This window comes from Pantoea sp. Taur (assembly GCF_009830025.1).
GTDB lineage: Bacteria > Pseudomonadota > Gammaproteobacteria > Enterobacterales > Enterobacteriaceae > Pantoea > Pantoea communis.
The window spans coordinates 115,344-308,176 of the sequence record NZ_SZZZ01000005.1 but is presented as its reverse complement, the minus strand read 5'-3'; the positions used below and the strand labels follow the sequence as shown (position 1 = coordinate 308,176).

Sequence of the window (192,833 nt, the reverse complement as noted above, 5' to 3'; positions counted from 1 at the left end):
ACAATCTGGTGAGATATCAGATGATAAGAATGGCCTCAACGCTGAAGGGATACTGGCCTAACCAGCTCAGCTTCAGGGAATCGACAGCGTGGGTGATGAAACTGCTCTGGACACTTGAAGGCGCTTCGCCTGGGCGTATCCCGGAACTGGTAAAGGACGTAAGTTCGATAGCAGAGATGGTCAGACTACCGGGACGACGGGAGCGCTCGTTCCCAAGGGTGGTGAAAGAGAGACCCTATAAATATCCGACAGCCAGAAGAAAAAATGCCAGTCAGGCTTAACTGACTGGCATTAGGCCCCGCGCCCGGTTTTTTATTCCCAACAATCCGCTTCATTTACCGATTAAGCCGCTCTCGCTACAGATATTTTCGCGATAAATTTCGTTAAAACTCGCTATTCTCCCTGCCTTACACTCTTTTCATTCGACACGCGATGCTGCACTTTAGCGGGCCATTGATTAGTGGTATTTTTCTCCACACTTTTTTCTGAGAACTCCGACCACTATGACTCTCGACATTTACACACTATTTGTTTGCGAGCTCTATGTGCTGGGTTTTTTGAGCATTATTTTGGTGTTCGCCTGGGTGGGTGCGCAGTACGATCGCGTGCTGGGGTTCACTACGCTGGCGCTCACATTAACCCTGACAGCGGTGTTTCTCAGCAGCCTGCGCAGTGCTGGTTTTGTTTTTCTTCCCATCGCTGTCGGCAACGTGGTGATGATGCTGGCCTATGGTAATCTGCTGAACGCTTTTCGAGCATTCTGCAATAAACCTCTCGGATTCAGCTGGTTAGCGGCTGCATTGTTATGGGCCATTCTCTGCACGTTCCCGCAGTTTTACGCCAGCCAACCTAAACGCGTTTTAGTCATATGTCTGCTTTGCATTATTTACACCGGTGCCCTGATTCGCCTGTTGTGGCAATCGCGCGATGCACTGCAGGTGACCTTTTGGCCGGCGCAGATGTTGCTGTGGATCCATCTGCTGTTTCACGTGGCGCGCATTTTCCTGGATGACGCCATCGCTACGCCGGTGCGCGGCGCGATAGCCGGTTCCAGTTTTTCGGTGTACGTGATTCTAGAATCCATTCTGTTTGTGATTGGCCTGACGTTTACCATTCTGGCGATGGTCAATGAGCGCACGCAAATAGCTCACAAACGAGCCTCGCTTCACGATCCCCTGACCAGCGTCTGGAATCGTCGCGCCCTGTTCGAGCAAGCCGGCAGATTAGTGGTGCGTAACACGCGAAATCCCCAACCGCTGGTTTACACCGCTGTGCTGTTTGATCTCGACCATTTCAAAGGCATCAACGATCGTTACGGCCATCTGCAAGGTGACCGCGTATTAATCGATTTTTGTCAGGTGGTGCAGGCGTTGCTGCCCGCAGAAGCTCATTTTGCCCGTCTGGGCGGTGAAGAGTTTGCGGCGATTCTGCCGGGCAATAGCGAGGATGCAGAACGGGTGTGTGAGCGTATCCGTCTGGCGACACAGCTGTCGCAGCCCAACGACGTCTGCTATACCGTGAGTATTGGCTATGCTACCGCTAACCATCGCGATCACACCTTCCCGATTTTACTCGGCCTGGCGGACGAAGCGTTATACCGTGCAAAAGCCAGTGGCCGTAACCGCGTCGAACGTTATTTTGTGCAGTTACAGCCGGTGCAGGAAGCCGCTCTCTCTTAATGTGAAGAGTGATTGCGGCGGCAGCGTTTGTCACCGTAATGGCGTAACCAAAAGTAGCGGTCTTCGACACGCTCACGTCCGCTGACACGTGCCCCCACCAGCCACAGCAGTGCCCCGACAAAGATGCTGAACATGGCACCATGTGCGAGGAACTGCGGCAGATTTAACGCAGGCAGCTGATTAATAATGGAATAGCCGACGCCTAATACCATCGTCAGTAAACCTAAACACATCAGGCCATTACCTAAATAGCGGCATTGTTGACGTTTCATGATTCACCTCCATCCTTATGAAAAAGCAAAACAGCACGTATGGTTAACTTGTCATAAGTTTAGGCAATGACTGCCGGTTAAGTTGCGTACAGGATCACACATCCTTCACAATCTCTGACATTTCTTTACGGCCAGAGGCTTGATTTCGATAGAAATTGATAAGTCACGCAGAGGTATCATCTGTACTCAGCACCCTTTGTCATCGCCGCTTGCAGGCAGTAAACTATCGCCCTTTCCGCAGCAAGACAGGATAAACATCGTGAGCAGCATTAAACTGATTGTGGGGCTGGCCAATCCCGGCGCTGAATACGCCGCAACGCGCCATAACGCAGGTGCCTGGTATGTGGATTTGCTGGCCGACCGGAACAATCAGTCATTGAAAGAGGAGCCGAAATTCTACGGCTACACTGCACGCCTGTCTCTGGCGGGTGAAGATGTCCGTTTGCTGGTGCCCACTACTTTTATGAACCTGAGTGGCAAAGCGGTTGCGGCAATGGCGACCTTTTATCGCATCGCACCAGAAGAGATCTTAGTGGCACACGATGAACTGGATCTGCCTCCTGGCATCGCCAAATTCAAACAGGGCGGTGGTCATGGCGGGCATAACGGTCTCAAAGACATCATCAGTAAGCTGGGCAATAACAATAATTTCCATCGCCTGCGGGTTGGCATCGGTCATCCCGGCGATCGCAATAAGGTTACCGGCTTCGTGTTAGGCAAACCGCCTGCCAGCGAGCAAAAACTGATTGACGATGCCGTGGATGAAGCGGTGCGCTGCACAGAGCTGTGGCTGAAAGAAGACAAAATCAAGGCGATGAACCGCCTGCACGCGTTCAAGGCTGGCTAAGCCCAATTCCCGCGCCGCAGAAGGCAATTCTGTGTATAATGCGCGAAATTTTTTGAATCTGTCGGCGCTGCCAGCCAGTGCCGTACACTCAGTGAGAAAGGTAATCAGACCATGGGATTTAAATGCGGTATTGTGGGCCTGCCGAACGTCGGTAAATCCACCCTGTTCAACGCGCTGACCAAAGCGGGTATCGAAGCAGCCAACTTTCCGTTCTGCACCATCGAGCCTAACACCGGTGTGGTGCCAATGCCCGATCTGCGCCTCGATCAGCTGAGCGAAATCGTTAAGCCACAGCGTGTTGTGCCGACCACCATGGAATTCGTCGATATCGCCGGTCTGGTGAAAGGCGCATCCAAAGGTGAAGGCCTCGGTAACCAGTTCCTGACCAACATCCGTGAAACCGAAGCTATCGGCCACGTGGTGCGTTGCTTCGAGAACGACAATATTATTCACGTTTCCGGCAAAGTGAACCCGGCGGAAGATATTGACGTTATCAACACTGAGCTGGCGCTGTCCGATCTGGATACCTGTGAACGTGCCATTCAGCGTTGTCAGAAGAAAGCCAAAGGCGGCGACAAAGATGCTAAAGCTGAGCTGGCTGCATTAGAGAAGTGCCTGCCGCACCTGTCCGAAGCGGGCATGTTACGCGCTCTGAAACTGGATGCAGACGAGAAAGCGGCCATTCGCTACCTGAGCTTCCTGACCCTGAAGCCCACCATGTACATCGCTAACGTGAACGAGGACGGTTTTGAAAACAACCCGTACCTTGATCAGGTGCGTGCGATTGCAGAAGCCGAAGGTTCAGTGGTGGTGCCGGTATGTGCAGCCGTTGAATCCGACATCGCAGAGCTGGATGACGAAGAGCGTGACGAGTTCATGGCAGAGCTGGGTCTGGAAGAGCCGGGTCTGAACCGCGTGATCCGTGCAGGTTATGCCCTGCTCAACCTGCAAACTTACTTCACCGCTGGCGTGAAAGAAGTACGTGCATGGACCATCCCAGTGGGCGCGACCGCGCCACAGGCTGCCGGTAAAATTCATACCGACTTCGAGAAAGGCTTTATCCGTGCGCAGACCATCGCGTTTGATGACTTTGTCACCTACAAAGGTGAGCAAGGCGCGAAAGAAGCCGGCAAGATGCGTTCAGAAGGTAAAGAGTACATCGTGAAAGATGGTGACGTGATGAACTTCCTGTTCAACGTCTAATCTTCAAGTCGATGATTTGACCCTGTTGAATTAAATTCAGCCAAAAAATCCACGCCTGGCGTGGATTTTTTATTTCCCATTAGGTAAATTCTTGCGCGTCGCCTCCGGGCATATTAGCCATCACATCGCTTTTATCGCTGGCCTAACAAACATTCAACGCCCGCTTTTCCGCAAAAAATCCCCCTTCTGACCACCCTGCTTCAGAGTGTGAACCCGATCATGAAATTGGCTCATGCAGCTTTGAAGTTTAATCACTTTCAATCACCGAGTGACTCTGGCATAAAATTCGCATTGTTATTGACTTAAGACAATGTGAAATCTACCGCAGGTGATAGGCCGCAGTATCAGGTCTACCCGCCTAAAGCCGGAAAGGTTTTGCAGCTGAAATCAGGATACCCGAGCATCATGAGCAACGATTTTGCATTTTCAATTAAGAGCAGCGTTTTCGATGAGAACTACAATCCATCTGAAAATACGCGCATCACCACGAACTTTGCTAACCTGGCGCGTGGAACCCATCGCCAGCAGAATTTGCGCAATGCCTTAATGATGATGAACAACCGTTTCAACTCTCTGGCGCACGCGGACAACCCAAAAGGCGATCGTTATGCCGTTGAGCTGGAAATCATTTCTGCGGAAATTGATATTGAAGGCAATGGCAAAACCTTCCCGGTGATCGAAATCCTGAAAACCAATATTGTTGATCGCAAAACTCAGCAGCGTACCGATGGCATCGTAGGCAATAACTTCTCGTCTTACGTGCGTGATTACGATTTTAGCGTGCGTCTGCTGGCGGCCAATAACAATAACTCCGGTTTCAGCCTGCCGGAAGGTTTCGGTGATCTGCACGGCAACATCTTTAAAAGCTTCGTCAACTCGGCGGCTTATCAGGAGCGCTTTAATAAAAAGCCAGTGATCTGCCTGAGCGTATCAAGCAAGAACACCTATCACCGCACTGACTATCAGCATCCGGTATTGGGCTTTGAATATCAGCAAGATGAGCTGTCTCTCACCGACCATTACTTCGGCAAAATGGGATTGCAGGCGCGCTACTTCATGCCTGAAAACAGCGTCGCGCCATTAGCTTTCTATTTCACCGGTGACTTGCTGAATGATTACACGGATCTGGAACTGATCGGCACCATCAGCACCATGGAGACGTTCCAGAAGATTTACCGCCCGGAAATTTACAATGCCAACTCTGCCGCAGGCCAGTGCTATCAGCCAAGCCTGACACATGGCGACCATTCACTAACGCGCATTGTTTACGATCGAGAAGAACGCAGCCGGTTGGCAATTGAGCAGGGGAAGTATACGGAAGAGCACTTCATCAAACCCTATCAAGACATTCTTGAGCAGTGGTCTGCACATTACGTTCTTTGATTAAGCCAAAATAAAAGGTTATTGATTATGAAATTGTTATTGCCTACTTCAACGGCAGGAAGCTTACCGAAACCGGCCTGGCTTGCTCAACCTGAAACGCTGTGGTCGCCATGGAAATTGCAGGGTGATGAATTAGCCGAGGGCAAAAGAGATGCCCTGCTGTTATCCCTGCAGGATCAGCAATTAGCGGGTATTGATATCGTCAGTGATGGCGAGCAAACGCGCCAGCACTTCGTCACCACCTTTATTGAGCATCTCAGCGGCGTTGATTTTGAAAAGCGTGAGATTGTGAAAATTCGCAATCGCTATGACGCCAGCGTGCCGAGCGTGATCGGTGAAGTCGTACGTAAAAAACCAGTGTTTGTTGAAGATGCTAAATTCCTGCGCCAGCAAACCAAACAACAGATCAAGTGGGCTCTGCCAGGCCCAATGACCATGATCGATACGCTTTATGATGGTCACTACAAAAGCCGTGAAAAACTCGCCTGGGAATTTGCCAAAATTCTTAACCAGGAAGCCAAAGAGTTAGAAGCAGCCGGTGTTGATATTATTCAGTTTGATGAACCCGCATTTAACGTGTTCTTCGATGAAGTAAACGACTGGGGCATTGCCGCACTGGAAAGAGCGGTTGAAGGTCTGAAGTGCGAAACCGCCGTGCACATTTGCTATGGCTACGGCATTAAAGCGAATACCGACTGGAAAAAGACGCTTGGCACTGAGTGGCGTCAGTACGAAGAAGTGTTCCCTAAACTGCAAAAGTCTTCTATCGATATCATTTCACTGGAAGCGCAGAATTCGCGCGTGCCAATGGATCTGATTGAGCTGATTCGTGGCAAAAAAGTCATGGTCGGTGCCATTGATGTGGCGACCAACACCATTGAGACTGCGGAAGAAGTCGCTGATACCTTGCGTAAAGCACTGCAGTTTGTCGACGCCGATAAGCTTTATCCTTCTACTAACTGCGGTATGACGCCACTGTCGCGCCGCGTTGCCAGAGGTAAGCTGGAAGCCTTGAGCGCGGGTGCAGCTATCGTACGTAACGAACTCACCGCGTAATGCTGATCCACTCACCGCCCCACAGGATGGTGAGTGCTTTTCTCGGTGCTCAGCGATGTTCAAACGGGCACCGTCTTCAGTCTCCTGCCTTCCTGATAAAACCTCATCACGCCTTCTGCGCGTGCGCTTGCCTGTCGGCCAGTAACTGATCGACGAAGGTAACGATCTCCGGTTTGGTCTGCTCAATCTCGGCAATTTTGCTGGCGAACTTCGGCAAATATTCTTTATGGGCATACAACAATTGATCCAGCACTTTTATCGCCGTGTCGCCCGCCGGAATCAGCGGATTAATGGTGAAAGCGTGTAATGCCGCACCGTAATCTCCGCTAACGGCGGCTTCAATCACCGTTTCCTCCATCGCTTTCATTAACTGAATCATGCCACGCGCCGCCGGCGGTAACGCTCCCCAACGCAGCGGTTCTGCGCCATGAGAAGTGATGGCGGCAGTGACCTCCACCACGCAATCAAACGGTAAATCTGCAATCGCGCCATTATTGCGCGTGGAGACCACCATCAACTTACCGCTGTTATTCTGGATGGAGGCAATGAGATCGCAGGCCGCGTCGCTGTAATGCGCCCCGCCCCGCTGACTTAACTCTTCAGGCTTGTAGTTAAGGTTCACGTCTTTATATAACTCGAACAGCCGCGCTTCGGTTTTCTTCACCACTTCCGCACGGGTTTCATAGTGATCGAACTCTTCGATGGCATGGGCCAGCATCGGTTCCTGCAAATAGTAATAGCGATGGTAACCGCAGGGCAGCAGGCCAAGATGTTTTACCTGATCGTAGTTAAAAGGAATCTGATGAATATTTTTCAGCCCTTCATCGCTTTTTTCCTGCTGGTCTGGGGAATAGATTTTATCAATCAGTTCGGCGGTGCGTTCATTGCCCTGCTGATCCCAGACGCGATGCCAGTGGAAATGATTGAGCCCGGCAAACTTGAAATAGAGATCTTTCTCTTCCGCACCGAGCACGCTGCAAGCCTGAGTGATATGACCAAACGGCACATTACACAGGCCGACCGTTTTTTCCCACTTGCCATATTTAATCGCCGCTTCTGTCACCATGCCTGCCGGATTGGTGAAATCCACCAACCAGGCGTTGGGGCACAATTGACGCATATCCTCGATAATATCGAGAATCACCGGAACCGTGCGAAACGCTTTAAATATCCCGCCCGGGCCGTTAGTTTCCTGCCCCAGTAAACCATTGGCTAACGGAATCACTTCGTCTTTTAAGCGCGTATCCAGCAACCCCACGCGGAACTGGGTGGTCACGTAATCCGCATCCTTTAACGCTTCCTTGCGATCAAGAGAAAGATGCACCTGCCAGTCGAGTTTGGCAGCCGCGATCATGCGTTTTGCCATACTGCCAACGATTTCCATCTTCTCTGCGCCGTCCTCAATATCGACCAGCCACAACTCGGCAATCGGTAACTGCTCCTGACGCAGGATAAGTCCTTCAATCAACTCAGGCGTATAGCTGGAACCCCCACCGATAGTGACAATCTTGATCTTATTTGGCATAGGATATAACTCCGTTTGGTTGCAATCAGGTGAGTTAAAAGCGCCGTTTCAGGCAGCATTGCGCCTCACCGCATGGATGATATTTTTCCTGGCTCAGGTTTATGTTATTTATTCAGCCTGCCTGCGCAGGCTGGAAAGGATATTCACTGCCGAAGAGATGACAACTCTGATTTACCCGGGCTTCCTGCCCGGGCAATCCGAATTAAAGCGCTTCACCTTGTGAGGCGATGACCTTTTTATACCAGGCAAAACTCTTTTTCTTCGAGCGCGAAAAATCGCCGGTTTGATCGTCATTACGGTTGACGTAAATAAAGCCGTAGCGTTTGCTGTATTGGCCGGTGCCAAAAGAGACACAGTCGAGACAGCCCCAGGGCGTGAAGCCCATTAATTCCACGCCATCTTCCAGTACGGCTTTTTTCATTTGCTTGATGTGTTCACGCAGGTAGGCAATACGATAGTCATCATTGACCTCGCCGTTGGCCTCACGTTGATCGACGGCGCCAAACCCATTTTCCACAATAAACAGCGGCTTCTGATAACGCTCATACAGCGCATTTAGTGTGTAGCGCAGACCGACGGGATCGATCTGCCATCCCCAATCTGACGCCTGCACATGCGGATTTTTTCGGCTGCCGGGGAATGCTTCGAGTGCGCTGTCCATGCGGGTCGCGCTGGCATACTCCACGGCGTTACTCATGTAATAGCTAAAGCCGAGATAGTCGGTGCAGCCTTCTCGCAGCGTTTGTGCATCTTCCGGCGCCATCTCAATGTGAAATCCGCGCAGTTCCCACTCTTTCAAAATGTACGAAGGATAGGCACCGCGCATGTGCACATCGCCAAACAGATAACGTTCCTGCATCGACTTTTGCGCATACATTACGTCATCAGGATGGCATGACCACGGATACAGCGGCACCATCGCCAGCATGCAACCGATCTTGAATTCAGGATTGATTTGATGCCCCAGCTTCACCACTTTGGCACTGGCCACAAACTGATGATGCAGTACCTGATACATCACCTCTTCCGGCTTCTCATGATCGGTGAAAATCACGCCTGAGTTGCTGTAGCCGAACAGCGGTCGGCGCCAGTTACGCTGGTTGTTGATCTCGTTAAAGGTCATCCAGTATTTCACTTTGCCTTTGTAGCGCTTCATCACCACTTCGCTATAGCGCACAAAGAGATCGATCAATTCACGATTCAGCCAGCCGCCATATTGCTGCACCAGATGCAATGGCATCTCGAAGTGCGACAGCGTAATCACCGGTTCGATGCCATATTTGAGCAGTTCATCAAACATGTCGTCGTAGAACTGCAGACCCGCTTCGTTAGGTTGTTGCTCGTCACCTTTCGGGAAGATGCGTGTCCAGGCAATCGAGGTACGAAAACATTTAAAACCCATCTCGGCAAACAACGCGATATCGTCTTTGTAGTGATGATAAAAATCGGTGGCCTGATGATTGGGGTAGTGTTTCCCCTCGACAATGCCATCGGTAATTTCACGTTCAACACCATGCGCTCCGCCCGTCAACACATCGACGATGCTCTGCCCTTTACCGCCTTCGTTCCATCCACCTTCAACCTGATGCGCGGCAACGGCGCCGCCCCATAAAAAATCAGCCGGTAACTGAGACATAATCCATCCTTTCATGTGATTAACTGCGTCTTACTGCAAGTGGGTTTTCGATAACTCCTGCACCTGACGATGCAGATAGATCAGCTCTTCAACTAAATCGCGGCACAGCATGGCGTTCATCAGATGATCCTGCGCATGCACCATAATCAGGTTGACCGGAATTTTGCCGCAGCCTTCATCCGCACCGATTAACGCGGTTTGAATTTTGTGGGCTTCGCGCGCGGCATCTCGTGCACTTGCCAGCAACGCATCGGCTTCCTGCCAGTTGTGTTTTCGGGCCGCTTGCAGTGCCTGCATCGATGATGAACGGGCTTCCCCGGCATGAATGATCAGCTCCATCACCGTGCTTTCCATTTCCTGCATCTCTTGCATTACTTCATCTCCTCAGCCAGTTGTTCCTGCGCCATCTCTTCTTCCTGCGCAAGCAGTTGGCGTTCATACATTTTGAAGAACGGGTAATAAATCAGCGTGGATAAACAAATCAGGAACGCGACTAACACCACTGCGCGCCAGTCCCAGCCGGTTGACCAGGCGGCACCAATCGGTCCCGGCGTGGTCCAGGGGGCCAGCGAAATGACGTGGTTGATCAGGTTGGTACGGGTGGCGGTCCAGGCGATAACCGCGTTGATCAACGGCGTGGTGATAAAGGGAATAAACAGCAGCGGATTCATCACCACTGGTGAACCGAAAATAATCGGCTCATTGATGTTAAACATACCGGGTACAAAGCCGAGGCGGCCGATGGCGCGCAGATGCGCGGAGCGGCTGCGCAGATAGAGAATCACCAGACCCATGGTGGCGCCCGATCCGCCTACGGTGATGAAAAATTGCCAGAACGGCTCGATGAAGATCTTGGGAATCTCTTGCCCGGCATTTAACGCTTCCTGGTTCAGCCCCAGATTACTCAGCCAGAATGCCTGCAGGATGCCGCCGACAATCGCCGCGCCGTGAATGCCGGCAAACCACAGCAAATGACATAGCAATACGGCGATGAGCACCGCAGGCAGTGAATCGGCTGCTGAGATAATTGGCGCAAACACTGACATGATGGCCTGAGGAATCAACAGGCCAAAGTGGCTTTCCATAAACAGGTTCAGCGGGTAGAGCGTGAGGAAAACCACCATGATGGGGATCAGCAGGTCAAAGGACTGACGAATCTTCGGCGGCACCTGTTCCGGCAGTTTGAAACCAATGTTGTACTTCACCAGCCAGTGCATCACTTCCGTGCAGTACAGGCTGATCAGGATGGCGGTGAATATCCCTTCTCCACCCAGCGAAGCGACAGACAATGCGCCGTTCTTTTCCGGTGCAGCCACCACCAAAAAAGTCATCAGCGACAGCAGCGCCGCCATCAGGCCATTCAGTTTGTAGCTTTGCGCCAGGTTATAGGCAATCGCGCCGGTGATGAACACCGCCATGATGCCCATCGTCATGTTGTAGGGCATCATCAGCTGGTCGTTGTACTGTTTCACCATGCCCAGCCACCACTGGGCGAAACCCCATTGGCTGTCCTGACTGAAAGGAGGATGTGAGAACAGCAGCATGAATGAGCCGACAATCAGGAACGGCATCGAGGCAATAAATCCGTCCTTGATCGCCACCACATGCCGTTGCGATGAGAGTCGCGCAGCAATCGGACTGATGCGGTTTTCAATCACACCAAATAAGGAGTCAGCCAGTGTACTCATCATGCCCCCTTATTAGCATCAGTCAGGGCGAGCGCCGACTTCAGGATCTTTTCGCCATTTAACATGCCGTAATCCATGGTGTTAATGACGGTGACCGGTTTGTGATACTCCTGTGCCTGACGTTCGAAATCTGCCAGCTTATATTTGATCTGCGGGCCTAGCAGACAACAGTCATACTCGGCGATTTTTTCACTGAACTCTTCCATGCCAACGGCATCAATTTTGGCTTCTAAACCCAGCTGCGTAGCGGCTTTCTGCATTCTTTGTACGACCATGCTGGTTGACATACCTGCGGAACAACACAATAGAATTTTCACCATGACACCCTCCGTTTTTTTTAAATAATTACGCGCCGAGAATCGTTTCTGCAACCGGTTACAGATTCAATTTGTTCTTTTTGTGATCCATAACTCAAACCGTTAACCCTTATTTAAAGAGTGAAAATATGATTAATCTGAGACCGGTTTCATATTATTTTTATGTTAGCCTTTTAAATATGTGATGAAATCGGATGATAATGAGAAAAAACGTTATCGGTTAGAAGAGCCTCACTCTGCAGTTTTCAGATTGAGCTTTTGCGCTACAATGCGCGAGAACGCTGAGAAGGAAGATAAATGACGACAATGCTTGATGTCGCAAAACGCGCAGGTGTGTCAAAAGCCACGGTGTCACGGGTGCTGGCTGGCCATGCTTATGTGTCTAAAACGGTGCGGGATCGGGTGATGCTGGCCATAGATGAGATGGATTACCGTCCTAACCTGCTGGCACGAAGTCTTGCGACCAACCGTTCGCACAGTATTGGTCTGATGGTGCCCAACACGCTTTACAATGGTCCCTTTTTTACCGAGCTGTTATTCCAGGCCGCGACCATGACGGAAAAACTCGGTTCACAACTGGTGCTGGGCGATGGTAAACACAATGCGCAGCAAGAGCGTGAAGCCATAAACTTTTTAATCGATAGCTATTGCGATGCCGTGATCATCTATCCGCGCTATTTAAGCGTGGAAGATATTGATGCCCTTATTCCTGGTATGAGTAAGCCGTTAATCGTGTTAAACCGCCGTTTGAAGCAGCATCCGCAATATTCGGTGTGTGCTGACCACGAAAATGACACCCTCAACGCGGTAAATCATTTAATTGCTCAGGGCCACCGCGAGATCGCTTTTATCAAAGGGATGGGTAGCTCTCACACCGGATTAAGTCGCCTGAAAGGCTATATTTCATCGTTGATGGAAAATGGCATTGAATACGATGAAAACCTGATGCTGGATGGCTGCTGGACCAGCGCCAGTGGGCAACTGGCGGTTGAAGCACTGTTGCGTCGTAAAGTCAGATTTTCCGCGATTGTCGCCAGCAATGATGATATGGCGATTGGCGCCGCTTGCGCCTTGCACAACGCGGGTTTGCGCATCCCGCATGACGTCTCCTTGCTGGGCTTTGATGATATCCCGGTTGCGCCCTATCTCTTGCCGGCGTTAACCACGGTGCATGTTCCGGTTGCTGAGATGGTGTCGAGCGCATTAACGCAACTGTCTAAAATGCTGGATGGCGAAAGCGTGACGGCGCAGCCACTGATGCCGGGCCGACTGGTGCTGCGTAATTCGATCACCCAGGGACCGTATTACCAGCAAAAATAACGACGCCGTGCGATAATCTGGCTTAATTTGCCACGATGAGCATTTTACGCCATGAAGCATTTCCTCGTTATTGTTCCCGATGGCGGCATGCTGTTTGAAGCCGCCGGTATTGCCGACATCCTGATGCACGCCAACCTGCACCTGCCGGTCGGCGTTGATCAGCCACGTTATCGTGTCAGTATCGCCACCACGCAGCCGCATCAGGTGATCCATGGTCAGTCGGGCCTCAACCTGCTGGCTGACCTGAAGCTGGCCGAATTAGATCCCCGCGCCGCCTGGGACACCATCATGATTACCGGACGCGGTGACAGCGTTGAAGAAGGCAATATGGTGGTGGATTTCATCAGGCTGGCGGCTCCGCAGGCTCGGCGTGTGGTATCAATTTGTGGTGGCGCGATGCTGCTCGCCGAAGCCGGTTTGCTCGACGGACGCCGCGCCACGTCACACTGGCGCCTGCTGGAAACCCTGCAAACCCGCTTTCCCCGCGTCCAGGTGGAAGGTGGCCCGTTGTTCATCCAGGATGGCCCAATCTGGACGTCCGGTGGCGTGAGTTCCGGCTTTGATCTCACGCTGGCGCTGGTTGAAGAGGATTTTGGCTTCAGCGTGGCACGCGATATCGCTCAGGATATGGTGATGTATTTGCGTCGCCCCGGCGGACAGATGCAGTTCAGCCGCTACCAGCTACAACAAACCAGCACCGGCCCGATCCACGATCTGCAAAGCTGGATACGCGCCAACCTGGCGAAAGATCTGTCGGTTGAGAAATTGGCCGAACGTGTCGCCATGAGTCCACGCAATTTCACCCGCGTATTCACCCGTGAAACCGGTGCGTCACCGGCGCGCTATGTCGCAGAAGCGCGACTGGCCGCCGCACGAGAACTGTTGGAACAGAGCCGCGCGACGCTGGAACGCATCGCCCTTGACACCGGATTTGGCAGCAGCATCAATTTGCGCCGCAGTTTTGAGCGCCAGCTGCATCTCACTCCGGGTGAATATCGCCAACGCTTTCACTGCCGCAAAATGGCGTAAAGTGATCCTTTTTTGTCGTTTACGCCAATCACACATCGTCCTACATTGACTGCAACCACTTCGGATAAGGAGTCAATGATGATTAAGATTGGCATTAACGGCTTTGGCCGTATCGGACGTAACGTGTTCCGCGCCGCACTCGGCAGCAACGATATTGAGATTGTGGCGATTAACGATCTCACCGACAGCAAAACGCTGGCGCATCTGCTTAAACACGATTCACTGCTGGGCAGACTTCCTGCAGAGGTTGAGGCCGGTGAAGGTGAGCTGCGCATCGATGGTAAGCCGGTGCGGGTGTTCAGCGAACGCGACCCGGCCAATATCCGCTGGCGTGACGTGGGTGTTGATATTGTGATTGAAGCTACTGGCTTCTTCACCGAGCGCGAGAAAGCGGCAGTGCATATCACGCACGGCGGCGCAAAAAGAGTGATTATCTCCGCTCCTGGTAAAAACGATGATTTGACGATTGTGCTGGGCGTGAACGACCAGCGTTACGATCCCCAGCAGCATTTCGTGGTGAGTAACGGCAGTTGCACGACCAACGGCCTCGCGCCAGCCGCGCAAGTATTGCATCAGGCATTCGGCATTGAACATGGCCTGATGAATACCACCCATGCTTATACCAATAGTCAGGTGCTGCACGATCAGCCGGAGAAAGATCTGCGCGGTGCACGTGCCGCCGCCCTGTCGATTGTGCCTTACTCCAGCGGTGCGGCTAAAGCGCTGGGCCGTGTTATTCCCGAGTTGGATGGACGTTTGACGGGCTATTCATTGCGCGTGCCGGTGCCAGTGGTGTCGATTGTGGATCTCACCGTGACGCTGAAGCGTGATGTGACGGCAGAAGAAGTGAACAATGCATTTAAGGCTGCCGCCGCTGAGGGTCCATTAAAAGGCATTCTGGGATACAGCGATGAGCCACTGGTCTCCAGCGATTATCAGGGCGATCCGCGTTCATCGATCATTGATGGGCTCTCTACCCTGGTGATTGGCGGCAACCTGGTGAAAATCCTCGCCTGGTACGATAACGAGTGGGGATTCTCAAATCGTCTGGTGGATTTAGCGCGCTTAATGGCGCAGCGCGGATTGTAATTCGCACCAATCTGCAGCCCAAAAAATCCCCGCTGATGCGGGGATTCTCGTTGCTGCCGGGAGTGATTACTTGATGCCCATTGCATCCTTCAGCGTAAAGAACAAGTCAGTCTGATCGGTCAGGCCCACCACGTTAGCCGCATAAGGACCATAGGCCGCGATGCGCAGCTGTGTGCCGGTATGTCCCTGAGAATCCTCTTCAGAGTTACCGTAGCTGATGGTCATGACCGCACCATCTTTGGTGTTCACCGCCTGGGTCAGGCCTGGGGCTTTGCTGCCATTTTCAATAATCTGGCTGCTATGCGCATGGTCTGCCGTCACTACCACCAGCGTGTCACCGTGTTCACGTGCAAAGGCCAGCGCCTGCTGCACGGCCTCATCCAGATCCACCGTTTCGCCAATCTGGCCGCACGGGTTCGCCGCGTGATCCTGTTTATCAATTGACGCGCCTTCCACCTGCAGGAAGAAACCTTTCTCATTGGTGCTCAGCAGATCAATCGCCTTTTTGGTCATCTGCGCCAATGTTGGTGTTGATGCCGGGCGATCTTTATTCACTTCACAGGTCACCGCCGGTTTATCGATATTGCCGTGATAGCTGGCTTTTGGTCCCTGCCAGCGAACCGGCATATTGCCATCGGAGAACAGCCCGAGCACCGGCTTCGTCTGATCGGCCTGTTTAATTGCATTCATGCCATCAAGGTTATCGACCAGCTGGAAGCCCAGTGCCTGAGCCTGCTCGCGCAGGGTTTTACCCTGATATTCACCCGCTTTGGCGCTTTCAGAGAACGATTTCGCCCCGCCGCCAAGGGTGACATCTGGACGGGTTTTCAGCATCTGCTCGCTGATGGACCCTTTACCGCCCTGCTCCAGCGCATTGGTGGGACACAGCTCGCTGGTTTTCTCCGGGCCATAACATTTACGCGACGTGACATGCGCCATTAAAGCGGCGGGCGTGGCATCCTGCAATTCTGCAGTCGAGACGTTACCGGTGGCTTTCCCAGCGGCTTTCGCCAACTCCAGAATGGTGACCTGATCCTTGCCATTAACGTCTACGCCGATGGCGCCGTTATAAGATTTGGTGCCCGTCGCCCAGGCGGTCGCGGAGGCAGCCGAATCGGTCACGTAATTCGGTTTGTGAGTTTTCTTGTCTAACGAGTAGTGGGTGTACTGACCGGTTAACGGCAGCGCATCAATGCCTGGGAAGAAACCACCCGCGCCCATCGCCTGATTTCGTGCGGCGGTGATTTCCGAATCGCCCATGCCATCGCCGATCAATAAGATGACGTTTTTGGCCGTGGTATTAACGAGTGAGGCTTTCAGCGCTTCCGTCTGGTCGCTGCTGAGGCGGCGCGCGCCACCATGTTCGGTGATATCACCGGTGGCGGCGCGGCTATACGTTGTTGAATCTGCGACAGCTGACGTCGCGATGAGTGAAGCCAGCAGAGAAACTGTGAAAAGAGGTATGTGTTTCATTTATAAGCATCCTTATCAGTAAATATAACCAAATGTTTCCGCAGACAAGTCTGCGACAGTCTGGTGACACTTTTGTGGCAGAGAGGGAATAATTTGATGACAGAACACGCAGTTCGGCGAGAGATGCAGCAAGCTGCACAGAGCTTAAGCGGATAGAACAAAAGGAGAAAATAGGGCTTGACCGTATTCAGGTAACTCCCTATAGTAGCGCCCCGTTGACCCAGTGCGGTTGGCAGAAAAAATGTGGTGAGATGTCCGAGTGGCTGAAGGAGCACGCCTGGAAAGTGTGTATACGGCAACGTATCGGGGGTTCGAATCCCCCTCTCACCGCCATCATTTTGAAGAAGAGCCTGAACGAAAGTTCAGGCTTTTTTTTGTCTTCAATTCAGCCACATCGTTAATTTATCTGGCCATCTTCCATTACCATCGCTAAAAACTTGTCTCTTAGCGGGTCCTTAATATGACCATTCCGCGCCAAACCGGTGTGCCATTGGGTATGCTCGCCTTCCAGAGGCAATAGTGTGACGCCTACCGGCAGGATGTGTTTCACACTCGCCGGCAGTAACGCCACACCATCACCAGCGGCCACCAGCGCCAGTAACGTCTGAATATCATCAGCAGCCGACACCGTGCGCGGCGTGAGGTTTCTTGCGGTCAGGAATTGATCGGCCTGCGTAGTGAGCCCTTCGCCCCGCTGAGGTGCCAACTGTAAGAGTTGATGATTTTCAATAACCTGCGTTGTTTCTAAGTGACTCAATAATTGTTCAGCGGCTACCGCCAGCACTAATTGTTCCGTATCCAGACTGTGACTTTGCAGTGGTTCAGGCACGGGTAAGCGCACAAATCCCACCTGCAGTCGTCCTTCAGCAAGCCGTTGGGTCTGAACCGCCGAAGGCATATCGTTGAGCGAGACCTGTACGCCGGGATAACGAACGCGAAAGGCAGCGACACGTTTGGCAGCAAAAAGATAAGAAGAGATGCCAAAACCCAGAGTGAGTTTTCCTGAATCCCCTCTTTGGATTGCCGTCACGTCAGCGAAAAAATCCGCATAGCGTTCCACCGCCTCGCTGGCAGCTGTTAACAACTGATCTCCCGCCACCGTTAACCGTGCGCCATGCCGGCCGCGCTGGAATAACGTCACACCAGAAAGGTGCTCCAGTGTCTGGATCTGTTTCGAAAGTGCGGGCTGGGTGATGCAGAGCTTATTGGCCGCCGAGTGGTAGGTGCCTTCTTGCGCCAGCGTCACAAACGCGCGTAACAATTTAATATCCATTCCAATCGGTTATCAAAGTGGGAGAAGTTGTGATTATACACGGTGGATTTCCCTCTGGTGAAATAGCGACCTACTTCCTTTTGGAGAATCACCATGGAACATTCACTTCGCGTTGCCACCGTTCAGTTTTGCCATCGCGCCAGCGACAAAGCTTACAATCTTTCCGTGATGGAGCGCTTTATCGCGCAGGCCGCACAAGAAGAAGTCAAAATATTAGCCTTTCCTGAAATGTGCATCACGGGTTACTGGCATGTGCCAGATCTGCCCATTGCAGAGGTCGAAGCCCTGGCCGAGCGCACGCAAGACAGCCCGTCACTGGCGCGTATCGCGAGCCTGGCGGAAAAGCATCAGATGGCGATCGGCGCCGGCTACATCGAAAAGCATGATAATGGACTGCTCTACAATGCCTATGCGGTCTGCAGGCCGGATGGCAAACGCCATGTACATCGTAAGATCCATGCTTTCGAACATGCGGGCATCGCCCAGGGAAATGAATTCACCGTGTTTGACACGCCATGGGGGGTGAAAGTCGGGATTCTAATTTGCTGGGACAATAATTTAACCGATAACGTCCGCATTACCGCGCTGATGGGAGCCGATATTCTGATTGCCCCGCATCAGACAGGTGGCACTCATTCACGCAGTCCCTTTGGTATGAAACCCATTCCGGTGAGCCTGTGGGAAAACCGAGAAAGCGATCCCAGCGCACTGGAAATCGCTCTGGCTAGCGACAGCGGTCGAGGCTGGTTGATGCGCTGGCTGCCTTCGCGTGCGCACGATAACGGTCTTTTCGTCCTGTTCAGTAATGGCGTCGGATTAGACAACGGCGAAATACGAACCGGCAATGCGATGGTGATTGATCCCTATGGCCGCATCGTCAACGAAACCACTTCCTTCAGGGATACGCTGGTGAGTGCCGACCTGGATCTCTCGTTACTGGCGATGTCTACCGGACGCCGCTGGATCCATGGTCGTCGCCCGGAGCTTTATCAACTCCTGTGTGAACCTCAGGGCTATGAGCGTGATGCACGTACTGCACGGTTCTCCGAAGATGTTCCTGTGTTCGATCACATAATGGCGCGTAAAACACTTTTGGATAAAAAATAACGCAGCATGAGGAGTAAACCTTTCGCGTTTTATGAATACCGACACTGAAGACGCCTGGGGAAGTTAATACTAATATAGGGAAAAACAATAAATGAAGGGATTTATGCATCATGGCATTTTTATCTGCGCCATGACATTCACCTCGTTAGCTGAAGCGGTAATAGAAATTCCGTTTAAATTCGATGAGAGTGCAGTACCGATTGCAACACTGAATATTAATGGTCAGGATGGCGAGTTCATGCTGGATACCGGCTCCGCATTTGCTTTCCATTTTGATCAGTCATTTATACGACAGGTGCCCTGGTTAAAACTCCTAAAGGAGAAAGTGCGCACCACCGATCTGACCGGCGAAGTGTTCCTGCATGATAAATTCATGTTCCACCATGTTTACGTCAATGGTATGAACTTTGAGAATGTTGAAGGGATTTCCCTGGTTCCATGGAGGCTGACGCTGCAGCCTGACGGCAAACGTCCGGAAAGTATGGTTATCGGATTGGGGCTATTCCGGCAGAAAGCCCTGCTCATCGATTATCAGCATCGCCTTTTTTCCGTGGCTGATCGGCTGGACGATTTCAATATCGATCGTCAGCAATGGTTAACGCTGCCGTTAACCTTAACCCATGAGGGTATTATCATTGAGGCAATGAAAAATAATGAAACCTTTAATATGCTGCTGGATACCGGTGCATCACACTCAATGCTGTGGAGTAAACGTTTAAATAGAACAGAGAACGTTTATCCCTGCAAAGAAGTCATCGACGAATTGGATTATGAAGGCTGCCGGGCGACTCAAATAAATATCAAAAACGCGACATCCGGGGAAATAGATATCGATGTCGTGCTATTAGATGATGTTGACTCGCGAATGGCAGCGGAGGGTTTATTAGGCACCGATTTCTTACAGCACCATCGTGTTCTGATCGATTTTCCTAACCAGCAGTTATTCATGCGCGCCATTGAACCAGGCTGAGCAGCAATAAAAAAACCCGGCTTGCGCCGGGTTTTGCTTCGCTACACTCTCAATCAACTACTACTCAATGGTTAACCGTAAGCCAGCAGCGTACGCTGGCAAAGTGCCGAACGGACGCAGTCGTTTTTGTCGAAACGCACCACACCAATCATCTCGTCTTCTTCGAAACGCGCCAGCGCATCAGCAAGACCGGATTTGACATGGGACGGCAAGTCACACTGGGTGATATCACCGTTGACGATAACCGTCACGTTCTCGCCTAAGCGTGTCAGGAACATCTTCATCTGTGCCGCAGTGACGTTTTGTGCCTCATCAAGGATCACTACCGCATTTTCAAACGTACGTCCGCGCATATATGCGAAGGGCGCAATCTCTACCTTGGCAATTTCAGGCCGCAGGCAGTACTGCATAAAGGAAGCGCCGAGACGTTTAACCAGAACGTCGTATACCGGTCGGAAATACGGGGCGAACTTCTCGGAAATATCCCCAGGAAGGAAACCGAGGTCTTCATCCGCCTGCAGAACCGGGCGCGTCACAATAATCCTTTCGATATCCTTATTGATCAGGGCCTCAGCCGCTTTGGCTGCGCTAATCCAGGTTTTACCGCAACCGGCTTCACCGGTGGCGAATATCAGCTGTTTCGTTTCTATGGCATTAAGATAGTGCGCCTGAGCTTCATTTCTGGCTTCAATCGGACCGCGATCGCGTGAATCACGCGCCATACCAATTGAGTCCAACCCACCCATCTGCACCAGCGAAGTGACCGATTCTTCTTCGCGCTGACGGTGACTGCGAGAATCACTACGAACGACTCTTCTTGCTTCACGACGCGCTTTGATCACTGCTTTCTGTCTTCCCATAGTGGCACCTTACAGTTGGTTTCATTTATCGCGGCGGATCACCCGCGGCGATGACTTGAACGCTTTAGAGGTTTGTTTGGCTTCCTTGTAAGCCGGGTCTGGCCATTGAAAATAGTGTGCAACAACGACGAAGCGCTGAAGCGCACCGGTAGAGAATTGGCGTTAGTTCGGAAACGATAATTGAAAAGTGAAGAGGATACTTTGGAGGGAAGAAATCCCCCGCAGTGTACTGCGCTAGCTGAAGTGTATTTAACTGTCCATAGAAGGACCGGGTCATGCGCGAACTCCAGTGGACTTAGCCACACAACTGACAACGCTTATGAGTAAAGTGCATCATATTAACCATGCTTTGCAACAGTATTTTTACGTCACGACAAAGAAAAACAGATAAGCGAAGCATGAGAATTTTCGTCTTAAATTAAATTATCTCGCATTTTCAGTGGGATGGATTATTTGACGTGCGACGAACTTTTTCGGAACATTCGGAAGTGGAAGCGACCAGGGGAAAGTTTACGGTCGGTGAAAAAAGCGCCAGCGCAACCTTATCGCTGTGCTGGCACGGTGCGTTTATTAATCAGGCCTGCAGTAAAGGCTGGCCAAGGTAATGTTTTTCGTCAGGGACGCCGGGCAAAACGAAAAAGTATCCGCCGCCAATCGGACGAATATATTCTTCCAGCGCTTCGCCATTGAGACGTTTTTGCACGGTGATAAAGCCTTTGGCTAAATCATGCTGATAGCAAACGAACAAGAGTCCCATATCTAGCTGCCCCGAACCGGTAATCCCTGAGGAGTAACTGTAACCCCGGCGCAGCATTAAACTGCTGTCGGTTTCCGGCGTGCGTGGGTTAGCGAGACGGATATGCGCATCCAGCGCGATGACATCGCCATCCGGGTCTTTGCTGTAATCCGGCACGTCATGCTCCTCTTTCATGCCCAGCGGCGCGCCGGAAAGTTTCTCACGACCGAATATCGTTTGCTGTTCACCCAGTGGAGTGCGATCCCACATTTCAACGTGGAAACGAATGATACGCACCGCCTGATAACTGCCGCCCTGCGTCCATGCGGGTTCTTGTTGATTTGCAGTGACCCACAGCAACTGATCCATCAACGCAGGATTATGCGTGTCAGGGTTAGCGGTGCCATCTTTGAAGCCCAGCAGATTGATCGGCGTTTCCTTGCCGTGACTGCGTGCAGCGTGGTCGGCGATAAAGCCGTCGCGCCGCCAGCGCACGGCCAGCAGATCGGGCGTGTACTTAATGATGTCGCGCAGTGCGTGTATCACCGTATCTTGCGTATTGGCGCAGATTTGCAGCAGCAGATCGCCGTGACACTGATCGGCATCCAGCGAATCGTTGGGGAAGCGCGTCATGCTTTGCAGTTGCGTCGGTTTGTGTGCACTCAAACCAAAGCGCTCATCAAACAACGAGGTGCCCACGGACAGCGTCATGGTGAGATTATCGGGTGCGATATCGGCGCCAAGAATGCCGGAATCCATTGGCGGCAGCTGCGGGTTGGTGACAACTGGCGCGGCGCCTCCTTTGGTCAGGAAAGCGAAGCGCTCGGTCAACAAACGGAACAAGCGCTCCAGATCGGTTTTATCGCTGGCTAAGACGTCAAAAGCCACCAGCATCATTGAGGCTTGCTGCGGGGTAATGATGCCAGCCTGGTGAGTGCCGTAGAAAGGTTGCGCCTGCTGGCGCGCATCGGGTGCAACCGTGCCAGGAGAGAAGCTGTCAGCCGCGGCTGCCGTATGGAACGGACAACCGCCACTCAGGGCGGCCGCGCCGCCCAACATACCTAACCCCTGCAATAAACGACGACGCGACAGCTCTGCCGCGTCATTTTTATGGCTCATGATTAGTCGAGACCTAAAGTTCCGCGCAGCAGGGAGAGATCTTCCGCCAGTGTGGTGATCGGCCCTTTCAGCGCATTGCGGTCAGCGGTAGTCAGTTTCTCATAAGATTCGAAACCGTCTTTGGTGCGGTATTTGCTGAGGATGCTGTCGACTTTCTTAAAGTTAGCATCGACTTTCGCCAGCAGCTGCGGGTTAGCTTTTTGCAGCTGTGGACGCAGCAGGTCAACGATTTTCTGTGCACCGTCGATATTGGCCTGGAAGTCAGACAGGTCGGTACGGCTGTAGCGATCTTCTTCACCGGAGATTTTGCTGGCTGCCACTTCTTCGATCAAACCTGCTGCGCCACCGACCACTTTCGCCGGAGGGAAGGCCAGTTCACTGATGCGGGTCTGCAGATCCAGCACGTCCTGATTCAGCTTAGTCGCAAACTCTTCTGCACCTTTGGTGGTTTTGTCGGCCCACAGGATTTTTTCGATGCGGTGGAAACCGGTGAATTTCGGATCATCCGCTTTTTTCTCGAAGTCATCTTCACGGGCATCAATGCTGCTGTCCAGATCGGAGAACAGTTCTGCAATCGGTTCGATACGCTCGTAGTGCGCACGGGTCGGTGCGTACAGCGCTTTGGCTTTTTCCAGGTCGCCCGCTTTAACCGCATCGGTGAAGGCCTGGGTGCCCGCCACCAGCTCTTTGACTTCGCTCATCACGTAAGTTTTGTAGTCCGTGATTGGGCCGGCCAGCTGCATGATGTCGGTTTTGCCTTTGGCTGCCGTTTTCGACTCACCTGACACCACCAGTTTGCCTTTCGGGTTGGTCAGCAAGCCACAGGTCATGTCATATTCGCCTGCTTCGAGGTTCGCAGTCAGTTTCTGGCTAAAGCCCGGCGCGATGTTTTCACGCTCTTCTACCACCATCACCCCTTTCAGGATTTCCCACTCCAGCGCTTTCTGGCTGTTGTTTTTGATGATGAACTGGGTTTTACCCGCCTGCACATTGAGTGACATCGGCTCACACTGTTTGTCAGTGACGGTAACCGTGACTTGCGGGATGGATGCAGCAGATGCAGCGCCTGAGAGAGCCAGCATTGAAACCAACAGCGCCTTACGGCGGAAGCGAATCGTCATAGTGATATCCCTGTTACATGGAAGAACAGGCGCGCAATCGCGCCTGATTTAATTTCAGCGTGTGGTGCGCGCAGCACTGGCCGTTGGGCGCGCCGGGAAGAAGAACAGCAGCAGCGCCGGAATCAGGTAGGTAAGCCAGGCCGCCACTTCACTGAGGCTTGGCGTTTCCTGATAGCCGAGAATGCCTTCCAGCAGCGTACCGACCACCGAGTGGGTGGAGAGCGTGTTGCTGAGATCGAAAGCAATGTCCTGGAAGTGGTTCCACAGACCTGCCTCATGGAAGGCACGAATCGCTCCTGCTGCCAGGCCTGCCGCAACAAAGAGGATGAATAAGCTGGTCCAGCGGAAGAAGCTCGCCAGGTTGAGGCGGATGCCGCCGTAGTAGAGCAGCATGCCCAAAACAATCGCCGTTAATAAGCCCAGCACCGCGCCAATCGGCGGCGCGTAGCCAACATCCTGGGTGAAAGCCGCCAGCAGGAAGAAGACGGATTCGAGACCTTCACGCGCCACGGCCAGAAAGACCATGAGAACCAGCGGGAAGCCACCGCCGCCCTGTTTTTGCAATGCCTGGTCCACCGAGCGTTCCAGTGTGGCTTTGATATTGCGCGAGACTTTGCGCATCCAGAAGACCATGGACGTGAGGATGACCACCGCGACGACCGCGACGATGCCTTCAAACAGTTCTTGTTGTTTTTGCGGAAATTCGCCGGTGGTTTCATTGATGAAGATGCCAAGGCCTAAGCAGAGTGCCGCGGCAATGAAGACACCCGCCCACATCGCGGGGAACCACTGTGTACGCTGGGTGCGTTTCAGGTAGCTGGCAATCAGGCTGACGATGAGAGCTGCTTCAAGACCTTCACGCAGCATAATGAGAAACGGTACGAACATCACCAACCTCTTGATTGTTAAGGAGGGTAAACCTTAGGTAAAAATACGTAAAGTGCAAACGATATCGATTATCATTATCGCGGGTAAAATTACAAGTCACTGAATGAAATTATTTCTCATTTGCGGGCTGTAATACGGATTCTATGAAAATGGGTGATGAGGATTTCAGCGATCGGATAAATATTCAGTGCTGGGGTGTGGCTGCAAGCTCAGTGCCGGGATATCGCTGCAGGTTCAGTGCCGGGTTTTCGCTGCACGTTCGGTGCAGAATTATCGCTTCAGGTTCAGTGCAGAGGTGTCGCTTTGAGTTCAGCGCATTGTCCACTAAAGGCCATCCCGATCGCGAAGAAACCACGCATCCCTGCAGATCGGCCGCGCCGTCCATGGCGCGGACGCTTCGCTCCTCGGCATGGCCTTTATTGGACGATTAACTATGTCATTGCTTTGAAAGGAATGCTGAAGCTGGTCGATTCCATAAAAAAAGCCCGCCGTTTGACGGGCGGGCTTAGTGTGTCAGAGACAGAATTACTTGGTGTTGTATTCAGCTTCAGCGGCGGCGAAGCGCGCTTGTGCTTCTTTTGATGGGCCTTTGCCGATCAGGCTGAACACCACAATCGCGATGCTGGCGAAGATGAAGCCAGGAATGATTTCATACAGTTCGGTGTAACCATACTGTTTCCACAGCAGCACCGTCAGTGCACCAATCACCATCCCGGCCAGCGCGCCATTGCGGGTCATACGTTTCCAGCATACGCCGAACAGAACAACCGGACCGAAGGCAGCACCAAAGCCCGCCCATGCATAGCTGACTAAGCCGAGCACACGGTTTTCCGGATTGGCCGCCAGCGCGATGGCGATCAACGCAATCAGCAGCACCATTAAACGCCCTACCCACACCAGCTCTTTCTGGCTGGCATTTTTACGCAGGAAGCCTTTGTAGAGGTCTTCTGTCAGGGCGCTTGAGCATACCAGCAGCTGGCAGCTTAAGGTGGACATCACCGCTGCCAGAATCGCAGACAGCAGGATGCCAGCAATCCACGGGTTAAACAGGATACGCGCCAGTTCAATGAACACGCGTTCGCCGTTCTGGCTTACGCCTGCCGCTTGTTCAGGGTGGTTCTGGAAGTAGGCGATACCGAAGAAGCCCACCGCCACGGCACCGGCCAGGCACAGGATCATCCAGGTCATGCCAATGCGACGTGCAGTGCGAATCGAGTGATGTGAATCCGCCGCCATAAAGCGCGCCAGGATATGCGGTTGTCCAAAGTAACCCAGGCCCCATCCGAGTAAGGAGATAACGGCAACAAAGTTGAGCCCTTTCAGCATGTCGAGGTTTTCAAGACTTTTTGCTTCGATCACCGCCAGTGAATCATCCAGGCCACCTACCGCGATAATCACAAACACCGGGGTGAGGATCAGCGCGAAGATCATCAGGCTGGCCTGCACGGTATCGGTCCAGCTCACCGCCAGGAATCCGCCCACCAGCGTATAAAGAATGGTGGCAGCAGCACCGGCCCACAGCGCAGTTTGGTAATCCATACCGAAGGTGCTTTCAAACAGACGTGCACCCGCAACCACGCCTGATGCGCAATAAATGGTGAAGAAGATGAGAATGACCACAGCGGAGATAACACGCAGCAGCTTGCTTTTGTCTTCGAAACGGCTGGAGAAGAAGTCCGGCAACGTTAAGGCATTATCGTGATGTTCGGTCTGCACGCGCAGGCGACCTGCCACAATTTTCCAGTTAAGCCAGGCACCGATGGTCAGGCCAATGGCGATCCAGCTTTCTGAAATGCCGGAAAGGAAGATGGCGCCGGGTAAGCCCATCAGCAACCAACCGCTCATATCTGATGCACCCGCTGACAGTGCGGTGACCACACTGCCTAAACTGCGTCCGCCCAGAATGTAGTCGTCAAAGTTTTTGGTCGAACGGTAGGCAATAAAGCCAATCAGCACCATTCCCAGGATATAAATTACAAAGGTCACCAACATCGGTGTACTCATACTCATACTCTCTCCACTTATTATTTAATCCGTTAAGAGAAATCTTTTTCCTGAGCCACCGGAACGGGACGGCATCAGGGCTTTACCGCATCCAGAGAAAGCGATTTCTCTTAAGGCGCGGTATCCTGCCGCAAAGGGGCGGCGCGCACAATGCATTTAACACAGCTGTCACAATGGTTTCACCTGACTTCGCTGATTTAATGCCAATAGGTTGCACACGCTCACACTTTGAGTTGCACCTTGCTCAACATGAGAGTGCTCTCGTTGAAGGGAGTTGCAACTTTGGCGAGCTTCTTGCAGCAAGTTTTGTGCCGTTTCTTCACATGACCGATTTTAAGTGTTGATAAACGTGCAACTTAGGTCACATTTAACATGGTTGCACAAAGTTGCAACATGAGTGATAGTGCAGCCCACGCTGATGTTGAATCATATTTTGAGGACGAGGAAATCATGGGAACGACCACCATGGGGGTGAAGTTGGATGAAGCCACCCGCGATCGCATTAAATTGGCGGCAGGTAAAATTGACCGCACGCCACACTGGCTGATCAAACAGGCGATTTTTAACTACCTTTCGCAGCTGGAAGCCGGTGAATCTTTGCCGGAAATTCCCCTGCAGCTCGCCGACGCCGCCAGTGAAGAAGGCACGGCAGACGAGTCATTCCAGCCCTTCCTCGACTTCGCTGAACATATTTTGCCACAGTCGGTCACGCGCTCTGCCATCACCGCTGCGTGGCGTCGTCCGGAAACCGATGCGGTACCGATGCTGCTGGAGCAGGCGCGTCTCCCTGCCCCGCTGGCCGAGAAAACGCATCAGCTGGCTTATAGCCTGGCGGATAAGTTGCGTCACCAAAAAGGTGCAACCGGACGCGCCGGAATGGTGCAAAGCCTGTTACAAGAGTTCTCCCTCTCTTCGCAGGAAGGCGTGGCGCTGATGTGTCTGGCGGAAGCGCTGCTGCGTATTCCCGACAAACCAACTCGTGATGCGCTGATTCGCGACAAAATCAGTAATGGCAACTGGCAGTCGCATCTGGGCCGCAGCCCGTCGATGTTCGTTAACGCTGCAACCTGGGGTCTGCTGTTTACCGGCCGTCTGGTATCGACTCACAATGAAGCCAACTTGTCGCGTTCACTTAATCGCATCATTGGTAAGAGTGGAGAACCGCTGATCCGCAAAGGCGTGGATATGGCGATGCGCCTGATGGGCGAGCAGTTCGTCACCGGCGAAACCATTGCGGAAGCACTGGCCAATGCGCGCAAACTGGAAGAGAAAGGCTTCCGCTACTCCTACGATATGCTGGGTGAAGCAGCGCTGACCGCCAGTGATGCCAAAGCTTATCTGGTGTCCTATCAGCAGGCGATCCATGCCATTGGTAAAGCTTCCAATGGCCGTGGCATCTATGAAGGTCCAGGCATCTCGATCAAACTGTCGGCCCTGCATCCTCGCTATAGCCGCGCGCAGTATGAACGCGTGATGGAAGAGCTATATCCGATCCTTAAATCACTGACCTTACTGGCGCGCTCTTACGACATCGGTATCAATATCGATGCGGAAGAAGCAGACCGCCTGGAACTGTCGCTCGATCTGCTGGAAAAACTGTGCTTCGAGCCGGAACTGGACGGCTGGAACGGGATTGGCTTTGTGATTCAGGCATACCAGAAGCGCTGCCCGTTTGTGATCGACTCCCTGATCGATCTCGCCCAACGTAGCCGCCGTCGCCTGATGATCCGTCTGGTAAAAGGCGCGTATTGGGATAGCGAAATCAAACGTGCGCAGATTGAAGGGCTGGAAGGTTATCCGGTTTATACCCGCAAGGTGTACACCGACATCTCTTACCTGGCTTGCGCCCGCAAACTGCTGGCGGTACCGAATCTGATCTACCCGCAATTTGCTACTCATAACGCTCACACGCTGGCAGCGATCTATCAGCTCGCAGGCAATAACTACTATCCGGGTCAGTACGAGTTCCAGTGCCTGCACGGCATGGGCGAACCGCTGTATGAGCAGGTGGTCGGCAAAGTGGCAGACGGCAAACTGAACCGTCCGTGCCGTATCTACGCACCGGTCGGCACCCATGAAACCCTGCTCGCCTATCTGGTACGTCGCTTACTGGAAAACGGGGCCAACACCTCGTTTGTTAACCGCATCGCGGATAACACCCTGCCGCTGGATGAGCTGGTTGCCGATCCGGTTTCTGCGGTGGAGAAGATGGCGCTGACCGAAGGCGCAGTCGGTTTACCGCATCCGAAAATCCCGCTGCCGCGCGATCTGTATGGTGAGAAGCGCGCCAACTCAGCCGGTCTGGATTTGGCTAACGAACATCGTCTGGCATCACTCTCAAGCGCCCTGCTCAATAGCGCCAGCCAGCCATGGATTGCCCAGCCGTTGATCGAAGGTGAGCTGGGTGACGGCGTGAGCCGTCCGGTACTCAACCCTTCTGCGCCAGCCGATGTGGTGGGCAGCGTGCGCGATGCCAGCGAAGCAGAAGTCTCGGAAGCGCTGGATGCCGCAGTGAATGCCGGTCCAATCTGGTTTGCCACCCCGCCACAAGAACGTGCAGCCATTTTGGAGCGCGCCGCCGAAGCGATGGAAGGCCAGATGCAGCAGCTGATTGGCCTGCTGGTGCGTGAAGCAGGTAAGACCTACAACAACGCCATTGCCGAGGTGCGTGAAGCGGTTGATTTCCTCTATTACTACGCCGGTATGGTGCGTGATGATTTCGATAACGAAACCCATCGTCCGCTCGGCCCGGTGGTGTGCATCAGCCCGTGGAACTTCCCGCTGGCGATCTTCACCGGTCAGATTGCTGCAGCACTGGCAGCCGGTAACAGCGTGCTGGCGAAACCCGCTGAGCAGACGCCGCTGATTGCCGCGCAGGCGGTACAAATCATGCTGGATGCGGGCGTGCCGTCAGGCGTGCTGCAACTGCTGCCGGGCCAGGGCGAGACTGTCGGTGCACAGTTAACGGGTGACGAGCGAGTACGCGGTGTGATGTTCACCGGTTCCACCGCCGTCGCGACGCTGCTGCAACGCAATCTGGCGGGTCGTCTCGATCCGCAAGGCCGCCCAACGCCGCTGATTGCTGAAACCGGCGGCATGAACGCCATGATCGTGGATTCTTCGGCGCTGACTGAGCAGGTGGTGGTCGATATCGTTGCCTCCGCCTTTGACAGCGCCGGACAGCGTTGCTCGGCGCTGCGTCTGCTGTGCGTACAAGATGATGTCGCCGATCACACCCTGAGAATGCTGCGTGGCGCGATGGCTGAATGCCGCATGGGCAATCCGGAACGTCTCTCTACGGATATCGGCCCGGTAATCGACGCCGAAGCCAAAGGTAACATCGAGCGCCACATTCAGGCGATGCGCAATAAAGGTTTCACCGTGTATCAGGCGGCGCAGGACAATCCGCAAGACAGCAAAGAGTGGACCAGCGGCACCTTTATCAAGCCCACCCTGATCGAGCTGGGTCAGGTGAGCGATCTGGATAAAGAAGTGTTTGGCCCAGTGCTGCACGTGGTGCGTTATGCGCGTAACAGCCTGCCACAGCTGATCGATCAGATTAACGCCTCTGGTTACGGTCTGACGCTGGGTGTGCACACGCGTATCGATGAAACCATCGCGCAAGTCACTGCAGGCGCGAAGGTCGGTAACCTGTATGTGAACCGCAATATGGTCGGCGCAGTCGTCGGCGTGCAGCCTTTTGGTGGAGAAGGTTTATCCGGCACCGGTCCAAAAGCCGGTGGTCCTTTGTATCTCTATCGCCTGCTGGCAAACCGCCCAGACAGTGCACTGCGTAAGACCTTCGATCGTCAGGATGCCGAGCGTCCAGTCGACAGTTCCGTACGTGCTGAGCTGATGAGCGCGCACCAGGCATTGCAGAGCTGGGCGCAGGATAAACCTGAACTGCTGGCACTCTGTCAGCGTTATGACGAGCTGGCGCAGGCGGGTACGGTGCGACTGCTGCCAGGCCCAACCGGTGAACGTAACACCTTCACGCTTCTGCCGCGCGATCATGTCCTTTGTATTGCGGATAACGAGCAGGACGCACTGACGCAACTGGCAGCAGTGACCAGCGTGGGCAGTCAGGCAATCTGGCAGGATGATGAGTTGCATCGCGCACTGCGCAAATCACTACCTGCCGCCGTGCAAAAACACGTGGTGTTGGTGAAAGATTTGCTGGCCGCCGAATTTGATGCGGTGATCTATCACGGTGACGCCGATCAGTTACGTGTGCTGTGCGAGCAGGTTGCTGCGCGTGACGGCGCGATTGTTTCGGTGCAGGGCTTCGCGCGTGGCGAAACCAATCTGTTGCTGGAACGTCTGCTGATAGAGCGCTCACTGAGTGTAAATACCGCCGCAGCGGGTGGTAACGCCAGTCTGATGACCATTGGTTAAAAAGATAAGGGCCCGCAAGGGCCCTTTTTCATGGCGCGCCGCGACGAGTATATCCACTTGTTGCGGCGCTACTGTTTTGTACTTTGAGCTTAAGCCGCAGACTTGTTGCGCTTCAGGCCAATCAAGGTCGGGAAGACAAACAGCGACTGCCCCAACCCGCGATTGGTGACAGACCACACCGCCACCGACAGCAGCGAGCAAATCCCCACAATCGCCACCGGATAGAAACACGCCCACAACACAGAGAACCAGGCATAGTCAAACAGATGATGGCGCTGAGCGAACAGAATCGCTGACATGCCAAAATACTCAATGAAAATACGATGGATCACGTAGATTTGCAGGGTGTTACGGCCAATCCAGTTAAAGTACGTCATCTTAAAGTGCGCGTTAAGCCAGCGGCAGGCCGCCACGCTCGCCAGCACCGCGATGATGCACAGGAACAGGCTCTTATCCAGACCGAAGATAATGTGAATCCCTGATACCGCCGCCAGCAGCGCCCATGGCACGAGATTTTCACGACGCCATTCGCTCATACGCAGCATCAGCGGGCTCCAGAACGCGCCCAGCAGGAAGAACAGGAAGTACTGCGCCACGCTTTGCGGTCCCCAGTATGGAATGATCTTCTCCACCGCCAGATAGTTAAGCGCAACCGCGACCACCAGCAACGCCACTTTCTGTTTGTGGAAGATCTTCGCACACAGGAAATACAGTGCCAGTCCGTACAGATACCACGAGGTGCTCATCGCCATAAACGTCAGCTTCAGGAACTCAAACAGTGAACCCGCATAGGCGGCATTCAGATTGTGTGAGATACGCTGGCCGGTAATCTCTGTCGAGATACCCACAATCGACCACCACTGAATAAAGCCCCATAAAATATACAGATAGAACAGATTAGTAATACGACTGGTAAATACCTGCTTCCACGGACGATTAAGAATCCCGTTGGTTGCCAGCAAGCCCGAAACAAAGAAAAAGGCTGGCATACGTAGCGGAGATAAAACAGTATTAAACTGCACCCATATTTCTGCCGGTATCCAACCCGCCGTCAATAATTTCACCGTTCCTTCAAATCCGGGTAATACTGTGTGGTACAACACCACCAGCAATATGCAGGCCCCTTTCAGGGTATTGACCCATGCAATATCTTCTTTCCTGGCGTTATTCATATGATTAACTCCCGCTGCTGTGTAGGTCTTTAAGGAGAAGTATGAGGAAATAAACAATGATGCATTTCTGGTTATTCAACGATTATTAAACAAGCTGGCGGGGGATGACTCTAGCGAAAGTCCTAAAAGTTTTTTACTGGTCCTGATATAACAATACTTTACAGTTCCAGACATTAATCAAATGCTAAGCAGGCTAACAATATCTTCCCAAATTAGAGTCACAAAGGGTATGACGAGGGAAATAAGGTTAGCAATTAATACAGGGAAATTAAGAGCAATCCACCACAATCAAACCAAATTAAAATCAAATTTTATTCGGATAATTATGAAATGTGGCAGATGGATAAACGCGGATATTAATATTGTGCTAAGAGAAAATAATTAGGGCCAGCGAACTGGCCCTTTTTGATTATTGCAGCGGTGCCGCTTTTGTCTCCTGCACTGGTTTTCGCAACAGTCGCGGATAGATGAATAACATTCTGCCTGGACCGCGATTCAGCAGTGACCACACCGCCAGTGAGATCGTCACGCAGAGCGCCACGCCCGTCATCGGCATTAGCAGCGCCCATGCCCAACTGAAGGCCGCATGACCAAACCAGCCGTAATGCAGCGCCAGGGCAATCGCGCTCAGTCCCAGCAACTCTATGAAGATGCGGTGCAGTACGTAAATCTGCAGCGTGTTACGGCCAATCCAGTTCAGCCAGGCCATGTTCAGGCGCTCATTGAGGAAACGGCACACGACGATACCAAACACGATGGTCAGCAGGCTGTAGAACGGGTTTTTATAGATGCCCCCCACATGATGCACCACGCCAATCACCGCGATGCCTGCCAGCAACAGCCAGTGTTGGCGCTTAAGCTGGCTAATCTCAATCAAAGACTGGCTGAAGAATACGCCGAGCAGGAAGTAGAGATAGTTTTGCGCCACGCTGGCCGGCCCCCAACCCGGGATCAGGCTAAACTGCGCAGCGTAGGTCGCGACAATCGCCAGTGCCATCAGCGCCATTTTCTGGCGGTGGAACAGCTTGGTGAACAGGAAGAAGCCCGCCAGCGCGTACAGATACCAGAGGCTGGTCATGGAAGTCAGCAGCAGTTTAAGGAACTCAAACGGCGTGTCGGCATAGGCAGCGTTTTTGGTGCTGGACAGCCGCTCACCGAGGTGCGTGGAGATATAGTGAATGCTCAGCCACTGAATCACCCCCCACAGCAAATAGAGATACACGATATTGCTGAACTTCATGGTGAACACCTCTTTCCAGCTCTTTTTGACGATCGAACTGGCCGCCAGCAGGCCTGAGACAAAGAAAAAAGCGGGCATACGCAGCGGTGAAAGATAGGTATTGAAGGTCACCCACCAGTGCGCAGGCACCATGCCGGCCGTGAGGTGATGCAGTGAGGGAGCGAAAGTGGTGATAATCGAGTGGTGCAACACCACCAGCAAGATGCAGGCACCTTTTAACGTGTTGATCCAGAGGACTTCATTTCTGGCATGTGTCATTTTATGATCCTGATTGCGCCATGAATTTGTAAAGAATTATTTATATTTACAAAGATGTCTCAATCGGGGGCGTCTTAAAAATCCTTCTGCACCTTGCCAGCAAAATTTTATAAGCAATAAAATATTATTTTTCAGATGGTTAATTGAAAGTTCTTTGACAATTTTCAGAGGAAACTGAGAGAAGGGATTCAGATGGGAAAAGAGAAAGCGCCGTCAGAACCAGACGACGCTTGAGACTATTGGTTAAGAAACTTGTCAAGAAATTGTCGGGTGCGTGCCTGCTGCGGATGGCTGAACAGCTCTTTTGCTGCGCCCTGCTCCACGATACGGCCCTGATCCATAAAGATCGCCCGATCGGCCACGTCACGCGCAAAACTCATCTCATGCGTGACGATCACCATGGTGCGTTTCTCCTGCGCCAGCGCGCGGATGGTATTCAGCACTTCACCCACCAGCTCAGGATCCAGCGCCGAAGTCGGCTCATCGAACAGAATCACTTCCGGGCGCATCGCCAGTGCGCGTGCAATGGCTACACGCTGCTGCTGCCCGCCAGAGAGGCGACGCGGGAAGCTCTCCTCTTTGCCGTGCAGACCGACCTTCTCCAGCAAGCTGCGGGCTCGCGCCACGGCTTCTGCTTTCGGTTCACCCTTCACGATCACCGGCCCTTCAATGATGTTCTCTAGCACTGAACGATGCGGGAACAGATTGAAGTTCTGGAACACGAAACCCACCTGCTGACGCAAACGGCGAACCTGCTCTTTCTGCTTGTTGAGCCCAATACTGGCATCAATGGTGATATTACCCACCGTGACGCGGCCGCTATCGGGCACTTCCAGCAGATTGATACTGCGCAGCAAGGTGGTTTTCCCCGAACCGCTTGGCCCGATAATCGCCACCACTTCACCCGGTGCCACATCCAGATCGATGCCGTGCAACACGGTCTGGCCGTGGAACTGCTTGACCAGCTGACGTACTTCAATCGCACTCATTTTGCCTCCCGATCCTGTCGATTCACATGCGCTTCCAGGCGATTTTGCAATGCCGACAGCACCGTCGCCATTACCCAGTAAATCAGCGAGGCAGCCAGATACATAGTGAACACTTCCAGCGTACGTGAGGTGATCAATTGCGCCTGACGGAACAGCTCCGGCACCTGAATGGTGGCCGCCAGCGAGGTGTCTTTCACCAGGCTGATAAAGCTATTACCGAGCGGTGGCAAAGCGGTACGTGCCGCTTGAGGTAGAATCACGCGGCGCAAGGTTTGCCATGGCGTCATGCCGATACTGGCCGCCGCTTCCCACTGCCCACGTTCAATCGCCGCAATAGCGCCACGCAGGGATTCAGAGGAGTAAGCGGCGGTATTGAGTGACAAACCGATCATCGCAGATGGGATAGGATCCAGCTCGATACCAAACTGCGGCAAGCCGTAGTAGATCATAAACAGCTGGGCGATCAGCGGCGTGCCACGGAAAATCGACACATAGATACGCGCCAGCCAGTTTACTGGCCAGAAATGTGACAGGCGCATCAGCGCCAGCACAAAGCCAAGTACCAGACCGAAGAACATCCCGCCGATACTCAGCTGCAGCGTGAACAGCGCGCCTTTGAGTAAGAATGGTGCTGAATCCAGCACCAGTTGTAAGCTTTCCTGCATTATTTAGTGACGTCCGCGCCGAACCATTTCTCAGAGAGTTTGCTCAGCGAGCCATCTTTCTGCATATCAGCAATCGCTGCATCAATGGCTTTCAGCAGATCGTCATTGCCTTTACGCAGCGCCACGCCGGATTCGAGACGAGAGAAGGCCGGGCCCGCTACCGCCATGGTGTCGCCGGTTTTCTTCACCAGATCCAGCGCCGCTAAACGGTCCACCAGAATGGCATCAACACGACCTGAACGCAGATCCTGGTATTTGGTTGGGTCATCATCATAGGTACGGATATCGACGCCTTTGACGTTGTCACGCAGCCACTGTTCGTAGTTAGAACCCAGGCCGACACCGACTTTCTTACCAGAGAGATCCTCTGGCTTGGTGATGCTGCCAGCATTTTTCTTCATCGTCAGCGCCTGAACGCCAGAGATGGTGTATGGCGTGGAGAAGTCATACTTCTTCTTACGCTCGGGTGAAATAGTTACCTGATTGATCACCACGTCGATACGTTTAGAATCCAGTGCCGCCAGCATGCCATCCCACTTAGTCGGTTTCAGGTCCGCTTTGACACCAAGGTGTTGCGCCAGCTCTTGCGCGAACTCCACTTCGAAACCAGTCAGCTTGCCGCTCTCATCCTGGAAACTGAACGGCGGATAAGTGCCTTCCAGACCCACGCGCAGCTCACCTTTGCTCTTCACCTGTGCCAGCAGATCTTCTGCGGCGAACGTTTTAACGTTAACGCCCGCGACCAGCGCGACCGCCATCATGCCCATCACCAGTTGGCGACGAATTGGAGAGAAAGCCATGTTTACCCCATTTATTGTGATGTGTTGTGTGCTATGAGGCAGCGAAACCGGGGTTTGCCGCCTTTTCGTTATTGGCGCTGCATCCAGGCTCATTTCAGGCCAGAACAACAGCTGCCGGATTATAAACCTTTTTTATCTTAGCCTTAGAACGAAGGATGATAAGCAAATAACGCAGGCGCGCCGCCAGTATGAATAAACAGCAGCGGCCCTTCACGACGGAAACGATTCTGCGCAATGCCATCTATCAATCCGGCCATCGCTTTACCGGTGTAGACCGGGTCCAGCATGATGCCTTCAAGACGCGCCAGCAGTTTCACCGCTTCCATGCCTTCATCATTAGGTTCACCGTAACGCGGCGCGAAATAGTCATCCCAAAGCGTGATCGGCGCGTGCGTCTGCACTTCCAGCTGTTCAGCCAGCGCGCTGCGGATGCGTTCTACCACCGGCAACTGCGCCTCGACTTTGCGTGAAACCGTCACACCGACCAGCTCGGTATTAGGCAGCAACTGCTCCAGCCCTACCGCTAAACCTGCATGGGTGCCGGCGCTGCCCGATGCAACCACCACAGCGGCGAAATCCACCACGCCTTCGCTTTGGTGCGCGATCTCCTGCGCACACTCCACGTAGCCGAGCGCGCCCAGTGCGTTGGAACCGCCAACCGGCACAACATAAGGACGGAAACCCTGGGCTTCGAGGCGTTCAGCCTGTTCGGCCAGCTGTTCAGTGGGATTGTGCAACGCATCGACCATCACCACCTCGACGTCCATCAGGTCGAGCATCAGGCGATTACCGTTGGTGAGGTAGTTTTCTGAGGTCGTGCCAATTGGATTTTCCAGCAGCGCCACACACTTGAGGCCAAGGCGCGCCGCCACCGCCGCCGTCTGGCGCACATGGTTGGATTGAATCGCGCCCGCCGTCAGCAGGACATCCGCGCCCTCGCGCAGCGCATCGGCCGCCAGGAATTCAAGTTTGCGCAGTTTGTTGCCGCCCATTGCCACAGGCGTGAAGTCATCACGCTTAATAAAGATATCGCGACCGAGATAATCAGAAAGCCGTGGCAGATGCTCAAGCGGCGTAGGTGCACCGAGTAATTCAAGACGTGGGAACTGGTGCAAGAGATGTAAAGACAATGCAGCCTCCATTCGGGCAATGTGCAATTATCCATACAGTGTTGCAGAAGATGAGAAAAGTCGCACCCGGAATTCTGCGAGTGCGGCCCCTGTTGCTGCTATGCTCAGCAACAACAAGGGCAGGATCACAATCAGCCCTGCTGCCAGCCTAAAAACTGGTCATATTTACGCAGTGCGATGCGGTAATTGTTGTTACCCGCATCCGGCAAATCGTTTTCCAGACATTCATGCCAGCTGTTGCCCCGTAATCTGTCGGCCGGGAAATTTTTCGCTTTCAGCATGTCATCAAGACGACGCAGCCGCACCACATACTCGCGAATGGTGCTGTGACTCATCTCGGTCTGCTCAAACAGATACTGTTTGAACGCCATAATATCGAAGTAATTAGGATGGGTATTACAAAAAATATCGCTGCAGAAACGACATAACGCGGTCAGTTCCGGCTGGAGTTTCATCCATACCTGGTCATCAATCATCTGGTCCATCCGCGCGATGGCCTCTTTATTGATGATCTGTCCACGAAACACTAACGCCATACGATCTAAAACTTTGCCACAATGTGAACAGTTGCTTTGGCTGTGTTTATAGTCTTTAAGATAACGACTTAAAGGTCTGGCTTTGGCTTTGGCTCCCATTGCTGAGTCCCCGGTATTTTTATTTTTTCGATGCCAGGTACTGAGTCTGTCAGCGCGCCCCCGCTAACCGGGCACGCAGGCGTTTAATCGCCTGACTGTGCAGTTGACTGACGCGGGATTCCCCCACTTCCAGCACTGCGCCAATCTCTTTCAGGTTCAGTTCTTCCTGGTAGTACAGTGTGAGCACTAATTTTTCACGATCGGGCAATGCCTCGATGGCTTCAATCACGCGATCACGCAGGTTTCCTTCCATTAACTGATGAAGCGGGTTGGCTTCTTCATGCCCCTCCGTCACCAGCTCCGCGCTGTCACCGTGTTCTTCCCGATACTCGTCGTAGGAGAAGAGTTGGCTGTTATTGGTATCGAGCAGAATCTGCCGATACTCTTCCAGCGAAACATTCAACTGTTCAGCCACTTCCTGCTCAGTAGCCGAGCGCCCCAACGCTTGTTCTACCTGATGCATCGCACCGGCCACTTCGCGCGCATTACGTCGCACGCTGCGAGGTGCCCAGTCGCGGCTGCGCAGTTCATCCAGCATTGCGCCCCGGATACGCTGCACGGCATAAGTGGTAAAGGCGGTGCCTTGCAGCGCGTCGTAGCGCTCCACGGCATTTAATAAACCAATGCCACCGGCCTGCAGCAGATCGTCAAGCTCAACGCTGGCTGGCAGACGTACCTGCAAGCGCAACGCTTCGTGTCGCACCAGAGGAACGTAGCGCTGCCAGAGCGAATGTTTATCCATCACGCCTTCGGGCGTATAGAGATCGTTCACGGTGACTACCCTGCGTTAATAAAGTTATCGGCATGATTATCCAATTCTGTAGGGGTTTCGATTGGCAGAATAGGCGGGCAAAAGCGAGGTTATTTCAAATTTGTTATGGATGGCGGTGGAATGCACCGCCATAGGCGAAGCCGCTAGCGTAGATTGCGCAGCCGTTGCCGCGTGCCAGGCGGCACCGCGTCCCACAGTGCACAGGTTTTACCATCAAGTGCCTGATAAAAATCGCTTATCGGCGCTTCAGTTTCCAGCAGCGGATTAAACATCACCTGCCCGGATTCCGCGTCGATACTTATCATTTTATTGATAAACAATCGCTGTAAGTCACTGCGCAGGAACAAGCCGTTATCGACGCTGTTATCGGCAAGAAAACCTTCTTCATTTTCCTGGGTATCGATATAGCAGGCCTCCACCCACGGCCAGCTGTGACGTTCCGTAAGCTGCGTGCCGGTAATGATACAGGCGCCATAGCGCGCTTTAACGGCTGAATTAAACTCTGCCTGGCTGGCACGCTGGAACACTTTCGCCTTTACGCGCCGCCCGACTTCTGTGCCTGGCATCACCGCCGTCGGCACTTTATGCTGCGGCGTGCTCAGCACCACCAGAAACTGAATTTTGCGCGACAGTGGGAAGCAAGGGTGCGCATGGGGATCGAACAGCTGCCAGTACTCCTCCTCTTCCGTCTGTCGCATCAACACCAGTTTGAAGCCCCGACTGGTGAGCAGGTTCTGCGCTTCTGCCGAATTCGGATCCAGCATGGCGTAAACCTGGGTTTCACCCACCACCTTCCAGCGCCCTTCCTTCTTTATTTCATCGTTACGGCGGAAATAAAGGAAAGCTTGTTGGCTTTTGAGATAGTGCTCAAAACGACGCAGATAGTTTTTGCGCTCGTTATCGTCAGAGACGAACAGCAGATCCTCCAACGGACTGTTGATCTCCTCCTGCGCGAACACTGCACGGATCACCAAATTGCGAAAGCTGGTCGACGGGCTCAGCAACCCGCGTGCGGTGAGTTCTTTCTCATCAGGATGCTGCTGCGCATAGCGCAACGCGATCTCTTCGAAGGTCAGAAGCTCACCCGGTAACAAGTCATAATTGAAGCGCATAGACACCCCAGAAACAGAAAAAAAGTCGTGCGAAAAAATTGGAATGATTCTGGGGAAGTTATCGGCAATTCTGTGCGGGACTGTAACAGGATGGTTACTTTTTTGGGGTTATAGGGGGATGGGGGAAATCACCCTGTTGGATGGGGAGGAATTTGATTTAGTATGGGTAAATTGACTACAGCTAACAGGGCCAGCATCAAAGCTGGCCCTGTTTATTCTGCCGTTTTTATTTACCGGTCCAGACGCTTATCCATTGGTGCAAATTGTCACCGGTCAGCATCCAGTCACGACGCAATTCAGCCTGCAAGGCCAAACCGGTGCGTTCACTGTGCGCGCTATCGTCGAGATGCATGCGGATCGCATCTACCCAGTCTTTAAAGCGGTTTTTAACGCGCGTCACTGGCAAGGTGGTGTTGCGATAGCACTCCACATCACTGCAAATCACCGGGATGCCACAGGCTCCGTATTCCAGAAGGCGCAGATTACTTTTGCAACTGTTAAACAAGTTGTCTTCAACCGGTGCCAGCGCCAGATCAAGATTCAGCGACGCCAGTTTTGCCGGATAAAGCGTGATATCTACACCACAGTGCAATTCATCAATGTAAGGTCTCAATTTCATCGGGCACATGCCAAAGAAAACCCATTCCACCTCTCCGGAAAACTCTTTGACGATATCGACGATCATTTCCAGATCACCGGTATGACTCGCGCCTCCCGCCCAACCGATACGCGGTTTTTTCCCCTGATTACGCAGACTATGCAGATTTCCCCACCAGTTGACAGGCAGGCGATTTGGCATCACCACGATGTCGTCATGCATATCACCCAAGGCTTCCGCCAGAGGGTGCGTGGAGACCACAAAGCGGTCGAAATAACCCAATGTTTTTCTGAGTTGACCGGCGATCTCTTGGCGGAAATCCCCGCGTCGATAGTGCTTCATCGGCACGTTTAAGATGTAGTCATCAAGTTCAAATACTTTATACACATCGCTTAAACGACCAGCTCGCTCGATCCACTGCTGGAATGCCGGTGAATAGCGCCGCTGGATCAATAAGGTGTCTGGCTTATATTGACCCAGTTCACTGTGGCTAAGTAACTGGATGCTTGTCTTACCTTCAGCAATACCCTCAGCCTGCATCGCCTCTAATGGCGTGATGACACGGTAATATCCGCAACCCGCAACATCAGCATGGTGTGCCATTATCACCGGCAATCCTGGACGCTCAACCGGGCGCCAGCTTAAGTTGCTGTGTTTATTGACATCGAAATGACGGCTCTTCAATGACAAATTAGCGTTGAACGCAGGATCGTGCGCGACAATCGGCATCCAGCGGGTGAAGATTTTGTCTTCTTCAATTTGTTTCAAACGAGCCGTGTTGTGTACGCTTGTGCCCTGGAAAGGATTCTGCCGGGCGGCCGGTCGCAGAATACGCGCATAAGGTGTCCAGACGGTCATATAGCCCGATTCACGCACGCGCAGGCAAAAATCCACATCAGCATAAAGCGTCATGTTTTTGTCGAAGCCACCCAACTCATCAAACACGGCTTTTCTTACCAGCATAAAATCGCCGGAAACGGCGCTGTAGTTTTGGTCGGTATGCAATCTGCCCAAATAACTGGGTTGATTATCTTCAAGTCCACGAAACGCATCGCTGGCAGCACCATTAACCCCAAGCAGGTAGCCTGCATGACGGACTTTATTGCCTGCCATTAATTGCTTACCACCCACAATCGCAACTTCAGGCCGCAGCGCATGGTTTAGCAAATTGCCGAGCCATTCACCGTCAGTTACCGCCAACTCACAATGTAGTAATGCAAGGTATTCACCCTTAGCATGAGCAGCAGCGAGGTTTGCCATTTCCGCTTGCTGCCATTCACTCTCATATTGAACGACGCGTATGCGTTGCACATCAATAGCACTGATGCCTTTTAACCAGCTTTCACGTTCTGGCGAAGTTTGGTTATCCACAACAATGACTATTTCGTAATGGTGATAACTGGTTTTTTCTAACACTGTCGTGACGCAACTCAGCAACGATGGCAGATGCCAGTTTGCCAGAATCGCCAGGGTGACCTTAGGCTGCACGTCATGCTCGTAGCGCAAGCGATAGTTGTAGTAATTGTCGAGCGCTATTTGGGCATTGGGATAACCACGATGCTGCAAATGTCGCTCAATAATAGCGACATCTTCAGTTGCTGTGCGCCCACGCAGTGGTGCCAGTAATAGCGGTTCACTTAAATGTCCAATGACACCAAATCCCTGCGATTCAATCAATTTAACGATCAAATCCAGTTCCGCAGCAGCGGGATATTCTGCATCCAGTCCATCAGCGGCCAATAACAGCTCACGTCGATATAACCAATGCTGGGACATGGTTTTAGGCGAGCTTAATATCAGGTCAAGGTTGAAGTCTGGGCGGAATGCAGTGCCGTTAGGTTGGCCATCAATGTAGAAAAACTCATCGGCATACAATGCCAGTACTTCACCGGCATTAAACAAACTGGCGGCTAATGCGATGACGCCAGAAGACTGAAATTCAGTGCCGGCTTCTACATACATGAACCAATTATGGTGATGCTCTTGGGTCAGATGATTAATGACGGCAATACGTTCAACGGGCGTGTTTGCCTGGTAATGCGCTCCCTCTGCATTGCCAATCACCAAAGGGTGAATTTGCAATGGCCCCTGACGCTCAGGCAAGGAGGCAAGGGTTTTGGCCAGTTTATCTTCTTGCCCCGCCCAGGCGGTGATCACTATCGCCAGGCTGGTAAACTCGCCATTTTCTTGTTGCTGACTTTGTAGATAATCCTGCTGGAAGGGTAATAATTTACGTGCACCCTGCCAGTGTTGTAATGCGTTCAGATTGAGGTTGCTGTGCTGAATTGCACTCAAATTTTGCCGGGTTAAATTATTCGGTTCTTCTAGCGGGGCAATATTGACCATATTTAACGCCCCTTGATGCTGCGAATACCACTCTTTGCAGCGTACGGAGTCAAATACGGCTTCACGTTTGACAATAATGTGTTCACGTCCCTCATGTTGCTGAGGTTGAGTATAAACATCGGAAACGCGGATTGAGCATAACGCCGTGGGATGGTAAACCAGATGACCTTTGGCCAGCAATTTGCTGTAAATCACCAAGGACTGCACCCCAGGCATTTTTTCACCATTAAGATCGGTTAACGGCTCTTCTTCACTGTGGAGCGCCAGCAGGTCTTCCCGCCGGAACAGTGCTGCAGTCAACTCACCAATAAGGTTGAAGTGTAGCGTGGTTTGATAACGTAAAAAGTCTAGTCCATGAATCAAGGATGGCTCACGCGTAAACGCTGCTGTAGCGATAAGATCGGGCAGCGCGACGCCCAGAGCATTAATACGTTCACGTTTAGCAGCGGCAATGACGCAATCAAAATGCGCTTCCATTGCGGAAACTAATTGGCTAACACAGTTAGGTGCCAGGCGCTCAGCATCCGTCATGAACTTAATATAGGTGCCCTCAGCCGCAGCAATTACCTCTTCATGCAGTGCAGGGTAATCAACTTCATATGTCACGTGTCGAAGGGTAAACCCAGGGCGCTCCAGATAGGCCTGTAAAAGCTCAGTGATATATTTATCACCGCTGCAATCCGCGACTATGATCTCGCAGCATGGATAATCTTGCGCCAGAGCACTGTCTAAAGCTTCGGCAAACCACGTAGGTATTTGGGCATTAATAATAATGGTGACTAATGCATTTTGTGTCATAACAGATCTGCCTCCCAAGGCACCTGTCTGCTTCTCATGGCAACAGGCAAATACGGTTTTGCTCATAATATGAAGTTGCAGCGAAATCAATTGACCAATCAAGCAAGCAAACCTGGGGTATTCATACCCATAAAACAGGAGGTAAAAATCTGCAGATCAACCATAAAAAAACCCTTCTGACCAAAGGCCAGAAGGGTTGCGTAAAATTGAAACTTTAACTAATTTGTAAGGCTTATTAGCCCTGCAGCAGAGACAGAACCTGCTGTGGAACCTGGTTAGCTTTAGCCAACACTGAGTTACCCGCCTGCTGGATGATCTGCGCTTTAGACATGTTTGAAACTTCAGTTGCGTAGTCAGCATCCTGAATACGAGACTGTGCTTCAGACAGGTTAGTTGTGGTGTTGTTCAGGTTGGTGATAGCAGAATCCAGACGGTTCTGTACCGCACCCAGGCTTGAACGGAATTTGTCAACAGACGCGATAGCTTTATCCAACAGCGCTAATGGGTCATTAGTTGAAGCGCCGCTGTACACATTGGCGTTGGCGCTGCTAGAGATATCGCCCACGTCGCTGCTGGTGCCGCTGTTAGCTGTGTCACCGCTGTTAGCAAGTGCACCGGTATCCGCGTTGTAGTTTTTACCCTGCACAGTCACGAAGCCGACTGCGTTGCCGCTGGCATCAGCGCCAACTTTGATGGCAATACCGGTCATCACACCACTGGTAACACCATTTTCGCTGTCAGTATAATCAACTTCAGTTTTGTTCAGGGTAACTGCGCCGCCTGAACCTACAGATACTGCGTAGTTGTCATCGCCAGAAGAAACAACGTAAGTAGAGGTTGCTGCGCCGCTCGCATCCAGTACTGAGTGCAGTGACAGACCGCTTGCATCCACACCCAGGTCTGTTGCTACAGAAGACAGGTCAACGTTAGCCATTGAGCCAGTTGAAGCATCACCCACTTTAGTGATGGTGTCGCTCAGTTTCAGAGCGTTGCCATCTACAGAGAAACCTTTCAGACCCAGAGTAGTCGAGTCAATTTTCTGCAGGTCGATAGAGATGGTTTCGCCATCGTTAGAGCCAACCTGAATTTTCATGGTGCCGTCTTTAGCCAGCACGTTCACGCCGTTGAACTGAGTCTGACCAGAAACGCGGTCAATTTCGTCCAGACGTGATTTGATTTCGTCCTGGATTGAAGACAGGTCAGAATCAGAGTTGGTGCCGTTCTGTGCTTGTACGGTCAGTTCACGAACACGCTGTAAGTTGTTGTTGATTTCTGACAGTGCGCCTTCAGTAGTCTGCGCAGCAGAGATACCGTCGTTGGCGTTACGAGCAGCCTGAGTCAGGCCGTTGATGTTAGAGGTGAAGCGGTTGGCAATTGCCTGACCAGCAGCGTCATCTTTAGCGCTGTTGATACGAAGACCAGAAGACAGACGCTCGATAGAGGTAGACAGAGCAGACTGGTTCTTGTTGATGTTGTTCTGGGTGATCAGCGAGAGGCTGTTGGTGTTAATTACTTGAGCCATGGTAAAGTTCCTATTAATCAAGTCTTTGGTTAAGGTTTGGGCTTCAACCCGCCGGCTTCAGCGCCGTCAAAGTTGTTATCGTCTGTGCTTAAACAACCTTTAGAGATTTTTTAGTACCAGGCGAAATTTTTTCACTTCAACCTGTCACGCTTATCTTTATCGCCCTCACCTCGCACATCTTTAGTGCAAACCCAATACTTTTCTAGCCTCGGAAATACCCTTCTCTATATGCCTTATTCGCTTTATCACTCGCAGGTAAATAATTTTAAACTTTGCCCATTAAGAGCCGATAACCCCGGTATTCACTCTCCGTGTCGGTATAAAAGGAAACAACATGGCTAGTATCTCTACCCTCGGTATCGGTTCAGGACTCGACTTAAGTACCATTCTGGATAACCTGGAAACTGCCGAGAAAGCGTCTCTGACGCCGATTTCAACGCAGCAGACAGCTTACACAGCCAAACTGAGTGCTTACGGCACGCTGAAAAGCGCGTTGACCACTTTTCAGACCGCAAACACCACCCTGAATAATGCTGATCTCTTTACGGCAACCTCCGCAACCAGCAGTAGTAGTGCCTTTAGTGCTACAACATCCGGTTCAGTGGTTGCAGGTAAATATACAATTAGTGTTTCGCAGCTGGCGCAGGCGCAAACCCTGACTTCAGCAGTACAAACCAGCAATACCACTGCGTTGGGTGACAGCTCCGCCAGCAGCCGCACGCTGACCATCGCATTGAAAGATGGCAGCAGCAAAGATATTTCTCTGACCAGCGATCAAACTTCGCTGACCGGGATGCGCGATGCGATTAACAGTGCAGACGCCGGTGTCACAGCCACCATTATTAAAGTGGGTGATGGCAGCTACCGTTTGTCCCTGACCTCCAGCGAAACCGGCAGCGATAATGCCGTGACTTCGATTAGCGTGACAGGCGATGACACATTGCAAGGTATCGTCGGCTACGATTCCACCGCTAGCAGCAATGCGATGACCGAAAGCGTCGCCGCGCAAAATGCCAAGCTGACGGTGAACAACGTTGAGATTGAGAACAGCAGTAATACCATTGATGATGCGCTGGAAGGCATTACGCTCAATTTGAACGACACCACCACCGGTAATCAGACACTGACGATTACCAAAGACACCTCTAAAGCAGAGAGTGCAATCAATAGTTGGGTTAGTGCTTACAACACCTTGTTGGATCAGTTCGACACATTAACCAAATATACTGCAGTAGATGTGGGTGCCGACTCTCAGGACTCCAGCAACGGCGCGCTGTTGGGCGACAGTACGCTGCGTACTATTCAGACACAGCTGAAAAGCATGCTGACCAACGCGCAAAGTTCATCTACCTATAAAACACTGGCCCAGATTGGTATCACTACAGATCCCACCACTGGTCAATTGGAAACCGACTCCGACAAACTGGAAACAGCGTTGAGCAGCGATCCAGACGGCGTGAAAGAGATGATCGTCGGCGATGGTAAAACCACCGGCATCACCACCACTATTGCTACAAACCTGACCAGCTGGCTTTCTACTACTGGCATCGTGCAGGCTGCCACCGACGGCGTAAGTAAAACGCTGAATCAATTGACCGATCAGTACAACGACATGAGTACGCGTATAGACAACATGGTGGCGCGCTACAAAACGCAATTTACTCAGCTCGACGTTTTGATGAGCTCGCTGAACCAAACCAGTAGCTATCTGACACAGCAGTTCGAGTCATCAAGCAGCTCTAGCTCCAGCAGCTCATCCTCATAAGGAGTGACCATGTACAGCGCAAATGGCACACAAGCCTATGCAAAAATTGGTGTGGAGAGCGCTGTCATGAGCGCCAACCAGCAGCAGCTGGTCTCCATGCTGTTTGACGGCGCGCTCAGCGCGCTGGTTCGTGCCCGCCTGTTTTTGCAGGATGGCAATATTGAAGGCAAAGGTTCATCGCTTTCTAAAGCGATCAACATCATCGAAAACGGACTTAAGCAGGGTCTGGTGGAAGGTAGCGGCGATGAGCTCACCGATAATCTGGTGGGACTTTACGCCTATATGGTCCGCCGTCTGCTGCAGGCCAACCTGCGTAATGACGTAGAAGCCATCGAAGAAGTCGAAGGTCTACTGCGTAATATCGCTGACGCCTGGAAAGAAGTCGCACAACCTCAACACCTTCAGGACGCCGTTTAATGAACAATGCACCGCATCTGATTACCGTTTACCAACAGTTACTCGATCTCAGCCATGGAATGCTGCGCCTGGCCGCAGACGGCGAATGGGATGACCTGATTACAAAGGAAGTGGATTACGTCAGTGCGGTGCAAACCTTGGCCCGCTCGACCGAAGCGGCGCCGCCCTCCAGCCAGTTGCAGGATCAGCTGCGTCCGGTACTGCGCCATATCCTCGACAATGAGAGTGAAGTCAAACGTCTGTTGAAATTGCGTATGGACGAGCTGACGCAACTGGTGGGCCAATCATCGAAGCAGAAATCGGTGATGAGCGCGTACGGCAAGCAAGGTAATGTCTATCTGCCACAGAATTAATTTGCGGCGGGCTGAATGAGAAACGGGTGAGCTGATGCTCACCCGTTTTTATTTGGTGCTGTGCTCGCAAAATCACTTCTGCGCAGGGACTGACACCGGCTCCATAATCTGCGGCTGAATATCCTGAATCACCGCATCCTTCGGACGCTTCGCCACTTCTTCCAGCGCCTGCTGGCACTCAACAGTGGGTTGGTCGACCTTACGCATGCGCAAGCCGTCATAACGCAATTCACCGTTCTCCAGCGTCATCGGCATCACGCGCACCTGACGCGTCACGTTGACCCAATCGTCTCCCAATCGCGTTAACTTGCCCGGCTTGGCAATCACACGCTGCCACTGACGGCAATCCAGCGTGTCGCCTTCTGCACCGATGATCAGGCTGCCCATCGCCTGACCACTGATCAACTTGCTCTGCGGTCCGACAGTTTGCCAGTTACCTTTCAGTTCCACTGGTGCCGGAGTTTTTACCGCTTCGTCGTAATTGCTGATTTGCGCACATCCACTCAAGCTCAGCGCGGCCAGTACCATCCACTTTTTCATTATTGGTCCCTACACTCGCATCAATGGCGGCTACGTTATAATTTTTCGCGTAAGTTACGCAAGGAATCTCGGTGAAAACCCGGCTGAGCCTGACAATACAGCTCGCGCACGTTACACTAGCGCGCAAGTCGATAAGCAGGAAATTCGCATGAAAACCCCAGAAGAGTATTACGCCCAGGCCCGCACGATGTTTTTTGCCGCGCACGCCGATTTTCAAGCCGCGCTGGATGAACTAACCGAGAGCGACGCGCGCGCGGCCAACTTGTCACTGCGCCAACTGCGCGAGTGGCACGCTGAGCGCATTTATGCCGCATTCTTACGCCAGAAAAAGCTGGATGGCATGCTGTTTTCCATTCAACTGGCAGAGCCTGATAAAGCGGTTGCTGCTGAAGCGATTGAAACTTACCTGAAATCTCATGCGGAAGCGCTCGGCATGACGTGGGAAGAGTTTTGCATTAAGAACGAGCTTTAAGCGCAACGGCCCTAAAAATATATCTCAAACACACCTCCAACCACACAAATCGGCAAGGAAAAAGTTGTACAATCCCGAATAAGTTGTATAACTTGTATCTGACGGCTTCGGTCGTAGATTGTCCTTGAACGAAGGTGCTATTGCGCCGCCTCTGGAGGAGTTGCTGGATTTCCCCTCCAGAGGTAGTATTTTTTCCGCTATCCTTCTCGCTCGACCCCCTTCACTTCGACATAACGCGCAACGGCCAGCAGCCGATTAATGTGTGTCAGCAGCAGATCCACATCTGACTGGAGGAACTGCTCACCAGAGCGCGATGCAGTAACGATGGCATCCTGCACGGTTTCCGTAATGGTGAGTGTGTTGTCTTCTTTAGCCTGAATCAGTAATGCCGCCAGTAACAGCGACTGCGCTTCAACCTGCGCCACCAGCTCTTTTGCTTCGGTATCCATCTTTGCCATTTTCAGCAGAATATCGATCACCAGTTGCCGCATATTACCCCCTCATGAGTCCATTTCCCTGTGTAACGCTGTTGAGTATCAGCGCAAAAGCAGTGCTGCGCCTGCCAGAAACAAAAAAATTTAGCAGCGCAACGGTTCATCGCTTGCCACTGGTTTTATTTACAGTAATATGGCGCACCCGCTTTATAAATGGAATGCCCTGATGTTTGTGGAGTTGATTTACGATAAACGCAACGTTGCCGGTCTGCCGGGCGCACGTGAGATGATATTGCAGGAGCTTGAGAAACGCGTACAACGCGTGTTTCCAGAGGTTGAGGTGCGCGTTAAACCGATGGAACGCAATGCTATCGATACCGATTTAAGTAAGAACGACAAAGCGACAGTGGCACGTATTGTCGAAGAGATGTTCGATGAAGCCGAAATGTGGCTGGTGGCCGAGTAAGCCACCAGCGCGAGGGAACTCAGCTTTCTTGCTCGCTGTGATTGATGGCGATCTCTAAATCCTGAATCGCCAGCTCGATATCATCTAACAGCTGTCCCTGCTTGTTGAGCAGCGTGTCAAAACGTCCTGCATACTCTTTGTCTTTGTACTCGCCTGCATCAAATGCCAACCAGTGGCTGGATAGCGTCTCAGTATTGGTCTGCGCATAGTGACGCATCTCTTTTAACTGGGAGGTGACATCACGCAGGTAGTCAGTTTTGGTTTTGATTGCCTCTGTATCACTCATGCTATCTTCCTTTTCGCTAATTAAACCCGTTTAAATAACGTTTGAATCATTAAAGTTAGTAGAAAATAGCGAGACCGCATTAAGAATAATCGGAAGATGAAAAGGCGACCCGAAGGCCGCCTGAAGATTACAGATACTTGCGCGCCAGGGCGATTAGCTCATCCTTTGCCGCTACACCTAATTTCTCGACGCCACTTTCGACAAAGTTAAATGCCTGAGTGAAGTCCTTCACGCTGGCGTTGATGTCCTGACTGACAGCATCCGTAATGACTCCCACGGCAGGTTGCTCAGCGAGAATCCCGACGGTAGAAGCCGATGAAGGCCCAGCGCTGGCAGAACCGTTGGCCAGAGGATCGGGCGTGGCCAACTGCTGGGTGAGATCCGTTGCATCCGCCGCCACTTGTGTCTCGCTGCCAGCGTTCGCGGCTGACGTTGAGGTGTCCAATGCGGGCACGTCGCTTGCTGTCAACGATGAGACGTCCGGAGCTGGCGTATTGCTCTCAGCGGGCGTTGAGACGTCAGGTGCTGGCGCACTGCTCACCGCTGACGTTGTGCCTACCTGTCCTGCCGCGCTGCTCACCGCTGCCGTCGGGGCATCCGCAGCGGGCGCACTGCTTGCCACCGGCACCGCCACCTCATTAGCAAAACTCTCTAATGGTGACAGCGTGCTGGCATCCGGTATTGCAGTTGTTGCACTATTTTCGATTACAGTTTGGTCGCTCATAATTTTCTCCTTCTTGCTTAATAAAGACCGCAGTCGGCCGAAGCTGGCTGCAATCCGCTCGGTAATACTCATCATGGCCTCCTTAATGCGTCGATTCGGGTGGCGTGTCCTCCCCCACCACCTGCTTTACTTTGTCCGCTGTCTTGTTCGCGGTGCGATCTGGCAAGCCGTCGAGTTTTTTCTGCAGCGTCACTAACTGGCTGGTCAGTTCCGCCACCCGCGCTTCCCGCCGATCGGAAATCGCACGGTACTGCTGGCGAATATCCTCCACCCGACGATTGGCGCTGTTATTCACGAACACGAACATAATCGTCATCGCCACACACAGCAGCGACAGCATCAGCAGCAGGCCGCCTAGCAGTAGCTGACGCCGGTGGCCTCGCACTGAAAACTCACTGTTTATCTGCGCCATCGCGACTCTCCTCTAAGGTGGTGATCAGTTGATTGATCTGACTGCGGAATTTATCGCTGTGATCAGATTCCGTGGTGGCTAATAGAATGCCCAGCGCGTTCTTAATCAGCCGTAGATCGGTCTCCAGCGATGAGATGCGCCGCAGGTTTTTGTCGTGGCGAATACGCAGGTCATCATTCTCCTGGCGCATCAGCGCATGGCTCTCCTTGAGAAGCATCACCTGCTCTTTGTAGCTGGTGATGATCTCGCCGCCGGCGCGATTGCTGGTGACGATGGCCGCGATGCCGGCCATTAAGGGTTTCCAGAACACAGCTGCCGCACCGCCACCGAGAAGCAGCGCACCGACGCTGGTCACCAAACTACTTTCCATGCCTCACCTCTCTTCACTGGCAAGGGAGCCGCCTGAAGAACATGTTGTCCGCCCTTGCCAGTTGCGCGGCCAACACCAGAATTTAAGTTTACTTTAATTAATGAATTTAAGTATACTTAAGTAAAACCCAACAGAGTTGTCAAGATGATGAAAAAAGAATCTGCAGGTGAACGCATTCGCAGCCGCCGCAAAGCGCTGAAGCTCACGCAGTTAGTGGTGGCAAGTGGCATTGGCGTGTCACATGTCGCTGTTTCACAATGGGAAAAAGATGAGACGGTCCCGCGCGGCGAGAACCTGTTGCGGCTGGCAGAACTGCTGCAATGTACGGCAGCTTGGATAATTGATGGCGAGGGCGAGGTGTTTGCCGCCCCGCTTAACGTCAGTGGTGTCAGTGCTCTGCCGTTGATCACTCTGGCGCAAGCGGCTGCGTGGATGCAGGAGCAACGCTTATTGATTCAGCAGCAGGCGACCCGCTTTCTCTACAGCAATAGCAGACTGAGTGAATCGGCGTTGGCGATCACCCTGGAGGATACCGCCATGCAACCTGACTACCGACCCGGCGACACGCTGATATTCGATCCTGCCGTTAATCCACAACCGGGTGATGTGGTGCTGGCACACATCAATGGCGAGGTTCTGGTACGTATTTATCGCCTGATGGCCGAACAGCATGACGAGCAAATTTTCTCGTTGCGGCCGTTAAATGATGATTTTCCTGTACAGACATCGTCGGAGAAAAAGATTGAATTAATTGGAACTATGATGGAAATGCGCCGCTATCGCGCCAGATAAGATAATGCAAAAAACCCGCCTATGAGCGGGTTAAAACCAGCAAAACTACGGCAATTATTACAAAACGTCGGTCAAATGATCGACGACAACCCTCCCGTGCACATCCTTCTGCGTAATGCGATAGTTAACACAATATGAGCGGCGGTTGCAGAGCTTATCGAACAGCGTCACGCTGCCTTTTTGCTTGCCGTCTACGCTAACAATATGCCATTCAGTGACATCTTCCTGACCGCGGTTATTGAGTCTTAATACGCTCTGTTCAACTAAACGGTCGCTATCATCAATCTTTAAATAGTCGCGTAACATTATGCTCACCTCTGGTTAACGAGGGTCAAGATACGCTTTTTATTTATCCATTCAATCGAAATTATTTATCGTAAATACTCCCCCGGTGCAATTAATTAACAATTCGATTTGACGCCGTTCCGCTAGCCGTTTCGGTTAACTCATTAATTGGAAAATAGTTTACGATTCGAGTTTATATTGGTGGACAGCCCCCGCCCCAGGCCTGCTACTGTAGGCCCCACAATAAAAAGCTGTCCGGACAATCGCTATGCTTACCACCATCATTTATCGCAGTCACCTCCATGATCATGTTCCTATCAAAACACTTGAAGACATGGTGGCAAAAGCGAATAACAAAAACAGCTCGCACGATGTCACAGGCATTCTGCTTTTTGATGGACTGCACTTCTTCCAGTTACTTGAAGGGCCCCGTGACGCTGTGCAGGGTATTTATGATCGCATTTGCCTGGACGCCCGCCACCACAATCTGGTGGAGTTGATGCATGACTTTGCCCCCGCTCGCCGCTTTGGCAAAGTGGGTATGGAGCTGTTTGATTTACGCGAGCATGATAAATCCATGGTGCTGCAGGCCGTGTTAGACAAAGGCACCTCTCGCTATCAACTGACCTACGATGATCGCGCGTTGCAGTTCCTGCGCACCTTTGTTATCGCCCGTGATAAAGAGAACTATTTTGAAATCCCCGCAGCCAGCACATGGGAATTTATTGCGGATGAGCCATCTCGTACCCTTCAGGATGAAGTCATTGACTCACTGAAAGAGTGCCACTTCGCCTTTCAGCCGATTATCGATCCGTTCGCACGCCGCGTGGCATCGTATGAGGCGTTAATCCGTACCCCGAATGGCGGTTCGCCAGGCGAATACTTTTCTGCCTTCGGTGGCGAGGCTGTTTATCATGCGGATATTCAGTCTAAAAAACTGGCGTTCGAACTGGCGAAAAAGTTAGGTATTGGCGAACACAGTATCTCCATCAACCTGCTGCCAATGTCCCTGGTCACGGTTCCTGATGCGGTGGATTTTCTGCTGACGCAGATTGAAGCCAATGGTTTGGTCCCCGAGCAGGTGATTGTTGAAGTCACAGAAAATGAGATCATCTCGCGCACCGATGAGTTTGCGGCACAGGTGCGCAAACTAAAATCGGCGGGTATCAGTCTGGCCCTGGATGATTTTGGTGCGGGCTTTGCTGGCCTGTCACTGTTATCAAGATTCCAGCCGGACAAAATTAAGATTGATCGTGAGCTGATTAGCGATGTGCATAAAAGCGGTCCTAAACAGGCCATTTTGCATGCCATCATTAAGTGCTGTAACTCGCTGGAGATTGCGGTGATTGCAGAGGGCGTGGAGAAAGCCGAGGAGTGGATGTGGCTGGAAGCGGCAGGCATTAGCCAGTTCCAGGGGTATCTGTTCGCGCGTCCGCAGTTAAATGGTTTCCCGGCTATCGCCTGGCCGGAAATCAAATAGCGAACGGTTAGAGAGAATAAAAAAACCGCCTTTAACCGGCGGTTTTTGCATTTAAAGCGGGAAGTAACCCGGTGGTAATAATCGATCGCTGATGACCTGGTAGTTCATCAACTTAAAAGAACTTAAGGTGATGGGCACGGCAACGCAGGGACGGTACCAGCCAAACTGCTTTATATATCGCCAGACTTCTGGTGGGTTATCTTTATCTCTAACCCAGTAATAACCTTCTTTCATTCTTACACGCTTCTTGTCGCTGCAGCACTTACTCAACACTCCTCAACGCCTCGCGTGATGCGCATGTTGCACACCGAGTTCCCTGCTCTGACGAATGCTTACCTAAGGCCCACACTTTAGCATATCGAGCGCGTAATTGATCAGTAAGTGATTGTTTTATTTAGCGCTTCGCTTATCGACGCCGATATTAACGGCATAAAAAAAGCCGCATTCGCGGCTTACTCAGGCATCAATAATAGGTGACATCAATGGTGCCGTACTGCCTGTCCGTGACTTGCCCTGCGGCATCAGTGGTCACGGTATCACAGCGGAAAGGAACATCATTCTTATACTGGCATTGCGTGGTAACCGTCTTGCTTTGCTCGTTTCTTTGCACCGTCGTCACCACATCGGATATCTTTTTTGCGTCCGTATCATGTTTGGCACTGGCGCGTGACACTTCCTCCTCGCCCTTCTTAATACTCAACAGCGTCATATCACCGACGTTATTGTAGGTCAGATGGAATTTAACATCGGAGGCGGGAGAGGAGATTTGATCAACCCAACCCTGATCGTTATAGCCAATATCCACCGTCATGCTGGGAGTGACTTTTTTTATTACCGCGCACTGCTTATTCAGCGTGACGACCACATCCTGACCGTTCTCTGTGCCAGTCAGTTTATCGCCTTCCCGCGTCACTTCGGTCACCTCTCCGGCTTTATCAATGGATTTCACATGGGCAATACAGCCTTGCCCATCGAACGCGATATCGACATCAAAGATTGGCGTGTCGTTGGCGCTAAACAGGCGCTGATGCGTGCTTTTGACTTTGCCGGGAATGGCTTCGAACTGATAGAGGTAAGCGTAATTTTTCATCTGCGGTGCAAAGTCCGCATTTTTATTATCACAGCCGGATAGCATGATCGTTGCCATCAACAGCAGCAGGGTGGGCTTCACGTGAGAATCCTCTTCTCGATATACGCTGTGTGTCAGGCCAGCATCATGCCGCTGTTACTGAAAAAGATAAATGCTTTCCCGCCTGACACCGCAACAATCTTTGCAGCCACTACACCTGCATATTCATGATATCGGTGTACGCCGATACCAGTTTGTTACGCACCTGAATCCCCATTTGCATGGAAATGGAGGATTTCTGCAGATCGACCATCACATCGTTTAACTGGATGCCCGGTTTGCCCATTTCAAAATCCTGTGCCTGGGTGCGCGCGGCGGTTTGCGTGTCGCTGATCTTATCCAGTGCTGCTTTCATGGTGGCACCAAAATCTACCTGATTGGTTGACTCGGCCTTCTTGCCGCTGGCCTGTAACGACGTTAACTGCAGCTGCTGCAACACACCATCAATTGCCTGAATCGACATTGCCTGTACCTCATTAAAGAAGGGTTTAAATTTTCACGCTGCAAAAGTTAACACACTGTCAATAGGACAAAGGCGCTAAATAAACGTAAAAAACCCAGCTTATCCAGCCATCGAAGTGACCCGATTCATCAATAATGCCAGCCATAAGATTGGAATTTCATTTAAGACGTTGCTTCAGGGAGTCTGTTTTGTCACCACAACTAACCCGGTCAATTATGTCAGGCAGGAATCGGTCATGAATGCGAGTGCAGCCGCCACACAAGATACCGCAAAGAAAGGTTTCAATGACCTTCTGGCTCGCCTGCGCGCCAATCCGCGAATTCCAATCATTGTTGCTGCCGCTGCCGCTATCGCAGTGGTTTTTGCATTGGTACTGTGGGCTAAAGCCCCTGACTATCGCGTCCTTTATAACAACCTCTCCGATGAGGATGGCGGCGCGATTGTTACCCAGCTAACGCAAATGAACATTCCTTACCAGTTCGCCGAAAACGGCGGTGCCTTGATGGTGCCTGCCGATAAGGTACATGAACTGCGTCTGCGCCTGGCGCAACAGGGGCTGCCGAAAGGTGGCTCTGTTGGCTTTGAGCTGATGGACAAAGAGAAGTTCGGCATCAGCCAGTTCAGCGAGCAGATCAACTACCAGCGTGCGCTGGAAGGTGAGCTGGCCCGCACCATTGAAACGCTCGGCCCGGTCAAGAGCGCGCGCGTGCATCTGGCGATGCCAAAACCCACGCTGTTCGTGCGTGAGCAGAAAGCGCCTTCGGCCTCCGTGACATTGAACCTGCAACCGGGTCGCGCACTCGATGAAGGCCAGATTCAGGCCATTCAGCATATGGTGTCGAGCAGCGTCGCCGGTCTGCCGCCTGGCAACGTGACCGTGGTGGATCAGGCCGGTCGTTTGCTGACCCGTTCTGACAGCGAAGGTCGTGACCTGAATGATGCTCAGCTGAAGTACGCGTCTGAAGTGGAAGCGCGTTATCAGCAGCGTATCGAAGCCATCCTGAATCCGATCGTTGGCCAGGGCAATGTGCATGCGCAGGTGACAGCGCAGATCAACTTTGACCGCAGCGAACAAACCGACGAGAAGTACAAACCGAACGCCGATCCGAACAGCACGGCGATTCGCTCGCGTCAGACCAATACCAACCAGCAGAATGGCAGCCCGTACCCAGGTGGCGTGCCGGGTGCGTTGTCGAATCAACCTGCCCCTGCGAATACTGCGCCGGTTACTAATCCGCAGCAGCAAAATGCTAACGGCCAGAATGCTAATGGCCAGAACAACGCGGCGAACAACAACGGCACCACCACCAGCACGCAGCAAAGCAGCGGCCCGAGCAGCTCAAGCCGTAACGACACCGTGAACTACGAACTGGACCGCACCATTCGCCACACCAAGGTCAATGTGGGCGATGTGCAGCGTCTGTCGGTGGCCGTGGTGGTGAACTACCGTGATGACGGCAAAGGCAAAGCCGTTGCACTGAACGATCAGCAGATCAAACAGATTGAAGACCTGACCCGTGAAGCGATGGGCTACTCGCAGAATCGTGGCGACAGCGTCAACGTGGTGAACTCGCAGTTCAACATCACTGAGCCGACTGGCGGTGACTTGCCGTTCTGGCAGTCGCAAGCGTTCTTTGACATGTTGATGAGCGGCGGTCGCTGGCTGCTGGTGGCGCTGGTTGCCTTCATCCTGTATCGCAAGCTGGTGCGTCCACAGCTGATGCGTAAGAAAGCGCAGGAGCAAGCGGCAGCAGAAGCAGCGGCAGCGCGTGCGGAAGCGCTGGAATCTGAGGAAGCTTACAGCGTGCAGCTCAGCAAAGATGAGCTGGATCAAGAGCGTAAATCAAATAACCGCATGAGCGCCGAGGTGATGAGCCAACGCATCCGCGATATGTCTGAAAACGATCCGCGCGTTGTAGCGCTGGTTATCCGCGAATGGATGAGTAAAGAACTATGAGTCTGACCGGTACTGAAAAAAGCGCCATTCTGATGATGACCATTGGCGAAGAACGTGCGGCCGAGGTATTCAAACACCTCAACCAGCGTGAAGTGCAGCACCTGAGCGCCGCGATGGCGGGAATGCGTCAGGTGTCGCACAAGCAGCTAACCGAAGTGCTGCGCGAGTTTGAGGCGGATGCCGAGCAGTTTGCTGCGCTGAGCCTCAACTCCAATGACTACCTGCGTTCGGTGCTGGTGAAAGCTTTGGGCGAGGAGCGCGCCTCCAGCCTGCTGGAAGATATTCTCGAGAAAAACGAGACCACCAGCGGCATGGAAACACTCAACTTTATGGAACCACAGGCTGCTGCCGACCTTATCCGCGACGAGCATCCGCAGATTATCGCCACCATCCTGGTGCACCTCAAACGTGGCCAGGCCGCAGATATTCTGGCGCTGTTCGACGAACGCCTGCGTCACGACGTGATGCTGCGTATCGCCACCTTCGGCGGTGTACAGCCAGCGGCGCTGGCAGAACTGACCGAAGTCCTGAACGGTTTGCTGGATGGCACCAACCTCAAGCGTGCGAAGATGGGTGGCGTGAGAACCGCAGCCGAAATTATCAACCTGATGAAAACGCAGCAGGAAGAAGCGGTTATCGAAGCGGTACGCGACTTCGACGGCGAGCTGGCACAGAAGATCATCGACGAGATGTTCCTGTTCGAAAACCTGGTGGAAGTGGACGACCGCAGCATCCAGCGCCTGCTGCAGGAAGTGGAGTCCGAGCAGTTGCTGATCGCCCTGAAAGGTGCCGAACAGCCGCTGCGCGAGAAGTTCCTCAAGAACATGTCAGCGCGTGCAGCCGATATCCTGCGCGACGATCTGGCCAACCGTGGTCCGGTGCGTATGTCGGCCGTGGAGAACGAACAGAAAGCGATTCTGCTGGTGGTCCGTCGCCTGGCAGAATCCGGCGAAATGGTAATTGGTGGTGGCGAGGAAACTTATGTCTGATGCCTTTTCCGCCCGTGCGTGGCAGCGCTGGCAGCCTGATGATTTAGGCAGCACCTTCAAAGTGGCGGAAGAACTGCCGCAGGAAGAGCCGGCTGTGGATGTCGAAATGAGTGCCGAAGCTGAGCAACAGCAGATGCTGGAGCGCATGCAACAGCAGATGCGCAAAGATGCACAGACGCAAGGTTACAGCGAGGGCTATCAAAAGGGTTTTGCCGAGTCACAGCAGAACGGTTACGACGCCGGTTTCCAGCAGGGACTCGCCGATGCCCAACAGCAGCAGGCGCCCTTACAGGCGCGCATGCAGCAGTTAGTCACCGAGTTCCATCACACGCTGGAAGCGCTGGATAGCGTCATCGCCTCACGTCTGATGCAGCTGGCCTTGGAAGCGGCACGCACGGTGATTGGCCAGGCCACACAAGTGGATGGCACCGCCCTGCTGCGCCAGATTCAGCAGCTGATTCAACAAGAACCCATGTTCAGCGGCAAACCGCAGCTGCGTGTGCATCCTGATGATTTACAGCGCATTGAGCAGACACTGGGCCCGACGCTGGATCTGCACGGCTGGAAACTGCTGGCCGATAATTCACTGCATCCCGGCGGCTGTAAACTCAGCGCCGAAGATGGTGATCTCGATGCCAGCGTGGCAACCCGCTGGCAGGAACTGTGCCGTCTGGCCGCACCGGGGACCTTATAATGACCTCGTCGCGTCTTTCCCGCTGGCTTGGCGCACTCGATGCCTTCGAGGATCGTATTTCGCAGGTGCAAACCGTGCGCCGCTATGGCCGTCTGACCCGTGCCACCGGTTTAGTACTGGAAGCCACCGGGCTGCAACTGCCGCTCGGTGCGACCTGCATCATCGAACGTCACGACGGCAACAACATCACTGAAGTGGAAAGTGAAGTGGTGGGTTTCAACGGTCAGAAACTGTTGATGATGCCGCTGGAAGAAGTGGACGGCATTTTGCCGGGTGCGCGCGTTTATGCCCGTTTTAGCGGTGACAACGCACAAGGCGGTAAACAGCTGTTGCTTGGGCCAGAACTGCTCGGCCGCGTGCTGGATGGCGCAGGCAAACCTCTGGATGGTTTACCTGCCCCGGACACCGGCTATCGTGCGCCATTGATCACCGCCCCGTTTAACCCACTGCAACGTACGCCAATCCACGATGTACTGGATACCGGCGTACGGGCGATCAACGCCCTGCTGACTGTCGGACGGGGTCAGCGTATGGGCCTGTTTGCGGGTTCCGGCGTCGGTAAGTCGGTGTTGCTTGGCATGATGGCGCGTTATACCAAAGCCGATGTGATTGTGGTTGGCCTGATCGGTGAACGTGGCCGTGAAGTCAAAGAATTCATTGAGAACATCCTCGGCGCAGAAGGCCGTGCGCGCTCGGTGGTGATCGCCGCACCGGCTGACGTTTCGCCGCTGCTGCGTATGCAGGGTGCCGCGTATGCGACACGCATCGCGGAAGATTTTCGCGATCGCGGCCAGCACGTGCTGCTGATCATGGACTCCCTCACCCGCTACGCCATGGCGCAGCGTGAGATCGCCCTGGCGATTGGTGAGCCACCGGCCACCAAAGGTTATCCACCTTCCGTGTTCGCGAAGCTCCCCGCCCTGGTGGAACGCGCCGGTAACGGCACCCACGGCGGCGGTTCGATTACGGCTTTCTATACCGTGCTTACCGAAGGTGACGATCAGCAAGACCCGATTGCCGACTCGGCGCGCGCCATTCTTGATGGTCACATTGTATTGTCGCGCCGTCTGGCCGAAGCCGGTCACTATCCGGCGATTGATATTGAAGCCTCAATCAGCCGTGCGATGACCGCGTTAATTGATGACACCCACTACGCGCGGGTGCGTCAGTTCAAACAACTGCTCTCCAGTTTCCAGCGCAACCGCGATCTGGTGAGTGTAGGCGCGTATGCCGCTGGAAGCGATCCGATGCTCGATAAAGCCATCAAGCTTTACCCGGAGATGGAAGCCTTCCTGCAACAGGGTATTTTCGAACGCAGCGACTATGACGACGCCAGTCTGCACCTGCAGGCCATGTTCGGCTAGCGCGAGCCCAAGCGAGGTAAGCCATGAAAACTGCCAGTGCAATCGATAAGCTGCGCGATATGGCGGAGCAAGATTTGGAACAGGCCGTGATTCATTTAGGTGACATGCGCCGTGGCGTAAAGCAGGCAGATGAGCAGCTCACCATGCTGCTCGACTATCAGGATGAGTACCGCAATAAGCTCAACACCGATATGTCAGGCGGTATTTCCAGCCTGCGCTGGACCAATTACCACCAGTTTATTCAGACGCTGGAGAAAGCCATTGAACAGCATCGGCAACAGCTGAATCAGTGGAATCAACGTCTGGATCAGGCGCTGAGCAGCTGGCAAGAAAAGCATAAGCGATTGAATGCGTATCAAACACTGATCACTCGCGCTGCCGAAAACGCATTACGACAAGAAAACCGTCTCGATCAGAAACGGATGGATGAATTTGCCCAACGGGCCGCTATGAGGAGAGGCGAATGATTACGCTGCCAACTATGGTTACGCAAACCTCTAAAGTCAGCGATGCAGACAGTGCTGTTGCATCGGACAATTTACTGGGTACAGATGCGCTGCCACAGGGATTTATCACTGAACTGGGTAACCGCTTACTGACGCTGGCTCAGCAACAAGGTGTTAACACGCAATCGACTGATCTGACAGCAGAAGTCGATGAAAAAGGCGTCACAAAAGCGTCATTAAGCGCGTTATTGCAGGCACTGGACAAACCAGAGGCGTTAAACGCACTTTTACAACCGGAAAACACTAAAGCCACGCTGAAATCAGCCGATGATAAAGACAAGTCTGAAGCAAGTTCGTTAAGTGCCAGCGACTTACAGAATGTGCAGGCACTGTTCGCGATGTTACCGGTTGCGGTTGAAGCGCGAAACAGTCAGAGCGCCGTCAGCGCCAGCACGGATAAAACCTCTGCCGATGCAGAGACTACGCTAAACGGATCATTGTTAAGCCGAACGCTGCAGAACGCCGTGAAAGATGAACAAGAGGCACAGTCCGACAGTACGCCTCATAAGAAATCCAGCGATGTGCTGAGCGGTGTCAGCCGTGATGTCAGTACAACGACAGCCAGTAGCAGTGCCGCTGCCGCCAGCACCACGGCCAGCAGCAGTAACAGCAACAGCGCACTGTCACTGGATGAAAGCTTTAAGCAGGTGCTGAGCACGCTCAGCAAACCGGAAGAACATCGTAATACTGAGAGCGACACGGTAACAGCATTAACCAGCGCCCCGGTCAGCAGCAGTAGCACACTGACCAACAGCACGGCGACGACCAGCACCACTCCGTCGACGCCGATGCTGAATGCCCAACTCGGCAGCAATGAGTGGCAGCAGGCGTTAAGCCAGCAAATCGTGATGTTTAGTCGCAACGGTCAGCAAAATGCCGAATTGCGCTTACATCCCGAAGATTTGGGTGCTATCCAGATCAACCTGACCCTCGACAAGGATCAGGCGCAGTTAAGTATGGTTTCCAGCCACAGCCAAGTGAGGGCCGCGCTGGAAGCGGCTCTCCCTCAGCTGCGTACAGCGCTGGCGGAGAGCGGTATCAACCTGGGACAGAGTAATGTCAGCAGCGACGCCTTCGCACAAAGCCAGAATTATCAGGGCCAGCAGGAAGGACGTCGTGATGGCCAGCACGGCAGCTTTACCCTCTCCCAGGACAGTGAAAACGAGATAACGCCTATTGCCGTCCCGGCAGCCCTTCAGGCGCGCGCGACAGGTAACGGCGCTGTCGATATCTTTGCCTGACAGCGGCTAAACGCTGAAGGTAAGCGTAAAACCCGCGTCTTTTCTTCCCATTGTTTGACTTAAGACGCGGGATAATCTGTCCAGGCGAGCCGAGAGGCTTGCCCATAATTCACAGGAAGTAACTGCAAACATGTCTGATAACGCGAAAGCTAAAGGCCGCAAACGTTCACTACTAATACCGGTGTTACTGATTGTAACGCTGGCCGCTTGCAGCGTGGCAGGCTATGCAGTCTGGCGAATGATGAATAAACACGGGGATGACAAACCGGAAGCGGCGAAAGTTGAGCCACCGGCCGCCCCTGTATTTTTTGCAATGGATACGTTTACGGTTAACCTGGTCAATCCTGACAACGATCCCGACCGTGTGTTGTACGTAGGCTTTACCCTGCGTCTGCCGGATGAGGATACCCGTCGTCGGTTGAATGATTACCTGCCTGAGGTGCGCAGCCGTTTACTGCTGCTGCTCTCGCGTCAAAGTGCCGCTCAGCTTGCCACAGAACAAGGTAAGCAGGCCCTGGTTGAGCAGATCAAACAGGCATTGGCGCCACCGCTGGTAAAAACGCAACCGCCACAGGTGGTCAGTGACGTGCTGTTTACCGCCTTCATTTTGAGGTGATTTAATGGGCGATAGCATTCTCTCCCAGGCTGAGATTGACGCGCTGCTTAATGGCGACAGTGACAGCGCGGAAGTAGAGAACAGTTCCAAAGGGACCGATGGCGATATCCGTCCCTATGATCCTAATACTCAGCGTCGCGTGGTGCGCGAGCGTCTGCAGGCGCTGGAGATCATTAACGAGCGTTTTGCCCGTCATTTTCGTATGGCGCTGTTTAACCTGCTGCGCCGTAGCCCGGATATCAGTGTCGGTGCGATCAAGATTCAGCCTTACCATGAGTTTGCCCGCAATTTACCGGTGCCGACCAACCTGAACCTGATCCACCTGAAACCACTGCGCGGTACTGCGCTGGTGGTATTTTCACCGAGTCTGGTGTTTATCGCCGTAGATAACCTGTTTGGTGGTGATGGCCGTTTCCCGACCAAAGTGGAAGGCCGTGAATTTACCCATACCGAGCAACGCGTCATCCGTCGCATGCTGAAGCTGGCACTGGATGGTTACAGCGATGCCTGGAAAGCGATTTACCCGCTGGATGTTGAGTACGTCCGTTCGGAAATGCAGGTGAAATTTACCAACATCACCACTTCGCCGAACGATATCGTCGTCAACACCCCGTTCCAGGTCGAGATTGGTAACCTGGTGGGTGAATTTAATATCTGTATTCCGTTTTCAATGATTGAGCCGCTGCGCGAGCTGCTGGTCAATCCACCACTGGAAAACTCCCGTCAGGAAGATACGCACTGGCGCGACAATCTGGTGAAACAGGTGCAGCACTCGGAGCTGGAGCTGATTGCCCACTTCGCGGAAACATCCATGCGCCTGTCACGTATTTTGCAACTGAAACCTGGTGACGTCCTGCCCATTGAGAAGCCGGACCGCATCATTGCTCACGTCGATGGCGTACCCGTGCTGACCAGCCAATATGGCACCATGAATGGCCAGTACGCGCTGCGTGTTGAACACCTGATTAACCCGATTTTGAATTCGCTGAACGAGGAACAGCCCGATGAGTGACAGCAAAAAACCGTCCGATGATATTTCTGCGGACGACCTGTGGGCTGAGGCAATGAACGAGCAGGCAACCACCAGCACGCCTGATCCAACCGAGAACGTTTTCAAATCGTTTGAAAGCAACGGTGCCAGTGGCTCGCTGCAAGACATCGATCTGATTATGGATATCCCGGTCAAACTCACCGTGGAACTGGGTCGCACCAAGATGACCATCAAAGAGCTGCTGCGCCTGACGCAGGGTTCCGTGGTGGCTCTGGATGGCCTGGCCGGTGAACCACTGGATATTTTGATCAATGGCTACCTGATTGCGCAGGGCGAAGTCGTCGTCGTGAATGACAAATATGGCGTGCGTATCACCGACATTATTACGCCATCTGAACGTATGCGTCGTCTGAGCCGTTAAGCATGTTAAAGAACGCGCAAATTGGCCAGCCTGTTCATAGCCAGCCGGTGGTTTCTACCGGTTCGGTGATTGGGCAAGTCAGCAGCGTGCTGGCAGTGATTGTTCTGCTGATTCTGGCCTGTGGCTGGCTGGCAAAACGCCTTGGCTTTGCGCCCAAAACCGTCAACACCCAGGCGCTGAAAATTAGCGCCAGCGTGCAGGTGGGTCGTCAGGAGCGGGTGGTGATTGTTGACACCGCCGATGCGCGTTTAGTGCTGGGCGTCACCGCCCAGCAAATTACCCATCTGCATTCGCTGCCGCCGCTGCCACCTGAAGAGCTGGTGAACAAAACCGTGGCGCCGCAGGATTTTCGTCAGCTGTTCCAGAATCTGGTTAAACGTCCCGGAAAACCCCAATGATGCGTCGATTGCTTCCCCTCTTGCCGCTGCTGTTGCTGGCACCGGTTGCCCATGCGCAATTGCCAGGACTGGTCAGCCAGCCACTGGCAAATGGCGGCCAGAGCTGGTCACTGCCGGTGCAGACGTTGGTGTTTATCACCTCGCTGACCTTTATTCCGGCCATTTTGCTGATGATGACCAGTTTTACGCGCATCATCATTGTTTTTGGCTTGCTGCGTAACGCCTTAGGCACGCCTTCTGCCCCCCCCAATCAGGTTTTGCTTGGCCTTGCGCTGTTTTTAACCTTCTTTATTATGGCGCCGACCTTCGACAAGATTTATAGCGACGCCTATTTGCCGTTCAGTCAGGACAAAATCAGCATGGACGTAGCGATCGACAAAGGCGCTCAACCGCTGCGTGAATTTATGCTGCGTCAGACGCGTGAAGCCGATTTAGCGCTGTTTGCTCGTCTTGCCAACACCGCGCCGATTCAAGGTCCGGAAGCCGTACCGATGCGCATTTTGCTGCCGGCTTACGTCACCAGTGAACTGAAAACTGCTTTCCAGATTGGTTTTACAGTGTTCATCCCGTTCCTGATCATCGACCTGGTGGTTGCCAGCGTGTTGATGGCGCTGGGGATGATGATGGTGCCGCCGGCGACCATTTCTCTGCCATTCAAGCTGATGTTGTTTGTGTTGGTGGATGGCTGGCAGCTGCTGGTGGGTTCACTGGCACAAAGTTTCTACTCCTAGCGGCACACCTGGAAGTCGATGGCAACTCTCAATCCGGTCGGCCTGAAGGCCGCAACATATAACGCCAGGAGCGCAGCATGACACCCGAATCGGTTATGGTCATCGGCCAGGAAGCAATGCGAATTGCCCTGATGCTCGCCGCCCCGCTGTTGCTGGCGGCTCTGGTCAGCGGTCTGATCATCAGCCTGTTACAGGCGGCCACGCAGGTCAACGAACAGACACTCTCCTTTATTCCTAAGATCCTTGCCGTTGCCGCCACCGCGGTGATTGCTGGCCCGTGGATGATGAACCTGATACTGGATTACATGCGTAATCTGTTGACCAACTTACCTTATATCATCGGCTGATGATTAACCTCGATAGCAGCCAGCTGGTCCATTGGGTCGCGCAATTTTTCTGGCCGATGGTACGTTTGCTGGCACTCTTTGCCAGTGCGCCGGTGCTGAGTGAGAAATCCATTCCCAAGCGCGTGAAAGTGGGCCTCGCGGTATTGACGACCTGGATCGTCATTCCCGTGTTGCCTCCGGTAGAAGTCACGTTATTTACCCCCGCCGGTTTTTGGATCCTGTTACAGCAATTACTGATTGGTGTGGGGATTGGCCTGACGATGCAACTGGCGTTTGCCTCGGTGCGTATGGCCGGTGAAGTCGTGGGATTACAGATGGGCTTATCCTTTGCCACCTTCTTTGATCCTGGCAGCCGCCTTAACATGCCCGTGCTGGCGCGTTTTCTCGATATGCTGACCATGCTGCTGTTTCTGACCTTCAACGGACACTTGTGGCTGATTTCGCTGCTGGTGGACAGTTTTCATACCCTGCCGATTAACGATCAACCCCTCAACGCCAATGCTTTTATGGCGCTGGTGAAGTCCGCCGGGTTAATTTTCCTTAATGGGATGATGTTAGCGCTGCCCTTAATTGTTTTATTGCTCACGCTAAACATGGCACTAGGTTTGTTAAACCGTGTTTCACCACAACTGTCGGTTTTCGCGATTGGCTTTCCGATTACCTTAACGGTGGGGATCCTCAGCCTGGGTATGATGATGCCACTGCTCGCCCCCTTCTGCGAACATCTCTTCGGCGAAGTCTTTGATTTACTCGCGCAGTTTGTCTCAGAACTCTCCCGCGCACGCTAATTAACGATTCTGTAGAAGTTCTTATGCGATAGTTAAGTATTCAAAATCAATCTGTGCATTTTTCGAACCATATTTCTCAGAAATCAACTGAGGTTATTCTGATAAATGCGCATTTCAGGTGAAAATTATTCTTATTAAACGGCGCTTCGCGTATTTTAGTCAGACGATTCCTAAGGTGATAAACCTTGAGAATTGGTTGAATAAATGCTCAAAGGGCTGTTTTTAAACAAAAAAAATATTACAGCGATTTTTCTTGTCTAAATCCCTTTTTTCCGGCATTGTCAACACTCGCTGAAACGTCACACTTTCGCGATTCAAATGTTTTTAAGAATTGTCCTATCAGATTTGTCTGTGACTTGCGCGATAGTGACAGGGCTCTCAAAAACAGAGCGAATTACACACTTAATGCAAACTCCCGGCGATTCCCACTATCGCGGGGACAAGAGTGACGTGGAAGTAACACAACAAACTTCGCAGAAGGGTTCAGGGATAGAGTCATGATGGCGCACGGATATCATTCGCCAGTCTGCCGAGCAGAATAAAAAAGTGTCTTTGGAAATCTCTCTCGTACCGCAAACGCGTATTCATCGTTGATTTAAACGGATAACAAATTGGTGAGGGTCGCTATAATGCCAACGATTATTATGGATTCATGTAACTACACACGCCTGGGATTATCAGACTATATGTCGGCCAAAGGAGTTAAAAAGAAAAATATTACTCCGGTCTCTGATATTGAACAACTGCAACAAAGATGTGAACAGTTAAAGCCTGGTGTCGTATTTATTAACGAAGAATGCTTCATTCATGAATCCGATTCCAGCGATCGTATTCGTGCCATTATTATGCAGCATCCAGATACGCTATTTTTTATCTTTATGGCGATCTCGAACATCCATTTTGAGGAATACCTCTACGTTCGTAAGAACCTGATTATTACGTCAAAATCGGTGAAAACCTCGACTCTGGATTCACTGCTCGGTACTTACCTGCAAAAGAAACTCAGCGCTACCCCGCGTATTTCAGCAGGCCTGGATATTCACCCACTGACATTAAGTCAGACTGAATCAAATATGCTGAAAATGTGGATGTCAGGACATGACACCATTCAAATTTCAGACAAGATGCAAATTAAAGCCAAAACGGTATCGTCACACAAAGGTAATATAAAACGCAAAATTAAGACACATAATAAACAGGTTATTTATCATGTGGTGCGACTGACCGATAATGTGACCTCCGGTATTTATGTCAACGTGCGATAGTCCTGCATGTAAACAGTTTGAGTAAATAGCCGTAGCCGACAAAGGGCCAATCCGCAGATTGGCCCTTTGTCGTTTTGCCTGGATCTGCGAGCCAGGTCTCACTTCGCCCCCTAATCCTTTAGCCTGAACTGCCGATGCTTGTTCTCAGAACACCTACCCAAAATGAGAGCAAGGATATGAAAACAGCATCGATTGATGAGCAATATAAGCTCAGCATCTGGCAGAACCTGCGCCTGATGCCTCTTTTCAGCATGATCTTTGGTGGCATTCTGCTGCTTTTTGCCCTGTGTATCGGCCTCGCCAGCTATTTTTTAATCCAGAGTAATAATTCCCTCAACGATGCGACGGATGAAATTCAAATCCGTATGGGCATCTCTAATAGCTCGAACCATTTGCGTACCGCTCGTCTGAACGTGCTGCAATCCGGCGCCGCTGCCCGCATCGGTGAAATGGACGGCTATCGTGCCGATCTGGCGCGCACGGAGACCCGCATCAAGCAAGCGCGTGACGGTTTTAAAACTTACATGGACCGCAAGGCGAAAACGCCGGAGGATATCGCGCTGGATGCGCCACTCACCGCGGCATTCAATGACTATATCGACAAGGGATTGAAGCCGATGATTGAGTCGGCTAAGCAAGGCAGCTTCGAAGGAATCGTGGCGCAGGAAACCGACGTGACACGCAAGTTGGATGATGCGTATAACGCGGTATTACTGAAAGCGATAAAAATTCGTACTGACCGTGCCGAAGCGATCAACGCGGAAGCTGCGCACCAGTCCCGCGTCGGCTTTATTGCCATGGCTGTGGCCTTTGCTGCTGCACTGGTATTGGTGCTCCTCACCTTCGTCTTCCTCCGCCGTGTGGTGATCAGCCCGCTGCGTCAGTCGGTTGAGCGTATTGAGCGTATTGCGCAGGGCGATCTGACCGCACCGGAACAAGCGTATGGCCGTAGCGAGATCGGTAGCCTGTTGCATAATCTGCAACTGATGCAGGCCGCACTGGTGCGTACCGTAGGCACCGTCCGCGAAGGCGCCGTTGCCATCTATCAGGGTTCCAGCGAGATCTCAGCCGGTAACACCGATTTGTCTTCACGCACTGAGGAGCAGGCTTCCGCGCTGGAGCAAACCGCTGCCAGCATGGAACAGCTCACCGCGACCGTGAAGCAAAATGCGGAGAACGCCCATCATGCCAGTCAACTGGCTGCGGATGCTTCCGGCAAAGCCCGTAGCGGTGGTGAGTTGGTGCATGGCGTGGTGAAAACCATGAACAATATCTCTGGCAGCTCGAAGAAAATTGCTGAGATCACTAACGTCATTAACAGTATCGCCTTCCAGACCAATATCCTGGCGCTGAACGCGGCGGTAGAAGCAGCGCGTGCCGGTGAGCAAGGGCGTGGTTTTGCCGTCGTAGCGAGCGAAGTACGCAATCTGGCCCAGCGCAGTGCCCAGGCCGCGAAAGAGATTGAAACGCTGATTGCCGAGTCGGTTGATCTGATTAATAACGGTTCACATCAGGTGGGTGAAGCCGGCTCAACCATGGGTGAGATCGTCGAGGCGGTGCGTCGCGTCACCGATATTATGTCGGAAATTGCCGCCGCCTCCGATGAGCAGAGCCGTGGCATACAGCAAGTGAGTCTGGCGGTTACAGAGATGGACAACGTGACGCAGCAGAACGCCTCGCTGGTGGAAGAAGCCTCTTCAGCGGCAGCCTCGCTGGAAGATCAGGCGGGTCGTCTGACACAGGCCGTTGCGGCATTTAAACTTAACGATTCACCCGCATCGCGAGTGATGGCACCTTCATCAGGCACCCTGAAGGCCCCGACGCTGACACCGCGTCCAGCATTGGCTGCGGCGAACAGTAATGACAACTGGGAAACGTTCTAAACCCTCTCGCCGTCATTGATGGCAGCGGTTGATATGCATCAGGTGCACCTTATGTGCACCTGATTTTTTTATGCAGTCTTAAGCTTCCTCGTAGGGCTCAACAAACACCCCTTCCGCATGGTCGCTTTCATTAAAGAACCAAATCCCCAGCGGATAATCCTCCAGCGCCACCAGGTACATGGTCCCTTCATTAAAACCTTCAACTGCCAGTACTGTACCCACGCGACGTGGGCCGCCATCGGTTTTTACCGTTACGCGGTCATTCACCTGCATTGATTACTCTCCAGATATTGTCCTGAATACAGTGTAACGGAAGAAAATGGCGGCTGCCTGATCCGGATCAGCGTCGGGCGATTACCCACACTGCATGCACAATGCCCGGGATATAACCGCACAGCGTGAGCAGGATATTCAGCCAGAAGGCACCGCCAAAGCCCACCTGCAGAAATACACCCAGCGGTGGCAGTAAAATCGCAATCACAATTCGAATAAAATCCATACTAACTCCCTGATATCACTTCTTTATCGTCAAGCTTTAAGCATAGCCGCAGATTCGATTGATGAGATGACAGACGGGTAAAGTTCTGTCAAACCGCGGCTTTTCACTTTCTTAACAGTACGCAGAGAGACTTCTGACGCGGGTAGCCCGTACACTTCTTCGTACTGCACCAACCCCAAAGGCGCAGTCAACCTAAAAGTAACAAGGATTTTTGCCCGCGCAGCGCGGGCTTTTTTTTGCCTGAAATCTGCCCTTTCCTGCCCATTCTTCCCGTTGTCTATACTGATAAAGAATCTCATCGCCTCTGGGAGGCCGACCATGACAACCGCAAAAGAGTACAGTGACAACGTGCAGCGCGAAGTGAACATTGACGTTGAAGCATTGCTGGAAGCGATTCAGAAGAAAACCTCAGGCGAGGTGAAAGAGTTTATGGAAGCGGAACACGCTCATCGGGTAAAAGTGAATGGTGAGGCTTATGACTCGTACACGGAACTGGCTGAAGCATTCGAACTCGATATCCGTGACTTCTCAATCACTGAAGTTAACCGCTGAAATCGATTTCATAAAAAAATACCCGGCGGGATGGCCGGGTAAAATAAATCAGTGAATTCGTTACACCAGGAAATTCTTAACACCTGAGTCAGACTACGCTTTAGTCAACACAAGACAAGTCCCAATCTTGCGTGTAAAACGAACAAAAATGCATTACCTTCCCCATTTGTTACCGAAAACACCGTGTGACTGCTGTGTTTCTTAAATGCACAACCTGTGCATGTCCCTTATTGTTACCGTTTTGTTTTAAGATTTATCCTGGAAATTGACGCAGCAGACTCGCAAAAAAGTGTGATCTTCATAACGCTATTATACTGATTACTCTCTGCTTTACGGACGCGCCTGGCGTAAGGAGTGTGTAGATGCTCAGACTTAACTCGTCGCTGATGATTGTGACCGATCTCGATGGCTCGCTATTGGATCATCATGACTACAACTGGGATGCTGCCAGTGAATGGTTGGCACGCCTGAAACAGCAGGCGATTCCTGTGGTGTTCTGTTCCAGTAAAACCGCCGCAGAGATGATCCCCTTACAGAAACGCCTCGGTCTTACCGGCACCCCTTTTATCGCTGAAAACGGCGCCTTTATTGCTTTCGATGGCGAGCAGATTGCGGCTGAAGAACCGGGCGAAAACTATCTGGCGCTATGCCGCTCGTTGAAAACCCTGCAACCCACCTTTCGTTTCGCCGGTTTTCACGACTTCAGTGATGCGGAAGTGGCCCGCTTCACCGGATTAACCCTGGCCGAAGCCAGCCAGAGCAGACTGCGCGATGCTTCAGAAGTCATACTCTGGCGCGATGATAGTGAAAAGCTGGAGGATTTTCGTATGGCGCTGACGGAACACAACCTGGCGCTCACCCAGGGGGGACGATTCTGGCATGTGATGCCCGCGGGCTGCGGTAAAGGCATCGCACTGCAGCAGCTACAGCAGCATCTCGAACAGCGCAGTGGAGAGAAGCGGACCACCCTCGGCCTCGGCGATGGCCCCAATGATGTGCCGATGCTGGAGCAGGTCGATTATGCCGTAGTGATTAAAGGATTCAGTAAAACCCCGGTGATCCTCACGCGCCGCGATCAACAAAATGTCTATCACACCGCGCATGCTGGCCCGCTGGGCTGGCGTGAAGGGCTGGACTATTTTCTCGCGCAACCCGAATAACCCTCTGACCTAAGGATGAGAAAATGAGTGATTTTTACCAAAATGGTGTCATTACTAACTTTCATAATCTCACCCAACGCAGCGTTGAATCGCTGGAAAAAGAGATGGTACGTTTCGCGCGTAAACGCAAAATGGGGCTAATCCTGCCTTCCCTGTTCTCAGAACTGGAAGGTCCGGCGCTGGATAACATCGTCAATGAGCTGGCCAAAGTGCCTTATCTGGATGAGATCGTCATCGGTCTCGATCGTGCTGACCGCGACCAGTTTCTCTTTGCTCGCGAGTTCTTTTCTCGTTTGCCACAACGCCATCGCATCCTGTGGAATGATGGACCGCGATTGAAAGCGCTGGATGCTGAACTGGATAAAGAGGGGTTGTCGCCGAGCCAGCCGGGTAAAGGACGCAACGTGTGGTTCTGCACCGGGTATACACTGGCCTCGGATCGCACCCAGTGCGTGGCGCTGCATGACTGCGATATCGTCACCTATGAGCGCAGCATGCTGGCGCGCTTGCTCTATCCGCTTGCCAATCCAGCTTTCCAGTATGAGTTCTGCAAAGGGTTCTACGCGCGCGTTGCGGACGGCAAGCTTAATGGTCGCGTAGGCCGCTTGCTGGTCGGCCCGCTGCTGCGTTCGCTACAAAAAGTGTATGGCCATTCTGAATATCTGGATTACCTCACCAGCTTCCGCTATCCGCTGTCTGGCGAATTCGCCATGCGCACCCATGTGCTGAACGGCATCAAGATTCCCGGCGACTGGGGGCTGGAAATCGGCGTGCTGTCGGAGATTTATCGCAACTACACCACGCGACAAACCTGTCAGGTGGAAATTGCCGATAACTACGATCATAAACATCAACCATTGGCAGAAGAAGATGGCACCGGCGGCCTGAAACGCATGAGCAATGATATTGTCCAGTCGCTGCTGCGCAAGCTGGCGACCATGGGCGTGCCACTCACCAGTGACTCATTCCGCGTGCTCAAAGCCACTTATTATCGCAATGCGCTGGATATGATGGAGATCTACAATCACGAAGCGACAATGAATGGCCTGAAGTTTGATCAGCATATTGAGGAAGCGGCGGTCGAGATGTTCACCCAGGCGATACTCGATGCCGGGCAATCCTTTATTGAGCGGCCCAATGAGAAACCTTTCATTCCCAGCTGGAGCCGCGTGCAATCGGCGTTTCCGGATATCCTGCAGCGGATTTATCAGGCGGTGGAGGAAGATAACGAAGGCAAGGTTTAATCTTCTGCCACCACGCGGTTGCGGCCGCCGGTTTTCGCCAGATACAGGCGGCGATCGGCGGTGGCTTGCAGGCTCTCGGCATGATAATCGCCCTGCTCTTCGCTACCGGTCACGCCTGCCGACAGCGTGACGCTGAACGTGGTGCTGGCATTCACCAGAATCGTTTTTGCCGCTAAACGCGCACGGATGCGTTCCGCAACTGCACTGGCATCCGCCAGCGTAGTTTCCGGCAGTACAATACAAAACTCCTCTCCGCCGATACGGCCCGCCACATCATATTTACGCAGCGTATGGCTAATCACGCCCGCCACCCGAATCAATGCCTGATCGCCTGCCGCATGTCCCCAGGTATCGTTCACTTTCTTGAAGTGATCGACATCCAGCTGAATCACCGCGAGGGGCGTTTGCTGCTGCTGGCTGCGGGCAGAGATCGCCACAAACTGTTCAAAGAACGCATTGCGATTGAGCAACCGCGTCATACCGTCGTAATTGGCACGCCAGGTGAGTTTGGCGGAGAGATCGTCCATGCGGCGCACCAGACGAATAATGACCTGATGCACGACCAGCAGTAGCAGTACAAACAGCAACCACATGCCGAGCAAGAACAGCGATACGCGGCCCAGTTCCTGTGACATCCCCTGCCTCAGGCTCTGAATATTCACGATATACGCGTCCACATTCTTTAATTTGCTCCAGCTGGCAAACTGGGTGCCAAGGCGCATCACACCTCCAGGCAGTTGCCGGATTCGGCTCTCCAGACGCTCCTGCTGTTCTGGCGTCAAGGGCTCATCGTTGGGTGCATGCAAGCGAGTGATTTCATTTAACGAGCGGTCCACCATGAGCAACTTGCCTTGTAGCAAGCTGTGTCGTGCTTCGGCCATCAGCCCATGTATCCGCGCCTGGGTGAAATCCATCGACAGTACACCGTACCAGTAACCATGACTGACGATCGGCGTGCTCACTGTCATCATTAAACCTTCGTTAAATTCACCCTGATAGGCTTCACTCCAGCGCAATCGACCGCGCTGCGGATTATCCGGTGCCTGATCGCGAAAATAGGGGCGCTCCGTCATGGTGGTATAGCTTTCTATCAGCTCTTGCGGACTTTGCGGAGGCCTTGAACTGATAAAAAAACCGGCGCGCGAGATATACCAAAAGCGTGAGTGAAAATCCTGTCCCGGGTCGCTGAACTGCATGATAAAGCTGAATTCCATGGCGGCGCGCAATTCCGCATTGATGTGATCGCTGTTGCGCAGCAGCAGGGGATCGCGCATTAACCAACTGTCACTCACGCCATTCAACGGCATACTGCGCAGGCTGGCCAACTTTAACTGCCAGGTCGTTTGCTGGCGCAATTGTTGAAAGCGGGTAATGGCTTCGCGCGTTTGACTCGAATCCAGCGGATGCAACAACGCATAGTTGAGCATTCTCTCGTAATACGTCAATTCATCGATGCTTTCCTGAAACCGGCTGTCGAGGTTTTTCTGGATTTCAGCCAGTTGTGCGCGCTGACGCTCCTCATAGTTATTTTTTAGCTCAATCGCTTCATGCACAGTAAGAAATGCAGAGAACAAAAAGACCGCCAGAAAGCAGAGATGCACCGGCAAAAAAGGATTACCTGTGCGTGGCGTCAAAGGCGAAGTGGGCATGGGCAACAGTTATTCAATAAAGGGCGGATGCGAAAAGTGTAGTCAGCAGGAGAAAAGTCGTACAGGCAGGGATCAAAGGAAAATCAGATAGGTAAAAACGCAACGGGACGGATTGACCGTCCCGCACACGCTTAGCTGGCCAGCTGGCGCGCTCCGGATAAGTGACTCAGTTCGTCACTACGGAACGCCTCGCGTCGCACGCTGTAGCCATCATACCAACGACACTCTACCATTCCGCTGGCATAGCCGGTCACCACCATCGTGGGTCCGCCCTCTTTGTGCTGAACTTCATCACTGATCGCAAAGGTCATACCGCGCCCTCCCTTTTTCCGTTGAATGAACGGATAAAGTTATAGCAGCTGCACCCCATTTACGCCTATAGGATAATGTTATTACTGTGACGAAATCGGAATAAGCAGTGTAAAATGTTGTTTATAAAAAAAGCCGATAAAAATTATTATCGGCTTTGAAACACTTTCCCGGGTGGGAAATCAGATTTTGCAACCTTCGCAGTCCGCTTCGTCGCTGATATCAGCCGGGACTTCATTGGCTTTTTCAGCCGCTTTCGCTTCAGCCTGTTCCAGCTGCGCATCGATATCAAATTCAAACATATCGTCGTTCATCATCGTTCTCCTGACCCGTGATTGATAAATTCCTGCGCTTTATACCGATTTACCGCGTACTTTCGCAACCAGATTTACCGCCAACAGCACGATCGACCCAATGATAAAGCCGAGTACCAGATTGGCACCGTTGCCCAGTAAGGCAGAGATAACGCCATGGAAGCCGCTGCTGTACTCCTCAATCGCGTGATGCAACGGCGCGATACCGTGCACAATAATGCCGCCACCGACCAGGAACATTGCCACCGTGCCCACCACCGTTAACACCTTCATCAACCAGGGGGCCAGCGCCAATAGCGCACCGCCAGTCGCCTGAGCCAGCGTGGAGGACTTTTCCCGCAGCCAGTATCCGAGGTCGTCGATTTTCACGATCATCGCCACGATGCCGTAAACACCAATCGTCACCAGAATCGCAATCCCCGCCAGAATCAGTACCTGATTCAACAGCGGCGCTTCAGAGACAATCCCTAAAGTGATTGCCACAATTTCCGCAGAAAGAATAAAATCTGTGCGTACAGCGCCTTTCACTTTATCTTTTTCGAACTGGCGCGGATCCTGCTGCGCCAGCTTATCCAGACGCTGTTGACGTGCCTCCGGGCTGCTTTCTGCCTTATCGTGATTCAGGCTGTGCAGCACCTTTTCCACGCCTTCATAGCAAAGGTAAGCGCCGCCCAGCATCAACAGCGGTGTGATTAGCCAGGGCGCAAACGCCGAGATAATCAGCGCCAGCGGCACCAGAATTAATTTATTAAGAAATGAGCCTTTTGCGACGCTCCAGACCACGGGTAATTCACGGTTGGCTTTTACGCCGGTGACCTGCTGCGCATTGAGTGAGAGATCATCACCCAATACGCCAGCGGTCTTCTTTGCCGCGACCTTGCCCATCACTGAAATATCATCAAGCAGCGTCGCAATGTCATCCAGAAGCGTGAGTAAACTGGTTCCTGCCAAAATAGTTATCCTTATTCCGGTTCGTGATCCTGACAACAGGGGCATCGCTCAACCGCCGTCACTGACATATCAGCGATGCCCGCACAGTCCCATTCGACGCGGAGTGTTTGCCCGGCAAGATCGCCAGCGTGCACATATTTGCTGACCGGACTTTCCGTCATTCCGCTGATCTCCTCGGTGGCCACCAGTTGCTCGCCTAAATAAATGCGTGCCGTTGCATGGGTGTTCACCATCCGCTCATCACGGAGTTGATACAGGCGTTTGACCGTCAGTTTGATGCTGCTCATGGCTCGATTCCGCGTCCCAGAGAAAGAGAAGATCTAAACCGTTATGGCGGCTAAAAGCAACAATCGCACGCTATTCAACACGATAGTGATGCAAGCCTTGATGATCGATTTCGCCACTGTGCATGGCGGCCAGCAGCCACTCTTCCAGTCGTTCAATCAACGCCTCATCTTCCAGGCGCAATTTTCCGCGCAGCGCGCACTCCCAGACAATCAGTACCTTCCAGCCGCTTTGTTGTAATTGGCCGATATAACGGCGGTCGCGTTCAACGTTGCTGTTAATTTTGCCGTTCCAGAACTCAGTGCGCGTGGCAGGCATCTTGAATAAATAGCAGTGATGACGATGCCAGAAGCAGCCATGGACAAAGATAATCGCCCGCTCGTGTGGCAAAACAAAGTCTGGCCGACCCGGCAACGCTTTATCTTGTACACGATAGTTGAAGCCACGATCTTTCAAAATCAACGCGATACGCTGCTCAATCGCCGTGTCCTGATTGCGAATGGCACGCATATTTTTGCTGCGAATAGCTTGCGAATGGACGTCGACCATGGCGTCTCCTTTTTATTGGGGCTTCTACAACTTTAGCGGTTTGGCGTGAAAGCGAAAGGCACGCGCAACAAGTGTGTGAAGACGCGAGGAGTGATAGCATAGCGGCTTCACTGTTAAGGAAAAACGCATGCTTGCTATCGATCCCGCCGCGACGGTTTCACCCTCCTCATTTTCTTCCCCTTCGGATGACGCCACATCGCTGTTAATGCAGGTCCTCGATATCTATGCCGCACGCGATGTGGTGCAAACCTTAACCGAGGCGGGCGGATGCGACTGGAGCGTGCCGCGTATGAATCGCATTCGCCAGGGCAAAAGCGCCGTTCCTGCCCTTTCCAGCGATGAAGTCAGCAGTCTGCAAGCGTTATTACCTTCGCGCCCTGCACATTACGCCGCGCCTAAATTTCAATTTGTCGATCTGTTTGCCGGCATCGGCGGGATTCGTCGTGGTTTCGAGCAAATTGGCGGCCAATGCGTGTTCACCAGTGAATGGAATAAAGAAGCGGTCCGTACTTATAAAGCCAATCACTATAGCGATCCGCAACGGCATCAGTTCAATAGCGATATTCGTTTGGTGACGCAGCCCGCAGGACTCACTGACGAACAGGCGATTTATCAGCACATCGATCAAACCATCCCCGATCATCAGGTGCTGCTGGCGGGTTTTCCCTGCCAGCCGTTTTCACTGGCCGGCGTCAGTAAAAAAAATGCGTTAGGTCGTGCGCACGGTTTTGAGTGTGAAGCGCAGGGCACGTTGTTTTTCGATGTTGCCCGCATTCTCGCTGCCAAAAAGCCGCCGTTCTTCGTGCTGGAAAACGTGAAAAACCTCAAGAGTCATGACAAAGGACGCACCTTCGCCATCATTATGGCGACGCTGGATGAACTTGGCTACGACGTTGCCGATGCGGCCGATAGCGCAACACCCGATGCGAAAGTGGTGGATGCGCGCCATTTCCTGCCGCAGCATCGCGAACGCATTGTGCTGGTCGGCATTCGCCGCGACACCGGATTGAGCGACGGTTTTTCACTGCGCGCGCTTTCACAACTCTATCCGCAGCAGGTGCCCACGCTGCAAAGCTTGCTGGAGCCGACGCCAGATGCGAAATACATCCTGTCGCCGACACTGTGGAACTATCTCTATCAATACGCCAAAAAGCACAAAGCCAAAGGCAATGGCTTCGGCTTTGGCCTTAACGATCCCCGTAATCCCAACGTGTGTGTTCGCACCCTGTCCGCGCGCTATTATAAAGACGGCTCAGAAATTCTGATCGACCGCGGCTGGGATCAGGCGCAGGGGGAAGCGGATTTCCAGCACGCCAGCAATATGGCTCTGCGTCCGCGTCGGTTAACACCGCGCGAATGCGCCCGACTGATGGGATTTGAGGCACCGGGACAAAGCCAGTTCCGTATTCCGGTCTCGGATACCCAGGCATATAAGCAGTTTGGCAACTCCGTGGTGGTCCCGGTTTTTGCTGCTGTGGCACAGTTACTTTCGCCGCTTATCGAACAACATCTTAGCCAAAACACTTAGCGCCACAGGTCCACAATTTCCTTTAGGGACGCGTATTATGCTGTTTTGCGCTGAAACGCGTCTATTGTCACCAAACTGTCACGCCCGCTCTCAATACTCCTTTTTATTTTTGGGGGCGTTAGATGTCACTCCTTTCTGTAATCTCGTTACCGCTGCGTTTACGTACACGTCTTACCTGGCGCTTGCCGCTTTGGCTCACCAGTCTTCGTAACCAGTTTTTGCTGTTTATCGTGCTGTTCTGTCTCCTGCAGTTCGCGGGCGTACTGCTGCTCAGCAATCACGTTAATCAGACGCAAACGTCACTCCAGCAAGCCAACCAACTGCGGGAAAGATTGGCCCTGCTGGATAAAGCACGTATCGAATTGCTCACCGCCAGTGATAACAGCCACCGTGCTGGCATCTATTTAATGCAGGATCAGCAAAGTGGCTCAGTCGATAGCTGGAAAAGTCTGGCGGCCGCCTCTGATGATTCGTTAAAAAAAGCGCAGGCACTGTTCACCGCCTACCATGCTAAAGCAGACAGTCCGCTGGCTCAGGGCTTTGCGATGTTAGCGGAAGGTTTGCAAGAGCAGTTGAAAGGGTTAGCGGCCAATGACATCAATGCCTTCTTTATGGTGCCGATGCAGGCATTCCAGCAGCAGTTTAACGATGCCTGGTTCAGCGAGATTGAACAAGCCAACCATCAGTTGAGCAGCGTCAATCAAAATACCCTCAGTACGCTAAAGCAGAGTCGCAACATGTCGCTGATCGTCAGTGCCATTTTGATGGCGCTGCTGGTGCTGGCCTCCAGTCTGTTGATGCGCGGCGTACTGTTGCCGCTGCGTCGTGCCAACCGGCAGCTGGAGCAGATTGCCACCGGTGATTTAGTCCCGAGTCATGATACGCCACGCCGCCAGTGCTTAGAGACGCGCCAGCTGTTTCAGTCGATCGAATCAATGCGTTTCGGTCTGCAGCAGATTGTCAGCGACATTAATACCGTTGCTGTGAGCGTGGCGGCGGGTGCAGAAGATATGCAGCAGCATAATGAACAGGTGATGCAGCAACACCAGGCGCAGAATGCCAGCTTCCACCATCTGTCACAGCGTTTACATCGCGTGTCTGAAGAAGTCGAAATTGGTGCGCAGTTCTCGCAGCAGGCCACGCAGGAGGCACAGTCAGCTGATGCCCTGATGCGCAACTGCGCCACGGAAGTCGACAATATGGAACTTAAAATGCAGCAGATCGTTACAGCTTCGGGTGATATCGCCGGAATTGTGGGCATGCTGGATAGCCTGTCGATGCAAACCCGTTTGCTGTCGTTGAATGCCGCGATTGAATCCGCCCACGCCGGATCGTACGGTCGCAGTTTCTCCGTTGTCGCCAAAGAGATGGGGCTGCTCTCGCAAAAGAGTGGTGAATCAACGCGTCAGATTGATGGTTTAATTCAGCACACTCAGCAGCATGTGAATGATGGTTTTGACAAAGTGAAAGCGCTTGAAGTGTTGTTTACACAAATCAGCGGTGCGGTTTCGGGGGTCGTAACGCAGCTCGATGAGTTGCAGCAAAATAGCACGGCGCAAAGTCACCGCGTCAGTAAAATTGCGCATGAAGTGGTGGAGATGAGTAATCAGCTACAGCAAAACGAAGCGCTCAACGCCCATCAGGTCAATTCGGCTACGCAACTGCGTGAACTCTCTGATCGCCTCGCCCAGCGGGCACAGCAATTCCGCGTTGATGCCGCTTGAGTACAAAGATAAAAAAAACCCGTCAATGACGGGTTTTTTATATCGCTTATTTTTTCTTTTTGCCTTTCTTCAGCAGTGCACGTACCTGCTTCAGTTCAGACGCGGAGAGCTGTTCAGCCACCGCTTCTTCGGTATTCAGACTATCAACAGCCGGTTGCTCAACCGCATGTAAACTGGCCTGCAGGCGGTTAACGATCTCCTGACTCATGGAGATTTGGTTATCGGCGGCTAACTGTTTGATGTGCTCTTTCAGCGCCGGGTCAATTTTAATGGTTAAGTTAACGGTCTCGGTCATCTTCATACTCCCTTTTGATTTACAACAACGTAGCGGAAGAAGATGAAAGTTAACAGACTGTCATAAAAATTTAATATTAAGAGTGTATAGGGCTGAAATCCCTTAATACCGACTCATCAATGCTGGTGAGATTGCCCTGCAATTCCGCGCATAGCTTAGCCATATAGTGCACCAGGAAATCTGCGTTATGTTCCGCCAGCAGGCGCCCCGCTTCGGTTTGCATGGTTTCGGGCAAGCGTAAAAGTTTCTTCTGGAAGTGATCCAGCGTCCATTTCACATCGTCTAATTCACGCTCTTTTCCTAATGGATCCTCGCTGTCAAACAGCGGACGGCCCAACGCCCCGGCCGTATAGAAAACACGTGCGAGGCCGATAGCACCCAGAGACTCGAGGCGATCGGCATCCTGAACAATTTTTGCTTCCAATGTCAGTGGCGTGATGCGTGCGCTGAAACTGTGCGCCTGAACGGCATGGGCGACGCCCTCGAGCAATTCCAGGGGGAAATCGGGAAAGTCCTGCTGCAAAATTCGGCGTGTCTCTTCAGCGGCATAGGTGGAAGCCAAATGGCGCTCTGGATGGTTTTTGGGAAGGTTAACCACATCATGGAAGTAACAGGCGGTGAGGACCACCATAGGATCGGCTGCACTGTGCTGCATGATGCGCGTGGCGCTCATCCAGACACGACGCAGGTGCGCGATATCATGGGCTTTATCATCGTGCAGCCAGTTTTGCTGCAGCCAGTTCTCGTAGCGTTGTTGCCAGCGGGTGAGTGACATCGTGCTTCTCCTTATTGCTGTTATAAAAGCACCGCCAATTCAGGGTGCTGCTCCTGGGGACATCATAGCGGTCTGGTCGTGACACTTTTTTTACATCCTTCCTGGATGTGCAAAGCGTAAAAATGCGATCCCGATCTTGTTATAGCGCTGTTAATGTCGCTTTCCCAGCGGAGATCACGTTTTAGGCATTTCCTTAGCGTCATTTCAGTTAAATAACTCTGTTAAACAGGCGTAATCTATTTCTGCCATCAACAGTATTCACGCTTTTGAATTATTCCAGTTAATGATGCTAACTATCACAAGGTAAAAGCGATAAACGCTAACGGGAAAATCTGAAAAGATTCCCATGCAGGCCGTTATAACGTACTGTATAGGGGATATTTCTGGTTCTCTCTCGCCTGAGAAGGCATTTCCAGCATGTATTTTGCTTAAGCGCCATTTTTAAAACCGGAATATGCAGGAATAGCCTGATACTGAGGCGACAAATTATTAAGCAAATTGATTCAAACCCATTATGCTAACTCTCACATCTGCTGATGCGGGTGATTCGTCGAAGTTTTCCGGGTGAGTAACACTACATGAGGTACGTAATGAAAGAACGGCCGATTCTTTTTTCCGAACAGCGGGTCCGCGCCCTGCTGGTTGGCCAGCAGACGCAAACCCGGCGCATTATGAAAACCCAGGCTTTTGGCCCAGGCCAGGATCATCACGAAGGCGTGCATGCATTTGACGTTAGCGCCAACCATCTGCATGGCTATAAATTGATGTCGATGGCAGATGTCAGCTCTCACTGCCCGTTTGGCCAGGCGGGTGACCGATTGTGGGTGCGTGAAACCTGGCGCGGCCCCATCGTGCCAGAAGAACAACTCGCCGAATATGAACGCGATCCACTGCCGTTCCGTAGCCCGGCTTTCTGTCAGTATCGTTCCGACAGCAATGAACTGGGTCAGTTGGATGAAGATGTGGAGCACGCCGAGCAGTTTGGTTGGCAAACGGCGATTCATATGCCGCGCTGGGCCAGCCGTATTGATTTGGCGATTACCTCGGTACGTGCTGAAAAGATTCAGGACATCAGTGAAGATGACATCATGGCTGAGGGCGTACAAACGGATACGCACTTCCTGAATAACTTCTTCACGATGAATATGAACGCAGAATCACCGAAAGAAGCCTATCGTAAAGCGTGGCAGAAGCAGTATGGCGCCACCAGTTGGGAAGTGAACCCGTGGGTATGGGTGATCGAGTTTCAACGCGTTGATCGCGAGAGTTAACTGTCTTCAGCCCTCACCCGCCTGGGTGAGGGCAATTTTCCTGCTTTGCCATCTTAATCACAGAAAAAACCTGCAGTAACTGATTGAATACACGGCTTTGATTCCGCGCTGGCATTTTTCTTTTTGTCGCGCCAGGATAACCCTTTCCGCCCTGCAGAGTGAGTCGAGCGATGTTCAAATGGCCATGGAATGCGCAGGTAGATACCACTGTCACGGCGCTTCCCTGGCAACAGGCGCTGGCGCAACCGATCTTTTCACTGCTCACGACTGAAGAGCAAAGCGCCCTGACCACGCTTGCCCAACGCTTTCTGCAACAAAAAAAAATCTCGCTGTTGAATGGGCTGCAACTCGATGAACGGCAGCTGGCACGTCTTGCCTTACTGTTTTGCCTGCCCGTGTTGAAGCTCGGTCTGGAGTGGCTGGATGGCTTTCATGAAGTGTTAATTTATCCCGAACCGTTCAATGTCGATGACCGTTGGGAAGACAGCAGCGGCTTAGTCCATCAGGCTCCAGCGGTGCATGCCGGTCAAAGCTGGACGCAAGGCCCGGTGGTATTAAATGCGTTGGATATTCAGGACTCTTTCGATCTTTCCGGCTACAACCTCGTCATCCATGAAATTGCGCATAAACTCGATGCACGCGGCAGCGGCTATACCAGCGGTATTCCCGTCATTGCCTTACGAGATGTCGCCCAATGGGAGAAGGATTTGCTACAGGCGATGGAAGAGATAGAGGCGGAAGTGGAATTGGTGGGTGAACAGGCGGCAACCATCGATCCCTACGCCGCCAGCGATCCCGCCGAGTGCTTTGCCGTGCTGTCGGAGTACTTTTTCAGCGCCCCAGATTTACTGGCGGATCGCTTCCCTGCGATGTATCGCCACTTACAGCAGTTTTATCGCCAGGACCCGATGGCGCGTCTTGCAGCAGGTTCTGCTTAAATCGCGATCGCTTTGTACTATTGCTAGCCAGTTGAATACAAATGTATTTTTAGCTGTTGACACATTAATGAGGTGCCATTAATATGCGCCTCGTTCACACGATTCCTCTGTAGTTCAGTCGGTAGAACGGCGGACTGTTAATCCGTATGTCACTGGTTCGAGTCCAGTCAGAGGAGCCATATTTAGAGAAACCCGCTCAGGGAAACCTGAGCGGGTTTTTTGCTTTTCATCACGTTGCGTTCCCTCGTCTCTAAAAAACTGGCATCGACATCCTGTGCCAGATTCTGATTGCAAAAGGGTCATGTTTGAACCTTTCATACCCTTTTATGTATTTTGACGCCGACGTTCTCAATGAAAACACGCCAAAGGTTCAAAAATGAACCTTTGAGCCATCAGGTTGTGTACGTGCACTCGGCAACCTGCCCTCATTCGCTACACTTCCGTCCAACCCCGCAGCAGGTTGTGATACATGTTCAGCAGAGACAGCAGCTCCTCGCTATCGCCATGACGCGCTTTAAGGCTTTGGATATTACGATCCAGTTCGAAGAGCATGGCGCGTTGCTTATCATCACGCACCATCGACTGAATCCACAGAAACGATGCCACACGTGCGCCGCGCGTCACCGGTGTAACACAGTGCAGACTACTCGAAGGGTAAAGCACCAGATGTCCGGCAGGCAATTTCACCTTATGTTGACCATAAGTGTCTTCAATCACCAATTCGCCGCCGTCATAACTGTCAGGTTCACTGAGAAACAGCGTGGCCGAGAGATCGGTACGCATCCACCCGGCAGCACCATTATGTCTCACCGCGCCATCAACGTGAAAACCGTAGGTTTCACCCTGTTCGTAGCGGTTAAACAGCGGTGTAGAAATAGAGCGCGGCAGTGCAGCAGAAAAGAACAGCGGGTTGTTGTTCAAAGCCTGCATCACTGCTGTTTGCAACCGATCATAAAGCGGCGTACGCGTATCAATCTGCTGATTATTTTTTACCGTTGCGCCCTGGCTGCCCACCGTGGCGCGTCCGTCAATCCATTCGGCCTGTTGCAGCAGCGAACTGAAATTTGCCACCTCTTCAGGCGTCAGCACTGCAGGAATGTGATACATCATCGCGGTGTTCTCTCATAAATAGGGGCGCGAACGCCCCACGTTGAATCTTAGAAATGTACGTTTGCCGTTAACAAGAAGGTACGTGGCTCACCCGGATGGTAGCGGTATCCACTCTTATTGATGGAAGCCACATAGTGGGTATCGAAAATATTGTACGCGTTGAGCTGCAGATCGAAGTTGTTATTAACCTTGTAGCCCAGCTTCGCATCTGCCACCCAATAACCTTCAGTATGGTCTGGCGTGCCTACCGCGCCATCGCTGCCGCGACGCAGACTGCCCACGTAACGCGCCCCCGCACCAACAGAAATCGCATCAGTGGCCTGATATTGCGTCCACAAGGTGAAGGCGTGTTTCGGTGTATAAGCGATAGCAGATGAACCATCCTGAGCGACGGCTGCGCCCTCTTTCACCGAAGCGTGCTGCTGGGTGTAACCGGCAATCACTTCCCAGTCTGGGGTGATGTTGCCGGTAGCTGAAAGCTCATAGCCCTCAACGCGTTTTTTACCGGTTTGCGAGTAAGTGCCGTCGTCGTTGGCGTCCACTTCATTCTCGATATCGGTACGGAACAGTGCAGCATTCAACAGCAGGCGTTTATCCAGCACCTGCCACTTGGTTCCCACTTCGCTAGATTTGGCTTTTTGCGGTTTGAAATCAGTGCGGTTAGCACTGTTACCGGAGCCACCTGCCGCCAGCGCAAAGCTGCTGCCGCCTGGAGGCTGCTGAGAAATAGCATAGTTGACGTAAACATTGCCCTGCTCGGTCAAACGATAGAGCGCACCCGCTTTCCAGTTCACCAGATTGCCAGACTTGGCCGTATCAACGGTGGTGAGCGGCGTGCCACGTGCGATGCCCGTTGGACACGCCAGCGCACCGCGCCCGCTGCCGCCACACGCCGTAGCACTGTCATAATCAGTGTGATAGCTATCAAGACGAATGCCGCCGTTCAGCTCGAAGTTTTTGGTTATAGCCAGCGTATCGAAGGCATAGATTCCGGTGGTATCGGTCTGCCCGTTGGCATTGGCGCCGTTGCGATCCAGACCTCCCACAGAAATGCTGCTGATCGGATGGTAGATATTAACCGCAGGCGCAGTAATGGCGTTGACGCCGTAGTTGGTCTGATTTTCACGCGTGAACTCCACGCCAGCACTGACATCGTGCCCCACTGAACCGGTATAGAATTTCGAGGTAATATTGGTCTGGTTAGTAAGGATGCGGTTACTGACATCTTTCAGGTTTGCGTTGCGCGTCCAGGTCCAGGTGCCAACATCATTAGGATTTGGCGTGGTAATGGTGCTGCCCATTACCGCGGTCAGCAGATACTCCTGCTTCACTCGCGACCAGCGCGTGGTGTTGCGAATCGTGGTGCTGTCGCTAAGATCGTGCTCGAAGCGAATAGTGCCGCTATCGGTGGTGGATTTGTCGAAATCGGAATCGGTGCCGTAATAATTACTGCTCGCCACTTTACCCGAATGATTAAGTGCAGAGGTAGCTGCAGTCGGTGACGAGTATCCCGGCAGGCCGATGGTCGGAATGCCGCCATCTGGCGTGTTGTTCTGATGCACATGCAGATAGTTCAGATACAAACGCGTTGACGTATCCAGACCGAATGCCAGTGAAGGCGCGACACCATAACGCTCATTTTGCACATTATCGCGTGCGGCATCGTGGGTTTTCTCGCCCATAAGATTGAGGCGAAACGCGCTGTTGTCGTTGAAGGCCTGGTTATAGTCCAGCGTACCGCGGCGCATCCACGCACTACCGACACTGGCCGACGCATCCAGGCCCGTATCCAGACGAGGCTGCTTACTGATCATGTTAATTGAACCCGACGGCGCGCTACGACCGTAATCAGTGCCAGACGGCCCTTTAATCACTTCAATCTGCTGAGTATTAAAGGTATCGCGTGTCACGCTACCAATATCACGAATGCCGTCCACGTAAATGCTGTTTGAAGTATCCATGCCACGCATATACACGGCATCACCGGTCGAAGAACTGCCATTTTCCCCGGCGTAGAACGCCCCCACCCCCGGCACATTTTTCAGCGCATCGGTCAGGTTATTGACACCTTGATCTTTGATCACCTGATCAGGAATGACCGTCATGGTGCGGGTGGTATCCACCAGCGGACGGGTAAATTTGGGGTCGGCAGAAGTATTAGGCGCATACAGAGAAGGCGTTTGCGCCGTCACCACTAAAGTGTCGTCAGATTTTTTGTTGGCATTATCAGCGGCCAGAGCAGCAGCAGGAGAAATACCAATACATAGCCCGGTGAACAGGGTCAGCGAATTGAAACTGCCAAACGGCAAATTGCGATTGTTATCCATTTTAAAAAGTAAATTTCTTATCGTTATTGACGGGCTTATTGCATCAAGCAAACCAAAACACTCAAGGTGCCATGATCTCCACTGCCTTGAGATGCAACACCTAAACGATAACGCCAATGGTTATCATTTACTTTTTTATTCTTGCATGAAGCGCAACGGCTTGGGAATACATTTCTTTACGGTAGCCTTACATAATTAATACAATCAGTGCCAGCAGGAGGGTTGCGTCAGGGTTTGCTCAAGAAGTCGTCAGGAAGGGCTAATATTCAGGCACAAAAAACCCGCTGGACAGGGCAGCGGGTTTTTAAGCAGCGCGCACAGTTCATTCCAGTAACTGTATCGCATAGCGTGATGCAGGCGTTCATCGCTCATAGTAGCGATACACCGACGGATGGAATTCAATGCCATAAAGTTGGCTGACCGGAATCAGCAAATCAATATGATTGCTGAGATCGAACTCACGCTCTTCAGCGGGTTGTGATGTGGCGTTGATCAGGCGATGGAACCACTGTGACAGCGTCGTTTTCATCGTCAGGTTCTCCAGTAATGGTTGACCCTGACAGTAAAACCTAACTTGCTTTATAACCAAAACGATAAGATATGCGATTGAATCCCAATTAATGCATATATTGAAGGCCGCCGTCTGCTACGACGGCCAACTCCGTTATGCCCGGCTCTTCGCCAGCATACGACGGTAATTATTGAGCCATTTGCCGCTGGTCAAACGGAACCAGAAGAACACACCGCGCACTGTCCAGTCGAGGAACATGCCCAGCCACACCCCGACCACGCCCATACCGAGCATTATCCCCAGCACGTAGCCGGCAACCACGCGCGCACCCCACATGCTGAACATCGACACATACATGGTGTATCGCGCATCGCGCGCGCCTTTCAAACCAGCAGGCAGCACCCAGGATGCGGTCCAGATTGGCATAAAGGCAGCATTAAGCCAGATGAGGTGTTTGGTGACTTCAATAACTTCAGGATCGCGGGTGTAGAATTTAGCCAGCGTGCCCGCCAGTGGTACGGTGATCAAGGCCAGTGTGCACAGCCCAATCATCGCCAGCCAGAACACATGTTTAATCTGCCTTTCCGCCTGCATCACCTGATTTTTACCCAGCCGCTTACCGGTAATGATGGTGGAAGCCGAACCGAGGGCGTTGCCCGGAAGGTTAATTAACGTGGCAATGGAGAAGGCGATAAAGTTACCGGCGATTTCATTGGTGCCCATGCCTGCCACAAAGATCTGCGTCAGCAATTTACCGCCGTTAAACAGCACTGACTCAATACTGGCCGGCACCCCGATCCCCAGCACTTCCATCAGGATGTTGCGATCCCAGCGACGGAAATAGCTGGCGATGCTGATTCTTAACGCCGGCGTAATGCCACGATACAGCACATAAATGGCCGCCGCCGCGCCGATATAGCGTGAGATGGTTAATCCTAACCCGGCCCCAACGAAGCCCATCCCTTCCCACCCCATCGCACCATAAATCAGTACGCTACTGATCACGATGTTAAGGATGTTCATGCCGCCATTAATCAGCATCGGAATTTTAGTGTTTCCCGCTCCGCGTAGCGAGCCGCTACCGATCAGGGCGATCGCCGCGGCTGGATAGCTCCACGCCGACGTTTGCAGGTAGCTCAGCGCCAGTTCCTTCACCTTGGGTTCCGCGCTGCCCGCGATAACATCGATAATCAGATGTCCCCAGATCTCAATCACGATCACCAGCACGAATGCCAGCACCGTCATCAAGCCCAGCGACTGCCGCGTAGCTGCGCGCGCACGTTTGCCGTTGCGCTTGGCGAGGCTAAAGGCCACCACCACCGTGGTGCCGAGATCAATCGCCGCAAAGAAGGAGATAATCACCATGTTGAAGCTGTCGGCCAGACCGACGCCCGCCATCGCCTCTTTCCCCAGCCAGCTCACGAGGAAAGTACTCAGGACGCCCATCAGCATCACACAGAGGTTTTCAATAAAGATGGGCACGGCTAATGGGGTAATTTCACGCCACAACAGCGTGCGATAAGAGCGACGTTTCGGATACCACGCCGTATTTCTGACCGCCCGCATCACTGCTACGCCAGGATTTTGCAAGGGAGTACCAAATCACTTTGGAGAGGAAGAAGAGTAATAATGATGATAGGCCACTGAGAAATATGCAAAGTGTTTCCCATCACCATTTAATCATTATTACAAACTTTTTGTCGCCACCACCGCAGGATCCGCTGCACCACCGAGATAAGCGCTGCGCACCTCATCATTATTTAGGAGTTCTTCCCCACTGCCGCTCAGTTTGATCTCGCCGTTGACCATCACATAACCGCGATCGGCCAGTCGCAGCGCATGACGGGCATTTTGTTCTACCAGGAACAACGTCATGCCCTGCTGGGTAAGTTCGCGCAGGATATTGAAAATCTGCTTCACCACAATCGGCGCCAGACCCAGACTCGGTTCGTCCAGCAGCAGCAGTTTTGGGCGACTCATCAGCGCCCGCGCAATCGCCAGCATCTGCTGCTCGCCACCGGAGAGCGTCATCGCACGCTGTTTGCGGCGTTCGAGCAGACGTGGAAACAGCTGGTACATCCGCTCCTTGTCCTCTTTCACAAAACGGTCGCCCACCGCAATCGTACCCATCAGCAGGTTCTCCTCCACTGTCATATCGGGAAAGATGCGACGGCCTTCGGGCGCTTGTGCAATGCCGCTGGCGGCGATGAAATGGGTGCTGCGATGGCTGATCGACTCACCACGTAAGCGAATGTCACCACTGGCAATGCGCGGCTGGCCAAAAATCGACATTAGCAGCGTAGATTTTCCCGCGCCGTTAGCACCGATCAGCGCCACCGTTTCCCCCTGGTTTACCGTCAGGGAAACCTGCCTGAGCGCCTGAACCGGACCATAAAACACGTCCACCTGTTCAAAACTCAACATCGGTTCAGTCATGGTCGCTCTCCTCATCTGCGCCGAGATAAGCGGCGATAACGTTGGGATCGTGGCGAATTTGCTGCGGCGTCCCCTGTGCAATGACATCGCCATGATCCAGTACCACAATGTGATCGGAGATGCGCATGACCATCGGCATGTCGTGCTCAATCAACAACACGCTGATACGGTGATCAGCGCGTAAGCGATGCAATATCTGACTCAGCGCATCGGTTTCGACCGGGTTTAATCCCGCGGCCGGCTCATCCAGACAAATCAGTTCCGGTCGCGTGCACATGGCACGCGCAATCTCCAGTCGGCGCTGCTGACCATACGAGAGCGTGCCAGCCAGTCGATTGGCGCTGGAGACCAAATCCACATTTTCCAGCCAGTAAAAAGCGCGGTCTAACGCGCGATTTTCCGCTTCGCGATAACCACGGGTATTCAATACGCCGGCCAGCAGATGACGATTGACCTGCATGTGCTGCGCCACCAGCAAGTTCTCTACCACCGACATCTCGCGGAACAAGCGGATATTCTGGAAAGTACGCGCCAGGCCGGCCCGGTTAACCAGATGTGCGCCGCCAAACATTTTGTACCACACGCGCGAACCCAGCCGCGCCGGATGAAGCCAGTCCTGCGGATGAATTTTTTGCCCCAGCACCTGGATTACATCGGTACTGCGCTGTTGGGCATTGAGTATGATGCGCCCGCCGGTGGCGCGATAAAACCCGGTCAGGCAGTTGAACACCGTGGTTTTTCCCGCCCCGTTCGGGCCGATTAATGAGGTAACCGAACCGCGCGCCACAGAAAGGCTGACATCGTTCAGGGCTTTGATGCCACCGAAGCGCATCATTAAATGCTCAACTTGTAGAATGGCATCACTCATGGCGCACTCCTTTCCGCAGCGGAACACCCACACGTGCAGTACGAACCAATCCGCGTGGTCGCCAAATCATCATTAACACCATCAGCATGCCAAACAGCAGCACACGATATTCGGCAAAACTTCGCAGCAGTTCAGGCGCGACCGTCAGTACAAAAGCGGCAAGCACCACGCCCAGTGTCGAGCCCATTCCCCCCAGAACCACAATCGCCAGGATTAACGCCGATTCGAAGAAAGTAAAGGAAGTTGGATTCACGAACCCCTGATAGCTGGCGAAAAACACCCCGGCAATCCCGGCCGTCGAGGCACCCAACATAAAGGCGGAGAGTTTGACCAGTACATGATTAAGCCCCATGGCGCGGCAGGCAATTTCATCTTCCCGCAATGCCTCCCAGGCGCGGCCAATGGGCATGCGCGTTAACCGATGCTTGATCAGCAGCACCAAGAGCACCACGAGTACCAGCACCACATAGATGAAGATGAATTTCATATTAGGGTTGTAATCGAGATGCAGAAACTCGTGATAAGGCACGCCCCCGTCCCGCGCCCGGCGAGCAAATTCGAGGCCGAAAAATGTCGGGGAAGGCACCGATACGCCATTGGGTCCACCCGTAAACGACAACCAGTTGGTTAAGACCAGACGGATGATTTCACCAAAGCCGAGGGTCACAATCGCCAGATAGTCACCATGCATGCGCAACACCGGAAACCCCAGCAGCGCTCCGGCAAAGGCCGCCATTAATGCCGCGATCGGCAACATACTCCAGAATCCCAGGCCGAGGTACTCGTAGCCCAGTGCCAGGCCATAAGCGCCGATGGCATAAAATGCGACATAACCCAAATCAAGTAATCCCGCCAACCCCACCACAATATTGAGCCCCAGCCCCAGCAGCACATAAATCAGCCCCAGAATGGCCACGGTTAACAGGTATTTACTCGATAGAAATGGAAAGGCAAATGCAGCAATCAATAACAGCGGCAATATCCAGCGCATCCGCGAGCGATAACCCGGTTCGCGGACATATACGCCATCGTCATTGCCTTCAAACTTGCGTGTAAAGCGTTGTCCATAGGACGTACGGGTGAACAGGCTGAGCATTAAGCGCCCTACCATCACTAATCCCACTAACAGCGCCACACGTTGCGGCGACAGTGTGAAGCTGTAACCCTCCAGCACCACGCCCACAATCGGGCCAAACACCACCAGCGCAATCACTCCCGCCAGCAGTGTCTCGAGCAATGCTTCACGCACGCCCGCTTTTTGCGTCATTGCATTCATCGTGGCTTCCTCACACTTTTGCGACCAGCGGACGACCCAGCAGTCCCTGCGGACGGAAGATTAAAATCACCACCAGCAGCGAAAACGAGAACACATCTTTGTAGTCAGAGTTAACCAGCCCCGCAAACTGCGCTTCCGCTACCCCAAGCAGCAGTCCACCGAGCATGGCACCGGGTAGAGAACCGATACCGCCCAGTACTGCCGCCGTAAAGGCTTTGATACCAATGATGAATCCGGCATAAAAATCAAACGTGCCGTAGTTCATGGTCACCAGCACGCCCGCCAGTCCGGCCATGGCTGCGCCGATGACAAACACCAGCGAAATCACGCGGTCAGTATTGATGCCGAGAATCGATGCCATGCGCCGATCCTGCTGAACGGCACGGCAGATGCGGCCAAGTTTGGTGTACTGAATAATCCAGGTGAGCAGCGCCATACCACAGAAAGCGGCAATCAGAATAAAGACTTTGGTCCAGGTGATTTGCACGATGCCACCATCCACTTCCATGCGCAGCACCCCCGTCAGCAGCGTTGGAATGCCCTGCTGGTTGGGCCCCTGGCTAAGCTGCACGTAGTTTTGCAGAATCAGTGACATACCGATGGCGGAAATTAGCGGTGCAAGGCGCGTGGAGTTACGCAAGGGTCGATAAGCAATACGCTCGATGGCCCAGCCATAAGCCGCAGTGACAATAATGGTGAACAGCAAGGTGCCGAAAATCAGTAATGGAAAGGAGTGAATACCGAAGAAGCTCAGGAGTGCTAAGCCTATTGCGCACAAATAGGCGGAGACCATATACACCTCGCCATGCGCGAAGTTGATCATGCCGATAATGCCGTAAACCATGGTGTAACCGATGGCGATCAACCCATACACTGCGCCCAGCGTCAGGCCGTTAATCAACTGCTGTAAGAAAAAGGCGTCCATAAATCCATCCCGCGCGTAAAGGGAGCGCATACCTCGCGCCCAATGGCGAAAGGCCCCGCGATGCGGGGCCGCGTATCGAATTACAGTTGGTGATACTTGCCTTTATCATCCCACTGATAAACCACATAATCCGAGACTTTCAGATCGCCTTTGCCATCCCAGGCTTTTTTACCCATTACGGTATCGACGCTGTTGGCTTTTAACCAGTCACTGGCTTTCGCGTTGTCTTTACCCGCCGCTTTGTAAGCCGCCGCAATAGCCTGCACAGAGGCGTAAGCGTACAGGGTGTAACCTTCCGGCTCGAAGCCGCTGGCGCGGAACTTCTCAATCACCGCTTTGCCATCCGGAATGGTGCGCGGGTCATTACCGAAGGTCATGTAAACCCCTTTGGTGTATTGAGGGCCACCTGCCGCTGTCACCATCTCTTCCGTCACGATGCAGTCTCCGGAGAAGAAGGCGGCATTCACACCCTGCTCACGCATTTGACGCACCAGCGGACCGGCTTCTGGATGACAACCACCGAAATAGACCACGTCGGGTTTCACCGCGCCAATCTTGGTGACCAGCGCATTGAAGTCTTTCTCACCGCGTGAAAGCCCTTCATACAGCACCTCTTTCACGCCACGTTTTTCCAGCGCAGCTTTGGTGGCATCGGCCAGCCCCTGACCGTAAGTGTCTTTGTCATGGATTACCGCCACCTTTTTCGCTTTCAGTTTGTCGATAATGAAGTCTGCGGCAATCGCGCCTTGCTGATCGTCACGGCCACACATGCGGAACATGGTTTTCATGCCGCGCTCGGTGATTTGCGGGTTGGTGGATCCGGGGGTGATCGCCAACACGCCCGCTTCGTCATACACCTCTGACGCGGGCATGGTAGAGGAGGAACAGAAGTGGCCCACCACCGCCATCACTTTGTCCTGATCGACGAGTCGGTTTGCTACTGATACTGCCTGTTTGGGTTCACAGGCATCATCGCCCTGCACCAGCACAATTTTTTCGCCGTTAATACCGCCAGCGGCATTGATATCATCGGCAGCCTGACTAGCGCCCTTCCAGTATTGCGCCCCGTAGGTCGCATTTGGACCAGAGAACGGGCCTGCCACACCAATCTTGATATCCGCCTGAGCGTAAAATGCCATGCTCAGACAACCTGCAAGTACCACCTTCACTGGGTGTTTCATGAATTTCAAAGACATGCTTTCAATCCTCAACGGGTCAGGAACGGAGCCATACCACGGCCTGGGAGAAATCAATTTCTGAAACCTTTGCAGCACTGTATGCAGCCGATAGGGCCACGATTTAGGATCAAGCAAGAAACTCGCCAAAGAAGACGGTCGGTGGCAGCTTTTTGCAGTGGCATCGCGCCAGGGCAGACGAGGCGCGAGGTGACATCCCTGCTAATCATAAACATAGCCAGAGTTGAGCCGCACACCAGCACCGTGATGGTGCAGAATGCGGTCGATCACAGATTATTCATCGTGCTGGGGTGTTTATCCGCTATGCTCTGGTCAAATCGGTCCACGTTTCCTGAAGGAGAATCTATGAATACGCAACGGAACGGATTGAGTAGCCAGCAGGCACTGGATGAACTGGAGCGCCTGTATGAAAGCGCGGTGGAAGCACTGCGCAACGCGATTCGCGATTTCACGACAACCGGCACGCTGCCGGATGAAGATGCGCGACAGAAAGGTCTGTTTGTTTATCCGGAACTGCGCATCACCTGGCTGGGTGAAGGCCCACAGCAAAACCGCACTCGTGCATGGGGACGTTTTACCCACACCGGCAGTTACAGCACCACCATTACCCGCCCGGCACTGTTGCGTCACTACCTGAGTGAGCAATTACAGATGCTGGAAAAAGAGTACGACGTTCTGGTTGAAGTGGTGCCTTCACAGCAGGAGATTCCCTACCCGTACGTCATTGATGGCCTGACACTGGATCGCTCGATGAGCGCCAGCATTGCGCGCCATTTCCCTACCACCGAACTGTCGCAGATTGGCGATGAAACCGCAGATGGCCTGTTCCATGCTAATGCCATTTTCCCGCTGTCACACTTCGATGCACTGCGCACTGATTTCTCACTGGCGCGTTTACGCCACTACACCGGCACAGCCGTCGAGCATTTCCAGCCGTTTGTGCTCTTCACTAACTACACGCGCTATGTCGATGAGTTTGTGCGTTGGGCGATTGAGCAGGTGCAGGATCCTTCCACACCCTATGACAGCCTTGCCTGTGCAGGCGATGTGGTGATCACCGCTGACACCCAGGATCCCACGGCAATGATGTCTGATCTGGCCTGGAAGAAGCACCAGATGCCGGCCTGGCACCTGACATCACCGAATCGCCGTGGCATCACCCTTGTGAACATTGGTGTGGGTCCGTCCAATGCCAAAACCATCTGCGATCATCTGGCAGTCATTCGCCCCCACGCCTGGCTGATGATTGGTCACTGCGGCGGCTTGCGCGAAAGCCAGACCATCGGTGATTACGTGCTGGCGCATGCATATTTGCGTGACGATCATGTACTGGATAGTGTGCTGCCGCCGGACATTCCTATTCCAAGCATTGCTGAAGTGCAGCGCGCGCTCTATGACGCCACCAAAGCCGTGAGCGGCATGCCGGGAGAAGAGGTTAAACAGCGTCTGCGCACCGGCACGGTAGTGACCACAGATGACCGTAACTGGGAGTTGCGTTACTCCGCTTCTGCACTGCGCTTTAACCTGAGCCGCGCGGTGGCGGTAGACATGGAGAGTGCCACGATTGCCGCGCAAGGCTATCGCTTCCGTGTACCTTACGGCACCTTACTGTGCGTCTCGGATAAGCCACTGCACGGCGAGATTAAATTGCCGGGCCAGGCGAATCGTTTCTATGAGGGGGCGATTTCTGAGCATCTGCAGATTGGCATTTGCGCGGTAGAACTGCTGCGTGCTGAGGGCGATAAGTTGCATTCAAGGAAGTTGCGCACCTTTAATGAACCCCCATTCAGGTAAAGGTTTAACTCCGGTCCCATTGGGGCCGGAGTTACATGGGATTTCAGTTCAAACTTTAACCAATAGGTCTTTCACAAACCAGGCCAGCACAGCCAGAATAGCGGGCACCATAATGGACCAGGTGAGTCGGTCATTCAGCTTTTCAAATTTCACATTGAGCTTTTCAAACCTCTCATCGATCCTGACAAACTTCTTCTCAAATTTTTCATCCATGCGTTCAAACTTCACATCGATGCGTTGTTCCATTTTGTCTAGCTTGTCGTCGATGCGCAGTTCCATTTTGTCCAGCTTGTCGTCGATGCGCACTTCCAACTTTTCAAGTTTATCGTCAAAGTGAAACGCCATTTTTCCCAATTTATCATCGAAATGCCGCGCCATTTTTCCCAGTTTATCGTCGAAACTCAGCGCCATTGTCCCTAGTTTATCGTCGAAATTCAGCGCCATAGTCCCCAGCTTATCGTCGAAGTGCCGCGCCATTCCCCCCAGCTTATCGTCGAAGTGCAGCGCCATCTTTTCGAACTTACCATCGGTACGCTTTTCCGACTTTCCCATTTCTCCCAGCAATTCGGTACGCAGCGTGCCGATATCGGCCTTAGTCGCAAAATTCTCGGATCGCGCGGTCAGGACGGCAACATCCTGTTGAATTTGATGCGTAGTTTTTTCCAGTAACCCGACTCGTTGAGTTAACTCTTCCATTTTTGAATCTCCGATATTCCTGACGACATAGATAAGTGGTGGAAGAAACGGGGCAGTACGCATGGCGTATTCCATTACAAACCTCCAGAGGGTCCCGGCTATCTCTTCACCTTGCAGCGTAGTGAAACAGATTCGAACCGATTAAACATTCCACGAACCCGCCATTCGCGGCAAAAAAGTTCAGGCAGGCACCAATACGTCGCACAGGCTAAAACTGGCAGAGAAATAACAAAAGCAGTCACAGTGAGGGATTGCGAGAGATGGCACATAAAATATTGGTGGGGATGAAACAGAAAACACGGAAGCCCGAGCGGGCTTCCGGAAACCAAAACTTAAGCGCTCAGCCAGCCCAGTTTGATGACGAACAGAATCGAGAGAATCACCAGTGCAGCATTGATCTCTTTCGTACGGCCACTCAGCAGTTTTACCACGGTCCAGGTAATGAAACCGAAGGCGATACCGTTGGCGATGGAGTAAGTTAAAGGCATGGTCAGCGCGGTGACGGTCACTGGCGCAGCCGTGGTGATGTCTTTCCAGTCAATTTCGGCCAAACCAGAGGCCATCAACACCGCCACAAACAGTAATGCTGGTGCGGTGGCGTAAACCGGGACGCTACCCGCCAGCGGCGAGAAGAACAGGCTCAGCAGGAAAAGCACAGCGACGACAATCGCTGTCAAACCAGTACGACCACCAGCACTGACACCCGCAGCCGATTCAACATAGCTGGTAGTCGTTGAGGTACCCAGCAGTGAACCAAACAGCGCAGCCGCACTGTCAGCGATTAACGCACGGCCCATTTTCGGCACATTGCCCTGCTCATCCGCCAGACCCGCACGCTTGGTCACGCCCAGCAGCGTACCGGTGTTATCGAACACATCCACAAACAGGAAGGCGAAGATAACGCTCACCAGACCCACGTTAAACGCACCGGCGATATCCAGTTGCATAAAGGTGGGTGCAATAGAAGGGGGTGCTGAGAACACGCCACCAAATGGCGTCAGACCAATGCCCATCGAGATAAAGGTCACGACCAGGATGCCGATCAACACTGCGCCGGTCACACGACGCGCTTCCAATGCCACAATGATGAAGAAGCCTAACAGTGCCAGCAGCGGACCCGGTTTGGTCAGATCGCCCAGGCCAACCAGTGTGGCCGGGTTATCCACCACGATGCCCGCGCCTTCCAGCGCAATCAGTGCCAGGAACAAGCCGATACCGGCAGCGATACCCGCGCGCAGAGGCAGCGGAATACTGGCAATAATCCACTCACGAATTTTGAAAATTGACAGCGCAAAGAAGATCACCGCTGACAGGAACACCGCGCCGAGTGCGATCTGCCAGGTGTAGCCCATGTGCAGCACAACGGTATAAGTGAAGAAAGCATTGAGCCCCATGCCCGGTGCCAGCGCGATGGGATAGTTGGCGATCAGCCCCATCAGCACACAGCCAATTGCCGCCGCTAAGCAGGTCGCCACAAAGACCGCACCTTTATCCATGCCGGTCGCACCGAGAATGCTCGGGTTAACAAACAGAATGTAGGCCATGGCCAGGAAGGTAGTGATACCCGCAATGATTTCGGTGCGCACGGTGGTGTTGTGCGCTTTAAGTTTGAAGAGTTTTTCTAACATCATCATCTCTCATGAGCGGAGACGGCACGGGTGCACGTTCTCTCTTGCCAATGTGGTTAACAAACTAATTATTGTATTGATGAAAGCGACACACGCTGGACCCAAGGCAGACACACCTTCCGCTTTCCCCTGTCCACATAGCAATAGCTATGCCATCACCGTACGCAATCGTTTACGTTTCAAAATGCGGTTACGGTTAGGATAATTCTGAACCCGAACAGGGCGCGATTATGGTGCATTGCACCATGGCTGCGCAATCGTTTTCCCTTCTACTGCCTTCCAGAGGAAAAAGATTGCGGCAACGCACGCTTTCGCACAATGCTCAGCGATGGCGCTCACGTTTCTGCAGCACAGGACAGCAGCTCAAAAACATCGGGTTACACTGCTTTTAACCCTTTCGCAACATAAGAGACAGCGCAATGAAGCCCGCGATTTTGGTCGTTGATGATGATCGTGCCGTGTGTGAATTGCTGCACGATGTATTGAGTGAACATGTGTTTACCGTCTACAGCTGCCATCAGGGCAAAGATGCCCTTGCGCTGCTCAGCCTGCATCCCGAGATCTCCCTGGTGATGCTGGACATGATGCTACCGGACACCAACGGCTTACTGGTGCTGCAACAGATGCAGCGGCAGCGGCCGGACCTGTTGGTCATCATGCTGACCGGGATGGGGTCGGAAGCAGATATGGTGGTGGGATTAGAGATGGGTGCGGATGATTACATCGCCAAGCCCTTTAATCCGCGCGTGGTTGTGGCGCGTGCACGTGCTGCACTGCGCCGCTGTGGACGTCTGGCACAAGCTGATGCACCGCAGGATGAAGGATGGCAATTTAATGGCTGGCGGCTGGATGATGCGCGTTGTCAGCTTTTTAATCCTCAGCGCGAAAGTGTTGCCCTCACTCAAGGCGAATATACCCTGTTGCGCGCCCTGGTGGGTCACGCACGCAAAGTGCTGACGCGCGATCAACTGCTGGAACTGACTCACAATGAAAGTCTGGAGGTGTTCGACCGTACCATTGACGTGCTGATTATGCGGCTGCGGCGGAAAATCGAAGCCAATCCACACCAACCAAGCCTTATCCGCACCATCCGTGGCCTCGGTTACGTATTTTCCGCTGATGTATTACGTCCGGCTTCAGCCGCGCGTGAAACACAGATTGCCTGATTCATCCAGCGCTGCATCTCGGCCAATGGCCGCGTGCCGTCCAGCGCATTCGCTGCATGCAAATTGAAACAAGCGCAGGTATGTGCCAGCTTCAATGTCTCCAGCAGGGGCCAACCTTCATGACTGGCATATAACACCCCAGCACAAAACGCATCTCCCGCCCCAACGCTGCCCACAATCTCTTCTGGTTTCAGGCACCACGCCGGCTGCCACCCTGCTTCACCCCTGCTCTCTTGTCCCCAGGCACCTTCAGGGGCATGGATCACCACGCGTTGGCGCACGCCCTGTTCCAGTAACCAGGCGGCGGCCTCGGCAAACGCGCTGGGTGCTGCCAGCCCCGAAGCGCTGCGCAGCGTCACGCAAGTGAGTGACTGCGCCTCCAGTTCATTAATCACCAGATAGTCGAGCCAGCGTAACGCCGGCACCACCAACGGGCGATACTCCCCGGTTCGCGACACCAAATCCAGCGAAGTGAGGTAACCCCGTTGCTGCATTTGTGCCAGCAGATGCGCGCTGCGCGTACCAAAAATCTCATCAGGCTGATCGAGACTATCCAGCAACAACAAATAGCCGAGATGAAATATACGATGTGAAGTGACAACTTCAGCAAAATGGGGCAAATCCAGTTCGGCATTGGCGCCGCGGGCATGGAAAAACGTGCGTTGACCATCGGGCGTGGTCATCACTTGTGTCATCGCCGTGCTGACATTGCGCGTGCGTTGTACAAACTGACGATCAATCTGATGATCGTCCAGCAACTGCACGATGTAATCACCGTCACTGTCCCCGCCCACCATGCCGACACCGGCAAGCGGCAAATTGACCTGCATGCGCGCCAGGGTGAACAGCACATTCAGTGCAGCGCCTCCGCTGCACTTCTCACTGTGGGTGATCTCCGCTAACCAGCCTTGTTCTGGCCAATGCGTGATACGTTGCACATGATCCACCAGCATACTGCCCGCACCGAGAATACCGTTGCGTTGCACCATGTCAGGCCCTCCCGGCGCTGCCAAACACCTGCATCTGCTGCGCCACCACACTGGCAATATCGTGTTCTACCGCCATCAGCAGTTCAGCAAACGAGTCGTAGCGCGCATCACGCTGAGTAATTTGCTTTTCTATCGCGCCTAGTGCGGCTTGTGACATGCCGGTATAGAAATTGATTTTATGAATGCCCAAACTGATGGCGTGGCGGAAATCGGCATCACTGATCCCTGAACCGCCATGCAGCACCAAAGGAATGCCTGCCGCCGAGCGAATTGCCGCCAGACGCTCAAAGTCGAGCTTCGGCTCACCTTTGTATTTGCCGTGCGCGTTGCCAATCGCTACGGCCAGACAATCGATCCCGGTTGACTGGACAAACTCCGCCGCCAGAGCAGGATCGGTGAATTTGTTGCTGTCAGCCTCACCAAACAGTGCCCCACCTTCATCGCCGCCCACCGCGCCCAATTCCGCTTCAACCGATACGCCAATGGCGTGGCACATCTTCACCACTTCACGGGTCTGGCGCACATTCTCCTCATAGCTGAGGGTGGAGCCATCAAACATCACCGAAGTAAATCCGAGGCGAATCGCCTGCATTACCGCCTCAAAATGCAAACCATGGTCAAGATTGAGCACCACTGGGATATCATGCAGCGCCGCTTCTGTGTGAATCGCCGCAATCAGATGCTCGAGGCTGACATACTTAAAATGCACTTCCGCGATGTTGATGATAAAAGGCGACCGTTGTTGCTCAGCCGCCTGGAACAGCGCACGCAAAAAATGGGTGTCCAGTACGTTAAATGCGCCGAGCGCGTATTGGTGTTGCTGCGCGTGGGCCAGGCCTTGCGCCAGTGAAATCAGTGACATCGTGAACTCCTTTATGCCAGCCAGCGGTGATATTCGTTGCACAACAGCCAGCGCGGATCTTCATCCTCATCAATCGGATTAAAGCGCGCCAGCGGTGTGAGAAAGACGTTGTCATGCTCGTCATCGTTGGGCATCGAGACTTCGCCAACCAGCACATCGCCATAGCCCTCTTCGCCCCAGAAACTGTGCCAGATCCCAGGCAGCAAGGTGACGCTCTCGCCAGGAGAGAGACGCAGTTGCGATCCCGCCGCGTGAGTCTGGCGGATGCCATCCAACGTGACGTTTACCGGTGAATCATCAAGCCGGTCGCCCGCGCGGTTATGCAAAGTCACGATCAGATTTCCGCCGCCGCGGTTGATGATGTCTTCCATCTTTTGTGGATGGTAGTGCATCGGCGTCACCTGCCCTTCCCGCACGTGCATGATTTTTTCAGCGTAAGGTTTTCCCCACGGCTGACCGCCGCGCGACCCGTTGCGCAGAGTAAACAGGGTTAAACCGGTCTGAGAGAAATCATCAGCACCAAAACTGGTGACATCCCAGCCCAGATGCAGCGCTAGCAGCTCTTCGGCGCGGTGTTTATCTAGCGCACGCCACTGGCTGAGACCGTAATCTGCCCAGGGCGGCAGGTGCACATCCTGACGCATAAAGAATTCGCGGGTGAGTTGCAGAATGGCGTTCACTTCGGATCGATGCATAACTCCGCTCCCAATGTGGGCGGCCCAGAGACCGCCTCAAGAAATCAACGTTATTTCACCGTCCAGCCTTTGTAGCTGCTGACAGTATTGCGATCGATCATCGTGACCGGAATCAGCACCGGTTTGTCCGGTGCGGGTTTGCCCTGCAGGATGTCGTAGCCAATCTCCACCGCTTTGGCTGCCATCACCTGCGGGTCTTGCGCTGGGGTGGCGACAAACAGCGAGCCTTTACGTTTCAGGGCTTCTTCGCCGTCTGGCGAACCATCGACGCCGACAATAAAGAACTCACTGCGCTGGGCTTGCTTGGCAGCCAAATCGGCACCAATCGCCGTTGGGTCGTTAATCGCAAACACCGCATCGATCTTCGGATTGGCAGACAGCAGTCCGGTCATCACTTCCAGGCCACCATCGCGACTGCCCTTGGCGTTCTGGTTATAGGAGAGCAGTTTGATATCGGGATGAGTTTTCAGCTCGTTCATACAGCCTTCAACCCGGTTTTGCACCGCTGACACCGGCGGTCCGTTGATGATCACCACGTTGCCTTTATCTTTCAGGCGATCAGAGATGTATTTACAGGCCATCGCACCTGCCTGAGTGTTATCGGAGGTAATGGTGGCATTGGCACCGTCAGCCGCCACGTCGACCGCCACCACCACGATGCCTGCATCACGCGCACGTTTCACCGCGGGTGCGATACCTTTGGAATCGGCGGCATTGAGGATGATCATGTCCACTTTGGCGGCGATGAAGTTATCAATCTGCGCCACCTGCTGACCAAGATCGTAACCGCTGGAGACCAGCGTCACATTGACCTTGTCGCCGGCCAGTTCACGCGCCTTCAGCTCAGCACCTTTGGTGATCTGCACGAAGAACGGGTTGGCGAGATCGCCGACGGTCACACCAATGGATTTCAACTCTTTGGCCTGTACCAGCGGCGCACTCAGCAACGTCGCCGCCAGCAGTCCGGTAATAATCGGATTAAAACGCATAGTCGATGTTCTCCTGCTTTTTTGATTATGTTGGCGACCCAGCAGATCGCCGTTGTGTGACAGCCTGTTCTCAATTAAACGAGTTGAGGGGCGTTATTGTCGCAGCCAGTTTGCCGACGGCCAGCGCACAGCAACCGGAGCGTACTCATGTACGTAAGGATTGCGCGCACTGCCCGGCGGTAAAATGGCAAGTAAAATAGCCCGTTAACCCACGTGATGACGTGTGCGGTACTTATCGATGAGTACGGCAATGATGATCACAGCGCCCTTGATGACCAACTGCCAGAAGTAAGAAACGCCCATCAGCGTCATGCCGTTATTCAGCGTGGCGATAATCAGCGCACCAATCAGCGTGCCGGTAATGGTGCCGATACCGCCGACAAAACTGGTGCCGCCCAAAATCACCGCAGCAATCGCATCCAACTCGTACCCCACACCCAGGTTGCCGTTAGCGCTGTAGAGACGTGAGGCACTCATCAATCCACCCAGCCCCGACAACATGCCGCTCATGGCATAGACGAACACCAGCACCATACCGACCTTGATCCCGGTGAGGCGCGCCGCCTGCACGTTGCCGCCCACGGCGTAGATGTGAACCCCCAGGGTGGTACGGCGCAGAATGAACCAGCACAGCGCGATGACGGCGAAGGCGATGATGATGAGCCAGGGAATCGGCCCAAGATAACCATTACCTATCCACTCAAAATTGATATCGGAGTTAATCACCGTGGTACCGTTCGCCAGCAAATACGCCGCCCCGCGCAAGGCGGTATAGGTGCCGAGCGTCACGATAAAGGGCGGTAAGCCAGCCCATGCCACCAACAGTCCGTTGAACAGGCCCATAATCAGCCCCGCGCCGAGCGCCGCCGGGATGGTCAGGCCCGCAAAGGCCGGATCCAGCGACACCACCATCGCCACGACCGCCGTGGTGCCCAGCATCGAGCCCACTGACAGATCGATCCCGCCGGTGAGGATCACAAAGGTCATCCCCGCTGCCAGCACGATATTGATCGATGCCTGCCGGGTAATATTCAGCAGGTTAGCTTCGGTAAAGAAGTTCGGCGCAACAAAGCCAAATACCGCCACAATCAGGATCAAAATCGGCAGAATCCCTACCGTTTGCAGCAGGTCGCTCATCAAGGCGCGTTTAAGCGTTGGACTTTTTACGCGTGCAGTTTCACTGGTCATTGCGGTCTCCTCAGGCCTGTACCGGCTGTGCGCCGGTGGCCAGTGTCATAATGTTTTCCTGGCTAATCTCAGCGCCGCTCAACTCTCCGGCAATACTGCCCTCACGCATCACATACACGCGGTCACTCATCCCGACCACCTCCGGCAGTTCGCTGGAGATCATCAAAATCGCCACGCCCTGTTGCGCCATCTGGTTCATCATGCGGTAGATTTCACTCTTGGCGCCGACGTCCACGCCGCGTGTTGGCTCATCCAGCAGCAGAATGCGTGGTGCAATCGCTACCCAGCGTGAGATCAGCAGTTTCTGTTGATTACCGCCCGATAGCCCCCCGGCCCGTACCTGGGCGTGCGGCACACGAATGTTGAGTGATTCGATGGCATCACCGGCAATCTTTTGCCCTTTACGCCGATTAAGCAGGCCGTAGCTGGCATCGCGTTCCAGCGTCGCCATCACGATGTTTTCCTGTGCGGCCAGTTCCAGGAACAGCCCCTGCTCTTTACGGTTCTCGGTGAGGAAGCCAATACCACGTGCGATGGCATCTCGCGGCGAATGAATTTTGACTTTCTCGCCATCGATCCAGATTTCGCCTCCCTTGGGTTGATGCACGCCAAAAATCAGCTGCGCCAGCTCACTGCGTCCGGCACCGACCAATCCCGCCAATCCGACAATCTCCCCGGCACGCACCGAGAGACTACTGGGATGGACTTTGCGGTTATCGGTCAGGTGATTGACAGCGAGACGGACCTCGCCGAAGGGAATGTTGCGGTCTTTATTGAACAGATCGCTCAGCGGACGGCCAACCATCATACGCACCAGTTCACTGGCATTAAGCTGATCGCGCGTCAGGCTGCCAACATACTGCCCATCACGCAGCACGCTGACGCGATCCGAAAGCTCATACACTTCGGCCATGCGATGGCTAATGTAAATGATCGCCATGCCTTCGCTGCGCAGGCGTTTAATCAGCGCAAACAGCTGTTCGGTTTCGCGATTGGAGAGTGCTGCCGTGGGTTCATCCATCACCAGAATGCGGCTGTTGCGGTGCAGCGCGCGGGCGATCTCCACCTGCTGCTGTTCAGCGATACTGAGTTTGCTCACCAGATCGTTGGCACTGAATTGGGCGCCCAGACGATTAATCACCTGCTGTGCCTCTTCCGCCATCTGCCGCCGTTTCACCAGCCCACCGCGCGTGATCTCGCTGCCGAGAAAGATGTTCTCTGCCACGGTGAGATTAGGTGCCAGATTGATTTCCTGATAAATCAGCGTGATGCCTGCTGCCAGCGCTTCTTTTGGGCCTTTGATGGCGTAGGGTTTACCGTCGATAAGAATTTCCCCGCTGCTGGCGGTATAAGCACCGGCCAGAATCTTCATCAGCGTACTTTTCCCGGCACCGTTTTCGCCCATCAGCGCATGGACTTCACCCGGCCACACGGTCAGATCCACGCCCTTTAACGCGTAGAAACTGCCGAAGCGTCGGGTGATTTCGCGCATTTCTAATATCGGTGTCGCCGCCATCGCCTGGCTCCTGCTTTCTGAAGTTGTCGCCGAGTGTTGCAACGCCAGATAAATGGAAAATGTCAGCGGCCATTCATATTTGTCATATTGCGCCCCGGTCACGCTTTTATACTCGCCGGGAGCTGAGAGGTAAGGAGTGGCCGCAATGAGTCAGAGTCTGCACTGGCACGCTGGCGCGCGGGGTCGCCTGCTGCTATTTAACCTGTTAGTGGTGAGCGTCACGCTGGCGGTGAGCCTGGTGGCTATTTTTGGATTTCGCCACGCCGGTCACATTCAGGAGCAGGCGCAGGCGCAAACCCTGGCGGATATGAACGGCAGCCTGGCGCTGGCGCGGGATACTGCCAACGTGGCCACCGCCGCCGTACGACTGGCGCAAGTGGTGGGTGCGCTGGAGTATCAGAGCGAGTCGGCACGCCTGCAGCAGACGCAGCAAGCGTTACAACAATCCCTATCCCTGCTGGCGAACGCGCCTCTGGCCGCACAGCAACCTGCGCTGCTGGCGCGCATTCGAGAACGCAGCCAGATGCTGGAACAGAGCATCAATCAGCTGCTTAGGGTTGGCCATCAACGCCACTTACAACGTAATGTGATGCTGAGTGGCCTGTGGCAGGCACAACTCTTGCTGAATCGCATTGATGTGCTCGCCAGCGACGGCGCTTTCATGCCGCTGCGCCAGCAAACGGATGCCCTGTTAAAGGTGGCAATCCAATCCACTGCGCCACAAGCCGCTGAACAACAATTGCAGCAGGTACTGCCCATCTGGTCCGCCTTACCGTTACAAGATGCGCTGGCAATGCAGCGTGACCGATTGGTCGACACCGCGCGCAGCCTGCAGCCGGTCGCTGAACAGCTTGAGCAGAGCGATATCGCGATTGCCTACGCGACCTATCGCATCAAAGCGCTGGTGGCGATGCTGAATGGCGACATCACTCATTATGTGCAACTGGTGGCGCAGCAGAGCGATGCGCGCAGCACCGCCACGCATCAGGAACTGGACTCCATCATCGGTTTTATTGGCCTGTTTATGCTACTGGCACTGCTGATCACCGGTTACGCGGGTTACTACATTTATCGCAATCTCGGTTCCAGCCTGACCGCTATCGCCCACGCCATGACGCGTCTGGCCCAGGGCGAGAAAAGCGTCAATGTTCCGGGATTGGCCCGCCGTGATGAGCTCGGCGATCTGGCTCGCGCCTTTAACGTCTTTGCACGCAATACGGCTTCACTGGCCCACACTTCCCGCCTGTTAAAAGAGAAAAGCAATCAGCTGGAATCCACTTTCCTCGCCATGCGCGATGGCTTTGCGTTGTTCGATAACAGTGGGCAACTGGTGGTGTGGAACGCGCAGTACGCCGAGTTACTCGGCATTCCGGCACGCGACCTGCATCGCGGCCTGCATTATCAACGTCTGCTAGAGCGAATGGATGTGCAGCTCACCAGCCTGCAGGATGCGCAGGAAGTTCGCCTGCCCGACGGCCGCACGCTGGAACTGCGCTTTAGTCCGGTGCCACGCCGTGGCATGGTCAACACCGTGCTTGAGCGCACCACACGTAAGGCGCTGGAAGAAGCGCTGCTGCACAGCCAAAAAATGAAAGCGGTGGGCCAACTCACCGGCGGTATCGCCCACGACTTTAACAACCTGCTGGCCGTGATTATTGGCAGTCTGGCCCTTACCGTGGGCCAACTCCCCTCCGGTTCACTGGCCAGTCGCATTGAGCGAGCCCGGCTGGCGGCCGACCGCGCGGCACAGCTTACCCAGCGGCTGCTGGCCTTCTCACGTAAACAGTCGCTTTATCCGCGTGCGGTATCAGTCATTGAGCTGGTCGATAATCTGCACTCACTGTTACAGCATGCACTGTTGCCCGGTCAGCAATTAGTGGTTGATGCGCAACGCCCCGGCTGGCCCGCGTGGATCGATGCCGGGCAACTGGAAAATGCGCTGATGAATCTGGTGGTCAATGCACGCGATGCCATGGAGAAACAGAGCGGAGAAATTCGCCTGCGCATCTGGAATCAGCGAATGCAGGAAGCGGATGGTAAACGCGATCGCGTGACCATTGAAGTTATCGATCACGGCTGCGGCATGTCAGCCGAGGTACGTGAACAGGTGTTTGAGCCATTTTTCACCACCAAAGAGACCGGCAGCGGCAGCGGACTGGGGTTGTCGATGGTGTATGGATTTGTGCGTCAATCCGGCGGGCAGATCGAGGTGGAAACCGCTCCCGGCCAGGGCACTACCGTGCGCCTGTTACTGCCGCGCGCACCGGAAGCGGTCCAGCCCGCGCCGACTCTTCCCGAGTTTACGCCGGGTTCAAGCAGCGACCGGCTGGTGTTGGTGCTGGATGATGAACCCGCCGTCAGGCAGACATTGTGTGAGCATCTGCATCAACTCGGCTACCTCACTTTAGAGTGTGGCGATGGCGAATCCGCACTGACGCTGCTGCGGCAGACGCCAGATATTGAGTTGTTGATCAGTGATTTGATGTTACCCGGCGCGTTAAACGGGGCGGATGTGATTCGCCAGGCACAGCAGCAGTGGCCAGAACTGGCCACCCTGCTGATCAGCGGTCAGGATTTGCGCCAGAGCCAGGTCACTTTGCCACTGTGTGAACGGCTGGCAAAACCCTGGCAGCAGGCGCAGTTGGCGCAGGCGCTGGAGCGCGCCTGGCAACGCAGTGAACGGCTCAGTCGCGCACGGCAGGCTGCCACAGCGGCAACGGTTTCCCCGTGATATAGCGTTTACGCAGTTTGCTGGAGATGACATCCATGATCATCACCACGCCGACCAACAGGATGGTCAGAAACATCACCACATCCCAGTTCCACAGGCGCATGTTTTCGGCATAAACCAGACCGACGCCCCCAGCGCCAACGAAGCCCAGTACCGCCGCCGAACGGGTATTGGATTCAATCTGGTACAGGCTCAATGCCAGGAAGGTCGGGAAGGATTGGGTAAAGATGCCGAAGCGATGTTTCTGCAGACTGTTGGCTCCCACCGCACCTAAACCCCGGCTCGGCGAACGTTCAACCGCTTCATGCCCTTCCGCATACAGTTTGCCCAGTAAGCCCACGTCCTGTACCACAATCGCCAGCACACCCGCCAGTGGTCCCATGCCAACTGCACGCACAAAAATCAGGCCCCAGATGGCCATATCGACACCGCGCAGAATGTCGAGCAAACGGCGCACCACTAAGGAAATCGGACGGGCAATCGGATCGTGCATCACGTTGCGGGCGGCAAGGAAAGACACCGGCAGCGCAATAATGGAAGCGGTCAGCGTCCCGGCGAAGACAATCGCCAACGTGATGCCAATCTGGGAGAAGTAATAAGCAAACGGCCAGTTGATAAAATCCTGCCAGACAAACATGCGCAGGAAGTAACGGCCCAGCTGCTGGCAACCGATCAGGAACCGGCTCCACTCAATGCCGAAAAATTCAAAGAAGAACAGGTAATAGAGCACCACGGCGAGGGCGACTAAAGCCACGCGGCGCAGATAACGGTTTTGTGCGGCGAACAGTGCAGGGTGTTCCTGCTTCAGCTTTGCCACATCCGGTGCTAATGCGATCATTTGATTTCCCCTTCCACCACGCGACGACGCAACCAGCCGGATACGGTATCCAGCAGCGACACCACCACAATGATCAGCAGCAGTGTGATGCTCACCTGATCGTAGCGATCCAGTTTGATATTGGTCATCAGCTCCTGGCCGATACCGCCCGCCCCCACCAATCCAAGGATGGTAGAAGAACGGAAGTTCACTTCCAGACGCATAAAGCTGTAAGAGAGAAACGTTGGTTTCACCTGCGGCCAGAAGGCGAAGCGCATGCGCTGTAATTTGGTCGCTCCACATGCCGCGAGGCCGCGCACCGGTTTGTCTGAAGCGCTTTCAATCGATTCATAAAACAGTTTGGTCAGGCTGCCCACGGTGTGCAGCGCCAGTGCGAGGAAGCCGGGAATTGCCCCAATGCCAAACGCCATCACGAACATCACTGCCCACGCCAGTTCTGGCATGGTGCGCAGGAAAGCGACGAAAGCACGGATCGCGATGCGGACGCTGCGCGGCGTCTGGGTGTTATCAGCAGCGAAAAACGCCAGTACCCCAGCCACCATCACCGCCACAATGGTCGACGACAGTGCCAGCTGCAGGGTTTCCCAGATCAGCGGCAACTGGAAGTGCAGACGATAGCCCCAATAGGCCAGCGAGCCTTCAGTTTTTCCATCGGAGAACAGCACGGGCAGATGCAACACCGGCACGGTTTCGCCGATGTAATCGAAAAAGTGTGGCAGTGATTGCCAGACGGTGACCAGATTGAATTCCGCCATCTTGCCCGCAGCGAGGTAGAGCGCCACCAACAGCAGCGACCAGAGCACGGTGTCGCGCTTTTGCTGGCGACGAATGCGTTGGTAGTAGTGTTCGAAATCGGTCAAGGGGAATGTCCTGTGGTAGAGGATGGTGCAGATGTGAAAAGGGTCGCCATCACGGGCGACCCTGCCGGTCAGACGCGAAATTAACCGCGTGAGCCTTTCATCAGATCACGTTTCATATCAATGATGTTCTGATAATCGGCAACGGTTGCCGGGCCGATGTGCTGAGCACCGCCCACCGCTTTAACAAAGCAGCTGTGGTCTTCTTTATCCAGCTTCTTGATCGCCGCCACCAGCTTCTGTTTGAAGTCAGCGGGCAAGTTATTGCTCACCAGGATTGGACCGTTCGGGATCAGCGGAGACTGCCAGATGATGCGGATTTTCTTCATCAGGTCAGGCTGGTCCATACGCATCATGCGGCCAAAGGCACCAGAGGTATAACCCTTGTCGTAATCACCGATCATGGAGGTCCAGGTCACTGCGCCTTCAAACTGACCATTCAGCACACCCAGGATGTCCTGCTCATGGCCGCCAGAGAAGGTGACGCTGGAGAAGGTGTTGTTGTACTTGTCGTCAACTGTGCCACCGAACTCTTTCTTGAACGCCTGGTTTGGCATCAGGAAGCCAGAAGTTGAATCCGGATCGGCCATGCCGAAAGATTTACCTTTCAGGTCTTCCAGTTTTTTGTACGGGCTGTCCGCTTTCACGATCACGACTGAGTGGTAACCCTGTGAACCGTCTTTGTCATCTACCACGATGCCGACAACATCAACCGCTTTCGGGTTCTGCAGATAGACGGAAGCGTAAGATGCTGGAGACATGCTCAGCACCATATCAATTTTGTTACCCAGCAGGCCCTGAATCACGCCTGAGTAGTCAGACGAGTTGCGCATTTTGGTATCGACATTCAGCTCTTTGTCGAAGAAATCTTTCACGCACTGGTTATCACCGATCTGCTGAGTGGCGTTCTGTCCACCCAAAATCCCGAGGTTCAATTCTTTTGGTGCATCCGCTGCGTTAACGCCAAAAGTCATTGCAACAGTCAATAAAGCTAAAGAGGTCAGTTTCATTCGTGTTTTTTCTCTTGCCGTGGAAGTTAGTGGAGCTGGTTAATTTCGTCGCCGTATAGCTCATGCAGCAAGCCATCAGTCAACTGAGAAGGATGTCCGTCAAACAGCACTTTGCCGCGCTGAATGCCGATAACACGGGTGCAGTACTGCTTCACCAGTTCAATCGAGTGCAGGTTCACCATCACACTGATGCCCTGCTCGCTCACCTGACGCAGCACATCCATAATGCGTTTGGTGTTTTTCGGATCGAGTGAAGCCACCGGCTCGTCCGCCAGCAGGATGCGCGGGTTCTGCATCAACGCACGGCAAATCGCCACGCGCTGCATCTGTCCGCCTGACAGGTTCTCCGCACGCTGCAGCGCCTGCGGCAGCATGTTCATCCACTGCAGCAGTTCAATGGCCTGCGCGCGGTCCGCTTCGGAGAACACTTTGAAGAAGGATTTCAGGGTTGAGGTCTGGCTCAGGCGTCCCAACAGGACGTTAGTCAGCACATCAAGACGCGGCACCAGACAGAAGTCCTGGAAGATCATGCCGCATTCGCTGCGCCATTCGCGCATCTGGCGGCTGTTGAGCGTCACCACATCACGATCCGCTTCACCCTGACGATTGCTGAGAATCGCACCCTGCGAAGCAGAGATGGTACCGTTCAGCATGTGTAACAGTGTCGATTTGCCTGCGCCTGAGCGACCAATCACGGCCACCAGCTCGCCCGCATGCAGATCGAAGCTGACATTATCCAGTACGCGGTTTTCGCCGTACGCCTTGCACAGTCCCTGTACCGACAGCACCTTGTTGCCTTGCCCGGCGTGCGGAACATAAGGATTGTCGATAACGGTTTTCAGTAATGCCTGTGCCATGTTGCACTCCATCTCGCTGAGGTCTTGATTGCCCGTTATTACGGGCAAATCCGATGAAGTCTTGATGACAGTAAAATGATTAAACAGTGACAGCGTGTGAGGAACCGACCGTGATGGTCTGACCGTCGGTAGCCGCCAGCACATTGTCCGGTAAGCGATTATTGAGTAACCAACTGTCCATCTCATGGCTCAGGTGGATAAGCCAGGCCTGGCGCGGCGCCAGCTGTTCAATAATCTGCAATGCGCGCGTCACATCATTATGATTGCGTACGCTTTCTCGCGGCGGGTCATTGCAGTCAATCACCAGCTGATCCAGCGGTTGACCATTAAGAAAATCTGCAGTGTCCGGGGGTAATCCGCAGGTATCACACAGCCAGGCAAGCCGCGTACCGTGCCAGTCGAACAGGTAGCCATAAGTGAGTTTTGAGTGCTGTAACGGCAGCGGCGTGACCTGCAACGTCCCGAAACTGTGCGGCACAAAAGGCGTTAACGCAGAACGGAAATCCAGCAGGCCCGGATGCTTAAACAGGTCATCACAGCCCTTCTCATCCGGCGGCGCCCACACCGGAATCGGTTCACCCAATCCCCAACGCAGGCTAAAGAGTCCCGCTACATGATCCATATGAAAATGGGTCAGTAAAATGCGACTTAGCTCGCCGGGACGAAAGCGCTGATGCAGATCGTGGCGTCCGGCATCCAGCAAAATACGTTCGCTGCCGGTGTCAATCAGCGCACTGGTGGCAGCACGAGCGCGTCGTGGCTCAAGACGTGCACGTTCGCAAGCGTGGCAATCACAGCCAAACAGCGGCGCAGACTGCACGCCTCCAGTACCGAGAAAAGTGAGGTTCATGGCGGATGCTCCAGCAGTTGACGCAGTGTGTCGAGCGTGTCGCTCAGTGCGCCATCGTTATTGAGCGGATGGCAGTGCGCAGGCAGCGGTTCTGCCGCACGCGCCAGCCGTTTACCGATTTCGGCTTCACTTTCACGTCCGCGCTGCCGTAAACGCATTTCCAGCACCGCCGGAGAGACTTGCAGCACCAGCGGCAACAGTTGTGCCCCGTAATGCTGCTCAACAATCGGCAAATGCAGACGTGAACCATTGACCAGCACATTTAAACCCCGCGCCAGCCAGTGGTCGATCTCCTCTCCCAGCCCGTAATACAGGCCGTGCGCCTGCCAGCTAATGGCAAACAATCCCAGTGTCTGACGCCGCCGAAACTCGGCCTCGCTCAGCGCCACATGGTTTTCGCCCCCGGCATCGGCCGGACGCGTAATGTAGCGATGGGCGATGACCAGGTTATCCGGCGGCGCTTCGCGTAGCGCATTCAACAGACTGTCTTTACCCGAGCCCGAAGGCCCGGTTAGCCAGATCAGGCGCGCCATCAGAACACCAGCCTGCCCTGCGACCAGACGTGGCGAATGTGAGGATGCCCATGTTCGGTATGCGCCAGCACCAGGTCGGCACGCATGCCTTCGCCAATCACTCCGCGATCGTGCAAGCCAATAGCGCGAGCCGGATTACGTGTCACCAGCGCGGCGGCTTGTGGCAACGTCAGGCTGTTGCGCTCATCCGCCACTAAGCGGAACACCGCGTCCAGCAGGCTCGCCGGGTAGTAGTCGGATGACAGAATATCCAGCAGGCCATGGCTGGCCAGCTCCCAGGCTGCCACGTTGCCGGAATGCGAGCCGCCGCGTACGATATTCGGCGCGCCCATCAACACCTGCATACCGCATTCGCGCGAGGCGCGTGCGGCCTCCAGCGTGGTGGGGAATTCAGCAATGGTGCTGCCCACATCGTGTGATTCGGCAACGTGTGCCGCTGTGGCATCATCATGACTGGCAATCGGAATGCCGCGCGAACGGCACAGGCCGGAAATGGCGTTGCGGTTCGGGGTGGAGAACTCGGCGGCCAGCGCCAGTTGCTCACGCTCGAACTGATCCATCTGCTCATCATTCAGCGAATATTTGCCCTGATAATAGAGGCGATACATCTCCAGTGAAGCGTACTGACGCTGACCTGGCGAATGGTCCATCAGCGACACCAATGACAGCTCCGGCGTACTCATCAGCTTTTCGAACAGCGGCAGTGTGGTGTTATGGGGCAACTCACAGCGCAGGTGCAGATGGTGATCGACACGGTTAATGCCTTTGCGGTTACTGTCCTGAATCGCGTTGATCATCTTGCTCAGGTTCTCAATGCGATGACCGCCGTCGCGCACATCGCCGACACCAATGGCATCCAGCACCGTGGTAATACCGCTGGCGACCATCAGCGCATCGTGGCTACTCATTGCCGAGTGCGCGGGCCAGTCCACTTTCGGACGCGGCGTGAAGAACTTATCGAGGTTATCGGTGTGCAACTCGACCAGACCTGGCAGCAGGAAGGCGTTTTCGCCATCCAGTGCGCCCGCTAATTGGCTGGTACTGTCACTGAAACTGGCAATGCGACCCTCACGGATTTCCAGCGAACCGGTGACAACTTCATGTTCCAGCACCAAACGGACGTTATTGACGATCATGCTTCTGCTCCTGTTTTAACCGGCTGCATGACGTGCAGGCGATCGGCCACGCGTGCGCGCACCGCTTCGTCATGGAAAATACCCACAATGGCGGCACCACGGGTGCGCGCCTGTTCAATCAATTCCACCACCGCTGCGCTGTTGGCACTGTCGAGGGAAGCGGTGGGTTCATCCAGCAGCAGCACTGGATAGTCAGCGATAAAGCCACGCGCGATGTTAACGCGCTGCTGTTCACCGCCGGAGAAGGTCGAGGGCGCGAGTGACCATAAACGCTCCGGTACATTGAGGCGCGTCAGCAGCTCTTTGGCACGTTTCTCGCAGAAAGCACGCTCCACGCCGCGTTCCAGCAGTGGCTGCATGACGATTTCCAGCGTTGGAACACGGGGAATCACGCGCAGGAACTGGCTGACCCAGCCGACGGTTTCGCGGCGAATCGCCAGTATCTGGCGCGCGGGGGCCTGCGCCATATCGATCCACTCGCCCTGATGTTGCAACCAGATATGACCGCTGTTGGCCTGATAGTTGCCGTACAGCGCGCGCAGTAAGGTGGATTTTCCGCTGCCGGAGCGACCGTGCAGCACCACGCACTCACCGGCGCACACTTCAAGATTGGCATCCTGCAGCACCGGCAGCTCGGCGCTACTCTGGTTGTGCAGCACAAAGGTTTTGCTGAGTTTCTCTACGCGCAATAAAGGTTGCATGTTGATGTCCTGATGAAGTTAAGCCAGCACCGATGAAACCAGCAGTTGGGTGTAGGGATGGTGCGGATCGTCCAGCACCCGATCGGTCAGACCGCTCTCCACCACTCTGCCCTGCTTCATCACCAACAGACGGTGCGCCAGCAAGCGCGCCACGCCAAGATCGTGCGTGACAATCACCACCGCCAGATTGAGTTCACGTACCAGGGTACGCAGCAGATCCAGCAGTCGTGCCTGCACAGACACATCCAGACCACCGGTTGGCTCATCCATAAACACCAGAGTGGGCTGGGTCACCAGGTTGCGGGCAATCTGCAAACGCTGCTGCATACCGCCGGAGAAGGTGGTCGGCAAATCGTCAATGCGGTTGGCGGGGATTTCGACGTCCTGCAACCAGCGCATCGCCTCTTTACGGATATCGCCGTAATGGCGCTGGCCGACGGCCATCAAGCGCTCACCAATGTTGCCGCCTGCCGTGACCTGCGGACGCAATCCATCCAATGGATGCTGATGCACCACGCCCCACTCGGTGCGCAGTAAGCGGCGGCGATCGCTTTCACTTAGCTGATAGAGATCCTGAGCGCGATAGAGAATGTTGCCCTGCTGTGGCGCTAAGCGCGCCGACAGGCTGCGCAGCAGCGTGGTTTTGCCGGAACCAGACTCGCCCACAATGCCCAAGACTTCCCCTGGATAGAGTTCAAAGCTGACGTCTTCAAAACCTTTGCCTGGCGCATAGAGGTGCGTCAGATTGTTGACCGCAAGCAGCGGCTGTTCACTGTGCATGTTGTTGTTCCTGCTGCTGGTGGCAAAAATCGGTATCGGAGCAGACAAACATGCGCGTACCGGCATCATCCATGACCACCTCATCAAGGTAGCTGTGGCGTGAACCGCACAGGGCACAGGGTTCATCCCAGCTTTGTACGGTGAATGGGTGGTCGTCGAAGTCGAGGCTTTCCACTTTGGTGTACGGCGGCAGCGCGTAGATGCGTTTTTCACGGCCAGCACCAAACAGCTGCAGTGCGGGCATCATGTGCATCTTCGGGTTGTCGAATTTCGGAATCGGCGATGGATCCATCACGTAGCGATCGTTGACCTTGACCGGATAGGCGTAGGTGGTGGCGATATGGCCGTAGCGGGCGATATCTTCATACAGTTTGACCTGCATGATGCCGTACTCTTCCAGTGCGTGCATGGTGCGAGTTTCCGTTTCGCGTGGTTCGATAAAGCGCAGCGGCTCAGGAATCGGCACCTGGAAAATCAGCACCTGATCTTCCTGCAGTGGCGTCTCCGGAATGCGGTGACGCGTCTGGATCAGCGTGGCATCTTTGGTGGCTTCAGTGGTCGCTGCGCCGCTGACGCGCTGGAAGAAACGACGGATGGATACGGCGTTGGTGGTGTCATCCGCGCCCTGGTCAATCACCTTCAGCACGTCGCTGTCACCAATGATGCTGGCAGTGATCTGGATCCCGCCAGTGCCCCAGCCGTAAGGCATCGGCATTTCACGTCCGGCAAACGGCACCTGATAACCTGGAATCGCTACCGCTTTGAGGATCGCGCGACGGATAGTGCGCTTGGTCTGCTCATCCAGATAGCCGTTGTTATAGCCGGTTAACTCACTCATCGTTTTGCTCCTGAACCTGTTCACGCAGCCGTTTCAGCAACTCCAGCTCCGCCTGGAAATCGACGTAATGCGGCAGTTTCAGATGCGAAACAAAGCCCGCCGCTTCCACGTTGTCGGCATGCGACAGCACAAACTCTTCATCCTGCGCCGGACCGGCAATACGTTCATCGTAATCGGGTGCTTGCAGGGCACGATCCACCAGCGCCATTGCCATCGCTTTACGCTCTGAGCGCCCAAAAACCAGCCCGTAACCACGGGTGAAGTGCGGCGCACCTTCGGTTTGCGTGGTGAAGCCGTTGACCATTTCACACTCGGTCAGCAGGATTTCGCCGATATCAATCTCGAAGCCCAGCTCTTCCGGGCAGATTGATACGCTGAGATAGCCGGTGCGAATCTCACCGGCAAACGGATGGTTACGCCCGTAGCCACGCTGGGTGGAATATCCAAGCGCCAGCAGAAAACCTTCATCGCCGCGTACCAGCTGTTGCAGGCGTGCCGCGCGCGTCGCCGGATAACCGGGCGGCTCGCGGGTGATATCGCACGGCTCGCTGCCATCATCCTCTTCACGCGCCGCCAGACCCTCTTTGGTCATCATGCTGAACACGTGCGGACAGCGTTCAGGCAGTGCCTGATCGTCACGCGGTGCTGCCGGGGTTTCGCCATTGGCCAGCAGGGTGAAATCGAGCAGACGATGGCTGTAATCGTAAGTTGGGCCGAGCACCTGACCGCCTGGCAAATCCTTGTAGACCGCCGAAATACGACGTTCGATGCGCATCTCATCGGTTTCCAGCGCCAGGCTGTCGGCCAGACGTGGCAAGGTGGTGCGATAGGCGCGCAGCAGGAAGATGGCTTCCACCAAATCGCCGCTGGCTTGTTTAATCGCTAAGGCCGCGAGCTGGGGATCGTAAATGCCGCCTTCGGTCATCACGCGATCCACCGCTAATCCCAACTGTTGCGCGACCTGATCGCAACCCAGTTCCGCCACGTCACGGTCGCCACGGCGCAGATCGGCCTGAAGCTCATGGGCGCTGGCTATCGCCTTCTCGCCCCCTTTCACCGCAACGTACATCAGCACACCTCCACGTCAGTGGTGCGTGGCAAGGCCATCATCGCTTCACCGCAGGTGAAAATCAGATCCACGCCCAGTGGGAACGGATGCGGACGCTCGCGCAGATAAGTCAGAATCGCTTCCGGCAACTGTGGCGCGATGGCGCGTGATTCACGCAGGCCAGGGCCGGACAGGCGCAGGGTTAAACCCCCATTCAGGGAAGGCACTTCAATGATCAGCGTGGTGCTTTTTTCCGGTGACATATTGTCGCCCGGCGCGAACTGCGCAGGATCCGGATTTGACGCTGCATGGGTTAAGGCAAACGGTGCATGGCGCTCTTCCACAATCGGCACACCGGTGTGGAAACGCAGGTTGTTACGCACGATTTCGCTGTCTACACGGCTATCCAGCCACAGCGCACTCTCCTGATCCACCAGCGTCAGCAGTACCGCCGTCGCGGCAGGAGACAAATCGCCCCAGCCCTGTTCCAGCGGCAGTGAGACCATGACGCCTGGCTCGCTCATGGCTTTCAGGATGCGACGAAAAGCACGCTGTGAATCGGCAACCGGATGGTTAAAACTGGCGAGTAATGTCATTAGTTATCTCCGCGTACCAGCGTAAAGAAGTCCACTTTAGAGCTGGCGATTTCACGTGCACGCAGCTGACGCTGCTCTTCACGCAGTGCCGCCAACGGGGCAATTAATTTTTCCTGCAGCAGCGCATGGGTTTCCGGCTGTTGCAGCAGCGCATCAATCACGGCGCAGCGTTCGGCATGGGCTTTATCGCGGCCCAGCACATAACTGAAACCGAGGGTGCCATCGTGCAGTTTCACTACGGCACGCGTGACGGTGGCATCGCCCATCACGAAGCGTTTGCCGCTACCGCCCATGCGCGCCTGCAAACGGGTTAAACCGGTTTCGGCGGGACGAATCGCTTCAAATTGTGCATTGAGGTGCAGCGACTGCCAGTGGGCATTTAGCTGGCTGGCTTCGCTGTGCGCGAGTACCGATAGCCAATGCTGGCGAGCGGTTTGCTGTTTCATTCATGCTCCAGAGTCAGTTCAATCATGTCGCCACGCGTCAGGCTGACGGAGTATTCCGCTACCTGACCGTCACGGTGTTTATTCAGGGTGCGCACGCACAGCAGCGGTGACTGCAGGGCAATCTCCAGCTGTTTACACTCTTTAGCCTGGGCGCGGCGGGTGCTGATTCGGGTTTGCGAACGCGTTAAATCGAGGCCAAGGTGCTGCTGCATAAAGTCATGCAGCGAGCCGCTCTGGAACTGCTGTATCGTCGGCCACCAGCTCAGTTCCGGCAGGAAGTGATTGATGACACACACCGGTACGCCATTGACGCGGCGCAGCGTGCGCAGATGAATCACGTTGTCGCCTTCATTAATGGCCAGTGCACTGGCCACGTCGCTGCTGGCCGGTCGCAGCACTGCCAGCAAACGTTCGCTGGTCGGATGGCTGCCCTGCTCCAGCAGGTTTTGGCTAAAGCGCGCCTGCGCATGCAAGGGGTAATCATAGGGACGCATCAACACCAGGATGCCGACGCCGTGACGGCGTTGCAGCAGCCCTTTGTTCACCAGTTCATCCACCGCGCGGCGCAACGTATGGCGGTTGACTTCATAGTGGTCGGCTAACTGCTGTTCGGAAGGCAGATAGTCACCGCAGCGATAACGCTCTTGCAGTGCCTGCTCCAGTTGGGCGGCGACCGCCTGATAAACAGTGGTCGGATGTCTGGATATCTCCATCACGTTCAATACCTCATTCGCTACAGGTTGAGGAACGCAGCGAAGGTTGCTGCGGGATGGCGACTACAGTGCGCGAGCCAGATGACAGCGCCGTGACGGCTCAATGACGCAAGGATGAATTTGCTTTAGGGCAGCAGGATCGAAGCGAAACGGCTGCGGTTTTAATAAAAAATTTTTAACTGTTGCCTTTGTGACAGTGTTCAAAAAATTATCGCTTATTTTCACCGCTTTATCGCTTTCCTTACTGGGTGCAGCTTGCGTAAAGTCTGCTAACGTTATTGATGAGCCCTCCTTGTCACGCGAACCTTAAAATGATTAATACAATCAAACTGTCAGATGGATTCAGACGCAATTTCGTTCGGGAAGTGATTTTGCCTTTGGTGGCGATTTTAGTTTTAACCTTTGCCGGAGCAGGTGTTGGCTTGTTCTGGGGCACCTCGCTGAGCAATGAACAGGCTCGCGATCAACAGCAACGTATGATTGAGGCCTCCTTTAGCCAAAGTTTGAATGAACATTTGCGTCAGCTGCGCAGTTTGACTCGCTGGTCGCCTCTCGCTGACCAATTGGCATTGGGCGTGCCGGATCAGAACTGGTTAGATCAAAATATCGGCGGCTGGCTTTATGACATGTTTGACCACCAGTTGATTCTGCTGATGGATCGTAATAATCAGCCACTGGCGATCTGGCGTGAGGGTAAGCGCGTGTCCAGTGACAGCGTAGGGCAATACCTTAAAGACATGCTGGCCAGTCCGCTCGTGGTGAGCAGCGATGAGGTGGCGGGTCCCAGCGATCGCGCCGATTTCGTGCGCATTGGGCAACGTGCCGCGGCCCTGGCCGTTGGCGATATCAGCAGCACCCGTGAAGCAGGCCGCTATCGATTAGTGAGTATCAAATTCCTCGATGATGGCTATTTACGTAATCTGGCGGATCGCAGCCAGCTGCAGCAGCTGCATTTTAGCGATGGCGCGCCGCAGCCCGGAACAGATGCACTCTACCAACTGAATTCACAGCAAGGCGATGCCGTGGGTTACCTGAGCTGGCTACCGGATAAACCCGGTGCGCAGATGTTGCGCATGCTCGGCCCTTCAACACTGTTATCAGTGCTGCTGATTACCCTGCTCTGTCTGTTTATGGTCAGGCGCATCTGGACCTCCTCTCTCAATCTGTCGCAATCTTTGCTTAAGCTCGGTGCCAGTGAAGCGCAAGCGCAGCATCTGGCTTTTCACGATGTGCTGACCGGGCTGCCGAATCGGGCGCTGGTGGAAGATCGGCTGACCCAGGCGCTGGCGGCATCCGCCCGGCACGATCAGCGTGTGGCGCTGCTGTTGCTTGATCTCGATCGCTTTAAAAACATCAATGATACCTATGGTCATCATGCGGGTGATGAGTTGATCATTGAGGTGGCGCGCCGCCTCACGCACATCTTGCGTGCCAGCGATACCGTAGGACGCATCGGTGGGGATGAATTTATTGTGATGATGCCGGACGTCGATAACATCGGTCAGGTGCAGGCATTGGCAAAACGCATTATCAGTGAGCTGAGTGAAGCCTATGAGTTGCAAGGCAGCGAAGTCTGGGTTGGGGTCAGCATCGGGCTGGCGCTGGCCCCTAAAGATGGCATTGACCGCATGGAGCTGATGCGTAAAGCGGACATCGCGCTCTATGAGGCGAAAAACAGTGGTCGCGGCCAGTATCGCCAGTTCGAAAAAGTGATGGATGAATCGCTGCGCACCCGCCAGCAGATGGCGACGGATTTACGTCAGGCGCTGGTCAATTTCGATGGCCTGCGCGTGTGGTATCAACCCCTGATGGAGATCAGCGGACAGCGTGTGGTGGGATTAGAAGCCCTGCTGCGCTGGCAGCATCCGGTACGTGGTGATGTCTCGCCGGGTGACTTTATCGCCATCGCCGAAGAGACCGGGATGATCATTCCGCTGGGCGAATGGGTATTACGTGAAGCCTGTAAAACCTCACTGAAATTGCCGCAGGTGATTGTGGCGGTCAACGTTTCTCCCGTGCAGTTCCGCGCCAGTGGCTTTGTGGAGCGCATCGTTGAAATTGTGCGTGAAGAAGGCGCCAATCCGCATCATATGGAACTGGAGATCACCGAAGGCGTATTGATTGAGGATGAGCACGAAGCGCGTAATAACATCATCGCGCTGCGTGAGGCCGGTTTCCGGATTGCGCTGGATGATTTTGGCACCGGTTATTCCAGCCTCAACTATCTCAGCACGTTCCCGGTCGACAAAATTAAGATTGATCGCTCCTTCACCCAATCACTGGGCGTGGCGCAAAATTCTGCGGCAATCGTTGAATCCGTGGTGCGTCTGGGTCACGCCATGGGCTTAACCGTCACCGCTGAAGGGGTCGAAACCGAAGGCCAGAAAATGGCGCTGGCCGATGCAGGATGTAATCAGCTGCAGGGATATCTGTTCAGCCAGGCCGTACCGTTTGAAGAGATTGAAAAGATGATATAAATGCCCAGCGGGAGGAGAGTGTTCCGCCCTGCGGGCATTGACGTCAAAACCGCGCCGCTCGCGTTTAATCCGGTTAGCGGTGGCGGCGCGATCTACCCTGCACCAGGGTTATGACGGAAAATCTGTATCAATCGACGTCTGTTTCCAGTCTTCGATCTGCGCCAGGCGCTCTTTCAACTTATTGGTCACCGCCTCATAGCCCCATGCGCCCATCACCAGATGGCGCGGAGGATTGTCATGTTCGGTGATGGCAATCATCGCCGTGGCCGCGCGTGCCGGATCGCCCGCCTGGGTGCCGCTGTATTCGGAAGTGGCTTTCATGCGCGCCGCCGCCGTATCGGCATATTCCGGTAAGGTGCTTGGCGTCTGGTGCAGTGAACGCCCCGCCCAATCCGTGCGGAATGGCCCCGGCTCGACACAAGTGACATGGATGCCTAAAGGCGCCGCTTCCACCGCCAGGGAATCAGACCAGCCTTCCACCGCGTGTTTGCTGGCCGAATAGTAGCCTGAACTGGCAAAGCCAATAAATCCGGCCACTGAGGTGATATTGATCACGTGCCCGCGACGCTGTTTGCGCATCGCCGGTAATACCGCACGCGTTAAGGCAAACAGGCCAAAGACGTTGGCATCGAATTGATCACGGATCTCGCGATCATCACCCTCTTCGACTGAACTCTGATAGCCGTAACCCGCATTGTTAACCAGCACATCAATGGTACCGAATTTCTCCAGCGCCGCGTGAACCGCGCGATCGATACTGTTCTGATCGGTCACATCCAGTGCCACCGCAAGGGCGTTGTCATGCCCCGCCACCAAATCCTGCACTTTCGCCGGGTCACGCGCGGTCACCACGGTATGAAAGCCGCGCGCAATGGTCTGCTGCGCCAGCTCCCGGCCAAAGCCGGTTGAACAACCAGAAATAAACCAAACGGGCGTGTTTGCTGAAGCCATAGTGACATCCTCTTAAATGCGCCTGATGAACCGTCATCGGGCAACAAAAGACTATGGCAAAGCCTGAAGCTGAATATTAGCGCTTAGTGCGACCGGTTCATCATCGCCGGATAGCGCTGTTGCAGATTTTGAAAGATAGTCTGCATCTGCGCGTCAAGTGCTGCCAGCTGTGTATCTGCTATGGCTGCCTTAAGTGCAACGGGTTGTGCCTCCGCCGCCACGGCGTCAAACACCTGTTGCTTCAGGAAGTGGCGCCAGCTGACCGGCGCTTCTGCCAGAAACGCCGTGAGCAAAGCATAGCGTGCCGGTGTCCAAAGCTGTTCAAATGCCGTGCGTGCTGGGCCGTGATCAAAATGCTGCCGGGCTTCGCGCTGCATCTCAGCGCGTAAACGCGCAGTGGTGACCTCATCCACCTCATCATCGATGATCGCCACGCCATAGCTATCACGTGCCACTTGCACTGAAACAAATCCGCAGCGCACATCCTGCAGCACTGCCGCCGCGTCACGTTCCACCGGCAGGCCATAGCCGCCCGCGCCCGGCCCGCGCACCTCAACGATATCGCCCGGCTGGCAACGAATGACATCGGTGTTGCCGTGTTCAATGACCTTGCCGTTGCGCAGCGTGCGGAAGTGCGACAATGCCCCTGACTCACCGCCCAGCACGCCAGCCGAGGCGAACACTGACCGGTTGCGATTGCGCGCCGTTACCGTGGTGTTGGGCGCGGTAATTTCAAACGCCATCTCCGTGGCCAGACCGCCGCGATAGCGCCCGGCACCGGCACTGTCCGCCGCCAGCCCATAGCGATGGAAATGGATGGGGACTTCTGCCTCGTTGATCTCAATAGGCGTGTTTTTCAGAAACGCCGATAACCCGCCAGAACCATCCGGGCCATCATGACGTGGCGTTCCGCCCGCGCCACCGCCGACAGGTCCTAGCGAGGCCACGACGCTGCGGTTCTGACTATCGCTGGTACGGATATTCATGATTGAGTTGCCGCCGGGTGAGTTAGCCGGTAAGCGATCGGGCAATGCCTGGGAGAACACGCCAATGGTGGCGATCTGCGACAACGCGCAGGTCAGCGAACGCATGCCTACCGCTGCAGGCGCTTCACAGTTCATTACGGTGCCCGGCGGCAGGATGGCGCGCGTCGGGCGTAAGGTGCCCGCATTAAGCAGCAGATGGCGATCCAGCGTTGAGAGCACATAAGTCACACCCACCAGCGCCAGCGGATGCCGTTCACGGCCGCCGGTGGGCATATTCAGCGAGGAGGCCAGCTGCGGATCGCTGCCGGTGTAATCCAGTTCCAGCGTGTCGCCGCTAATGCGCAGCGTGATGGCCACGCGGCACGGATAGCCGCCTTCACCATCTTCGTCGGCAAAGTCAGCATAGAAGTATTCACCATCCGGAATGGTGGCGATAATGCTGCGCGCCTGCGCTTCGGCGTAGTCCAGAATGCCTTCAATGCCCTGCAGGAAATCCTCAATACCGAAACGCGCGATGATGTCATGGATCTTACGCTCGCCCACGTTTACCGAAGCAATCTGCGCTTTGAAATCCCCCCAGTTTTGCTCTGGTACACGCACGTTGAGGCGCATAATGCTGGCGACTTCTTCATTCAACTCACCGTTGCGCACAATCTTGAGTGGTGGAATGCGGATGCCCTCCTGCACGATATCGGTCAGCGAGCGCGACAGCGAAGCCGGCACCGCCCCGCCCACATCGGTGTTATGAATATGACCCACCACAAAGCAGACAATCTCACCGTGGTGGAACACCGGCTTCCAGATGTGGATATCCGGCGAGTGGGTTGCCACATTGCCCGCATACGAATCATTGGTGATGCAGATATCGCCCTCTTCGTAATGATCGATTAACGCCAGCACCGGGCCGTAATCGATGCCGCTGTACCAGGGCGCGCCAAAGCTGCGTGGCGAAGCGAATGCCATGCCGTCACGGCTGACAATCTGACAGGAAAAATCTTCGGTCTCTTTAACGAAAGTGGAGTGCGCGGTGCGCATCAGCGTAAACGCCATCGCATCGGCCGCAGCGGCACAATAGTTCGCGAGAATTTGCAGGTTACGTCCGTTAATGGCCATATTAGTTTGCCTCCACAGGCGTAATCAGCAAGTTGCCAAAGGTATCGACATCCACCTGCATCTGCGGTGGAACGCAGGTGGTACAGTCATCCTGTGCGATGATCACCGGTCCGTTGAGATGATGCCCGGCCCGCAGACTGGCACGCACCACCACATCCACCTGATGCGATGCGCCATCAATCCAGGCACTGACACGTTTCGCAACGGCAACGGGCTCGGTCGCGTCCGGTAAGATGTTGAGCGTCGGCTTCGGTGTGGGCGAAGCGATCACTAAACGCAGGTTGATAATCTGCACGGGTGCATTGGCATCACAGTGACCAAATAGCAGCTGATGCTGGCGGTCAAAGGCCTCGTGCAAGGCCGCCACGTTGGCCTGCGCCAGCCACTCTGGCTGTAGCGCGACTTCGATCTCAAACGACTGGCCGCGATAGCGCATATCAGCGCTGTAGTGCAAGGTGAATGGCATATCAGTGCCGTGTTGCTCGCACAGCCAGCCGCGCGCGCGTTGGCTCAGGCCTTCCGCTTCCGTTGCCAGCGCATCCGCCAGCGTCGCGTCCAGATCGCTATAGAGCGTACGGATAAAATCATTGCGGATATCCGCCACTAACCCTCCCAGCGCAGACAGCACGCCCGGCGTAGGCGGCACGATCACCCCTTTCATATTGAGTTCGCGGGCGAGGAAACACCCCATCATCGGGCCCGCGCCGCCAAAGGCGAGGAACCAAAATTCACGCGGATCCAACCCAAAGCGCGACAGCAGTCCGCTGGTATCACCGTACATACTGGAGATCGCCAGCTCGATGGCGGTTTCCGCCGTCTCTTCCACCGTGATACCCAGTTGATCTGCCAGCGGCTGCCAGGCAGCACGTGCAGCAGCAATATCGACTTTCACCGCGTTGTAACCGAGATCGCCATGACCGATCATGCCGCAGGCGGCAAAGGCATCGGTCGCCGTCGGCTGCGTCCCTCCGCGCTGGAAACACACCGGCCCGGGCAGCGACCCGGCGCTATCCGGGCCCATCTGCAGCACGCCCTGGTTATCGATCCACGCCAGCGAGCCGCCACCCTGCCCCACCGAGGTGACTGCCACTGACGGAATATAAATCGGGAAATCACCGATGATTTCACCGTTGCCCTGCGCCACTTGCCCATCGACGATCACCGCCACGTCCGCGCTGGTGCCGCCAATATCAAGACTCAGGATCTTGTCGAAACCACAAGCGCTGGCAAGGAAGCTGGCACCGATCACCCCTGAAGCCGTGCCGGACAACACCATCTGCACACATTCACTTTTCGCCTGCTCCACGCCCATCACCCCACCATTGGATTTGGTGATACGCGGCGGCGGCTTAACGCCCATGGTGTGCAACGCCTGTTCAAACGATTCCAGGTAGTGAATCACCTTCGGCTGCACATAGGCATTAATGGTGGCGGTGATAGTCCGTTCATATTCGCGAATGATCGGCCAGATGTCGGCGGAGCAAGAGGTGAGCAGTTCAGGCGCCACCTCGTCGATAATGGCTTTGACTGCTGCTTCGTTGTGGCGATTGCGATAACTGTGTAACAGCGACACCACAATGCCCTGACAACCCGCCGCACGCGCCTGATCAATGGCATCCAGCACACTTTGCCGATCCACTGGCTGCAACACGGTGCCGTGGCGGTCCGTTCGCTCTTTGATGGCAAACACCCGATCGCGGGTAATCAACGGTGCCGGACGTCGTGAAAAGAGATCGTGAATATGAGGAATTTTGAGACGCGCCAGCTCCAGCACATCACAAAATCCTTCGGTGGCAAACAGCGCCAGCCGCACGCCACGTCGCTGAATGACCGCGTTGATGCCCACGGTGGTGCCGTGGGTAAAATAGTCAATATGCTGGGGTTCAATACCGTCACGCTGCTGCAACTGCGACAGCCCGGTGAGGATTTCGCTGCCGGGCTGATCCGGTCGCGACAGGACTTTTAAGGTATGAATCTGATGAGTCTGTTCATTCAGCACGGCAAAATCCGTAAAGGATCCGCCAATATCAACGCCAACGCGGTAACCCATGGTGAGCAAGCTCCGTTATCAGGAGAGAGGAAATTCCATCAGTTTTTGCGGATCCTGCACCACACGCCAGCCAAGGCGCTGATACAGCTGATGGGCATCATTAGTAGAGAGCATCCAGCGGTGCACCGTGGCCAGCTCCGGGTGCGCACGCACACAGGTCGCCAGCCAGCTGCCCAGTCCATGGCCCCGCCAGTTTTCATCGATCATCACATCGCACAGCCAGCCAAATCGGGTGTAATCCGTCACCAGTCGCGCGAAGCCAATCTGCTGTTGCTGATGGTAAACACCAAATGGCAACGAACCGGCAAAAGCGCGCTCGGTTTTGGCGCGTGGCTGCGCGTTGGCCCAGTAAGACTTCTCAGTCAATTGCTGGTGGATGTAATCCATATCAAGGCGCTGGCGATCGGTAGAGATGGTGAACTCGTCGCGCTGCCATTGATGATCGGCAAGGGTTAAAGCGGTCATGGCAACTCCTTGTAAAGCGGTAAATTGAGTGTACGGATATGCAGGCACAGGACGCGCGTGAAGCCACGACCGGAACAGTAAAGATAAAGGGAATTTGCGACAGAGAAGAAATTTTATGCTGCGGCAGATGCGTACGGAGGTTCTGGGGCAAATAGCGGTGTTGAAACAATACCTTCTCCCTGTCTGGGAGAAGGTCAGGATGGGGTCAATTACACACTAAAATCCACAGAATTATGCTTAGCAATCAGCGATCGCAATGGAACGGTGCTTTTCATAATCGGGGATTTAATCACGATATAGCTGAAGTACTTATCGATGCCGATTTGTGCGTCCAGCATCTTCTCAATCACTTCCTGGTAGTGCTCGATGCTGCGGGTAATAAAGCGCAGCAAATAGTCGTAGCCGCCGGTAATCAGATGGCACTCCATCAGCTCATCCACGTCGCGAACCGAATTTTCGAATTTCATAAAATCTTCGCGTCGATGGCCCGAGAGCGTGACCTCGGTGAACACCGTAACGGAATCGGTAATTTTGGTCAGATTGATATGGGCTTCATAGCCGGTAATAAATCCAGCCTGCTCCAGGCGCTTCACCCGTTGCAAACAAGGGCTGGGCGAAAGTCCTACGGCGTCGGCGAGATTGACGTTGCTGATACGGCCATCTTTTTGTAGTTGCACCAGGATGTTGATGTCGATGCGGTCGAGTTTCATTAAGCCGTTCATAGCACCCCTCATTGTTGACCAATCGCGCAGGCTGATACGATGGTATATCACGCTTTGACGTGACGGCGCTAGCGACTTCCGCACGCCACGTCATTCATTGGTCGAGTCAATAATTCCAGAGATATCAATGAGGAAGCCGGATTTATCCCAGGCGACCACTGGCGCGGGCCAGCGCAATATCAAAGATATGTAACGCTTCTTCCAGCTGAGAATCTGTGGTCACCAGTGGCGCGAGGAAGCGCACCACGTTGCGATGCAGGCCACACTTGATCAACAGCAGGCCTTCCTGACAGGCGCAGTCGAGGATTTTCTGCGTCATCGCAGCGTCAGGACGTTTGGTTTCGAAGTCGATGATCTCCACCGCCTGCATAAAGCCCACGCCACGTACTTCACCAATGCAGGCATATTTCTCCGCCAGCTGTTGCAGACGTGCATTCAGCTGTTCACCCAGCTGATTGCTGCGCGCCAGCAGATTGTCGTTTTCCAGCAGGTCCAGCACCGCCAGCGCCGCCGCACAGCCCAGCGCGTTACCGCCATAGGTGCCGCCAAGACCGCCCGGCAATGGCGCATCCATGATGGCTGCTTTGCCGACTACGCCGGAAATCGGCAAACCGCCCCCCAGACTCTTCGCCACGGTCACCAGATCCGGTGTAATGCCCAGTTGCTCGAAGGCAAACAGCGTACCGGTGCGACCAAATCCGGTCTGCACTTCATCGAGAATCAGCACGATTCCGTGTTTTTCGGTAATGCGACGCAGCGCTTGCATAAAGTTCGCACCCGCTGGCAGGAAGCCACCGTCGCCCTGAACAGGCTCGATGATGATTGCTGCCACACGCTCCGGCAGGATCTGCACGGCGAACAACTGTTCCAGCGCTTGCAGGCAGTCATCATCGCTGACGCCATGAAAGGCATTAGGATAAGGCAGGCGATACACCTCTGAGGCGAACGGGCCGAAGTTCTGTTTATACGGCTGGCTCATCCCCGTCAGGGTACAGCCTAGCAACGTACGCCCATGGAAGGCACCATCAAACGCGATAATGCCGCTGCGGTTGGTGTGCGCACGGGCAATTTTCACCGCATTTTCTACCGCTTCCGCACCGCTGGTGAAGAACACACTTTTAAAATCTTCACCTTTGCCGACCAGCGCATTCAGGCGCTGCGCCAGTTCGATATAGCCCGGGTAGGCAACGACCTGGAAACAGGCGTGTGACACCAGCCCAAGCTGTTTTGTCACCGCATTCACTACCGCCGGATGGTTATGGCCCACATTAAGCACCCCAATCCCGCCGACAAAATCGAGATAGCGATTGCCCTCGACATCCCACACTTCACTGCCTTTTGCCCGCTCAATCACCAACGGATGCGCGGTGACCACACCACGCGGCACGTTCTGTTCACGTGCATCCAGTAACAGGCCGTTATCGCTATACGTTTGCTGCTCCGCCATGACATTCTGCATTTTCAAAATCCTCATCCACGTAACGTTCGGTTGGCTCAAGTATCGCAACCCGTTGGTTTCTCACGCTGCCGTAATCAGCAAAGCAGCGGCATTTCGTTTCAAAATCTTCTGCCAATCAGCAGGGAAATTCTGCACGCAGCGCGTGGCGGGCGATGGCCGTCAAAGTCTGAATACCGTGCGGGATCAGTGCGTCGTTAAAGTCGTAAGAGGAATGGTGCAAGGGCTGGCTGGGTGCCGATCCACAGATAAGCCCCCGTTCTGGCCTGCAACATAAAGGCAAAATCTTCCGAGGTGAGAGCAGGCTGTCTGGCTTGTTCAGCAGGGATGCCTGCCTCACGCAGGGCATCCAGCGCCAGTTGCGCAGCCCCCGCATGATTGACCGTGGCCGGGTAATAACGCAGATAGCTTACCTCTGCCTGCAGACCGTGCGCCGCCGTGACATGTTGCGCCATTTCACGCAGGCGGCTTTCAATGATGTCCTGCGCCGCTGGGCTGAACGTACGTACCGTGCCGGTGATACTGGCCTCCGCCGGAATCATGTTGTGTGAGAAACCGCCCTGCATGCGCGTCACCGTCAGCAAACCCGGCTCGCACGGGTCAAGTGCGCGCGCCACCAGCGTATTGAGTTGCACCACCAATTCACTGGTGGCCAGCAAGGTGTCACGTGTCAGGTGTGGCTGTGCCGCATGACCGCCACCGCCCTTTACCGTGATATCAAAACGGTCCGCCGCCGCCATGATGGCACCCGGCCGCGTCTGCACTTCGCCCAGAGGCAGTTCAGGCCAGTTATGCAGGGCAAATACCGCATCGCAAGGAAATTGCTGGAACAGGCCGTCATCGATCATCGCTTTCGCGCCGGCTAAACCTTCTTCCGCTGGCTGGAAGATAAACACCAGCGTGCCGTTAAAATCGCCCTGCTGGGCCAACTGGATAGCCGCGCCCAGCAGCATCACCGTGTGACCGTCATGACCGCAGGCGTGGCAGACATTATCATGCGCACTTTTCCACGGCTGGGTGCCGTTATCCTGCATCGGCAGCGCATCCATGTCCGCACGCAGACCTATCATGCGCGGGCTATTTCCACGTTTCAGCACACCGACCACGCCGGTTTTACCCAGGCCGCGATGCACCTCAATGCCGTGCTCTTGCAGCACCTGCGCCACGATGTCGCTGGTGCGCGTTTCCTGATAGCCCAGTTCGGGATGGGCGTGCAGATCCCGTCGCAGAGCGACTAATTGATCCAGTTGCATATCAGTATCCCCGGTTACGATCGATAAGGCCGACCATGGGTTCGCCACGTTGATAGCGGCGCAGGTTATCGAGCAGCGCAGCCACCGCGCTGTCGGTTTGCGTCTGGCTGGCAATGTGCGGCGTGAGCCAGATCGCCGGATGCTGCCAGAAAGGATGCTCTGGCGGTAAAGGTTCGGGATCGGTCACATCGAGCACGGCTGCGCTCAATTGTCCGCTGGCCAGCGCCGTGAGCAAATCGTCATGATTTAACTGCGGGCCACGCCCCACCTGTACCAGTGCGGCTCCGGCAGGTAACTGCGCAAACAGCTCAGAGTTGAGTAAACCGCGCGTTCTGTCAGTCAAGGGCAGCAAACACACCAGAATGTCGCTGTGTGCCAGAAACTCAGCCAATTGCTCAGCGCCATGCCAGCAGCGCACGCCCTCGAGTTCACGCGGTGTCCGGCTCCAGCCAGCACACTCAAACCCTAATGACACCAGCTGCTGCAAAGATGCCTGGCCGAGTTCGCCTAAGCCCATGACGCCCACCCGCCGCTGATTGGCGGTGCGAATCGGGTGCGTTTGCCACGTTGCTGCGTGCTGTTGCTGGAAATAGCGCGGCATATCACGATGCAACCCTAGCACGGCAAAAGTGACGTACTCCACCATGCCTTGCGTCAGGCCGGGTTCGATCATGCGCACCACCGGCAAATCGGGCGGCAGTTGGCTGAGATCGAACTGATCGGCCCCCGCGCCCACCGACAGTAGCGCTTTGAGATTAGGGAAGGTCGCCATGACATCTTCTGGCGGTTGCCAGGCCACCAGCAGTTCAACCTGTTCTGCGTCACCCACATCCGGCCAGATATGCAGCTGCACATCCGGTGCATGTTCAGCCAGCCAGCGCTGCCAATGGGCTCCACGCGTGGCTTCCGATTTATAGACGATATGCATCACGCCATCGCCTGGGTCATCAACCCAAACGCCTGCATCTCACCGGCTTGCGGTGACCAAGGCGTTCCCCGATACATGGTGGTGGGCGCGTCAACCTTGACCAGCCCCAGTTTTTCCAGCCAGCTCGCCAGCGGTAAAGCCGCATCGGTATCGATGCGCACGAACTCGCCGCGTAAACCCTGCATCAGCGCGGCAATTAACGCCTGTGCCACCTCGATATCGCGCGCAATCACCGGGCCAATTGCCCAACCGTGACCAAATCGGCGCAGGCTGGCAAACCCTTGCACCCGCTGCTGCGCGTCATGCAGCAATACCGTTTGATGGTCAGCGATCAGCGTTTGCATCAACTGTGGACGCCACATACCGTGAGCCTGATGGTCTAATTCGGTGAGTAGATCGACGTCATTCGCCTCGGCATTACGCAGCGTTAAACCGGTGGGGATACTCACCGCAGGCACCATTGCCAGCTCACGTGTCTGGTGCTGTTGGATGGTGCCCGTCACCTTAAAGCCGAGCTTCTGATACAGCCCCTGCCCCATTTCCGTGGCATGTAAACGAATCACGGCGTCCGGGAATTTTTCCATCACGGCCAGCATCAGCTGCTTACCAATGCCGCGCCCCTGGCAGGTGGGATTCACCACCACCAGACCAATGGTTGCGGCGTGTTCACCCCAACGCCAGCCAAAGGCGCTGCCAACAAATTTGCCCTGTTCTTCAGCGACCACGCCTTCACCCAATGCCAACGCCTGCTGCCAGTCTTCACGACGATGCGGCCACTTGAGCTGTTGGGTGATGGCATAGCCGTGTTCAATATCGTCCTGCGTCATGGCGCGTAATGTGATCATCTGCTGCTCCTTTCTTGTAAAACACACCCGCGACGTAGCGGCGCAATCTGCTGCGCGAGCGGTTTCGCCATTAAGATGTGCGATTTATCGCATCGCTACGAATGCCGTGATATTTATTCTGCTTTAAGCACTTCTTCGTGCTCATCCAACCAACCCTGTCGCAGCTCCGGCACCGCCCGTTTAAGACGTTCGAAGTACAGCTCACTGGTCGGCTTATCATATTCAGCGCGGGAAATCTGCGTGACGATGCGGCCTGACTTCATCACCACGATATCATCGCAAACGGCGCGCACGGCATGCATATCATGGCTGATAAACAGCACCGACAGCCCCAACTCACGACGCAGTTCGCTGATCAAATCCAGTACGGCGGCGGCGACCACCGTATCTAATGCCGATGTCACTTCATCGCACAGAATCAGATCCGGCTCCGCCGCAAGGGCACGAGCCAGATTCACACGCTGCTTCTGCCCACCGGACAGCGCCCATGGGCGGCGCCACAACACTGAGCGCGGTAATTTGACCAGGTCCAGTAACTGATGCAGACGCCGCTCAAGATCGGCCCCTTTCAGACCGTGGAACAGCACGAGCGGGCGAGTAAGAATACGTTCCACGTTGTGAGCCGGGTTCAGCGCGGTATCAGCCATCTGGAACACATACTGGATCCGCCGCAGTTCGTTATCCGGGCGTTTGTGCATGTCGCCATTGATGTAGTGACCATTAAACAGAATATGACCGTGACTCGGGGCATTAAGGCCGGCAATCGCATGCGCCAGCGTGGTTTTACCGGAACCCGACTCGCCGATGATGCCAATCGCCTGTCCTTTCCACAGCTTGAGATTGATATCCTCAAGAATCAGAGTCTTCGGTTTCCCTTCGCTGTCGCGCGGGCCATAACCGGCGCTGAGATCGCGCACTTCCATTAACGGTTGCGCGTCGGCTTCTGCACAACTCCAGCTGCTCTCGCGCTCTTTCTGACGAGCGGCATCCATCAGCAGTTGGGTATATTCAGCCTGCGGCGCACCAATCAGCCGCTCTGTGGAACCATATTCCGCCATTTTTCCGCGCAGCAGCACCAGAATTCGATCCGCCATCTGCGCCACTACCGCCAGATCGTGACTGACGTAAATCGCGGTCACACCGCGCTGTGCCACCACACGGCGAAACGCTTTCAGTACTTCAACCTGAGTGGTGACATCCAGTGCCGTGGTCGGCTCGTCAAGGATCACCACATCCGGGTCGCCAATCAGTGCCATGGCCGTCATCAGACGTTGCAGCTGTCCGCCAGAGACCTGATGCGGGAAACGGTCGCCAATGGTGTCAGGATTCGGCAGTGCCAGCTCGCGAAACAGCGTGATCGCCTTCTCTTTGGCGGCTTTGCGTTTCATGGTGCCATGAATAACCACAGGCTCGATAACCTGGTCGAGAATACGCATCCCCGGGTTGAAGGAGGCTGCTGCACTTTGGGCGATGTAGGCCACTTTGTTGCCGCGAAATTCGCGCAACTGGCCGGGCGACAGACTACGCACGTCGGTGCCCGACAGATGAATGTTGCCCTCGGCGATGCGACAGCCGTGGCGCGCATAGCCCATCAGCGCCATGGCGATGGTGGTTTTACCCGAACCGGATTCACCGATCAGCGCCAGTACTTCGCCTTTTTGTACGGTAAAACGGATATCTGAAACCAGATCGATCTCTTCGCCCTTATCCGTCTCGGCGGTGACACGCAGGTTTTCAACGGAGATCACGGGCATGGCTGTATGGGGTGTCACGTTCATGCTCCCTCCTTCGCCAGCGTCAGCGGACGCATCTGTTGCAGGCTGTCAATAAACAGGTTGGCGCCGATGGTTAAACTGGCAATCGCCACTGCCGGCATCAATACCGCAGGCGAACCGTTAAACAGGCCTTGTAGATTTTCACGTACCAGCGTGCCCCAATCAGCATAAGGTGGTTGCACGCCTAAGCCCAGGAAGCTCAAGCCGCTGAGTAACAGCACGATATAGACAAAACGCAGGCCAAAATCGGTGAGCATCGGATGCACCATATTCGGCAGAATGTCATGGATAGCCACGTACCAGCGGCTTTCGCCACGCAGTCGTGAAGCACGGACATAATCCATATTGCGCAAACTGCTGGCCATAGCGAACGCGATACGGAACGCACCGGGCCAGTAGGTGAAGATGGCTGTCAGAATCAGCATCGGCAGCGAGGAACCAAACACGGCCACAATCATCAGCGACAGCACTTTGCCTGGCAGCACCAACATGGCATCGTTGATGCGGCCCAGCAACTCTTCGAGCCAGCGTCCTGCAACGGCGGCCAGCAGCGCCAGCAAGGTGCCGATTAAACTGGCACCCAGCGCAGCGGTTAACGCCAGACCAATGGAGAACTTCGCACCGTATAAGATGCGGCTGAGGATATCGCGACCGAGATAATCGGTGCCCAGCAGGTTGTCAGCGGTCATCCCTCCTAGCATCGGGCCACCACCGATATCCTCTACACTATGCGGCGCCAGTTGATTGCCGAACAGCGCCATCAGTACCCAAAACAGAGAGATTGCCAGGCCAATGCGACCGGAGATCGACAGCGACTGAAAAATTCGTACAGGAAGCAGCAAGCTATTCATCAGCTCCTCCATTTTGGGTTAAAGGCGATAGTCAGGATGTCAGCAATCAGCAGCAGCACCAGATAACAGGCGGCGAACATCATCACGCACAGCTGCACCACTGGCAGATCGCGATTACTCACGGCATCCACCAGCGCACTGGCGAGACCGGGGTAGCTGAAGATCGACTCAATAATGATCACGCCACCAAACAAGTAAGACAGGCTGAGCGAAATGGCGTTGGCAATCGGTCCCACCGCATTCGGCAGCGCATGACGCAACACGGCACGCAGCGGCGAGACCCCTTTCAGCAACGCCATCTCAAGATACGGGCTGTCGAGCTGATTAATGATCGCCGAACGCGTCATCCGTGCCATCTGCGCCACCAATACGCAGCACAACGTCAGTACCGGCAGTGCATAGGCTTTCAAATAACTAACGAGATCCATATCGGGGCTGCCAAACGACATTGCCGAGACCCAATGCAGTTTGACCGCGAAGATCAACACCGCCACGGTGGCCACCAGAAACTCCGGTACGGCCACTGTCGCCATGGTGGCGATCACTAGGAAACGATCCAGCGCTGAACCACGATTCATAGCGGCCAGAATGCCGATCACCAGCGCCAGAGGGACGCAGATCACCGTAGTGATGCCTGCCAGTTCCAGCGTGGCAGGAATACGCTGCCCCACCAGTTGCGTCACTGGCAGATGACTGGCAAACGAGGTACCAAAATCACCCTGCAACATTCCACTGAGCCAGCTGAAGTAGCGCATCAATAACGGCTGGTCGAGACCCAGCTGCTGGCGTAACGCCGCCACCGTTTCCGGCGTGGCGTTTTGCCCCAGGATCATCTGCGCGGCATCGCCGGGCAGCAGGCTGGTGATAAAAAACACCACCGCCGAGACGATAAGCAAGGTCAGGATGCCCGCACCTGCGCGCCGGGCAATCAGAAACAACATGTATCGGTTCATCGGCGTTCTCCTCTGACGGATGACGGATTAGGCTTTCAGCCAGGCGAACTCATGGAAGCGGTAACCCATCATCATGCCGCTTGGCCAGGCGTCAACACCGCCCACTTTTTTACTGTACCCGTCGAGGGTACTGATAAAGGTGGGGATGATGGTGCCGCAGTGGTCATAGATCAGCTTCTGCATATCGCCATACATCTGCTTGCGTTTGCCCTGATCGCGCTCACCGCGTGCGGCGACGACCAACTGATCAAACTGATCGTTCTTCCAGCCCGATTCATTGTTGGCCGCGCTCGACATATAGAACTGAGAGAACAGCATATCCAGCGTTGGACGCGGGTTGATCGAGCCATAACCCACCGGGTCTTTGGTCCAGTGTGTTGACCAGTAGCCGTCATACGGCACGCGACGCACCTTAACGTTCAGCCCGGTGTTACGTGCCACCTGCTGGATTAACTGCCCCCCTTCCACCGCACCTTCAATGTTTGGTGTGGTGATGATCTCTACCGTTGCGCCCTTCATACCGGCTTTCTCGATATGGAATTTGGCCTTTTCGGCATCCAGCGGACGCGGTTTGAGATCGGCGTTAAACAGCGGATGCCACGGCGGCACGGGGGTGTCGTTACTGATATCACCGTAGCCTTGCAGCACGGTTTTCAGCACGATGTCACGCGGCTGCAGATATTTCATCGCCAGCACGAAATCCTCGCTGCTGCCCGGCTTCATGTCGGTGCGGATAATCAGGTTGGTGTACATCCCCGCCTTGCTCTCCAGCACGGCGAAGTCTTGCGTGGCTTTCAAACGATTACTGTCGGCTGCGCTCAGGGTCGAAACGATATGCAAGTCACCCGACATTAGCGCATTGACACGTGCCGCCTGATCGGTGACGCCCAGCAGTTCGATTTCGTCGAGATGTGGCAGGCCGGGCTTGTAGTAGTTTGGGTTCTTCACGCCAACAGAGCGTACGCCCGGCGTGAACTCTTTCAATTTGAACGGCCCCGTGCCAATACCCTTACTGAAGTCTTTGGTGCCATCCTGCACAATCAGGAATGGGGCACTGGCGAGCATATAAGGCACGTCAAAGTTGGCGCTGCTCAGCTCAAGTGTGACTTCGTTATCGTTCACCGCCGTGAAGGTTTTGAACTGATCGGCCAGCTTAAAGGCATTGGAAGCCACGGCGGGATCTTTGTGGCGGCTGAGTGAGTAAATGACGTCTTTCGCGGTGAGAGGTTTACCGTCGTGGAACGTGACCCCTTTGCGCAATTTAATGTGCCAGGTGACACCATCCGAAGACTCCACGGACTCCGCCAGCCCCGGTTGAATCGCCAACTTTTGGTCGAGTTCGGTCAGGCCGCTGTAGACCATAAACTGGCGGGTATAGTCACCGCTGTTATTGCCTTTGGCAGGATCGAGTGTGTCAGTAGCGGAGGCGTTGGACATGGCTGCGCGCATCTTGCCGCCTTTCACCGGTGTTTCAGCCGCAAAGCTCATCTGCGGAAAACCTATCAAGCCGCTGCTCATGACTGCACCCGCAGACAACAACTTCATCAGGCCACGACGTGACAGGGATCCCTCAGTCAGCATACGTGTCAGGGCCGGATTTACAGCGTCAGACTCTTTATCGAATTTACTCATCTGCACACCCTCAATATGAAAAGTGGTTTGTTTTGATAATCGAGCGTCAATCAGATCGCCATTAATGTGGCCCCTTCCAAACCGGATAGCGCCCGCATGAATGCCAAATCAATGACACCTTAGGATGTGCATTTATGCGTCCCCCTCGAAAGCATCCCCCTGGCGCGCATCAATAGCGACCTGAAGAATCCCATCGTAGAGTGCACATTGATGCGCACCGGATTAACGATCAGGAGAGCCGATCCTTAGCCTTGTAATACAGCCCCGCGAGAGGCAAAAACCAGGGTTTCCCGTGGTAACCGGGCAGCGCAGGCCATGTATCGCGCTGCCAGGGATTTTCGTTACGCTTTTCTGCCAGTAAATCGGCCATCACCCGCCCCATCCACACCGACATCTGTGTGCCGTGACCGCTGTAGCCCAGTGAATAGAACACGCCATCGTGCTCACCCGCATGCGGCAGGCGATCGGACGTCATATCCACCATGCCGCCCCAGCAGTAATCGATGCGCGATTGGCCGAATTGTGGGAACAGTGCGGTCATCGCCGCACGCAACACTTCGCCACTGCGCGAATCCGAGGTTGGATTGCTGACGGCAAAACGTGCGCGCCCCCCAAACACCAGGCGACGATCGGCAGTGGTGCGGAAGTAGTTGCCGATATTCAGCGAGGTCACATAGGTGCGATCTTTAGGCAGCACTTGTTCAATCAGCGCATCACCCAGTGGTTCAGTGACGACGATAAAGCTGCCCACCGGCACGATACGGCGCTGGAACCACGGGAACGGTCCTTCATTTGAGACGCCAGTGGCCATCATCACTTTCTCCGCGATGATCTCGCCCTGGGCGGTGGTGACGCGATGACGGTAGCCATCCAGACGCGTCAAGCCGGTCACCGCGTGATGGGGAAAGATCTTCGCTCCCGCACGGGCTGCGGCATTGGCGAGACCAATGCCGAACTTGCCCATATGCATCTGGCCACCGCGTTTTTGCAGTAAGCCACCGTGAAAGGCATCGCTGCCCACTTCACGGCGAATCTCATCTTTACTGATCAACTCGATTTCCGGGTCAACTGTGTCCCGCATCAGTTGCCATGCACTGCGCAGTCCGGGGAAATGCGACGCTTTGCTGGCGAGCTTGAGCTTTCCGCACAGGCGAAAATCACAATCAATCTGCTCTTCCCGCACCAGTTGCTGGACATAACTCACGGCGTCATCAAAAGCCCGATAGAAGCGACTGGCTTGCTCGATCCCCTGGCTGGCTACCAGCGAAGCAAAGTTTTGCGATACGCCGGTATTGCAGTGCCCACCGTTACGTGCGGAGGCCTGACTCATCACGTTGCCACTTTCCAGCACCACCACGTTGATACCCTGTCGTGCGAGATTCAGCGCGGTTGAGATGCCGGTAAATCCGCCGCCAATCACCACCACGTCAGCAACCGACGGCAGTGCGCCACTCGCTGCGCCAGTAAATGCCGGTGCCGTGGCTTGCCAGAATGATTCGAGTTTCATCGCCGCCTCCGGGCTTAGAGTCCAACCACAGCGGGCAGACCGCCGATATCTTTAATCTCGGTGTATTCATAAGCTGGGTTGGCCGGATCGTGACCCCGGTTGACCCACACTTTGTTTTTGATGCCCATGTCGTAGCAGGTCATCAGGTCATAGCGCAGGCTCGACGAAACATGCAGGATCTCTTCGGGACCACAATTCAGCTTGTCCAGCATGTACTCGAAGCCTTTCATCTGCGGCTTGTACGCACCCACTTCTTCTGCGGTGATGGTCATGTGGATCGGTGCACCAAGACGCGGCACGTGATGGGGAATCAAATCGTTCATTGAGTTGGTGAGCAGCACCAGTGGGAACTCTTTCGCCACTTTGGCAAGTCCTGCGGGCACGTCTGGGTGCGGCCCCCAGGTGGCGCAATCGGTGTAGATAAAGTCGCTATCGGCTTTGCTCCACTGCACGCCCCATTTTTTACAGGTGCGCTCCAACGCATCGCTGACGACGTCGTAGTAAGGTTTCCACGCCCCCAGCACTTCATCGCGGCGATAGATGGCGAAATCGGTGGTGAAGGCCAGCATCTCTTGCGCTGACACCCGATCTTTGAAGCAGCGCTCTGCCGCTCCTGCCATGTCAAAGTTAATCAGGGTGCCGTAGCAATCAAAGGTGATGAATTTCGGTTTAAACAGTGCCATGACGCGACCTCGTCGTTGTCTGATACGTGAATTTAGAAATCGATTAATACACTCTTCTGGCGCTGGCAGGCCTGAAACGCCTGACGACCCAGATCCTTGCCAATACCGGAGCCCAGGAAGCCGCCGGTGGGAATAATGAAATCACCGGAGCGACCGTAGCGGTTGATCCATACTGTGCCTGATTCGATGGCACGCATCGCTCGCATGGCACGCGGCAGACTCAGCGTATGCACGCCGGCACACAGCCCATAGGTTTCGTGCGCCGCCAGCGCGAGCCCTTCTTCTTCGCTGTCAAACTCCTGCACGGTGAGCACCGGGCCAAAGATCTCCTGCTGCACCGCCGGGTTATCAGCCGCCACACCACATAACAGCGTAGGCTGCCAGAACCAACCTTCGTCGGTGTCCGCAAAACGTTCGCCGCCCACTAACACTTCTGCGCCCTGCGCTTTGGCTTCGGCGATCACCGATGCCACCTTGTTGCCCTGGCGCTCATCTATCAGCGGCGCATAACGGCTGCTGTCTTGCCAGGTGACACCCGGCTGCGGCTGCTGGCATAGCGCCACCAGGCGATCCAGCAGCGGTTGAGCGATGCCACGTTGCACAATTAAGCGAGTACCCGCGACGCATGCCTGTCCACCGTTGGCGGTGAAGCCGCGCAGGATGCGCTGTGCCAGGACATCGATATCGCCCGCATCATCGAACACCAGCTGTGGGCTTTTGCCACCTAACTCCAGCGTGACAGGCTTCATGCCATGCTGTGCTGCGTCACTCATGATGCGTGCACCCGTCACCGTGGAACCGGTGAACGAGACTTTGCATACCAGCGGATGGGTGACCAGCGCGCTGCCGGTCACTGCACCACTGCCCTGCACAATATTCAGAATGCCCGCCGGTAAACCGGCCTGCACCGCCAGTTCCGCCATGCGTACGGTAGAGAAAGGTGTCAGCTCTGAAGGTTTCAGCACCACGGCATTACCGGCTGCCAGTGCAGGACCGCATTTCCACGAGGCCATCGACAGCGGGAAATTCCACGGTGTAATCGCGCCAATCACGCCGTATGGCTCCGAAATCAGCATGCCGAGGCTGCTTTCCTGCGTCGGGAACAGATCGCCACTGTATTTGTCTGCGCACTCAGCGTAGAAACGGATGGCCTCTGCGGTAAACGGAATCTCATGCTGTACCACATCGCTAATGGGGCGCGTCGATCCCAGCGCTTCAAGCTGAGCCAGCAACGGATCGCTTTCAATCAGATCGGCCCAACGGCGTAACACTTTGCCACGTTGACGCGGTGGGCAGCTGCGCCAGCCGCTGGTTTTCAGCGCCTGATGTGCGAGCGTGACGGCGTGATCAACATCTGTCGCCTGCGCTTCGCTCAGCTCGGCATAGACTTTGCCATCAGATGGCCTTTTTACGGCAAAACGCGCGCCCTGGGTGGAAACATGCTGGCCACCAATATAATGGCCAATCGGGAGAGAAACTTTTTCAGGGTCGAAACTTAACATGGAAAATTCCTTATTTGTTACACCCATCACATGTGCGCCAATTAACGATTTGCACAACATTTATCTGTCACGTTAATAAGCTAATGCAGAAAGTATGCCAGCCCAGTAAAAAATAAAAATGCGTAAAAAACAGCCCAGAAAAATTTTCTGCCGTATTGAAGAGGGAAAATTTGCGGATTTGCCGAAGGAATAAACAGATGATTTACTTCACAAAATTCGTGCATCCCTACGGTGCAGCTCGCACGAAACTTGCACTAAAACGGTGATGGGCCGGAAAAGTATGACGCCGCGCACAAAATAAAACAGCGCCGTGAACCTGAGGTTGCCGGCGCTGTTTATGTAATTGGTGATGAAAGTCATTATGCGCAATGAATTACGCGATTACCTATTTGGAGCGGTACGATTTAACACGCATTGCTGCATTTATAAACTGCCCATGTGAAACGTTTTCTGCTCCAGATACTCTTCAATTCCATAGCGCGAACCTTCACGTCCTAAACCGGATAATTTAATTCCGCCAAAAGGTGCCGCATCTAAAGATATCGCACCGGTATTAAAACCGACCATGCCAAATTCTAATGATTCCGCCACGCGCCAGGCTCGACGTATATTCTCCGTAAAGAAATAAGCGCCCAATCCATAAGGCGTGTCATTCGCCATGCGTATCGCCTCCTCTTCGGTATCGAAAACAAAAAGCGGTGCGACCGGGCCGAAGGTTTCTTCATGCGCAATACGCATACTGCTGGTGACATTACCCAACACGGTCGGCTCAACAAAGGTGCCATTCGCTGCACTGATCCCGCCACGCAGCAAGGTCGCTCCCTGGCTAAGCGCATCATCAATATGGCTGTTCACCTTCTCAACAGCGCGATCGTTAATCAGTGGCCCAATCGTGCTACTGGGTTCAAAGCCATCCCCCACTTTAAGGGTTGCTACTGCCTCCAGGAGTTTCTCGCTGAAACGCTCATAGATACCGCGTTGCACCAAAATGCGATTGGCGCAAACGCAGGTCTGACCGGCATTACGGAATTTACTCGCCATGACGCCAGGGATAGTGACATCGAGATCGGCATCATCAAACACAATCAGTGGCGCATTACCGCCCAGTTCCAGGCTAAGGCGTTTAATGCTGTCGGCACTTTGTTGCATCAGCAATTGGCCGACGCGCGTGGATCCGGTAAAGGAGATTTTGCGCACCGTGCGGCTGGCAGTCAGCGTGCTGCCGATCTCGGTGGGTAATCCGGTGAGCACCTGAAGTACGCCAGAGGGAAAACCTGCCCGCTCTGCCAGCACCGCCAGTGCCAGAGCCGACAGCGGCGTCAACTCAGAAGGTTTCACGATGATCGGGCAACCGGCGGCCAGCGCAGGTGCCACTTTGCGGGTAATCATCGCAATCGGGAAATTCCACGGCGTAATCGCTGCGGCCACGCCAACGGGTTGTTTCAGAACCAGAATGCGGCGGTCTTCACTGGGCGCCGGAATGGTATCGCCATAGATGCGGCGTGCCTCTTCAGCGAACCATTTAACAAAGCTGGCACCGTACAACACCTCACCTTTGGCCTCTGCCAGCGGTTTGCCCTGCTCGGCGGTCATGATAATCGCCAAATCGTCAGCATTGTCGAGAATCAGCTGATGCCATTTATCCAGCAGTGCCGCGCGTGACGCGTTCGGGGTTTTGCCCCAGCTGACACGCACCGACTCAGCATAATCTATCGCCTGCTCGGTTTCGGCTGCACCCAGTGCCGGAATAGTGGCAATCTGTTGCTGAGTGGAGGGATCGATCACCGGCAGCGTGGCCCCGGCGTGCGCGTCCTGCCAGCGCCCGCCAAACAACGCCTGCTGGCGTAACAGTTCTGCATCTTTTAGTTGAATCCGCGACATTTTCATCCCCTTTATCCTGTTCATTTCACTGTAACGTGGCGCAGCAGCGCAGGATGTTTTTCTAAGGGGTGGAAACCGGGCCAGGATGTGTTTTAGCGCGCCAAAAGAAATTTTATGCTGTGCATAAATGCGTCATTGATTACGGTGAGGTTTGTTGCCAGGTGCGCATGAATGCGTCATTGATTACGCTGCGGTTTGAGGCCAGGCGCGCAGGAATGCGCGCCCTGTAGGAAATGTGTGGTCGCCATTTATGACGACCACTGCATCAAATCTGGAAATCGATAGCGGGTTCAGATTCCGTTTCATAGGAAAGCGCCTGACGCTTAATCTCTTCCAGCGACAAATTGGCGTTACACAGTTCCAGAAACTGCCAGACGTAATTGCGTTGCAACTGGCCGCGCTTCAATCCTAGCCATACGGTGTTGGCATCAAACAGATGATGGGTGTCGATTTTCACCAAATCTTCACCTTCATAAATGTCGCACGCCTGATCAGCCAGGATGCCAACGCCGAGTCCCAACTCAACATAGGTTTTCACCACGTCGGAGTCCTGCGCGCTGAGCACGATATCCGGCTTGATACCCGCCGCCTGGAACGCACGGTCAACACGCGAGCGACCCGTGATCCCCTGACGATAGGTAATCAAGGGATGGCGACTCAGGCTAGCCAGCGTGATCGGCTGATGCTGTAACAGTTCGTGGTCGTGCGGCACCAATAACGAGTGGTGCCAGCTAAACCACGGGAAAGCCGCAAGGCTGCTGCTGTTCACCAGTTGCTCGGAGGCAATACCAATATCAGCTTCACCCGCCAACAGCATGGCCACAATTTCCTGCGGTGAACCCTGATTGAGTTCAAGTCGAACATTAGGATAGAGCTGTCGGAATGCTTTGATCACACGCGGCAGACTATAGCGGGCCTGCGTATGCGTGGTAGCAATCGTTAGCACGCCGCTGGTTTCATTGGTAAACACATCCGCCAGGCGACGCACTTTGCCTGCTTCATCAAGAATGCGTTCAGCAATGGTTAACAGCGCCTTGCCCGGTTCCGTCATGCCCAGCAATCGCTTGCCGCGACGAATGAAGATCTCGACGCCGAGTTCATCTTCCAAATCACGAATATGGCGGCTAACCCCGGATTGTGAGGTAAACAGCGTGTTCGCCACTTCTGTCAGGTTGAATTCGCAACGTGCAGCTTCACGTATAATTTTAAGTTGCTGGAAATTCACACCCTTTTCTCCTGTTCCCTGCCCTGTTTCGTCCATGTTATGAAGTTGGTGTCATTGCAGGAAATAATAAAAAACGGTGTGTTATGCGGAATAGTAATAAAGAGGGTGATTTATCTCGACGCGTTTGCGGATGTTAAAGCGTGAAGGGGTTACCCCAGCCGTAAATAGCTGGGGTAAAGAAGAAGGGATTAACCGACCAGCATCAACTCGCGCTCTTCCGTCATCGGCTTATTCAGCAGTGACAGCAGGATGTTTTTCACTGCCTGCGCGGAAGGTGACAGTGGCAAGCGCGCAGAGATATTCAGCGAGAGCGGCAGATTCAGCGATGGGCTGTTAATACGTGCCATCCACGCGTGAGTTGAACTCACCAGGGCGCGAGCCGCTGATTCCGGCAGAACGGTCACACCCATGCCGCTGGAAACTGCGGCAGTCAGGGTTGAGATTGACTCGATTTCACCGATGATTTTTGCGCTCAGACGACGCAGCGAGAATGCTTCATCAACACGTTTGCGCACCGCGCTGTAGTCACGCGGCAGGAACAAATTCATCTGCGCCACGTCGGCGAGATCAACGGTAGCGCCCGGGCATGCGGTCGCACCGACCAGATACAACTCTTCTTTCATCAATGGAATGCTGTTAATGCCGGCTGTCGGCGCACGGTCATACAGCACCGCCATATCCAACTGACCGTTCATCACTTTTTCATTTAAAGAGGTGCCGCTATTCTCATGCAGATACACCAGTACATCCGGGAATTGTTCCCGCACTGTTTGCAGCAGCGGCATCGTCAACGAAGAAGCGGCGGTGCCCGGTGCCAGACCAATTGATACCTGACCATTTAACGCCTGGCCCGCGTTGATGACAGCCGTTTGCGCCTGTTCACACTGGCGCAGAATAGTACGAGCATGAGCATAAAGAATTTTGCCCGCCTCGGTTGGTGTTACGCCACGTTTGGTGCGAATCAGTAACTGCTGATCGAGTTCGTTTTCCAGCGTCGCAACTTGCTGGCTAAGCGCAGGCTGCGCGATGTGCAGCACTTCTGCTGCCTGAGTCAGGCTGCCGATATCGACGATTTTTACAAAGTACTTCAGTCGTCTTAAATTCATATTGCCTCCGTCAATCCCCGAATAACCCGTTTGGGTGTCTCAGCCTGCTGGCTTGTGTTCATGAAGTTGCAATATGCAGGCCAGGTTTATTCGAAGCGTGAAAAAGCAGTGCCAGAATATTCCTAACGGCACGGAAAATAAGCCTTTCTGATTACCTCTTAAGAGTTAATAAGCTGAGCACATGACACAGAGTGATTAAAAATAAATCGAAATGCACCACCATGGTGCGCAACTTGCGTGGCAGATGTGCAAAAAAGTGATGACCGAAAGCGTCGCAGTGGTGCATAACTCACAGAAAATGACCAAAAACGGTCAGAACGAAAGCAAACGCGGGGAAAGGAGCAGGATCAACCAGTGGGAAAACTTATTGTGAACAACGGAGCAAAATGTCCTTGAGGGCGCACACAGTGCGCCCTGCAATCAGGAAGTACTATCTCTTTTTACGGTTTCTATGCATATCTATGGACACTGCGGCGACAATGATGATGCCTTTAATGATGTCCTGCACGTAAGCATCCACACCCACGAAGGTGAATCCGCTCTTAATCAGACCCAGAATCACCGCACCAATCAGCGTCCCGGTGATGCGACCCACGCCGCCCATCAGGCTGCTACCGCCGATAACGGCTGCGGCAATCGCATCCAGCTCGTACGCCATACCCATGCTTGACTGACCGCTACTGACGCGTGCCGCCAGCACCACACCCGCCAGGCCAGAGAGCGCACCCGCGATGGTATAGACGATGATCAGGTATTTATTAACGTTGATCCCTGACACTTTGGCCGAAGTCATGTTGCCGCCAATCGCGTAAACATATTTACCGTAACGGGTATGTTTCAGGGCGATGTGAAACAGGAAGGCCACCACCAGGAAGATGATCACCGGCATCGCGCCCTGGCCGATGGAGGTAAAACCATCTGACAGGAAGCTGATCGGGTTACCTTGCGTGTAATACTGCGCCAGACCACGCGCCGATACCATCATGCCCAGTGTGGCGATAAATGGCGGGATACCGGTTTTGGTAATCAGGAAACCGTTCATGACCCCGCACAGCAAACCTACACCAATACCGGCCACAATCGGAATGACGGCAGGCAGGTTAACCAGTGACGGATACATCGGTGTCAGGCTGTCAGAGGTTTGTGCCAGACTGGCCGCCACTACCGCCGTCAGTGCAATCACCGAACCAGACGACAGGTCAATCCCCGTGGTGATGATGACCTGCGTCACGCCCACCGCAATGATGCCGATGATCGCCACCTGTAAAACAATCAATACCAGACGGTTGGTGTTGAGCAGGAAAGATTGGTCACGAACGTACCAGCCTGCAATCTCAAAGATTAAGGCAATACCCAACATCACCACAAAGATGCCGGTATCTTTCGGCAACTTATGGCGCAGGTTGCCAAAGAAGGATGTCGATTCCGCGGCCTGCGGGGCCGTAATTTTTACGTTACTCATAGATGTCTCGCGCCTCACTCGGATGCCAACGACAAAATGGTTTCCTGATTGGCCTCTTCTTTATCGAGGATGCCAGTTATACGTCCGCCGTGCATAACCATCACGCGGTCGCTCATGCCCAGAATTTCCGGCAACTCCGACGAGACCATAATGATGGCCACGCCACGGTTTGCCAGTTCGCTGATTAAGCGGTAAATCTCGGCTTTTGCCCCGACGTCAATACCGCGCGTCGGTTCATCGAGGATCAGAATCTTCGGTTGTGCCAGCAGCCAGCGCGCAATCAGCACCTTCTGCTGGTTACCGCCACTGAGGTTGTTGATGATTTGATCCATGGTCGGCGTTTTAATATTGAGCTTGCGGATCTGCTCCATGCAGTCCTGTGCCATCTTCATGTGGCTAACGAAACCGGCTTTACTGACATAATCCGGCATGTTGACGATGCTCATGTTCTCCATCACCGACAACACCAGGAATAAGCCGGACTTTTTACGGTCTTCGGTCAGGAACGCCATGCCCTTCTCAATCGCCGTGGAAGGCGAATCGATTTTGACCGGCACGCCATCGATCAGCACTTCACCGCTGTCGAAGCTTTCCATCCCGAACAAACTTTCCATCACTTCACTGCGTCCCGCCCCCACCAGACCGGCAACACCGAGGATTTCACCCTTACGTACCGTGAAGTTGATATCGGTGAAACGGTCTTTACAGGTAAGGTTGCGCACCGTCAGCACTTCTTCACCGATTTCACCATTGAATTTCGGGAACAGCTGCGTCAGTTCACGCCCCACCATCTGGGTAATTAATGACTGACGGGTAAATTCAGAAGTGCTGTTGCTGCCTACCCATGTGCCGTCACGGAAAATGCTGATCTCATCGGTGATGGTGAAAATCTCATCCATCTTGTGACTGATATAGATGATGGCTTTACCCTGCGCACGCAGGTCGCGGATGATGGTGAACAGATGCGCCACTTCGGTTTCCGTCAGTGCCGAGGTCGGTTCGTCCATAATCACAATGTCGGAGTTCCACGACACCGCTTTGGCAATTTCCACCATCTGCTGAGCAGCGATACTCAGCTCGCCAACTATACGATCGGCTTTTAAACGGATATTGAGTTTGTTGAGTAATTCCTGCGTTTGCTTGTTCAGCAACGCGTGGTCAACAAAGCCGTACTTCATCGGTTCGCGACCGAGCCAGATGTTCTCAGCCACAGTCATGTAAGGCACCAGATTCAGTTCCTGGTGGATCATGGAGATGCCAGAACGCAGCGCATCCATGGTGTCCTGAAACTGCACCGGCTCCCCTTTAATGCGAATGGTGCCCTTATCGGGACGATACATCCCGATAAGGCATTTCATTAAAGTGGATTTGCCCGCGCCATTTTCACCCATCAGGGCATGTACCGACCCCGGTTTAATGCGTAGTGAGACATTGTCGAGTGCCTTCACTCCGGGGAAGAACTTGCTGATGCCTTCGGCTTCAAGCGCAAAAGCGGTCATACATCACCTCCGTACGGCTGAGTCGGGAACGATTATTTCTGGTTACGAGATTCGAACTGCGCCATGTTGTCTTTGGTGATCAGCTGGTAAGGGATGTTAATCACCTTCTCCACTTTCTCGCCTTTCGCCAGTTTCACGGCAGTCTGTACGGCGCCTTCACCCTGACCTTTAGCATCCTGGAATACAGTGGCGACCATCTTGCCGTTCTTCAGCATCTGCAACGCATCCGGTGTACCATCCACGCCCGCAATCAGGATGTGGTTCGGGTTTTTGCCCAGCGCCTGCAGCGCACCGATCGCCATTTCATCGTTGTTAGAAGCAATCGCCTGAATGTCATCGCCTGCGGTCATCCAGTTACTCACTACGTCCACCGCGTCATTACGGGTGAATTTCGCGGTCTGTTTCTGCACCACTTTGATGCCAGGATATTTAGCCACCACCGCTTCAACACCTTTGGTGCGGTCACGGGTGGATTCGTTAGCCAGATCGCCCATCAAAATGGCGACGTTGCCTTTACCGTTCATCGCTTTTGCCAGCGCTTCCATTTGCAGACGGCCCGCTAATTCGGAGTCAGAACCGACGTAAGCCATTTTGTCGGTCAATTCACCTGCCGGTTTGCGGTTAACAAAGATCAGCGGCACACCCGCTTTAGAGGCCGCATCCATCAAAGGTTTGACGGCATTGGTATCCACTGGGTTAACGATAATGGCGTCAACGCCCTGACCGATGAAGTTCTGAATTTGTTGCAGCTGTTGGGAGACGTCGCCTTTCGCATCTTCGACCTGACCCTTAACGCCATCTTTGGTCATCTCTTTCTGCATCGCGGTACGCAGAATGGTCAGGAAGTTATCGTCAAACAGCGCCATAGAGACGCCCACCTGAAGGTCTTTTGCCATAACAGCGGCAGGTAACATGCAAGCTAACAGGGAAGTCACTAACGCTTTTTTGAATTTCATAGGTAACCCTTCTTATTCGTTAACATGCTCAGTTGGGCTGATACGACGAATGAAAAATATTTTTTACATTCACTCAACGGCACTGGCGTTATTTATCTGGTTGTAGAGGTAAGGCTTCTGATCTAACGCTATCGTTTCGGTACTGCTCTTTCCTGCAACTATCTACTTATCAAAAGGTTATTTTCGAAATGCTGTTTCAGACGCCAAAACTGATTTCACCCGTGATGATAAGCAGTTCATTTGTTTCATCTGATCAGCATTTGAAATTTTCATCATAAAAGCACTGAAATGATTGTTTTAAAATCGGCAAATAACAAAACTTTGACATGCATCTAACATCTCAAAGGAAATGCGCTTAAAGTGAGATCTTGCTGGCAGTTTGAAATCTGAACGTTTAAGGCAGAAAAACAGCATTCCGCTGCTTTTACGCGCACTTAAACCAGAAGTGTGCGATCGGGCTTTGACATTGGGGATCGGCATCGCTAATATGCGCCTCGTTCACACGATTCCTCTGTAGTTCAGTCGGTAGAACGGCGGACTGTTAATCCGTATGTCACTGGTTCGAGTCCAGTCAGAGGAGCCATATTTAGAGAAGCCCGCTCAGGGAAACCTGAGCGGGCTTTTTGTTTTTTCTATCACCAGCTTTCTGTCGCAACATACTGCTAACAATACATTCGCGATCCACTTTTAACTCTGAAATTCAAGGGTATGCTATCCTGCACCTGTCAATTCCTGCAATCATGGACCGATACGGTGCGGCAAAATCAATGAAAAACTCTTCGAAAGCTATTCTCTCGGCATGGCAAGACTATTTAAAATTCAGCGGCGCAGAAAAAAGCAAAATACCAGCTAGCCAGGTGCATGAAGATCATCAGTTGATGCTCGGTATAAATATCTGTGAGGACACGCCAAACGGTGTTTTGCTTCATGTTACCTCAGAGATGCGTGAGAACTGGCGTAAACGCTTCGTGAAGTATGGAGAAAAGGGAGAGATTACCGACATTGAACCCGTTAATTTACTCTTTCCGATATTGCGCTTTGTTGAAAAAGAACGAGAAAGGTTTATTACAAAGTATCTGCCCCTGTTCTCATTCCCCCTGCCTAAATCTTTCTTTGAACAAGACAACAACTCATTGTTAATTCCTGTAAAGGATGGCCAGCAGGTTAGCGCTTTCCCATTCGTTTTTCGCGAAATATTCGGCATTGAATTGGATGAATTAGGCGAAAACCGCCACATGATGAGCATTATCAGCTCACTTACCGAATGCAAATTCAGCACCTTTCTTGAAGCATTCGAAGCACTTCAGAAATGGGTTATTCAGCGAACCAACCACAGGCATCCGTCACTTGAAACAGCCTTCAACGCATTAATCGCTCCATTGCACAACGAAGATTATAACCTTAAACGGGATGGCGAAGATTTTGCCTGGCTTTGCGATAACGCCGTGGGGGAGTTCCCTCTACTTGAGCAGTACGTCAATCACATTCACCATGAAGAAAATCCATTAGATATAAAGGAGGTGGTGACTGGAGGATTGTTTGAAACGCAGTATCCGTTGGGTCATGGGCAAATGATGGCGATACAGGCCATAAATCAGGATGAGCGCCTGATTGCCGTGCAAGGAGCACCTGGTACGGGTAAAACGACACTGTTTAAATCTCTCATTGCGCAACAGTTGGTGGACAGGGCTCTGGCCATCGCTGATGGTAGAGACATGAATTACGGCATGCTGGTCACCTCGACAGCTATAAAAGCTGTTGAAAATATCATTGATGACTTACGCGTTGATCCTGTCACTAAGGATCTGGATTGGCTGTGGTTTCATAGCGGTTCAAACCAACAAATACAGCTTGAACTTGCCCGATTAGAACGCCTTCTCAATCGCTGGCGGCATGAAAGCTATGATCCACAAAGCCAGCATGCATCCCTATCTATACTATTAACACATCGCGCTGAATTGGATTCTTGCTACCGGGCCTATGTGCTTGAGAAAACTAATGCAAGTCAATCCATCATTGATTGCGGCTTCAATACAAGTGATGCGGAAGAGCTGTCGCATCTTTTAATGGCCAGAATAAAAGATGTATCTGCTCACGCCCAGCGCCTGGATATTCATGTCTGTGTACTACTTCCTGACGATCTCAATGCACTAGATAATGCTTTGCAGCAAAGGCTCCAAGAGCTTGAAGAGATAAAAGCACGGCATCAGCTGGCCACTAAAATGTCCCAGACATTGCTGGCAACATGGCCGCAAAAAAATAGTCTGGAACAAATACTGAGATGGATTGACTCACCTCTTCGCGTAGCACTTGAAATACACTATCGTGACTATCCCCGAAATGGATTGAAACGTCATCTGGCGCGCCTTTTTGAGGGAAAATATCCAGCTCGCTTACAGCAAATGAACCACGCTGCACCTGGAGATTTTCAATATTTCGGTCTCTCCTCGCTTTCTCATCGCCAGCTGGCAGCCCTGGCAGATGCCGGGGAAACTCTTGCGCACCAAACTGCCAATTTAGCGTTACTGGCACAGCTCCTGGATGGCGAACCCGATTTGCAGCAAATAGAAGAGATAATAAAGCTTCGCGCTGAAGTGGCCAAGATCCAACAGCAGTGTCTTCAGGTCACCCATGCACAACAGACCATGGCACTATACCGACAGCGTTACCCGGAAAATAATTGGTGTGGCATTTTACGTAAACGCTTCATCAAACAACATCGAGAGATGTTTGAGGCTGCCATTTGTTTTATATGGCAGGAACAATTGAAGCGAAAAAATGAACTGGAAGAAGTTCTCACCCATTGGCGAAGTCTATTAAGTAACCAACGCAGTGCGGGATATCACCGCTGGCTGGATAAACTCGATGTATTTTACCGTGCTCTATCCTTGGTATACCCCGTAATGGCGACCACTTTAGTTTCTGCATGGAAAGCGGCGGGCTACCGTAAACTGAGTGAGCTCAAGGGTCATAAACCGTGGAATCTTATACTGTGCGATGAGGCAGGAATGATTTCGCTTGAGTCTGTGGTTCCTTTGCTCAGTCGCAGCGAGAAAGCCATGATTGTCGGCGATCCTTTGCAAATTGAACCCATCCGTAGCCTATCAGAAAACTTGATCATGCAACTCCGCATGAGCCATTTTGACGAAAATAATACGCTGTATGAACGGGTATCTCCTGCGACAGTTACCGCGTGGCATCGTGCCGCAGGGACACTTTCTGGCCGGGTTGATGCTACAGGCAACGGTATTGTTCTGGATGAACATCGTCGATGCCAGAAACCCATCGCTGATCTGTTTATCCGGCTGGCGGGTTACCGTGGCGTGAGTGTGGAAACCTCCTCGCCTTCTGAACGCATTACCAATGCTTTTGAGAAGTCAGGCGGGCACCATTTGATGTTTTACAGCGTCGAGGGCCAGAAAGGTGACAATGTGAATACCAATTTGGATGAGGTCGATGCTATTGAGCAATTGGTGAACAAACTGGAGGAAGCAGGCTATGATCTCACCTCCGATGTGGGCATTGTCACGCCCTATAGTAATCAGAAGTCATTACTTATTCAGCGCCTTGCTCAACGTATGAACCACCGACAGAAAAACTGCATTGGTACAGTACACCAATTCCAGGGGGTCGGTTTCGAAGTGATTATTTACAGTCCGGTTATTTTCCATCCTCTTGATAATCCAAATTTCCAGAATGCGTCACCCAATATGCTGAATGTTGTTGTTTCACGTGCGAAGCAGCAATTCATCGTGGTTGGCAATCATCACCGGTTGCGAACAGCAGGAGGATATCTGAAAGTGCTTGCAGACAGCGTGGCGGAGGATTTTCTCCTTGAACAAGGAAGCCAGCACCCGCAGTTTGCTAACCTGAGCCAGACACCCCGCTTACGCCGTTATTATCGTGACTGTGAACATATTGCTGCCTTTAGCGCACTGGCGGCGCAGAGTGAGCAGGAGCTTGTTATTATCACCCCGTGGATAAGGCAAGGGGGGCATCGCTCTCAGAGACCGGAACTGGCACTGCTTGTCGCAACTCAGCAACGCGGCGTCAAAGTGAAAATCTACTATGGCTATTATCATCAGCGATGGGATCGTATCGATGATAATGATGAAGATCTGATTGCGCAGTACCGTGGACAGCTTGGGAAAGACAATGTTATCCGACTGACTGAAGGCACCCATGAAAAGGTCATGATGATCGATGGCCGTCACATCGTCATTGGAAGCTGGAACTGGCTGTCACACGGGTATCATGAGGGTTGTGAACGAGCTGAACAGTTCGGCCATGCTATTCGTCATGAAATCAGTGCCGAGTTAGATGACGAGTCTCTCGTGAAGGAACTAAGAGAGAGACTAAGCATGGACTAACCCTCAGAGATAATAACCTCCACTCCATCACGAGGAGTTGTTAATGTGCTCTTAGCAAAGCCCTCTTGGTCAGAGATGTAAAATGAAAAAAGCCCGCTCAGGTTCCCTCGAGCGGGTTTTTGTCATTCTGGAAATGTCGTCTTTCTACTACCGCGCCAGCGAAGCCGCCTGACTCAGCGTCATATTACGCGTCTCCGGTGCCAGCCAAACCGAGACCAGCAGGCCAATAAAGGAAACAATCGCGGCAGCATACATGGTGTATTCGATGCCCAGATTTTGCAGGGAAATCGGTACCAGCCAGGTTCCCGCGGCAGAACCGATACGTGACATGGATGAACCCATACCGACAGCGAAGGCACGCACTTCCGTTGGGAACAGCTCATTTGGATACACTAACTCCAGCACCTGTGCTCCGCCGATAAATACCGCGTAAGCACCAAACATCACCAGTACCAGCATTTCAGAACCGTGGGAGAACATCCCCAATGCCAACAGCGCCAGGCTTGACCATAAAAAGCTGTGGATGATCAGACGGCGGCGGCCCATGCTATCAATCAAACGGGTTGCCACAACACAGCCCACCACAAACAGCAAGGTGATGGCTATCGAACCCAGTGAGGCCCATTCGCCATCCAGATTCAGGGCTTTCAGTACTACGGGTGCGAACGAATACACCGCAAACATCGGTACGACCGCTGCACTCCAGAACACCGAGACAAACAACATACGTTTGCCATAGCCAGAGCGCACCAGATCTTTCAACGTGACTTTGGCTTCCACTGACTCCGCTGGCATATTTTTCAGCGAGAATTCTGGACCGTAGACTTTCTTGATGATCTGCTCAGCCTCATTGAAGCGACCTTTGCTGACTAACCAGCGTGGCGATTCCGGCGTGCCGATGCGCAGAACGAAAAGGAGTACCCCCAGCACGGCCGGGCTGGCCAGTACCAGACGCCATGCGGCATCACCGCCAATCGAGAGAATGAGGTTACCCACGATATAAGCCAGGGCTGCACCGGCAAACCAGAGGATGGTCAAACCGGCCAAACGTTTGCCACGATGCTTTTGCGGCAGGAATTCGGTCAGCAATGAACCAGCGACTGGATATTCTAATCCCACCCCGACACCCACCAGGAAACGCAGGATAAACAGCGTGAGGGCCGATTCCGCCCAGAAAGTGCCGACCGAACCCAGGATAAACAGGATTGGCCCGACAAAGAACAGGCGACGACGACCCACAATATCGGTCAACCATCCGCCGAGAAAACCACTGCAGAAAGTGCCGAGCATCGCTGAAGCGGCCACCATGCCCTGCCAGAAGGTATCAAGTTGCAGATGTTGGGAAAACTGCACGATCGCCACGCCGATGATACTCAGTACGTAGCCATCGAGGATCCAACCGCCACCCGCGCGCAGCGACATTAACTGGTGAAAATTATTAATCGGGACATCTTCAATGGATATATTGGTGTTGCTCATAACAGGGTCTCTCCTGAATTATTCATTTCTCTGCAGGCGCAGCGATCTGTCCAAATCAAAGATGATTTGGCGGAACGTTAAAGAAACAGAAAAAACATCATTGACTGATTTAGGTATTTCTTTGAAAAAGAAATTGACCTCGAAATTGAAAAACCCTGCGTTTAATCCCTGAACATAAATAATGAAATTAAGCATGACCCACTTGCAGATCGTCTGTCTTCATCATTGTTTAGCGGTGTGTTGACCCAATACGCATTTGTTCGCTTTTGTCTGTTAATCACAGGTTAACTCCATGTTCAAACTATGCTGAATTTCAGGTGGTGTAAACATGCCCAGGACACCCAAAACTTGAGATTGTGATCATCTCCAAAATTCATCTGAAAAAATAATTCGAAAAAGTTATACGTATAACTCATTGGAAATTAATCAATTAATTTCAAACCACGGTAAAATCATACTAATTAATTGTATTTCCTTTGTATTTTTCATGTATGCAAAAAGTTACGTGGTGGGATGGATTTTCATGGGTTGGGGAGCAAGCAGGTAGGAGTGAGTCGGCGTGCAAGTACGTGAAACAGTGCGCCAGATCGCACTGTTTATTCGCGGATAGAAAGTCAAAGAAGGGAATTAAACAACAAACTCATAATGCGAGCCATCGGGGAGCTCGATGTTGAGACGCAGTTTTCCGCCAGCGGCTTCAACATAGCGCTTCAGCGTCGAGAGTTTTAAGTCCCGGCCAGGTTTTTCCATTCCAGCCACGGTGGGTTGTTTAATATTTAATTGCTGCGCTATCTCTACCTGCGTTTTGTTTACTCTTTCACGCAATTCAGCAAGGTGAATATTTAACAATACTTCTTCAGCCATGGCGTTAGCTTTAGCCACTACCTCAGACTTCTCAGACGCTAGAATCTGTTTGAGTGTTCTGCCCATGTCGTTACTCCTTTCTCTCTTCGCGTTGAAGATGATGGGTGAATTCTTTATCTGCGAGCGGGCTCAGCTCAGCATAAAAACGCTTTTCATTGCCACTCTTATGACCTGCACAAAGCAACACACCGCTGCGCCAGGGGTCAAATGCGTAAAATGCCCGAATAGGATCACCTTTGCTCTGAATGCGAAGCTCTTTCATATTGCTAAAGCGAGAGCCTTTCAGGGTGTCGGCGTAGGGCCTGCATAATGCGGGGCCTGCTTGCTGCAATACAATCATTGCGGACAGAACGCAGGCTCGGTCAGTGTCGTCTTGCGCTACAAGCCAATCATCAAACGTGTCCGTTGTAATTATTTGCCACATGATACGCTCCTTGCGATATAGGTCAAATGCTATATAGGTTAAAGGCGATAATCAGTGTGGCGAGGCAGTTTGAATCATGCACTTGTTCTGTTAAAACGTGTCGATAAGGATTCCAAAAAAATGCCCGCTCAGTTATCCAGAGCGGGCATGAACAGAATCAACGACGATATTAATCCACGGCGGGCGGTAAAGGTGCCACATCTGCGTTGCTGTCGCCAATGATGGAATGCAATGCGCGAAGTCTAGTGTCGCTTATCAATGTGCTGCACCAGTCGATCGCCGACCCACTGAATGCCGCACACCAGCACAATCAACACCGCGATCACCGCGATCATTACTGAGGTTTCAAATCGTTGATAACCGTAGCGAATCGCCAGGTCGCCTAATCCGCCCGCACCAATCGCTCCCGCCATCGCCGATGCGCCGATTAATGCCACCAGCGTCACCACAAACCCCGAGAGAATGCCGGGCAGCGCTTCAGGAATCAGCACATCCCAGACGATACGTAGCTTACTGGCACCCATCGCGCGTACCGCATCAATCAAGCCGCGATCCACATCGCGCAGTGACACTTCAGCCACGCGAGCAAAATACGGCGTTGCGGTGATCGATAGCGGAACTATCGCCGCCCACGTCCCCAGTGACGTACCGACCAGAAAGCGGGTAAACGGAATCAGCGCCACCAGCAAAATGATGAAAGGGAGCGATCGGAAGCCGTTGATCACCAGCCCCAGCACCCGGTTAATGCCGCGATGTTCTGCAATACCGCCTGCGCTGGTCATCACCAGAATCAGCCCCAACGGTAAACCGGCAACCAGTGAAAACAATCCTGAAATCAGCGTCATCAACACCGTTTCGCCCAACGCGTTGAGCAATAAATCAATCATCACTGGCGACATAACCGACTAACTCCACTTGCGCCTGCTGCCCGCGCAGCCAGCTGAGAATCTGTTGCTCATCGGCCACGTTGGCGACCGGAAGCGCGATAAAAAAACGCACCACGGCGTAGTGCTGAATATGATCGATGCCGCCCTGTAATAAGTGGAACTTGCCCGGCAACGCCGCCGCAAATCGGGTCAGCAAATCGCCCTGCGCGTCCTCGCCAGCAAAGTGCACGCTGTAAATTGCCTCGCCCTGTCTCCTCTCGGTAACCCGTGCGGCCAGCGCTTCCGGTAGCTGCGGCAGCAAACCACGCAACAAGGTTCGCGTCAGCTCGGATTGCGGATGCGCAAACACCTCCCACACCGGGCCTTGCTCAATGATCTCACCCGCGTCAATCACCGCCACGCGGTGCGCCACCGACTTGATGACTTCCATTTCATGGGTGATCAGTAGAATCGTGATACCCAGTTTTTGGTTGAGCGATTTAAGCAGCGCGAGAATAGAACGGATGGTTTCAGGATCCAGTGCTGAAGTTGCTTCATCACACAGCAGCAGTGCCGGACTTGCCGCCAGTGCACGAGCAATGCCAACACGCTGTTTCTGACCGCCTGAGAGCGCCGCCGGATAGTGCTGTGCCTTGTCCGCCAGCCCCACCAATTCCAGTAATTCCGCCACGCGTTGGCCACGTTGCACCTTATCCAGACCGGCAATTTTCAGCGGCAACGCGACATTCTGCGCCACGGTTTTCGCCGACAGCAGGTTGAAGTGCTGGAATACCATACCGACGCGGCTACGCACAGATTGCAGCTGTTTTTCCGACAGGCCGGTAATTTTCCGGCCTTCGATTTCAATGACGCCTTCGTCAGGTTGCTCCAGCCCGTTCAGACAGCGAATCAACGTCGATTTGCCCGCGCCACTGCGGCCAATCAGGCCGAGAATTTCACCTTTCTGCACCGTCAGTGAAACATCGCGCAGCGCCTGAGTTTGCCCAAAGCGACGTGAAACGCCCTGCAAGCGCACCACGCTGCCGCTTTCGCGAGCAAGACGTTCACGGTCTTGCGCATTCTCTACCACGCCACGCGTTATCGCGCTAAACGGCGCTTCGACTCCTGTGAAAATCGTCATGCTAGATCCTTACCAGGCCGTTTCACCGATGCCTTTAGTGCTCGCCAGCAGCAAAGCGCCAGCGGTTAACAAGAGTATCGTTTTGGGGGATGCCAGGCGTGTGTGCATAGTTATTTCCTCATCGTTATAATTGCAGCGGCCAAAGTACACTGTCGTGATGAACAGATAGCCGCAGTATACGCAGATGCTTATTCCTGCATTATGATTTATCTGGGAATGCTATTCCTGAAAAGAATAAAGACACACAGCCGCTCGCATCGCCACAAGTGAACGGACGGCTGTGATACCATGCCGTTTTGATTGACCTGTAATTGAGCGCTATGTCGGACACTACAACGAAACGTAAAAATGACCCGGAAGGGCTGAAAAAACGCATCCTTGCCGGTGCCCTGAAGACCTTCGCCGAGTTCGGTATGCAGGGCGCACGCCTTGAGCAGATTGCTGAACACGCGCAAACCACCAAACGTATGGTGGTGTATCACTTCGTCAATAAAGAGAAGCTGTATATCGAGGTGCTGGAGCAGGTCTATCAGGCGATTCGTGAACACGAAACCGGATTGAACCTTGCACAAATGGAACCCGAACAGGCGATGATTAAACTGGTCGAAGCCAGCTTCGACTATCACGCCACCCATCAGGATTTCATGCGCTTAGTGTGTACGGAGAACCTGTTGCGCGGCCGCTACATTGTGCAATCTGAGCGCATTAAAGCGTTAAACAAAAGTACGCTGGATCTGCTGGATGACATCCTGACGCGCGGCCAGCAGCAAGGCATCTTTATTGATGGCCTGAACACCGTGGACGTGCACCGCCTGCTAAGTAGTATCTGTGTGCACCACGTCGCCAACCGCTACACCTTCCACTTCCTGTTCACTCCAGAGGATACGGAAGAAGATAGCATCCGCCGTAACCGCCAGTTGGCTGTCACTGCCACCCTGCGCTATATCCGCAAAACACCTTAGATCTGTACGCCGCTGTGATGGTCTACGCTTAAAGCCTTGGGACCGTCACAGACCTCAGTCTAAGGAACGCCGTAGTGAACAGAGATTCCCATCTTTACCCCTTACGCAACACAGGTAACACTGAGCAAGACAGCGCACTGTGGAACTGGGCGCAAAACACCGTGGTGGGTCAACGCCAGCAAGTCTTCCAGCCGCAAAATGAAGCGGAACTGCAACAACGCCTGAAATCCTCCAGCGGCAAAGTGCGTGTCATCGGCAGCCGCCTTTCACCCGGACGCATGCTGTGTGTGAACGCTGACGATCTGTTGCTGGATCTCAGCGCGATGCAAGGCGTGCTAAGCGAAGATGACGTAAGCATCACCTTCGCAGCCGGTACGGTGTTGCAAGAGGTGTTCGATGCGCTTACCGAACGCCATCGCATGCTGGCCTGCTCGCCTGGCGTGATATCCGTGCAAACACTGGCCGGTGCCATGGCCACCGGCACCCATGGTCAGGGCCTGCATCAGAGTTCTCTGGCAGATGAAGCGCTGAGTATCCGTATGGTGATGGCCGATGGCAGCGTGCGGGAATTTCAGCGGGGTGAGGCAGATTTTCCTGCAGCACAGACGTCTCTGGGATCGCTGGGGATTGTGACCGCCGTAACGCTGCGCACCCAGCCATTTCGCCTGTTTACCTGCCACAAATTTGCCGAATCCGCCGATACGCTGGAGCAGGATCTGCCGCGCTGGAATCAACAGTATGAACTGAGCAAAGCCTGGTGGTTTGTTGATGACAACCTGATGCACGTCTGGAATGCCAACCCCGCTAATGAAGCCGATGCTCAGGCGTGGCACGCCAATGGCGGTGAGGTGATTGAACATGGCGATGATACCGACAGCAGTCTGAATGACACCATCGATCAGACGTTGGCGCAGATGCATCGTGATACACAAATAGAAGGTAAAGGTGGCAAGCAGTTCCGCACCGTCACGCGTTTTCGTGATTTCACCGACCTCAGCGGCGATATCTACCAGCTGTTTTGTCGCGGCATTGCCGTGCCGCAAATCAACGTGGAAATTGGCGTGCCGCTGGATAAAACACCGGAAATTATCGGCAAAATCAAAGCCTGGTATGCGGAGAATCATCCGCACATGCACTACCCCATCATTCTGCGCTGCACGGGCGCGTCAGAAGCCTGGCTCAGTCCAGCTTATCAGCAGCCGACCTGTTTCTTTGGCTTCGTGGTTTATTACGCCGATGACGGTTCGCTGTCACAGGACGGTTTGCATTTCCTCACCGAGGTCGAGAAATTGCTGGCAGCAGAAGGCGGAAGACCGCACTGGGGCAAATACTACGATCCGCAGCGCTACAGCTGGCGGGATATCTATCCACAGTGGGATGCGTTTCGCGCGGTGCGGGAACAACTCGATCCGCAGCGTCGTTTTAGCAATGACTATGTCACGGCTTTGTTTGATTAAATTTTGACGGGGGAGGATTTATGTACGCCTGGGTAACACTACTGACACAACCGGATTATTTTATCGGCGTGAAAGCGCTGCACCGTTCACTAAAACGCAGCGAAACCGCATGGCCTTTGATTGTGATGGTGACCGATGCAATTGACATCGAAACGCGTGAAGCCTTGCAGGCATTAGGCTGTGTGATTCATCCGGTCGAGCCTCTGATGCCGAATGCCGAACTGGAGCAGCATTATGCCTCTGCGCAATTTGGTGAAGTGTGGAGCAAGCTGCGGGCATGGGAATTGACCGGCTGTGAGCGCGTGGTGTTTCTCGATGCCGACATGCTGGTGCTGCGCAATATGGATGAGCTGTTTACGCTGGATCTCGGCGATCATGCGCTGGCCGCCTGTCACGCTTGTCGCTGCAATCCGAATAAAATCGCCAGTTATCCCGCCAGCTGGCAGCCGGAAAATTGCCATTATACCTGGCAGGATCGCGGTGAAGCGGCACCTGCCAACCTGGACCGCTATCTGAATGGTGGCTTTTTGGTGCTCGAACCGGATGAAGAGGTGTTTAACTGGCTACAGCAAAAAGTCGCTGCTATCACTGATTTACGCCGCTATCCGTTCTCTGAACAGGATTTGCTTAATGAAGTGTTTGAACATCGCTGGCTGCCGCTGCCGTATATCTACAACGCGCTGAAAACACTGCCATTCCAGCACAGCGCCATGTGGCAAGAGGATGAAGTGAAGAACCTGCACTTTATTCTGGCCAAGCCGTGGAAGCGCGACCTCAATCAACCCGAAAACCAACGCGACCGCTACTACGCATTGGATAAGCTGTGGTGGGAGTTAGGGGTTAATTAACGTTAACTGAGTAGCTGCCTCACAACGCCTGAGGCAGCTACTCATTAATGCGGGCCTCCGCAAAAACGCTGAGGCTATAAATCTGCAAACACGTTATCAACGCGTTTTGGCAATACGCTCCAGTGCCACCTGAGCCAGAAAACCCGAACGAGTTTTAAATTCAGGATGAGTAGCGACACAACGGTCAATACGGTCAATCAACAGCTTCGGCAGAGTGACATTAATCTTCTCCGAACCACCTAAAATACGCGTCACATCCACTTCCACCAGCACCCAAACATAACCTGTATAGGCAGGATCTTTCATCACGCTTTTAAGTTCTGAAACTGCTGGAATATCCTGCTCCAGCTCAACCATCAACTCCAGATGCCCGATGATAGCCTCTTTCGCGTTTTTCACCGCGTCTTCCAGCGTATCTCCAGCAGAAAAACAGCCAGGTAAATCAGGGACCGTGACACCGAACGCCGTGCTTTCATCACCCGCTTCAATCGCAATCGGATAAAACATTGTTAACACCTCTCTCAATTTAATGGACTGCAAGCCCGGCCTGTTTGCGGATGCTTTTTACCGTTTTTATCGGCAGATCTTTTTTAGGGTGCGGAATTGTCACTAAACCTTTCTTAGTAGGATGCACAAAATGATGATGGCTGCCGTTAACCCGAATCAGCTCCCAACCAGCGGCCTTGATCTCAGCCATTAATGACCTGCTATCCATGTCCATTACCTGCTTCATCCTGAAAGCAAAAAGATAACCCCAATAACCCCAAATTGCAACACATGGAGTTACTGGGGTTATCTGTTAATTAAAGTCTGCTTGAACATTGAGTAGAGTCAGGGATAAATAAAGGGCGCACTTAGCGAATGAAGTGCGCCTCTTTAGTTTTAACGCCAGCCCAGTTCCGGTGCCACATGGGTCAGGATGCTTTCCATCACGTGCGCACAGTAATCCACGCCCAGCTGGTTAGGGATGGTGAGCAGCAGCGTATCGGCTTCTGCAATCCCTTCGTCCTGTGCTAGCTGTTTGATCAGCTGCTCAGGCTCTGCGGCATAGCTACGGCCAAAGATGGCGCGGGTTTTCTCATCGAGGAAGCCCACGGAGTCCTGATCCTGACCACTGCGACCAAAGTAAGCACGGTCGATATCATTGGTCAGCGCAAAGATACTGCGGCTCACTGACACACGCGGCGTGCGCTGATGTCCGGCGGCTTTCCAGGCTTCACGGTAAGCGCGAATCTGTTTCGCCTGCTGGATGTGGAACGGTTCGCCAGTTTCATCATCCTTCAGGGTGGAGCTTTGCAGATTCATGCCCTGCTGTGCTGCCCAGACTGATGTCGCATTTGAACCGGAACCCCACCAGATACGCTCACGCAGCCCTTCAGAGAACGGCTCCAGACGCAGTAAGCCCGGTGGATTCGGGAACATCGGCTGTGGATTCGGTTTAGCAAAACCCTCACCGCTTAGCACTTCCAGCAACTCTTCGGTGTGACGACGTCCCATATCGGCATCGGTTTCACCCTCTTTCGGGTTAAAACCAAAGTAGCGATAGCCTTCGATCACCTGCTCCGGGGAGCCGCGGCTCAGACCGAGTTGCAGACGACCGTTAGAAATCAGGTCTGCCGCACCGGCATCTTCCGCCATATACAGCGGGTTTTCATAACGCATGTCGATCACGCCAGTACCAATCTCAATGCGATTGGTTTTGGCACCGACCGCCGCCAGCAGCGGGAACGGTGAACTTAACTGACGCGCAAAGTGGTGCACGCGATAGTAAGCGCCATCCGCGCCCAGCTCTTCTGCAGCCACGGCTAAATCGATGGATTGCAGTAACACATCCTGAGCGGAACGGGTGGCTGACTGCGATGACGGGGTCCAGTGACCAAAGGATAAGAAGCCAATCTTTTTCATGGTGAAATTCTCCAGGGGGACCGCACTGGCCCGCACATGATGCATTAGGTTTCGATGGAGAAAGGTTACGCCAGGCGAGAGGTGACTGATAGCCAATAGTTTTCGCGCGCTTCATCAACTTTTTTGCATAAGTCATAAAAACACGGTCTTTGTGTTTATCACGGTGATCAATCATCTTGCGGGGAATTCATCCGATTCACAGGTTTATGGCATCCGCATGGCAAACGACTATATCAACGCACAGCAGCGTGAAGTGGTGCATCAGCTGGGCCGCAATTGGCTGTGGCGCAGTGAACTGCCCACCTGGGCGCTGATGGTCGGGGTGTATGGCGGCTGGTTTGGCTGCGTCATCTATTGGCAAACGCTGGGTCTGTTTTTAACCACTCTGCTGCTGATTGTTTTCACCACCTGGTATATGTCGCTGCAGCATGAGCTGATCCATGGCCATCCCACGCGTTTTCCAGGGCTCAATCAGCTGTTTGGTACCCTGCCGCTGGCGGTGTGGTATCCCTATGGGCTGTATCGCGATTCACATCTGGCACATCACCGTAATCACACCCTCACCGAACCGGATGAAGATCCGGAAACCTATTACCTGTCGCCGGAACGCTGGGCACAGCTTAAGCCGTGGCAGCAACGCTTGATTCACCTGCGTAATACGTTTCCCGGCCGTTTGCTGTTAGGTCCGCTGCTGGATATCGTGGCGACCCTGAAGATGATGCTTTTGGCGCGTGATCGTGCCGCTATTTCGATGTGGGTGATTCATCTGACGCTGCTGGCTGGGCTTTTCTACTGGATGCAGCAGCAAGGATTGTCGCCGCTATGGTTCGTGGTTGCCGTGAGTTATCCGGCATTGGCGTTGACCAAAATACGTTCTTTCTACGAGCATCGCGCAGAAGAAGCCCCGCTGGCCCGCTCCGTGAACAATGAAGCCGCCTGGCCGTGGCGTTGGCTATTTCTGAATCTCAACTATCATTCTGTACATCACGATCTGCCCGGTTTGCCCTGGTACGGCTTGCGCAAAGTCTATCTGCTGTATCGCGACGGCTACCATCAGCGCAATCACGGTTTCCGCGTCGCGGGTTATGGCGAGTGGTTGCTGCGCTTCTGGCGCAAACCGGTCAACGTTAACGCCCACCCGGGAACGCACAAGGATGCACAGCATGCCGATCATTTCACTGCCGATGTACGATATCCACCATCCAACGACGCTTGGCCTGACCGCTGCGCTAACGACGCTGCTCCAACAACGCGGCGTGCAGGCTGAAGTAGAGTGGCACAACGAACTCTTACCCCACTGGCGCGACGCTGATTTGCTGTTAAGCCAGACCTGTGGCTATCCGCTGGTGGCTTTATTGCCTGACGTGCAACTGGTCGGGGCATTTCAATCCAGCGCGCAAGGCTGTGAGGGACTGCGCTATCGCAGTTGGCTGGTGGCGCGCAAAGAGGATGAAAATCTCACCCTGAGCGATTTTCGTGGTCGCCGCGCGGTGTGCAACAGTGATGACTCGCACTCGGGCTACAATTCGCTGCGCTACGTGATCGCGCCACTGGCACACGACGGGCATTTCTTCAGTGAAGCGCTGCAGAGTGGCAGTCATCGTCAATCGTTGGCCGCGTTGCGTGAACAGCGAGCGGATATCGCGGCGATCGATTGCATCACCTGGGCGCTGCTGCGTGCTCATCACCCTGAAGAACTGGCCGGGTTAGAGATCATTGGAGAAACCCCGCTGTGTGCCGCATTGCCGTTAATTACCTCAGCAAAAACCGATGCCAAAACGCTTGAGCGTCTGCGCAGCGCTTTGACCGAACTCACTACTGATAAGAAGCATCAGCAGTTGCTGGCAGCGAGTCTAATCAGCGGTTTTGCGGTGCCAGAGCGGGCGTTTTACGATGAGGTGCAAGCGTGGGAAGATCAAGCAGCGGAATACGGTGTGAAGTTGCTGTGATTTGAACAGCCGCGATGTAATTTATCGCGCAACGACCATCTTTAATCGCGCTGCAGCTATACGCAATATATCGCGCAGCTTAAAGGCAGCATCCTTGCCGCCCAAAAAATCACTCTGCGCGTGACGCAATAATTCCCTCGGCCACATTGCGTGGCGCTTCAGCGTAATGCGCAAATTCCATGCTGTAAGTCGCACGGCCCTGCGACATGGATCGCAGCGTGGTGGCGTAGCCAAACATCTCTGACAGCGGCACTTCGGCTCGGATGATGCGCGCACCAAAGCGCTCATCCATACCTTGCAGCGTACCGCGACGCGAAGAGAGATCGCCCATCACCCCACCGGCGTAATCCTCTGGCGTTTCCACTTCCACCTGCATCACCGGCTCAAGGATCACCGGATCGGCCTGTTTAGCCGCCGCTTTGAAACCAAAAATCGCGGCCATACGGAACGCCATTTCCGATGAGTCGACGTCATGATACGAACCGAAGGTCAGTGTGGCCTTGAGATCCACCACTGGATAGCCCGCCAGCACGCCGGAATTGAGCGCCTCACGAATCCCCTTCTCCACAGAAGGAATAAACTCGCGCGGCACCACGCCGCCTTTGGTGGCATCTTCAAAGGCAAAACCGGCGCCTGCAGCCTGCGGTTCCAGCGTCAGCACCACGTGGCCATACTGACCTTTACCACCCGACTGGCGCACAAACTTGCCTTCCACATCGCGCACCGTCTTACGAATGGTTTCGCGATAGGTGACCTGTGGCCGACCAATGTTGGCTTCCACACCGAATTCACGCTTCATGCGATCAACGATGATCTCCAGATGCAACTCACCCATACCGGAGATAATCGTCTGCCCCGACTCTTCATCGGTGTGCAGGCGGAATGACGGATCTTCTGCGGCCAAACGCTGCAACGCCAGCCCCATTTTCTCCTGATCTGCCTTGGTTTTCGGCTCAATCGACAGCGAAATTACCGGGTCCGGGAACTCCATGCGTTCCAGGGTGATCACCGCATTCGGATCGCACAGCGTTTCGCCAGTCGTCACCTCTTTCAAACCGACACAGGCGGCTATATCACCTGCACGAATCTCCTCGATTTCGATGCGATCGTTAGCCTGCATCTGCACGATACGTCCGATGCGCTCCTTACGCCCTTTCACCGCATTCCACACGCTATCGCCTTTGCGCAATACACCGGAGTAGACACGCACGAAGGTGAGTTGGCCCACATAGGGATCGCTCATCAGTTTGAAGGCCAGCGCCGAGAACGGTTCATCGTCATCAGCATGGCGCTCATCGTGCTCGCCTTTTTCGTTCACACCGGAAACCGGCGGCACGTCCAGCGGCGACGGCATCAGCTCAATCACCGCATCAAGCATGCGCTGCACACCTTTGTTTTTGAACGCGCTACCACACAGCATCGGCTGGATCTCGCCAATCAACGTGCGCTGACGTAAGCCCGCGATGACCTCTTCTTCGCTCAGGTCACCCTGCTCCAGATAACGATCCATCAACGCTTCACTGGCTTCCGCCGCAGCGGCCACCATATTCTCACGCCATTCGGCAGCCAGCGCCTGCAACTCATCAGGGATCGGCGCATAGCTGAACGTCATGCCCTGGCTGGCGTCATCCCAGTAGATGGCGCGCATCTTGTTGAGATCCACCACGCCTGCGAAGTGCTCTTCCGCACCAATCGGAATCACAATCGGCACGGGGTTGGCATGCAGACGATCTTTCATCATCTGCACCACGCGGAAGAAGTCCGCACCCTGGCGATCCATCTTATTAACGAAAGCAATGCGCGGCACATGATACTTGTTGGCCTGGCGCCACACGGTTTCCGACTGTGGCTGTACGCCACCGACGGCGTCATACACCATCACGGCACCATCCAGCACGCGCATGGATCGCTCCACTTCGATGGTGAAATCGACGTGTCCGGGGGTATCGATGATGTTGATGCGGTGCGGCGTGAAGCTGCCATCCATGCCCGGCCAGAAGCAACTCACTGCCGCCGAGGTAATGGTAATGCCGCGCTCTTGCTCCTGCGCCATCCAGTCTGTGGTTGCCGCGCCATCGTGCACTTCACCCAACTTGTGGCTCATCCCGGTGTAAAACAGAATGCGCTCAGTGGTGGTGGTTTTACCGGCATCGATGTGCGCGGAGATGCCGATATTGCGATAACGTTCGATAGGTAGGGGTCGGGGCATGATGCGTCCTTAGTCTGTTCGACTGGAAAAGTGGGCGAGCACCATTGCCCGCCGCTGCGCAACAGCATAGACCCATTGTACGAATAAATACGAACAGTTTGAGCCTTTTTTAATCATAGGCAAAAGTCGATCGATTGAATGCAACAGCCTGCCGGTTATTCCATCTTTGCATCTCGCAGCCGCCACGCACTGAGGGCAGAGAGCAGCGCCATAAACACCATATAGCCGATCACCCAACCATAACCTTCCCCACTGACCAGCAATGCGGTGGCGATCATCGGTGATAACCCGCCACCAAGAATCGGGCCGATCTGTTGCACCAGGGATAAGCCGCTGTAGCGCACCAGTGCCGGGAACAGCGAAGAGAAGAATGCACCCTGTGCACCAAAGGTGCTGCCGTGCCCAATCGCCAGCCCCAGTGCGATAGCCAGATAAATCAAGGGAAGTTGCCCGCTTGCCAGCATCAGCATAAAGGGCCACGCCAGCAACGCCTGAGCGATCATCCCGCCAATATAGACGCGCTTTTTGCCATAACGATCGGCCATGCGACCAAACAGCGGTAAAGTGAAACACTCCAGCAAGCAAGCCAGCAGGATGCCATACAAAACGATCTGGCTTTTCATCCCCAGCACGTTGACGCAGTAGCTTATGGCAAACACCGCGTAGATGTTGAAAAGTCCGCTTTCGGCAATTTTGGCACCGATCCCCAGCACCACATCCCGCGTGTGATAGCGTAAGGCCTCCAGCACCGGTACTTTCGCCTGGGTGCCATCACGTTTCATCCGTTTGAAGGCCGGCGTTTCCTCAATCTGACTACGAATAAACATCCCCACCCCCAGCAGCACGACACTGAGCAGGAACGGCACGCGCCAGCCCCAGCTGAGGAAATCGGCTTCGTCCAATGCCACATTAAGAAGGGTGATAAAAATAATCGGCAGCAGGAACCCGGCTGGCACGCCGATATGCACCAGTGAACTGTAAAACCCACGCCGTTCCGGCGGTGCATGTTCCACCACCATGGTCATCCCGCCGCCATATTCGCCGCCAATGCCAATACCCTGCAGACAGCGCAGCACCACCAAAGCGATGGGTGCCCAGACGCCAATCTGGGCGTAAGGCGGAATCAGACCGATCAGGAAGGTACCAAGACCCATGATGATCAGCGTCATCATCAAGGCGAACTTGCGGCCTATGCGATCGCCGAAGTGACCAAACAGCACCCCGCCTAGCGGACGTGCACAGTAGCCGACAAAGTAGGTGGCGAAGGCCGCCAGACTCCCCACCAACGGAGATTCACCGGGGAAGAATATTTTATTGAACACCAGCGCGGTGGCGGTGGTGTAAAGCGTGAAGTCGTAATACTCGATTATGGTGCCCATCACGCTAGCGGTGACGATTTTGCGCATTTCTCCGCGCGAAGCGGTGCGACTGACCGCCGCACTGGCGGTCAATTCATGTGAGTGCATGTTGAACTCCCGACGCAGGATTGAGGTTTAGTCGAGGCGGCAACCGCGGGTCTCAGGACCCAGCCACACGGAAACAATGGTGATAATGCTCAGGACGATCATGTAGATCGCCACGGCGCCGTAATGGCCTCCTGACCACAACAAAAGGCTGCTGGCGATGATCGGCGCCAACCCGCCGGCAAAGATCGAGGAGATTTCGCGTGACATGGAGATGGCGGTGACACGCGTCCTTCCATCAAACAGTTCGGCAAACCACGCCGCCTGCACCGAAAACATCGAGTAGTTAGCCAGCGAGATCATCGCCACCATAGCGCTAATGATCAGCCACGGATTACCGCTGTTGAGCAACCAAAAGTACGGGAACATGCCCGCGCCAAACAACAGTGCACCCCCGATGTAAACCGGCTTGCGGCCGACACGGTCAGAGAGCGCACCGAACAGGGGAATAGTGATGCAACCGATACCCGACCCAAGCAACACACCCGCCACGGGAATCGCACTGTTAACGTGCAGTGATTGCGTGACATAGGAGATCGTCCACACCTGCAAGAAGAAACCCGCAGTGTTCTCCGCCATGCGGGCACCCAGCGCCACAAAGAAGTTGCGACGCTGGTTTTGCCACACCGATACAAAAGGGGCGCGCGTCAGCTTCTGCTCTGCTGCCAGCTTGCGAAACACGGGGGATTCCGTCACATAGAGGCGGATCGCACCACCAACAAACACCGCCACGATGCTGAGCAGGAACGGCACACGCCAACCCCAGCTGACGAAATCCTCTGGTGGCATCTGTTGTGCCAGGGCAAAGGCCGATGCAGAAAGTAAGACTCCGCAGCCAATGCCCACGCCCGACCAGCTGGCGTAGAAGCCGCGCCGATGTGCAGGTGCTTTCTCCGCATTGAGGGTGATAGCCGAACTGAACTCGGCTCCTGCGCCAAAACCTTGCAGTAAGCGCAAGAAGGTTAATAACAACGGGGCCGCAATGCCAATACTGGCATATCCCGGCAATAGGCCAATCGCGGTGGTGCTTAAACCCATCAGGATCAGGGTGCCAATCAACACAGGCCGGCGACCGTATTTATCGCCGATATAGCCCCAGAACAGCCCGCCGATTGGACGTACGAGGAAGCCCACGCCATAACTGGCAAAAGCGGCCAGCGTCCCGCTTAGCGGTGACAGCGAGGGGAAGAACAAGTGGTTGAAGATCAGCGCCGCCGCCGTGCCATACAGATAAAAGTCATACCACTCCAGCGCGGTGCCAATCAGTGAAGAGATCAGGGTCAGTCTGAGCTGACGCTGCGTCAGCTCAGGGGGCGCGCTGCGCTCTTCAGCGGTCGCAAGTTGCGATGTCGCATCCATGGTGTCACTCCTGAAAAGTCAGACCGGTAGACGGTGGCGCAAGGCCAGGCCATACATGCCTGCCGATATCAACGCCATGAATCCTGCCAGCATCAATGCCGGCACGAACCCGCCAAAATGATCCACTACTATCCCGGTGACCACGGGCGCGAACGCCCCGCCAAGAAAGCCGCCAAAATTCTGAATACTGCCTACGGAAGCCACCCATTTCTTCGTGGTGACCACTTCTGCCGCCAGTGTCCAGTAGTTACCCGACGACAAGCTGTATGTGAACATGCCCAGTGTCAGCATCACCACGGCAAGCGCCGCCCCATTCACCAGTGCTGTCACAAACATCGCGCCTGCCGTCAGCAACGCGGCTCCCGCAATGGTATAACGACGCGCATTGAAGGGATCCAATCCCTTCCTCACCAGGCGATCTGAGAAGCGTCCGCCAATCAGCACCGCCACACCACCTGCAATGTAAGGTAGCGCGGACAGCCAGCCCGCCCGGCTCAGGGTAAAACCCTGCGCCTGTTGCAGGTAGGTTGGCAACCAGCCAATGTAAAACCAGAAAACGTACTGCAGACAAAATCCACCGATGACCATGTACCAGACAGAGGCATGTCTGAAGAGTCCACCCCACTCGCGCACTGTCACGCGTGGCGCATCGGATGCCTGCTGCGCCGTGGCCTGCCCTTCACGGATATAGCGCAATTCATCTTTATGCAGCCAGGGATGTTTCTCCGGCTCACGATACAGCACCAGCCAGCCCGCCAGTGCGACAAAGCCAATCAATCCCATAATGATAAACATGGCTGGCCAGCCGAAGGCCGCCATTAACAGCGTGGAGATTGGCGGAGCCAGGGCTAACCCCACTTGAGTGGCTGCAATATAAGCGCTGGTCGCCGCCGCCTTTTCACGATCCGGGAACCAGGTATCGGTGGCTTTTAACGCCCCAGGGAACAACGGTGCTTCGCTGATCCCTAACGCGATACGCAGGCCAATAAAAGTGCCGATGTTGCGCGCAAAGCCAGTGAGAATCGCGACCAGTGACCAGAGCCCTGCCGCCAGCGCCAGCAGGACTTTGACGCCAAAGCGGTCCACTGCCCAGCCGGTTGGCAGGTTCATAATGGCGTAAGGCCAGACAAAAGCCGACAGTATCACGCCCATCATCGCGTGGCTGATGCCGAGATCTTGCATGATCTGGGGGGCCGCCACCGACAAATTGCCGCGATCGAGGTAGTTGGTGATGGTTAACAGAATAATGATGCCGATAATTGCCCAGCGCAGATGGTGCTTCGGTCGCACCACCTCACGTGGAATTTCCCGTGGTGCCGAGGCCGCATCACGTTCAAGTGTAGGGTTGTGGTCAAATTTCATCTTTCTGCACCTCCGCCACGCCCGTTTTAAGCGGGTCGTGGCGTGATTTTTTTATAATGTCCCGCTGTGCGGGGGTGCAAATCAGCCCATCAGACGGTCGAACGCCGCTTTAATATTAGTTTTGAGCGCATCGCTGACTGGCTGCATGGGCGGACGCGGCTGATACAGCGTTACGCCTTGCAGGCTCTGGATATATTTCACGCAGGCGGGCAGATTGTCGTGCGGCAGCTGGCTCCACAAATCACTCAGACGGAAATGGATATCGCGAGCGGTGGCGTGATCGTTCTCTTCCACTGCTTTAAACATCCTGGCTACCACCGACGGCACGGCACTGGTTAAGGCCGAGATCGCGCCCTGACATCCGATGGCAAAGCCGGGATAGAGCAGAGCATCCACCCCACTAACAATAATTTTCTCAGGGCAGCGCAGTAGCAAATCAGAAACTGACTTGAGATCCCCGCCGCTCTGCTTCATACCGACCACACCCGGCACTTCATCCATGATGCGATTCATCAGATCCAGACTCAGGTAATTCCACGGGATCACGTTATAAATCAGAATAGGGGTTTGGGTGGCTTCATAAATTTCGCGGAAATGACGAACGGTGGCGTCATCGTCAGGCTTGAACAGGTAATGCACGGGCGTCACCTGTAGCGCATCCAGCTTCATCCCTTCCAGCATTTTCACCCGTGCAATGGCCTGACGGGTGCTGTTAACAATCAACCCGGCGACAAAGGGCACACGGCCATTGTTGGCTTCATAGGCTTCGTGCATGGCCTGACGAAACTCTTCATCGGATAGCGTATGCCCTTCCCCGGTGCTGCCGCCCACCACAATCGCACTGGCACCTGAGTTAATGATGAAATCGATCTGCTCTTTCAAGCCACCGCGCACCAATTCACCTTCGGCGTTGAAGGGCATGGTGATCGGCGGCAAGACGCCGCGCAGTTTGGCTTTGAGTTCTTTGGCCTGGCTTGCAATCTGCTGACTCATTTTATGCTCCTGTCTCTCAAGACGCTGATTAAAGCGATAACGACTCGCGATAATCAATTAATGTGAGACACAGTTAAATTGATCAACATTAAATCTCTCATTGTGGAATTAAGATCACATATCAAGATCATATTTTATACAGCCCAATAACCACTGATCATGTCGAAAATATCATTAAGACACTGAAAATATGACACTAAATTACGCTAGTGGTTTCAGCGCAAAGCAGACGTCATCGTCGAACACCGTCAGATAGCCACTTTACAATCAGGATTAAGTCGAACATATTGACAACCATATCCCACAATATGAGATACAAATCGAAATACAGGGAAGTTGGGGGTGGCAGGCTCGTTAAAAGGCGCTATTCTGGCGCAAGTGTCTCAGTATAAGAGCCATGAGGGCAAAATACTGTGAACTGAGCGGGTGCGTGAAGCACGCTTCTCTGTTGCTGATCTTTGAGGTGGGTATGAGTACAAACAGCGGAACCGAGGCGGAAAAACTGAATCAGGCATCGATTAAAAGCCTGACCAAGGTACTGCAAATTCTCGAATGTTTTTCGCAGCGTGATGCCAATTTAACGCCAGCGGAAATTGCGGCGCGTACCGGATTGCCGCGCGCGACAACGCACCGGCTGGTCTCGTCGCTGCGGGATATTGGTCTGCTGGAGCAGAACGGCAAACGCGAAACTTACAAGCTGGGTATGAAGCTGTTTCAGTTGGGGAATTTAGTGATTCAGAACCTGGATCTCGACAGCCATGCGCGCCCCTATGCCGCACAACTGCAACTGATCACCGGCGAAAGCACGCACATGTGCATTTTCGATGGTGCACAAATGGCGTTTGTTGAACGTCAGGAGATGACCAGTACCGGCAATACCACTATCACACGTATTGAAGCGGCACTGGTGCACTGCACCAGCGTGGGCAAAGCGTTTCTCGCCTGGCAGTCTCCACGGCTGATTCGCAAAATCATCGCCGATTCGCTGCCACAACGCACGGCTTACACCATCACGGATGGCGAGGCGCTGGAAGCCGAACTGGCGCGCATTCGTGAACGAGGTTATGCGCTGGATTTGCAGGAGAACGAACTGAACGTGCACTGCATTGGCGCCCCAGTGCGGGCGGCGAACGGTCAGGTTTTTGCCGCCATTAGCGTCTCCGGTGCGGCTGAACGTCTGCCCCTGGCACGCCTTGAAGGACTTTCAGGCCTGGTGATGGAGATGGCCAACAAAATATCGCTGGAGTTGGGATGGACACCTTCCCGCCCGGCTGCCGCAGGTTCGATCACAACCCGCCGCGGCGACCTTCCCGCGCTACCCGAGTAGCGCAGCACATTGCGCGGGGGCGTTGCCTGGTAACAGGAGAAGCAGAGTGAAGAAGATTTGCAACGACCCCCAACGCTACGTCGACGAGATGCTGGACGGCCTGTGTGCCGCCCATCCTCACCACTACCAACGCCTGGGTGACAGCGGCCGCGTGTTGGCACTGCATCATGCTCAGGAACCTAAAGTCGCGATCGTGACCGGTGGTGGCTCCGGCCATCTCCCCCTATTTCATGGTTACGTGGGTCACGGACTGGTGGATGCCTGCGCCATCGGTAACGTATTTGCCGGGCCGCGTGTAGCAGACTGTTTAACGGCGATGCAGGCCAGCCATCAGGGCGCCGGCGTGCTGCAGCTGTATGGCAATTATGGCGGTGACCGCATGAACTTTGAAATGGCCGCGGAAATGGCGGAACTCGAAGGCATGGCTGTCACTCAGGTACGTATGACCGACGATGTGGCCAGTGCTCCGCAAGCAGAAGCCCATAAACGGCGGGGAGTGGCCGGACTGGTCTATGCCTATAAATTGGCCGGTGCGAAAGCAGCAACTGGAGCAGATTTATCGACGGTGACCGCCACGGCACAACGCGCTGTCAACGCGGTGCGTTCGATTGGTGTTGCGCTGTCACCGTGTATCGTGCCGGAATCGGGCACGCCAGCCTTTAGTCTGGCGGAAAACGAAATCGCTTTGGGTATGGGCATCCACGGCGAACCCGGCATCTGGCAAGGCGAACTGCGCACCGCCGATGTATTGTGCGACGAGATGATTGATCGACTGCTGGAGGAACTCCCTGCCGGCCGTGGTGAGCGACTCAGCGTAATGGTCAACAGTCTGGGCGCCACGCCACTGGAAGAACTCTACATTCTCTATCGCCGGGTGGCACAGCGCATGGCGGATCGGCAGGTCACGTTGGTGCAACCTTTGATTGGCCGCTACGCCACTTCAATGGAAATGAGCGGCTTCTCACTTAGCCTGTGCGCGCTCGATAGCGAGCTGGAAGCCCTGTTGTGCGCCCCCGCCTCAAGCCCTTTCTGGAGCCAGCCATGATGCCATTAGCTACCACCTTGCGCCACGTTTGTACTCGCGTCCCCGAATACAGTGCCGAGTTAAATGCGCTGGATGGTCAACTGGGAGATGGCGATCTCGGTGCCACACTGGAAAAGTGTGCACAACTGACCGACAGCGCACTGCAGGCTGTAGCAGCGAATGCAGCCTTGAGCGACGTTTTCCGCGTTGCCGCCATGGCCTGTATGCAAGCTTCGGGCTCCAGCTTCGGTACCTTACTCGCGCAAGCGCTGATCACCGCCAGCAAATTCAGTCAGGATAAAAGTGAACTGACGCGTGTCGAGACTGCCGCACTGATGCATCAGGTGATCGCCACCTTAGCCCAACGCGGCGGCGCTGCGTTGGGCGATAAAACGGTCCTGGATGGCTTGCACGCACTGGCTATCACCCTGGAACAACCCGCTCAAACAGGCGACTTGCAGCGCACTCTGCAGCAGGCACTCGATCATTTCCGCCCTTTACCTAACCGCATGGGGCGCGCCCGGATGTTTGCCGGGAAATCGCAGGGGCTCGACGATCCCGGCATGGTGGCGCTGTTGCGCCTGGTGGAATCATTAACGGAGGAGGCAGCATGACACTCACGGGAGAACTCGTTATTGCGACACAACGCCAGCGCGGCGCAGCTCAGGCCTTTCAGGCCATCGATCCACAACGAGATTGCGCGCTGGAACCGAATTTTTTTGAAGCCGATGCATCGCAAATCGATGCCGCCTGTCAAAGCGCGGCAAAGGCGTTGATTGCTTATGCCCAGGCTGGCCTCGACGTGCGTGCGCGATTCCTGCGCCAGATTGGCGAAAACATTCTGGCGCTCGGAGATGAACTGATTGAACGTGCGATGCAGGAAACGGCCCTGCCACGTGCGCGGATTGAAGGTGAGCGTGGGCGTACCATCGGTCAGCTCAATCTGTTCGCCGATGTGGTCGACCAGGGTGCATTTCAGGGAGCCCTTATTGAGCCTGCGCTACCGGATCGTCAACCGTTGCCGCGTCCCGATCTGCGTCAACGCCTGGTGCCATTAGGTCCGGTGGCCGTTTTTGGTGCCAGTAATTTTCCACTGGCCTTCTCAGTAGCAGGCGGCGATACCGCTTCCGCACTGGCGGCGGGTTGCCCGGTGGTGGTGAAAGCACACCCAGCGCATCCCGGTACCAGTGAGCTTGTGGCCCGCGCTATCACGCAAGCCGTCATACAATGCGAACTGCCGGTAGGGGTATTTTCACTGCTACACGGCACGTCGACGCAGAGTGGCTGCGCGTTGGTGCAGCACCCCGCCATCTGCGCCGTAGGATTTACCGGCTCTCGCAGCGGCGGCCTGGCGTTATTGCAGTTGGCGCAGCAACGTCCGCGCCCTATCCCGCTCTACGCAGAGATGAGCAGCATCAATCCGATGCTGTTGCTGCCCGGCGCGCTGCAACAGCGATCAGTGAAATTAGCACAAGGATTTGTTGATTCATTGACGCTCGGCTGCGGCCAATTCTGCACCAACCCCGGCGTGGTACTTGCTTGTGATGGCGAAGATTTTGATCGCTTTGTGCAGTTCGCCTGTGACGCCCTACACCAGAAGCCCAGCACTACGATGTTAACGCCCGCCATTGCCGTGGCCTGTGAGCAACATGCTAGCGCGCTAGCTGCTTTAGAGGGAGTTGAGCGATTAGCCGTTGGACAAGAGAAAAACGGACCTAATCAGGGACAGCCACAGCTGTTAATGACCCACGCGAGAGATTTCATCAATGAACCCCGCATGCAGAATGAAGTATTCGGCCCTGTTTCGTTGCTGGTGCGATGTGCTAATCAGCATGAACTTGAGGCCGCGCTGCAGGTAATTCAGGGACAGCTTACCATCACCCTGCAATTAGCACCGCAGGATCAGCCGCTGGCCGCCACATTGTTGCCGATGCTTGAACAACGTGCCGGACGCATTCTCGCCAATGGTTTCCCAACCGGCGTAGATGTGGGCTATGCCATGGTTCATGGCGGCCCCTTCCCGGCCACCAGTGATAGTCGCACCACTTCAGTGGGGGCAACCGCGATACAGCGGTTCCTGCGCCCGGTCTGTTATCAGGATCTACCCAGCGCCTTGCTGCCGCAATCTGTGCAAAATTAAACATTTGATAGCTGGAAACCCTTGCCGCTGCGATTTATGGTAAGGGTCTCACTCTCAACGGGAAATCTAACCATGCGCATTCTGGTTGTCGGCGCCGGTGCCACCGGCGGATATTTCGGTGCACGTCTGGCGCAAGCAGGACGTGATGTGACTTTTTTGGTGCGCGAGCGCCGTTTTCAGCAACTGCAACAAAACGGTCTGGTACTAAAAACACCGGGCGGCACAGAAGTGATTCACCCGCAGCTGGCGCAAACCGGCAAGCTGACAGGCCAGTTTGATCTGATCATTCTGACGGTGAAAAGCTTCGGGCTCGATCAGGCAATCGAGGATATCGCACCCGCCGTCGGGCCAGAAACACTGATCATGCCGATCCTCAACGGCATGCGGCATATCGATACGCTGCGCGCACGCTTTGGCGACAAGGTGATTGGCGGCTTGTGCAAAATCAACGCCACGCTGGGTGAACAAGGTGAAGTGGTGCAGATGACGCCACTGCATATCCTCTACTACGGTGCACTCGATGAGCACAATGATGCACGTCTGCAACGTGTCGATGAGACGCTGAACATCGCGCAGTTCGATACGGTCTTTGCTGACAACATCATCAGCGAACTGTGGGAGAAGTGGTTGCTGCTGAGCACATTAGGGGCGGTGTGCTGCATCGCGCGAGGTAATACCCAACAGGTGTTGCGATCCCAAGGTGGTGAAGCCTTGTTGCAGGGGATTTTTACTGAGGTGCTTTCCGTGCTTGGTGCTGACGGCTATCAGGAACGGCCAGCGGTAACGGCAAAGATTTATGAGACGCTAAATAATCCGCAGGTGGCGATGACCTCCTCGATGTATCGCGACTTAACCCAGGGTTATGAGATTGAGGCGGACCAGGTGATTGGCGATCTGCTGGTGCGAGGCGCACGCAGTGGCGTGGTGACGCCGTTGTTGAATGCGGTGTATGTGAATTTGCAGGTGTATTTGCAGAATCGCAGCGCATAGTTGCGCCACGTAAACCGTTGCGGTTTTCGAGCCAGGTGCGCATAAAGCGCACCCTTGGGCGGTTTGTAAGGTAACTGTTGCTGGTGAGCTGATGTTCAAAGACGCGACTGCACGCCTTTCAGTTGCATCAAGCGCTGCCATCCTGCTTCTACCTCGTCCGGGATATCCACATGCCCGAGGAAACCTTTGCCGCGTGGACCGTAGCCGTTTTCATCATCGCGCAGGCGCTGAATCTCGCCCATCAACAGCGAAAGAAAACGCTCCATTGACCACAATCCTTGCGGTGGCGCACCGATAATGCGCAGCATACCCGCATCCATCATCACCTGCGGAACAAACACCGGCCAGCTAATAAATTCAGGCGCATCGGTGCAGTCGCGCCACTGGTAGCGAAAGGTTTCCCAGGTACGTCGCTGCATCAGTGGGTCCTGCACCAGCAATACATGCTGCGGCTGCCACTTCTGCTCATCCAGCAGTTTTTGGCTGAAAGCGGCATTCTCACCACAGTTGCGTGAGGCGGTTTCCAGCAACAGCTGCTCGTCCGGCAGTGCGGCAAACACCCGCGCCATATCGCCCAGCAACTCTGCTTCGCTTTTACCTTGGGTTGAAATCTGACGATAAAGGGGATGATTAGCGATCATCTCCGCCAGTAACACCGTGGAATGACCGATACCGCCACTGATCATCAGAGGCAGCTGATACTTCTTCGCCAGGGCAATCACACCTTCAACGTTGGGCAGTACCGCGTGACCGGCAAGTATTGCCAAATCAACCTCGAGCGTGCCATCTGTCGGCATATGGTCAAGCGCCAGCCAGGCCGCAAGCGTATTGATATCCTGAATCTGTTGGCTATTGAGCTGCATCGCGTTCTCCTCGCATTAACACTGGCAGTTTAGCGGCTTAACTCCGCGACAGCAGAGAAAAATTTGCTACACTCGCCGCTATCACATTCAGGAGAGTTTATGACTGGGCGTTCCGTTACCCTCGATGATGTCGCTGCACTGGCGGGGGTTTCCTATCAGACCGTTTCCCGTGTGCTCAACCATTCCGTGCAGGTTTCGCCACGCACGCGCGCCAAAGTCGAAGCCGCGATGCAGCAGCTGAACTATGTGCCCAACCGCGTGGCACAGCAGTTGGCAGGAAAAGCCACGCGCACGCTGGGGCTGGCCACCAGCGATCTGGCATTGATGGCCCCGGCACAGATTGCCTCGGCGATTCATGAACGTGCCGCCGCACAGGGTTACCATCTGGTGATCGCCATGGCGAATGCGGCCGGAAATGCCCAGGACACGGTGAATGAACTGCTGGCGCAGCGTGTTGATGCACTCCTCATCAACCTGCCGCTCGATGCTGAACAGGCGGCGCAGGTGCAGCAGCAGTGCGGCAGCAAGCCTGTGCTGTTTCTCGATGTTGAACAACATGCTGCTGTCAGCCAGTGCCAGTATCAGAGTGAATCGGGTGCGCAGCAGGCAGTGGAGCATCTCGTCGCGCTGGGCCACCAGCAGATTGGCGTGCTGAATGGGCCTGAAAGTTCGGCTTCGGCGCGGGCGCGCTTCACTGCATGGCAACGGGCGTTATCGTCACACCAGTTGCAGCCGATATGCGTACTGCATGGCGACTGGAGTGCGGCATCCGGGTATCAGGCGCTATTGCAGTTGCTGCCGGACCGCCTGCCACAGGCCCTGCTGGTGGCGAACGATCAGATGGCGCTTGGGGCGATGCGTGCACTGCACCAACACGGCGTGAAAATTCCTGGAGAGATGTCGATTATTGGTTATGACGACACTGCCGAGAGCGCGTGGTATCAGCCGCCGCTCACCACCGTGCGTCAGGATTTGCAGCAGTTGGGTGCGGTATCTGTGGACCGCTTGTTGGCGGAACTGGCCGGAGAAGCTGTACAGCCCCTGCCGCTGGTAACCGAGCTGATATTGCGCGAAACGACAGCTGCGCCGATGCAAGGGGATGTGGATATAGCGGAGATCGCCGGTCAGTTGCAGGCATTAGCGCGACAATTAAAACCCAAAGCCTGACCAGGTTAAAGCAGCACAGGCTATTGCGCACGCCACGGCAGGCAGTGCGGAAGCCGTTACGCGGCAAAAAATTTGGGACCTTACGGTCCCAATATTTTTACTGCGGCTTTGGTTCACCCATCGCTTTCAACTTCTTCGACAGCTCGCGACGCTCTTTAGACAAGTCAGCATTTTTGATGATGTACTCATCGACGCGGTCTTCATAGTCCACACGCATGGATGCAATGATTTCCTGAATCGCCTCAACGCTCATGCCTGGTTTGATGTACTCGCTCAGGTTGTCCAGCAGCAACACACGTTTCTGGTTATCACGGACTTTCTTCTCGTTATCCACGATTTCGCGCTGCAGTTTGTTTTTACGACGAAACATACGTACAAACTCCAGAACGTCCTGAAATGATTGCTTGGCATTTTCCATGTTGGCACCTTTCTTTGAGCCTGCCGCGGCAGGCGGAATAGTCATGAGCTACAGCTTAGCGGCTTGCTAGCTGGATTCGCAATTTTCACAGCTAATTTCGGACTGGCACTTATCTTAGCGCAAAGAAAGGGTGATTCACATTAAGTCATTGCCTGAGAAAACTATTTGCGCAGTGCCAGACGGACCAGATCCGTAATACGCTCCAGTTGACGCGCCTGTTCCAGACTCAGCCACACGTAGCCGTAGATCGCCGTGGTCTCTAAGCGCCCGCTGCGATTGGCAATCAACTGCTCCAGCTCCTGAGTGATCTCTTCCAGCTCATGGCTGTTGGCGATCACGCCTTCCGTCTCCCCTTTCACCATCAATGTGGCCAGCGCGTTCAACGTGTCTTCGGTCATTTTCTGACTGCGGCGCAGCGTCGGGGCATTGAGCAGCAACAGGTGGCTCTCACGCGATGACCACCATGCATCAATTTGCATCTGCATCGTGTTAACCATATTACGGTTGATGGTCTGAATCGCTTCAAACACTGATTTCGGAATACGCGTCTCTTTGCTGGCCGGTTCCAGAAGTGCACGCATCTTAATGACGCTGGTCAGCTGTTTCTGGAAGGGTTTGTTGAGTCGGGGTTTTTCCAGCAGGTTAGCGGAAAAGCCGGTGTGATGCAGTTTCGCCATCGCCAGAAATGAATCGGACAGCTGAATGCGCCAGTGCGTGTAGGCGCGCTGAGCGAGAATCGCACTGAACAGCAGCGCCATAATCGAACCCAGGATCACATCGCCACCACGCCACAGCGCCACAGTGAAGTCACCGGCCGGCGCACCCACCACGACGCCGAGCGTGATACCAATCAACAGCGCCATATAAGGATGTTTACCCAGCGTCAGATAGCCGCAAATAATCATCACCACGAAGCACCATGACAACATCATCGGCAGCGAGATCAGTTCCAGCTTCAGAGCAATCAAACCCGATGCCAGTCCGGCAAAGGTGCCGCTGATGCGTTGGATCACACGCGGAAACACATTGCCCCAGGTCGAGATCGGCCCCATCACCACCACCAGGGTGATCAGCGGCCAGGTGCCTTCCGGAATATCCGTCAAACGCACAAACAGAAAACAGAGCACAAAGGCGATAGCGATGCGCACGCCGTGCACAGCGCGATAGTGGCGGTAGAACCAGAACTCAATGGCAGAGATGGGTTTGTCGGCGCGTAACATGGTGGTCCGGGAACGATAAAAATTTGCGCGCTATGTTACCCTGGCGCGACACGAACATTGAGTGCTGCGCAGCACTATTTCCGCTCTTTTTTTGCGATTCAACAAGTGCGCTACATCTTATTTTCGCTTATGAAACATAGAAGTAACGCACTGATGATATTAGTCGGCTGCACGTACCGGAATGTACATATCCACCAGCCAGTCGCCGCTGTCAGAACCGTCGGAAAGGTAGTGTTCGAAGCAGGGACGATTATCCACCTGCCAGTCGGTTTTCGTCTTGAGATGATCAAACAGGCTGTGCCAGGCGGTGAAGAAATCGTTGTTCATCACTTCCATGCGCGCATGAAAATATTGCCCACCGGGCAGCAGGCCTTGCTCGATGTCGTCACCATAGGAGGGCACAGCATCGGTGGGCGCAGTGATCACCGTTTCAACGCGCAGCTCTTCCGGCGGGAGAACTTCAGGATTGCCGTAATAGATGGCCAGCCATTCGCCTTCGACACCATGCTGATCGACCCAGCTTTTTAGCTGGTTAAATCCGCGCGGCACCGTTTCCTGCCACGGACCCTGCAAATGGTAGCCCAGCCAGCTTTGAGGATTGCGTTCAACGATAGATGCTTTCATACCTTTGCCTCCGTTCAGCAGCAGAAAGCCTCACTGTTTCACTCCCATGCTGTTGAGCCATGGGAGCGACTCAGCTATCCGCTGCGGATTACAGTTTCTGTTTTACGTAGTCACTGATACGCGTGATGATGCCGGCTTTATCCACACCTTGTAGGGCATACAGCGGATAGCTCGCCAACTGCTTATCTTTATCCATCACCTGGATTTCACCCACCTGCTCACCGGCTTTCAGCGGTGCTTCCAGGTCTTTACGCTCAATCACATATTTCGCCATGACGTTTGAAACTTCGGTGCGCGGCAGAGACAGATAAATATCCTGAGTGGTGCCGACATCCACTTTGTGCGGATTGCCGTACCAGACGTTTTCGGTGCCGATTTTCTTACCGGCATGGAACAGTTGCACGGTATCGAAGTTGTTCTGCCCCCACACCAGCAGTTTACGCGCCTGCTCTTCACGCCCTTTCGAGCTCTTACCGCCCATGATCACCGCAATCAGGCGATGACGACCAACAATGTTTGACGCGATGATGTTGAAACCTGCCGTTTCAGTATGGCCTGTTTTCATGCCATCAACGTGAAGGTTTTGATCCCATAACAAACCGTTACGGTTATTTTGCGTAATCCCGTTCCAGCTCAGGGTTTTCTCCGCGTACATGGCGTAGAAATCCTGCTCACCATTGATGATGGCACGCGACAGCACCGCTAAATCACGCGCGGTGGTGTGCTGGCCGGGTGCATCCAGGCCGTGCACGGTTTCAAAATGGGTATGCGTCAGACCGAGCTTCTGTACGTAGTTGTTCATCATATTGACGAAGCTGTCCTGGCTGCCCGCCACATAATCCGCCAGCGCCACACAGGCATCGTTGCCGGAGTCGATGATCACGCCACGCATCAGATCGCGTACCGTCACTTTGTCGCCGGGCTTGAGGAACATCAGTGAGGAGCCTTTGAACACCGGATTACCTGCAGCCCAGGCATCCTTACCCACGGTGACCACATCATCACGGGTGATTTTTTTTTGATCAACCGCGCGATCCACCACGTAGCCGGTCATCAGCTTGGTGAGGCTGGCCGGGTTACGCTCTTCATCGGGATTGCCGGCGGTGAGGATCTGGCCCGTGGTGGCGTCCATTAACACCCACGAAGCCGCATCAATCGGCGGAGGCGTCATTGGGAATGGCATGCTGTCGTCAGCGTGCGCCAGTGATGCCCAAACAATCATTCCAGATACAGTTACCAGCAGACGCCTTTTCAACACTTCTTCCTCAAATCAAAAAATGAATTTACCGCCGCACGTTTTACGGCAATTAGCGCCTGGATAGTTGAATAAATTGAAAAAAAGTATGAACTGCGGACAAATGCTGTGCGCCTGCCCACAGCAGCGGTAAACAAGGTTGTGCTGCCTGCTGCACACGACTATTCTGTGCGTTGATTTTCTATTGCCAGGATACTGCCGTGCCCGCCTCTGAGTTCACCTTTTTGTTCCACGATTACGAAACCTTCGGTAAGAGTCCCTCACTGGACCGTCCGGCGCAGTTTGCCGGGCTGCGCACCGATAAAGATTTCAACGCCGTAGGTGAACCGCAGGTGTTTTACTGCCAGCCCGCTGATGACTATCTGCCGCAGCCGGAAGCGGTGATGATCACCGGCATCACGCCACAGGTGGCTAAAGCGCGCGGCGTAACAGAGACGGCATTTGCTGAACGCATTCATGGGCTGTTTACCGAGCCACAAACCTGTGTGATCGGTTACAACAATGTGCGCTTCGATGATGAAGTGACGCGCAATATCTTCTATCGCAACTTCTTCGATCCTTACGGCTGGAGCTGGCAGAACGGCAACTCACGTTGGGATCTGCTGGATGTGATGCGCGCCTGTTATGCCCTGCGCCCGGAAGGCATTATCTGGCCGGAAAATGATGACGGCTTCCCCAGCTTCAAGCTGGAACATCTCACCAAAGCCAACGGCGTGGCGCACGAACAGGCGCACGATGCGATGTCGGATGTGTATGCCACGCTGGCGATGGCGAAACTGGTGAAAGAGAAGCAGCCGAAGCTGTTTGAGTTTCTGTTTACCCATCGCAACAAGCAGAAACTGATGAACCTGATTGATATTCCGCAGATGAAGCCGCTGGTGCACGTCTCCGGCATGTTCGGCGCGGCGCGCGGCAACACCAGCTGGGTAGTGCCTGTCGCATGGCATCCGGATAATCGTAATGCGCTGATTGTGGTGGATCTGGCGGGCGATATGCAGCCACTGCTGGAGCTGAATGCGGATGAACTGCGCGAGCGGCTGTACACCAAACAGAGTGAACTGGGCGACCGCGCGGCGGTACCGATTAAGCTGGTGCATATTAATAAATGCCCGGTGTTAGCCCCAGCGAATACCTTACGTCCCGAAGATGCTGCACGCCTGAATATAGATCGAAAACGCTGTCTGGCGAACCTGGCACTGCTGCGTCAGCATGCCGAAGTGCGTGAGAAAGCGGTGACGCTGTTTGCGGAAGCCGAGCCGTTCAAGCCATCGGATGATGTCGATGCGCAACTGTATGACGGCTTCTTCAGCGATGCCGATCGCGCAGCGATGAACATCGTGCGCCAAACGCCGCCGCAAAATCTACCGGCGCTGGATTTGACCTTCGACGACAAACGCATTGCGAAACTGCTGTTCCGCTATCGTGCGCGTAACTTCCCCGGCACGCTGGATGATCAAGAGCAGCAGCGCTGGTTGCAGCATCGCCGTGAAGCGCTGAATGCTGACCGCGTGCAGGCGTTCCTGTTAGAGCTGGAGTCGTTAGCGAGTTTGCATGAGGATAACGCGGAGAAGATGGCGCAGCTGAAAGCGCTGTATTTGTATGCGCAGGAGTTGGTTTCGTAGTGTGGTTCTCTGCGGCCTGATGACCTCATCAACGTTTTCTCCCACAGGAATAAAGAGTTGATCGAGAGATGTTTAAGATGGTTGCCATTCTGTTGTCGTCGCTGGATTGGCTCCCTCTCCCATTTGTGGGAGAGGGATTAGAAGGAAAAACTGCCTTAAAGCATGGCCCAAATCACCCACGTGAACAGGAAGCCAAACAGTCCCATCACAGTGGTCAAAACTGTCCAGGTTTTCAAACCATCAGCTACCGACAAACCTAAATAGCGCGTTACCACCCAGAAGCCGGAATCATTCACGTGCGACAGGCCTAGTGCACCAAAGCAGGCTGAAAGCGCCACCAGAACCAATTGAATATCAGCCAATCCGGTTACGGCACTGGTCAGCAAACCACAAGTGGTGACGATGGCTACTGTCGCCGATCCCTGCGAGGCGCGTAACGCCAATGACAGAATGTATGCCGCAGGAATCAGCGGCAAGTGGATGGCCGACAGTGACCCTGCCAGTGCCTTACCCACGCCCGACTCAACCAATACTTTGCCAAATGCACCGCCCGCCCCCGAAACCAGAATCACACCAGCAGCATTGGCGATAGCCGTATTTGAGAGTGCTTCAACCTTGTCTTTGCCCCAACCACGACGAAATCCTAATTGCCATACTGCCAGCGCCAGGGTGATGAGCAATGCAATTGCCGGTGCGCCCAGCAACGTGAGAATGCCATGTGCCGTCGATCCCGGAGTGAGATGTGGTGGCACCAAGGTTCCAATCATGATGAGGAAAATAGGCAAGACGATTAAACCGGCAACCAAGCCTGCTGAAGGCGGGTTCTTGACGGTTTTCTGCTCATCTTTATTCGTGGTGAGCTGAACCTGCTCTAGCACATTTACTGATAAGTGATAGTTTTTGCGGTTCAACATTTTTGCGACAACGTAGCCAATGATGCCGACCGGGATGGAAACCCCAATGCCCAGCATCATTAACCAACCAATATCAGCATTCAGCAAACTGGCCGCCGCAGCAGGACCGGGATGCGTTGGCACAGCGACGTGCACCATCAACATCATGCCAGCCATTGAGAGGCCGAACTTAAGCGGTGAAAGACGCAATACCTTAGCGAATCCGTAAATCAACGGCACCACGATTATAAAGCCCACATCAAAGAACACCGGCAGCCCCAACACAAACGCCACAATGGTCAGTGCTGCCACCATGCGTTGCGGTCCAAGCAACTCCGTGAAACGCTTAGCCAATACATCGGCTCCGCCAGACGCTTCAATCACCGCACCCAGAATAGCCCCCAGCACGATGAGTGCGGCAATTCCGCCCAGCAAACTGCCCATCCCACCCAGAATCACCTTCATGATGTTCTCAGCGGGTATTCCAGTGGTTAACGCTACAAATAAACTGGCGACAATCAATGCGACAAAAGGATGCACTTTTGCCTTAATAACTAACAGCAATAGCAATACAACGCTAATCACCGCAATAGAGAGTAACAGAGTGGTAGTCATGCAATACCTCAGAGATAATTATTATATTATTCAGAACATTAAAAGTTATGGTGTTGGCGCAACGTACAATAAACTGCAGCAACTGCGCTATGCGCAGTCGTTGTAGACAGATTAATCATTGTTTCCAGGGCGCGAACCAGCCGAGGCCCGCTTCGGTGCGGCCGCGCGGGAAATACTCGCAGCCGACCCAGCCGTCATAGCCGACTTCATCCAGCAGGCTGAACAGGTACGGATAGTTGATTTCGCCTTCGTCTGGTTCGTGACGATGCGGCGCAGAAGCGATCTGAATATGGCGATAACGCCCGGCGTACTCGCGAATCAGATGGCTGAGATTGCCGTCCACCAGCTGCGCATGGAACAGATCCAATTGCGTGAACACGTTCGGACGATCGATACGTTCCATCATCGCCAAGGTTTGATACTGGCTGGAGTAGAGGTAGTTCGGCTTCGTCATCGGGTTCAGCGCTTCCAGCAGCAGGAGAATACCGTGCGGGGCAAAACGCTCAGCGGCGTAATGCATATTGCGCACAAAGGTCTCTTCGTAAGCGGCACGATTGGCACCGTTGGGCACTGTCGCCGCCATCACATGCACCTGCGGGCAGTTGAGCGCCAGTGCATATTCCAGCGCACGATCAATATCGGCACGCGCTTCTTCTTCACGGCCAGGAATGGCGGATACGCCCCACTCCCCGGCCTGCACGTTTCCGGCTGCGGTGTTGAATAGCACCAACTCCAGATGATGTTTCTCCAGCTCGGCTTTGATCACCTCGGCCGGATAGTCATACGGGAACAGAAACTCAACGGCACGGAAACCGGCGTTCGCCGCTGCGGCAAAGCGTTCAATAAACGGCACTTCGCCGAACTGCGTGGATAAATTGGCTGCAAACTTAGGCATCAGTAATTCCTCAATTCCGCCACTTCGCCATCAGTCAGATAACGAATAGAGCGGTCGCCGAGCGTGAACATCAGACGCGCGGTCTCTTCCAGTTCTTCAGTGTTATTCGCGGCTTCACGCAGCGATTTACCCACCACTACCGGGCCGTGATTGGCCAGCAGGAAAGCGTTGTAACGTGGCGCGAGCTGCGCAAGATCTTCAGCCAGGCGGTCATCACCCGGTTTGTAATAAGGTACGACTGGCACATCGCCCACGCGCATCACCACATAGGGCGTGAACGGACGAATGCAGTTTTCGCTGTCGAGATCGTTGAGGCACGAAAGCGCGGTCAGATAGTGACTGTGCAGATGCACCACCGCTTTACAGGCGGGATTGTTTAGATAGAGCGCGCGGTGAAACGCCACTTCCTTAGAAGGCTTGTCACCCGAAATCCACTCGCCCTGCATCGTCACTTTTGACAGGCGGTCGGCCTGCAGTTCGCCGAGGCAAGAGCCGGTAGGTGTCGCCAGCAGATTGCCATCTTCCAGCAACAGTGAAAGATTGCCGGCTGAACCGGTGGCGTAACCGCGCTGGAAAAAGGAGGCGCCCAGTTGCACCATCTCTTCGCGTGCTTGTTGTTCGGTCATGCTGAAAACTCCGTTTGTGCGCGGGCAAAGAATTGTTCGTCGCCAAAGTTGCCTGACTTCAGGGCCAGCGACAGCGGTTGCTGGATGTCACGCACCCACGGCACGCCAGGGGAGATCATCGGGCCGATGTGGAAGGCCGTTACGCCCAGGCTTTGTGCCACCACGCCAGAGGTTTCGCCCCCGGCGACGATAAAGCGCTGCCAGCCGCGTGATTTCAGCTCACGGGTGACGGCGGCAAACAAGTGCTCAACCGCTTCGCTGCTGCGTGCTGCGCCATATTGCTGCTGGATTGCCTGCAGTTGCTGAGCATCGGCAGTGGCAAAGAGCAAAGGTGCCAGAGGCTGCTGGTGATTCGCGGCAATCCAATCGCACAGTTCCTGCGCGTAGCCTTCAGCATCGTCGAGGCAGCGCTCCACCAGCACTTCATGTGATGGCGCCTGCTGGCGATAGGCCTGAACCTGACGATTGGTCATCTGCGAACAAGAGCCCGAGATCACCACCGCACGTTCGCCCTGTGGACGTCCGGCCTGCTCGGCATCGCTGTTTTGCTGCTGAGTGGCCCAGGCGCGCGCAATACCGATTGCCAGGCCGGAACCGCCGGTCACCAGCACGGTTTCTTTCAGCGCTTCGCCCTGGGTTAGCAGATGCTGCTCGTTGAGCGCATCCAGCACCACGTAGTTGATGCCCTGCGCTTTCAGCTCGCCCAGCTGTTCACGCACCGCTTCCGCGCCTTTGTCCAACTGAGCAGCATTGATCACCGCCGCCTGCCCTTTCGCCTGGCGCGTCATCAAACGCCCCAGATTGCTGTCGGTCATTGGTGTCACCGGATGATGACGCATGCCCGATTCAGACAACAGCTGATCGGCAACAAACAGATAGCCCTGATACACGGTACGACCGTTTACCGGCAGCGAGGGTGAAATCACCGTCTGCGTTTCTCCCAGTGCGGCCAGCAGTGCATCGGTCACTGGACCGATGTTGCCGTGTTCGGTGCTGTCGAAGGTTGAGCAATATTTGAAATAGAAACGGTCACAGCCCTGCTGTTGCAGCCAGGCCAGCGCAGCCAGAGACTGATCGATTGCCTGCTGTGCCGGGCAAGAACGTGACTTCAGGCTGATGACAATCGCCTGCGCGCTCACATCGTCATGACCTTGCGGCACACCGTTAAACTGAATAGTGGGCAGACCGTTTTGCACCAGGAAGCTGGCAATGTCCGTTGCACCGGTAAAGTCGTCTGCAATCACGCCTAAACGCATGGTTACTTCTCCTTTGACTCGGGCAGCGTGATGCCGCTGAAAATCTTGATGACTGCGCTGTCATCTTCACGACCGTGACCGGCATTGCTGGCTTCGGTGAACATGTTGAGTGCGGTAGACGCCAGCGGCAGTGGGAAATGCAATGATTTCGCGGTATCGGCCACCAGGCTGAGATCTTTCACAAAGATATCGACGGCGGATTTCGGTGAGTAGTCGCCGTCCACCACATGACGCATGCGGTTCTCAAACATCCACGAGTTACCCGCGGCGTTGGTGACCACGTCGTACATGGTGTCGAGTGGAATGCCTGCGCGCGCAGCCAGCGCCATCGCTTCAGCACCCACCGCAATGTGTACGCCCGCCAACAGCTGGTGAATAATTTTAACGGTTGAACCCAGGCCGATTTCGCTGCCCACGCGATACACTTTGGCGGCAACCGCATCCAGAACTGGCTTCAGTAGCGCAAAGGCTTCATCGCTGCCAGACGCCATCACGGTCATCTCGCCGACCGCGGCTTTAGCTGCACCGCCCGATACTGGCGCATCCAGCATCAGCAGTTGATGTTGTGCCAGTTGCTGTTCAATCGCCTGTGCATCCTGTGAAGAAATGGTTGAAGAGACCATTACCACGGTGCCCGGCTTGAGTTGTGCCGCCAGACCGGTTTCACCAAACAGAATTGCTTTGACCTGCGCGGCGTTGACTACCAGCAGCAGCACCGCATCCAACTCTTGCGCGAAACTGGCAGCGGAAGTTTGCGCATCACGCGCACCGGCCTGACGCAGGGTTTCCAGCGCCTGCGGATTTAAATCAACGCCCCAGGTGTTCAATCCAGCGCGAATACAGGACTGCGCTGCGCCCATGCCCATGGAACCCAAACCAATGACGCCAATGTTATTCACGGTTGCTGACACAGCACACCTCCGTTGTTAATTTAAGTGATATTTTGTTCAATGCTGTTAATTCTGCCGCAGTTGCTGGTGGAGAAACGTGCGGTAAATCACAAAAATTAACTTACACGCACAGCGCATAACATCGATTCACACCTCTGAATCCCTACGGGAGCCCCAGTTCTGGAGGGGTATTTGCTAACATTTGCCTGGGATAAATTGTGCTGCAGGCTGTGAATTGATGCCTTACAATGTGAAAAATTGGTAATTCAGGGAGAGCGATGTGATTCCGGTAGAACGTCATCAACAAATTTTAGCGCTGGTTGCCGAACGCGGCGTGGTGAGCATTGCCGAGCTGACCGAGCGTTTGGGCGTTTCGCACATGACTATTCGTCGCGATGTGCAGAAGCTGGAAGAGCAAGGTGCCGTGCTGTCGGTATCGGGCGGCGTGCGCTCGGCCGATCGTCTGGCGGCCGAGCCATCACATCTGGCGAAAACCAGCATGTACAGCAGTGAAAAGATGGCGATTGGTCAGTTTGCTGCGCGCCACATCCCCCGCAACAGCTGCATTTATATCGATGCAGGCACCACCACGCTGGCGCTGGCTCGCGAACTGGTCGAGCGCGACGATTTGCTGGTGGTGACCAATGATTTCGTGATCGCCCGTTTATTGATGGAGAGCAGCGGCTGCAAGCTGATTCACACTGGCGGCACCGTTTGCCGTGAAAATCGCTCCAGCGTCGGCGAAGCGGCGGCGAGAAGTCTGCGCATGCTGGCGATTGATATCGCGTTTATTTCTGCCTCCTGCTGGGGGCCACGCGGCTTGTTTACACCCGATGAAGATAAGGTGCCGGTCAAGCTGGCGGCCAGCGATGTCAGCAGTAAGCGCGTGCTGTTGAGCGACAGCTCGAAATACAACAAGATTGCCACCCATCTGGCATTACCGCTGGAGCGCTTCGATACCCTCGTAACCGATACAGAATTAAGTAAAGCGGGACGTGAAACGCTTAGTGCGGGGAGTTGGGAGTTGGTGCTGGCGGGTTGAGTTTGCTGGTCTAAAAGCAAAAGGTCGCCAACAAGGCGACCTTTTGCATACGACACGAAGTCTTTATCCGCTGCGCATAATGCGCAACGAAAATTACACTTCTTCGCTGAACTGCGGAACCGGATTGCGGAAGGTGCGAGTAACAAACGCCAGGTAAATAATACCGACCGCTGCCCACACCAGGCCGAGCACCATCGAGGTCTCTTCCAGGTTGATCCACAATGCACCCACTGTCAAAGCACCCATCACTGGCAGTACCAGATAGTTGAGGTGATCTTTCAG

178 protein-coding genes, 3 tRNA genes and 2 pseudogenes (1 of these 183 only partly in view) are annotated in these 192,833 nt (G+C 54.0%); 63 read left to right on the top strand and 120 right to left on the bottom strand.

The features are described from left to right. Together FD744_RS25565 and FD744_RS10145 are read left to right on the top strand one after the other, a co-directional pair. Positions 1–281, top strand: a pseudogene (locus FD744_RS25565) (IS4 family transposase); the annotation flags it as partial. A gap of 222 nt (positions 282–503) precedes the next feature. Beyond that, a complete protein-coding gene (locus FD744_RS10145) occupies positions 504–1,679 on the top strand; it encodes a GGDEF domain-containing protein (protein ID WP_160868149.1) in 1,176 nt (391 codons plus the stop codon). Here FD744_RS10145 and ychH read toward each other — a convergent pair. Then, complete coding sequence (ychH, locus tag FD744_RS10140) at positions 1,676–1,951, bottom strand: stress-induced protein YchH (protein WP_034824286.1); 276 nt, start codon at positions 1,949–1,951, stop codon at positions 1,676–1,678. The genes FD744_RS10145 and ychH overlap by 4 nt on opposite strands. 259 nt (positions 1,952–2,210) lie before the next feature. On the opposite strand from ychH, the gene pth reads away from it, so the two are divergent. The 4 genes from pth to FD744_RS10120 all read left to right on the top strand — a co-directional run bounded on the left by pth (position 2,211) and on the right by FD744_RS10120 (position 6,440). Next, a complete protein-coding gene (pth, locus tag FD744_RS10135) occupies positions 2,211–2,798 on the top strand; it encodes an aminoacyl-tRNA hydrolase (protein ID WP_034824288.1) in 588 nt (195 codons plus the stop codon). Between the two features lie 111 nt (positions 2,799–2,909). Continuing rightward, a complete protein-coding gene (gene ychF / locus FD744_RS10130) occupies positions 2,910–4,001 on the top strand; it encodes a redox-regulated ATPase YchF (RefSeq protein ID WP_034824290.1) in 1,092 nt (363 codons plus the stop codon). 405 nt (positions 4,002–4,406) lie between these two features. Next, on the top strand, positions 4,407–5,384 hold the full coding sequence (locus FD744_RS10125; protein WP_058960220.1) for a DUF1852 domain-containing protein: 978 nt from the start codon (positions 4,407–4,409) through the stop codon (positions 5,382–5,384). Positions 5,385–5,411: 27 nt separating this feature from the next. Continuing rightward, positions 5,412–6,440 carry a methionine synthase gene (locus FD744_RS10120; protein WP_097116825.1) on the top strand — a complete coding sequence of 343 codons (1,029 nt, stop codon included), beginning with the start codon at positions 5,412–5,414 and terminating at the stop codon, positions 6,438–6,440. Between the two features lie 106 nt (positions 6,441–6,546). On the opposite strand, the gene FD744_RS10115 is transcribed toward FD744_RS10120, so the two are convergent. The 5 genes from FD744_RS10115 to FD744_RS10095 form a co-directional block, all read right to left on the bottom strand. Beyond that, positions 6,547–7,965 (bottom strand): 6-phospho-beta-glucosidase, encoded by a 1,419-nt coding sequence (locus FD744_RS10115; protein WP_160868148.1) that lies wholly within the window; start codon positions 7,963–7,965, stop codon positions 6,547–6,549. A gap of 202 nt (positions 7,966–8,167) precedes the next feature. Continuing rightward, a complete protein-coding gene (locus tag FD744_RS10110) occupies positions 8,168–9,601 on the bottom strand; it encodes a 6-phospho-beta-glucosidase (protein ID WP_160868147.1) in 1,434 nt (477 codons plus the stop codon). Between the two features lie 30 nt (positions 9,602–9,631). Next, the gene (locus FD744_RS10105) at positions 9,632–9,964 is read right to left on the bottom strand and encodes a PTS lactose/cellobiose transporter subunit IIA (RefSeq protein ID WP_160832839.1); all 333 of its coding nucleotides are present in this window, start codon (positions 9,962–9,964) and stop codon (positions 9,632–9,634) included. 8 nt (positions 9,965–9,972) lie between these two features. After that, positions 9,973–11,289, bottom strand: a complete 1,317-nt coding sequence (locus FD744_RS10100; protein WP_160868146.1) for a PTS sugar transporter subunit IIC — start codon at positions 11,287–11,289, stop codon at positions 9,973–9,975. Then, on the bottom strand, positions 11,289–11,609 hold the full coding sequence (locus FD744_RS10095) for a PTS sugar transporter subunit IIB (protein WP_160868145.1): 321 nt from the start codon (positions 11,607–11,609) through the stop codon (positions 11,289–11,291). The genes FD744_RS10100 and FD744_RS10095 overlap by 1 nt, the downstream gene beginning before the upstream one ends. Positions 11,610–11,903: 294 nt before the next feature. Here FD744_RS10095 and FD744_RS10090 point away from each other — a divergent pair, with 294 nt between their 5' ends. The 3 genes from FD744_RS10090 to gap all read left to right on the top strand — a co-directional run bounded on the left by FD744_RS10090 (position 11,904) and on the right by gap (position 15,044). Then, positions 11,904–12,926, top strand: coding sequence for a LacI family DNA-binding transcriptional regulator (locus FD744_RS10090; RefSeq protein WP_160868144.1), 1,023 nt, complete (start codon positions 11,904–11,906; stop codon positions 12,924–12,926). A gap of 51 nt (positions 12,927–12,977) precedes the next feature. Next, complete coding sequence (locus FD744_RS10085) at positions 12,978–13,955, top strand: GlxA family transcriptional regulator (RefSeq protein WP_160868143.1); 978 nt, start codon at positions 12,978–12,980, stop codon at positions 13,953–13,955. Positions 13,956–14,033: 78 nt separating this feature from the next. Beyond that, positions 14,034–15,044: a type I glyceraldehyde-3-phosphate dehydrogenase gene (gap, locus tag FD744_RS10080; protein WP_160868153.1), complete on the top strand. Its 1,011-nt coding sequence runs from the start codon at positions 14,034–14,036 to the stop codon at positions 15,042–15,044. 66 nt (positions 15,045–15,110) lie between these two features. Here gap and phoA read toward each other — a convergent pair whose 3' ends face one another. Beyond that, positions 15,111–16,517, bottom strand: coding sequence for an alkaline phosphatase (gene phoA / locus FD744_RS10075; RefSeq protein WP_160868142.1), 1,407 nt, complete (start codon positions 16,515–16,517; stop codon positions 15,111–15,113). A gap of 245 nt (positions 16,518–16,762) precedes the next feature. Between phoA and FD744_RS10070 the strand changes: the two genes are divergently transcribed. Then, positions 16,763–16,850, top strand: a tRNA-Ser gene (locus tag FD744_RS10070). Between the two features lie 64 nt (positions 16,851–16,914). Here FD744_RS10070 and FD744_RS10065 read toward each other — a convergent pair. Continuing rightward, entirely contained in the window at positions 16,915–17,790 is an 876-nt protein-coding gene (locus FD744_RS10065; protein ID WP_160868141.1) for a LysR family transcriptional regulator, read from the bottom strand. Positions 17,791–17,883: 93 nt separating this feature from the next. Here FD744_RS10065 and FD744_RS10060 point away from each other — a divergent pair, with 93 nt between their 5' ends. Together FD744_RS10060 and FD744_RS10055 are read left to right on the top strand one after the other, a co-directional pair. Further along, positions 17,884–18,897, top strand: a complete 1,014-nt coding sequence (locus FD744_RS10060; protein WP_160868140.1) for a nitrilase family protein — start codon at positions 17,884–17,886, stop codon at positions 18,895–18,897. A gap of 91 nt (positions 18,898–18,988) precedes the next feature. Then, complete coding sequence (locus FD744_RS10055; RefSeq protein ID WP_160868139.1) at positions 18,989–19,867, top strand: hypothetical protein; 879 nt, start codon at positions 18,989–18,991, stop codon at positions 19,865–19,867. A 71-nt stretch (positions 19,868–19,938) separates the two neighbouring features. Here the strand turns inward: FD744_RS10055 and phoH are convergent, their stop codons facing one another. The 5 genes from phoH to putP form a co-directional block, all read right to left on the bottom strand. After that, a complete protein-coding gene (phoH, locus tag FD744_RS10050; protein ID WP_034824330.1) occupies positions 19,939–20,727 on the bottom strand; it encodes a phosphate starvation-inducible protein PhoH in 789 nt (262 codons plus the stop codon). Positions 20,728–21,301: 574 nt separating this feature from the next. Continuing rightward, positions 21,302–22,582 (bottom strand): iron uptake transporter deferrochelatase/peroxidase subunit, encoded by a 1,281-nt coding sequence (gene efeB, locus FD744_RS10045; RefSeq protein ID WP_160868138.1) that lies wholly within the window; start codon positions 22,580–22,582, stop codon positions 21,302–21,304. A 2-nt stretch (positions 22,583–22,584) separates the two neighbouring features. Further along, positions 22,585–23,703, bottom strand: coding sequence for an iron uptake system protein EfeO (gene efeO / locus FD744_RS10040; RefSeq protein WP_097116813.1), 1,119 nt, complete (start codon positions 23,701–23,703; stop codon positions 22,585–22,587). Positions 23,704–23,757: 54 nt separating this feature from the next. Next, a complete protein-coding gene (efeU, locus tag FD744_RS10035) occupies positions 23,758–24,591 on the bottom strand; it encodes an iron uptake transporter permease EfeU (protein ID WP_160868137.1) in 834 nt (277 codons plus the stop codon). Between the two features lie 525 nt (positions 24,592–25,116). Next, positions 25,117–26,601 carry a sodium/proline symporter PutP gene (gene putP / locus FD744_RS10030; protein WP_097116811.1) on the bottom strand — a complete coding sequence of 495 codons (1,485 nt, stop codon included), beginning with the start codon at positions 26,599–26,601 and terminating at the stop codon, positions 25,117–25,119. Between the two features lie 444 nt (positions 26,602–27,045). Between putP and putA the strand changes: the two genes are divergently transcribed. Next, on the top strand, positions 27,046–30,990 hold the full coding sequence (gene putA, locus FD744_RS10025) for a trifunctional transcriptional regulator/proline dehydrogenase/L-glutamate gamma-semialdehyde dehydrogenase (protein ID WP_160868136.1): 3,945 nt from the start codon (positions 27,046–27,048) through the stop codon (positions 30,988–30,990). A gap of 89 nt (positions 30,991–31,079) precedes the next feature. On the opposite strand, the gene FD744_RS10020 is transcribed toward putA, so the two are convergent. The 11 genes from FD744_RS10020 to FD744_RS09970 form a co-directional block, all read right to left on the bottom strand. Then, the gene (locus FD744_RS10020; RefSeq protein WP_160868135.1) at positions 31,080–32,162 is read right to left on the bottom strand and encodes an acyltransferase family protein; all 1,083 of its coding nucleotides are present in this window, start codon (positions 32,160–32,162) and stop codon (positions 31,080–31,082) included. A gap of 409 nt (positions 32,163–32,571) precedes the next feature. Continuing rightward, positions 32,572–33,660: an acyltransferase family protein gene (locus FD744_RS10015; RefSeq protein WP_160868134.1), complete on the bottom strand. Its 1,089-nt coding sequence runs from the start codon at positions 33,658–33,660 to the stop codon at positions 32,572–32,574. Between the two features lie 236 nt (positions 33,661–33,896). Next, positions 33,897–34,649: an L-cystine ABC transporter ATP-binding protein TcyN gene (gene tcyN / locus FD744_RS10010; protein ID WP_034824347.1), complete on the bottom strand. Its 753-nt coding sequence runs from the start codon at positions 34,647–34,649 to the stop codon at positions 33,897–33,899. Then, complete coding sequence (gene tcyL, locus FD744_RS10005) at positions 34,646–35,314, bottom strand: cystine ABC transporter permease (protein WP_160868133.1); 669 nt, start codon at positions 35,312–35,314, stop codon at positions 34,646–34,648. The genes tcyN and tcyL overlap by 4 nt, the downstream gene beginning before the upstream one ends. Beyond that, on the bottom strand, positions 35,314–36,114 hold the full coding sequence (tcyJ, locus tag FD744_RS10000) for a cystine ABC transporter substrate-binding protein (RefSeq protein ID WP_034824352.1): 801 nt from the start codon (positions 36,112–36,114) through the stop codon (positions 35,314–35,316). Before tcyJ ends, tcyL begins: the two co-directional genes overlap by 1 nt. A gap of 143 nt (positions 36,115–36,257) precedes the next feature. After that, entirely contained in the window at positions 36,258–37,244 is a 987-nt protein-coding gene (locus FD744_RS09995; protein WP_160868132.1) for a D-cysteine desulfhydrase, read from the bottom strand. A 131-nt stretch (positions 37,245–37,375) separates the two neighbouring features. Then, positions 37,376–37,879 carry a flagella biosynthesis regulatory protein FliZ gene (fliZ, locus tag FD744_RS09990; protein ID WP_034824353.1) on the bottom strand — a complete coding sequence of 168 codons (504 nt, stop codon included), beginning with the start codon at positions 37,877–37,879 and terminating at the stop codon, positions 37,376–37,378. 49 nt (positions 37,880–37,928) lie between these two features. Beyond that, positions 37,929–38,651, bottom strand: coding sequence for an RNA polymerase sigma factor FliA (locus FD744_RS09985; RefSeq protein ID WP_038646384.1), 723 nt, complete (start codon positions 38,649–38,651; stop codon positions 37,929–37,931). A gap of 143 nt (positions 38,652–38,794) precedes the next feature. Further along, complete coding sequence (locus FD744_RS09980) at positions 38,795–39,763, bottom strand: HNH endonuclease signature motif containing protein (RefSeq protein ID WP_045834049.1); 969 nt, start codon at positions 39,761–39,763, stop codon at positions 38,795–38,797. 226 nt (positions 39,764–39,989) lie between these two features. Further along, positions 39,990–43,505 carry a glycosyltransferase gene (locus tag FD744_RS09975; RefSeq protein ID WP_160868131.1) on the bottom strand — a complete coding sequence of 1,172 codons (3,516 nt, stop codon included), beginning with the start codon at positions 43,503–43,505 and terminating at the stop codon, positions 39,990–39,992. A gap of 235 nt (positions 43,506–43,740) precedes the next feature. Continuing rightward, the gene (locus FD744_RS09970; protein WP_034824365.1) at positions 43,741–45,027 is read right to left on the bottom strand and encodes a FliC/FljB family flagellin; all 1,287 of its coding nucleotides are present in this window, start codon (positions 45,025–45,027) and stop codon (positions 43,741–43,743) included. A 334-nt stretch (positions 45,028–45,361) separates the two neighbouring features. On the opposite strand from FD744_RS09970, the gene fliD reads away from it, so the two are divergent. Genes fliD through fliT form a run of 3 tightly spaced genes read left to right on the top strand, consistent with a single transcriptional unit; the run spans position 45,362 to position 47,562 of the window. Further along, positions 45,362–46,792 (top strand): flagellar filament capping protein FliD, encoded by a 1,431-nt coding sequence (gene fliD, locus FD744_RS09965; protein ID WP_160868130.1) that lies wholly within the window; start codon positions 45,362–45,364, stop codon positions 46,790–46,792. Between the two features lie 9 nt (positions 46,793–46,801). Continuing rightward, on the top strand, positions 46,802–47,209 hold the full coding sequence (gene fliS, locus FD744_RS09960) for a flagellar export chaperone FliS (RefSeq protein ID WP_160868129.1): 408 nt from the start codon (positions 46,802–46,804) through the stop codon (positions 47,207–47,209). Further along, complete coding sequence (gene fliT / locus FD744_RS09955) at positions 47,209–47,562, top strand: flagella biosynthesis regulatory protein FliT (protein WP_034824376.1); 354 nt, start codon at positions 47,209–47,211, stop codon at positions 47,560–47,562. Before fliS ends, fliT begins: the two co-directional genes overlap by 1 nt. Positions 47,563–47,634: 72 nt before the next feature. Here the strand turns inward: fliT and yedD are convergent, their stop codons facing one another. Next, positions 47,635–48,102, bottom strand: a complete 468-nt coding sequence (yedD, locus tag FD744_RS09950; protein WP_160868128.1) for a lipoprotein YedD — start codon at positions 48,100–48,102, stop codon at positions 47,635–47,637. Between the two features lie 148 nt (positions 48,103–48,250). Between yedD and FD744_RS09945 the strand changes: the two genes are divergently transcribed. Next, the gene (locus tag FD744_RS09945; protein ID WP_034824381.1) at positions 48,251–48,574 is read left to right on the top strand and encodes a DUF6388 family protein; all 324 of its coding nucleotides are present in this window, start codon (positions 48,251–48,253) and stop codon (positions 48,572–48,574) included. Positions 48,575–48,771: 197 nt separating this feature from the next. Here FD744_RS09945 and iraP read toward each other — a convergent pair whose 3' ends face one another. Beyond that, positions 48,772–49,065: an anti-adapter protein IraP gene (gene iraP, locus FD744_RS09940; RefSeq protein ID WP_034824384.1), complete on the bottom strand. Its 294-nt coding sequence runs from the start codon at positions 49,063–49,065 to the stop codon at positions 48,772–48,774. 169 nt (positions 49,066–49,234) lie between these two features. Here iraP and FD744_RS09935 point away from each other — a divergent pair, with 169 nt between their 5' ends. Further along, positions 49,235–49,474 carry a DinI-like family protein gene (locus FD744_RS09935; RefSeq protein ID WP_160868127.1) on the top strand — a complete coding sequence of 80 codons (240 nt, stop codon included), beginning with the start codon at positions 49,235–49,237 and terminating at the stop codon, positions 49,472–49,474. A gap of 19 nt (positions 49,475–49,493) precedes the next feature. Here FD744_RS09935 and FD744_RS09930 read toward each other — a convergent pair whose 3' ends face one another. The 4 genes from FD744_RS09930 to FD744_RS09915 form a co-directional block, all read right to left on the bottom strand. Continuing rightward, positions 49,494–49,760: a hypothetical protein gene (locus tag FD744_RS09930; RefSeq protein WP_034824391.1), complete on the bottom strand. Its 267-nt coding sequence runs from the start codon at positions 49,758–49,760 to the stop codon at positions 49,494–49,496. 127 nt (positions 49,761–49,887) lie between these two features. Then, complete coding sequence (locus FD744_RS09925) at positions 49,888–50,484, bottom strand: hypothetical protein (RefSeq protein WP_160868126.1); 597 nt, start codon at positions 50,482–50,484, stop codon at positions 49,888–49,890. Between the two features lie 82 nt (positions 50,485–50,566). Then, positions 50,567–50,896 (bottom strand): hypothetical protein, encoded by a 330-nt coding sequence (locus FD744_RS09920; RefSeq protein ID WP_160868125.1) that lies wholly within the window; start codon positions 50,894–50,896, stop codon positions 50,567–50,569. Further along, on the bottom strand, positions 50,877–51,266 hold the full coding sequence (locus tag FD744_RS09915) for a hypothetical protein (RefSeq protein WP_034824400.1): 390 nt from the start codon (positions 51,264–51,266) through the stop codon (positions 50,877–50,879). The genes FD744_RS09920 and FD744_RS09915 overlap by 20 nt, the downstream gene beginning before the upstream one ends. Before the next feature lie 144 nt (positions 51,267–51,410). Between FD744_RS09915 and FD744_RS09910 the strand changes: the two genes are divergently transcribed. Then, positions 51,411–52,058 carry a helix-turn-helix domain-containing protein gene (locus FD744_RS09910; RefSeq protein WP_160868124.1) on the top strand — a complete coding sequence of 216 codons (648 nt, stop codon included), beginning with the start codon at positions 51,411–51,413 and terminating at the stop codon, positions 52,056–52,058. Between the two features lie 57 nt (positions 52,059–52,115). On the opposite strand, the gene FD744_RS09905 is transcribed toward FD744_RS09910, so the two are convergent. Further along, a complete protein-coding gene (locus FD744_RS09905; RefSeq protein ID WP_038646357.1) occupies positions 52,116–52,364 on the bottom strand; it encodes a hypothetical protein in 249 nt (82 codons plus the stop codon). A 247-nt stretch (positions 52,365–52,611) separates the two neighbouring features. On the opposite strand from FD744_RS09905, the gene FD744_RS09900 reads away from it, so the two are divergent. Continuing rightward, on the top strand, positions 52,612–53,823 hold the full coding sequence (locus FD744_RS09900) for a diguanylate phosphodiesterase (RefSeq protein ID WP_097116797.1): 1,212 nt from the start codon (positions 52,612–52,614) through the stop codon (positions 53,821–53,823). A gap of 51 nt (positions 53,824–53,874) precedes the next feature. Here FD744_RS09900 and FD744_RS09895 read toward each other — a convergent pair whose 3' ends face one another. The 3 genes from FD744_RS09895 to fliE all read right to left on the bottom strand — a co-directional run bounded on the left by FD744_RS09895 (position 53,875) and on the right by fliE (position 55,415). Beyond that, positions 53,875–54,057, bottom strand: a complete 183-nt coding sequence (locus FD744_RS09895; RefSeq protein WP_045815127.1) for a hypothetical protein — start codon at positions 54,055–54,057, stop codon at positions 53,875–53,877. Between the two features lie 229 nt (positions 54,058–54,286). Beyond that, positions 54,287–54,994, bottom strand: coding sequence for a YnfC family lipoprotein (locus tag FD744_RS09890; protein ID WP_160868123.1), 708 nt, complete (start codon positions 54,992–54,994; stop codon positions 54,287–54,289). Between the two features lie 109 nt (positions 54,995–55,103). After that, positions 55,104–55,415: a flagellar hook-basal body complex protein FliE gene (fliE, locus tag FD744_RS09885; protein WP_160868122.1), complete on the bottom strand. Its 312-nt coding sequence runs from the start codon at positions 55,413–55,415 to the stop codon at positions 55,104–55,106. Positions 55,416–55,650: 235 nt separating this feature from the next. Here fliE and fliF point away from each other — a divergent pair, with 235 nt between their 5' ends. The 15 genes from fliF to FD744_RS09810 all read left to right on the top strand — a co-directional run bounded on the left by fliF (position 55,651) and on the right by FD744_RS09810 (position 69,606). Then, positions 55,651–57,372 carry a flagellar basal-body MS-ring/collar protein FliF gene (fliF, locus tag FD744_RS09880; protein ID WP_160868121.1) on the top strand — a complete coding sequence of 574 codons (1,722 nt, stop codon included), beginning with the start codon at positions 55,651–55,653 and terminating at the stop codon, positions 57,370–57,372. Further along, positions 57,369–58,361 (top strand): flagellar motor switch protein FliG, encoded by a 993-nt coding sequence (gene fliG, locus FD744_RS09875; RefSeq protein WP_034824425.1) that lies wholly within the window; start codon positions 57,369–57,371, stop codon positions 58,359–58,361. The genes fliF and fliG overlap by 4 nt, the downstream gene beginning before the upstream one ends. Beyond that, positions 58,354–59,055, top strand: coding sequence for a flagellar assembly protein FliH (fliH, locus tag FD744_RS09870; protein WP_034824427.1), 702 nt, complete (start codon positions 58,354–58,356; stop codon positions 59,053–59,055). Before fliG ends, fliH begins: the two co-directional genes overlap by 8 nt. Then, on the top strand, positions 59,055–60,419 hold the full coding sequence (fliI, locus tag FD744_RS09865) for a flagellar protein export ATPase FliI (RefSeq protein WP_045815130.1): 1,365 nt from the start codon (positions 59,055–59,057) through the stop codon (positions 60,417–60,419). Before fliH ends, fliI begins: the two co-directional genes overlap by 1 nt. 23 nt (positions 60,420–60,442) lie before the next feature. Further along, positions 60,443–60,886 (top strand): flagellar export protein FliJ, encoded by a 444-nt coding sequence (gene fliJ / locus FD744_RS09860; protein ID WP_038646338.1) that lies wholly within the window; start codon positions 60,443–60,445, stop codon positions 60,884–60,886. Continuing rightward, positions 60,883–62,166, top strand: a complete 1,284-nt coding sequence (locus tag FD744_RS09855; RefSeq protein ID WP_160868120.1) for a flagellar hook-length control protein FliK — start codon at positions 60,883–60,885, stop codon at positions 62,164–62,166. The genes fliJ and FD744_RS09855 overlap by 4 nt, the downstream gene beginning before the upstream one ends. A gap of 130 nt (positions 62,167–62,296) precedes the next feature. Beyond that, positions 62,297–62,782 (top strand): flagellar basal body-associated protein FliL, encoded by a 486-nt coding sequence (fliL, locus tag FD744_RS09850; protein WP_034824439.1) that lies wholly within the window; start codon positions 62,297–62,299, stop codon positions 62,780–62,782. A 4-nt stretch (positions 62,783–62,786) separates the two neighbouring features. Further along, positions 62,787–63,794 carry a flagellar motor switch protein FliM gene (gene fliM, locus FD744_RS09845; RefSeq protein ID WP_034824442.1) on the top strand — a complete coding sequence of 336 codons (1,008 nt, stop codon included), beginning with the start codon at positions 62,787–62,789 and terminating at the stop codon, positions 63,792–63,794. After that, the gene (gene fliN / locus FD744_RS09840) at positions 63,787–64,194 is read left to right on the top strand and encodes a flagellar motor switch protein FliN (protein ID WP_034824445.1); all 408 of its coding nucleotides are present in this window, start codon (positions 63,787–63,789) and stop codon (positions 64,192–64,194) included. The genes fliM and fliN overlap by 8 nt, the downstream gene beginning before the upstream one ends. A 2-nt stretch (positions 64,195–64,196) precedes the next feature. Continuing rightward, entirely contained in the window at positions 64,197–64,592 is a 396-nt protein-coding gene (fliO, locus tag FD744_RS09835; protein WP_034824448.1) for a flagellar biosynthetic protein FliO, read from the top strand. Then, positions 64,592–65,323 (top strand): flagellar type III secretion system pore protein FliP, encoded by a 732-nt coding sequence (gene fliP, locus FD744_RS09830; protein WP_034825234.1) that lies wholly within the window; start codon positions 64,592–64,594, stop codon positions 65,321–65,323. The genes fliO and fliP overlap by 1 nt, the downstream gene beginning before the upstream one ends. Positions 65,324–65,400: 77 nt before the next feature. Beyond that, entirely contained in the window at positions 65,401–65,670 is a 270-nt protein-coding gene (gene fliQ, locus FD744_RS09825) for a flagellar biosynthesis protein FliQ (RefSeq protein ID WP_160868119.1), read from the top strand. Continuing rightward, the gene (gene fliR / locus FD744_RS09820) at positions 65,670–66,458 is read left to right on the top strand and encodes a flagellar biosynthetic protein FliR (RefSeq protein WP_160868118.1); all 789 of its coding nucleotides are present in this window, start codon (positions 65,670–65,672) and stop codon (positions 66,456–66,458) included. The genes fliQ and fliR overlap by 1 nt, the downstream gene beginning before the upstream one ends. A gap of 629 nt (positions 66,459–67,087) precedes the next feature. Then, on the top strand, positions 67,088–67,723 hold the full coding sequence (gene rcsA / locus FD744_RS09815) for a transcriptional regulator RcsA (RefSeq protein WP_058959884.1): 636 nt from the start codon (positions 67,088–67,090) through the stop codon (positions 67,721–67,723). 176 nt (positions 67,724–67,899) lie between these two features. Then, positions 67,900–69,606, top strand: coding sequence for a methyl-accepting chemotaxis protein (locus tag FD744_RS09810; protein WP_097116788.1), 1,707 nt, complete (start codon positions 67,900–67,902; stop codon positions 69,604–69,606). A 78-nt stretch (positions 69,607–69,684) separates the two neighbouring features. Here the strand turns inward: FD744_RS09810 and dsrB are convergent, their stop codons facing one another. Next, positions 69,685–69,879 (bottom strand): protein DsrB, encoded by a 195-nt coding sequence (gene dsrB / locus FD744_RS09805; RefSeq protein WP_034824463.1) that lies wholly within the window; start codon positions 69,877–69,879, stop codon positions 69,685–69,687. Between the two features lie 67 nt (positions 69,880–69,946). Beyond that, positions 69,947–70,105, bottom strand: coding sequence for a YqaE/Pmp3 family membrane protein (locus FD744_RS09800; RefSeq protein ID WP_034824466.1), 159 nt, complete (start codon positions 70,103–70,105; stop codon positions 69,947–69,949). Positions 70,106–70,423: 318 nt separating this feature from the next. On the opposite strand from FD744_RS09800, the gene yodD reads away from it, so the two are divergent. From yodD to FD744_RS09785, 3 genes are all read left to right on the top strand, one after another. Next, positions 70,424–70,657: a YodD family peroxide/acid resistance protein gene (gene yodD, locus FD744_RS09795; protein ID WP_039327762.1), complete on the top strand. Its 234-nt coding sequence runs from the start codon at positions 70,424–70,426 to the stop codon at positions 70,655–70,657. Positions 70,658–71,019: 362 nt separating this feature from the next. Continuing rightward, entirely contained in the window at positions 71,020–71,817 is a 798-nt protein-coding gene (locus tag FD744_RS09790) for a mannosyl-3-phosphoglycerate phosphatase-related protein (protein ID WP_160868117.1), read from the top strand. A 23-nt stretch (positions 71,818–71,840) separates the two neighbouring features. Then, positions 71,841–73,061: a glycosyl transferase gene (locus FD744_RS09785; RefSeq protein WP_034824481.1), complete on the top strand. Its 1,221-nt coding sequence runs from the start codon at positions 71,841–71,843 to the stop codon at positions 73,059–73,061. Here FD744_RS09785 and dgcQ read toward each other — a convergent pair. From dgcQ to FD744_RS09770, 4 genes are all read right to left on the bottom strand, one after another. Then, a complete protein-coding gene (gene dgcQ / locus FD744_RS09780) occupies positions 73,058–74,710 on the bottom strand; it encodes a cellulose biosynthesis regulator diguanylate cyclase DgcQ (RefSeq protein ID WP_160868116.1) in 1,653 nt (550 codons plus the stop codon). The two genes, FD744_RS09785 and dgcQ, sit on opposite strands and share 4 nt — an antisense overlap. A 131-nt stretch (positions 74,711–74,841) precedes the next feature. Beyond that, positions 74,842–75,021 carry a YodC family protein gene (locus FD744_RS09775; protein ID WP_034824498.1) on the bottom strand — a complete coding sequence of 60 codons (180 nt, stop codon included), beginning with the start codon at positions 75,019–75,021 and terminating at the stop codon, positions 74,842–74,844. Between the two features lie 180 nt (positions 75,022–75,201). Continuing rightward, complete coding sequence (locus FD744_RS25840; RefSeq protein WP_255253243.1) at positions 75,202–75,336, bottom strand: hypothetical protein; 135 nt, start codon at positions 75,334–75,336, stop codon at positions 75,202–75,204. 36 nt (positions 75,337–75,372) lie between these two features. Beyond that, positions 75,373–76,284: a DUF808 domain-containing protein gene (locus FD744_RS09770; protein WP_160868115.1), complete on the bottom strand. Its 912-nt coding sequence runs from the start codon at positions 76,282–76,284 to the stop codon at positions 75,373–75,375. Between the two features lie 75 nt (positions 76,285–76,359). On the opposite strand from FD744_RS09770, the gene FD744_RS25965 reads away from it, so the two are divergent. Next, positions 76,360–76,488 (top strand): Vmc-like lipoprotein signal peptide domain-containing protein, encoded by a 129-nt coding sequence (locus tag FD744_RS25965; RefSeq protein WP_353604531.1) that lies wholly within the window; start codon positions 76,360–76,362, stop codon positions 76,486–76,488. A 153-nt stretch (positions 76,489–76,641) separates the two neighbouring features. On the opposite strand, the gene FD744_RS09760 is transcribed toward FD744_RS25965, so the two are convergent. After that, positions 76,642–77,118, bottom strand: coding sequence for a very short patch repair endonuclease (locus tag FD744_RS09760; RefSeq protein ID WP_034824507.1), 477 nt, complete (start codon positions 77,116–77,118; stop codon positions 76,642–76,644). 127 nt (positions 77,119–77,245) lie between these two features. Between FD744_RS09760 and dcm the strand changes: the two genes are divergently transcribed. Together dcm and FD744_RS09750 are read left to right on the top strand one after the other, a co-directional pair. Continuing rightward, positions 77,246–78,646 (top strand): DNA (cytosine-5-)-methyltransferase, encoded by a 1,401-nt coding sequence (dcm, locus tag FD744_RS09755; RefSeq protein WP_160868114.1) that lies wholly within the window; start codon positions 77,246–77,248, stop codon positions 78,644–78,646. A 122-nt stretch (positions 78,647–78,768) separates the two neighbouring features. Next, positions 78,769–80,370 (top strand): methyl-accepting chemotaxis protein, encoded by a 1,602-nt coding sequence (locus FD744_RS09750; protein ID WP_160868113.1) that lies wholly within the window; start codon positions 78,769–78,771, stop codon positions 80,368–80,370. A 46-nt stretch (positions 80,371–80,416) separates the two neighbouring features. Here the strand turns inward: FD744_RS09750 and FD744_RS09745 are convergent, their stop codons facing one another. Further along, positions 80,417–80,665, bottom strand: a complete 249-nt coding sequence (locus FD744_RS09745; RefSeq protein WP_034824521.1) for a hypothetical protein — start codon at positions 80,663–80,665, stop codon at positions 80,417–80,419. Positions 80,666–80,741: 76 nt separating this feature from the next. Further along, the gene (locus FD744_RS09740) at positions 80,742–81,440 is read right to left on the bottom strand and encodes a phosphohydrolase (RefSeq protein WP_058959891.1); all 699 of its coding nucleotides are present in this window, start codon (positions 81,438–81,440) and stop codon (positions 80,742–80,744) included. A gap of 590 nt (positions 81,441–82,030) precedes the next feature. Here FD744_RS09740 and FD744_RS09735 point away from each other — a divergent pair. The 3 genes from FD744_RS09735 to FD744_RS09725 all read left to right on the top strand — a co-directional run bounded on the left by FD744_RS09735 (position 82,031) and on the right by FD744_RS09725 (position 83,828). After that, on the top strand, positions 82,031–82,711 hold the full coding sequence (locus tag FD744_RS09735; protein WP_045815144.1) for a hypothetical protein: 681 nt from the start codon (positions 82,031–82,033) through the stop codon (positions 82,709–82,711). 170 nt (positions 82,712–82,881) lie between these two features. Continuing rightward, the gene (mtfA, locus tag FD744_RS09730; protein ID WP_160868112.1) at positions 82,882–83,649 is read left to right on the top strand and encodes a DgsA anti-repressor MtfA; all 768 of its coding nucleotides are present in this window, start codon (positions 82,882–82,884) and stop codon (positions 83,647–83,649) included. A gap of 103 nt (positions 83,650–83,752) precedes the next feature. After that, positions 83,753–83,828 (top strand) — tRNA-Asn (locus tag FD744_RS09725). A 253-nt stretch (positions 83,829–84,081) separates the two neighbouring features. On the opposite strand, the gene ybiX is transcribed toward FD744_RS09725, so the two are convergent. From ybiX to FD744_RS09685, 9 genes are all read right to left on the bottom strand, one after another. Continuing rightward, entirely contained in the window at positions 84,082–84,759 is a 678-nt protein-coding gene (gene ybiX / locus FD744_RS09720) for a PKHD-type hydroxylase YbiX (RefSeq protein WP_097116735.1), read from the bottom strand. Between the two features lie 47 nt (positions 84,760–84,806). Further along, complete coding sequence (locus tag FD744_RS09715; RefSeq protein WP_160868111.1) at positions 84,807–87,086, bottom strand: catecholate siderophore receptor Fiu; 2,280 nt, start codon at positions 87,084–87,086, stop codon at positions 84,807–84,809. Positions 87,087–87,447: 361 nt separating this feature from the next. After that, positions 87,448–87,615 carry a hypothetical protein gene (locus tag FD744_RS25340; RefSeq protein WP_166932180.1) on the bottom strand — a complete coding sequence of 56 codons (168 nt, stop codon included), beginning with the start codon at positions 87,613–87,615 and terminating at the stop codon, positions 87,448–87,450. 135 nt (positions 87,616–87,750) lie between these two features. Continuing rightward, a complete protein-coding gene (locus FD744_RS09710) occupies positions 87,751–89,163 on the bottom strand; it encodes an EmmdR/YeeO family multidrug/toxin efflux MATE transporter (RefSeq protein WP_034824533.1) in 1,413 nt (470 codons plus the stop codon). 120 nt (positions 89,164–89,283) lie between these two features. Continuing rightward, positions 89,284–90,033: an ABC transporter ATP-binding protein gene (locus tag FD744_RS09705; RefSeq protein WP_038646291.1), complete on the bottom strand. Its 750-nt coding sequence runs from the start codon at positions 90,031–90,033 to the stop codon at positions 89,284–89,286. Further along, entirely contained in the window at positions 90,026–90,901 is an 876-nt protein-coding gene (locus FD744_RS09700) for an ABC transporter ATP-binding protein (RefSeq protein ID WP_160868110.1), read from the bottom strand. The genes FD744_RS09705 and FD744_RS09700 overlap by 8 nt, the downstream gene beginning before the upstream one ends. Beyond that, positions 90,894–92,177, bottom strand: a complete 1,284-nt coding sequence (livM, locus tag FD744_RS09695) for a high-affinity branched-chain amino acid ABC transporter permease LivM (RefSeq protein ID WP_160868109.1) — start codon at positions 92,175–92,177, stop codon at positions 90,894–90,896. Before livM ends, FD744_RS09700 begins: the two co-directional genes overlap by 8 nt. Before the next feature lie 10 nt (positions 92,178–92,187). Continuing rightward, a complete protein-coding gene (locus tag FD744_RS09690; RefSeq protein WP_160868108.1) occupies positions 92,188–93,102 on the bottom strand; it encodes a branched-chain amino acid ABC transporter permease LivH in 915 nt (304 codons plus the stop codon). Positions 93,103–93,182: 80 nt separating this feature from the next. Further along, positions 93,183–94,241 carry a branched-chain amino acid ABC transporter substrate-binding protein gene (locus tag FD744_RS09685; protein WP_160868152.1) on the bottom strand — a complete coding sequence of 353 codons (1,059 nt, stop codon included), beginning with the start codon at positions 94,239–94,241 and terminating at the stop codon, positions 93,183–93,185. 402 nt (positions 94,242–94,643) lie between these two features. Between FD744_RS09685 and FD744_RS09680 the strand changes: the two genes are divergently transcribed. Continuing rightward, complete coding sequence (locus tag FD744_RS09680; RefSeq protein ID WP_097116728.1) at positions 94,644–96,092, top strand: AMP nucleosidase; 1,449 nt, start codon at positions 94,644–94,646, stop codon at positions 96,090–96,092. 48 nt (positions 96,093–96,140) lie between these two features. Here FD744_RS09680 and FD744_RS09675 read toward each other — a convergent pair whose 3' ends face one another. Beyond that, complete coding sequence (locus tag FD744_RS09675) at positions 96,141–96,863, bottom strand: hypothetical protein (protein WP_160868107.1); 723 nt, start codon at positions 96,861–96,863, stop codon at positions 96,141–96,143. 257 nt (positions 96,864–97,120) lie between these two features. Next, complete coding sequence (locus FD744_RS09670) at positions 97,121–98,419, bottom strand: NCS2 family permease (protein ID WP_211728366.1); 1,299 nt, start codon at positions 98,417–98,419, stop codon at positions 97,121–97,123. Positions 98,420–98,835: 416 nt separating this feature from the next. On the opposite strand from FD744_RS09670, the gene FD744_RS09665 reads away from it, so the two are divergent. Next, positions 98,836–99,582: a response regulator gene (locus FD744_RS09665; protein ID WP_160868106.1), complete on the top strand. Its 747-nt coding sequence runs from the start codon at positions 98,836–98,838 to the stop codon at positions 99,580–99,582. Here the strand turns inward: FD744_RS09665 and FD744_RS09660 are convergent. From FD744_RS09660 to FD744_RS09635, 6 genes are all read right to left on the bottom strand, one after another. Continuing rightward, positions 99,519–100,571 carry a carbohydrate kinase family protein gene (locus tag FD744_RS09660; RefSeq protein WP_160868105.1) on the bottom strand — a complete coding sequence of 351 codons (1,053 nt, stop codon included), beginning with the start codon at positions 100,569–100,571 and terminating at the stop codon, positions 99,519–99,521. The two genes, FD744_RS09665 and FD744_RS09660, sit on opposite strands and share 64 nt — an antisense overlap. 1 nt (position 100,572) lies before the next feature. Further along, positions 100,573–101,433 carry a ketose 1,6-bisphosphate aldolase gene (locus FD744_RS09655; RefSeq protein ID WP_160868104.1) on the bottom strand — a complete coding sequence of 287 codons (861 nt, stop codon included), beginning with the start codon at positions 101,431–101,433 and terminating at the stop codon, positions 100,573–100,575. Positions 101,434–101,444: 11 nt separating this feature from the next. Further along, positions 101,445–102,128, bottom strand: a complete 684-nt coding sequence (locus tag FD744_RS09650; protein ID WP_160868103.1) for a D-lyxose/D-mannose family sugar isomerase — start codon at positions 102,126–102,128, stop codon at positions 101,445–101,447. Positions 102,129–102,178: 50 nt separating this feature from the next. After that, entirely contained in the window at positions 102,179–103,117 is a 939-nt protein-coding gene (locus FD744_RS09645; protein WP_038646272.1) for an ABC transporter substrate-binding protein, read from the bottom strand. A 204-nt stretch (positions 103,118–103,321) separates the two neighbouring features. Next, complete coding sequence (locus FD744_RS09640) at positions 103,322–104,305, bottom strand: ribose ABC transporter permease (RefSeq protein ID WP_097116723.1); 984 nt, start codon at positions 104,303–104,305, stop codon at positions 103,322–103,324. 10 nt (positions 104,306–104,315) lie between these two features. After that, positions 104,316–105,821: a sugar ABC transporter ATP-binding protein gene (locus FD744_RS09635; protein ID WP_160868102.1), complete on the bottom strand. Its 1,506-nt coding sequence runs from the start codon at positions 105,819–105,821 to the stop codon at positions 104,316–104,318. 145 nt (positions 105,822–105,966) lie between these two features. Between FD744_RS09635 and FD744_RS09630 the strand changes: the two genes are divergently transcribed. Next, the gene (locus tag FD744_RS09630) at positions 105,967–108,552 is read left to right on the top strand and encodes an ATP-binding protein (protein WP_160868101.1); all 2,586 of its coding nucleotides are present in this window, start codon (positions 105,967–105,969) and stop codon (positions 108,550–108,552) included. Here FD744_RS09630 and phnE (FD744_RS09625) read toward each other — a convergent pair. From phnE (FD744_RS09625) to phnF, 14 genes are all read right to left on the bottom strand, one after another. Beyond that, complete coding sequence (gene phnE, locus FD744_RS09625; protein WP_160868100.1) at positions 108,506–109,390, bottom strand: phosphonate ABC transporter, permease protein PhnE; 885 nt, start codon at positions 109,388–109,390, stop codon at positions 108,506–108,508. The genes FD744_RS09630 and phnE (FD744_RS09625) overlap by 47 nt on opposite strands. Beyond that, positions 109,387–110,250 (bottom strand): phosphonate ABC transporter, permease protein PhnE, encoded by an 864-nt coding sequence (gene phnE, locus FD744_RS09620; RefSeq protein ID WP_034824562.1) that lies wholly within the window; start codon positions 110,248–110,250, stop codon positions 109,387–109,389. The genes phnE (FD744_RS09625) and phnE (FD744_RS09620) overlap by 4 nt, the downstream gene beginning before the upstream one ends. Before the next feature lie 80 nt (positions 110,251–110,330). Then, positions 110,331–111,257 (bottom strand): phosphonate ABC transporter substrate-binding protein, encoded by a 927-nt coding sequence (phnD, locus tag FD744_RS09615; RefSeq protein ID WP_034824564.1) that lies wholly within the window; start codon positions 111,255–111,257, stop codon positions 110,331–110,333. A 26-nt stretch (positions 111,258–111,283) separates the two neighbouring features. Continuing rightward, complete coding sequence (gene phnC, locus FD744_RS09610) at positions 111,284–112,114, bottom strand: phosphonate ABC transporter ATP-binding protein (RefSeq protein WP_034824566.1); 831 nt, start codon at positions 112,112–112,114, stop codon at positions 111,284–111,286. A 79-nt stretch (positions 112,115–112,193) separates the two neighbouring features. After that, entirely contained in the window at positions 112,194–112,964 is a 771-nt protein-coding gene (gene phnP, locus FD744_RS09605; RefSeq protein WP_160868099.1) for a phosphonate metabolism protein PhnP, read from the bottom strand. Next, positions 112,961–113,497, bottom strand: a complete 537-nt coding sequence (phnN, locus tag FD744_RS09600; RefSeq protein WP_034824570.1) for a ribose 1,5-bisphosphokinase — start codon at positions 113,495–113,497, stop codon at positions 112,961–112,963. The genes phnP and phnN overlap by 4 nt, the downstream gene beginning before the upstream one ends. After that, positions 113,497–114,633, bottom strand: a complete 1,137-nt coding sequence (gene phnM, locus FD744_RS09595; RefSeq protein ID WP_097116716.1) for an alpha-D-ribose 1-methylphosphonate 5-triphosphate diphosphatase — start codon at positions 114,631–114,633, stop codon at positions 113,497–113,499. The genes phnN and phnM overlap by 1 nt, the downstream gene beginning before the upstream one ends. Then, positions 114,630–115,334 carry a phosphonate C-P lyase system protein PhnL gene (phnL, locus tag FD744_RS09590; protein WP_034824574.1) on the bottom strand — a complete coding sequence of 235 codons (705 nt, stop codon included), beginning with the start codon at positions 115,332–115,334 and terminating at the stop codon, positions 114,630–114,632. Before phnL ends, phnM begins: the two co-directional genes overlap by 4 nt. A gap of 18 nt (positions 115,335–115,352) precedes the next feature. Then, complete coding sequence (gene phnK / locus FD744_RS09585; protein WP_039332167.1) at positions 115,353–116,114, bottom strand: phosphonate C-P lyase system protein PhnK; 762 nt, start codon at positions 116,112–116,114, stop codon at positions 115,353–115,355. After that, positions 116,104–116,952 carry an alpha-D-ribose 1-methylphosphonate 5-phosphate C-P-lyase PhnJ gene (locus FD744_RS09580; RefSeq protein WP_058962106.1) on the bottom strand — a complete coding sequence of 283 codons (849 nt, stop codon included), beginning with the start codon at positions 116,950–116,952 and terminating at the stop codon, positions 116,104–116,106. Before FD744_RS09580 ends, phnK begins: the two co-directional genes overlap by 11 nt. Continuing rightward, a complete protein-coding gene (locus tag FD744_RS09575) occupies positions 116,945–118,021 on the bottom strand; it encodes a carbon-phosphorus lyase complex subunit PhnI (protein WP_034824580.1) in 1,077 nt (358 codons plus the stop codon). Before FD744_RS09575 ends, FD744_RS09580 begins: the two co-directional genes overlap by 8 nt. Further along, entirely contained in the window at positions 118,021–118,596 is a 576-nt protein-coding gene (phnH, locus tag FD744_RS09570) for a phosphonate C-P lyase system protein PhnH (protein ID WP_034824582.1), read from the bottom strand. The genes FD744_RS09575 and phnH overlap by 1 nt, the downstream gene beginning before the upstream one ends. Beyond that, complete coding sequence (gene phnG / locus FD744_RS09565) at positions 118,596–119,042, bottom strand: phosphonate C-P lyase system protein PhnG (protein ID WP_034824584.1); 447 nt, start codon at positions 119,040–119,042, stop codon at positions 118,596–118,598. The genes phnH and phnG overlap by 1 nt, the downstream gene beginning before the upstream one ends. After that, the gene (gene phnF / locus FD744_RS09560; RefSeq protein ID WP_034824586.1) at positions 119,039–119,755 is read right to left on the bottom strand and encodes a phosphonate metabolism transcriptional regulator PhnF; all 717 of its coding nucleotides are present in this window, start codon (positions 119,753–119,755) and stop codon (positions 119,039–119,041) included. The genes phnG and phnF overlap by 4 nt, the downstream gene beginning before the upstream one ends. Positions 119,756–120,066: 311 nt before the next feature. On the opposite strand from phnF, the gene FD744_RS09555 reads away from it, so the two are divergent. Beyond that, positions 120,067–122,232: a bifunctional diguanylate cyclase/phosphodiesterase gene (locus FD744_RS09555; RefSeq protein WP_034824588.1), complete on the top strand. Its 2,166-nt coding sequence runs from the start codon at positions 120,067–120,069 to the stop codon at positions 122,230–122,232. Between the two features lie 108 nt (positions 122,233–122,340). Here FD744_RS09555 and FD744_RS09550 read toward each other — a convergent pair whose 3' ends face one another. The 22 genes and pseudogenes from FD744_RS09550 to FD744_RS09445 all read right to left on the bottom strand — a co-directional run bounded on the left by FD744_RS09550 (position 122,341) and on the right by FD744_RS09445 (position 150,033). After that, positions 122,341–123,183 carry an oxidoreductase gene (locus FD744_RS09550; protein WP_160868098.1) on the bottom strand — a complete coding sequence of 281 codons (843 nt, stop codon included), beginning with the start codon at positions 123,181–123,183 and terminating at the stop codon, positions 122,341–122,343. 83 nt (positions 123,184–123,266) lie between these two features. Next, positions 123,267–125,282, bottom strand: a complete 2,016-nt coding sequence (locus FD744_RS09545; protein WP_160868097.1) for a hydantoinase B/oxoprolinase family protein — start codon at positions 125,280–125,282, stop codon at positions 123,267–123,269. A 1-nt stretch (position 125,283) separates the two neighbouring features. After that, a complete protein-coding gene (locus FD744_RS09540; RefSeq protein ID WP_160868096.1) occupies positions 125,284–127,332 on the bottom strand; it encodes a hydantoinase/oxoprolinase family protein in 2,049 nt (682 codons plus the stop codon). Positions 127,333–127,350: 18 nt separating this feature from the next. Continuing rightward, positions 127,351–127,797, bottom strand: coding sequence for a GNAT family N-acetyltransferase (locus tag FD744_RS09535; RefSeq protein ID WP_034824597.1), 447 nt, complete (start codon positions 127,795–127,797; stop codon positions 127,351–127,353). Positions 127,798–128,006: 209 nt separating this feature from the next. Next, positions 128,007–128,519 (bottom strand): Lrp/AsnC family transcriptional regulator, encoded by a 513-nt coding sequence (locus FD744_RS09530; RefSeq protein ID WP_034824599.1) that lies wholly within the window; start codon positions 128,517–128,519, stop codon positions 128,007–128,009. A 142-nt stretch (positions 128,520–128,661) separates the two neighbouring features. Further along, positions 128,662–129,978 (bottom strand): 4-aminobutyrate--2-oxoglutarate transaminase, encoded by a 1,317-nt coding sequence (gene gabT, locus FD744_RS09525; RefSeq protein WP_160868095.1) that lies wholly within the window; start codon positions 129,976–129,978, stop codon positions 128,662–128,664. Between the two features lie 115 nt (positions 129,979–130,093). Continuing rightward, a pseudogene (locus FD744_RS09520) lies at positions 130,094–131,222 on the bottom strand (M20 aminoacylase family protein). Between the two features lie 7 nt (positions 131,223–131,229). Beyond that, positions 131,230–132,156, bottom strand: a complete 927-nt coding sequence (locus FD744_RS09515) for a glyoxylate/hydroxypyruvate reductase A (RefSeq protein WP_160868094.1) — start codon at positions 132,154–132,156, stop codon at positions 131,230–131,232. Beyond that, positions 132,156–133,001, bottom strand: coding sequence for a GNAT family N-acetyltransferase (locus tag FD744_RS09510; protein WP_160868093.1), 846 nt, complete (start codon positions 132,999–133,001; stop codon positions 132,156–132,158). Before FD744_RS09510 ends, FD744_RS09515 begins: the two co-directional genes overlap by 1 nt. Positions 133,002–133,114: 113 nt before the next feature. Then, a complete protein-coding gene (locus FD744_RS09505; protein WP_160868092.1) occupies positions 133,115–134,779 on the bottom strand; it encodes an ABC transporter ATP-binding protein in 1,665 nt (554 codons plus the stop codon). Further along, positions 134,776–135,627: an ABC transporter permease gene (locus FD744_RS09500; RefSeq protein WP_058962118.1), complete on the bottom strand. Its 852-nt coding sequence runs from the start codon at positions 135,625–135,627 to the stop codon at positions 134,776–134,778. Before FD744_RS09500 ends, FD744_RS09505 begins: the two co-directional genes overlap by 4 nt. Further along, a complete protein-coding gene (locus FD744_RS09495) occupies positions 135,627–136,580 on the bottom strand; it encodes an ABC transporter permease (RefSeq protein WP_160868091.1) in 954 nt (317 codons plus the stop codon). The genes FD744_RS09500 and FD744_RS09495 overlap by 1 nt, the downstream gene beginning before the upstream one ends. Positions 136,581–136,607: 27 nt before the next feature. After that, complete coding sequence (locus tag FD744_RS09490; protein ID WP_160868090.1) at positions 136,608–138,212, bottom strand: ABC transporter substrate-binding protein; 1,605 nt, start codon at positions 138,210–138,212, stop codon at positions 136,608–136,610. A 229-nt stretch (positions 138,213–138,441) separates the two neighbouring features. Then, positions 138,442–139,719, bottom strand: a complete 1,278-nt coding sequence (locus FD744_RS09485; protein WP_160868089.1) for an FAD-binding oxidoreductase — start codon at positions 139,717–139,719, stop codon at positions 138,442–138,444. A 14-nt stretch (positions 139,720–139,733) separates the two neighbouring features. Further along, positions 139,734–140,402, bottom strand: coding sequence for a haloacid dehalogenase type II (locus FD744_RS09480; protein WP_034824618.1), 669 nt, complete (start codon positions 140,400–140,402; stop codon positions 139,734–139,736). Positions 140,403–140,434: 32 nt separating this feature from the next. Continuing rightward, positions 140,435–141,904, bottom strand: a complete 1,470-nt coding sequence (locus FD744_RS09475) for an aldehyde dehydrogenase (RefSeq protein WP_160868088.1) — start codon at positions 141,902–141,904, stop codon at positions 140,435–140,437. Between the two features lie 423 nt (positions 141,905–142,327). Then, positions 142,328–143,785, bottom strand: coding sequence for an NAD-dependent succinate-semialdehyde dehydrogenase (locus tag FD744_RS09470; RefSeq protein WP_160868087.1), 1,458 nt, complete (start codon positions 143,783–143,785; stop codon positions 142,328–142,330). 265 nt (positions 143,786–144,050) lie between these two features. Further along, positions 144,051–145,010 carry an HTH-type transcriptional regulator Cbl gene (gene cbl, locus FD744_RS09465; protein ID WP_160868086.1) on the bottom strand — a complete coding sequence of 320 codons (960 nt, stop codon included), beginning with the start codon at positions 145,008–145,010 and terminating at the stop codon, positions 144,051–144,053. Between the two features lie 188 nt (positions 145,011–145,198). Beyond that, a complete protein-coding gene (gene nac, locus FD744_RS09460; protein WP_034824624.1) occupies positions 145,199–146,116 on the bottom strand; it encodes a nitrogen assimilation transcriptional regulator NAC in 918 nt (305 codons plus the stop codon). Positions 146,117–146,546: 430 nt separating this feature from the next. Continuing rightward, complete coding sequence (locus FD744_RS09455; protein ID WP_038646197.1) at positions 146,547–147,578, bottom strand: ABC transporter permease; 1,032 nt, start codon at positions 147,576–147,578, stop codon at positions 146,547–146,549. A 14-nt stretch (positions 147,579–147,592) separates the two neighbouring features. Beyond that, the gene (locus FD744_RS09450) at positions 147,593–149,077 is read right to left on the bottom strand and encodes a sugar ABC transporter ATP-binding protein (RefSeq protein ID WP_160868085.1); all 1,485 of its coding nucleotides are present in this window, start codon (positions 149,075–149,077) and stop codon (positions 147,593–147,595) included. A gap of 32 nt (positions 149,078–149,109) precedes the next feature. Then, positions 149,110–150,033: a sugar ABC transporter substrate-binding protein gene (locus FD744_RS09445; protein ID WP_034824630.1), complete on the bottom strand. Its 924-nt coding sequence runs from the start codon at positions 150,031–150,033 to the stop codon at positions 149,110–149,112. Positions 150,034–150,540: 507 nt separating this feature from the next. Between FD744_RS09445 and FD744_RS09440 the strand changes: the two genes are divergently transcribed. Then, positions 150,541–150,616: transfer RNA gene (locus FD744_RS09440), tRNA-Asn, on the top strand. A 184-nt stretch (positions 150,617–150,800) separates the two neighbouring features. Next, the gene (locus FD744_RS09435) at positions 150,801–154,403 is read left to right on the top strand and encodes an AAA domain-containing protein (RefSeq protein ID WP_160868084.1); all 3,603 of its coding nucleotides are present in this window, start codon (positions 150,801–150,803) and stop codon (positions 154,401–154,403) included. Positions 154,404–154,550: 147 nt separating this feature from the next. Here FD744_RS09435 and FD744_RS09430 read toward each other — a convergent pair whose 3' ends face one another. From FD744_RS09430 to FD744_RS09410, 5 genes are all read right to left on the bottom strand, one after another. Further along, positions 154,551–155,882: an MFS transporter gene (locus FD744_RS09430; protein ID WP_160868083.1), complete on the bottom strand. Its 1,332-nt coding sequence runs from the start codon at positions 155,880–155,882 to the stop codon at positions 154,551–154,553. 627 nt (positions 155,883–156,509) lie between these two features. Next, a complete protein-coding gene (locus FD744_RS09425) occupies positions 156,510–156,812 on the bottom strand; it encodes a helix-turn-helix domain-containing protein (protein WP_097116700.1) in 303 nt (100 codons plus the stop codon). A gap of 4 nt (positions 156,813–156,816) precedes the next feature. Then, positions 156,817–157,170 (bottom strand): type II toxin-antitoxin system RelE/ParE family toxin, encoded by a 354-nt coding sequence (locus FD744_RS09420; protein ID WP_160868082.1) that lies wholly within the window; start codon positions 157,168–157,170, stop codon positions 156,817–156,819. A gap of 242 nt (positions 157,171–157,412) precedes the next feature. Then, on the bottom strand, positions 157,413–158,069 hold the full coding sequence (locus FD744_RS09415) for a methionine ABC transporter permease (protein ID WP_058962320.1): 657 nt from the start codon (positions 158,067–158,069) through the stop codon (positions 157,413–157,415). Continuing rightward, on the bottom strand, positions 158,050–159,177 hold the full coding sequence (locus tag FD744_RS09410; protein WP_160868081.1) for a methionine ABC transporter ATP-binding protein: 1,128 nt from the start codon (positions 159,175–159,177) through the stop codon (positions 158,050–158,052). Before FD744_RS09410 ends, FD744_RS09415 begins: the two co-directional genes overlap by 20 nt. 320 nt (positions 159,178–159,497) lie before the next feature. On the opposite strand from FD744_RS09410, the gene FD744_RS09405 reads away from it, so the two are divergent. The 3 genes from FD744_RS09405 to FD744_RS09395 all read left to right on the top strand — a co-directional run bounded on the left by FD744_RS09405 (position 159,498) and on the right by FD744_RS09395 (position 162,444). Beyond that, positions 159,498–160,139, top strand: coding sequence for a TetR family transcriptional regulator (locus FD744_RS09405; protein WP_160868080.1), 642 nt, complete (start codon positions 159,498–159,500; stop codon positions 160,137–160,139). A gap of 74 nt (positions 160,140–160,213) precedes the next feature. Beyond that, complete coding sequence (locus FD744_RS09400) at positions 160,214–161,596, top strand: D-arabinono-1,4-lactone oxidase (protein ID WP_160868079.1); 1,383 nt, start codon at positions 160,214–160,216, stop codon at positions 161,594–161,596. Between the two features lie 20 nt (positions 161,597–161,616). Continuing rightward, positions 161,617–162,444 carry a glycosyltransferase family 8 protein gene (locus FD744_RS09395; RefSeq protein WP_160868078.1) on the top strand — a complete coding sequence of 276 codons (828 nt, stop codon included), beginning with the start codon at positions 161,617–161,619 and terminating at the stop codon, positions 162,442–162,444. 96 nt (positions 162,445–162,540) lie between these two features. Here the strand turns inward: FD744_RS09395 and FD744_RS09390 are convergent, their stop codons facing one another. From FD744_RS09390 to FD744_RS09380, 3 genes are all read right to left on the bottom strand, one after another. Further along, the gene (locus FD744_RS09390; RefSeq protein ID WP_100700930.1) at positions 162,541–162,951 is read right to left on the bottom strand and encodes a type II toxin-antitoxin system HicB family antitoxin; all 411 of its coding nucleotides are present in this window, start codon (positions 162,949–162,951) and stop codon (positions 162,541–162,543) included. A 19-nt stretch (positions 162,952–162,970) separates the two neighbouring features. Then, entirely contained in the window at positions 162,971–163,159 is a 189-nt protein-coding gene (locus FD744_RS09385; RefSeq protein WP_160868151.1) for a type II toxin-antitoxin system HicA family toxin, read from the bottom strand. A gap of 167 nt (positions 163,160–163,326) precedes the next feature. Next, complete coding sequence (locus FD744_RS09380; RefSeq protein ID WP_160868077.1) at positions 163,327–164,349, bottom strand: LLM class flavin-dependent oxidoreductase; 1,023 nt, start codon at positions 164,347–164,349, stop codon at positions 163,327–163,329. A gap of 217 nt (positions 164,350–164,566) precedes the next feature. Between FD744_RS09380 and FD744_RS09375 the strand changes: the two genes are divergently transcribed. Beyond that, positions 164,567–165,616, top strand: coding sequence for a fatty acid desaturase (locus FD744_RS09375; protein WP_160868076.1), 1,050 nt, complete (start codon positions 164,567–164,569; stop codon positions 165,614–165,616). Then, on the top strand, positions 165,513–166,298 hold the full coding sequence (locus FD744_RS09370) for a phosphate/phosphite/phosphonate ABC transporter substrate-binding protein (protein ID WP_373424379.1): 786 nt from the start codon (positions 165,513–165,515) through the stop codon (positions 166,296–166,298). Before FD744_RS09375 ends, FD744_RS09370 begins: the two co-directional genes overlap by 104 nt. A 109-nt stretch (positions 166,299–166,407) precedes the next feature. On the opposite strand, the gene fusA is transcribed toward FD744_RS09370, so the two are convergent. From fusA to FD744_RS09345, 5 genes are all read right to left on the bottom strand, one after another. Next, on the bottom strand, positions 166,408–168,507 hold the full coding sequence (gene fusA / locus FD744_RS09365; RefSeq protein WP_160868074.1) for an elongation factor G: 2,100 nt from the start codon (positions 168,505–168,507) through the stop codon (positions 166,408–166,410). Positions 168,508–168,662: 155 nt separating this feature from the next. After that, complete coding sequence (locus FD744_RS09360; protein ID WP_160868073.1) at positions 168,663–169,973, bottom strand: MFS transporter; 1,311 nt, start codon at positions 169,971–169,973, stop codon at positions 168,663–168,665. 27 nt (positions 169,974–170,000) lie between these two features. Further along, entirely contained in the window at positions 170,001–171,329 is a 1,329-nt protein-coding gene (locus FD744_RS09355) for an MFS transporter (protein ID WP_064511362.1), read from the bottom strand. A gap of 18 nt (positions 171,330–171,347) precedes the next feature. Further along, on the bottom strand, positions 171,348–172,691 hold the full coding sequence (locus FD744_RS09350) for an MFS transporter (RefSeq protein ID WP_058962275.1): 1,344 nt from the start codon (positions 172,689–172,691) through the stop codon (positions 171,348–171,350). Positions 172,692–172,772: 81 nt separating this feature from the next. Beyond that, positions 172,773–173,684: a dihydrodipicolinate synthase family protein gene (locus FD744_RS09345; protein WP_160868072.1), complete on the bottom strand. Its 912-nt coding sequence runs from the start codon at positions 173,682–173,684 to the stop codon at positions 172,773–172,775. A 430-nt stretch (positions 173,685–174,114) separates the two neighbouring features. On the opposite strand from FD744_RS09345, the gene FD744_RS09340 reads away from it, so the two are divergent. From FD744_RS09340 to FD744_RS09320, 5 genes are all read left to right on the top strand, one after another. Beyond that, positions 174,115–175,011 carry an IclR family transcriptional regulator gene (locus FD744_RS09340; protein ID WP_058962277.1) on the top strand — a complete coding sequence of 299 codons (897 nt, stop codon included), beginning with the start codon at positions 174,115–174,117 and terminating at the stop codon, positions 175,009–175,011. Positions 175,012–175,057: 46 nt separating this feature from the next. Continuing rightward, the gene (locus tag FD744_RS09335; protein ID WP_160868070.1) at positions 175,058–176,056 is read left to right on the top strand and encodes a dihydroxyacetone kinase subunit DhaK; all 999 of its coding nucleotides are present in this window, start codon (positions 175,058–175,060) and stop codon (positions 176,054–176,056) included. Next, the gene (locus FD744_RS09330; protein WP_160868069.1) at positions 176,053–176,649 is read left to right on the top strand and encodes a dihydroxyacetone kinase subunit L; all 597 of its coding nucleotides are present in this window, start codon (positions 176,053–176,055) and stop codon (positions 176,647–176,649) included. The genes FD744_RS09335 and FD744_RS09330 overlap by 4 nt, the downstream gene beginning before the upstream one ends. Next, the gene (locus FD744_RS09325; RefSeq protein ID WP_160868068.1) at positions 176,646–178,175 is read left to right on the top strand and encodes an aldehyde dehydrogenase (NADP(+)); all 1,530 of its coding nucleotides are present in this window, start codon (positions 176,646–176,648) and stop codon (positions 178,173–178,175) included. The genes FD744_RS09330 and FD744_RS09325 overlap by 4 nt, the downstream gene beginning before the upstream one ends. A gap of 72 nt (positions 178,176–178,247) precedes the next feature. Beyond that, positions 178,248–179,165, top strand: coding sequence for a ketopantoate reductase family protein (locus tag FD744_RS09320; protein WP_160868067.1), 918 nt, complete (start codon positions 178,248–178,250; stop codon positions 179,163–179,165). 95 nt (positions 179,166–179,260) lie between these two features. On the opposite strand, the gene FD744_RS09315 is transcribed toward FD744_RS09320, so the two are convergent. After that, positions 179,261–180,028 (bottom strand): YdcF family protein, encoded by a 768-nt coding sequence (locus tag FD744_RS09315; protein WP_160868066.1) that lies wholly within the window; start codon positions 180,026–180,028, stop codon positions 179,261–179,263. Between the two features lie 99 nt (positions 180,029–180,127). Here FD744_RS09315 and FD744_RS09310 point away from each other — a divergent pair, with 99 nt between their 5' ends. Beyond that, a complete protein-coding gene (locus FD744_RS09310) occupies positions 180,128–181,195 on the top strand; it encodes a LacI family DNA-binding transcriptional regulator (RefSeq protein ID WP_160868065.1) in 1,068 nt (355 codons plus the stop codon). A 97-nt stretch (positions 181,196–181,292) separates the two neighbouring features. Here FD744_RS09310 and tmaR read toward each other — a convergent pair whose 3' ends face one another. The 4 genes from tmaR to dacD all read right to left on the bottom strand — a co-directional run bounded on the left by tmaR (position 181,293) and on the right by dacD (position 184,712). After that, the gene (gene tmaR, locus FD744_RS09305) at positions 181,293–181,613 is read right to left on the bottom strand and encodes a PTS system regulator TmaR (protein ID WP_034824689.1); all 321 of its coding nucleotides are present in this window, start codon (positions 181,611–181,613) and stop codon (positions 181,293–181,295) included. Positions 181,614–181,774: 161 nt separating this feature from the next. Further along, complete coding sequence (locus FD744_RS09300) at positions 181,775–182,833, bottom strand: FUSC family protein (RefSeq protein WP_034824691.1); 1,059 nt, start codon at positions 182,831–182,833, stop codon at positions 181,775–181,777. 159 nt (positions 182,834–182,992) lie between these two features. Further along, entirely contained in the window at positions 182,993–183,457 is a 465-nt protein-coding gene (locus FD744_RS09295; protein ID WP_160868064.1) for a GyrI-like domain-containing protein, read from the bottom strand. A gap of 88 nt (positions 183,458–183,545) precedes the next feature. Continuing rightward, positions 183,546–184,712 carry a serine-type D-Ala-D-Ala carboxypeptidase DacD gene (gene dacD / locus FD744_RS09290; RefSeq protein ID WP_200680210.1) on the bottom strand — a complete coding sequence of 389 codons (1,167 nt, stop codon included), beginning with the start codon at positions 184,710–184,712 and terminating at the stop codon, positions 183,546–183,548. Positions 184,713–184,912: 200 nt separating this feature from the next. Here dacD and sbcB point away from each other — a divergent pair, with 200 nt between their 5' ends. Continuing rightward, the gene (gene sbcB, locus FD744_RS09285; RefSeq protein ID WP_160868063.1) at positions 184,913–186,334 is read left to right on the top strand and encodes an exodeoxyribonuclease I; all 1,422 of its coding nucleotides are present in this window, start codon (positions 184,913–184,915) and stop codon (positions 186,332–186,334) included. A 155-nt stretch (positions 186,335–186,489) separates the two neighbouring features. On the opposite strand, the gene FD744_RS09280 is transcribed toward sbcB, so the two are convergent. The 5 genes from FD744_RS09280 to ltnD form a co-directional block, all read right to left on the bottom strand. After that, positions 186,490–187,842 (bottom strand): GntP family transporter, encoded by a 1,353-nt coding sequence (locus FD744_RS09280; RefSeq protein WP_160868062.1) that lies wholly within the window; start codon positions 187,840–187,842, stop codon positions 186,490–186,492. 115 nt (positions 187,843–187,957) lie between these two features. Next, positions 187,958–188,737, bottom strand: a complete 780-nt coding sequence (locus FD744_RS09275; RefSeq protein ID WP_160868061.1) for an HPr family phosphocarrier protein — start codon at positions 188,735–188,737, stop codon at positions 187,958–187,960. Next, positions 188,737–189,363 (bottom strand): aldolase, encoded by a 627-nt coding sequence (locus FD744_RS09270; RefSeq protein ID WP_034824702.1) that lies wholly within the window; start codon positions 189,361–189,363, stop codon positions 188,737–188,739. Before FD744_RS09270 ends, FD744_RS09275 begins: the two co-directional genes overlap by 1 nt. Next, the gene (otnK, locus tag FD744_RS09265) at positions 189,360–190,619 is read right to left on the bottom strand and encodes a 3-oxo-tetronate kinase (RefSeq protein WP_160868060.1); all 1,260 of its coding nucleotides are present in this window, start codon (positions 190,617–190,619) and stop codon (positions 189,360–189,362) included. The genes FD744_RS09270 and otnK overlap by 4 nt, the downstream gene beginning before the upstream one ends. A gap of 2 nt (positions 190,620–190,621) precedes the next feature. Beyond that, positions 190,622–191,530, bottom strand: a complete 909-nt coding sequence (ltnD, locus tag FD744_RS09260) for an L-threonate dehydrogenase (RefSeq protein WP_160868059.1) — start codon at positions 191,528–191,530, stop codon at positions 190,622–190,624. Positions 191,531–191,789: 259 nt separating this feature from the next. Here ltnD and ygbI point away from each other — a divergent pair, with 259 nt between their 5' ends. Continuing rightward, positions 191,790–192,551: a DNA-binding transcriptional repressor YgbI gene (gene ygbI, locus FD744_RS09255; RefSeq protein WP_160868058.1), complete on the top strand. Its 762-nt coding sequence runs from the start codon at positions 191,790–191,792 to the stop codon at positions 192,549–192,551. A gap of 93 nt (positions 192,552–192,644) precedes the next feature. Here ygbI and FD744_RS09250 read toward each other — a convergent pair whose 3' ends face one another. Beyond that, positions 192,645–192,833 carry the 3' portion of an APC family permease gene (locus FD744_RS09250; protein WP_058962044.1) on the bottom strand. The gene runs 1,167 nt beyond the window's last position, so the window shows 189 of its 1,356 coding nt (coding positions 1,168–1,356); its start codon lies beyond the right edge, outside the window; the stop codon is at positions 192,645–192,647.

What these genes read in the sequence shown, in the direction of transcription:
- fliF (WP_160868121.1), top strand. Translation starts at nt 55,651, where the DNA reads ATGAATGCGAGTGCAGCCGCCACACAAGATACCGCAAAGAAAGGTTTC.
- FD744_RS09915 (WP_034824400.1), bottom strand. Translation starts at nt 51,266, where the DNA reads ATGGAAAGTAGTTTGGTGACCAGCGTCGGTGCGCTGCTTCTCGGTGGC.
- FD744_RS09455 (WP_038646197.1), bottom strand. Translation starts at nt 147,578, where the DNA reads ATGAGTAACGTAAAAATTACGGCCCCGCAGGCCGCGGAATCGACATCC.
- FD744_RS09320 (WP_160868067.1), top strand. Translation starts at nt 178,248, where the DNA reads ATGCGCATTCTGGTTGTCGGCGCCGGTGCCACCGGCGGATATTTCGGT.
- dsrB (WP_034824463.1), bottom strand. Translation starts at nt 69,879, where the DNA reads ATGCAGGTGAATGACCGCGTAACGGTAAAAACCGATGGCGGCCCACGT.
- phoH (WP_034824330.1), bottom strand. Translation starts at nt 20,727, where the DNA reads ATGGGAAGACAGAAAGCAGTGATCAAAGCGCGTCGTGAAGCAAGAAGA.
- fliM (WP_034824442.1), top strand. Translation starts at nt 62,787, where the DNA reads ATGGGCGATAGCATTCTCTCCCAGGCTGAGATTGACGCGCTGCTTAAT.
- FD744_RS09505 (WP_160868092.1), bottom strand. Translation starts at nt 134,779, where the DNA reads ATGAACGTGACACCCCATACAGCCATGCCCGTGATCTCCGTTGAAAAC.
- FD744_RS09500 (WP_058962118.1), bottom strand. Translation starts at nt 135,627, where the DNA reads ATGAATAGCTTGCTGCTTCCTGTACGAATTTTTCAGTCGCTGTCGATC.
- FD744_RS09665 (WP_160868106.1), top strand. Translation starts at nt 98,836, where the DNA reads ATGAAGCCCGCGATTTTGGTCGTTGATGATGATCGTGCCGTGTGTGAA.
- livM (WP_160868109.1), bottom strand. Translation starts at nt 92,177, where the DNA reads ATGAATGCAATGACGCAAAAAGCGGGCGTGCGTGAAGCATTGCTCGAG.
- tcyN (WP_034824347.1), bottom strand. Translation starts at nt 34,649, where the DNA reads ATGAGTGCGATTGAAGTACGTCAGCTGGTCAAGCAGTTCCACGGCCAG.
- phnG (WP_034824584.1), bottom strand. Translation starts at nt 119,042, where the DNA reads ATGAAACAGCAAACCGCTCGCCAGCATTGGCTATCGGTACTCGCGCAC.
- FD744_RS09785 (WP_034824481.1), top strand. Translation starts at nt 71,841, where the DNA reads ATGAGTGATTTTTACCAAAATGGTGTCATTACTAACTTTCATAATCTC.
- FD744_RS09375 (WP_160868076.1), top strand. Translation starts at nt 164,567, where the DNA reads ATGGCAAACGACTATATCAACGCACAGCAGCGTGAAGTGGTGCATCAG.
- FD744_RS25340 (WP_166932180.1), bottom strand. Translation starts at nt 87,615, where the DNA reads ATGAAAACGACGCTGTCACAGTGGTTCCATCGCCTGATCAACGCCACA.
- efeO (WP_097116813.1), bottom strand. Translation starts at nt 23,703, where the DNA reads ATGACGATTCGCTTCCGCCGTAAGGCGCTGTTGGTTTCAATGCTGGCT.
- FD744_RS09640 (WP_097116723.1), bottom strand. Translation starts at nt 104,305, where the DNA reads ATGACCAGTGAAACTGCACGCGTAAAAAGTCCAACGCTTAAACGCGCC.
- phnD (WP_034824564.1), bottom strand. Translation starts at nt 111,257, where the DNA reads ATGAAACTGACCTCTTTAGCTTTATTGACTGTTGCAATGACTTTTGGC.
- FD744_RS09670 (WP_211728366.1), bottom strand. Translation starts at nt 98,419, where the DNA reads ATGATGTTAGAAAAACTCTTCAAACTTAAAGCGCACAACACCACCGTG.
- mtfA (WP_160868112.1), top strand. Translation starts at nt 82,882, where the DNA reads ATGTTCAAATGGCCATGGAATGCGCAGGTAGATACCACTGTCACGGCG.
- fliG (WP_034824425.1), top strand. Translation starts at nt 57,369, where the DNA reads ATGAGTCTGACCGGTACTGAAAAAAGCGCCATTCTGATGATGACCATT.
- FD744_RS09920 (WP_160868125.1), bottom strand. Translation starts at nt 50,896, where the DNA reads ATGGCGCAGATAAACAGTGAGTTTTCAGTGCGAGGCCACCGGCGTCAG.
- rcsA (WP_058959884.1), top strand. Translation starts at nt 67,088, where the DNA reads ATGCCAACGATTATTATGGATTCATGTAACTACACACGCCTGGGATTA.
- ybiX (WP_097116735.1), bottom strand. Translation starts at nt 84,759, where the DNA reads ATGATGTATCACATTCCTGCAGTGCTGACGCCTGAAGAGGTGGCAAAT.
- FD744_RS09650 (WP_160868103.1), bottom strand. Translation starts at nt 102,128, where the DNA reads ATGCATCGATCCGAAGTGAACGCCATTCTGCAACTCACCCGCGAATTC.
- FD744_RS09270 (WP_034824702.1), bottom strand. Translation starts at nt 189,363, where the DNA reads ATGACCGAACAACAAGCACGCGAAGAGATGGTGCAACTGGGCGCCTCC.
- FD744_RS09635 (WP_160868102.1), bottom strand. Translation starts at nt 105,821, where the DNA reads ATGGCGGCGACACCGATATTAGAAATGCGCGAAATCACCCGACGCTTC.
- FD744_RS09895 (WP_045815127.1), bottom strand. Translation starts at nt 54,057, where the DNA reads ATGAAAGAAGGTTATTACTGGGTTAGAGATAAAGATAACCCACCAGAA.
- FD744_RS09945 (WP_034824381.1), top strand. Translation starts at nt 48,251, where the DNA reads ATGAAAACCCCAGAAGAGTATTACGCCCAGGCCCGCACGATGTTTTTT.
- FD744_RS10060 (WP_160868140.1), top strand. Translation starts at nt 17,884, where the DNA reads ATGGAACATTCACTTCGCGTTGCCACCGTTCAGTTTTGCCATCGCGCC.
- FD744_RS09750 (WP_160868113.1), top strand. Translation starts at nt 78,769, where the DNA reads ATGTCACTCCTTTCTGTAATCTCGTTACCGCTGCGTTTACGTACACGT.
- FD744_RS09790 (WP_160868117.1), top strand. Translation starts at nt 71,020, where the DNA reads ATGCTCAGACTTAACTCGTCGCTGATGATTGTGACCGATCTCGATGGC.
- FD744_RS09550 (WP_160868098.1), bottom strand. Translation starts at nt 123,183, where the DNA reads ATGGCTTCAGCAAACACGCCCGTTTGGTTTATTTCTGGTTGTTCAACC.
- FD744_RS09385 (WP_160868151.1), bottom strand. Translation starts at nt 163,159, where the DNA reads ATGGATAGCAGGTCATTAATGGCTGAGATCAAGGCCGCTGGTTGGGAG.
- tmaR (WP_034824689.1), bottom strand. Translation starts at nt 181,613, where the DNA reads ATGGAAAATGCCAAGCAATCATTTCAGGACGTTCTGGAGTTTGTACGT.
- tcyL (WP_160868133.1), bottom strand. Translation starts at nt 35,314, where the DNA reads ATGCAGGAAAGCTTACAACTGGTGCTGGATTCAGCACCATTCTTACTC.
- efeB (WP_160868138.1), bottom strand. Translation starts at nt 22,582, where the DNA reads ATGAGCCATAAAAATGACGCGGCAGAGCTGTCGCGTCGTCGTTTATTG.
- FD744_RS10120 (WP_097116825.1), top strand. Translation starts at nt 5,412, where the DNA reads ATGAAATTGTTATTGCCTACTTCAACGGCAGGAAGCTTACCGAAACCG.
- FD744_RS09355 (WP_064511362.1), bottom strand. Translation starts at nt 171,329, where the DNA reads ATGGATGCGACATCGCAACTTGCGACCGCTGAAGAGCGCAGCGCGCCC.
- FD744_RS09480 (WP_034824618.1), bottom strand. Translation starts at nt 140,402, where the DNA reads ATGGCACTGTTTAAACCGAAATTCATCACCTTTGATTGCTACGGCACC.
- FD744_RS09420 (WP_160868082.1), bottom strand. Translation starts at nt 157,170, where the DNA reads ATGTGGCAAATAATTACAACGGACACGTTTGATGATTGGCTTGTAGCG.
- FD744_RS09350 (WP_058962275.1), bottom strand. Translation starts at nt 172,691, where the DNA reads ATGAAATTTGACCACAACCCTACACTTGAACGTGATGCGGCCTCGGCA.
- FD744_RS09855 (WP_160868120.1), top strand. Translation starts at nt 60,883, where the DNA reads ATGATTACGCTGCCAACTATGGTTACGCAAACCTCTAAAGTCAGCGAT.
- FD744_RS09810 (WP_097116788.1), top strand. Translation starts at nt 67,900, where the DNA reads ATGAAAACAGCATCGATTGATGAGCAATATAAGCTCAGCATCTGGCAG.
- FD744_RS09315 (WP_160868066.1), bottom strand. Translation starts at nt 180,028, where the DNA reads ATGCAGCTCAATAGCCAACAGATTCAGGATATCAATACGCTTGCGGCC.
- putA (WP_160868136.1), top strand. Translation starts at nt 27,046, where the DNA reads ATGGGAACGACCACCATGGGGGTGAAGTTGGATGAAGCCACCCGCGAT.
- gap (WP_160868153.1), top strand. Translation starts at nt 14,034, where the DNA reads ATGATTAAGATTGGCATTAACGGCTTTGGCCGTATCGGACGTAACGTG.
- FD744_RS10065 (WP_160868141.1), bottom strand. Translation starts at nt 17,790, where the DNA reads ATGGATATTAAATTGTTACGCGCGTTTGTGACGCTGGCGCAAGAAGGC.
- phnP (WP_160868099.1), bottom strand. Translation starts at nt 112,964, where the DNA reads ATGAACCTCACTTTTCTCGGTACTGGAGGCGTGCAGTCTGCGCCGCTG.
- tcyJ (WP_034824352.1), bottom strand. Translation starts at nt 36,114, where the DNA reads ATGGCTTTCTCTCCAATTCGTCGCCAACTGGTGATGGGCATGATGGCG.
- FD744_RS10115 (WP_160868148.1), bottom strand. Translation starts at nt 7,965, where the DNA reads ATGCCAAATAAGATCAAGATTGTCACTATCGGTGGGGGTTCCAGCTAT.
- iraP (WP_034824384.1), bottom strand. Translation starts at nt 49,065, where the DNA reads ATGCGGCAACTGGTGATCGATATTCTGCTGAAAATGGCAAAGATGGAT.
- fliR (WP_160868118.1), top strand. Translation starts at nt 65,670, where the DNA reads ATGATTAACCTCGATAGCAGCCAGCTGGTCCATTGGGTCGCGCAATTT.
- FD744_RS10095 (WP_160868145.1), bottom strand. Translation starts at nt 11,609, where the DNA reads ATGGTGAAAATTCTATTGTGTTGTTCCGCAGGTATGTCAACCAGCATG.
- ychH (WP_034824286.1), bottom strand. Translation starts at nt 1,951, where the DNA reads ATGAAACGTCAACAATGCCGCTATTTAGGTAATGGCCTGATGTGTTTA.
- FD744_RS09760 (WP_034824507.1), bottom strand. Translation starts at nt 77,118, where the DNA reads ATGGTCGACGTCCATTCGCAAGCTATTCGCAGCAAAAATATGCGTGCC.
- FD744_RS09710 (WP_034824533.1), bottom strand. Translation starts at nt 89,163, where the DNA reads ATGCGGGCGGTCAGAAATACGGCGTGGTATCCGAAACGTCGCTCTTAT.
- FD744_RS09475 (WP_160868088.1), bottom strand. Translation starts at nt 141,904, where the DNA reads ATGTTAAGTTTCGACCCTGAAAAAGTTTCTCTCCCGATTGGCCATTAT.
- FD744_RS09675 (WP_160868107.1), bottom strand. Translation starts at nt 96,863, where the DNA reads ATGGAATACGCCATGCGTACTGCCCCGTTTCTTCCACCACTTATCTAT.
- FD744_RS09900 (WP_097116797.1), top strand. Translation starts at nt 52,612, where the DNA reads ATGCTTACCACCATCATTTATCGCAGTCACCTCCATGATCATGTTCCT.
- FD744_RS09470 (WP_160868087.1), bottom strand. Translation starts at nt 143,785, where the DNA reads ATGTCGCGGATTCAACTAAAAGATGCAGAACTGTTACGCCAGCAGGCG.
- FD744_RS09295 (WP_160868064.1), bottom strand. Translation starts at nt 183,457, where the DNA reads ATGAAAGCATCTATCGTTGAACGCAATCCTCAAAGCTGGCTGGGCTAC.
- FD744_RS10085 (WP_160868143.1), top strand. Translation starts at nt 12,978, where the DNA reads ATGAAGCATTTCCTCGTTATTGTTCCCGATGGCGGCATGCTGTTTGAA.
- FD744_RS09715 (WP_160868111.1), bottom strand. Translation starts at nt 87,086, where the DNA reads ATGGATAACAATCGCAATTTGCCGTTTGGCAGTTTCAATTCGCTGACC.
- FD744_RS09975 (WP_160868131.1), bottom strand. Translation starts at nt 43,505, where the DNA reads ATGACACAAAATGCATTAGTCACCATTATTATTAATGCCCAAATACCT.
- FD744_RS09980 (WP_045834049.1), bottom strand. Translation starts at nt 39,763, where the DNA reads ATGCGCTTCAATTATGACTTGTTACCGGGTGAGCTTCTGACCTTCGAA.
- FD744_RS09360 (WP_160868073.1), bottom strand. Translation starts at nt 169,973, where the DNA reads ATGCACTCACATGAATTGACCGCCAGTGCGGCGGTCAGTCGCACCGCT.
- phnL (WP_034824574.1), bottom strand. Translation starts at nt 115,334, where the DNA reads ATGCAACCTTTATTGCGCGTAGAGAAACTCAGCAAAACCTTTGTGCTG.
- FD744_RS10145 (WP_160868149.1), top strand. Translation starts at nt 504, where the DNA reads ATGACTCTCGACATTTACACACTATTTGTTTGCGAGCTCTATGTGCTG.
- FD744_RS09280 (WP_160868062.1), bottom strand. Translation starts at nt 187,842, where the DNA reads ATGACTACCACTCTGTTACTCTCTATTGCGGTGATTAGCGTTGTATTG.
- phnE (WP_160868100.1), bottom strand. Translation starts at nt 109,390, where the DNA reads ATGATCGCATTAGCACCGGATGTGGCAAAGCTGAAGCAGGAACACCCT.
- FD744_RS09905 (WP_038646357.1), bottom strand. Translation starts at nt 52,364, where the DNA reads ATGTTACGCGACTATTTAAAGATTGATGATAGCGACCGTTTAGTTGAA.
- dcm (WP_160868114.1), top strand. Translation starts at nt 77,246, where the DNA reads ATGCTTGCTATCGATCCCGCCGCGACGGTTTCACCCTCCTCATTTTCT.
- FD744_RS10125 (WP_058960220.1), top strand. Translation starts at nt 4,407, where the DNA reads ATGAGCAACGATTTTGCATTTTCAATTAAGAGCAGCGTTTTCGATGAG.
- FD744_RS09645 (WP_038646272.1), bottom strand. Translation starts at nt 103,117, where the DNA reads ATGCGTTTTAATCCGATTATTACCGGACTGCTGGCGGCGACGTTGCTG.
- fliL (WP_034824439.1), top strand. Translation starts at nt 62,297, where the DNA reads ATGTCTGATAACGCGAAAGCTAAAGGCCGCAAACGTTCACTACTAATA.
- yodD (WP_039327762.1), top strand. Translation starts at nt 70,424, where the DNA reads ATGACAACCGCAAAAGAGTACAGTGACAACGTGCAGCGCGAAGTGAAC.
- fliJ (WP_038646338.1), top strand. Translation starts at nt 60,443, where the DNA reads ATGAAAACTGCCAGTGCAATCGATAAGCTGCGCGATATGGCGGAGCAA.
- FD744_RS09325 (WP_160868068.1), top strand. Translation starts at nt 176,646, where the DNA reads ATGACACTCACGGGAGAACTCGTTATTGCGACACAACGCCAGCGCGGC.
- FD744_RS09515 (WP_160868094.1), bottom strand. Translation starts at nt 132,156, where the DNA reads ATGCATATCGTCTATAAATCGGAAGCCACGCGTGGAGCCCATTGGCAG.
- phnC (WP_034824566.1), bottom strand. Translation starts at nt 112,114, where the DNA reads ATGGCACAGGCATTACTGAAAACCGTTATCGACAATCCTTATGTTCCG.
- FD744_RS09410 (WP_160868081.1), bottom strand. Translation starts at nt 159,177, where the DNA reads ATGACGATTTTCACAGGAGTCGAAGCGCCGTTTAGCGCGATAACGCGT.
- FD744_RS09555 (WP_034824588.1), top strand. Translation starts at nt 120,067, where the DNA reads ATGATTAATACAATCAAACTGTCAGATGGATTCAGACGCAATTTCGTT.
- FD744_RS09930 (WP_034824391.1), bottom strand. Translation starts at nt 49,760, where the DNA reads ATGAGTGATACAGAGGCAATCAAAACCAAAACTGACTACCTGCGTGAT.
- FD744_RS09485 (WP_160868089.1), bottom strand. Translation starts at nt 139,719, where the DNA reads ATGAAACTCGAATCATTCTGGCAAGCCACGGCACCGGCATTTACTGGC.
- FD744_RS09800 (WP_034824466.1), bottom strand. Translation starts at nt 70,105, where the DNA reads ATGGATTTTATTCGAATTGTGATTGCGATTTTACTGCCACCGCTGGGT.
- FD744_RS09490 (WP_160868090.1), bottom strand. Translation starts at nt 138,212, where the DNA reads ATGAGTAAATTCGATAAAGAGTCTGACGCTGTAAATCCGGCCCTGACA.
- fliZ (WP_034824353.1), bottom strand. Translation starts at nt 37,879, where the DNA reads ATGGGAGCCAAAGCCAAAGCCAGACCTTTAAGTCGTTATCTTAAAGAC.
- fliP (WP_034825234.1), top strand. Translation starts at nt 64,592, where the DNA reads ATGCGTCGATTGCTTCCCCTCTTGCCGCTGCTGTTGCTGGCACCGGTT.
- FD744_RS10015 (WP_160868134.1), bottom strand. Translation starts at nt 33,660, where the DNA reads ATGACACATGCCAGAAATGAAGTCCTCTGGATCAACACGTTAAAAGGT.
- phnN (WP_034824570.1), bottom strand. Translation starts at nt 113,497, where the DNA reads ATGGCGCGCCTGATCTGGCTAACCGGGCCTTCGGGCTCGGGTAAAGAC.
- FD744_RS09415 (WP_058962320.1), bottom strand. Translation starts at nt 158,069, where the DNA reads ATGTCGCCAGTGATGATTGATTTATTGCTCAACGCGTTGGGCGAAACG.
- fliT (WP_034824376.1), top strand. Translation starts at nt 47,209, where the DNA reads ATGAACAATGCACCGCATCTGATTACCGTTTACCAACAGTTACTCGAT.
- FD744_RS09300 (WP_034824691.1), bottom strand. Translation starts at nt 182,833, where the DNA reads ATGTTACGCGCCGACAAACCCATCTCTGCCATTGAGTTCTGGTTCTAC.
- nac (WP_034824624.1), bottom strand. Translation starts at nt 146,116, where the DNA reads ATGAATTTAAGACGACTGAAGTACTTTGTAAAAATCGTCGATATCGGC.
- FD744_RS09700 (WP_160868110.1), bottom strand. Translation starts at nt 90,901, where the DNA reads ATGAGTGATGCCATTCTACAAGTTGAGCATTTAATGATGCGCTTCGGT.
- FD744_RS09530 (WP_034824599.1), bottom strand. Translation starts at nt 128,519, where the DNA reads ATGAACGGCTTAATGAAACTCGACCGCATCGACATCAACATCCTGGTG.
- FD744_RS09935 (WP_160868127.1), top strand. Translation starts at nt 49,235, where the DNA reads ATGTTTGTGGAGTTGATTTACGATAAACGCAACGTTGCCGGTCTGCCG.
- FD744_RS09445 (WP_034824630.1), bottom strand. Translation starts at nt 150,033, where the DNA reads ATGAAATTCAAAAAAGCGTTAGTGACTTCCCTGTTAGCTTGCATGTTA.
- FD744_RS10105 (WP_160832839.1), bottom strand. Translation starts at nt 9,964, where the DNA reads ATGCAGGAAATGGAAAGCACGGTGATGGAGCTGATCATTCATGCCGGG.
- FD744_RS09435 (WP_160868084.1), top strand. Translation starts at nt 150,801, where the DNA reads ATGAAAAACTCTTCGAAAGCTATTCTCTCGGCATGGCAAGACTATTTA.
- FD744_RS09775 (WP_034824498.1), bottom strand. Translation starts at nt 75,021, where the DNA reads ATGACCTTTGCGATCAGTGATGAAGTTCAGCACAAAGAGGGCGGACCC.
- FD744_RS09910 (WP_160868124.1), top strand. Translation starts at nt 51,411, where the DNA reads ATGATGAAAAAAGAATCTGCAGGTGAACGCATTCGCAGCCGCCGCAAA.
- FD744_RS09405 (WP_160868080.1), top strand. Translation starts at nt 159,498, where the DNA reads ATGTCGGACACTACAACGAAACGTAAAAATGACCCGGAAGGGCTGAAA.
- FD744_RS09430 (WP_160868083.1), bottom strand. Translation starts at nt 155,882, where the DNA reads ATGAGCAACACCAATATATCCATTGAAGATGTCCCGATTAATAATTTT.
- FD744_RS10020 (WP_160868135.1), bottom strand. Translation starts at nt 32,162, where the DNA reads ATGAATAACGCCAGGAAAGAAGATATTGCATGGGTCAATACCCTGAAA.
- FD744_RS09510 (WP_160868093.1), bottom strand. Translation starts at nt 133,001, where the DNA reads ATGATCACATTACGCGCCATGACGCAGGACGATATTGAACACGGCTAT.
- FD744_RS10090 (WP_160868144.1), top strand. Translation starts at nt 11,904, where the DNA reads ATGACGACAATGCTTGATGTCGCAAAACGCGCAGGTGTGTCAAAAGCC.
- phnF (WP_034824586.1), bottom strand. Translation starts at nt 119,755, where the DNA reads ATGGAGATATCCAGACATCCGACCACTGTTTATCAGGCGGTCGCCGCC.
- FD744_RS09735 (WP_045815144.1), top strand. Translation starts at nt 82,031, where the DNA reads ATGAAAGAACGGCCGATTCTTTTTTCCGAACAGCGGGTCCGCGCCCTG.
- FD744_RS25965 (WP_353604531.1), top strand. Translation starts at nt 76,360, where the DNA reads ATGCCCGCACAGTCCCATTCGACGCGGAGTGTTTGCCCGGCAAGATCG.
- gabT (WP_160868095.1), bottom strand. Translation starts at nt 129,978, where the DNA reads ATGCAGAATGTCATGGCGGAGCAGCAAACGTATAGCGATAACGGCCTG.
- FD744_RS10110 (WP_160868147.1), bottom strand. Translation starts at nt 9,601, where the DNA reads ATGTCTCAGTTACCGGCTGATTTTTTATGGGGCGGCGCCGTTGCCGCG.
- putP (WP_097116811.1), bottom strand. Translation starts at nt 26,601, where the DNA reads ATGAGTATGAGTACACCGATGTTGGTGACCTTTGTAATTTATATCCTG.
- efeU (WP_160868137.1), bottom strand. Translation starts at nt 24,591, where the DNA reads ATGTTCGTACCGTTTCTCATTATGCTGCGTGAAGGTCTTGAAGCAGCT.
- FD744_RS09970 (WP_034824365.1), bottom strand. Translation starts at nt 45,027, where the DNA reads ATGGCTCAAGTAATTAACACCAACAGCCTCTCGCTGATCACCCAGAAC.
- FD744_RS09655 (WP_160868104.1), bottom strand. Translation starts at nt 101,433, where the DNA reads ATGTCACTGATTTCACTGGCGCAAGGCCTGGCCCACGCGCAGCAACAC.
- fliH (WP_034824427.1), top strand. Translation starts at nt 58,354, where the DNA reads ATGTCTGATGCCTTTTCCGCCCGTGCGTGGCAGCGCTGGCAGCCTGAT.
- FD744_RS09330 (WP_160868069.1), top strand. Translation starts at nt 176,053, where the DNA reads ATGATGCCATTAGCTACCACCTTGCGCCACGTTTGTACTCGCGTCCCC.
- FD744_RS09660 (WP_160868105.1), bottom strand. Translation starts at nt 100,571, where the DNA reads ATGGTGCAACGCAACGGTATTCTCGGTGCGGGCAGTATGCTGGTGGAT.
- FD744_RS09425 (WP_097116700.1), bottom strand. Translation starts at nt 156,812, where the DNA reads ATGGGCAGAACACTCAAACAGATTCTAGCGTCTGAGAAGTCTGAGGTA.
- FD744_RS09630 (WP_160868101.1), top strand. Translation starts at nt 105,967, where the DNA reads ATGAGTCAGAGTCTGCACTGGCACGCTGGCGCGCGGGGTCGCCTGCTG.
- FD744_RS09575 (WP_034824580.1), bottom strand. Translation starts at nt 118,021, where the DNA reads ATGTACGTTGCGGTGAAAGGGGGCGAGAAGGCGATAGCCAGCGCCCAT.
- FD744_RS09370 (WP_373424379.1), top strand. Translation starts at nt 165,513, where the DNA reads ATGCCGATCATTTCACTGCCGATGTACGATATCCACCATCCAACGACG.
- FD744_RS09540 (WP_160868096.1), bottom strand. Translation starts at nt 127,332, where the DNA reads ATGGGTTACCGCGTTGGCGTTGATATTGGCGGATCCTTTACGGATTTT.
- fliN (WP_034824445.1), top strand. Translation starts at nt 63,787, where the DNA reads ATGAGTGACAGCAAAAAACCGTCCGATGATATTTCTGCGGACGACCTG.
- FD744_RS10100 (WP_160868146.1), bottom strand. Translation starts at nt 11,289, where the DNA reads ATGAGTACACTGGCTGACTCCTTATTTGGTGTGATTGAAAACCGCATC.
- FD744_RS09535 (WP_034824597.1), bottom strand. Translation starts at nt 127,797, where the DNA reads ATGACCGCTTTAACCCTTGCCGATCATCAATGGCAGCGCGACGAGTTC.
- FD744_RS09580 (WP_058962106.1), bottom strand. Translation starts at nt 116,952, where the DNA reads ATGAGTGAGTTAACCGGCTATAACAACGGCTATCTGGATGAGCAGACC.
- FD744_RS09705 (WP_038646291.1), bottom strand. Translation starts at nt 90,033, where the DNA reads ATGACTGAACCGATGTTGAGTTTTGAACAGGTGGACGTGTTTTATGGT.
- FD744_RS09740 (WP_058959891.1), bottom strand. Translation starts at nt 81,440, where the DNA reads ATGTCACTCACCCGCTGGCAACAACGCTACGAGAACTGGCTGCAGCAA.
- yedD (WP_160868128.1), bottom strand. Translation starts at nt 48,102, where the DNA reads ATGAAAAAGTGGATGGTACTGGCCGCGCTGAGCTTGAGTGGATGTGCG.
- FD744_RS09545 (WP_160868097.1), bottom strand. Translation starts at nt 125,282, where the DNA reads ATGGCCATTAACGGACGTAACCTGCAAATTCTCGCGAACTATTGTGCC.
- FD744_RS09310 (WP_160868065.1), top strand. Translation starts at nt 180,128, where the DNA reads ATGACTGGGCGTTCCGTTACCCTCGATGATGTCGCTGCACTGGCGGGG.
- phoA (WP_160868142.1), bottom strand. Translation starts at nt 16,517, where the DNA reads ATGAAACACATACCTCTTTTCACAGTTTCTCTGCTGGCTTCACTCATC.
- fliD (WP_160868130.1), top strand. Translation starts at nt 45,362, where the DNA reads ATGGCTAGTATCTCTACCCTCGGTATCGGTTCAGGACTCGACTTAAGT.
- FD744_RS09495 (WP_160868091.1), bottom strand. Translation starts at nt 136,580, where the DNA reads ATGAACCGATACATGTTGTTTCTGATTGCCCGGCGCGCAGGTGCGGGC.
- otnK (WP_160868060.1), bottom strand. Translation starts at nt 190,619, where the DNA reads ATGCGTTTAGGCGTGATTGCAGACGACTTTACCGGTGCAACGGACATT.
- fliI (WP_045815130.1), top strand. Translation starts at nt 59,055, where the DNA reads ATGACCTCGTCGCGTCTTTCCCGCTGGCTTGGCGCACTCGATGCCTTC.
- FD744_RS10055 (WP_160868139.1), top strand. Translation starts at nt 18,989, where the DNA reads ATGAAGGGATTTATGCATCATGGCATTTTTATCTGCGCCATGACATTC.
- ychF (WP_034824290.1), top strand. Translation starts at nt 2,910, where the DNA reads ATGGGATTTAAATGCGGTATTGTGGGCCTGCCGAACGTCGGTAAATCC.
- phnK (WP_039332167.1), bottom strand. Translation starts at nt 116,114, where the DNA reads ATGCACAGTGAACAGCCGCTGCTTGCGGTCAACAATCTGACGCACCTC.
- FD744_RS09685 (WP_160868152.1), bottom strand. Translation starts at nt 94,241, where the DNA reads ATGGCATTTTACGCTCAGGCGGATATCAAGATTGGTGTGGCAGGCCCG.
- FD744_RS09450 (WP_160868085.1), bottom strand. Translation starts at nt 149,077, where the DNA reads ATGACCGCTTTTGCGCTTGAAGCCGAAGGCATCAGCAAGTTCTTCCCC.
- FD744_RS09680 (WP_097116728.1), top strand. Translation starts at nt 94,644, where the DNA reads ATGAATACGCAACGGAACGGATTGAGTAGCCAGCAGGCACTGGATGAA.
- FD744_RS09745 (WP_034824521.1), bottom strand. Translation starts at nt 80,665, where the DNA reads ATGACCGAGACCGTTAACTTAACCATTAAAATTGACCCGGCGCTGAAA.
- FD744_RS09925 (WP_160868126.1), bottom strand. Translation starts at nt 50,484, where the DNA reads ATGAGCGACCAAACTGTAATCGAAAATAGTGCAACAACTGCAATACCG.
- FD744_RS09275 (WP_160868061.1), bottom strand. Translation starts at nt 188,737, where the DNA reads ATGCCTAAGTTTGCAGCCAATTTATCCACGCAGTTCGGCGAAGTGCCG.
- FD744_RS25840 (WP_255253243.1), bottom strand. Translation starts at nt 75,336, where the DNA reads ATGATGAACGACGATATGTTTGAATTTGATATCGATGCGCAGCTGGAA.
- dgcQ (WP_160868116.1), bottom strand. Translation starts at nt 74,710, where the DNA reads ATGCCCACTTCGCCTTTGACGCCACGCACAGGTAATCCTTTTTTGCCG.
- FD744_RS09380 (WP_160868077.1), bottom strand. Translation starts at nt 164,349, where the DNA reads ATGAAAAAGATTGGCTTCTTATCCTTTGGTCACTGGACCCCGTCATCG.
- fliO (WP_034824448.1), top strand. Translation starts at nt 64,197, where the DNA reads ATGTTAAAGAACGCGCAAATTGGCCAGCCTGTTCATAGCCAGCCGGTG.
- phnM (WP_097116716.1), bottom strand. Translation starts at nt 114,633, where the DNA reads ATGATCGTCAATAACGTCCGTTTGGTGCTGGAACATGAAGTTGTCACC.
- fliE (WP_160868122.1), bottom strand. Translation starts at nt 55,415, where the DNA reads ATGTCGATTCAGGCAATTGATGGTGTGTTGCAGCAGCTGCAGTTAACG.
- FD744_RS09690 (WP_160868108.1), bottom strand. Translation starts at nt 93,102, where the DNA reads ATGGACGCCTTTTTCTTACAGCAGTTGATTAACGGCCTGACGCTGGGC.
- fliQ (WP_160868119.1), top strand. Translation starts at nt 65,401, where the DNA reads ATGACACCCGAATCGGTTATGGTCATCGGCCAGGAAGCAATGCGAATT.
- FD744_RS09345 (WP_160868072.1), bottom strand. Translation starts at nt 173,684, where the DNA reads ATGAGTCAGCAGATTGCAAGCCAGGCCAAAGAACTCAAAGCCAAACTG.
- fliS (WP_160868129.1), top strand. Translation starts at nt 46,802, where the DNA reads ATGTACAGCGCAAATGGCACACAAGCCTATGCAAAAATTGGTGTGGAG.
- FD744_RS09390 (WP_100700930.1), bottom strand. Translation starts at nt 162,951, where the DNA reads ATGTTTTATCCGATTGCGATTGAAGCGGGTGATGAAAGCACGGCGTTC.
- fusA (WP_160868074.1), bottom strand. Translation starts at nt 168,507, where the DNA reads ATGCCCCGACCCCTACCTATCGAACGTTATCGCAATATCGGCATCTCC.
- FD744_RS09395 (WP_160868078.1), top strand. Translation starts at nt 161,617, where the DNA reads ATGTACGCCTGGGTAACACTACTGACACAACCGGATTATTTTATCGGC.
- phnH (WP_034824582.1), bottom strand. Translation starts at nt 118,596, where the DNA reads ATGACATTACTCGCCAGTTTTAACCATCCGGTTGCCGATTCACAGCGT.